Annotated in this window: 201 protein-coding genes, 3 tRNA genes and 1 other RNA gene (2 of these 205 running past the window's edge); 100 read left to right on the top strand and 105 right to left on the bottom strand. The window is 65.9% G+C overall.

Annotation, left to right across the window (positions count from 1 at the left end; all coding sequences use genetic code 11):
- The 10 genes from DFW101_RS03680 to DFW101_RS03635 form a co-directional block, all read left to right on the top strand.
- Nucleotides 1-295, top strand: the 3' portion of a protein-coding gene (locus DFW101_RS03680; RefSeq protein WP_009108339.1) for a chemotaxis protein CheW. 185 nt of this gene lie to the left of the window's left edge; the window shows 295 of its 480 coding nt (coding positions 186-480); its start codon lies off the left edge, out of view; the stop codon is at nt 293-295.
- A 159-nt stretch (nt 296-454) separates the two neighbouring features.
- Nucleotides 455-3907: a transcription-repair coupling factor gene (gene mfd / locus DFW101_RS03675; protein WP_009180184.1), complete on the top strand. Its 3453-nt coding sequence runs from the start codon at nt 455-457 to the stop codon at nt 3905-3907.
- Nucleotides 3904-5466, top strand: a complete 1563-nt coding sequence (locus DFW101_RS03670) for a peptidylprolyl isomerase (RefSeq protein WP_009180183.1) — start codon at nt 3904-3906, stop codon at nt 5464-5466. The genes mfd and DFW101_RS03670 overlap by 4 nt, the downstream gene beginning before the upstream one ends.
- A 183-nt stretch (nt 5467-5649) precedes the next feature.
- On the top strand, nt 5650-6642 hold the full coding sequence (locus DFW101_RS03665) for a SurA N-terminal domain-containing protein (RefSeq protein WP_009180182.1): 993 nt from the start codon (nt 5650-5652) through the stop codon (nt 6640-6642).
- A gap of 68 nt (nt 6643-6710) precedes the next feature.
- Nucleotides 6711-8075: a RodZ domain-containing protein gene (locus tag DFW101_RS03660; RefSeq protein WP_009180181.1), complete on the top strand. Its 1365-nt coding sequence runs from the start codon at nt 6711-6713 to the stop codon at nt 8073-8075.
- Nucleotides 8076-8186: 111 nt separating this feature from the next.
- Nucleotides 8187-8939: a DNA repair protein RecO gene (recO, locus tag DFW101_RS03655; RefSeq protein ID WP_009180180.1), complete on the top strand. Its 753-nt coding sequence runs from the start codon at nt 8187-8189 to the stop codon at nt 8937-8939.
- Between the two features lie 98 nt (nt 8940-9037).
- The gene (gene glyQ, locus DFW101_RS03650) at nt 9038-9913 is read left to right on the top strand and encodes a glycine--tRNA ligase subunit alpha (RefSeq protein WP_009180179.1); all 876 of its coding nucleotides are present in this window, start codon (nt 9038-9040) and stop codon (nt 9911-9913) included.
- Between the two features lie 12 nt (nt 9914-9925).
- Complete coding sequence (glyS, locus tag DFW101_RS03645; protein ID WP_009180178.1) at nt 9926-12019, top strand: glycine--tRNA ligase subunit beta; 2094 nt, start codon at nt 9926-9928, stop codon at nt 12017-12019.
- Nucleotides 12020-12224: 205 nt separating this feature from the next.
- Nucleotides 12225-12494 (top strand): 30S ribosomal protein S20, encoded by a 270-nt coding sequence (gene rpsT, locus DFW101_RS03640; RefSeq protein WP_009180177.1) that lies wholly within the window; start codon nt 12225-12227, stop codon nt 12492-12494.
- 170 nt (nt 12495-12664) lie between these two features.
- On the top strand, nt 12665-13204 hold the full coding sequence (locus DFW101_RS03635) for a YqhG/Tai3 family protein (RefSeq protein ID WP_009180176.1): 540 nt from the start codon (nt 12665-12667) through the stop codon (nt 13202-13204).
- 94 nt (nt 13205-13298) lie between these two features.
- Here DFW101_RS03635 and DFW101_RS18875 read toward each other — a convergent pair whose 3' ends face one another.
- The 5 genes from DFW101_RS18875 to DFW101_RS03615 are packed head-to-tail and all read right to left on the bottom strand — an operon-like array spanning nt 13299 to nt 17890.
- Complete coding sequence (locus DFW101_RS18875) at nt 13299-13640, bottom strand: DsrE family protein (RefSeq protein ID WP_009180175.1); 342 nt, start codon at nt 13638-13640, stop codon at nt 13299-13301.
- 23 nt (nt 13641-13663) lie between these two features.
- Nucleotides 13664-14713: a selenide, water dikinase SelD gene (gene selD, locus DFW101_RS03630; protein ID WP_009180174.1), complete on the bottom strand. Its 1050-nt coding sequence runs from the start codon at nt 14711-14713 to the stop codon at nt 13664-13666.
- Nucleotides 14710-14925, bottom strand: a complete 216-nt coding sequence (locus tag DFW101_RS03625; protein ID WP_009180173.1) for a hypothetical protein — start codon at nt 14923-14925, stop codon at nt 14710-14712. Before DFW101_RS03625 ends, selD begins: the two co-directional genes overlap by 4 nt.
- Complete coding sequence (locus tag DFW101_RS03620; protein WP_009180172.1) at nt 14922-16691, bottom strand: ABC transporter ATP-binding protein; 1770 nt, start codon at nt 16689-16691, stop codon at nt 14922-14924. Before DFW101_RS03620 ends, DFW101_RS03625 begins: the two co-directional genes overlap by 4 nt.
- Nucleotides 16688-17890, bottom strand: a complete 1203-nt coding sequence (locus DFW101_RS03615; protein WP_009180171.1) for a LeuA family protein — start codon at nt 17888-17890, stop codon at nt 16688-16690. Before DFW101_RS03615 ends, DFW101_RS03620 begins: the two co-directional genes overlap by 4 nt.
- 184 nt (nt 17891-18074) lie before the next feature.
- Here DFW101_RS03615 and elbB point away from each other — a divergent pair, with 184 nt between their 5' ends.
- From elbB to typA, 5 genes are all read left to right on the top strand, one after another.
- The gene (gene elbB / locus DFW101_RS03610; protein WP_009180170.1) at nt 18075-18734 is read left to right on the top strand and encodes an isoprenoid biosynthesis glyoxalase ElbB; all 660 of its coding nucleotides are present in this window, start codon (nt 18075-18077) and stop codon (nt 18732-18734) included.
- A 100-nt stretch (nt 18735-18834) separates the two neighbouring features.
- Nucleotides 18835-19635 (top strand): carbohydrate deacetylase, encoded by an 801-nt coding sequence (locus tag DFW101_RS03605; protein ID WP_009180169.1) that lies wholly within the window; start codon nt 18835-18837, stop codon nt 19633-19635.
- 165 nt (nt 19636-19800) lie between these two features.
- Nucleotides 19801-20994 (top strand): alcohol dehydrogenase-like regulatory protein ErcA, encoded by a 1194-nt coding sequence (gene ercA / locus DFW101_RS03600; protein WP_009180168.1) that lies wholly within the window; start codon nt 19801-19803, stop codon nt 20992-20994.
- Entirely contained in the window at nt 20954-22687 is a 1734-nt protein-coding gene (locus DFW101_RS03595) for a PAS domain-containing sensor histidine kinase (protein ID WP_009180167.1), read from the top strand. The genes ercA and DFW101_RS03595 overlap by 41 nt, the downstream gene beginning before the upstream one ends.
- Before the next feature lie 79 nt (nt 22688-22766).
- Complete coding sequence (gene typA / locus DFW101_RS03590) at nt 22767-24605, top strand: translational GTPase TypA (RefSeq protein WP_009180166.1); 1839 nt, start codon at nt 22767-22769, stop codon at nt 24603-24605.
- Nucleotides 24606-24784: 179 nt separating this feature from the next.
- Here typA and DFW101_RS19395 read toward each other — a convergent pair whose 3' ends face one another.
- Both DFW101_RS19395 and ade read right to left on the bottom strand, forming a co-directional pair.
- Entirely contained in the window at nt 24785-25246 is a 462-nt protein-coding gene (locus DFW101_RS19395) for a hypothetical protein (protein ID WP_157137612.1), read from the bottom strand.
- Between the two features lie 96 nt (nt 25247-25342).
- Nucleotides 25343-27070 carry an adenine deaminase gene (gene ade, locus DFW101_RS03585; RefSeq protein ID WP_009180165.1) on the bottom strand — a complete coding sequence of 576 codons (1728 nt, stop codon included), beginning with the start codon at nt 27068-27070 and terminating at the stop codon, nt 25343-25345.
- Between the two features lie 99 nt (nt 27071-27169).
- Between ade and tgt the strand changes: the two genes are divergently transcribed.
- Nucleotides 27170-28306, top strand: coding sequence for a tRNA guanosine(34) transglycosylase Tgt (gene tgt / locus DFW101_RS03580; protein WP_009180164.1), 1137 nt, complete (start codon nt 27170-27172; stop codon nt 28304-28306).
- A gap of 165 nt (nt 28307-28471) precedes the next feature.
- Here tgt and DFW101_RS03575 read toward each other — a convergent pair whose 3' ends face one another.
- From DFW101_RS03575 to DFW101_RS03555, 5 genes are all read right to left on the bottom strand, one after another.
- Entirely contained in the window at nt 28472-29293 is an 822-nt protein-coding gene (locus DFW101_RS03575; RefSeq protein WP_009180163.1) for a nitroreductase family protein, read from the bottom strand.
- A complete protein-coding gene (locus tag DFW101_RS03570) occupies nt 29293-30225 on the bottom strand; it encodes a hypothetical protein (RefSeq protein ID WP_009180162.1) in 933 nt (310 codons plus the stop codon). Before DFW101_RS03570 ends, DFW101_RS03575 begins: the two co-directional genes overlap by 1 nt.
- A 185-nt stretch (nt 30226-30410) precedes the next feature.
- Nucleotides 30411-30725: a hypothetical protein gene (locus tag DFW101_RS03565; protein ID WP_009180161.1), complete on the bottom strand. Its 315-nt coding sequence runs from the start codon at nt 30723-30725 to the stop codon at nt 30411-30413.
- 33 nt (nt 30726-30758) lie between these two features.
- Nucleotides 30759-31253: a 2-amino-4-hydroxy-6-hydroxymethyldihydropteridine diphosphokinase gene (gene folK, locus DFW101_RS03560; RefSeq protein WP_083838505.1), complete on the bottom strand. Its 495-nt coding sequence runs from the start codon at nt 31251-31253 to the stop codon at nt 30759-30761.
- 8 nt (nt 31254-31261) lie between these two features.
- Entirely contained in the window at nt 31262-32428 is a 1167-nt protein-coding gene (locus DFW101_RS03555) for an LL-diaminopimelate aminotransferase (protein ID WP_009180159.1), read from the bottom strand.
- 144 nt (nt 32429-32572) lie between these two features.
- Here DFW101_RS03555 and xerD point away from each other — a divergent pair, with 144 nt between their 5' ends.
- The 6 genes from xerD (at nt 32573) to ffs (ending at nt 38963) form a co-directional block, all read left to right on the top strand.
- Nucleotides 32573-33502 carry a site-specific tyrosine recombinase XerD gene (gene xerD, locus DFW101_RS03550; protein ID WP_009180158.1) on the top strand — a complete coding sequence of 310 codons (930 nt, stop codon included), beginning with the start codon at nt 32573-32575 and terminating at the stop codon, nt 33500-33502.
- A gap of 15 nt (nt 33503-33517) precedes the next feature.
- Nucleotides 33518-36361: a CBS domain-containing protein gene (locus DFW101_RS03545; protein ID WP_009180157.1), complete on the top strand. Its 2844-nt coding sequence runs from the start codon at nt 33518-33520 to the stop codon at nt 36359-36361.
- Nucleotides 36362-36499: 138 nt separating this feature from the next.
- Nucleotides 36500-37807, top strand: a complete 1308-nt coding sequence (gene hisD, locus DFW101_RS03540; protein ID WP_009180156.1) for a histidinol dehydrogenase — start codon at nt 36500-36502, stop codon at nt 37805-37807.
- Between the two features lie 16 nt (nt 37808-37823).
- Nucleotides 37824-38717: a phosphoribosylaminoimidazolesuccinocarboxamide synthase gene (locus tag DFW101_RS03535; protein WP_009180155.1), complete on the top strand. Its 894-nt coding sequence runs from the start codon at nt 37824-37826 to the stop codon at nt 38715-38717.
- 55 nt (nt 38718-38772) lie between these two features.
- Nucleotides 38773-38862 (top strand) — tRNA-Ser (locus DFW101_RS03530).
- Nucleotides 38863-38867: 5 nt separating this feature from the next.
- An RNA gene (ffs, locus tag DFW101_RS18870) (signal recognition particle sRNA small type) lies at nt 38868-38963 on the top strand.
- A gap of 24 nt (nt 38964-38987) precedes the next feature.
- Here the strand turns inward: ffs and DFW101_RS03525 are convergent.
- The 6 genes from DFW101_RS03525 to DFW101_RS03500 all read right to left on the bottom strand — a co-directional run bounded on the left by DFW101_RS03525 (nt 38988) and on the right by DFW101_RS03500 (nt 45268).
- Nucleotides 38988-39602: a DUF2239 family protein gene (locus DFW101_RS03525; protein ID WP_009180154.1), complete on the bottom strand. Its 615-nt coding sequence runs from the start codon at nt 39600-39602 to the stop codon at nt 38988-38990.
- A 72-nt stretch (nt 39603-39674) separates the two neighbouring features.
- Nucleotides 39675-40274 carry a hypothetical protein gene (locus tag DFW101_RS03520; protein ID WP_009180153.1) on the bottom strand — a complete coding sequence of 200 codons (600 nt, stop codon included), beginning with the start codon at nt 40272-40274 and terminating at the stop codon, nt 39675-39677.
- Nucleotides 40275-40350: 76 nt separating this feature from the next.
- Entirely contained in the window at nt 40351-41373 is a 1023-nt protein-coding gene (locus DFW101_RS03515) for an aldo/keto reductase (protein WP_009180152.1), read from the bottom strand.
- An 11-nt stretch (nt 41374-41384) separates the two neighbouring features.
- On the bottom strand, nt 41385-42671 hold the full coding sequence (locus DFW101_RS03510; RefSeq protein WP_009180151.1) for an MFS transporter: 1287 nt from the start codon (nt 42669-42671) through the stop codon (nt 41385-41387).
- A gap of 210 nt (nt 42672-42881) precedes the next feature.
- Nucleotides 42882-43364 carry a MarR family winged helix-turn-helix transcriptional regulator gene (locus DFW101_RS03505; RefSeq protein ID WP_009180150.1) on the bottom strand — a complete coding sequence of 161 codons (483 nt, stop codon included), beginning with the start codon at nt 43362-43364 and terminating at the stop codon, nt 42882-42884.
- A 56-nt stretch (nt 43365-43420) separates the two neighbouring features.
- Nucleotides 43421-45268, bottom strand: a complete 1848-nt coding sequence (locus DFW101_RS03500) for an alkaline phosphatase family protein (RefSeq protein ID WP_009180149.1) — start codon at nt 45266-45268, stop codon at nt 43421-43423.
- A 510-nt stretch (nt 45269-45778) separates the two neighbouring features.
- Here DFW101_RS03500 and DFW101_RS03495 point away from each other — a divergent pair.
- Both DFW101_RS03495 and mdoH read left to right on the top strand, forming a co-directional pair.
- On the top strand, nt 45779-47386 hold the full coding sequence (locus DFW101_RS03495; RefSeq protein ID WP_009180148.1) for an OpgD/OpgG family glucan biosynthesis protein: 1608 nt from the start codon (nt 45779-45781) through the stop codon (nt 47384-47386).
- Nucleotides 47383-49851: a glucans biosynthesis glucosyltransferase MdoH gene (mdoH, locus tag DFW101_RS03490; protein ID WP_009180147.1), complete on the top strand. Its 2469-nt coding sequence runs from the start codon at nt 47383-47385 to the stop codon at nt 49849-49851. Before DFW101_RS03495 ends, mdoH begins: the two co-directional genes overlap by 4 nt.
- 9 nt (nt 49852-49860) lie before the next feature.
- Here the strand turns inward: mdoH and DFW101_RS03485 are convergent, their stop codons facing one another.
- Nucleotides 49861-50439: an SRPBCC family protein gene (locus DFW101_RS03485; RefSeq protein ID WP_083838472.1), complete on the bottom strand. Its 579-nt coding sequence runs from the start codon at nt 50437-50439 to the stop codon at nt 49861-49863.
- Nucleotides 50440-50555: 116 nt separating this feature from the next.
- Here DFW101_RS03485 and DFW101_RS03480 point away from each other — a divergent pair.
- The 13 genes from DFW101_RS03480 to DFW101_RS03420 all read left to right on the top strand — a co-directional run bounded on the left by DFW101_RS03480 (nt 50556) and on the right by DFW101_RS03420 (nt 73735).
- Nucleotides 50556-50649 (top strand) — tRNA-Sec (locus DFW101_RS03480).
- Nucleotides 50650-51098: 449 nt separating this feature from the next.
- Complete coding sequence (locus DFW101_RS03475) at nt 51099-53012, top strand: autotransporter outer membrane beta-barrel domain-containing protein (RefSeq protein ID WP_009180145.1); 1914 nt, start codon at nt 51099-51101, stop codon at nt 53010-53012.
- 87 nt (nt 53013-53099) lie between these two features.
- Complete coding sequence (locus DFW101_RS03470; RefSeq protein ID WP_009180144.1) at nt 53100-56513, top strand: PAS domain S-box protein; 3414 nt, start codon at nt 53100-53102, stop codon at nt 56511-56513.
- Nucleotides 56510-57928 carry a sigma-54-dependent transcriptional regulator gene (locus DFW101_RS03465; protein WP_009180143.1) on the top strand — a complete coding sequence of 473 codons (1419 nt, stop codon included), beginning with the start codon at nt 56510-56512 and terminating at the stop codon, nt 57926-57928. Before DFW101_RS03470 ends, DFW101_RS03465 begins: the two co-directional genes overlap by 4 nt.
- A gap of 529 nt (nt 57929-58457) precedes the next feature.
- Nucleotides 58458-62111, top strand: coding sequence for a pyruvate:ferredoxin (flavodoxin) oxidoreductase (nifJ, locus tag DFW101_RS03460; protein ID WP_009180142.1), 3654 nt, complete (start codon nt 58458-58460; stop codon nt 62109-62111).
- Between the two features lie 21 nt (nt 62112-62132).
- Nucleotides 62133-63512, top strand: a complete 1380-nt coding sequence (locus DFW101_RS03455) for an FAD-binding oxidoreductase (RefSeq protein WP_009180141.1) — start codon at nt 62133-62135, stop codon at nt 63510-63512.
- Between the two features lies 1 nt (nt 63513).
- On the top strand, nt 63514-64818 hold the full coding sequence (locus DFW101_RS03450) for a (Fe-S)-binding protein (protein ID WP_009180140.1): 1305 nt from the start codon (nt 63514-63516) through the stop codon (nt 64816-64818).
- Nucleotides 64819-64854: 36 nt separating this feature from the next.
- On the top strand, nt 64855-66963 hold the full coding sequence (locus tag DFW101_RS03445; RefSeq protein ID WP_009180139.1) for an acetate--CoA ligase family protein: 2109 nt from the start codon (nt 64855-64857) through the stop codon (nt 66961-66963).
- A gap of 24 nt (nt 66964-66987) precedes the next feature.
- On the top strand, nt 66988-68052 hold the full coding sequence (locus DFW101_RS03440; RefSeq protein WP_009180138.1) for a phosphotransacetylase family protein: 1065 nt from the start codon (nt 66988-66990) through the stop codon (nt 68050-68052).
- 141 nt (nt 68053-68193) lie between these two features.
- Nucleotides 68194-69828 (top strand): L-lactate permease, encoded by a 1635-nt coding sequence (locus tag DFW101_RS03435; RefSeq protein WP_009180137.1) that lies wholly within the window; start codon nt 68194-68196, stop codon nt 69826-69828.
- A gap of 82 nt (nt 69829-69910) precedes the next feature.
- Nucleotides 69911-70537 (top strand): LutC/YkgG family protein, encoded by a 627-nt coding sequence (locus DFW101_RS03430; protein WP_009180136.1) that lies wholly within the window; start codon nt 69911-69913, stop codon nt 70535-70537.
- A complete protein-coding gene (ldhH, locus tag DFW101_RS03425) occupies nt 70538-72697 on the top strand; it encodes an L-lactate dehydrogenase (quinone) large subunit LdhH (protein ID WP_009180135.1) in 2160 nt (719 codons plus the stop codon).
- Nucleotides 72698-72937: 240 nt separating this feature from the next.
- A complete protein-coding gene (locus tag DFW101_RS03420) occupies nt 72938-73735 on the top strand; it encodes a hypothetical protein (RefSeq protein WP_232286136.1) in 798 nt (265 codons plus the stop codon).
- Nucleotides 73736-73749: 14 nt separating this feature from the next.
- On the opposite strand, the gene DFW101_RS03415 is transcribed toward DFW101_RS03420, so the two are convergent.
- Entirely contained in the window at nt 73750-74271 is a 522-nt protein-coding gene (locus DFW101_RS03415; RefSeq protein WP_009180133.1) for a hypothetical protein, read from the bottom strand.
- A gap of 348 nt (nt 74272-74619) precedes the next feature.
- Here DFW101_RS03415 and DFW101_RS03410 point away from each other — a divergent pair, with 348 nt between their 5' ends.
- Nucleotides 74620-76446, top strand: a complete 1827-nt coding sequence (locus DFW101_RS03410; protein WP_009180132.1) for a methyl-accepting chemotaxis protein — start codon at nt 74620-74622, stop codon at nt 76444-76446.
- 32 nt (nt 76447-76478) lie between these two features.
- Here the strand turns inward: DFW101_RS03410 and DFW101_RS03405 are convergent, their stop codons facing one another.
- Nucleotides 76479-78605 carry a thioredoxin domain-containing protein gene (locus DFW101_RS03405; protein ID WP_043643151.1) on the bottom strand — a complete coding sequence of 709 codons (2127 nt, stop codon included), beginning with the start codon at nt 78603-78605 and terminating at the stop codon, nt 76479-76481.
- A 158-nt stretch (nt 78606-78763) separates the two neighbouring features.
- On the opposite strand from DFW101_RS03405, the gene DFW101_RS03400 reads away from it, so the two are divergent.
- From DFW101_RS03400 to DFW101_RS03365, 8 genes are all read left to right on the top strand, one after another.
- The gene (locus DFW101_RS03400; protein WP_009180130.1) at nt 78764-79156 is read left to right on the top strand and encodes a response regulator; all 393 of its coding nucleotides are present in this window, start codon (nt 78764-78766) and stop codon (nt 79154-79156) included.
- Entirely contained in the window at nt 79153-79584 is a 432-nt protein-coding gene (locus DFW101_RS03395; RefSeq protein WP_043642641.1) for a response regulator, read from the top strand. Before DFW101_RS03400 ends, DFW101_RS03395 begins: the two co-directional genes overlap by 4 nt.
- Complete coding sequence (locus tag DFW101_RS03390) at nt 79584-81035, top strand: transferase (RefSeq protein ID WP_009180128.1); 1452 nt, start codon at nt 79584-79586, stop codon at nt 81033-81035. The genes DFW101_RS03395 and DFW101_RS03390 overlap by 1 nt, the downstream gene beginning before the upstream one ends.
- 172 nt (nt 81036-81207) lie before the next feature.
- Nucleotides 81208-81729 (top strand): type 1 glutamine amidotransferase domain-containing protein, encoded by a 522-nt coding sequence (locus DFW101_RS03385; protein WP_009180127.1) that lies wholly within the window; start codon nt 81208-81210, stop codon nt 81727-81729.
- A 222-nt stretch (nt 81730-81951) separates the two neighbouring features.
- A complete protein-coding gene (locus DFW101_RS03380) occupies nt 81952-82893 on the top strand; it encodes a DUF362 domain-containing protein (protein ID WP_009180126.1) in 942 nt (313 codons plus the stop codon).
- 31 nt (nt 82894-82924) lie between these two features.
- Nucleotides 82925-85273: a carbamoyltransferase HypF gene (gene hypF / locus DFW101_RS03375; protein WP_009180125.1), complete on the top strand. Its 2349-nt coding sequence runs from the start codon at nt 82925-82927 to the stop codon at nt 85271-85273.
- 814 nt (nt 85274-86087) lie between these two features.
- Complete coding sequence (locus tag DFW101_RS03370) at nt 86088-86786, top strand: LexA family transcriptional regulator (protein ID WP_009180124.1); 699 nt, start codon at nt 86088-86090, stop codon at nt 86784-86786.
- A gap of 286 nt (nt 86787-87072) precedes the next feature.
- Nucleotides 87073-87738, top strand: a complete 666-nt coding sequence (locus DFW101_RS03365; RefSeq protein WP_009180123.1) for a LexA family transcriptional regulator — start codon at nt 87073-87075, stop codon at nt 87736-87738.
- A gap of 250 nt (nt 87739-87988) precedes the next feature.
- Here the strand turns inward: DFW101_RS03365 and DFW101_RS03360 are convergent, their stop codons facing one another.
- Together DFW101_RS03360 and coaE are read right to left on the bottom strand one after the other, a co-directional pair.
- Nucleotides 87989-88714, bottom strand: a complete 726-nt coding sequence (locus tag DFW101_RS03360) for a rhomboid family intramembrane serine protease (RefSeq protein WP_009180122.1) — start codon at nt 88712-88714, stop codon at nt 87989-87991.
- Between the two features lie 63 nt (nt 88715-88777).
- Entirely contained in the window at nt 88778-90454 is a 1677-nt protein-coding gene (gene coaE, locus DFW101_RS03355) for a dephospho-CoA kinase (protein WP_009180121.1), read from the bottom strand.
- A gap of 134 nt (nt 90455-90588) precedes the next feature.
- Here coaE and DFW101_RS03350 point away from each other — a divergent pair, with 134 nt between their 5' ends.
- Nucleotides 90589-91554 (top strand): MDR/zinc-dependent alcohol dehydrogenase-like family protein, encoded by a 966-nt coding sequence (locus DFW101_RS03350; protein WP_009180120.1) that lies wholly within the window; start codon nt 90589-90591, stop codon nt 91552-91554.
- An 85-nt stretch (nt 91555-91639) separates the two neighbouring features.
- Here the strand turns inward: DFW101_RS03350 and ligA are convergent, their stop codons facing one another.
- The 4 genes from ligA to uvrB are packed head-to-tail and all read right to left on the bottom strand — an operon-like array spanning nt 91640 to nt 97457.
- Entirely contained in the window at nt 91640-93733 is a 2094-nt protein-coding gene (gene ligA, locus DFW101_RS03345) for an NAD-dependent DNA ligase LigA (RefSeq protein ID WP_043642639.1), read from the bottom strand.
- 7 nt (nt 93734-93740) lie between these two features.
- On the bottom strand, nt 93741-94397 hold the full coding sequence (locus DFW101_RS03340) for a DUF3431 domain-containing protein (RefSeq protein WP_009180118.1): 657 nt from the start codon (nt 94395-94397) through the stop codon (nt 93741-93743).
- Entirely contained in the window at nt 94394-95440 is a 1047-nt protein-coding gene (locus DFW101_RS03335) for a potassium channel family protein (RefSeq protein WP_009180117.1), read from the bottom strand. The genes DFW101_RS03340 and DFW101_RS03335 overlap by 4 nt, the downstream gene beginning before the upstream one ends.
- A 1-nt stretch (nt 95441) precedes the next feature.
- A complete protein-coding gene (uvrB, locus tag DFW101_RS03330; RefSeq protein WP_009180116.1) occupies nt 95442-97457 on the bottom strand; it encodes an excinuclease ABC subunit UvrB in 2016 nt (671 codons plus the stop codon).
- Between the two features lie 114 nt (nt 97458-97571).
- On the opposite strand from uvrB, the gene DFW101_RS03325 reads away from it, so the two are divergent.
- From DFW101_RS03325 to DFW101_RS03315, 3 genes are all read left to right on the top strand, one after another.
- Nucleotides 97572-98057, top strand: coding sequence for a hypothetical protein (locus DFW101_RS03325; RefSeq protein ID WP_009180115.1), 486 nt, complete (start codon nt 97572-97574; stop codon nt 98055-98057).
- 64 nt (nt 98058-98121) lie between these two features.
- On the top strand, nt 98122-98706 hold the full coding sequence (locus DFW101_RS03320; RefSeq protein WP_009108259.1) for an LOG family protein: 585 nt from the start codon (nt 98122-98124) through the stop codon (nt 98704-98706).
- Nucleotides 98707-98813: 107 nt separating this feature from the next.
- Complete coding sequence (locus tag DFW101_RS03315; protein ID WP_009180114.1) at nt 98814-99005, top strand: hypothetical protein; 192 nt, start codon at nt 98814-98816, stop codon at nt 99003-99005.
- Nucleotides 99006-99050: 45 nt separating this feature from the next.
- On the opposite strand, the gene aat is transcribed toward DFW101_RS03315, so the two are convergent.
- The 7 genes from aat to DFW101_RS03280 all read right to left on the bottom strand — a co-directional run bounded on the left by aat (nt 99051) and on the right by DFW101_RS03280 (nt 105292).
- Nucleotides 99051-99737: a leucyl/phenylalanyl-tRNA--protein transferase gene (aat, locus tag DFW101_RS03310; RefSeq protein WP_009180113.1), complete on the bottom strand. Its 687-nt coding sequence runs from the start codon at nt 99735-99737 to the stop codon at nt 99051-99053.
- A 244-nt stretch (nt 99738-99981) separates the two neighbouring features.
- The gene (gene clpA, locus DFW101_RS03305) at nt 99982-102270 is read right to left on the bottom strand and encodes an ATP-dependent Clp protease ATP-binding subunit ClpA (RefSeq protein ID WP_009180112.1); all 2289 of its coding nucleotides are present in this window, start codon (nt 102268-102270) and stop codon (nt 99982-99984) included.
- On the bottom strand, nt 102271-102573 hold the full coding sequence (locus DFW101_RS03300) for an ATP-dependent Clp protease adaptor ClpS (protein WP_009180111.1): 303 nt from the start codon (nt 102571-102573) through the stop codon (nt 102271-102273).
- Nucleotides 102574-102798: 225 nt separating this feature from the next.
- Entirely contained in the window at nt 102799-103398 is a 600-nt protein-coding gene (locus tag DFW101_RS03295) for a class IV adenylate cyclase (RefSeq protein WP_009180110.1), read from the bottom strand.
- A gap of 108 nt (nt 103399-103506) precedes the next feature.
- On the bottom strand, nt 103507-104598 hold the full coding sequence (hypD, locus tag DFW101_RS03290) for a hydrogenase formation protein HypD (protein ID WP_009180109.1): 1092 nt from the start codon (nt 104596-104598) through the stop codon (nt 103507-103509).
- The gene (locus tag DFW101_RS03285) at nt 104585-104812 is read right to left on the bottom strand and encodes a HypC/HybG/HupF family hydrogenase formation chaperone (RefSeq protein WP_009180108.1); all 228 of its coding nucleotides are present in this window, start codon (nt 104810-104812) and stop codon (nt 104585-104587) included. The genes hypD and DFW101_RS03285 overlap by 14 nt, the downstream gene beginning before the upstream one ends.
- 111 nt (nt 104813-104923) lie before the next feature.
- Complete coding sequence (locus tag DFW101_RS03280) at nt 104924-105292, bottom strand: hypothetical protein (RefSeq protein ID WP_009180107.1); 369 nt, start codon at nt 105290-105292, stop codon at nt 104924-104926.
- Nucleotides 105293-105417: 125 nt separating this feature from the next.
- Here DFW101_RS03280 and DFW101_RS03275 point away from each other — a divergent pair, with 125 nt between their 5' ends.
- The 4 genes from DFW101_RS03275 to DFW101_RS03260 all read left to right on the top strand — a co-directional run bounded on the left by DFW101_RS03275 (nt 105418) and on the right by DFW101_RS03260 (nt 109075).
- Complete coding sequence (locus DFW101_RS03275; protein WP_009180106.1) at nt 105418-106062, top strand: HDIG domain-containing metalloprotein; 645 nt, start codon at nt 105418-105420, stop codon at nt 106060-106062.
- Nucleotides 106025-106939, top strand: a complete 915-nt coding sequence (locus tag DFW101_RS03270) for a D-alanine--D-alanine ligase family protein (RefSeq protein ID WP_009180105.1) — start codon at nt 106025-106027, stop codon at nt 106937-106939. The genes DFW101_RS03275 and DFW101_RS03270 overlap by 38 nt, the downstream gene beginning before the upstream one ends.
- Nucleotides 106940-107046: 107 nt before the next feature.
- A complete protein-coding gene (gene carA / locus DFW101_RS03265; protein WP_009180104.1) occupies nt 107047-108174 on the top strand; it encodes a glutamine-hydrolyzing carbamoyl-phosphate synthase small subunit in 1128 nt (375 codons plus the stop codon).
- Nucleotides 108175-108256: 82 nt separating this feature from the next.
- On the top strand, nt 108257-109075 hold the full coding sequence (locus tag DFW101_RS03260; RefSeq protein ID WP_009180103.1) for a tetratricopeptide repeat protein: 819 nt from the start codon (nt 108257-108259) through the stop codon (nt 109073-109075).
- A gap of 290 nt (nt 109076-109365) precedes the next feature.
- On the opposite strand, the gene DFW101_RS03255 is transcribed toward DFW101_RS03260, so the two are convergent.
- Nucleotides 109366-110187, bottom strand: coding sequence for a L,D-transpeptidase family protein (locus DFW101_RS03255; RefSeq protein ID WP_009180102.1), 822 nt, complete (start codon nt 110185-110187; stop codon nt 109366-109368).
- Between the two features lie 293 nt (nt 110188-110480).
- Between DFW101_RS03255 and DFW101_RS03250 the strand changes: the two genes are divergently transcribed.
- Entirely contained in the window at nt 110481-110888 is a 408-nt protein-coding gene (locus DFW101_RS03250) for a bacteriohemerythrin (protein WP_009180101.1), read from the top strand.
- A 301-nt stretch (nt 110889-111189) separates the two neighbouring features.
- Here the strand turns inward: DFW101_RS03250 and DFW101_RS03245 are convergent, their stop codons facing one another.
- The 5 genes from DFW101_RS03245 to DFW101_RS03225 all read right to left on the bottom strand — a co-directional run bounded on the left by DFW101_RS03245 (nt 111190) and on the right by DFW101_RS03225 (nt 115488).
- Entirely contained in the window at nt 111190-112401 is a 1212-nt protein-coding gene (locus DFW101_RS03245; RefSeq protein ID WP_050805049.1) for a GAK system CofD-like protein, read from the bottom strand.
- A 47-nt stretch (nt 112402-112448) separates the two neighbouring features.
- Nucleotides 112449-113555 (bottom strand): HprK-related kinase B, encoded by a 1107-nt coding sequence (locus tag DFW101_RS03240; RefSeq protein ID WP_009180099.1) that lies wholly within the window; start codon nt 113553-113555, stop codon nt 112449-112451.
- A gap of 13 nt (nt 113556-113568) precedes the next feature.
- Nucleotides 113569-114234: a phosphate signaling complex protein PhoU gene (gene phoU / locus DFW101_RS03235; protein WP_009180098.1), complete on the bottom strand. Its 666-nt coding sequence runs from the start codon at nt 114232-114234 to the stop codon at nt 113569-113571.
- 134 nt (nt 114235-114368) lie between these two features.
- Nucleotides 114369-115130, bottom strand: a complete 762-nt coding sequence (pstB, locus tag DFW101_RS03230) for a phosphate ABC transporter ATP-binding protein PstB (RefSeq protein WP_009180097.1) — start codon at nt 115128-115130, stop codon at nt 114369-114371.
- A gap of 151 nt (nt 115131-115281) precedes the next feature.
- Nucleotides 115282-115488, bottom strand: coding sequence for a hypothetical protein (locus DFW101_RS03225; RefSeq protein WP_009180096.1), 207 nt, complete (start codon nt 115486-115488; stop codon nt 115282-115284).
- A gap of 196 nt (nt 115489-115684) precedes the next feature.
- Between DFW101_RS03225 and DFW101_RS03220 the strand changes: the two genes are divergently transcribed.
- Complete coding sequence (locus tag DFW101_RS03220; protein WP_009180095.1) at nt 115685-118156, top strand: glycosyltransferase; 2472 nt, start codon at nt 115685-115687, stop codon at nt 118154-118156.
- 91 nt (nt 118157-118247) lie between these two features.
- Here DFW101_RS03220 and DFW101_RS03215 read toward each other — a convergent pair whose 3' ends face one another.
- Complete coding sequence (locus DFW101_RS03215) at nt 118248-119492, bottom strand: radical SAM protein (protein ID WP_009180094.1); 1245 nt, start codon at nt 119490-119492, stop codon at nt 118248-118250.
- A 286-nt stretch (nt 119493-119778) separates the two neighbouring features.
- On the opposite strand from DFW101_RS03215, the gene DFW101_RS03210 reads away from it, so the two are divergent.
- The 4 genes from DFW101_RS03210 (at nt 119779) to DFW101_RS03200 (ending at nt 124405) form a co-directional block, all read left to right on the top strand.
- Entirely contained in the window at nt 119779-120840 is a 1062-nt protein-coding gene (locus tag DFW101_RS03210) for a hypothetical protein (RefSeq protein ID WP_009180093.1), read from the top strand.
- A gap of 24 nt (nt 120841-120864) precedes the next feature.
- Nucleotides 120865-121119: an amphi-Trp domain-containing protein gene (locus DFW101_RS03205; protein WP_009180092.1), complete on the top strand. Its 255-nt coding sequence runs from the start codon at nt 120865-120867 to the stop codon at nt 121117-121119.
- Nucleotides 121120-121328: 209 nt separating this feature from the next.
- Nucleotides 121329-121733: a hypothetical protein gene (locus tag DFW101_RS19740; protein WP_198285077.1), complete on the top strand. Its 405-nt coding sequence runs from the start codon at nt 121329-121331 to the stop codon at nt 121731-121733.
- A 323-nt stretch (nt 121734-122056) separates the two neighbouring features.
- A complete protein-coding gene (locus DFW101_RS03200; RefSeq protein ID WP_009180091.1) occupies nt 122057-124405 on the top strand; it encodes a PocR ligand-binding domain-containing protein in 2349 nt (782 codons plus the stop codon).
- Here DFW101_RS03200 and asnS read toward each other — a convergent pair.
- Nucleotides 124365-125765 (bottom strand): asparagine--tRNA ligase, encoded by a 1401-nt coding sequence (gene asnS / locus DFW101_RS03195; RefSeq protein ID WP_009180090.1) that lies wholly within the window; start codon nt 125763-125765, stop codon nt 124365-124367. The genes DFW101_RS03200 and asnS overlap by 41 nt on opposite strands.
- Complete coding sequence (locus DFW101_RS03190) at nt 125762-126250, bottom strand: L-2-amino-thiazoline-4-carboxylic acid hydrolase (RefSeq protein ID WP_009180089.1); 489 nt, start codon at nt 126248-126250, stop codon at nt 125762-125764. The genes asnS and DFW101_RS03190 overlap by 4 nt, the downstream gene beginning before the upstream one ends.
- A gap of 712 nt (nt 126251-126962) precedes the next feature.
- On the opposite strand from DFW101_RS03190, the gene ftsY reads away from it, so the two are divergent.
- Complete coding sequence (gene ftsY / locus DFW101_RS03180; RefSeq protein WP_083838504.1) at nt 126963-128354, top strand: signal recognition particle-docking protein FtsY; 1392 nt, start codon at nt 126963-126965, stop codon at nt 128352-128354.
- A 127-nt stretch (nt 128355-128481) separates the two neighbouring features.
- Here ftsY and DFW101_RS03175 read toward each other — a convergent pair whose 3' ends face one another.
- The 7 genes from DFW101_RS03175 to carB form a co-directional block, all read right to left on the bottom strand.
- Nucleotides 128482-128712 carry a thioredoxin family protein gene (locus DFW101_RS03175; RefSeq protein WP_043643139.1) on the bottom strand — a complete coding sequence of 77 codons (231 nt, stop codon included), beginning with the start codon at nt 128710-128712 and terminating at the stop codon, nt 128482-128484.
- A gap of 20 nt (nt 128713-128732) precedes the next feature.
- Nucleotides 128733-129056, bottom strand: a complete 324-nt coding sequence (locus DFW101_RS03170; RefSeq protein ID WP_009180086.1) for a carboxymuconolactone decarboxylase family protein — start codon at nt 129054-129056, stop codon at nt 128733-128735.
- Between the two features lie 133 nt (nt 129057-129189).
- On the bottom strand, nt 129190-130371 hold the full coding sequence (locus tag DFW101_RS03165) for a putative sulfate/molybdate transporter (protein WP_009180085.1): 1182 nt from the start codon (nt 130369-130371) through the stop codon (nt 129190-129192).
- 187 nt (nt 130372-130558) lie between these two features.
- Nucleotides 130559-130900 carry an ArsR/SmtB family transcription factor gene (locus tag DFW101_RS03160; RefSeq protein WP_009108222.1) on the bottom strand — a complete coding sequence of 114 codons (342 nt, stop codon included), beginning with the start codon at nt 130898-130900 and terminating at the stop codon, nt 130559-130561.
- Nucleotides 130901-131106: 206 nt separating this feature from the next.
- Nucleotides 131107-131466: a hypothetical protein gene (locus DFW101_RS03155; RefSeq protein WP_009180084.1), complete on the bottom strand. Its 360-nt coding sequence runs from the start codon at nt 131464-131466 to the stop codon at nt 131107-131109.
- 6 nt (nt 131467-131472) lie between these two features.
- Nucleotides 131473-132888 (bottom strand): amidophosphoribosyltransferase, encoded by a 1416-nt coding sequence (gene purF, locus DFW101_RS03150; RefSeq protein WP_009180083.1) that lies wholly within the window; start codon nt 132886-132888, stop codon nt 131473-131475.
- 16 nt (nt 132889-132904) lie between these two features.
- The gene (gene carB / locus DFW101_RS03145) at nt 132905-136141 is read right to left on the bottom strand and encodes a carbamoyl-phosphate synthase large subunit (RefSeq protein WP_009180082.1); all 3237 of its coding nucleotides are present in this window, start codon (nt 136139-136141) and stop codon (nt 132905-132907) included.
- Nucleotides 136142-136382: 241 nt separating this feature from the next.
- Between carB and ileS the strand changes: the two genes are divergently transcribed.
- From ileS to DFW101_RS03110, 7 genes are read left to right on the top strand one after another with little or no spacing between them, the layout of a single operon-like run.
- Complete coding sequence (ileS, locus tag DFW101_RS03140) at nt 136383-139208, top strand: isoleucine--tRNA ligase (protein ID WP_009180081.1); 2826 nt, start codon at nt 136383-136385, stop codon at nt 139206-139208.
- A gap of 5 nt (nt 139209-139213) precedes the next feature.
- On the top strand, nt 139214-139705 hold the full coding sequence (lspA, locus tag DFW101_RS03135) for a signal peptidase II (RefSeq protein ID WP_009180080.1): 492 nt from the start codon (nt 139214-139216) through the stop codon (nt 139703-139705).
- 39 nt (nt 139706-139744) lie between these two features.
- On the top strand, nt 139745-139975 hold the full coding sequence (locus tag DFW101_RS03130) for a PLD nuclease N-terminal domain-containing protein (protein ID WP_009180079.1): 231 nt from the start codon (nt 139745-139747) through the stop codon (nt 139973-139975).
- Nucleotides 139972-140925 (top strand): tol-pal system protein YbgF, encoded by a 954-nt coding sequence (gene ybgF, locus DFW101_RS03125; protein ID WP_009180078.1) that lies wholly within the window; start codon nt 139972-139974, stop codon nt 140923-140925. The genes DFW101_RS03130 and ybgF overlap by 4 nt, the downstream gene beginning before the upstream one ends.
- Before the next feature lie 24 nt (nt 140926-140949).
- Nucleotides 140950-141393 carry an NIL domain-containing protein gene (locus tag DFW101_RS03120; protein WP_009180077.1) on the top strand — a complete coding sequence of 148 codons (444 nt, stop codon included), beginning with the start codon at nt 140950-140952 and terminating at the stop codon, nt 141391-141393.
- An 11-nt stretch (nt 141394-141404) separates the two neighbouring features.
- Nucleotides 141405-141929, top strand: coding sequence for a PilZ domain-containing protein (locus DFW101_RS03115; protein ID WP_009108212.1), 525 nt, complete (start codon nt 141405-141407; stop codon nt 141927-141929).
- 7 nt (nt 141930-141936) lie between these two features.
- A complete protein-coding gene (locus tag DFW101_RS03110; RefSeq protein WP_009180076.1) occupies nt 141937-142674 on the top strand; it encodes a protein phosphatase CheZ in 738 nt (245 codons plus the stop codon).
- Nucleotides 142675-142939: 265 nt separating this feature from the next.
- Here DFW101_RS03110 and DFW101_RS03105 read toward each other — a convergent pair whose 3' ends face one another.
- The 5 genes from DFW101_RS03105 to DFW101_RS03085 form a co-directional block, all read right to left on the bottom strand.
- Nucleotides 142940-143671 (bottom strand): energy-coupling factor ABC transporter ATP-binding protein, encoded by a 732-nt coding sequence (locus tag DFW101_RS03105; RefSeq protein WP_009180075.1) that lies wholly within the window; start codon nt 143669-143671, stop codon nt 142940-142942.
- On the bottom strand, nt 143664-144443 hold the full coding sequence (gene cbiQ / locus DFW101_RS03100) for a cobalt ECF transporter T component CbiQ (RefSeq protein ID WP_009180074.1): 780 nt from the start codon (nt 144441-144443) through the stop codon (nt 143664-143666). The genes DFW101_RS03105 and cbiQ overlap by 8 nt, the downstream gene beginning before the upstream one ends.
- Nucleotides 144440-145195 carry a hypothetical protein gene (locus DFW101_RS03095; RefSeq protein ID WP_009180073.1) on the bottom strand — a complete coding sequence of 252 codons (756 nt, stop codon included), beginning with the start codon at nt 145193-145195 and terminating at the stop codon, nt 144440-144442. Before DFW101_RS03095 ends, cbiQ begins: the two co-directional genes overlap by 4 nt.
- A 20-nt stretch (nt 145196-145215) precedes the next feature.
- Nucleotides 145216-145824: a cobalt transporter CbiM gene (gene cbiM, locus DFW101_RS03090; RefSeq protein ID WP_009180072.1), complete on the bottom strand. Its 609-nt coding sequence runs from the start codon at nt 145822-145824 to the stop codon at nt 145216-145218.
- Nucleotides 145825-145937: 113 nt separating this feature from the next.
- Nucleotides 145938-146720 (bottom strand): DUF4198 domain-containing protein, encoded by a 783-nt coding sequence (locus tag DFW101_RS03085; protein ID WP_009180071.1) that lies wholly within the window; start codon nt 146718-146720, stop codon nt 145938-145940.
- 224 nt (nt 146721-146944) lie between these two features.
- On the opposite strand from DFW101_RS03085, the gene DFW101_RS19390 reads away from it, so the two are divergent.
- The 3 genes from DFW101_RS19390 to modA all read left to right on the top strand — a co-directional run bounded on the left by DFW101_RS19390 (nt 146945) and on the right by modA (nt 149021).
- Nucleotides 146945-147163, top strand: coding sequence for a hypothetical protein (locus DFW101_RS19390; RefSeq protein ID WP_157137611.1), 219 nt, complete (start codon nt 146945-146947; stop codon nt 147161-147163).
- Between the two features lie 89 nt (nt 147164-147252).
- Nucleotides 147253-148125 (top strand): GGDEF domain-containing protein, encoded by an 873-nt coding sequence (locus DFW101_RS03080; RefSeq protein ID WP_009180070.1) that lies wholly within the window; start codon nt 147253-147255, stop codon nt 148123-148125.
- A 149-nt stretch (nt 148126-148274) separates the two neighbouring features.
- Nucleotides 148275-149021, top strand: coding sequence for a molybdate ABC transporter substrate-binding protein (modA, locus tag DFW101_RS03075; protein ID WP_009180069.1), 747 nt, complete (start codon nt 148275-148277; stop codon nt 149019-149021).
- Between the two features lie 26 nt (nt 149022-149047).
- On the opposite strand, the gene DFW101_RS03070 is transcribed toward modA, so the two are convergent.
- Complete coding sequence (locus DFW101_RS03070; protein WP_009180068.1) at nt 149048-149398, bottom strand: cupin domain-containing protein; 351 nt, start codon at nt 149396-149398, stop codon at nt 149048-149050.
- Nucleotides 149399-149573: 175 nt separating this feature from the next.
- Here DFW101_RS03070 and DFW101_RS03065 point away from each other — a divergent pair, with 175 nt between their 5' ends.
- Entirely contained in the window at nt 149574-150365 is a 792-nt protein-coding gene (locus DFW101_RS03065; protein WP_009180067.1) for a hypothetical protein, read from the top strand.
- Nucleotides 150362-151867: a carboxypeptidase M32 gene (locus DFW101_RS03060; RefSeq protein WP_009180066.1), complete on the top strand. Its 1506-nt coding sequence runs from the start codon at nt 150362-150364 to the stop codon at nt 151865-151867. The genes DFW101_RS03065 and DFW101_RS03060 overlap by 4 nt, the downstream gene beginning before the upstream one ends.
- A 108-nt stretch (nt 151868-151975) precedes the next feature.
- Here DFW101_RS03060 and DFW101_RS03055 read toward each other — a convergent pair whose 3' ends face one another.
- The gene (locus tag DFW101_RS03055) at nt 151976-152617 is read right to left on the bottom strand and encodes an MBL fold metallo-hydrolase (RefSeq protein WP_009180065.1); all 642 of its coding nucleotides are present in this window, start codon (nt 152615-152617) and stop codon (nt 151976-151978) included.
- A gap of 80 nt (nt 152618-152697) precedes the next feature.
- Here DFW101_RS03055 and DFW101_RS03050 point away from each other — a divergent pair, with 80 nt between their 5' ends.
- From DFW101_RS03050 to DFW101_RS03035, 4 genes are all read left to right on the top strand, one after another.
- Nucleotides 152698-153870 (top strand): hypothetical protein, encoded by a 1173-nt coding sequence (locus tag DFW101_RS03050; protein ID WP_009180064.1) that lies wholly within the window; start codon nt 152698-152700, stop codon nt 153868-153870.
- A gap of 240 nt (nt 153871-154110) precedes the next feature.
- On the top strand, nt 154111-155208 hold the full coding sequence (locus DFW101_RS03045; protein ID WP_009180063.1) for a D-alanyl-D-alanine carboxypeptidase family protein: 1098 nt from the start codon (nt 154111-154113) through the stop codon (nt 155206-155208).
- A gap of 309 nt (nt 155209-155517) precedes the next feature.
- On the top strand, nt 155518-155727 hold the full coding sequence (locus tag DFW101_RS03040; RefSeq protein WP_009108192.1) for a TOBE domain-containing protein: 210 nt from the start codon (nt 155518-155520) through the stop codon (nt 155725-155727).
- A gap of 247 nt (nt 155728-155974) precedes the next feature.
- Nucleotides 155975-157024, top strand: coding sequence for a polysaccharide deacetylase family protein (locus DFW101_RS03035; RefSeq protein WP_009180062.1), 1050 nt, complete (start codon nt 155975-155977; stop codon nt 157022-157024).
- Between the two features lie 9 nt (nt 157025-157033).
- Here DFW101_RS03035 and DFW101_RS03030 read toward each other — a convergent pair whose 3' ends face one another.
- From DFW101_RS03030 to DFW101_RS03005, 6 genes are all read right to left on the bottom strand, one after another.
- Nucleotides 157034-157495, bottom strand: a complete 462-nt coding sequence (locus tag DFW101_RS03030) for a hypothetical protein (RefSeq protein ID WP_009180061.1) — start codon at nt 157493-157495, stop codon at nt 157034-157036.
- A gap of 262 nt (nt 157496-157757) precedes the next feature.
- Nucleotides 157758-157982, bottom strand: coding sequence for a hypothetical protein (locus DFW101_RS03025; protein ID WP_009180060.1), 225 nt, complete (start codon nt 157980-157982; stop codon nt 157758-157760).
- 15 nt (nt 157983-157997) lie between these two features.
- Nucleotides 157998-158462 carry a universal stress protein gene (locus DFW101_RS03020; RefSeq protein WP_009180059.1) on the bottom strand — a complete coding sequence of 155 codons (465 nt, stop codon included), beginning with the start codon at nt 158460-158462 and terminating at the stop codon, nt 157998-158000.
- A 166-nt stretch (nt 158463-158628) separates the two neighbouring features.
- Nucleotides 158629-159291, bottom strand: coding sequence for a LutC/YkgG family protein (locus DFW101_RS03015; protein WP_009180058.1), 663 nt, complete (start codon nt 159289-159291; stop codon nt 158629-158631).
- Nucleotides 159288-160697, bottom strand: coding sequence for a lactate utilization protein B (locus DFW101_RS03010; RefSeq protein WP_009180057.1), 1410 nt, complete (start codon nt 160695-160697; stop codon nt 159288-159290). Before DFW101_RS03010 ends, DFW101_RS03015 begins: the two co-directional genes overlap by 4 nt.
- The gene (locus tag DFW101_RS03005; RefSeq protein WP_009180056.1) at nt 160694-161416 is read right to left on the bottom strand and encodes a (Fe-S)-binding protein; all 723 of its coding nucleotides are present in this window, start codon (nt 161414-161416) and stop codon (nt 160694-160696) included. Before DFW101_RS03005 ends, DFW101_RS03010 begins: the two co-directional genes overlap by 4 nt.
- Nucleotides 161417-161546: 130 nt before the next feature.
- Here DFW101_RS03005 and DFW101_RS03000 point away from each other — a divergent pair, with 130 nt between their 5' ends.
- The 5 genes from DFW101_RS03000 (at nt 161547) to DFW101_RS02980 (ending at nt 166643) form a co-directional block, all read left to right on the top strand.
- Nucleotides 161547-162836, top strand: coding sequence for a citrate/2-methylcitrate synthase (locus DFW101_RS03000; RefSeq protein WP_009180055.1), 1290 nt, complete (start codon nt 161547-161549; stop codon nt 162834-162836).
- A gap of 22 nt (nt 162837-162858) precedes the next feature.
- The gene (locus DFW101_RS02995; RefSeq protein ID WP_009180054.1) at nt 162859-165396 is read left to right on the top strand and encodes a mechanosensitive ion channel family protein; all 2538 of its coding nucleotides are present in this window, start codon (nt 162859-162861) and stop codon (nt 165394-165396) included.
- A 179-nt stretch (nt 165397-165575) separates the two neighbouring features.
- The gene (locus tag DFW101_RS02990; protein WP_009180053.1) at nt 165576-165860 is read left to right on the top strand and encodes a hypothetical protein; all 285 of its coding nucleotides are present in this window, start codon (nt 165576-165578) and stop codon (nt 165858-165860) included.
- A 42-nt stretch (nt 165861-165902) separates the two neighbouring features.
- Nucleotides 165903-166343: a bactofilin family protein gene (locus DFW101_RS02985; protein ID WP_009180052.1), complete on the top strand. Its 441-nt coding sequence runs from the start codon at nt 165903-165905 to the stop codon at nt 166341-166343.
- Nucleotides 166344-166418: 75 nt separating this feature from the next.
- On the top strand, nt 166419-166643 hold the full coding sequence (locus tag DFW101_RS02980; RefSeq protein WP_009180051.1) for a hypothetical protein: 225 nt from the start codon (nt 166419-166421) through the stop codon (nt 166641-166643).
- Nucleotides 166644-166899: 256 nt separating this feature from the next.
- Here DFW101_RS02980 and DFW101_RS02975 read toward each other — a convergent pair whose 3' ends face one another.
- Complete coding sequence (locus tag DFW101_RS02975) at nt 166900-168240, bottom strand: UDP-glucose dehydrogenase family protein (RefSeq protein WP_009180050.1); 1341 nt, start codon at nt 168238-168240, stop codon at nt 166900-166902.
- A gap of 219 nt (nt 168241-168459) precedes the next feature.
- Here DFW101_RS02975 and DFW101_RS02970 point away from each other — a divergent pair, with 219 nt between their 5' ends.
- From DFW101_RS02970 to DFW101_RS02910, 13 genes are all read left to right on the top strand, one after another.
- Nucleotides 168460-169185 carry a pyridoxine 5'-phosphate synthase gene (locus tag DFW101_RS02970; protein WP_009180049.1) on the top strand — a complete coding sequence of 242 codons (726 nt, stop codon included), beginning with the start codon at nt 168460-168462 and terminating at the stop codon, nt 169183-169185.
- A gap of 108 nt (nt 169186-169293) precedes the next feature.
- Nucleotides 169294-169719, top strand: a complete 426-nt coding sequence (locus DFW101_RS02965) for a holo-[acyl-carrier-protein] synthase (RefSeq protein ID WP_009180048.1) — start codon at nt 169294-169296, stop codon at nt 169717-169719.
- A 193-nt stretch (nt 169720-169912) separates the two neighbouring features.
- Entirely contained in the window at nt 169913-171457 is a 1545-nt protein-coding gene (locus tag DFW101_RS02960) for a bifunctional ADP-dependent NAD(P)H-hydrate dehydratase/NAD(P)H-hydrate epimerase (RefSeq protein ID WP_009180047.1), read from the top strand.
- Between the two features lie 2 nt (nt 171458-171459).
- Nucleotides 171460-171915, top strand: coding sequence for a CBS domain-containing protein (locus DFW101_RS02955; RefSeq protein ID WP_009180046.1), 456 nt, complete (start codon nt 171460-171462; stop codon nt 171913-171915).
- 9 nt (nt 171916-171924) lie between these two features.
- The gene (gene tsaE / locus DFW101_RS02950; protein WP_009180045.1) at nt 171925-172431 is read left to right on the top strand and encodes a tRNA (adenosine(37)-N6)-threonylcarbamoyltransferase complex ATPase subunit type 1 TsaE; all 507 of its coding nucleotides are present in this window, start codon (nt 171925-171927) and stop codon (nt 172429-172431) included.
- Between the two features lie 47 nt (nt 172432-172478).
- Nucleotides 172479-173714, top strand: a complete 1236-nt coding sequence (locus DFW101_RS02945; protein WP_009180044.1) for an aspartate kinase — start codon at nt 172479-172481, stop codon at nt 173712-173714.
- 140 nt (nt 173715-173854) lie between these two features.
- Nucleotides 173855-175480, top strand: coding sequence for a citramalate synthase (gene cimA / locus DFW101_RS02940; RefSeq protein WP_009180043.1), 1626 nt, complete (start codon nt 173855-173857; stop codon nt 175478-175480).
- Between the two features lie 151 nt (nt 175481-175631).
- On the top strand, nt 175632-176705 hold the full coding sequence (locus tag DFW101_RS02935; protein WP_009180042.1) for an acyltransferase family protein: 1074 nt from the start codon (nt 175632-175634) through the stop codon (nt 176703-176705).
- A gap of 90 nt (nt 176706-176795) precedes the next feature.
- On the top strand, nt 176796-177248 hold the full coding sequence (locus tag DFW101_RS02930; RefSeq protein WP_009180041.1) for a universal stress protein: 453 nt from the start codon (nt 176796-176798) through the stop codon (nt 177246-177248).
- Nucleotides 177249-177628: 380 nt separating this feature from the next.
- Nucleotides 177629-177877: a hypothetical protein gene (locus DFW101_RS02925; RefSeq protein WP_009180040.1), complete on the top strand. Its 249-nt coding sequence runs from the start codon at nt 177629-177631 to the stop codon at nt 177875-177877.
- A 463-nt stretch (nt 177878-178340) separates the two neighbouring features.
- On the top strand, nt 178341-178550 hold the full coding sequence (locus DFW101_RS02920; protein WP_009180039.1) for a hypothetical protein: 210 nt from the start codon (nt 178341-178343) through the stop codon (nt 178548-178550).
- A gap of 227 nt (nt 178551-178777) precedes the next feature.
- Nucleotides 178778-179749: a CobW family GTP-binding protein gene (locus DFW101_RS02915; protein ID WP_009180038.1), complete on the top strand. Its 972-nt coding sequence runs from the start codon at nt 178778-178780 to the stop codon at nt 179747-179749.
- The gene (locus DFW101_RS02910) at nt 179746-180771 is read left to right on the top strand and encodes a WD40 repeat domain-containing protein (protein ID WP_009180037.1); all 1026 of its coding nucleotides are present in this window, start codon (nt 179746-179748) and stop codon (nt 180769-180771) included. Before DFW101_RS02915 ends, DFW101_RS02910 begins: the two co-directional genes overlap by 4 nt.
- Before the next feature lie 100 nt (nt 180772-180871).
- On the opposite strand, the gene DFW101_RS02905 is transcribed toward DFW101_RS02910, so the two are convergent.
- Nucleotides 180872-183667: a PAS domain S-box protein gene (locus DFW101_RS02905; protein WP_232286134.1), complete on the bottom strand. Its 2796-nt coding sequence runs from the start codon at nt 183665-183667 to the stop codon at nt 180872-180874.
- A 242-nt stretch (nt 183668-183909) separates the two neighbouring features.
- Between DFW101_RS02905 and DFW101_RS02900 the strand changes: the two genes are divergently transcribed.
- From DFW101_RS02900 to DFW101_RS02885, 4 genes are all read left to right on the top strand, one after another.
- Nucleotides 183910-184815, top strand: coding sequence for an NAD(P)/FAD-dependent oxidoreductase (locus DFW101_RS02900; protein WP_009180035.1), 906 nt, complete (start codon nt 183910-183912; stop codon nt 184813-184815).
- 187 nt (nt 184816-185002) lie between these two features.
- Nucleotides 185003-185078, top strand: a tRNA-Ile gene (locus tag DFW101_RS02895).
- A gap of 152 nt (nt 185079-185230) precedes the next feature.
- Nucleotides 185231-186259, top strand: a complete 1029-nt coding sequence (locus tag DFW101_RS02890; protein WP_009180034.1) for a Nif3-like dinuclear metal center hexameric protein — start codon at nt 185231-185233, stop codon at nt 186257-186259.
- A gap of 18 nt (nt 186260-186277) precedes the next feature.
- Nucleotides 186278-187033 (top strand): zinc ribbon domain-containing protein, encoded by a 756-nt coding sequence (locus DFW101_RS02885; RefSeq protein WP_009180033.1) that lies wholly within the window; start codon nt 186278-186280, stop codon nt 187031-187033.
- 286 nt (nt 187034-187319) lie between these two features.
- On the opposite strand, the gene DFW101_RS02880 is transcribed toward DFW101_RS02885, so the two are convergent.
- The 31 genes from DFW101_RS02880 to DFW101_RS02735 all read right to left on the bottom strand — a co-directional run bounded on the left by DFW101_RS02880 (nt 187320) and on the right by DFW101_RS02735 (nt 216414).
- Entirely contained in the window at nt 187320-187790 is a 471-nt protein-coding gene (locus DFW101_RS02880) for a YaiI/YqxD family protein (RefSeq protein WP_009180032.1), read from the bottom strand.
- 78 nt (nt 187791-187868) lie between these two features.
- Nucleotides 187869-190001 (bottom strand): S9 family peptidase, encoded by a 2133-nt coding sequence (locus tag DFW101_RS02875; RefSeq protein WP_232286133.1) that lies wholly within the window; start codon nt 189999-190001, stop codon nt 187869-187871.
- A 245-nt stretch (nt 190002-190246) separates the two neighbouring features.
- Nucleotides 190247-191851 (bottom strand): protein translocase subunit SecD, encoded by a 1605-nt coding sequence (gene secD / locus DFW101_RS02870; protein WP_009180030.1) that lies wholly within the window; start codon nt 191849-191851, stop codon nt 190247-190249.
- 111 nt (nt 191852-191962) lie between these two features.
- Nucleotides 191963-192340, bottom strand: coding sequence for a preprotein translocase subunit YajC (gene yajC / locus DFW101_RS02865; RefSeq protein WP_009180029.1), 378 nt, complete (start codon nt 192338-192340; stop codon nt 191963-191965).
- A 120-nt stretch (nt 192341-192460) separates the two neighbouring features.
- Entirely contained in the window at nt 192461-193129 is a 669-nt protein-coding gene (locus tag DFW101_RS02860) for a thermonuclease family protein (RefSeq protein ID WP_009180028.1), read from the bottom strand.
- A gap of 180 nt (nt 193130-193309) precedes the next feature.
- A complete protein-coding gene (locus DFW101_RS02855; RefSeq protein ID WP_009180027.1) occupies nt 193310-193510 on the bottom strand; it encodes a heavy-metal-associated domain-containing protein in 201 nt (66 codons plus the stop codon).
- Nucleotides 193507-194250: a 1-(5-phosphoribosyl)-5-[(5-phosphoribosylamino)methylideneamino]imidazole-4-carboxamide isomerase gene (gene hisA / locus DFW101_RS02850; protein WP_009180026.1), complete on the bottom strand. Its 744-nt coding sequence runs from the start codon at nt 194248-194250 to the stop codon at nt 193507-193509. Before hisA ends, DFW101_RS02855 begins: the two co-directional genes overlap by 4 nt.
- Complete coding sequence (locus tag DFW101_RS02845) at nt 194247-194930, bottom strand: hypothetical protein (protein WP_009180025.1); 684 nt, start codon at nt 194928-194930, stop codon at nt 194247-194249. The genes hisA and DFW101_RS02845 overlap by 4 nt, the downstream gene beginning before the upstream one ends.
- Nucleotides 194930-195520: an imidazoleglycerol-phosphate dehydratase HisB gene (hisB, locus tag DFW101_RS02840; protein ID WP_009180024.1), complete on the bottom strand. Its 591-nt coding sequence runs from the start codon at nt 195518-195520 to the stop codon at nt 194930-194932. The genes DFW101_RS02845 and hisB overlap by 1 nt, the downstream gene beginning before the upstream one ends.
- 16 nt (nt 195521-195536) lie before the next feature.
- Entirely contained in the window at nt 195537-196016 is a 480-nt protein-coding gene (tatB, locus tag DFW101_RS02835; RefSeq protein ID WP_009180023.1) for a Sec-independent protein translocase protein TatB, read from the bottom strand.
- A 52-nt stretch (nt 196017-196068) separates the two neighbouring features.
- A complete protein-coding gene (gene guaA, locus DFW101_RS02830) occupies nt 196069-197619 on the bottom strand; it encodes a glutamine-hydrolyzing GMP synthase (RefSeq protein WP_009180022.1) in 1551 nt (516 codons plus the stop codon).
- A gap of 1 nt (nt 197620) precedes the next feature.
- Nucleotides 197621-199078: an IMP dehydrogenase gene (gene guaB, locus DFW101_RS02825; protein WP_009180021.1), complete on the bottom strand. Its 1458-nt coding sequence runs from the start codon at nt 199076-199078 to the stop codon at nt 197621-197623.
- Between the two features lie 25 nt (nt 199079-199103).
- Nucleotides 199104-199811 (bottom strand): ABC transporter ATP-binding protein, encoded by a 708-nt coding sequence (locus tag DFW101_RS02820; protein ID WP_009180020.1) that lies wholly within the window; start codon nt 199809-199811, stop codon nt 199104-199106.
- Nucleotides 199804-200589: an ABC transporter ATP-binding protein gene (locus DFW101_RS02815; RefSeq protein WP_009180019.1), complete on the bottom strand. Its 786-nt coding sequence runs from the start codon at nt 200587-200589 to the stop codon at nt 199804-199806. Before DFW101_RS02815 ends, DFW101_RS02820 begins: the two co-directional genes overlap by 8 nt.
- Before the next feature lies 1 nt (nt 200590).
- Nucleotides 200591-201637 carry a branched-chain amino acid ABC transporter permease gene (locus DFW101_RS02810; RefSeq protein ID WP_009180018.1) on the bottom strand — a complete coding sequence of 349 codons (1047 nt, stop codon included), beginning with the start codon at nt 201635-201637 and terminating at the stop codon, nt 200591-200593.
- Between the two features lie 46 nt (nt 201638-201683).
- Nucleotides 201684-202568, bottom strand: a complete 885-nt coding sequence (locus DFW101_RS02805) for a branched-chain amino acid ABC transporter permease (RefSeq protein WP_009180017.1) — start codon at nt 202566-202568, stop codon at nt 201684-201686.
- A 101-nt stretch (nt 202569-202669) separates the two neighbouring features.
- The gene (locus DFW101_RS02800; RefSeq protein WP_009180016.1) at nt 202670-203839 is read right to left on the bottom strand and encodes an ABC transporter substrate-binding protein; all 1170 of its coding nucleotides are present in this window, start codon (nt 203837-203839) and stop codon (nt 202670-202672) included.
- A 124-nt stretch (nt 203840-203963) separates the two neighbouring features.
- Entirely contained in the window at nt 203964-204584 is a 621-nt protein-coding gene (locus DFW101_RS02795) for a tetratricopeptide repeat protein (protein WP_009180015.1), read from the bottom strand.
- Nucleotides 204571-204711 carry a CcmD family protein gene (locus tag DFW101_RS18865; protein ID WP_009180014.1) on the bottom strand — a complete coding sequence of 47 codons (141 nt, stop codon included), beginning with the start codon at nt 204709-204711 and terminating at the stop codon, nt 204571-204573. Before DFW101_RS18865 ends, DFW101_RS02795 begins: the two co-directional genes overlap by 14 nt.
- Before the next feature lies 1 nt (nt 204712).
- Nucleotides 204713-205381: a cytochrome c biogenesis protein gene (locus DFW101_RS02790; protein WP_009180013.1), complete on the bottom strand. Its 669-nt coding sequence runs from the start codon at nt 205379-205381 to the stop codon at nt 204713-204715.
- A 7-nt stretch (nt 205382-205388) separates the two neighbouring features.
- Nucleotides 205389-206066, bottom strand: coding sequence for a heme exporter protein CcmB (locus tag DFW101_RS02785; protein ID WP_009180012.1), 678 nt, complete (start codon nt 206064-206066; stop codon nt 205389-205391).
- Nucleotides 206060-206731 (bottom strand): heme ABC exporter ATP-binding protein CcmA, encoded by a 672-nt coding sequence (gene ccmA / locus DFW101_RS02780; RefSeq protein ID WP_009180011.1) that lies wholly within the window; start codon nt 206729-206731, stop codon nt 206060-206062. The genes DFW101_RS02785 and ccmA overlap by 7 nt, the downstream gene beginning before the upstream one ends.
- 4 nt (nt 206732-206735) lie before the next feature.
- On the bottom strand, nt 206736-208628 hold the full coding sequence (locus tag DFW101_RS02775) for a heme lyase CcmF/NrfE family subunit (protein WP_009180010.1): 1893 nt from the start codon (nt 208626-208628) through the stop codon (nt 206736-206738).
- 210 nt (nt 208629-208838) lie between these two features.
- Nucleotides 208839-209252, bottom strand: a complete 414-nt coding sequence (locus DFW101_RS02770) for a cytochrome c maturation protein CcmE (protein WP_009180009.1) — start codon at nt 209250-209252, stop codon at nt 208839-208841.
- A 16-nt stretch (nt 209253-209268) separates the two neighbouring features.
- Nucleotides 209269-210339 (bottom strand): hemolysin family protein, encoded by a 1071-nt coding sequence (locus DFW101_RS02765; protein ID WP_009180008.1) that lies wholly within the window; start codon nt 210337-210339, stop codon nt 209269-209271.
- A gap of 232 nt (nt 210340-210571) precedes the next feature.
- Nucleotides 210572-211777, bottom strand: a complete 1206-nt coding sequence (locus tag DFW101_RS02760; protein WP_009180007.1) for an alginate O-acetyltransferase AlgX-related protein — start codon at nt 211775-211777, stop codon at nt 210572-210574.
- Nucleotides 211762-212478 (bottom strand): nicotinate (nicotinamide) nucleotide adenylyltransferase, encoded by a 717-nt coding sequence (nadD, locus tag DFW101_RS02755; protein ID WP_009180006.1) that lies wholly within the window; start codon nt 212476-212478, stop codon nt 211762-211764. The genes DFW101_RS02760 and nadD overlap by 16 nt, the downstream gene beginning before the upstream one ends.
- A gap of 8 nt (nt 212479-212486) precedes the next feature.
- Nucleotides 212487-213749, bottom strand: coding sequence for a glutamate-5-semialdehyde dehydrogenase (locus tag DFW101_RS02750; protein WP_009180005.1), 1263 nt, complete (start codon nt 213747-213749; stop codon nt 212487-212489).
- A gap of 68 nt (nt 213750-213817) precedes the next feature.
- A complete protein-coding gene (locus tag DFW101_RS02745) occupies nt 213818-214444 on the bottom strand; it encodes a class I SAM-dependent methyltransferase (protein WP_009180004.1) in 627 nt (208 codons plus the stop codon).
- Between the two features lie 141 nt (nt 214445-214585).
- Nucleotides 214586-215329 (bottom strand): HAD family hydrolase, encoded by a 744-nt coding sequence (locus tag DFW101_RS02740; RefSeq protein WP_009180003.1) that lies wholly within the window; start codon nt 215327-215329, stop codon nt 214586-214588.
- Complete coding sequence (locus DFW101_RS02735) at nt 215326-216414, bottom strand: aminoglycoside phosphotransferase family protein (protein ID WP_009180002.1); 1089 nt, start codon at nt 216412-216414, stop codon at nt 215326-215328. Before DFW101_RS02735 ends, DFW101_RS02740 begins: the two co-directional genes overlap by 4 nt.
- Before the next feature lie 316 nt (nt 216415-216730).
- Between DFW101_RS02735 and DFW101_RS02730 the strand changes: the two genes are divergently transcribed.
- A complete protein-coding gene (locus tag DFW101_RS02730) occupies nt 216731-217189 on the top strand; it encodes a cereblon family protein (RefSeq protein ID WP_009180001.1) in 459 nt (152 codons plus the stop codon).
- Nucleotides 217190-217409: 220 nt separating this feature from the next.
- Here DFW101_RS02730 and DFW101_RS02725 read toward each other — a convergent pair whose 3' ends face one another.
- The 9 genes from DFW101_RS02725 to DFW101_RS02685 all read right to left on the bottom strand — a co-directional run.
- Nucleotides 217410-217652 carry a hypothetical protein gene (locus tag DFW101_RS02725; protein WP_009180000.1) on the bottom strand — a complete coding sequence of 81 codons (243 nt, stop codon included), beginning with the start codon at nt 217650-217652 and terminating at the stop codon, nt 217410-217412.
- A gap of 134 nt (nt 217653-217786) precedes the next feature.
- Nucleotides 217787-218758 (bottom strand): deoxyhypusine synthase family protein, encoded by a 972-nt coding sequence (locus tag DFW101_RS02720; RefSeq protein ID WP_009179999.1) that lies wholly within the window; start codon nt 218756-218758, stop codon nt 217787-217789.
- A gap of 216 nt (nt 218759-218974) precedes the next feature.
- Nucleotides 218975-220876 (bottom strand): 1-deoxy-D-xylulose-5-phosphate synthase, encoded by a 1902-nt coding sequence (gene dxs, locus DFW101_RS02715; RefSeq protein WP_009179998.1) that lies wholly within the window; start codon nt 220874-220876, stop codon nt 218975-218977.
- A gap of 54 nt (nt 220877-220930) precedes the next feature.
- A complete protein-coding gene (locus tag DFW101_RS02710; protein ID WP_009179997.1) occupies nt 220931-221830 on the bottom strand; it encodes a polyprenyl synthetase family protein in 900 nt (299 codons plus the stop codon).
- A complete protein-coding gene (gene xseB / locus DFW101_RS02705) occupies nt 221820-222089 on the bottom strand; it encodes an exodeoxyribonuclease VII small subunit (RefSeq protein WP_009108117.1) in 270 nt (89 codons plus the stop codon). The genes DFW101_RS02710 and xseB overlap by 11 nt, the downstream gene beginning before the upstream one ends.
- The gene (gene xseA / locus DFW101_RS02700) at nt 222086-223507 is read right to left on the bottom strand and encodes an exodeoxyribonuclease VII large subunit (RefSeq protein WP_009179996.1); all 1422 of its coding nucleotides are present in this window, start codon (nt 223505-223507) and stop codon (nt 222086-222088) included. The genes xseB and xseA overlap by 4 nt, the downstream gene beginning before the upstream one ends.
- Nucleotides 223508-223758: 251 nt before the next feature.
- A complete protein-coding gene (locus DFW101_RS02695) occupies nt 223759-225486 on the bottom strand; it encodes a proline--tRNA ligase (protein ID WP_009179995.1) in 1728 nt (575 codons plus the stop codon).
- On the bottom strand, nt 225477-226580 hold the full coding sequence (gene ispG / locus DFW101_RS02690; protein WP_009179994.1) for a flavodoxin-dependent (E)-4-hydroxy-3-methylbut-2-enyl-diphosphate synthase: 1104 nt from the start codon (nt 226578-226580) through the stop codon (nt 225477-225479). Before ispG ends, DFW101_RS02695 begins: the two co-directional genes overlap by 10 nt.
- Before the next feature lie 47 nt (nt 226581-226627).
- Nucleotides 226628-226734: the 3' end of a hypothetical protein gene (locus DFW101_RS02685; protein WP_009179993.1), read on the bottom strand. The gene runs 211 nt beyond the window's last position; only the last 107 of its 318 coding nucleotides appear in the window; its start codon lies off the right edge, out of view — the gene reads right to left on this strand; it ends in the stop codon at nt 226628-226630.

Genomic DNA, 226734 nt, shown 5'->3' with positions numbered 1-226734 from the left:
ACCCATCATCGACCTGCGTCGCCGGTTCGGGCTGTCCACCCGGGACCACGACAAGCATACCCGGATTATCGTCATTGAAATCAACAATATGATCGTCGGCTTTGTGGTCGATTCCGTCTCCGAGGTGCTGCGCATACCCGCCAGCACGGTGGAACCGCCACCACCGGTCGTGTCGGGGCTGGAATCGGAGTACATAAGCGGTGTGGGCAAGCTCGAGGACCGGCTGCTGATCCTCCTTGACCTCAACAAGCTTTTGTCCGGCGAAGAACGCGACATGCTCGGCACTTCTTTCTAGGCTTTTTCGCGAGACGTTTTTTGCGGGCGGCCGACGGTTTGCGCGCACGAAGAGTGCCGTGGCCGTCGTTTCGGCCCGTCCGTTTTGCTCTTTCGCATTCCCGGCCGCCGCCACACCCGTGGCGGCGGCCATCCCGTGTTTTTTTTCAAGAGGCATGCCTTGTCCCGCACTCCCTCCCTTTCCGATCTCCTGGCCAGCCCGGATTCCGCCTCGGTCTACAAAAGCGGACCAGCCACCTTGGCGTTTTTGGCCGCCGAGGCGCTCGGCCGTGGCCAGTCCGCCGTGGTGGTGACCCCGGGCCATACCGAACTGGCCAAAATCGCCTCGCTCCTTGACCTCGTGGCCCCGGCCTCGCCCGGGTCGCTGTGGGCCGCGCCCTACATGGCCCTGCCGTCCTACGCCCCGGGCCGGCCAAGCGGCGCGTTCTGGGCCAGACGCATGGCCTTTCTGGCCTACGCCGCCATGGGCAGCGGACCGCGCATCCTTCTTTTCACGGCCGACAACCTCCTGCCCAAGTGGCCGCCGCCCCGGGCCCTCGAAGGCAATATCCTGACCGTGGCCGTGGGCGAGGAGCTGCCCCGGGACCTCATTGCCGAGCAGGCCGTCTTGTGGGGCTACAAGCGCACGCCCATGGTCACGAACCCGGGCGAATTCTCCCTTCGCGGCGACATTCTGGACATCTTCCCCCCGGGCTATGAAAATCCCCTGCGCCTGGAATTTTTCGGCGACACCGTGGAAGCGATCCGCCGGTTCGACGCCGGGTCCCAGCGGTCCCTGGCCGAGCTTTCGGAAGCCGTCTTCGTGCCAGCCGCGCCGGCCGTCCTGTCCGAGACCTTCAAGGAAGAGGCCGCTTCCCTGTGGGAGACCATCGCCGGCACGGGCGAACTGCACCGCGCGGCCAAAAGCCACCTGGAGGCGGCGGTCGCAGCCGCCGACGGCGGCATCTGGCCCGGACTCTTCTACGAACGGCCGGTGGAACTGTCGGCCTGGTTCCCCGAGGACGCCGCCTGGATCGTGTGCGACGCGACCAAGGTCAAGGAGCGCCTGGAAGAGGTGGAGCACGCCTGGCGGCGGTTTTTCGAGGCCGAGACCAAGGAGCGGGGCCACCCCTGGCCGACCTCCCGGATTCTCTGGCCCGAGAACATGGCTCGAAAGGCCCTGGTAGCCGGCCGGCGCATCCTTTTCGAAGACCTGGTCATGGGCCGGGGACGCCACGGTCCGGACCTGTCGGAAAAGACCCTGGAGCGGTTCGGGGATCTTTTCTGGAAACCCGGCTCGGACAAGCGGCCCTGGACCACCCTGACCGCGGCCCTCAAGGAATGGAACGGCCACGGCCAGACCATCCTGTCCTTTCACGGCGAACGGTCCCGCAAGAAGTTCCTCCAGATGATCGAGCCCGAGGGACTGGCCTTTCGCACCGGCTACAGCCCGGGCGAACCCGGCCTCTACGCCCTGCTCTCGGGCCTTCGCCACGGCATGGAGCTTGCCTGGCGCGACACCCGGATCCTGCCCGAGGACATTCTCCACCCCGAGGCTTCGGGCGCGGGCGGGGAAGGGCGGAGGGACAAGGATTTCAAGGGCCTGACCTCCTTTGACGACATCCGTCCCGGCGATCTGATCGTCCACCGCGACTACGGCGTGGCCACCTTCGAGGGGCTTACTCGCATGACCGTGGACGCCACCGGCGGCGATTACCTGCTCCTGGTCTTCGCCGACGACGACAAGCTCTATCTTCCGGCCGACCGGCTGGGGCTCATGCAGCGCTACAAGGGTCCCGAAGGCATCTCGCCCCCGCTTGACCGCCTGGGCGGGGCCCGGTGGAAGTCCGTGCGCGAACGGGCCAAGAAGGCCATCGAACGCATCGCCGCCGACCTGGTCGAGATGTACGCCTACCGACAGGTGGCCAAGGGCTATGCCTACGGTCCGACCAACGAGCTCTACCTCGAATTCGAGGCCACCTTCGGCTTCGAGGAGACCCCGGACCAGGAAAAGGCCATCGCCGAGGTGCTGGCCGACATGGAGCGGCCCGAGCCCATGGACCGGCTCGTCTGCGGCGACGTCGGCTTCGGCAAGACCGAGGTGGCCCTGAGGGCCGCCTTCCGGGCCGTGCTCGACGGCAAGCAGGTGGCCATGCTCTGTCCGACCACGGTCCTGGCCGAGCAGCACTACCAAAATTTCGCGGCCCGCCTGGAGGGTTTCCCGGTCCGGGTGGAGATGCTCTCGCGCTTCGTGTCGCCCAAGCGCCGCAAGGTGGTGCTGGAGTCGGTCGCCCGCGGCGAGGTGGACATCCTGATCGGCACCCACCGCATCCTCTCCGCCGACGTGACCATTCCCAACATCGGGCTTCTCATTCTGGATGAGGAGCAGCGGTTCGGGGTCAAGCACAAGGAACGCCTCAAGGCCTTCAAAAAGAACATCGATGCCCTGACCCTGACCGCCACGCCCATCCCGCGCACCCTGCAACTGTCCCTTTCCGGCGTGCGGGGCCTTTCGGTTATTGAGACCCCGCCGGCCGAGAGAAAAACCGTGGAAACCGCCCTCGTCGAACGCGACGAGGCCTTTTTAAAGGAAGTGCTGCGCCGGGAGCTCGAACGCCAGGGCCAGGTCTTCTGGGTCCACAACCGGGTCCAGGGCCTGGAGGATGTGGCCGCCTTCGTCAAGACGCTCGCCCCGGAGGCCAAGGTGGCCATGGCCCACGGCCAGATGTCCGAGACGGCGCTCGAGGAGGCCATGCACGGCTTCTGGCACGGCGAGACCGACATTCTGGTCTGCACCTCGATCATCGAGTCCGGCCTGGACTTCCCCCGGGCCAACACGCTTGTGGTGGACAACGCCCACATGTTCGGCCTGGGGCAGCTCTACCAGCTGCGCGGCCGGGTCGGGCGCTCGCCCCGGCAGGCCTACGCCTATTTCGTGGTGCCGAGCATCGAGAAGGTGCCGGAACTGGCCCGAAAGCGCCTGCGCGTCATCCTCGACATGGACTACCTCGGGGCCGGGTTCCAGGTGGCCATGGAGGACCTGCGCCTGCGCGGGGCCGGCAACATCCTCGGCGAGGCCCAGTCCGGGCATATCGCCCGCATCGGCCTCGACATGTTCCTGGAGATGCTGGCCGAGGAAGTGGGGCGGCTCAAGGGCGAACCGGTCAAGGAGCGGACCGAGCCGGAGCTGACGCTTGGCATTCCGGCCCGCATCCCGGAACGCTACGTGCCCGAGGCTTCCGATCGGCTGCGGCTCTACAAGGCCCTGTCCACGGCCCGGACCGAAGAGCGGCTGGCCGAACTCATGGCCGAAATCCGTGACCGGTTCGGTCCCCAGCCGCCGGAAGTGGACAATTTCCGGGCCGTTTTGGCCTTGAAGCAGGTGCTCTCGCGCCTGGGGGCCCAGAAGGCCGAGATCGCGCCATCCCGGCTCGTAGTGTCCTTCGAGGCCGAAGGCGCGGCCGTTTCCTTGGACCGAGTGGTGGCCTTTGCCGGCAGCCGGGGCCAGGGCGTCAAGCTCCTGCCGCCGGGCCGCCTCGCCTTGCCCCTTGACCAGACCCTGCCCCTGCCAGAGGCCGTGGCCGCCTGGGCCAGGGAACTGGCCGCCCTCGGCGAAGAGGGGGGGGCGTCGTGACCGACGGCCGCATCCTGTTTCGCCGGCTGACGGCCGTTGCCCTGGCCGTCGCCTTGGCGGCCCTGGCCGCCGGCTGCAAGCAGGATGCGGCCAGGGAGCCCGGGGTGGTGGCCGTGGTCAACGGCGCGCCCATCCGGCTGCCGGATCTGGAGGCGCGCCACGGCCTTGGCCGCCTCGGCGCGCCCGAGGCCGGCAATCCCGCGGTCGAGCAATTGCGGGCCGAGTACGGGGCCGTATTGGCCGACATGATCGTGGCCAGGCTCGTACGCCAGGAGCTGGCCCGGCTTGGGCTCGCGGTCACGCCGGCCGAAGTGGAGGCGGCCGAGGCGCAGGTGCGGGCCGACTATGCCACCGGCGATTCCGGCGACGCCTTCGAACGGATGCTCCTTGAGGAGCGCATCGACCTCGGCCGCTGGCGCGAGGTCCTCGGCGACCGTCTGGCCCTGGCCAAATTTTCCCGGGAAGTCCTGCGGCAAAACGCACGCGTGGATGTTTCCGAGGCCGCGGCCTATTATAAGGAACACATCGATGCCTTCACCCGGCCGGCCCGGGTGCGCCTGGCCGAGGTGCGCGGCCGCGAAGCCGAGGCCGTCCAGGCGGCCCTGACCGCCTGGCGCAAATCCGGACAGTCCGCTTCCCTCGAAAGCCTTGACGGCATCACGGTGCGCGAGGCCACGGTGCCGGAAAAAAATCTGGCCGAACCCTGGCGCCAGGCGGTCAAGGGCCTCAAACCCGGCGAGGCCTCGGGCCTGTTGGGAGCGGACACGGAGACGTGGTTTCTGGTGGTCCTTTCTCGCGAGCCCGCAACCGTCTTCGATCCGGCCAAGGCCTATGCCCGAGTCGAGGCCGAGCTGGGCGCCCGGAAACTGGAAAAGACTTTTGCCGCCTGGCTGGCCGAAGCCCTGGCCGGAGCCCGGATCACGGTCAACAGACAGCTTCTGGCCGGAGAAAGACCGGAGGCGGCCACTGTGGCGCAAACGCGGCCGCAAAACGGGCTGGCCCTGGCCCGGGAAGAACTTCACGCCCCGGACGAAAGCGCCGGGCAGGCGGAAAAAGTCCTGGCCGACAAGGCCGGGGCCGGTGTCAGGCCGGCCGCCGACCTTGCCGCCGCCTCGCCGCCGGCCGGGGACGCAGCGGCTGCGGCCGAACCGGCCGCTCCCCTCGCCGCGCCGCAGCCGTCGCCCGAGGCCGCCCCGGACAAGGACCCGGCCCCGACGCCCGAACCCGGCCGGAACGACGAACCGGCCGCGCCGCCACCGCCTGCGGAGCAAGCCCTTACGCCGCCATCCGCCTTCCCGCTTGACGCGAAAGCGGTGCATTCCGACGAGGCGGGAGCCGTGGAGTTCACCGCCGTCAAGGCCAGCTGGATCCGCTTTGCCGTGGACGGCGGCCAGGAGGAGCGGGTCTACCTCAAGCCGGGCCAGCCGCACCGGATCGCCTTTTCCCGGAAGCTGACCGTGCGCCTTGGCAGCCCGAGCGAAGTGGCCTACCGTGCCGGCGACCGGGAAGCCACAGTGGTGGTGGGGAAAAAAGAGAGCCGGGTCCTGGAATTTCCCTGAGTGTCCGCCCGGGTGGCCGGGACCACGATTGCCTGGGTTGGTAAAAACGTTTATAGGCCCCCGATGCGCGGTTGCGTCAGCCTGGGAGGAGGACGTCGCAGCGGCCGCATCGCACCGGGGCATCCATGCCGGCGTGGCGTGCCTGTCCTGTCATGCCCGGGAAGCCCCTCACGGAGGATCACATTGCCCCGTCTCCCTAAAATCTGTCTCATGCTCGTCCTGCTGGTCGCCCTGACCACCACAGCTTGGGCCACCCAACTGGTGGACAAGGTGGTTGCCGTGGTCAACGGCAAACTCATCACCATGTTCGACGTCAACGCGCGCCTGGCCGATCTCCTGCAGCGCACGCAAGGCGTCTCGATGCGGCCCGACGACCCGCAGGCCGCCGAGTTGCGCCGGCAGGTCCTGGAGAGCATGATCAACGACATACTCATCGAACAGGAGGCCGCCCGCCTCAAGGTCTCGATTTCCGAAACGGAACTCGACTCCCAGATCGATGAGATCAAAAAGAAGAACAACCTGACCCAGCAGCAGTTCGTGGCCGAACTCAACAAGGAAGGCATGACGCTCAAGGACTTCCGCGAGCGCATGCGTCTTGACAGCGTGAAAAAACGTCTGCTCGGCTTCATGGTGCACCGCAAGGTCCTGGTCACCGACGACGAGATCCGGGACTATTACGAGAAGAACAAGGGCGCGCTGCCCACGGCCAAGTCCATCCTCGGCCCCAAGGTTTCCGGCACCATCGGCTTCATCATGGTGGCCACCAAAAAGCAGGCCGACGACCTCCGCGCCCAGATCACTTCCGGATCCCTGAAGTTTTCCGATGCGGCCAAAAAGTATTCCATCGGTCCCGGCCGGGACCAGGGCGGCGACCTCGGCGATGTGCAGGCCAAGGATCTGGCTCCGCCGCTTCGCGACGCCTTGAAGTCCGTGCCCGCCGGGCAGGTCAGCCCGCCGGTGATGCTCGACGGCAAGGCCGTGCTGCTGGTCCTGCGCACCGGGGCGGCCTCCACCCCGGCTCCTGCCGCGCCCGCCCCGACGCCGGCCGGCGGTCCCTCCTTCGAGGGCGCCAGGGACCAGATCCAGGAAATGCTCTACAAGCAGAAGTTCGATAAACTTTTTCAGGAATACATTGATAATCTGCGGTCCAAGGCGGTTATCGAGATCAAGCTGTAGGGCTTGGTCCGCCCGCCGCGTGGGGGTCCTCCCGCCCCCGGCGTCGTGGTCACAGAGGAGTTTTTGATATGGATTTGCGTGAGTTAGGGACTATTTTGCGTGAGGAACGGGAGCGGCAAGGCCTCACCATCGAGGATGTGTCGGACAAGATAAAGATCACGCGCAGTTGCCTCACGGCCATTGAGGAAGGCAACCAAAGTGTTTTGCCCCACCCGGTCTATGCCAAGGGGTTTATCAAAAATTACGCCCGGCTCCTCGGAGTGGACCAGGAGGAGTTCAACCGGCGGCTCTCCCAGGTCTATCAGCCCGAAGAACCGGTCGTGGGCAATGTGTCGCTTATAAAGGACATTCCCGAGGACGACTGCGGCTGCGCCGTGAAGCCGGCCTCCAAGGTACCCCTGGTACCCGCGCTCCTGTGTCTTGTGGCGTTCCTGGCGGTGGCCGGCCTGGGCTGGTATCTCTTCGCCCATGTCCTGGCCAAGTCCGGTGACGAGACGGAAAGCGCCGCGCCCCAGGCCACGGCAAAGCCCGCCGCCCCGCCCCTGGCTTCGGAATCGGAACCGGCCCGTCCGGTTCCGGTCGTGCCAAGGCCTGCCGAACAGGCACCCCCGCCCCAGACGCCCGCCCCGGCGGCGGAAACGCCTGCGCCGGTGGCGCCGCCCGCGCCCAAGGCCGAGGCCACGACCCTGCCCGAGCCGAGCGCCGAAGACCGGGCCACCCAGGACATCGCCACGAGCGGTCCGTCCGCCCCGGCCGCCCCCGCGATTCCCGTCGCGCCCGAACCGGCCGCCCCGGCCCCCTCGGCCAAGGCCTTTACCGTGGGCGAACACGGCCCCCACACGGTCACCATCGTGGCCAACGACCGGTGCTGGCTGCAGGCCGGCGCCGACGGCGGCACCATGCACGAGACCATGCTGGAAAAAGGCGACACCTTCACCGGCCGTTTCGCCGATTACCTGCTTGTGCGGCTGGGCAATGCCCCGGGGGTGGAGATCCGCTTCGACAACAAACTCTATCCGTTCCAGGCCGGCAAGGGCTCGGTCAAAACCCTGAAGTTCGTGGCCAAAAAGACTCCCGACGAAGCGGCTCAGGCCGTCCCCGGGGCGCCGGCGCCTTCGCAGGCGCCGGCCGTGCCGACCACGCCGGTCGCACCGGCCGCCACCGCCCCGGCCCTTGGCGGGGAGGCCGTCCCGGGTGCGGGAGCCAAGGAAGTGGAAATCTACGGCCAGGACGGCAGCTGGGTCATCGTCAACCCGGACAAGGGCCCGTCCAAGGAAATCTACGTGAAAAAGGGCCAGCGGCTGACCGTGCCCTTTTCCGAGAAAATCGAGATCAAGCTCGGCAATCCGAGCAGTGTGATTTTTCGCTACGATGGCAAGGAAACGCCCGTGGTCACTGAAAAAGGCGCGGTCAAGACCATCCGCTTCCCCTAGCGGCGGCGGAGCCTGCGGCACGCCTGGGAGCCGCCGCCCGTGCGGCGGGGCTTGCGAAGGGTTGGCGTGGGTTCCCGTTGGTCCGGCATCTGAGAACGTTTCGAGGCTGGCATGGAATTTTCCGAAAAGGCGCTCGTGCTCAAGGTGGGGCGGTTTCGGGAAATAGACGCCTGGGTGCGCCTTTTTTCGCCGGTGCGCGGCCTGTACACGGCCTTTGCCTTTGGCGGCATGAAAAGCCGCCGTCGGTTCCTCGGCTGCCTCGACGCCTTCAACCACGTCCGGTTCAAGGTGCGGCGGTCAGGCTATCGGGGGTACCACTGCCTGACCGAGGCCAAGCTTCTTGACGCGCCGCGCGTGTTGCGTACGGAACCGGCGCGGCTTGGCATGGCCGTCAATTGCTTGAAATTTTTCGAGGCGGTGCCGCTTGGGCCCCAAGGAACGGCCGAAGCCTACGCGTTACTTCGGGCCATGCTCGCCGCCCTGGAGACCGAGCCGGCCACGCCGTCGCCGCTTTTCCCGCTGCTTTTTCGAGCCAGGATGGCGTTTTTGCACGGCATGTTGCCCGGGTGCGCGCGATGCGCCGCCTGCGGCGCGCCCCTGGCCGGGGAGGGGGCCGTATGCCACGTGGAGGCCGGCAGGATCGTCTGTCCGGACTGCCGCAACGGCCTGGACGGGGGCGTGCGCCAGCCCTTGGGGTCCGGCGCCCTGGCCCTGTTCGACGCCGCCGTGGCCAAGGATCCGGGCCACTGGGCGGCCTGCCGTCCCGAACCGGCGGCGGCCCGGGAATTTTCCCGGACCGTGGACCTGCTCGTGCGCTACCACATGGGCCTGGCCTGGGAACAGGGCGGCTTCGTCCGGGCCTGACACGTGGCCGCCATGGGATCGTTGGGCTTTTTTTCGTTTGATCCGGCAATGAGCCGGCCCGGTCCGGCCGGCGGTTGAACCTTGAAATCGGAGCGACCATGTATTTTCAGGATGTCATCTTGACGCTGCAAAACTTCTGGGCCAAATCCGGCTGCCTCGTGGTCCAGCCCTACGACTCCGAGGTCGGGGCGGGAACGTTCAACCCGTCCACCTTCTTTCGGGTCATCGGCCCCGAACCCTGGAAAGCGGCCTATGTCCAGCCGTCCCGCCGGCCGACCGACGGCCGCTACGGGGAAAATCCCAACCGCTTGCAGCACTATTACCAGTTCCAGGCCATCCTCAAGCCCTCGCCGGACAATATCCAGGAGATCTACCTGGAAAGCCTGGCCGCCCTTGGGGTCAACGCCGCCGACCACGACATCCGCTTTGTCGAGGACGACTGGGAATCGCCCACCCTCGGCGCCTGGGGTCTTGGCTGGGAAGTCTGGCTCGACGGCATGGAAGTCACCCAGTTCACCTATTTCCAGCAGGTGGGCGGCATCGACCTTTCGCCGGTCTCTGTCGAGATCACCTACGGCCTCGAGCGCATCAGCATGTACTTGCAGCAGAAGGAATCGGTCTACGACCTGGCCTGGAACGAGCACGTGACCTACGGGCAGGTCCACCAGCGGGGCGAGTACGAGCACTCGCGCTACAACTTCGAGGAATCCGACGCCGGCATGCTCCTGGCCCATTTCGCGGCTTGCGAAAAAGAGTGCAAGCGGCTTTGCGAGCTTGGCCTGCCCTGGCCGGCCTACGACTACTGCCTCAAGTGTTCCCACGCCTTCAACATGCTCGAAGCCCGGGGAGCCATTTCCATCACCGAGCGCACCGGCTACATCGGCCGCGTGCGGGCCCTGGCCTCGAATCTGGCCCGGCTGTACGCCGCCCAGCGCAAGGAACTGGGCTATCCGCTCCTCACCCAAAGCGCATAAAGGACCCACGCCATGTCCCATTTCCTGTTCGAGATCGGGTTCGAGGAGATGCCGGCCCGATTCCTGTCCGGACTCGCCAGCGAGGTTCGGACCCTTTTCACCGATGCCCTGGCCCAGGCCAAGCTCGACGCCTCCGCTGTCACCGCCTTTGCCACGCCGCGCCGTCTCGTGGTGAGCATCCCGGAACTGGCTGCCGATTCGCGGCGGGAGGAGGAGCTTGTGACCGGTCCGCCCGAGCGGGTCGGCTTCGACGCCTCGGGCAATCCCACGCCCGCTGCCGTGGGCTTTGCCAAGGGGCAAGGCAAGGACGTTGCCGACGTCTTTGTCATGGAGACCGGCAAGGGCCGATACCTGGCCCTCAACAAGACCACCGGCGGCGAGCCGGCCATGGCTCTTTTGCCGGGCATGTGTCTGGAGGCGGTCAAAAAGCTTTCCTTTCCCAAACGGATGCGCTGGGGCAGCCGCGATTTCGCCTTTGGCCGGCCGGTGCACTGGTTTTTGGCCCTGCTTGGCGACGCGGTCGTGCCCTTTGAACTCGACGGCATCGTCTCCGGCCGCCGGACCCGGGGGCACCGCATCATGGGGCCCGGGCCTTTTGACGTGGCCGCGGCCAAGGACTATTTCGGCATCATCCGCGACCAGGGCAAGGTGGTCCTCGACGCCCGGGAGCGAGAAAGCCTGGTGCGGTCCCAGGCCGAGACCCTGGCCCGGGAGGCCGGCGGCACGGCGGTCATCAATCCGGCGCTCCTGGCCGAGGTGACGGGCCTGACCGAGCACCCGGTGGTGCTGCTCGGCCGACTCGATCCCAAGTTCCTGGACGTGCCCCGCGAGGTGCTGATTACCAGCATGGAGACGCATCAGAAGAGTTTCGCCGTGGAGGACGGGAAGGGCGGGCTCTTACCGGTCTTTCTGACCACACTGGGCCTTGTGCCCGGCAACGTGGACCTGGTGCGCCGGGGCTGGCAGCGGGTCCTGACCGCCCGCCTGGAAGACGCCCGGTTCTTCTGGGAGGCCGATCTGGCCACCGACCTTGAGACCTGGCAGAAAAAGCTCGAAAGCGTGGTCTTTCTGGCCGGCCTTGGCAGCATGCGCGACAAGGCCCGCCGCCTGGAGCGGTTGTGCGGCGTGGTGGCCGAGCAGGCCGGAAAACCTGAAGTCATGCTTGAGGCCTCCCAGGCCGGCGGACTGGCCAAGGTGGACCTCGTGTCCGACATGGTCGGGGAGTTCGCGGAACTGCAAGGCATCATGGGCGGCATTTACGTCCGCCGCAAGGGCCAGTCCAAGACCGTGTCCCGGGCCATTGCCGAGCAGTACCTGCCGGCCGGTCCGGACAGCCCGGTTCCGGCCACGCTGGCCGGCGCGGTCCTGTCCCTGGCCGACAAGGCCGACACCCTGGCCGGCTGCTTCGGCCTGGACATGGCCCCGACCGGCGCGGCCGACCCGTATGCCCTTCGCCGGGCGGCCCTTGGCATCTGCCGCATCGTCATCGAGCACGGGCTGCGCCTGAACCTGATGGAGCTCTTGCAGGCCGCCCTCGACGGCTACGGCGAGGTCAAGTTCAAGGTCGACCGCACCCACATCCTGGCCAGGCTCCTCGACTTCTTCGGCCAGCGCCTGAAGGCCTACTTCACGGGCCGGGGCTTTGACACACTGGTGGTCGAGGCCGCGGCCGGGGCGTCTTTCACCGACATCGCCGAGCTTGCCGCCCGCATCCCGGCCCTGGCCGCCTTTGCCGCCAAGCCGGACTTCGGCCAGGCGGTCCTGACCTTCAAGCGCGCGGCCAACATCATCCGCAAGCAGGGCGTCGGCGCCGGCCAGCCGTTGACCGGCCTGGTCAAGGCGGCGCTTCTGGAAGAGCAGGCCGAAAAGGACTTGGCCGCGGTCTGCGCCGACGTCTTCCCGCGCTACGACGCGCTATTCGAAGCCGGCGACTACGCCGGGGTCCTCGACCTTCTCTATGAGCTGCGCCCCACCGTGGACGCCTTTTTCGACAACGTCATGGTCATGTGCGACGACATGGACGTGCGCTTAAACCGCCTGAACCTGCTCAAATCCCTGGTGGACCGCCTCGGCCGGGTGGCCGATTTCGCGGCCTTGCAGGTATAGCGGCGGGGGAGGGAGGCGAAAAGATGCCTCCGGCGTCCAGGAGGGGGTGATCCCCTCCTGGACCACCCCAATAGGGACGCCACGTGGTCGCAGTGCGGTTTGTGGCTTGCCTCGTTACGCTCGAAATGGCATTTTTTGCTTGACAGTTCCAGGCCATCAATTTAAGTAATCCTGCTTTAGCGAACATCACACGGAGGAACGATCCTTGGCCAACCATAAATCCGCTCTGAAACGGCATCGTCAAAGTCTTTTGGCCCGGGCTCGCAACCGGGCGGTGAAAACCCGCGTGCGCAACGTCATCAAAACCGTGCGCGCCGCCCTGGCCACCGGCGACACCGCCGCCGCCGAAACGGCCCTGCTGACCGCCACCAAGGTCCTGGACAAGGCCGCTACCAAGAAAATCATTCACTGGAAGACCGCGGCCCGTAACATCTCCCGTCTGTCCACGGCCATCAGCAAGAGCAAGCAGGCCTAACTCCTACGGTTTTTTGCCAGTTTTTCAGCCCGTTGCGGTTTTCCGCAACGGGCTTTCGGTGTTGGTCACGGGATTTGGCCGCTTGCTGCCTACCCGAGTCGACATGACAGACACCGCCGCCTCGGGTAGGGAACGGCATGGACCAAAACCTGTAGCCGGAGCCCGCCCGTATGCCGTGCCTGCATTCGCCCCGCCTGCCGTCCCTGTTGTGGCTTGTCCTTGTCCTGCTGCTCGCCGCCGCCCCCGCCCAGACCGGGGAACCGGCCCCGGTCGGAAACGCCGGCTACCACGTCGCCGCATCCGAAGCCGAAAAGGCTCTCGACAAAGTCCTGCACCTGTCCGGCAAGGACCCGAACCTGCTCGAATTCGTGCTCCGCGCGCCCAGCTACAAACCCAAGGCCGACAAGGGCTATGCCCGATTTTTCACCAAACGGCTGCTCGATGACATGGCGGCCCAGGAAAAAGCGGCGGTACAGGAAAACTGCAACGGCAGGTACGTGGCCGGCGAACTGTGCGGCCTGGACTACAATCCCCTGACCTGCGCCCAGGACGAACCGGCAGGGGCGTATCGGTACAAGACCGAGTCGTCAGCGGAAGGGAAGGCGGTGGTGGCCTACAAATGGCCGGAAGAGAAGGACAAGGCGGCTACGTTCGAGATGGTGGAAGAGGGGGGGATGTGGAAGGTGGATGCGGTACGGTGTCGGCCTTAAAGAATTTTCTCACCTTCATCTTTGCCCCATCCGTTCGCAAGGGCCGATGCACCAATGCCTTGCCTTTTGAACTCTACTGTATCGAAAGGGAGCATCAGGGCTTGATGTAGGTGAAAGCCTTTCTTTGAAGATCGACAATTTCAATAATTCCCGCAGGAACTATTTGACAGACAGGATTGAGCCATTCCGGCTTGAGATGGAAGTGATGCAAGGCATTTTGACAGACACGGACACTGAGGCCGAGCGAGGCTAATTCTGTGAGTTGCTCTGCCTGGCTATCGGTCTTGCCCATCATTTTGATGCCGGGTCCGTTTACCACAAGAACAATGGTGAAACTTTCAGCGTGAAGTGCTTTTATATAGTTTCGTACATTGCTTAAAGCGACACTGAGTTTTTCGGCGTCTTGATCAAAATGAAAGATCACATCGTAATACATGGAGTTAACCTCAACCGTTATTGTCAAATCAGCCGCAGCCTCGCCGCCCCTTCCGCTGCCTCTGCCTCCACCACCCGTCCAATAACCGCCGCAAGATCCCCGGCATCGAGTAGCATCTTTCTTGCCGCCTCCACTTTCGCTTCGGGCACGGCCAGGACCAGGCCGCCGGAGGTCTGGGCGTCGAAGGCCAGATCGGATTGGATGGGGTCCAGGCCGGGGGCCACGGACACCGCGCTGGCGCAGTAGTTGCGGTTGGCGAAGCTGCCGGCGGGCAACATGCCCAGGCCCGCCAGTTCCACGGCCTGGGGCAGGAAGGGGATGTCGGCCAGGCGCAGCTCCACGGCCACATGCGAGGCCCGCGCCATTTCCAGCACATGGCCGCCGAGGCCAAAGCCGGTCACGTCGGTCGCCGCCTTGAGGCCCAGCTCCCGGATGACCCGGCCACCGGCGGCATTGAGCCGGCCGGCCCACTGAAAAAGCAGGTCTTCGAGCACGGCCGCGTCGCCGAAATTTCCCTTGAGCGCCGTGGCCAGGACGCCGGTGCCGAGCGGCTTGGTCAGGAGGAGCACGTCGCCGGGCACAAGCCCCGTGTTGGCGGCAAAGCCGTCGGCATCGACCAGGCCCGAGACGGCCAGGCCGTACTTGATCTCCTTGTCCTCCACGCTGTGCCCGCCGGCCGGCACGGCTCCGGCTTCGAGCACCGCGTCCAGGCCGCCGCGCAGGATCTCGGCCAGGATCATCCGGTCCATGGTCTTTACGGGAAAGCAGACGATGTTCATGGCGGAAAGCGGCACCCCGCCCATGGCGTAGACGTCGGACAGGGCATTGGCCGCGGCGATGCGGCCGAACTTGTAGGGATCGTTGACGATGGGCGTGAAGAAATCAACGGTCTGAACCAGGCCCCGGCCGTCCGGAAGGCGCACCACGGCCGCATCCTCGTTGACACCCTGGGCGGTCAGCAGGCGAGGATCGGTGACAGGGGGCAGGCCCCGCAAGATGGCCTCCAGGTCCCCTGGAGGAATCTTGGCCGCTCAGCCGGCGGCGGTGACGGTCTTGACCAGTTCGATCGTCATACTTCTTCCTTTTTCATCACGGCCCGAAGATCGTTTACGAGCGCCTCCCGGTCAAGGTCGAACCGGGCGGCGAGCCCGCAGATGGTCTCGAAAAGCCCTTCGCACAAAAGACAGCAGCCGGCCGCCGTGTCGTAGCGTCGGAAGACGGCCTGGGTGGCCGGGCAGGCGGCCACGACCTCAAGCACGGTCGCCGTGTCGGGATCGAGCGTCACGCCAGATCCTGGCCGCTCTGCACGGCCCACATGCCGGCATAGACGCCGCCCGCCGCCAGCAGGCTGTCGTGGTCGCCGCGCTCGACCACATAGCCGTCAACCACCACCAGAATCTCCGAACACTGGCGCACCGTGGACAGCCGGTGGGCCACGGCCAGGGTGAGGCGTCCCTGGCGGAAGGAGTGGAGATTTTGCTGAATGACCGCCTCGGTCTGGTTGTCCACGGCCGAGGTGGCCTCGTCCAGGATGAGGATGGCCGGATCGCGCAGGATGGCCCGGGCCAGGGACACCCGTTGGCGCTCACCGCCGGAAAGCTTCATGCCGCGCTCGCCGATGATGGTGTCGTAGCCGCTTGGCAGCTTCAGGATGAATTCGTCCGCCCCGGCCACGGTCGCCGCCTGGCGCACGGCCTCCCTGTCGGCCTCGGGCCGGCCGAGCAGGATGTTTTCGGCCACCGTGCCGTGGAAAAGGAAGGCTTCCTGGGAGACGTAGCCGAGAAGCCCCCGGTAGCTGCGAAGCGTGTAGGCGGCGAGCGGCACGCCATCGAGGGTGATCTCGCCGCCGGTCGGCTCGAAGTAGCGCAGGAGCAGCTTGACCAGCGTCGATTTGCCGGCCCCGGTCGGACCGACCACGCCGAGGACGTTGCCCTGGCCAAGCGTAAAGCTGACCCCGTTTATGACCGGCTCCCGGCCCGGGTAGGCGAAGCGGACGTCCGAAAAATCCACGCGCATCGGCCGGCCGGCCAGGGCCACGGCCTCCGGCCGGTCGGCCACCCGGGGCCGCACCGCGAAAAGCTCGCTTATGCGCGCGGCCGCGGCCTCGGCCCGCTGGATCTGGTTGATGAGCATGCCGAAGACGAACAGCGGCAGCACGAGCCGGGCCGCGAACAGGACAAAGGTGGTGTAGTCCCCGACCGTCGGTCCGTGCCCGGCCGCGACCAGCCAGCCGCCGCCGGCAAAGACGGCACCAAAGGACAGTCCGGCCACGGCGTACATGGCGGGCAGAAACCGGGCCCGCTCGAATTCGGCGGCCACGGCCTCGTCGCGGTAGGTGGCCGAACGGGCGGACACGGCGTCGTAGAGCCGGTCCTCGGCCGTGTAGGCCTGGATGACGCCCATGCCCGAGATGTTGTTTTCGAGCAGGGCCCCGATGGCTCCCACGGCCCGCCGAGCCTCGCGATAACGCGGCTGGACCCGGGTGACGAAGTGGCGGATGGCCAGCACGGCGATGGGCAGCGGAATGAAAAGGAGCGTGGCCAGCCGCCATTCCAGGAAAAAGAGGTAGCCGTAGATGCCGAGGAAGGTGACCGCCACCCGGATAATCGAGGTGGAGGAGTCGGTCAGAAAGCTTTCGAGGGTATCCACGTCGCCGACGATGACGGACATGATGTCCCCGGTCTGCCGGTCCTCGAAAAAGGCCGGATCCAGGGTCTGCAGGTGGCCGTAGAGGGCAAGCCGGATGTCGTGGCGGGCCTTCTGGGCCATGGCGGCCAGGACATAGTCCGAGCCGCTCTGGAAGATGGCCAGAAAGACGAAGCTGCAAAGGATGCCCAGGCCGTAGAGGACGTAGACATGAGGATCGCGGGTGCCGGCCGCGGCGGCGTCGATGACCCGGCCGGCCACGGCCAGGGGCAGCAGGTCGCAGACCCGGGCCAGGACGTTCAGGCCCAGTCCGCCCATGACGGCCTTTTTGTAGGGACGCAGGAAGGCATAGAGGGCCCAGACGTGGCGGCCGAAAAAGGGCTGGGAGGAAGAAGGGGCGTTCACAGGCTTGCCTGCCTGGCGGCGGCGGCGGCCCGGCGCAGGAGCGCCTCCTCGTCGGCCCAGGCCTCCTTTCCCGCGTTTTTCATGATCCGGCTGGTCCGGCCAAGCTCGTCCGGCGAAAGCTCGATGCCAAGCTCGGCCAGGCGCAGGGCCAGGGCCGCCTTGCCGGACAGGGGGGACAAAGGCAGGCGGATGCCGTCCGCGCCCACGGCCTCGGGCCGAAACGGCAGGTAGGTGTCCGGGTGCTTGAGCAGGCCGTCCTGGTGCACCCCGGCCGAGGTGGCGAAAATGTTGGCCCCGACCACGGCCTTGTTGGCCGCAAGGGGCACCCCGGACAGGCGCGACACCAGGCGGCAAAGGCCCGTCAGTTTGGCCGGATCCACGCCGATGGAACGGCGGTACTGCTTCTGGTTGAGGATAAGGGCCATGACCGTCTCTTCCAGGGCGGCGTTACCCGCCCGCTCGCCGATGCCGCCCACGGTCAGGTGGACGATGTCCGCGCCGGCGGCCACGGCGGCCAGGGTATTGGCCGTGGCCAGCCCGAGGTCGTTGTGGAAGTGGACGCGCAGGCGCACGCCCCGAGGATGGGCCAGGGCGGCGAGCATCCGCACCCGCCGCCGGACCGCCTCCGGGGTCAGGACGCCCAAGGTGTCCGGAAAGCCGATGCCCGTGGCGCCGGCGTCCATGGCCACGCCATACGCTTGGCGCAGAAAGGCGGGTTCCGTGCGGCTGCCGTCCTCGCAACTGAACGTCACTTTCAAAAACCGCTTCCTGGCATAGGCCACGGCCCGGCCGATCATGTCCAGGCACTGGGCCTTGGATTTGCCGAGCTTGTGGCGGCGATGCAGGGGACTGGTGGCCAGAAAGATCCCGACCCCGCGTCCCTCGGGTGCGGCATCGGCAAGGGCTTCCCAGGCGGCGTCGATGTCTCCGGCCACGGCCCGGCAAAGGACCATGATGCGCGGCCCCGGCACTTCGGCGCAGATCCGCCGCACGGCCTCGATCTCGCGCTCGGATCCGGCCGGAAACCCGGCCTCGATGACGCCGACGCCGGCATCGGCCAGGGCCTTGGCAATGGCCACCTTGTCGTCCACGGAAAACCGGACGCCCGGCATTTGCGCCCCGTCGCGCAGGGTGGTGTCCGATAGGATCAGGGGCGTGAGGCGGGGAGCCGGAAAACGGGAGGGCGAGCGCTTGGGCATGGGCCTTCATGCGCCGTTTTCGTCCCGATGGCAACGGGAGCGGGCGGCCGGCCAGGGGCGCCGGGGAGGCGAGTGGCCGGGCGGATCGGGGCGGATCATTTGACGAAACACGGAGCAAAGGATATTTTTTCCCTCCAACCCAGATCGGCTCATCCCATTTTCCATAGCCAAGGAGCGGGGGCGTATGGCAACCATCGGCGTCTTGTTGTCCGGGTGCGGCGTTTTCGACGGATCGGAGATCCACGAAGCCACCCTGACCCTCTATTTCCTGGACAAGGCCGGCGCCAAGGTGGTCTGCCTGGCTCCGGAAATGCCGTTTACGGCCGTGGACCATGTGACCCGGACACCGGGCAAGGTGCACCGCAACGCCCGGACCGAAGCCGCCCGCATCGCCCGGGGCAATATTGCCGACGTGGCCGGCGTGCGCGCCGAAGAGCTCGACGGCCTGATCCTGCCGGGCGGCATGGGCGCGGTCAAGAACCTGTGCGATTTCGCGACAAACGGTGCCCATGGGACGGTTTTCCCTTCGGTTGCGGCCCTTGTTGCCGCCATGCACGCGGCCGGCAAGCCCATCGGGGCCATCTGCATCGCCCCGGCGGTTCTGGCCCTGGTCCTGGGGAAATTCCACCCCGAACTGACCATCGGCAACGACCCGGCCACGATCCAGGGCCTGGAAGCGGCCGGGGCAAGACACGTGGCCAGGGCCGTGGACGAGATCCAGGTGGACGCGGCCAACAACCTTGTCACCACCCCGGCCTACATGCTCGGGCCCGGCATTGCCGACATCGCCAAGGGCATCGAGAAGCTCGTTGCGGCCGTGCTCGACCGGGTCAAGGCCTCCTGACCGGAGGCGGCCCGGCGACGGCCAGGGGCGGCAGCCGTATCTGGTCCGAAGGGCAAGACGGCGCGGCAGGGTACGGTGCGGATTCCGTCAAGGAGGATGGATGCGGCGGCTTTTCGTCAATGCCGACGAGGGCGTAAGCCAGGGCATTTTGGAAGCCATGGCGGCCGGCGTGGTGGCCGGCACCACGGCCATGGTCTGCGTGAAGGGCGGCGTGGAGCGGATCGCGCGCCTGGGGCCGGCCATCGCCGGCCGGGTGGGGCTCCATTTGCAACTGACCGGCGGCACGCCATGCCTGCCGGCCGGAGACGTTTCGACCCTCGTGACCGGGGAGGGGACCTTTCCCCGCAAGAAGATCGCGGTCACGGACGTCGATCCGGACGAGGTGCGCCGCGAATGGCGGGCCCAACTGGCCCGGTTCCGGGCCACGGGACTGACGCCGAGCCACCTCGATTCGCACCACCATATCCACAAGCGGCCGGAGGTGTTTCCCGTCTTTCTGGAACTGGCCCGGGAACTCGGGGTGCCGGCCAGGGCCCTTTCCGACGACATGCGCCAGACCCTGGCCGCGGCCGGCGTGCCCCATGCCGACACCTGCATCACCCGGTTTTTCGGCGAAGACCTGTCAGCCGAGCGGTTTCTCGCCCTGGTGGACAACGCCTTCGCGGAACTGGGCGAAACGGGCGTGGTCGAGGTCATGGCCCATCCGGGCCGGGTGGACACCGAACTTCTGGCCATAAGCACCTATGCCGCCGGCCGCGAGGAAGAACTGCGCGTCTTTGCCGACCCGGCCCTGGCCACAGCCCTGGCCGATCGGGGAATCGTTTTCGCGGCTCCGGCGTTTCCGGCCGCAACCGTACCCCGGCCGGCCGCGACAGGTGCGGGTTCCGTTTTTCTCGGCTAGAGTCGCGCCCATGGAAAAAGTATCTACTTTTTCCATGGATAACTATAGAGGGCAGGGCGGTGCCGCGTCCCGGGCATCGGACGGTGGCCGTGGCGCGGCTTGGCGTCGCTTGAACAAACGGCGGAAAAGCGGGGCGGAAAGAAGTGCCGGCCCAAGGGGGAGCGCATGCGGGAAAAATTTTTGCTGTCCATGCGCAAATTCGTGGCCCCGGAATTCGTTTTCGGCCAGGGGGCCCTGGGGCTGGCCGGCCATCAGGCGGCCGGGCTCGGAGTCCGGCGGGCACTGCTCGTGGCCGATCCGGACCTCTTGGCTCTTGGCTGGCCCCAGCAGGTCGAACGGAGCCTGGCCGCGGCCGGCATCGAATCCTCGCTTTTTTCCAGCCTTTCCTCCAATCCCCGGGACCATGAGGTCATGGCCGGGGCGGCGGCCTTTGCCGCGTGCGGCTGCGACGCCCTGGTCGCGGTCGGCGGAGGCTCGGCCATGGACTGCGCCAAGGCCATCGGCATCGTCTCGGCCAATGGCCGCCACATCCTCGAATTCGAGGGCGTGGACAGCGTGGACCGCCCCGGACCGCCGCTTTTGTGCGTCCCGACCACGGCCGGGACCGGGGCGGAGGTGTCGCAGTTCGCCATTGTCACGGACACGGCCCGCAAGGTCAAAATCGCCATTGCGAGCAAAACGCTCATTCCCGACGCCGCGCTCATCGACCCCGACGTCACCGTGACCATGCCGGAGACGCTGACGGCCCATACCGGCCTGGACGCCCTGACCCACGCCATGGAAGCCTACGTCTCCAATGCCCACGGTCCGGTGACGGACCTGCTGGCCCTGGAGGCCATGCGCCTGATCCGGGCCAACCTCCTGCGGGCCATGGCCGCGCCAGGGGACATCGAGGCCCGGGGGGGCATGCTGCTAGCCAGCCTCTATGCCGGCATGGCTTTTTCAAACGCCATTCTCGGCGCAGTCCATGCCATGGCCCACAGCCTGGGCGGCCTGCTCGACCTGCCCCACGGCCTTTGCAACGCCATCCTCATGGACCATGTGGCCGATTACAATTACGAAGCCGCTCCGGGACGTTACGAGGAAATAGGCCGGCTTCTCGGCGCGCGCCTGGAGAAGGGGAGCGCGCCGTGCGCCAACAAGAAAGCCGTGCTCGACGCCATCCGCGACTTCAAACAGGTGGCCGGCGTGACCGTGGGGCTGGCCGATCTCGGCGTCACCCCGGAAAACATGCGCGAACTGGCCCAAAAGGCCTTGGACGATCCCTGCCTGCTGACCAATCCGAGGCAGCCAACCGCAACCGACATCGAAGCCATCTATGAAAGTGCCTGCGAAAGCCCCAGCCGGCCCCGGTCCTGACCGGGACGACCGCCGGGCCAGGCTGCTCGGGTTCGGCGAACACTCGGTCAGCAAGAGCTATTATCCGGAGCTCAAACGCCGCCTCGAGGAACTGGAGCGGTTCCGGTCGCTCCTTGACCAGACCGGCGAGGCCATTTTCCTGGTCGACGGCCGCACCGGCCGCATCACCGACGCCGCCGGCGCGGCCGGCACCATGCTGCGCCAGGACCGGCAGGCCCTGGTCGGCCGCCTGTTCGAGGAACTCCTGCCCCAGGAGGCGGTGGACCACCTGCGCGGCCTTTTTTCCGGGGACTTCGCGGCCGGCCGCATCGAAACCGTGCTCGGCCGTCCGGGCGTCAGGGGCGGCGTCAGCCCGTCGGTGGAGGTGACCTTCCGCCTGGCCAGCGGCGAGGAAGGCCCTATCGCCATCATCGTGGCCCGGGACGTGACCGAGCGCAAAAAAAACGAACAGGCCCTCAAACGGGCCGAGGAGAAATACCGGGGCATCGTGGAGAACGCCGCGGAAGGCATTTTCCAGAGCTCGCTCGACGGCCGGCTCATCAGCGCCAACCCGGCCATGGCCTCGCTGCTCGGCTATGCCTCGACCCGCGAGCTCATGCGCCGCATCAAAAACGTGGTGGACCAGATCGTGACCCACCCCGAGGACCGCCAGCGCATCCGGTCGGAACTGACCCGCTACGACCAGGTGAAAAACCTGGAAGTGCAGATGACGACCAAAACCGGAAACACCATCTGGGGCCTCATCAACGCCCGCCGCATCCGCGACGCCGCCGGCGAACCCGAGCGTTTCGACGGGTCGCTCCAGGACGTGACCGTGCGCAAGAAGGCGGAGCAGACGCTCTTGCGCTACCACGACGAGCTCGAAACCAGGGTTGCCGAGCGCACGGCCGAACTGACCCGCATCAACGAACGGCTCACCCACGAGGTGACCATCCGCAAGCGGGCGGAAGAGGCGGCCGAAGCGGCCAACCGGGCCAAGTCCGATTTTCTGTCCATGGTTTCCCACGAAATCCGTACCCCGCTCACCTCGGTCCTCGGATTTGCCGTGATCATCGAAAAGCGCCTGGAACAACTTTTCCTGCCGCTCCTCGACAGGGACCCGCGCCGTCGCCGCCAGGCCGAGCAGGTCATGGAGAACCTCGGCATCATCGTCTCCGAGGGCGAACGGCTCAAGCACCTCATCAACGACGTCCTGGACCTGGCCAAGCTCGAGGCCGGCAAGATGGCCTTCAAGCAAGAGCGTGTGGACCCGGCCGAAGTGGTGCGCCACGTCATGTCCGCCTCGGTGGGCCTGCTTTCCAGCCACAAGAAGGTGTCGCTCGACACCCGCATCGAAGGCCGGCTGCCGGAGGTGCTCGGCGACCGGGACCGGCTCATCCAGGTCCTGGTCAACCTGGTCTCCAATGCCCTCAAATTCACCGAACGCGGCTCGGTCACCTGCCGGGCCCGGACGGAAGGGCATTACATCGTCGTCGACGTGACCGACACGGGCATCGGCATCCCGGAAAGCGAGCAGCACAAGGTATTTGAAAAATTCAACCAGATCGGCGCCACCCTGACCAACAAGCCCAAGGGCACGGGACTTGGGCTTGCCATCTGCAAACATATCGTCGAGTCACACGGCGGCCGCATATTTTACGTATCAAAGCCCGGGTCGGGCAGCACCTTCACGTTCACCCTGCCGATTGCCTAAGCCCGTGCATTACGGTATGTCCCCTGGCCCGGCAGCGGAGAGGATCCGCGCCGGCAACGTTTTTTCAAGGAACCCCCGCATGAAAGAGACGACCAGAAACGAAGCCCTGCGCAATATCGCCATCATCGCCCACGTCGACCACGGCAAGACCACGCTCGTGGACCATATGTTCCGTCAAAGCGGCCTGTACCGCCAGAACCAGGAAGTGGCGGACCGGGTCATGGACAGCATGGACCTCGAACGGGAACGCGGCATCACCATTGCCGCCAAAAACTGCGCGGTCATGTGGAAGGGGGTCAAGATCAACATCATCGACACCCCGGGCCACGCCGACTTCGGCGGCGAAGTGGAGCGGGCCCTGTCCATGGTCGACGGCGCGGTGCTCCTGGTCGATTCCTCCGAAGGGCCGCTGCCGCAGACCCGGTTCGTGCTCAAAAAAACCCTGGACCGGGGCCTGCCCGTCATTGTCGTGGTCAACAAGATCGACCGCAAGGACGCCCGGACCGACGAAGTCTTAAACGAAATCTACGACCTTTTCATCGACCTGGACGCCTCCGAGGAGCAGCTCGAATTTCCCGTCCTTTTTGCCATCGGCCGCGAAGGCCTGGCCAAGGAGTCTCTGGACGCCGAGGGCAAGGACTTGGCCCCGCTTTTCGAGCGGATTCTCTCCGAAATCCCGGCCCCGTCCCATGATCCGTCCGAGCCGTTTCGCATGCTGGTCTCGGATCTCGGCTATTCCGAATTCCTGGGGCGTCTGGCCGTCGGCCGGGTCATTTCCGGCACGGCCCGCATCAACCAGACCCTGGTATGCATTGACGAGAGCGACGTGGGCAAGCCCCTTCGCGTCTCCAAGCTGCAGGTCTATCAAGGCCCGAGCCTGACCGAAACCGAAGAGGCCGAGGCCGGGGACATCATCGTCCTTTCCGGCGTCGAAGAGGTGACCATCGGCGACACCATCTGCACCGCCGCCGCTCCCAAGGCCTTGCCCCGTATCCACGTGGACGAGCCGACCGTGGCCATGCGCTTTGCCATCAACTCCTCGCCGTTCGCCGGCCGGGAGGGCAAGTTCGTGCAGTCGGCCAAGCTGCGCGAGCGTCTGTACAAGGAAACGTTGCGCAACGTGGCCGTGCAGGTGGAGGAGACCGAGGACAAGGACAGCTTCACGGTCAAGGGACGGGGCGAATTCCAGATGGCGATCCTGGTCGAGACCATGCGCCGGGAAGGCTTCGAACTGTCCGTCGGCCGGCCGGAAGTCATTTTCAAGACCGAAGGCGGCGTGCGCAAGGAGCCGGTCGAGCACCTGTCCATCGACTGCGACGAGGCCTTTGTCGGGGTTGTCACCGAGAAGCTCTCCATCCGCAAAGGCCGGATGCTGAACCTGGTCAACCACGGTTCTGGCCGGGTGCGGCTGGAATTTTCCATCCCGTCGCGGGGCCTTATCGGCTACCGGGACGAATTTCTGACCGACACCAAGGGCACGGGCATCATGAACTCGTCCCTGGACGGGTATGAGGAGTACCGCGGCGACTTCCCGAGCCGGTTCACCGGGTCCATCGTCTGCGACCGCGAGGGGGTGGGCGTACCCTATGCGCTTTTCAACCTCGAGCCGCGCGGTCGGCTTTTCATCACGGCCGGCGAGCCGGTCTACGAGGGCATGATCGTTGGCGAGCACAACCGGGACAACGACATCAACGTCAACCCGTGCAAGGAAAAGAAACTGACCAACATGCGCGCCTCGGGCAAGGACGAAAACGTCGTTCTCTCGCCCGTGCTGCCCATGACGCTCGAACGCGCCCTGCACTTCGTGCGCGAGGACGAGATGGTGGAGGTCACGCCCCTGTCCATCCGACTGCGCAAGTCCGTGCTGTCGGCCAAGGATCGCCACACCCTCGACGGGGCCAGAAAGAAAGACAAGTAGTAGGGAGGTTTGGCGGCTGGTCGCCTGCTTACGACTGCCTGTCACGAAAAACCCAGAAGGCCTGGCGCCGTGCCGGGTCTTCTGGGTTTAAGCGGTTGCGTCCGGAGGGCAAAGGCGTGAAGGCGGCAAACTGGCGCATCTGGAAGGAAGATCGGGAAGCCGGAAAGCGAGCCAACTTTCTAGCAAGGTTTTCCGTAGAGGCGAACGCGGTGAAATCTTTCTACGGGATAATGTTCGCACAATAAATATCTATCAACAAAAATAATCAATAGGTGAATACATTTCCTGCTGTCGGAGATTGCTGCCGGATGGCTTTTCGCCGGCCCGCCAACCGCAAGTCCGAACGAAACAGGCGGGAAAAGAAATACGGTAACCGGGGTAGCACGGGCAGCCAAGGCAGACGCCACGCGCAGCTCCGAAGAATGAGCGGGTTCGCGCAAGGGAAAGACCCGGCAGGATTTGCCTTCCCTGCAGGTTTCCCAGGAAACAAAGTTAACATAATTTACATTATGAGACATAAAGGCGAAAGGGAAAGAAAGACGGAAAAACCCTGGCCGCTTGTCTTTGTCTCCGTCGCCTGATGTGTCCGGATGCGCCTGGAAGGCGGCCTTGCCCTTGGAAAGCCTCCTGCGAACCAGCATTCCGATTCTGGCCGATCATTGCCGGGATATTTTTTGGCCACGCCGCAAACCATGGCACCACGGCTGCCGCCCAGAACCGTCATCGGGCCGGTTTCCCTACACGAACAGCGACACCGGCGAAAACGCGGCCACGTCAAAGAGCCCCTTGTCCGTGAGCTTGAGCGCCGGAATCACCTCCAGGGACAGAAACGACATGGCCATGAACGGATGGGCCAGGACCACGCCGCCCGAGACTTGCCGATACGCCGCCGTCAAACCGGCAAGCTCCCGGGTCACCACCTCAAGCGGCGCGTCGCTCATGAGCCCGGCCACGGGCAAACGGACCTGGGCCAGGACCCTGCCGTCGGCAACCACCGCGAACCCGCCACCGGACACCATGAGTGTCCGGGCGGCCAGCACCATGTCCGCGTCGTTGACTCCGGCCATGATGATGTTATGGGCGTCGTGGGCAACCGTGCCGGCAATGGCCCCGCGCCGGAGCTTAAGCCCCGAGACGAAACCAAGCCCCACGTTGCCCGTGGCCTTGTGCCGCTCGATGACGGCCAGCTTGGCCAGATCGCGGCTTGGATCAGCCACGGCCAGGCCGTCCCGGACTGTCGCGTCCCAGGTGAGGTGCTCGGTGACGATCTGGCCCGGCACCATGCCGATGACCCGGATGCGGGACGTCGCGGCCGGCACGGCCAGACTCGCTTCGGCCAGTTCCCCGCCGACCCGCATGGCCCGGGGCGGCGTCAGACAGGAGCGGTCCGCGAACTCCCACTCGTCCAGATGCCGGCCAGCCAGATAAACATCTGTAATATCAAATGATTCAAGGTCATTTATCAGCATGAAGTCGGCCCGGTAGCCCGGAGCCACGGCCCCCCTTCTCCTGAGGCCGAAATACCGGGCCGGGTTGATGGAGGCCATGGCCACGGCCCGAAGCGGCGGCACGCCCCGCTCGACAGCCATCCGCACCAGGGCGTTTAAGTGCCCTTCCCGGCTCAGGTCCACCGGGTCCCGGTCGTCGCTGACCAGGGAAAACCGGCCCGCATTTTCCGGCGTCACCAGCGCGATGAGCGCGTCCAGGTTTTTTTCCGTGCTGCCCTGCCGGATCATGATGTGCAGGCCCCGCCGCAACTTCTCCCGGGCTTCGTCCAGTTCGGTGCACTCGTGGTCCGAGCCCGGCCCGGCCGTGACGTAGGCGTCGAGGGCCCGGCCCGTCAGACCCGGGGCATGGCCGTCGATGACCCGCCCCCGGGCGGCCCGAAGCTTTCGCAGCATGTCCTCGTCGCCATTGACTACCCCGGGATAGTTCATGACCTCGGCCAATCCCAGGATCCGGTCCGGATACCGGGCCAGCATGGCGGCCACTTCCGCCGCCCCGAGCCTGGCCCCGGACGTGGCCATGTCCGTTGCCGGCACGCAGGAAGGCATCATGAAATAGCAGGTCACGGGCAGGTCACGGCTGCAGGCCAGCATGTATTCGATGCCGGTAAGCCCCAGGACGTTGGCGATCTCGTGGGGGTCTGAAACCACGGCGCAGGTGCCGTGGGGAGCCACGGCCCGGGCGAAGACCGGCGGGGAAAGAAGCGTGGATTCGATGTGGATATGGCCGTCGATCAGGCCCGGACACAAAAACCGCCCGTCCGCCTCGACCACGGTGTGCGCCTCCCGGCCGTCGAACCCGACCACCACCCCTTCGGCCACGGCCACATTGGCCGGGTGGATCTCGCCGGAAAGGACGTTTAGGACCCGGGCGTTTCGGAGGAGCAGATCGGCCGGCTCGTCGCCGCGTCCGGCGGCCAGTCGCCGCCGGATGGTATCCAGGCTCTCGGATTCGGGCATGGCGGACTCGCTGGGGTTCGGGTTTCTCGTATGCCGGCGGAGGAAAACCAGGGACAAGCCTGGTTGAACCTCGCCCGAAAATCCCTTATATCATGGCACATGAACGTACCAGGAACTTTTACCCTCGGCCCGGGCGACGGCAATGCCAGAACCGGATGCCTGACGACCGCCCATGGCGACGTCGAAACCCCGATCTTCATGCCCGTCGGCACCCAGGGCACGGTCAAAAGCCTGTGCCCGACCGACCTCCACGACCTCAAGGCCCAGATCATCCTCGGCAACACCTATCACCTGTACCTGCGCCCTGGCGACGAGCTGGTGGCCAAACTCGGCGGGCTCCACCGCTTCATGGGCTGGGACGGGCCGATCCTGACCGATTCCGGCGGGTTTCAGGTCTTTAGCCTGTCGGGCCTGCGCCAGATCGCGGAGGAAGGCGTGACGTTTTCCTCGCACATCGACGGGTCGCGCCATCTCTTTTCCCCGGAAAAGGTCATCGCCATCCAGCAGAACCTGGGTTCCGACATCATGATGGTCCTGGACGAATGCGTGCCCTACGGCGCGGACCGGGCCTACACGGAGAAATCGTTGGCCCTGACCACCCGCTGGGCCAGACGGTGCCGGCAGGCCCATCCGGGCGGCCACCGGGGCCAGCTCCTTTTCGGCATCGTCCAGGGCGGCTTTTTCAAGGACCTGCGGGCCGAAAGCGCGGCCCAGCTCCTGGAGATCGGCTTTGACGGCTACGCCCTGGGCGGCCTTTCCGTGGGCGAGAGCCGCGAGGAGATGTACGACATCCTGGGCGACGCCACTCCCCTGCTCCCGGCCGACCGGCCCCGCTACCTGATGGGGGTCGGCGCGCCGCGCGACCTGCTCGCCGGCATGGCCGCCGGCATAGACATGTTCGACTGCGTCCTGCCGACCCGAAATGCCCGAAACGGCACCCTTTTCACCTTCCAGGGCAAGGTCAACATCAAGCGGGCCGAATACCGCGAGGACGACACCCCGCTCGATCCGACCTGCCCCTGCTACGCCTGCCAGACTTTTTCCAAAGCCTACCTGCGCCACCTCTACGTGGCCCGGGAGCTTTTGTCCTACCGACTCAACACCCTGCACAATTTGACTTTTTTTTCCATCATGATGGAGCGGGCCAGGCAGGCCATCCGCGACGGCCGCTTCGCCGCCTTCCGGGCCGAGATGGAAGCCGTGTACCCGACAGACGAAGAGCAGACCGAAGAATAGAAGATCGGGGCTACGCCCCGGACCCCGCCGGGGGAATCATTCCCCCCGGCCCCCCTCGAAGGGGCGTCCATCGACAGCCACGACGCGAAGCGCGCCAAAATTTTTTGAAGAGAGTCCAGAGAGAAACTTTTTGCAAAAAGTTTCTCTCTGGCCGCCGGAGGCATCTTAAAAAAACTTCACCTCCGGCATGCCGCGCGGCGGGATCGATACCGGGCGGGAGGCCGGACGGCCGAGGAGCAAGGCGGCGTGGCCCCGGTGGCCGGCCGGGATGCCGAGGCGTTCGCCAAGCGGCGGATAGGCGGCCAGGGCGAAAATGAGGTAGCCGCACCAGCAGGCCCCATAGCCGCCGGCTGCGGCCGCGATTTCGAGCCAGGAGCAGGCGATGGCCGCGTCGAGGACCGGCGTTATGCCCTCGGCCGGGGCATGAACCACCACCACGTGGGGCGCGCCGCGAAAAATCACGTCCTTGCCCCGCTCGGCCGCCCGGGCCGCTCCGGCCAAATGCAGTTCGGCCGCCCGGGCCGAGCCGGCCGCGACCTCCAGATTGATCCACTCCAGCACGCCCCGGCGTGCCTCGTCCATCCGGTCCGGTCCGTCCACCACCACATAGCCGACCTGACGGGTGTTGTGCCCGGTCGGGGCGTGGCGCACGGCTTCGATCAGGTTGAGAATCTTCTCGCGCGCCAAGGGCTTCGCATCATAGGTGCGGCAGGAGCGGCGGGCCATGAGGAGGTGGCGCAGGGAGGCCGGGGTGGGCAGGTCCTTTCGCCGAATCGGTTCGAAATCCCGGCCGTCGAGCAGGGTGTGGGCAAAAGAGCCGGACGGACAGACGGCTGCGCAGTGGCCGCACCGGATGCAGTGGGCCTCACGGCCGGCCAGGGGAACCGGACGTTCGCCGGGAGCCTTCTGGCGCACCAGGCTGGCCGGGCAGGCGGCCGCGCACAGGCCACAGCCACGGCATTTCTCGCCTATGCGGAAAAGGGTCATCACGCACCTTCCTGTGGATTTGCCGAACCGATGCCGCCGAACCGGGCGCGGAGGACAGCCAGGGCCTTTTCCTCGCTGGCCACGTACAGGTCCGGGGCGAAAAGGGCCTTGTGGCCGCCGGTCACGTGGCGCACGTGGTCCTTGAGGGGAACGTGGCCGAAAGTATGGCCCATGCGGACGAGATCGCCGAACCAGGCCACGCCGATGTCCAGGATGCCGTTGCCGGTCCAGGGGTTGCCGACATCGACGTAAGCCCCGAAGGGCCTGGCCGGGCCTTCGGGACAGGTGGCCGGCCGGGCCTTGGCCATACTCAAGAGGCAGCAGAATTCATTGAGCCGGCATTCGGGCAGGGGCCAGGGGGTTCCGACCAGCGCTTCGGTCGGCTCCTCGGTGTAGCGCCGCCGGTAGATGGACTGGTCCAGGGCGTCGTAGAGGGCCCGGACCTCGTCGAAGTCGGGCCGGAATTCCAGATGGCGGCCCGGCCCGCAGCGGCCCAGGTGATGGGCCGGGCACAGCCAGCACTGGCCGATCTCGCCCACGCCCGTGTGGCCGCCGAGTCGGCCAAGCAGGTGCCCCACCACGTCGTGCGTGAATTCGCAGTCGTTGTGGACAAGGAGCAGGTAGTTCTTGTCCGTGTGCTCGAAGGCGTACTGGTAGCGCAGGGCGTGACGGTAGTCCGGGTCGACGAGGCGGGCAGGGTCCACGGCGTAGCGCCAGTTCATGAACTTCGGACGGTAATGGACCACCCGGTCGCCCAGGACACGAAGCGTCTCGGCATGGGTGAAGGCCGTGTTCATGCCGTCCGGTTCTTCGATGAAATAGATCCGGTCGATAAAGCGGCCCGAACAGGCCAAAAGGGAGACCAGGGACAAGGCCGTCTGGGCCGGCTTGCCGAACACGTTGATCGCCACATCGACGATACGGGTCTTCATGGAATCGCTTCGCCTCGGCGGCCGGGCGGCCGGCCGCCACGCCAGGGTGGGAAAGCCGCCAACGGAGGAAAGGACTATTTCGCCGGGGCGCGACACAAGGGAGGCGGTCCAGCCCGCGTTCGGGCGAAGACGCTGCTTCGGGGTTTCGCCAGACCACGGGAATGGGCCCAAGCGGCGCCGTGGGATCAGGACCGGCCGGTTTCCGCCTTTTCCTTTTCCTCGGCCTGCTCCACGGACTGGGTGCGGACGGCCTCCAGGCGTTTGACAAAGGCGTCGCGGCATTCGTAGCTGCAAAAGGCATAGACCTTGTTGCCGTCCCGGGCCCGGATGTTGGCGTCGGCCGGCACATAAGTGCCGCAGACCGGATCCTTGACCATCTCGCCGGTGGCGGCCATGCGCTTTTTGGCCTCGACTTCCTGTTCTTTCTTGCGACCCCGGTCGCCCATGAAAAGCTTATAGAGAATGAACGCAGCTGCGATCAGAATGAGCCATTTGAACATACTGCTCCTTCCAAGCCCCTTCTCAAGGCTCGATCAACGCGGTGTCTGTAGCGTATTGCCGGCAATTTTGAAAGGGATTTTCCCAAGGGCCTGTCTCACGCTGCCGCCCTGTCCGTCCGCCAGCTCCAGGTCCGGGGCGATATCGGCCAGCGGCACCAGGACAAAGGCCCGCTCCCGGAGCCTCGGGTGCGGCACGACCAGGTCCGGCTCCTCGAGGCGCTCGTTGCCGTAGGCCAGGATGTCCAGGTCCAGGGTCCGGGGGCCGAAACGCCGCTCACTCCGCACCCGGCCAAGGTCCGTCTCGATGGCCTGCAAGGCGGCCAGGAGCCGTCTGGCCGGCCACTCCCTCGGGTCGAGGCCGAGGGCCACGACCTGGTTCAGGAACTGCGGCTGGTCCGGGTCGCCCCAGGGCTCGGTCTCGTAGATGGGACTTTGCGCCGCAAGCGCCACCCCCGGGAGCGCCGCCAGACGCTCCCGGGCCAAAGCCAGCCAGGATTCCCGGTCGCCTTGGTTGGAGCCGAGGCCGATGTAGGCGGTTACAGCTTGGCGATCCGTGACAGCGCCTCCTCCATCCGGGCCACGGGCACGGTCATGGCGATGCGGAAATAGCCTTCCCCGGGCGCGCCGAAGCCGTTGCCCGGGGTCACGACCACGCCGGTCTGCTCCAGCACCTTGGTGACGAAGGCGGCCGAAGTCTGGCCGGCCGGGACCTTGCACCAGAGGTAGAACGAAGCCTTGGGCGTGCGACAGGCAATGCCCATCCTGGCCAGGGCGGCCACGGCCACGTCCCGGCGCTCCTTGTACACGGCCCGAAACTTCTCGGCATAGGGCTCGCCGTGGACCAGGGCAGCGATGCCCGCCTCCTGCACGGCCTGGAAGATGCCGGAATCCACGTTTTCCTTGATCTTGCCGAGTCCCTTGACGAGCTGGGCGTTGCCCACGGCCATGCCGATGCGCCAGCCGGTCATGTTGTAGGTCTTGGACAGGGAGTGGAACTCGATGGCCACGTCTTTCGCTCCCTCGATCTCGAAGATCGACAGCGGTTTGTCGGTGGGATCGTAGTACATCTCCGTGTAGGCGGCGTCGGACACGACAATGGTCTTCGACTCGCGGGCCTTTTTGATCAGCTTCTCGTAAAAGGAACGCGGTGCGGTGGCGGCGGTCGGATTGTTGGGATAATTGACGAAAATCATTTTGGCCCGGGCCCATTCGGCGTCGGTCACGGCGTCGAGGTCGGGCAGGTAGTCGTTTTCCTCGAGAAGCGGCAGGTTTTTCACGGTGCCGCCGCAAAAGCCGGTGGCCACGGGATAGACCGGATAGTTCGGCGGACAGACCAGGACCAGATCGCTGGGGTTGACGTAGGCCAGCGGGAAATGGGCGATCCCTTCCTTGGAGCCGATGAGGCTCACCACCTCGGTGGCCGGATCGAGCGCCACGCCGAACCGGGTCTTGTACCAGTCGGCCACGGCCGTGCGAAAGGACAAGAGACCGACGTAATCCGGGTACTGGTGGTTCTCCGGCTTTTTGGCCGAGGCGGCCAGGGCTTCGACGATGAATTCGGGCGTCGGCATGTCGGGGTCGCCGATGCCAAGCGAGATGATATCCACGCCCCGGGCCCGGACTTGGGCCTTGACCCGGTCGATTTCGGCGAAAAGGTACGGCGGCAGGGCGGCCAGGCGGTCGGCCATGGGAAATTCGATCATGGGGGCTCCTTTGGACAGGTATCGCCCGGCGCGGGCGCAAGGGCGCGAATCTAAATGCGACAAAAAGTCCGTGTCAAGCGGCGTCGGCCCCTCCCGGCCGGCCGTTGCCGGGCCGGGGAAATCGTGTCAGGGTCGGCGGGCGCCATGATGACCATCGACACCGCCTCCCCCCCTCCTTCCCACCCCTGGGTGGACCGCTACCTGGAGCACCTGATCGTGGCCAAGGGGCTGGCCGAGCATTCCATCGCCGCCTATTCGACGGACATCACAAGCTTTTTGATTTTCTTAAACAGTCACGCCGCCGCCCTCGAAACCGTTACCGACGACACTCTTTTCCTTTATCTCATGCACCTGCGCACCCGCGGCCTTCAGAGCCGGTCCCTGGCCCGGCATCTCTCCGCCCTGCGCGGTTTTTTCGCCTTTGCCGCGGCCGAAAAGTGGCTGCCCGAGTCCCCGGCCGCGCTCATTGAAAATCCCAAGCTGCCGCGCTTGCTCCCCGACGTCCTGTCCCGGGAGGACGTGGCCAGGCTCCTGGACGCGCCGGACACCGCCACGCCCCTCGGCTACCGGGACCGGACCATGCTCGAACTCCTCTACGCCGCCGGCCTGCGGGTGTCGGAACTGGTCGGCCTGACTCTTGGCGACTACGACGCCCAGGCCGGCCTGCTCCGCGTCTTCGGCAAGGGGGCCAAGGAGCGGCTGACCCCGATTCACGCCCTGGCCCGGGAGTTTCTTTCCACCTATATCCTGACCATGCGCGGCGCGTTTCATCCCCGGGAGCAGTTCATTTTCTTAAACCGCTCCGGCCAGGGCCTCAGCCGCCAGGCTGTCTGGAAAAAAATCAAGGCCCACGCCCTGGCCGCCGGGGTGTCCACCCGAATTTCGCCCCACAGCCTGCGCCACTCCTTCGCCACCCATCTGCTCGAGGGCGGGGCGGACCTGCGCACCGTCCAGATGCTGCTCGGCCACGCCGACATCAGCGCCACCGAAATCTACACCCATGTCCAGGCCGGCCGACTTTTGGCCGTACACCGCGCCCACCACCCCCGGTCCCGCGCCCCTGGCAAAAGTTAAGGCAACACTTCACCTATGAGTTTTCCGCCCAAGCCGCCGCTCCTGGCCGCGCCGGTCATCGTCACCGGCCATGCCAACGCCGATTTCGACTGTCTGGCCGCCATCATCGCCGCCGGCAAGCTCTATCCCGGCGCCACCCTCATCTTTCCGGGCAGCCAGGAAAAAAACATCCGGCATTTTTTCATCCAGAGCGCGACCTATCTTTTCAATTTCAAAAATTTCAAGGATATCGAGCCCACAAGCGTCCATACCCTGGTCCTGGTCGATACCCGCCAGCGGTCCCGGGTGCCGCATATCGAGCCGGTCTTTGCCAATACGGATCTTGCCATCCACTGCTACGACCACCACCCGGACACGGACGAGGACGTGGCCGCCGCCCTTTCGGTGGTCAAGCCCTGGGGCTCGACCACGGCCATTTTGATGGAACGGATCATGGCCGAGGACCTCTCCCTGACCACGGACGAGGCCACCATCCTCGGCCTTGGCATCTACGAGGATACGGGCTCGTTCACCTTCGCCTCGACCACGGAGCACGACCTGGCCGCCGCCGCCTGGCTGCGGGCCCGGGGCATGGACGTGGGCGTCATCGCCGACCTCATGACCCGGGAACTCTCTTCGGACCAGATCACCATCATGAGCCAGCTCATCGAGTCGGCCCAGACCCATGACATAAACGGCGTGGAAGTGGTTATCGCCGAAGCCACCTCGGACCAGTACATCGGCGATTTCGCCCTGCTCGTGCACAAGTTTCTGGACATGGAGAACCTGCGCGTCCTTTTCGCCATCGGGCTCATGAACGACCGGGTCCATCTGGTCGCCCGGTCCCGCAGCCCGGACGTGGACGTGGGCAGAATCTGCGCCTCGCTCGGCGGCGGCGGTCATCCCTACGCCGCCTCGGCCTCCATCAAGAACCGGACGCTCACCCAGGTGCGCGAGGAGCTTTTCGGCCTGCTCTACTCTCAGGTCAATCCGCAGATCCTGGTCCGCCAGCTCATGAGCAAGCCGGCCGTGTCCATCGAGGAGACGGCCACCATGCGCCGGGCCGAGGAGATCATGACCCGCTACGGCTTAAAAGCCCTGCCCGTGACGGCCAAGGGCAACCGCCGGTGCGTCGGGGTCATCGAGCACGACATCATGGACAAGGCCATCAACCACGGCCTTGGCGACGTGCCTGTGGCCGAATACATGATCCGCGACCCGGCCGTGGTCACGGCCGAAACCGACCTCTACCCGGTCATGGAGATCATCCTCGGCCGGCGGCAGCGGCTGGTGCCGGTGGTCGAGGACGGCAGGCTCTCGGGCGTGGTCACCCGCACCGACCTGGTCAATACGCTGGTCAAGGAGCCGGCCCGGATTCCGGAATCGCTTTTGCCCGAGCGCAAGCGTGATCGCAACATCGGGGGCATTCTTCGCGAACGCCTGCCCAAGGACATCCTGGAACTGCTCAAAAAGGCCGGGGACCTGGGCCGCGAAATGGGCTTTGCCGTGTATGTGGTCGGCGGATTCGTGCGGGATCTCCTCCTCAAGCACCCCAACTACGACGTGGACCTGGTGGTCGAGGGCGACGGCATCGCCTTTGCCGCGGCCATGGCCAAGGCCTACGGCGGCCGGTACAAGGCCCACCCCAAGTTCAAGACCGCGGTCATCATCCTGCCCGGCGACGCGCGCGTGGACGTGGCCACGGCCCGGCTCGAATACTACGAATACCCGGCCGCCCTGCCGACGGTGGAACTCTCCTCCATCAAGATGGACCTGTACCGCCGGGACTTCACGGTCAACGCCCTGGCCGTCCACCTCCTGCCCGACCGGTTCGGCGAGCTGGTGGATTTTTTCGGGGCCCAGCGCGACATCAAGGAGCGGGTGCTGCGGGTCCTGCACTCCCTGAGCTTCGTCGAGGACCCGACCCGCATCGTCCGGGCCATCCGCTTCAGCGAACGCTTCGGCTTCCGCATCGGCGGCCAGACCGACCGGCTGATCAAAAACGCCGTGCGCCACAACTTCTTCCACCGCCTCTCCGGGGCCCGGGTCTTCCACGAACTGCGGCTGATCCTGGAAGAAAAAAATCCGCTCGCCTGCCTGCGCCGCATGCAGGAATACAAGCTCCTGGCCGCCGTCCATCCGCTGCTGGCCTTGACGCCGGCCCGGGAGACGGTGCTCATGGAGGTGGAGAACGTCATTAACTGGTACCGGCTCCTCTACATCGAGCCCGCCCCCCAGAACTGGCTGGTCTATTTCCTGGCCCTGTGCTCGGGCATGGATGCGGAGCAGTTTACGGTCATTGCCAAGCGGCTCAATTTCTCCAAGCGCACGGCCGGGGAGATCGCGAGCCTTCGCGTCCAGATCCGGGAGACCGCCCAGGGGCTTTTCAACTGGGAGTACCACAAGGGGCCGCTCTCGGAGCTCTACTTTCTCCTCGAAGGCCTGCCCATCGAGGGAGCCCTCTTTCTCATGGCCAGAAACCCCCGGGAGCCGCTCCAGAAGTATGTGTCCCAACACCTGACGAGCCTGCGCGGCAAACGGGTGGAGGTGACGGGCAACGACCTCAAGAAGCTCGGCGTGGAGCCCGGCCCCCAGTACACCGGTATCCTGCGCCGGATCCTCGGCGCGGTCATCGACGGCCATGCCCCCTGCCGGTCCGAACAGCTGGAGATGGCCCGCCGGCTGGCCGCCGGACAATCCATCGAGCCGCTTCTGGCCCGCAAGACGACGAGCGAGCGGTGCGTCCTGCCCGAGCCGCCGGAGACGCTTGCCCCCGCTGCGGCCGGGGAACCGGGCCCGCCGTTGGTGGAGGCATCCCCGGGCCAGCATCCGGCCGAGCGCGACAGAGGAAACGGCAAAACGCTGCACCAGAAGTCATAGTTCAAGTCTTTCATGAAGGATTTGCCGTCGCCAGCCGGGGCGGGCGTTGTCGTCCGCCTCGACATTTTTCCAGGTTGGGCATAGGAAAAGGCGTTTTCGGCAGCATCTCCCAAAGCCCTCTTTCAAGGATATCCGATTATGCCCTGCCCCAGTTTCACCGTTGCCGGACCGGAAGATTTCGGTCCCCTGCGGGCGCTTCTCGCCGGCCGTGAGGAAGCGGCCGACGACGCCGCCGAAAAGGTCCGGCGCATCCTGACCGACGTGACCCAGCGCGGCGACGAGGCGCTGGTGGAATTCACCAGCCGCTTCGACTGCAAGACCTTTGAGGCCAACTGCCTGCGCGTCTCCGCCGAGGACATCGCCGCCGGCCGGGCCGCCGTGCCGGCAAGCGATCTCGCCATCATCGAAGAGGCGGCCCACAACATCCGGGCGTTCCACGCCGCCCAGAAAGAGCAGTCCTGGTGGCTGCCGTCGGCCGACGGCACCATGCTCGGCCAGATCGTCACCCCGGTGGACGCGGCCGGCTGCTACGTGCCGGGCGGCCGCGGCGGCGAGACGCCGCTTATTTCAAGCCTGCTCATGAATGCCATTCCGGCCCAGGTGGCCGGCGTGCCCCGCATCGCGGTGGTTTCCCCGCCGCGTGAGGACGGGACGCTCAATCCCTACATCCTGGCCGCCGCCTCGATCCTGGGCCTCTCCGAACTCTACCGGGTGGGCAGCGCCTGGGCCATCGCCGCCCTGGCCCACGGCACGGCCACCATCCCGGCCGTGGACGTGGTGGTCGGGCCGGGCAACATCTACGTGACCACGGCCAAACGACTCCTGATCGGCACCATCGGCATCGACATGATCGCCGGCCCCAGTGAAATCGCCATCCTGGCCGATTCCACGGCCAACCCGGCCTGGCTGGCCGCCGACATGCTGTCCCAGGCCGAGCACGACCCCATGGCCGCGGCTGTGTGCGTCTCACCGGACGCCGCCCTTCTGGTGGCCGTGTGCAAGGAGCTGGAAAAGCAGCTGGCCGACCTGCCCCGAAACGACATCGCGGCCTCGTCCCTGCGCCGGTTCGGCGCGGTGGTGGCCGTGCCCGACCTTAACGTCGGCATGGAGCTCATAAACGCCATCGCCCCGGAACACTTCGAACTGTGCGTGGCCGATCCCTGGTCCCTGGTCGGCAAGGTCCGCCATGCCGGCGCGGTCTTCATGGGCCACCACTGCCCCGAGCCCGTCGGCGACTATTTCGCCGGCCCGAACCACGTCCTGCCGACCATGGGCACGGCCCGGTTCTCCTCGGCCCTGTCCGTTGCCACCTTCACGAAAAAGACCAGCCTCATCGCCGCCGCCCCGTCCTATGTGGCCGCCCACGGGGCCAAGATCGCCCGGCTGGCCAGACTGGAAAATCTCGAAGCCCACGCGAGGAGCGTGGAATGCCGCTTCAAAGCCTAAGCGAGGACGACCCGACATGCCTGCCGTGACCGAAACCGACATCAAGGCCTATCCCCTGCGTTCCCGGGGCAAGGTCCGCGACATCTACGAACTGTCCCCCGAAAGCCTTTTAATCGTCACCACGGACCGGATTTCGGCCTATGACGTCATCATGCCGGACCCGATTCCGCAAAAAGGCGTGATCCTCAATCAGATCACCCTTTTTTGGATGGACATGTTCAGGGACATGATCCCGAACCACCTGCTGGCGACCGAGACCGGGGACTTTCCCGCCGGGCTCGCCCCCTACGCGGACATGCTGGCCGGCCGGGCGGTGGTGGCCAGAAAAGCCAGGCCGCTGCCCATCGAGTGCATCGTGCGCGGGTTCATCACAGGGTCGGGCCTCAAGGACTACCGGAAAACGGGCACGGTCTGCGGCCACGCCCTGCCGGCCGGGCTGGTCGAATCCGACATCCTGCCCGAGCCCCTGTTCACGCCTTCGACCAAGGCGGAACTCGGGGCCCACGACGAGAACATCACGCTGGCCAAAGCCAAGGACCTGCTCGGAACGGAACTGTGCGCCCAGGTCGAGGCCACAAGCCTGGCCATGTACGCCAAAGCCCGGGACTACGCCCGGGAGCGCGGCATCATCATCGCGGATACCAAGTTCGAGTTCGGCCTGACCGACGACGGGCTGATCCTCATCGACGAGGTCCTGACCCCGGACTCCTCGCGCTTCTGGCCGGCCGCCGGCTACGCGCCCGGGAAATCCCAGCCGAGCTTCGACAAGCAGTACCTGCGCGACTGGCTGACCTCCATCGGCTTTTCCAAACAGCCCCCCGCGCCGAACCTGCCGGCCGACGTGGTGGAAAAGACCCGGGAAAAGTATTTAAAGGCCTACGAGGTCCTGACCGGGAAAAAATTGGGCTGACCCGCATTTTTTGCTTGCCAAAGACCGGGTTCGCAGCTACTTACCTGTGCTTCGCGGAGAGGTGTCCGAGCGGCCGAAGGAGTACGATTGGAAATCGTATGTACCTTAACGGGTACCGAGGGTTCAAATCCCTCCCTCTCCGCCACGAATTTAGGGAAGTCGGGCGGCGGTTTCGCCGCCAACCCCGTCAGGTCCGAAAGGAAGCAGCGGTAACGGTTGAAGCCGGGTGTCCGGCTTCCCTTGAAAGCGCGAGGCGACTCGCGCTTTTTTTTATTTCCCCGCCAGGGCTTCAGTCCGCCGAGCCCCACTCTCTTCGATAAAGGCCGGACTGGCCAGCCGGACGGCGTAGTCCCGCACATCTTGGGGCCAGTCCACGATACGAGCGGCAAAATCCCCGCCCCTGCCGCCAAAAAGGGCCCGGGTCGCCTCTTCGTAGTCCGGCAGGTCGCCGGCCACGGCGGTCATGAACCGGTAGGCCGCCTCGGCCGCGAGCCTGGCCTTATCCTGGCCGGCGGTTTCCCGCATCCTTTGCTCCACGAGCTTTCGAAGGGCCACCGAGGCTCCGCCCGGCTGGCCGGACAGCCAGGTCCAGTGGCGCGGCAAAAGCGTCACTTCCCGGGCCACCACGCCGAGCTTGGGCCGGCCGGGACCCCGAGGGGCGGCAACTTCCGGGGTCGGTGCCGGTCCGATCCTGGCTGCAGCCTCTTCAGGCGTGCCGCGCCAGTCCACATCGATGGGCCGGCCGGTGGCATCGTCAAAAAGTAGGATGCCGGTGCCGTCGTGCCCGGCCGTTTTGACTTGAAGAACCACCGCCCCAAGGGGCCCGGCCGCCACGCACGCTGTGCCGGCAAAGGCCGTGCAGCCCGTTTCCTGGTTGCGTTCCATGTTTCCCTCCCTGTGTTGCGGAGGGATATTTACCCGGATAAAATTGAACCGTCAATACTATCCGGATAAAATTCACTGCGCCAGAAAGGCCAGCTCTTCTTCCGCCCAGGGCACGGCCTCTCCGGACAGGCGGCCGGACCGGATGCCGTGGCGCAAAAGCTCCTCCAGGGTCAGGGGCGCGGCCACGGCCAAGGGAAACGCGGTTCGCAGTCCGGCCGAACGCTTGTCCACGAAGACGAAGAGGGAAGGTGCGGCCGCACCGCTCGCGGCCAAGGCCCCGGCTGCCGCCTTGGCCGTGCCGCCGGAAGTCAGGACGTCGTCCACCAGCACCACGGGCAAAACGGCCGCCCGGCCGAAGACCGAGCCGGCCAGACCCTTTTCGGAAGCGTCCGGCCTGAAAAGGACCAGCGGCAGGCCGAAACGCCCGGCAAAGGCCCCGGCCAGGACCGGGGACAGCAAACTGGCCACGGTCCCGAGGGCCACAGGGCGGTCCCCGAGCCACGTGCCGAAGACGTCGCCCAAAAGAGTCCGGTTGGCCGGTTCGCACACGAAATGGCGCAGCGTGATATAGACGTGGCTGCGCCGCCCGGATTTGAGGGTGACGGGTTCGGGCGAGACGGTGACGGCCCCGCCCTCCCACAAGGCGTCGCGCAAAGCGGCCTGGGTGTCCATGGTCCCTCCCTGGAGTGGATGTGGATGCAAAGCGACCGGCGGCGGGCACTGGCTCTCAGAGCCCGCCGCCCGAAATTCACTTCGCGGCCCGGTGCCCGTCGTACATCTCCAGGTGTTCGCGCAGCATCTCCGGAATGGGCAGATTGTACGGACAGCGGGTCATGCACTCCCCGCAGTCGATGCATTCGCGCACCGTCTCCATGGTCTCGCCGGCAAAGGCGACCGCCTTGGCCGGGGACATCCGCTTGGCCACCACCCGGTACATCATGGCATAGGTGATGCGCACGCCCTGGGGGCAGGGCTGGCAGTACTCGCACCGCCGGCAAAACCGCGAACCGAGCTCGTCGCGGTAGGCCTGCGCCTTGGCCTCGTCGGCCTCGGTCCAGGCGGTTTCCCCCTCGAAGAGGTCGGCCGCCTGATCGACCTGGGCCACGGTATCGCAGCCCGGTATGACGAGAAGATCGGGGTCGCGGCGCAAAAAGCGCAGGGCCAGGTCGCCGTCGTCGAGCATGCCGCCGGCAAAGGGCTTCATGACCAGAATGCCCATGCCCGCCGCCTTGGCCTCGGGGAAAAGCGCCGCCCCGGCCTCGGTCTCGACGATGTTGTAGGGGAACTGGATGGTGGAAAAAAGCCCGGTGGCCACGAGCCTGCGGGCCATCTCCAGGCTGTGGGAGGTGATGCCGATATGAAGGATCTTGCCCTGCTCCCTGGCTTTGGCCAGCGTTTCCATGGCCCCGCCGGGCCCGAGCAGCACGTCGAGCTCCTCGGGCTTGGACACCTGGTGCGGCTGGTAGAGGTCGATATGGTCCGTGCCGAGGCGCGTGAGGCTCAGTTCCAATTCTTCCATGGCCGGGCTGGCCTGCCGCTGGCCGGTCTTGGTGGCGATGACCACCTTGTCGCGGATGCCGGCAAAGGCCCGGCCCATCTTTTCCTCGCTGTCCACATAGCGGTTGGCGGTGTCGAAGAAGGTGATGCCCCGGTCCACGGCGTGGCGAAGGACGCTGCCCGCCTCCTCGAACGTCAGACGGATGATGGGGATGCCGCCAAAGCCGACGGCCGAGACGAACAGGCTCGTTTTGCCCAGTTCCCGTGTACGCATGGTTCCTCCGCTTAACGGTCTGCCGTTGGCCTGGCGTCGGCTTCGGCCGCGGGCTGGTTGATGGCGAGCAGGGCGACCCCGACGAGACAGATGGCGCCGGCCAGTCCGACCGTCAGGGGGGCGCCGAGAAAACTCGAGACGCCGCCCGCGAAGAGCGAGCCAAAGGGGGCCATGCCGACCAGGGTGATGGAATACAGGGCCATCACCCGGCCGCGCAGGGCGTCCGGGCTTCGCAGTTGGAGCATGGTGTTTGCGGCCGCGAAAAAAAGGATCATGCAGAACCCGAGCACCGGGGCCAGGAGCAGGGACAGCCAGAAGACCCGGGAGAGGGCAAACAGGATGAGCGCCGCGCCAAATCCCAGTCCGGCCGCCACCCGCAGTCGGCCAAGTCCCCGGCTCCCTTGCCTGACGGCCAGGAAAAGGGCCGAGGCCACGCTGCCAAGGCCGGTGGCGGCCATGATGAACCCGAGCCCCCGGGCCCCGGCGCCGAGCACCGCATCCACGAAAATCGGCATGAGGACCATGTAGGACGCGCCAAAAAGGCTTATGAGGCAAAGCCCGGCCAGAATCGCCCGCATGGGCCGGTCCCGCCAGGCATACACCAGGCCCTCGGCCACGTGGGACAGCATGCGCGGCTTGTCCGCGCGGGAGGGCGCGGGCGGCAGGCGCATGAGCAAGAGCCCGGCGATGACCGCGAGGTAGCTGAGGCCGTTGCCGAGAAAACACCACCCCTCCCCCACCGCCGCCACCAGCACGCCGGCCAGGGCCGGGCCGACCACCCGGGCGCTGTTGAACATGGAGGAATTGAGCGCAATGGCGTTGTGCAGGTCTTCCTTGCCGACCATCTCCACCACGAAGGCCTGCCGGGTCGGCATGTCCACGGCGTTGATGACGCCAAGGACCATGGCCAGCCCGCCCACCTGCCACACCGTGGCGGTGCCGGAAAAATCCAGGGCGGCCAGGGCCAGGGCCTGCATCATGGCCGCGACCTGGGTGGCGACCAGGATGGTCCGCTTGTTGCCGCGATCGGCCACGTAGCCGCCCCAAAGGCCGAAGACGAACACCGGCAGGTAGCTCACGAAGCCGACCACCCCCAAGGCCATGCTCGATCCGGTCAGCCGGTAGACCATCCAGGACACGGCCACGGACTGCATCCAGGTGCCGACCAGGGAAATGAACTGGCCCGCGAAAAAGAGCCGGAAATTGCGGTGGCGAAACGATCGGGACAGCAGTCCCAGGGACTGGCGGGAGCGGCTGCGAAAACCGCCGCCTTCCCGGTGACGTGAGGCATGATCCATGATGAGGCGTGTCCTGTCCGACTCCCGCCGGGACCGGGCGGCCCGGGTGGCCTGGCGGAGTCCTGTGTGCTCGGCAACATCTTGAAGGCTCTGAACCAGGGCCGCGCGTGCGCCGCCCTCCCGTCCCGCCGGCCGCTCCGGGCGTGCGAGGCCGTCCCGGCGGCCCCCGGCGAAGCTCCCGGCCGAAGAACCTAGGGGCGGGACAGGGCGCTAGGCCCCGGCCGCCTCGGTCTCCCGCGGCGTCCCACGCTCTTCCAGGGAACCGTCGAACAGCTGGCGCAGGAGCCGCAGGCCCGTGGTCACGGTCTCGATGGCTCCGGCGTCCAGGCGGGCCAGCTTGACGGCAAAAGCCGTCTTCACGGCCTCGCGGGCCGCGGACAGCACGGACAGGCCATCCGTGGTCAGGCGCAGCCGCACCCGCCGCCGGTCGTCGGGATCGGACTGGCGGTCGATAAACCCCCGGTAGGCCAGCGTGTCCACGAGCTTGGACATGGAGGGCAGGGACACGCCGATGTGTTCGGCCAGGTCCGTCAGGTTCGAGCCAGGGCTGTGCCGCAGGAAGGCCAGGCTTCGCAGTTCCGGAACGCGCAGGTCCGGGGAGGCATGGCTGCGCATGGTCCGCCGCAGATCCTGCATGACGAGCGGCATGACATCCAGGAGTTCGCGGGCGCATGTATCCAGCTTGTCGGCCATGGCTTCACCTTTCTAATAGTTAGTTTTTGAAACTATACAGGCCGACGACCATCGCGTCAAGCAGGGGGGCCGTGATCGGACAGCAGGTCCGGCTCCATGTGTCCATCCGGTTCGAGGCCAAGCGCGCGGCAGACCGTGGCCGCCAGCCGCGTCTGCGGCACGGCCGGTCCGATGGCCAGGGGCAGGTTCGAAAAAAGCGTGCCCGGCACAAAGGAGGCGTCCACGCAGTGGTCGCCGGACCATTTCTGGCGGTTGTCCGTGAAGATGCCCGGGCCCGTGCCGCCGATGGCCGAGGTCCAGGCCACGCGGTACGGCGGCCGATACCCCACGACCAGATCCGGGGCCTGGTCCGTGAGCGGTCCCTTGTAGAGCGTCTCTTTGCGGTGCACTGCGGCCACCACCGGTTTGCCGGCATCGACGAGGGTTTCCAGGCGGCCGGCGATTTCCTCGGCCAGGGCCCGGCTGGCCTCGCCCGGGGCGACCATGCCGTTTCGCTCCCGGCCGGCGACGTTGAGGTAGATGGACCCGAAACCCAGGGCATAGGCCCGGGTGGCCGACCAGTCCACATGGCGGAAGAGTTCGCCCGGGTCGACCGGGTCGTGGGGTTTGAGTTTCAGATACCCGGCCTCGGCCAGCCAGGCGTTCAGATTGACCGACCGGTCGTAGGAGCAAAAGCCGTGGTCGGAACAGACGAAAAGGGCCGTGTCGTCGCCGGCCGCCTCCATGGCCCGGCCGACCACGGCGTCCATGCGGACGAGATGGTTCTCGATGACCGGGCCGAGCCGCTTGGCCGCGGCCGCGTCATAGAGGGGATGGGCCGGATCGTGCAGCCGCCAGAAGCAGTGCTGGATGCGGTCGGAGGTGTCGAAAACCACGGAGAGCAGGCCCTCGCGGAAGCGGTGCAGCTCGTGGTCGAGCATGGCCTCCCGTTCCCGGGTCACCTCCTCGCAAAAAGTCAGGAAGGCCTCGTCCGTGACCACGCCGTCGGTCAGGCCCTTGGTCTCCTCGGGCATGCCAAGGGTGGAATAGGAGCCGCCGAGGGCCTGGGCCAGTTCGGCCGCATAGCCGGCGGGCGAGGCCACCGGCAGGCTCGGGTTCCGAGGATCGACCTGGATCGGCCCGCAGTAGAGTTCGAGGGGATCGAGACTCGTCGGCAGGAGACGGGTGACGCCGGACACCCGCCGCCCCTGGCCGAGATCGAAGTCCAGGGTCAGATAGGGCGACCACTGGCCGGCCTCGAGGCGTCCCGTCTGGCCGCAGACCACGTAGGCCAGCCTGCCCTCACCGCGCAATAGCTCCAAGGCGACCCGGGCCGGCGTCCGTTTCCCCGCGACCACGGCCACCGGCCCGTTCACGGACACGGTGGCCCGGCCGTCGGCAAAGCGGACCGTCTCGAATCGGCCCCGCCCGCCGCCGGCCTGCCGCCCTTCCTCGATATACTGGACGTAGTTGCCAAGCCGCCCCATGACGTCCGGGGCCCCAAGGCCGGAGAGGACCTTCACCCCGGCGTAGGCCGGCGGATAGGTGACCGGCCAGCGCACGGCCGTGGCCGGAAGCCCGGCCCTGGCCGCCACCTCGAAAAAGGTCGGGGCGTCGTAGGCCGGCTCGGGACGGCCGCCCGGGCCGGTGCGGGTCAGGGACAGCCGGGGCAGGCAGGTGGCCGGATCGCGCACGATGAAATCGAATATCCCGTGGACGCCGGGATTGGCCCCGGTGGCCAGGCAGGTCCAGGCCACCGGGCTCTGGGCCGGATTGGCGGTCAAAAGATCGGACATGACGCCTTTTTGCGAAAGCTTCTCCAGGTGCGGCAGGTGCCCCTGTCCCATCAGGCGGCGGGTCAGGCCCGGGTCCAGGCCGTCGATGCCAAGGACGAGGGTTTTGCGGAACGTTTTTCGGGAATGCATGGCGTGTGGTTCGCCCCTTCTTGTTGAGGGTTGCGGACGGGTCCGCTGTTGCCCGTGTAGCAGGAAAAAAAGGTCCTGCCCAGGGAACGGCCGCAAAAGCCGCGGCCGTGGATCAGTCGGGGCCAGACCATCATGCCTGGAAAAAAGAAGCAACCGGGACGGGGCGGTCCGATTTTCCCGGCAGCGGGCCGGGCGCTTGTCAGGCCGGGACCGGGGCCCGAAACCCTTCCCCGAGGCCGGAGTTTCGGGCCGCACGCGGCAGATTTTCCTTGACGCCGTGAAACGTTGCCGACAATCGCTTCTTTCCCGCTGCTTTTATTTCCGCGGTAGGGTACGATCGGCCAGCGTAGCGCCGGGGCGACGGGAAAACCCACGGCAACCCACGCCGGGCAAGGCCTCCCTCAAACCGGAACCAGGGGTTCGGAAGGCTGCGGCCGCCGGCTCCGAACCTTCCGAACCGGACTCCCGCTTCCCGAAAGCGGTGCGGTCCAAAGACATCAGGCTTTTACCATGACCAACACATACCGTTTCCTCCCCTTCTTCCGGTCCCTTCCCCGGACCGCGCGCATCCGGAAACTCGCGGCTGTCCTCCTCGTCTTTGTCCTCGCCGGTCCGGCCGCGCCGGCCCGGGCTGACGGGAAGGCCTTTTCCTTTCAAGACGTGGAACAGGCGGCCAAGAATCTGGCGGCCGCCCCGTTCGTGCCGCCGCCCGCCGTTGCGGAACCGCTGCAAAAGCTCGACTACGACACGTGGCGCAAAATCCGCTTCAAGACGGACCAGGCCTATTGGCGAAAGGCCAAGCTGCCTTTTGAACTGCAATTTTTCCATCCCGGCTTCTTGTATGACCGGACCGTCAAGCTGAACGTCATCGACGGCGGCAAGGTTGCTCCCCTGGTCGTGACCAAGGACATGTTCGACTACAGCCAGGTCAAGGATCTCGAGGGCCAACTGCCGCCGGAAATCGGGGCGGCCGGCTTCCGGGTCCACACCGCCATCAACACGTCCAGCTATCTGGACGAATTCGCCGTGTTCCTCGGGGCCTCCTACTTCCGGGCCGTGGCCAAGGGGCAGGTCTACGGCCTTTCGGCCCGGGGCCTGGCCGTCAACACCGCCCAGCAGCCGGGTGAGGAATTCCCCTGGTTTCGCGAGTTCTGGATCGAAAAACCGGCCAAGGGCCAGAAGACGCTGACCGTCTATGCCCTGCTCGACAGCCAGAGCCTGGCCGGAGCCTATGCCTTCACCCTCGTTCCGGGCGGCGAGACTGTCATGGATGTGACCTCCCGGCTCTATTTGCGGACCCCGGTCACCACGCTTGGCATCGCCCCCCTGACCAGCATGTTCCTCTATGGCGAGAATTCGCTGCCGAACGCGCGCATGGACTGGCGGCCCGAGATCCATGATTCCGACGGCCTGCTCGTCCGTTTCCAGACCGGGGAATGGCTGTGGCGGCCGGCCCAGAACCCGGCCACGAGCCTACTCACCAACAGCTTCGCGGCGGACAATGTCCGGGGGTTCGGACTCCTGAATCGCGACACGGACTTTGCCAACTACCAGGATACCGAGGCCCGCTACGAGAAGCGGCCGAGCCTGTGGATCGAGCCGCGCGGCGACTGGGGGCCAGGCCGGGTGGACCTGCTCCTTATCCCCTCGGACCAGGAAATCCACGACAACGTGGTGGCTTTTTTCAGCCCAAACGAGCAGGCCAAGCCCGGCACGCCCATGGCGTTTGATTACCGGATGCGCTGGCTGACGGCTCCGGCCGACCTGCCGCCCGGGGTCATGACCGTGGCCACCCGCAGCTCCCAGCCCGACAAGAACAGCCGTCTTTTCGTGGTGGATTTCATGGGTGAAAAGCTCAAGGCCTTGAAAAAGGACGACGATGCGGAAGCGGTGGTCAGCGTGGGCGAAGGGGCCACGCTGCTCGAACAGCAGTGCTTCAAGAACCCGGTCACCGGCGGCTACCGCCTGACGTTTAAAATCGGCCTGGACGGCGGCTCGACCCTGCAGGACATCCTGCCGGAAAAACGCGGCCCCATCGAGCTTCGGGCCTTTCTGAAATTCGCGGACAAAAGCGTGAGCGAGACCTGGACCTACTCCGTGGTGCCGGGCAAGTCATGAACCGGGACATCCACGACGGAAACGGAGCGGACCGCAAACGGTCCCTGCTGGACGCAGCCGGCTTGCGGTTGACGGCCTATCTGCGCCGGCTGCCCCTGTCCGAGCCCAAGCGGCTGGAGACGGCCCTCGGCTGTCTCCAGGCTGTCCCGGAGACGGTCGACGATGCCCAAGAGGCGGCCCGGACCGCCGTGACCGATCTCCTGGCCGGTCTTGAAACACCGCGCCCGGCCAAGAATCTCGACATCCTCCCGCCGCTTGTCCGCACGCCCATGGCTCCAGAAACCATGGGGACCCGGGGCTGGCGACGGGCCGTCGGCCGGGTCACGGGAACGCCGGACGTGGAACAGGGGCACCCGCCCAGGCGCTCCGCCCTGTCGGACGAATTCCTCCACCCGTCCTGGAGCCGGATCGCCGGCCGCCGACGCGTGCTGCTGGCGCTCCTGGTCACCGCGCCCACGGCCTTTGCGGTCTTGCGCATGGCCTCGGTCCTGCCCCACGAGGGCGACACGATCCTGGAAAAAATTCTCCTGGCCGTCTTTGCCGCCCTTTTCGCCTGGATTTCCATCGGCTTCTGGACGGCCATGGCCGGATTCGCGACCCTCCTTCGCCGCTTCGACCGCTTCGCCGTCACCCGCCCCGATCCGGCCGACACCATCGCCCGGATGGGCGTGCGCACAGCCATCGTATTTCCGGTGTACGGCGAGGACATGGACCGGGTCACGGCCGGCATGGAAGCCGTGTACCGGTCCCTGGAGCGGGAAGCGTCCATCGGGCAGTACGATTTTTTCATCCTGAGCGACACCCGCGACCCCGAGGCCTGGGCCGGGGAAGAGGCCGCCTGGGCCGCGCTGCGGGACCGGGTCGGCGGCCGTGGCCGGATCTTCTACCGCCGCCGCCGGATGAACACCAAGATGAAAAGCGGCAACATCGCGGACTTCTGCCGCCGCTTTGGCGCAGCCTACGTCTATATGCTGGTCATGGACGCGGACAGCATCATGGCCGGGGGGACCATCGCCCGCATGGTGGCGGTCATGGAGGCCAGGCGCCATGTGGGCATCCTCCAGTCCGCCACCGTGCTGGTCGGCCACGACACGCTGCTTGCGCGCACGCAGAAATTCGCCAGCCACCTCTACGGACCCATGTTCGCCGCCGGGCTCCATTACTGGCTGCTTGGCGACGCCCAGTTCTGGGGGCACAACGCGCTCATTCGCATCAAACCCTTCATGCGCCACTGCGCCCTGCCGCGGCTTCCCGGCCGGCCGCCCCTTGGCGGCGAGATCTCGAGCCACGACTTCGTGGAAAGCGCGCTCATGCGCCGGGCCGGCTGGGGCGTGTGGCTGGCCTACGACCTGCCCGGCACCTACGAGGAAGTGCCGCCGAATCTGCTCGCCGAACTGGCCCGGGACCGGCGGTGGTGCAAAGGCAACATGCAGCACCTGCGCCTCCTTTTCAGCCGGGGGTTCATTCCGGTCCACCGGGCACTTTTCGTCAACGGCATCATGGCCTACGGCTCGGCCCTCCTCTGGTTTCTGTTCCTGGCCATCTCCACGGCCGAGGCCGTGATCGAGACCCTGACCCCGCCGACGTATTTCCCCCCCACGCGCACACTTTTCCCCCAGTGGCCCATGTGGGAGCCGTGGTGGGCCCTAAGCCTGCTCGCCACCACCGGCGTCCTCCTTTTTCTGCCCAAGCTCTTCGCCGCCCTCCTCACCCTGGTCAAAAGCAGGAGCCGTCTTTTCGGCGGCTTTTTCCGGCTTCTGGCCAGTATTGTCCTGGAGGTGGCGGTCTCGTCGCTTCTGGCCCCGGTGCGAATGCTTTTCCACAGCAAGTTCGTCTTCATCACGCTCCTTGGGCTCGAGACCCGGTGGGACAGCCAGGCCCGGGACGCCACCACCACGCCCTGGTCCGAGGCGCTCCGGTTCCACCTCGGCGGCACGCTCCTTGCCGCCCTCTGGGGCGGGGCACTTTTCATCATCAACCGGAACTTTTTCTGGTGGATCTGTCCGGTCCTTGGACCGCTGCTCCTGTCCATGCCCCTGTCCGTGGCCACGAGCGCACCCGGGGCCGGCCGGTGGCTCAAAAAAATCGGCCTCTTCCGGATTCCCGAGGAAACGAAACCGCCCCGGGAACTGGATGAAACCGCCGCGTTCCACGAACGCAACAGCCAGGCGGGGCGGCCCCTCGACATCCCCCGGGAAAACGGCGTGGCCCTGGCCGTGGTCGATCCCACGGCCTGCTCCCGCCGCCTGGGCCTCATCCGCCGTCCGGGCGCGGACGCCCCCAAGGACGCGGCCGCGCGCCAGTCCCTGGTGGACAAGGCGCTGACACTTGGCCCCAAGGGGCTTACCCGTCAGGAAAAACTGGCGCTGCTGACCGATCCGGCCACCCTGGCCGCAACCCACCGGGGGGTCTGGCTCCTGGACGAGGACGCCCTGCGGCAACGGTGGTTTGCCAGACTGCGTTGAAAAAAACGCCTATTGGCGTTGGCCCTGGCCCTCCGCCGGGAGGGCGGGCTCTTTTTCCACGATGCAGCAGCCGGCTCCAAGCCGCCGGGCCAGGCCGTGGGCCCCCCACTCCATGATCTTGCCGTGGTTCCAACAGACCAGCGGCCGGGCCAGCCGGGAAAGGACGGACAGCCACGGGGCCGTGACCCGGACCCGCCATTCGTGCCGGGCCTCGGTCAGGCCGCCTCGGGCGGCAAACCGCCAAACGCCGGTGCCGGCCACATCTCCGGAGGCCACGGCCTCGATGGTCCGGAAGGGTTCGACGTGGACGATCCGGATGTCCGTGGTCAGCCGGTAGGGGAAAACACCCTTCCAGACGAACCGCCGCCGGTCGTCCGGCAGGGGGCCGTCCGTGCCGTCCTTGTCCAGTTCGATGGCCGTTTCCAGGCCCGGCCACCACTCCGGCCAGCGGGACGGCTCGGTCAGTGCCTGCCAGACATCGGGAAGGCTCGCGCCGATGCGCCAAATGGTGACCAGATCGAAACGGACCATGGGATCGCCTCTGCTGCCGTGCACGCCTGCGGCCAGGGCCGGCGGTGGTTTCACCATGATGGCACGGGTCCTGCGTTGCGGCCAGTTTTTTTCCGGCCGGAGAACTTGTTGTTGTGCGCCAGGACCGCATTGAAAAGCGCGCGGAAACAGGCTAGAAGCGTTCCCTTGCCTGCGGAAGCGTTTCGTCACCGGTGTGGCGCCTGGACTTCAAATCCAGTGTGCGGTCGAGAGGTCGCAGGTAGGTTCGACTCCTATACGCTTCCGCCATCATTGAATATTTGTCTATTTGCCGACGTTTTTTCACCCCGCCGATCCCCCGTCTTTCGATTTTTTGATCCAACATTGTTCCACTTCCTCTCGGCGAAAGGGGTTGAAACGGAAATGTCCACGGGACAAGCTCATGACCATCGCGCCTGGTGGCGCCGTTTCCTCTCGAATATTTTCGCCCGAAAGGATTTGCTCCAAGAAAGCCTTTGCGGCGGCCAGGAAAAAGGCTAATTGCCAAGAGGCCCCCATAGCGGCTTGATGAGAGCCTTTTCCAACAGGCCGAGCCACCCCGTCTGCTTGATGATGCACTGTCTCGTTGCCCGTGAAGCGGGAGATTGCGGGCGTCATCTTTTTGTCGCCGTCTCTAACGGAAGAAAGGCAGGAAAGCCACAGACCAGTGCCACTCTAACGAGGGATCACTTTCGTGGCGTGAACCCGGGATTACCAGCATGACCAAGGTGCAACTCTTTGCTCTATCGGCCGCATTGCTCGCCATAACCACCCTGAGCACTCCCGGCCCGGTCTACGCCACCGGGGTGTTCAACCAGTTCGTCGGGATGGGCGACAGCACCATTGATTCCGGGTATTTCGTTTATCATTCGACGGGGAACGCGTCCCTCGACGCGATGGTCGCTTCGGCCATCGCAAATGGCGCGGCCGGCGGCTGGGCAGGGCCCGGGGTCATGACCTCCACCTTTTTGGGGGCAAGGTTTGGCCTCTCCGCCGCGCCGGTCGGCGGCGGCGGAACAAACTACGCCAACGGCGCCGCCTATACGGCCCCCTTGAGCGCCACGGCCGGAGGCGCTGCCGCCCCAGGCAGCTTGACCGGAAACGTGGCCACGATCCAGCAGGTGACGAACTACGTCGCCTCCGTGGGGGGCGTGGCCAATCCCAACGCCCTGTATATCGTCAGCAGCGGCAACAACGATCTGATCTTCGCCCAGAACCAGGGCACGGCCTGGATCGCCGCCAACCCCAACTTCCTAAGCGGCCTGGCGGCCCAGTTCGCGGCCAGCGTGGCGAGCCTGCAGGCGGCCGGGGCCCGCACCATCATGGTCCCCAATACGTTCTACACCTCGACGTTGACCAGTACGGGCGGCCTCCTTCCGGCAAGCAATGCCGACGACTACCTGCGGGCCGTCGCCTACGGAAACAACAAGTGGGCGGACCTGTCGGCGGCAGGCGTGCGTTTCATTCCCGCCGACCTGACCAGCGTGTTCCGGTTCGTGTCGATCAATCCCACCCTGTTCGGGTTCACCCCGTCCTCGGTGCTGTCGGCCAACGCCCCGTCCTCGGTCCCCGCCTTGCTCACCTCCTGGGCCGACATCACCCCGGTCCAGTTGCAGACGTACCTGTTCGTCGACGGCCACCACCTGACCACGGCCGGCCAGCGGATCGAGGCGGATTACGAGGCCAGCCTGCTGACCGCGCCAGCCCTGATGTCCCTGCTGCCGGAAGCCGCGGTGCAGGGCGGCCTGGCCCGCGCAGCCACCATCCAGGGGCAGATCGACCTGTCCGGGCAGCACCGCGGGCCAAACGGCGTCAACGTCTGGGTCAGCGGCGGGATCAGTTCCCTGACGCTGCAAAATTTTTCGGGCTTCCCCGATGTTGCCGGCACCCCGCTGACAGGCTCGGCGGGCGCCGATTACCAGTTCCCTTTCGGGCTCGTCCTCGGCGCGGCCTTCACGGCCGGGACGCAGACCCAGGATTTCTCCATGGGCGGCGGCCACTTCGACCAGAATGACCAGGCGGTAAGCCTCTACACCGCCTACCGGGCCGGGCCGGTCTGGGGCAACGCGGTCGGGTCCGTGGGCTGGTATCAGGACAAGATCGAGCGCCCGGTCGCCCTCGGCCTCTACACCGACCAAAACAGCGCCAGCACCACCGGCCAGTCCCTGGCCCTGGCCCTGCGGGCCGGCGGCGACATCGCCCTCGGGCCGGTGACCACCGGGCCGGTGGCCGGTCTGGTGCTGCAGCAAGTGCGCTTAAAGGGCTTTACCGAGGCCGGCGCCAGCGGCGTCACAGCCCTGTCCTTTGGCGGCCAGACCCGCGATTCCGCTGTCAGCCAGCTCGGCTGGCGCGCCATGGTGGATATCGGCAGGTGGCAGCCTTTTGCCGAAGCCAAATGGAACCACGAACTGGTCAACCAGGACCGCAAGGTCAAGGCCGCCCTCACCTCGACCCCGGCCACGCCGTACAGCCTGGACGCCGCCCCGGTGGCCAAGGATTGGGCCGGCGCCTCGTTTGGCACCTCCTATAAAATAAACGACCAAATGATGATCAAAGCCACGGGTTTGGCGTCATTTGCCAATCCGCAACGGGTCAGCTACGGCGGCGAGTTGGGTGTGAACGTCAGCTTCTAGAGGGTATTGACTTCCCCCCGGCCGTGACAAATTCTTGCCCAAAGACCCGGGCCGGCGTCGGCCTCCACCTTTTTCCCGCGAGTACCCATGGGCCCAAGGCTTTTCGCATGGCTTTTTCTCCTGGCCTGCCTCCTGCCCCACCCTGCCTGGGCGGCGGAGAAGGTCAGGAAGAACGTCCTGTATTTCAACTCCTACCAGAACGGCTACCAGTGGTCCGACGAGATCCTGGCCGGCATCCGTGCGGGACTGGAGAAATCCGACTTCAACGTGGACCTGCAAATCGAGTACATGGACTCGAAAAAGTACACGGATCCCACGCTGCGCGGCATGCTCCACGACTTTTACCGCCTCAAGTACCGCAACACCCGTTTTGACGTCATCCTGGCCTCGGACAACTACGCCTTCGAGTTCCTGCGCCAATACCAGGACGAACTGTTTCCCGGCACGCCTCTCGTCTTTTGCGGGGTCAACGACTTCCACCCCGAGTGGCTGGCCGGGCATCCGAACTTCACCGGGGTCCTCGAGGAGCCGGACATCCGCGAGACCCTGGAGCTGGCCCTGCGCTTCCACCCGGACCGCCGCCGCCTGATCGTGTTCGGCGATTCCTCGGTCACGGGACTGGCCATCAGCAACCAGTTGCGGGCCGTGGAGCCTGCCTTCGCCGGCCGGCTGCATTTCGAATACCAGGACAACCTGGCCCTGGCGCAGATCCTCGACACCGTGCGCGGTCTGCCGGACGATGCCATGATCTTCCTGATCCCCTTTTACAAGGATACCCAGAAGGACGTCTATTCGGTCAACGAGGTCCTGGCCGCCATCCGGGCCAATTCCGACGTGCCCATCTACAGCGCCTGGCAGTTCATGCTCGGCCACGGCATCGTCGGCGGCAGGCTGCACAGCGGCATCGAGGAAGGACGCCTCGTGGCCGACATGGCCGAAAAGATCCTCCGCGGCACGCCCGTGGCCGACCTGCCCATCGTCACCCAAACCAACGACACCTACATCTTCGATTTCAAAGAGATGGTGCGCCTTGGCATCACCTCCGACAAGCTGCCCTCGGGCTTTACCCTCATAAACGAACCCTACCCCTTCTACCACATCAACATCGCGGTCTTCTGGACCATCATCGTAAGCTTTCTCATCCTCTGCTACGTCATGGTCCTGCTCGTGACCAACATCCTGCGACGCAAATCCGTGGAGGAGAAGATCAAGGACCAGCTGTCCTTCCTGGAAACCCTCGTCAACACCATCCCCATCCCCATCTACTACAAGGACGGGGCTGGCGCGTATCGGGGCTGCAACACCGCCTTTCGCCGCTGGTGCGGCGTAACGGGCGAGCATCCGCCCATCGAGGGCTGCGGCGGGATGGACGACGCCCCCCTGTCCTGGTCCCTGGACGTGGAAGACGCCGGGCTCTTGCGCGAGCCCGGCGTGCGGGTCGGCGAAACCGAGATCCTGGACGCGGACAACACCTCCCACTCGGTCATCCTCCACCGGGCGGTCTATGAAAGCGCCAAGGGCGAGATCGCGGGCCTGGTCGGGGTGCTCTACGACGTGTCGGAACTCAAGCGGGCCGCCGAGAAGCTGCGACTGGCCGAAGAGAAATATCGCGGCATCTTCGAGAATTCGGCGCTTGGCATCTTCCGCATGACCCCGGACGGCCGGGCCGTGGACGTCAATCCGGCCTTGCTCGCCATGCTCGGGGTCGAGGACCTAGACACCCTGGCCGAACGCCGGGGCGACCTGCTCGACGTGCTCTTTTCCAACCGGGCCCGGTTCGAGGCGCTCATCGGCTCGGCCGTGGACGAGGACGCCACGGTCAAATTCGAAACCCGCTTCGTCCGCCCGGACGCCCGGCTCGTCACGGCCAACATCAACATGCGCCTGGTGGCCGACCGGGACGGCTACCTCGCCTACGTCGAAGGCGTGGTCGAGGACGTGACCAAGCGCCACGAGGCCGAGCGGGCCCTGCGCGAATCCCAGGAGATGCTGCGCCTGGTGCTCGACAACATCCCCCAGCTCGTCTCCTGGAAGGACAAGGCCCTGCGCTACATCGGCGCCAACCGGGCCTTTATCGAGTTTTTCGGCTTCGCCGACCTGGATGACCTCATGGGCCGGGACGACTACGCCCTGCCCCTGCGCCAGGAGGACATGGACGCGGTCAGGGCCACGGACGTCGACGTCATGCGCAACAACCGGACGGTGTCCGGGGAGCTGGCCGCCCGAAATGTCCGGGGCGCGGACGTGCTTCTGGAAATCAAAAAGGTACCCCTCCACGACGACCGGGGGGCGGTGGTCGGCGTCCTGTCCACGGCCGAGGACGTGACCCAGAAGGTGAGCCTCGAGCGCCAACTTCTCCAATCCCAGAAGATGGAGGCCATCGGCACCCTGGCCGGCGGCATCGCCCACGACTTCAACAACATCCTGACCTCCATCATCAACTCCGCCGAACTGGCCCTCATGGACCTGCCGCCCGACGAACCCATCGAGGACGACATGCGCCGGGTGCTGCGGGCCGGGGAGCGCGGCAGCCGGCTGGTCAAGCAGATCCTGTCCTTCACCCGTCCGTCCCAGGCGGGATTCGCGGCCATAAACGTGGTCGACGTGGTCAGCGAGGCGGCCGGGCTCATCAAGGCCTCCATGCCGCGCAACATCAAGATCGTGGTGGACACCCCGGAAACCGCCGTCACCTGCCGGGCCGACCCGACCCAGCTCCACCAGATCGTCATGAACCTGTGCACCAACGCCTTCCAGGCCATGCGCGAGACCGGCGGCGTCCTGACCCTGGCCCTGGCCGAGGACGAACTGGACGAAACCCTGGCCGGGATCGTCGGCGTCCGGGCCGGCCGCCATGCCCGGCTCTCCATCGTGGACACGGGCCCGGGCATCCCGCCGGAAATCATGGACAAGATCTTTGACCCGTTTTTCACCACCAAGCAGAAAGGCGAGGGCACCGGCCTTGGCCTGGCCGTGGTGCGCGGCATCGTCAAGGGCCACCGCGGGGCCGTGCGGGTGGTCAGCCAGCCCGGCAGCCGCACCGGGTTCGATGTCTTTCTGCCGCTCCTGGCCGACGCCGACGCCCCGGCGGCCTTGCCCGCGGCCTCGGCCAACCGGGGACGCGACCGCATCCTTTTCGTCGAGGACGACGAGGACCAGCTCCTGACCATCCCCCGCGTCCTGGCCCAGCTCGGCCACGAGGTCTCGGCCCACGGCGGCGGAGCTTCGGCCCTGGCCCGGCTGGCCGCCGACCCGGACGCCTTCGACGTCTGCATCACCGACTTCGACATGCCGGACCTAAACGGCCTGGAACTGGCCGGCAAGATCGCGGCCGTAGCCCCCCGCCTGCCCGTCATCCTGGTTTCCGGCCGCCTCGGCGACGTCGAGGAGCGGGAGATGGTCGGCAACATCCGCAAAATCGTGCTCAAGCCCTACAACCAGGCGATCATCTCCGCGGCCATCCGCGAGGTGCTCGACGCCAAGCCCCAGACCAAAGCCGCATGAAATCCGTCTGCATCATCGACGACGACCCGGAAGTCCGCGACACCATTTTGAGCCTCACGCGCAAGATGCGCCTGACCAGCGACGCCGCCGGCACACTGGCCGCCGGCATGGACCTCCTGTCCCGGGAGAGCTTCGACGTCGTCTTTCTCGACGTCCGCCTCCCGGACGGCAACGGCCTGGCCGCCCTGCCCGGCATCAAGCGCCTGCCCGACGCCCCGGAAGTGATCATCCTGACCGGCATCGGCGATCCGGACGGCGCGGAACTGGCCATCCAGGAAGGGGTGTGGGACTATCTGGTCAAGCCGTCGCCCATCAAGCAGATCATGCTGACCCTCAAACGGGCCCTGCGCTATCGCGAGGAGCGGCGCTGCGACCGGGCCCCGGTCTCCCTGTCCCTGGCCGGGTGCGTGACGGTCAGCCCCCGCATGCAGCCCTGCCTCGACCAGGTGGCCCACGCCGCCTGGTCCAACGCCGCGGTCCTCGTCACCGGCGAGACCGGCACGGGCAAGGAACTTTTCGCCCGGCTCATCCACGCCAACAGTTCCCGGTCCAAGGGGGCGTTCGTCACAGTGGACTGCGCCTCGCTGACGGAAACGCTGGTCGAGAGCACGCTTTTCGGCCACCGGAAAGGGGCCTTTACCGGGGCCGACGCCGACCGGGTCGGGCTGGTGCAACTGGCCGACGGGGGCACACTTTTCCTCGACGAGGTGGGCGAGATGCCGCTCTCCCTGCAAAAGACCTTCTTGCGGGTGCTCCACGAAAAGACCTTTCGCCCGGTCGGAGCCATCCAGGAGCACAAAAGCGATTTCCGGTTGATCGCGGCCACCAACCGCAACCTCGAGGCCATGGTCGAGGACGGCCAGTTCCGTCGCGATCTGTATTTCCGCCTGAAGACCATCGGACTGCCCCTGCCGCCGCTGCGCGCCCGCCCCGAAGACATAAAACCCCTGACCCTGTCCTTCGTGGACGGCCTTTGCGCCGAATACAACCTGCCGCCCAAGGGGTTTGACGCGGAATTTCTGACCATGCTCGAGGCCTACGACTGGCCGGGCAACGTGCGGGAGCTGCGAAACGTGCTGGAACGGGCCTTTCTGGCCTCGGGCCGCGAAAAGACCCTCTACAGCATGCACCTGCCCCAGGACCTGCGCATCAAGGTGACCAAATCGACCCTGGAACGGGGGCTGCAACCTCCTGAGAACTCCAAGGACCCGGTCGTGGCCGAGGTGCCTCTCTCTCCCCTGCCCATCGGCCGCCAGGCCCTCAAGGACTTCAAGGAAGGGATGGAACGCCGCTACTTCGAAGGCCTCCTGCGTGAGCAGGGCCGGGACGTGGCCGCCATGATCGACATCTCCGGCCTTTCCCGGTCCCATTTTTACGCCCTGCTGAAAAAAAACGGTCTGGCCATTCCGGACTGATTTCCTTTTCTCCCGCCTTTCGGCCCTCCGCCCCCTAAAAAACATCCGCCGGCCTGACCATCGGATTCTTTTTTTTCCCTTCGGTTCTCACGGAAGGGGCGAACCGGCCCCCGGCCGCCCGGCGCCTGGAATACGGCCCTTCGAAACCCTTTGCGCCAAATTTTCACGTGCCATGAAAACCGGTCTGTGGCAGGCTGCAACAGAAACCCGTCTTCGGACACCGGCCTTGCGAATCCGGCCGCTTTGTCCGATTTTTCAGACAGAAAAGGACTGTCTGAAAATCCGGACAGGCCGAGGGACTCGGGAATCTCTTTACGAACCCATATATATCACGGTATTAGCACTGAAAATGGCATCCGGAAAACCGGAGGGCCATCCCGCACCCGGGCCTGGAGTCGATTTTCCTGATTCGCAACTCACCGAATTTCTATTGTCTTTTTACGAGTGGCACGAGGATTGCCTTAGGAGAAAGCGTCGACCCCGGCCTTTCTCTGTTCGGTCGAACGACAACTTTTAAGGAGACTTGAGCATGGCCAAGAAGATGAAAAGCATGGACGGCAACACCGCCACCACGCACGTCGCCTACGCGCTGAGCGACACGGCGGCCATTTATCCCATCACCCCCTCGTCCACCATGGGCGAGATCGCGGACGAATGGGCGGCCAAAGGACTGAAAAACATCTTCGGCCAGATCCTGACCATCCGTGAGATGCAGTCCGAAGCCGGCGCGGCCGGCGCGGTCCACGGGTCCCTCGCTGCCGGAGCCCTCACCACCACCTTCACCGCCTCCCAGGGTCTGCTGCTGATGATCCCCAACATGTTCAAGATCGCCGGCGAACTGCTCCCGGCCGTCTTCCACGTGTCGGCCCGGGCTATCGCCACCCACGCCCTGTCGATCTTCGGCGACCACTCCGACGTCATGGCCGCCCGGTCCACGGGCTTTGCCATGCTTGCCTCGGCCTCGGTCCAGGAATGCATGGACCTGGCCCTGGTCACCCACCTGGCCGCGGTCGAGGGCAGCGTCCCTTTCATCCACTTTTTCGACGGCTTCCGCACCTCCCACGAGATTCAGAAGATCGAAACCATCGACTACGAGGACATGAAGAGCCTGGTCAACGTCGAGAAGATCGCGGCCTTCCGGGCCCGGGCCATGAACCCCGAACACCCGGACCTTCGCGGCACGGCCCAGAACCCGGACATCTTCTTCCAGGGCCGCGAGCGCTCCAACCCCTACTATCAGGTCCTGCCCGGCATCGTGTCCGCCATGATGGACAAGGTCAGCGCCCTGACCGGCCGGCCCTACAAGCTTTTCGACTACGTGGGCGCCCCGGACGCCACCCGGGTCATCGTGTCCATGGGCTCCTCGTGCGAAACCGTCGAGGAAGTGGTCAACTACCTGACCGCCAAGGGTGAGAAGGTCGGCCTTGTCAAGGTGCGGCTCTATCGCCCCTTTGCCCCGGACTATCTCTTCAAGGTCCTGCCGGCCTCGGCCGAGGTGGTGACCGTCCTTGACCGCTGCAAGGAGCCGGGAAGCCTCGGCGATCCGCTTTACGAAGACGTGTGCGCGGCCTTTATCGAGCGCGGCGGCTCCATTCCCAAGCTCATGACCGGCCGCTACGGCCTCGGATCCAAGGAATTCAGGCCCGGGATGGCCAAGGCCATTTTCGACAACATGGCCGCCGCCGCGCCCAAGCGCCACTTCGTGGTCGGCATCACCGACGACGTTTCCGGCGCCTCCCTGCCCATGGGCGGCCCCCTGCCCACGGTTCCCGAAGGGACCGTCCAGTGCAAGTTCTGGGGATTCGGTTCCGACGGCACGGTCGGGGCCAACAAGTCGGCCATCAAGATCATCGGCGACAACACCGACCTCTACGCCCAGGGCTACTTCGCCTACGACTCGAAAAAATCCGGCGGCATCACCGTCTCGCACCTGCGTTTCGGCAAAAAGCCCATCCAGTCCACGTACCTGGTTGACGCGGCCGACTACATCGCCTGCCACAAGCCGAGCTACGTCCACATCTACGACATCCTGGAAGGCGTGAAGGACGGCGGCACCTTTGTGCTGAATTCCTCCTGGGGCACGGCCGAGGAACTGGAAAAGAACCTGCCCGGCCACATACTGCGCACCATTGCCGACAAAAAGCTCAAGGTCTACAACATCGACGCCGTGGCCATCGGGGCCAAAGTCGGCCTTGGCGCCCGCATCAACATGATTATGCAGACGGCCTTTTTCAAACTGGCCGGCGTCCTGCCCATCGAGGAAGCCATCAGCCTGCTCAAGGACTCCATCAAGAAGACCTACGGCAACAAGGGCGAGAAGATCGTCAAGATGAACATGGACGCCGTGGACATGGCCATGGAAGGCCTGGTCGAGATCACGGTGCCGGCCTCCTGGGCCAGCGCCGTCGACACTCCGGCCCCCGCGGTTGACGAGCCCGAATACTACAACAAGGTCATCCGCCCGATCCTGGCCCAGAAGGGCGACGAGATGCCGGTGTCGGCCTTTGCCGAGAACGGCTCCTTCCCGGCCGCCACCTCCCGGTACGAAAAACGCGGCGTGGCCATCAACATCCCGCACTGGATCAAGGAAAACTGCATCCAGTGCAACCAGTGTTCGCTGGTGTGCCCCCACGCCACCATCCGTCCCTTCCTGGCCGACGAGGCCGAGATGGCCGGCGCGCCCGCGAGCTACGACACCCTGCCGGCCAGCGGCAAGGAGCTCAAGGGCTTGGCTTACCGCATGCAGGTTTTCCCCATGGACTGCATGGGTTGCGGCTCCTGCGCCGATGTCTGCCCGGCCAAGCAGAAGGCGCTGGTCATGAAGCCCCTCGAAACCGAGGTGGCCGAACAGAACGCCAACAACGCCTTTGCCATGTCGCTTAAAAACAAGGCCGCGCTGGTCAAGCGCGAGAACCTGAAAGGCAGCCAGTTCCAGCAGCCGTTGCTCGAGTTCTCGGGCGCCTGCGCCGGTTGCGGCGAGACCCCCTACGTCAAGCTCATCACCCAGCTCTTCGGCGAACGGATGATGGTAGCCAACGCCACGGGTTGCACCTCCATCTGGGGCGGCTCCGCGCCCACCTCGCCCTATGCCGTCAATGCCGAGGGCTTCGGCCCGGCCTGGAACAACTCCCTCTTTGAGGACGCGGCCGAATTCGGTTTCGGCTACAACATGGCCCTCAAGCAACGCCGGGACAAGCTGGCCGACAAGGTCAAGGCCGCCCTGGCCGAGGAGCTGTCCGACGAGGCCCGGGTGGCCCTGGCCGGTTGGCTGGAGGGCAAAGACGACGCCGCCCGCTCCCGCGAGTTCGGGGACAAGATGAAGGCGCTCATCGCCAAAAAAGACCCGGCCATGGCCGACATCGCGGCCGATGCCGACATCTTCACCAAGAAATCGGTGTGGATCTTCGGCGGCGACGGCTGGGCCTACGACATCGGCTACGGCGGCCTCGACCACGTCATCGCCTCGGGCGAGGACGTCAACATCCTGGTCGTGGACACCGAAGTCTATTCCAACACCGGCGGCCAGGCCTCCAAGTCCACGCCGCTCGGCGCCATCGCCAAGTTCGCCTCGGCCGGCAAGGTCACGGGCAAAAAGGACCTGGGCCGCATGGCCATGACCTACGGCTACGTTTACGTGGCCTCCATCGCCATGGGCGCGGACAAGAACCAGACCCTCAAAGCCCTGATCGAAGCCGAAGCCTATCCCGGACCGTCCATCGTCATCGCCTACGCTCCCTGCATCAACCAGGGCATCAGAAAGGGCATGGGCAAGTCCATGGAAGAGAGCAAGCTGGCCGTCGAAGCCGGCTACTGGCCGCTGTACCGTTTCAACCCGGCGCAAAAGGCCGAGGGCAAGAATCCGTTGACCATCGACTCCAAGGCCCCGACCGGCGATCTCGCTGCCTTCCTGTCCGGCGAAGTCCGCTACTCGGCCCTCGAAAAGATGGCTCCCGAAATGTCCAAGAAATACCGGGCCGAGATGGACGCCGCCTACAAGGAACGCTTCCGACAGCTGCAATACCTGGCCGCCATGCCCGGCAATGGCTCGGCCGTGAACGAGGACGCCGCAGGCGGACAGATGCCGCGCGAGACGGACGACGGGCATTGCATCGTGCCGGCCTACGCCGAGAACGACCGCCCCGACACCGCCCACGACTGCAACGAAGGCCGTGACGGCAAATAAGCACTAACGCGAGAGGAAAAAATGGATAACCACCTGTCCCAGAAGTTCGAGGAAATCGTCGGCAAGGACAACGTCCTGGCCAGCGAGGTGGACCGACACGCCTATTCCTACGATGCGGCGGTCCTGCCGCCCAAACTCCCGGCCCTGGCCGTTCGCCCCGAGACGCCCGAAGCCCTGGGACGGGTGGTGAAAACCTGCAACGAGCTGGGTCTGCCGCTGACCGTACGCGGCTCCGGCACGAACCTCTCCGGCGGCACCATCCCCTCCGTGGGGGGGGTGGTCGCTCTGACCGGAGCCCTCAACAAGATCATCGAGATCAACGAAGCCGACATGTACGCCGTGGTCCAGACCGGCGTGGTAACGGCAAAATTCGCGGCCGAAGTGGCCAAGCGCGGCCTTTTCTACCCGCCCGATCCGGGCAGCCAGGCCGTGTCCACCATCGGCGGCAACGTGGCGGAAAACGCCGGCGGCCTGCGCGGCCTGAAATACGGGGTCACCAAGGACTACGTCATGGGCATGAGCCTTTATGACGTGGACGGCGAGCTGGTCAAAACCGGGTCGCGCACCGTCAAGTGCGTCACCGGCATGAACCTGCACGGCCTCATGGTCGGCTCCGAAGGCACCCTTGGCGTCTTCAACGAGATCATCCTGAAGCTCGTGCCCCCGCCCAAGGCCAGCAAGGCCATGATGGCCATCTTCGACGACCTGGGCAAAGCCTCCGAGACCGTGGCCGCCATCATCGCGGCCAAAATCGTGCCCGCCACCCTCGAATACATGGACGACTTCACCATCAAGACCGTGGAGGACTTCGCCCACGCCGGACTGCCGACCGACGCCAAGGCCCTGCTCTTGATCGAAGTGGACGGCCATCCGGCCCAGGTCGAGGACGAGGCGGCCGAGGTCGAGGCCATATGCCGCCGCGTCGGCGCCACCCGCATCCAGGTGGCCAAGGACGCGGCCGAGCGCAACAAGGTCTGGGAGGCCCGCCGGGCCGCCCTGTCCGCCCTGGCCCGGGTCCGCCCGACCACGGTACTCGAGGACGCGACCGTCCCCCGTTCCCGGATCCCGGCCATGGTCGGGGCCCTGGAAAAGATCGCGGCCAAGTACCGGCTCACCATCGGCACCTTCGGCCATGCCGGCGACGGCAACCTGCACCCGACCATCCTCACGGACAAACGGGATCATGAGGAATTCAAGCGGGTCGAGGCGGCCATCGACGAGATCTTCGACGTGGCCCTGTCCCTTGGCGGTACGCTGTCCGGCGAGCACGGCATCGGCACGGCCAAGTCCAAGTACATGATCAAGGAAGTCGGCAAGGGTTCCATCCTCTACGCCCAAAAGCTTAAAAAGGCCCTGGATCCCAAGGGTATTCTCAATCCCGGCAAGATCACGGGGGAATGACATGAGCGAGATGCAAGAGCTCGTACGGCTTCTCAAGCAGATCGACGACCAGTTGGTGGCCTGCATGCGCTGCGGCATGTGCCAGGCCGTGTGTCCGCTGTACGCCGAAACCGGGCTTGAAGGCCACGTGGCCCGGGGCAAGATCGCCCTGCTCGAATGCCTGGCCGACGAGGTCATAAAGGACCCGGCCGGCGTCAAGGAGCGCCTGGACGCCTGCCTCCTGTGCGGCTCGTGCCAGGCCAACTGCCCGAGCGGCGTCAAGGCCCTGGACATTTTCCTCAAGGCCCGCGCCTTCCTGACCGGCTACTACGGCCTGCCCCCGGTCAAGAAGGCCATTTTCCGGGGACTTCTCAAAAATCCTCGGCTCTTTGACTCGGTCCTGGCCATCGCGGCCAAGTTCCAGGGCATCTTCACCCGGCCGGTCAACGACATGATCGGCTCCTCGTGCTCGCGGGTCTTCTCCGACCTGATCGGGGGCCGCCATTTCGCGCCCCTGGCCGGTACGCCGCTGCACGCGAAGGTGGCGGAACGGGACGCGCCCCGGGGCTTTTCCGGCAAGAAGGTGGCCTTTTTCTACGGCTGCGTGGTGGACAAGATGTTCCCGCGCATCGCCGACGCCGCCCTGACGGTCTTCGACCACCACGGCGTCGGGGTCTACATGCCTCACGGCCAGGCCTGCTGCGGCATCCCGGCCCTGTCCTCCGGCGACCGGGAGACCTTCGAGGCATTGGTGGCCAGCAACATGGCCCTTTTCGGCGACCATGACTTCGACGTGCTGGTGACGCCCTGCGCCACCTGCACCTCGACCATCAAGAAGCTGTGGCCGCTTATGGCCGAGAACCTGCCCGAGACCACCCGGTTCAAGATCCGGGAGCTGGCCGCCAAGGTGAAGGACATAAGCGCCTTTCTGATCCAGGACGTGGGTGTCTCCGCCCTCGCCGGCGCCTCCGGCGGCGACGAGACCACGGTCACCTACCACGATCCCTGCCACCTCAAGAAATCCCTGGGCATATCCGCCGAGCCCAGGGCCCTTATCGCGACCAACCCGCGCTACCGGCTCATCGAGATGGAGGGCGCGGATTCGTGCTGCGGTTCCGGCGGCAGCTTCACCTTGCAGCATTACGACCTTTCCAAGCGGATCGGCAAACGCAAGCGGGACAATATCGTGGCCACGGGTGCCTCCGTGGTGGCCACGAGCTGCCCGGCCTGCATGCTGCAGATAGGCGACATGCTGTCCCAGGCCGGTGACCAGCTGGCCATCCGGCATCCGGTGGAGATCTACGCGGAGACCCTGGCCAGGCGTTAGCCTGGTCGCACCAAAACTGGCGAGCGAGGTAGCCGAATGAGTTTGAAAGACAATATCCAAGCGCTGTTTGCGCCCAAAACCGTAGCCGTCATCGGCGCTTCGGCAGCGCCGGGCAAGGTCGGCCATACGGTGGTCGCCAACATGCAGGATGCGGGGTATACGGGCACGCTTATTCCCGTCAATCCCAAGGCCGACGAAATCCTGGGTCTGCCCGTGACCAAGCGCATCGAGGACCTGCCCGAAGGCCTCGATCTGGCCGTCATCGTTGTCCCGGTCGGCGCGGTGGTGCCGTCCGTGGAGGCGCTGATCGCCAGGAAAGTCAGGTCCGTGATCATCATCACGGCCGGCTTCAAGGAAGTGGGCAAGGAAGGCTACGTCCTGGAGCAAAAGCTTATCGAGCTTTGCACGGCCAACGACGTGGCCATGGTCGGCCCCAACTGCCTGGGTCTTATCAGCACCCAGAACCACAACAACGCCTCCTTCGCCGCCGGCTACCCCAAGGAAGGCTCCATCGCCTTTTTCTCCCAGTCAGGCGCCCTTTGCACCGCCATCCTCGACTGGGCCCTGGGTGAGAACGTGGGCTTTTCGAAGTTCATCTCTCTCGGCAACAAGGCCGTCATCAACGAAGCCAACATGCTGGAGTTTCTCCGCACCGACCCCGACACCAAGGTCATCCTCGGGTACATAGAAAACGTCGAACACGGCGCGGCCTTCATCGAGGAGGCCGCCAAAATTACCCGTGAAAAGCCGGTCATCATGATCAAGTCCGGCACGACCACGGCCGGGGCCAAGGCCGCTTCCTCCCACACCGGCGCCATCGCCGGCTCGGATGCCGCCTACTCCGCCGCCTTCCGCAAGACCGGCGTCATCCGGGCCGAAGACATGGCCACGCTCTTCGACCTGGCCCAGGCCTTCTCCACCCAGCCCCTGCCCGAGGGACCCGGCCTGTGCGTGGTCACCAACTCCGGCGGCCCCGGCATCCTGGCCGCCGACGCCACGGAAAAATCCCAGTTGATCAATATGGCGCGCTTAAGCAACGCCACCATCGACCGCCTGAAGGAATTCCTGCCCCCCTACGCCTCGCTTTACAACCCCATCGACCTGATCGGCGACGCTCCGGCCGAGCGCTACAGGAAGACCCTCGAAGTGGTGGTCGACGATCCCCAGGTCCACTCCATCCTGGTGCTCCTGACCCCGACCGCCTCGGCCGAGATCATGGAAACGGCGCAAGCCATCATCGACGTGGCCAAGACCACCAAAAAGCCCATCTTCGTCAACTACATGGGCGGCATGCGCACCCGTCCCGGCCAACAGATGCTCAACGACGCCGGCATCCCCTGCTCCATCTATCCCGAGCCGCTGATTGCCAGCATCGAAACCATGTACAAGTACTACCTGTGGCGCCAGACCCCGGCCCAGGAGTACCCGACCATCAAGCGCAACCGCCAGAAGGCCAGGCTCGTCATCAACGAGGCCCGGGCCAAGGGCGCGACCGAAGTGGTCGAATTCCAGGCCCAGGAAGTGCTGCGCGCCTACAACCTGCCGACGCCCAACACGGTGCTCGCCCGATCGTCGGACGAGGCCGTGGCCGGAGCCGACAAGATCGGCTATCCGGTGGTCTTAAAGATCGCCTCCCCCCAGATCTCGCACAAATCCGACGTCGGCGGCGTCAAGGTGAACCTGCCCGACGCCGAGGCTGTCCGGAACGCGTTTTTCGACATCACGGCCCGGGCCCAGCGCCTGCGTCCCGAAGCCTACATCGCCGGCTGTCTGGTCCAGGAAATGGCCCCCAAGGGGTGCAAGGAAATCATCATCGGCTTCAAGCGCGACGACCAGTTCGGTCCGCTTCTGATGTTCGGCCTCGGCGGCATCTACGTGGAGATCCTAAAAGACATCGCCTTCCGTCTGGCCCCGCTCGGCCGTGACGACGCCAAGGCCATCATCCGCGAGATCAAGTCCTACATGCTGCTCAAAGGGGTGCGCGGCGAGCCGCCGATCAACTTCCAGGCCATCGAGGACATCCTGCTCACGATGTCCGAACTCTCCCTGGACTTCCCGGAGATCCAGGAGGCAGAGTTCAATCCGGTGCTGGTCAATGCCGAAAAGGCCGTGGTGGCCGACGTGCGCATCACCCTTTCCGCCTAATACGAACCCAGGAGGAACAATCATATGATCGGTCTCTATATCGGGTCCACGCAGGGATTCTCGGGTAAAAACCTCGTCACCCTGGCCCTGGGGCAGCAGTTTCAGCGCGAAGGCCACCGGGTCGGCTACATGAAACCCGTCGGCGCCGTGCCCCACAAGATCGAGAACCAGATCGGCGACGAAGACGCCCATTTCATGCAGCAGGCTTTGGGCCTCTCCGAAACCCCGTCCCTGGTCACGCCCGTGGTCATCACCCGGGACTTCCGCATGCGGGCCTTCCTCGAAGACTGCGCCAACCTCCTGCCCGGCATCGTCGACAGCTACAAGAAGCTATCGGCCGACAAGGACCTGATGCTGGTCGGCGGCTCGGGCAGCTTCCTCTACTCCGGCAAGTACTGCGGCGTGGACGGCATCTCCGTGGCCCAGGCCCTCGGGGCCAAGGTCGTCCTCGTCGACCGCTACCTCCAGGAATACAACTACGACTACCTAGCCGCGGCCAAGGAGGCCCTTGGCGACGACTTGGCCGGCGTCATCCTAAACGACGTGCCCGAACACTTCCGCGAGGAAGCCGAAACGCTCATCACCCCGTTTTTGAAGCGCCGCGGCGTGGACGTGCTCGGTATCATTCCCCACGATCCCATCATGTTCGCGGTCCGGGCCGGCGATCTGGCCCACGGCCTCGGCGGCCGGATGATTTCCTCGGGCGGGCGCACCGACAACCTGGTCGTCAACTTCCTGATCGGCACCATGCAGGTGGAAAACTTCGTCACCTTCTTCAAGCGTCACAAGGACGTCGCCATCCTGTGCGGCGGCGACCGGGCGGACCTGCAGCTGGTGGCCCTCGAAGGCGGCTGCGCCGCGCTCATTCTGACCGGCAACCTCTATCCCAACGACATCATCCTGGCCAAGGCCGAGGACAAGGGCGTGCCGGTCATCGTGGTGCGCGACGACACCTTCACCGTGGCCAAGAAAATGGAGCTCATGCTGACCCGGGAAAAACTGCGCGATAAATCGCGCATCGAGCACGGCACCAAGCTCGTGCAGCAGGCCGTCAACTTGGCGGCCCTCAAAAGGAATCTGGGACTCTAACCACCTTCCGGGGCAACGCGGACCGAGGCGGCCGCGTTGCCCCGGGATACCGGCGAAAGGAGCGCGTTTGGCCTGCACCCGTTGCCGTGCCGCGGGAACGGGAGCGGATGGTTAATTATCAACCCGAAGGAGCGAAAGAACATGACGTGGGTCCAACAGTACCAACCGCTTGGCAGCGTGGGTCTGTCCGCGCTGGTGGCAGGCATTCCGCTGTACATGCTTTTCTACATGCTGGCCGTCAAACGCATGGCCGGCCACAAGGCGGCGTTCGCGGCCACGCTCGCGGCCGTCATCCTGGCCATCGTGGCCTGGGGCATGCCTGTGGGGCTTGCTGTTGACGCCACCCTCTACGGCGCCGCCTTCGGCATCTTCCCCATTGTCTGGATCGTCATCACGGCCATCTGGGTCTACAACATGACCGTCGAGTCCGGCGAGTTCAACATCATCAAGAACTCCCTGGCCCAGATCACCGACGACCGTCGGCTCCAGGCCATCTTCATCGCCTTCGCCTTCGGCTCGTTCATCGAGGGCACGGCCGGCTTTGGCACCCCGGTCGCCATCACCGCGGCCATGCTGGTCGGCCTCGGGTTCAACCCGCTCTACGCCGCCGGTATCTGCCTGATCGCCAACACCGCCCCGGTGGCCTTCGGCGCCATCGGCATCCCCATCGTGGTCGCGGCCAAGGTCACCGACCTCGACATGATGAAGATCAGCGCCATCTGCGGCCGCCAGTTGCCGTTTTTGTCGATCATTGTTCCGCTTTGGATCTCGGTCACCATGTGCGGCTTCAAGCGCACCATGGAAATCCTGCCGGCCGTCATCATTGCCGGCGTCTGCTTCGCCGGTTCCCAGTTCCTGGTTTCCAACTTCGTCGGCCCCTACCTGCCCGACATCATCTCGGCCATCGTCACCATTATTGGCCTCGGCCTGTTCCTCAAGGTCTGGAAACCCAAGCAGACCTGGCACTTCCCGGACGAGGCGCCGGCCTCCCAGCGCGCTGTGGCCTCGGAATTCTCCGGTGGCGAGATCTTCCGCGCCTGGCTTCCCTACATCATCCTGGCCATCATGGTCTTTTTCTGGGGCATCGATTCCTTCAAGGCCATCCTGGACAAGATCTTCTTCATGAAGTTCGAATGGCCGGGCCTGCATAACCTGGTCATGAAGTCCGCCCCCGTCGTGGCCACGGATACCCCGTATCCGGCCGTTTTCAACCTCAACCTGCTGTCCACTCCGGGCACGGCCATCCTGTTTGCCGGTCTGATCTCCATCCTCTTCATGCCTGGCTACGGCTTCGGCAAGGGCTTTGCCTGCCTGATTCGCACCATCAAGCAGCTGCGCTGGCCCATCGCCACCATCGCCATGATCCTGGGCCTGGCCTACATCATGAACTACTCGGGCATGAGCTCGTCCATGGGTCTGGCCTTTGCCGCCACGGGTGCGCTGTTCCCGTTCTTCTCGCCGATCCTTGGCTGGCTGGGCGTGTTCCTGACCGGTTCGGACACCTCGTCCAACGCCCTGTTCGGTTCGCTCCAGAAGACCACGGCCCAGCAGATCGGCGTCGATCCGCACCTGACCGTGGCCGCCAACTCCTCGGGCGGCGTTACCGGCAAGATGATCTCGCCCCAGTCCATCTCCGTGGCCACCGCGGCCTCGAACATGGTTGGCAAGGAAGGCGACATCTTCCGCTTCACCCTGCCCCACTCCCTGGCCATGCTCGGCTTCGTCGCCGTGCTGACCCTGCTCCAGGCCTACGCCCTGAAGTGGATGCTTCCCTAACCCCTGCCCTTCCACGGGTCGGGCGGCCGCGCCCCGGGCGCGGCCGCCCGACCCGCTTCCCAGGTCCGAAAGAGAGGTTTCCATGTCGACTCCAAATCCCCTGGTCGACCGTCTGAAGGAGAAAGCCGGCCTTGTGTCGGCTGATGTCCGTTCCGTGGCCTCCATGGAAGAGGCGCTGGCCTATGTGGCCGACGTCTGCGCCAACAAGGACGCCTGCCAGATCCTCGTCTCCGGGTGCGCGGAGCCGCTGTCCCAAACGGCCGCCACCCTGTGCGAGACCAAGCAGCAAAAAATCATCTGCGCCCCGGCCATGCCCGCCGACGCAGTGGCGAAGCTCCGGAGCCTTTGCGACGAGCGCGGCATCGCCGTCATCACGGACGGCATGCGCGACCGCCTCGGCGGCATCGACATCGCGCTCACCATGGCCGATGCCGGCATCGCCGAAACCGGCACCATCGTCCTTCGTTCCGCCAACGAGGAGGTCCGGCTGGCCACCATGATCGCCGAGACCCACATCGCCATCCTGCCGGCTTCGGTCATCGTGGCCGATTCCTATGATCTCGAGCCGAGGCTCGTCGAGTGGATGCAGCAACCGGACTACACGGCGTTCATCACCGGCCCGAGCCGCACCGCCGACATCGAACGCGTGCTGGCCCTTGGCGTGCACGGCCCGCTCGAACTGCATATCCTCGTGTTGGAGGACAACTAGATGCAAGACGCCTGCACCCTCAAGGAATACCGCAAGCAGCTGCGCGAGGCCCTGGAAAACGACTTTCAGCGCCAGGCCCTGGACAAGTTCGCCGTGGCCTACCGCACTTCCCGGGCCAATGCCTTTGCCGGCATCGACGCTCCGGAGCTGATCGCCGAAATCGCTGCGGCCAAGGACGAGGCCGTGGACCATCTCCAGGAACTCTTCGAGGAGTTCAAGCGACACGCCGAAGCCGCCGGCACCACGGTCCATCTCGCGGCCACGGCCCGCGAGGCCAACGAGATCATCGCCCGGATCGCCAAGGAAAACGGCGTCAAGACCATCGTCAAATCCAAGTCCATGACCGCCGAGGAGACCCACCTCAACCACCACCTCGAGGCCGAGGGCCTGGAAGTGACGGAAACGGACCTCGGCGAATGGATCATTCAGCTGCGCCAGGAAGGCCCGTCCCACATGGTCATGCCGGCCATCCACCTCTCCCGCTACCAGGTGGCCGACCTGTTTACCGAGGTCACCCACAAGCAGCAGGACGTGGACATCCAGAAGCTGGTCAAGGTGGCCCGCCGGGAACTGCGCCCCAAATTCTGCCAGGCCGACATGGGCATCTCCGGCGCCAACTTCGCCATTGCCGCCACCGGCACCATCGGCATCATCACCAACGAGGGCAACGGCCGGCTGACCACCACCCTGCCCCGGGTCCACGTGGCCCTGGCCGGCATCGACAAGCTCGCGCCCACACTCCACGACGCCCTTCGCATCATCAAATGCCTGCCCAAAAACGCCACCGGCCAGGCCATCACCTCCTACGTCACCTGGATCACGGGCGCGGTGCCCACGGCCGTCGGCCCTGGGAGCAAGAAGGTCCACCACGTGGTCTTCCTGGACAACGGCCGCCTGGCCATGGCCAGGGATCCGGAATTCAAGCAGGTGCTGCGCTGCATCCGGTGCGGGGCCTGCGCCAACGTCTGCCCCATCTACCGGGTGGTCGGCGGCCACAAGTACGGCCACGTCTACATCGGGGCCATCGGGCTGGTTGCCACCTACTTCTTCCACGGTCGGGAAAAGGCCAGAAACCTGGTCCAGAACTGCCTCAACTGCGGGGCCTGCAAGGCTGTCTGCGCCGCCGGCATCGACCTGCCGACGCTCATCAAGGAAGTGCACGCCCGCATTCAGGACGAGGAAGGCCATCCGCTCTATTCCTCGGCCACGGGGGCGCTCCTTAAAAACCGCACGCTCTTTCACGCCATGCTCAAGTCCGCGCGTCTGGTGCAAAAGCCCCTCACCGGTGGCACGCCCTATCTGCGCCATCTGCCCATGTTCCTGTTCAAGGACCAGGACTTCCGGGCCCTGCCGGCCATCGCCGACGAGGCCTTCCGGGACCGGTGGGAGAAGATCAGGCCCCGGGTCGAGAACGCCGACCTCAAGGTGGCCCTTTTCTCGGGCTGCGTGCAGGACTTTGTCTATCCCGAGCAGATGGAGGCCGCCGTGGCGGTCATTGCCAGCAAGAAAGGCGTGTCCATGGAGTATCCCATGGGCCAGTCCTGCTGCGGCCTGCCGCTCATGATGATGGGCGAAAAAAAGGCCGGCCGGGAACTGGCCGCCCACAACATGAACGCCATCGACGCCCAGGGCTTCGACTACATCGTCACCCTGTGCGCCTCGTGCGCCTCGTACCTCAAGCACGGCTACAAGCGCCTTTTCAAGGACGACCCGGCCATGGCCTTCAAGGCGGCCCAGTTCGCCCACCGTGTCATGGACTTCAGTTCCTTCGTCCGGGACATCCTCGGCCTGACGGAAGAGTCCTTTGCCGGCCCGTCCAAACAGGTCACCTACCACGCGCCCTGCCACCTGTGCCGGGGACTTGGCGTGACCGAGGCCCCGAGGGCGCTTTTGCGGGACGCGGGCATGGAATACCTGCCGGCCGAGGAAGAGGACGTGTGCTGCGGCTTTGGCGGCACCTTCTCGGTCAAGTTCCCGGAACTGTCCAAGGAACTGCTCCAGAAAAAGATCAACAACCTGAAGGCCACCGGCGCCACGGCCATGGCCACCGACTGTCCGGGCTGCATCATGCAGATCCGGGGCGGCTTCGAACGCGACGGCACCTCCTTCGAGGTCCGTCACGTGGCCGAATATCTGGCCGAGCGCCTGAAGCGCAAATAGCCCCTGCCCAGCTTGCCAAGCACAACGGCCGCGACGTCTGTCGCGGCCGTTCTTTTTGCATCTCCTGGAGCCGGACGTCTTGTCCCCCGGCGGCACCGGAGGTACAAGGCGTAGGACCCTTCCGGATAAGGAGAACGTATGCCTTTCCCAGCCCGCTTCCTCCGTTTCCGATCCGTTGCCGCGATCCTCGCCGTCCTGGCGGTCCTTGTTTGCTGTCTGGCCGGATGCTCCGGTGGGGACGTGCGGAATAACGTCAAGGCGCTTCGGGACAAGCAGCGCCTGATCGCGGCCCTGCGCTACGGCCTGCTGACGGCCGTTGACCTGGAGAAAAACGCCTTGCTGTCTTCCGTCCAATCCGACGGCAGGATGTTTCTGGCCAAGGCCAGGAACGCCATGGCCGGCTGCGCCAAGGATTTGGCCCGCCTCGGGGATCTTGTCCGCGCGGACGCCAATGCCAAGGAAACCGAAGGCTTTTCGGCCGTTGCCGCCGATTTCGCCCAGATCGAAGCCGTGGACGCCACGCTGCTGGGGCTGGCCGGCCGCAACACCAACCTGCAAGCCACGGCCCTGTCGCGCACGGAAGCTGCCCTGGCCATCAGCCGGCTCCAGCGGGCCCTGACGCCGATCATCGACGGCCCCTCTTGCCCGGCCGGCCGGGAGGCCCTGCGCGTGGTCACGGCCGGGCTTTCCATCCTTTCCCTGCACACGCAGCATATCGCGGAAAGCTCTTCCGCCGGCATGGACACCCTGGAGGCGGCCATGAACCGGCAAAACGCCCGGGCCGCAGCCGCCCTCGACCGCCTGTCCGGCCTTCTGCCGCCGGACGCCGACGCCGCCCTGCTGGCCGAGGCCAAGGCGGCCTATGCCGACTTCCGGCGCGTGACCCAGGAGGTGCTCGGCCTTTCCCGCCAGAACACCAATATCGAGGCCGTGGCCCTGGCCATGGGCCAGAAGCGGCTCGTTACGGCCAAGGCCCTGGCCGATCTGGCGGCTCTGGAGGATGTGGTGGGCGAAAAGGAATTCACGGCCACGCGCTAAGGGGAAAAACCGCCCTAGCCGCGCGGGATATCGCTTTTGGGACAGGAGGCGCGCAGGTGGCACACGGCGCAGCCGCCGCAGTACGGGGCATGGGTCATGACGGCGTACTGGACGCTGACGGTGCCGGCCTCGTTCCAGACGAGCCCGAGGCGTTCCAGGCGGCGCTTGAGGTCCCGGTCGGGGGTGGGCAGGGGGGCGCAGGCGCCGGCCTCGATCTCGGGCACGGCCTCGGCCGCCGCGCCCATGACCATGGACACGGCCAGGTTGTGCAGGGCGAAGCCTTCGGACGGCGACCGGGCCCAGGCCTCCTCGACCAGCCCTTCGGCGGCGGGCTCCAGGAAAAAAATGACCACTCCCCGTTTGGACCCGGGCGCGGCGAAACGGTAGCCCTTGAGGTGTTCCTTGAAGGCGTCCCAGTGGGTTTCACACAGATCGCACAAGTGCTGCTCGACCTTGGCCACGCCCGAGACCTTCAAGTATAAAAAGAGGTCGAACTCCGGATTCGGCGTCAGTTTCTCCGCGTTGATCTTGCCCAAGGCAACCTCCCGAAACGAATTCGCCCGGGTGTAGCCCAGGCCGGCGTCGAGCTCAAGGGCCCCCAGTCGTTCGTCCCATATCAGACGGCTTTTCCGCCCGCCCGTTCCCTGTCCCCGGCCCACCCTGTTGCGGGAAGACGGCGTTTAACGTACGCTTTGGCTCCGTATCCTTCCGCCGCCCGGTTTCCTCGCCTCATCCTGGCGCGTTGGCTCTTGGCTGACGTACGCATGTCGCCCCCAACCCGCCGTCCCTGCCGGCTGTTCGCGCTTTTCCCGGCCGGCGACGGCGCGGCCACGCCGGCTCTTTTTCCGCAGCCGGTCTGCGCCGTGTCCGCACGAGGAGCCCCTATGCGTTCCACCATGCGCCTTGCCACAAAATTGATCGTCGCTTTCGGACTCCTCATCGCCCTGCAGGTCGGGGGCAACGTCACGGCGCTGTTCCTGCTTGGCCACATCAACGGCAACGTGACGGAGCTGGCCACCAACTGGCTGCCGAGCGTAGATAGCATTTCCGACGTGGACCACCAGTTCCAGACATACCGCCGGTGGGAACTGCTGCATGTCATGTCCACGGACGATGCCGGCATACAGGAGTATGAGAGCAAGCTGGTCCAAGCGAAACAGGACCTGAAAACGGCCCTTACGCAATACGGACAACTGATCAGCAACGATGATGAAAGGCGGATATACCAGCATCTCCAGGATACGCTGGATAATTATTGGTCGGTTTCGGAAAAAGTTCTGAATCTGTCCCGGAAAAACCTGAATGCCGAAGCCAAGAAGCTGACCGAAGGCGAATCACGCCAGATCTTCAACGCCGCCCTGGACGATCTGGCCAGGCTCGTGGACATCAACAGGAAAGGCGCCGCCGCTTCGGCAAACAACGGCAACATGGCCTATAAGCAGGGCCGCATCGTCCTCATCGGCCTGCTTGTCGGCGCCACACTCCTCGGGGTCGCCGTCTGCCTGATCATCATTCGCGGCGTCTCCCGCCAGCTCGGCGAGGACCCGGGCTACCTTTTCGAGATGGCCAGCCGCATCGCGGCCGGGGAAATGGACATGCGGTTCAAGGAGCATACCGGCGAGGGCGGTGTCTTTGCCGTGCTGAAGCAAATGGTGGCGAATCTCAAACAGAAGATTGCCGAGGCCGACAAGAAGACCGCCGAAGCGGCCGAGGAGGCCCAAAAGGCCAGAGCCGCCACCCAGGCGGCCGAAGAAGCCCGGGTCCAGGCCGAAAACGCCAAGGCCGAAGGCATGCTCCAAGCCGCCGACCGCCTGTCCTCGGTGGTCCATATCGTGTCCTCGGCTTCGGAGCAGCTCTCGGCCCAGATCGAACAGTCGAGCCAGGGCGCGGACCACCAGTCCCGCCGCCTGGCGGAAACCGCGACCGCCATGGAGGAAATGAACGCCACGGTTCTCGAAGTGGCCAGGAACGCCTCAGAGGCCACGGACACCTCCGAGCGGGCCAAGAACAAGGCCCAGGAAGGCGCGGCCATCGTCGGCAGGGTCGTAGCCGGCATCGGACAGGTCCAAAACCAGTCCCTGGAACTCAAGGCCGACATGACCACGCTCGGCCAGCAGGCCGAGGGCATCGGCCACATCATGAACGTCATTTCCGACATCGCCGACCAGACCAACCTGCTGGCCCTCAATGCCGCCATTGAGGCGGCCCGGGCCGGCGAGGCCGGCCGGGGATTCGCCGTGGTCGCCGACGAGGTCCGCAAGCTGGCCGAGAAGACCATGACCGCCACCAAGGAAGTGGGCGACGCCATCATGCAGATCCAAAGCGGTACCCGCAAGAACATCGATACCGTGGACCGCACGGTCAAAAACATCGAGGAGGCCACCGGCCTGGCCCAGGCCTCGGGCGAGGCCCTGGCCGAGATCGTGGCCAATGTGGACCAGAGCACCGATCAGGTCCGCTCCATCGCCACGGCCTCGGAGGAACAGTCCGCCGCCAGCGAGGAGATCAACCGGTCCGTGGAAGAGGTCAACCGGATTGCCTCCGAAACCATGGACGCCCTGCGCCAGTCGGCCCAGGCCGTGGCCGATCTGGCCCAGCAGGCCCAGGAACTCAACGCCATGGTCCAGGAGATGCAAGGCGGCCCGGCCCCAGGCACAGCAGGATCCCGCGCCGCCCTGCCCGGGGCCCGGAGCCGCCGGGCCCTGCGCTAAATTCGACGAGAGGACTTTCCCCGGGGCGGCCCCTAGCCGCCGGCAGCCCCGGGTTTCCCCTTGTCCAGCAGGGCAAGCATGGCGGCGGGATCGGGGGTCGGCGGCTGGCAGGACCCGGCCCGGCAAACGTGGGCCGCGGCCCGGTCTCCCATGGGCAGTTGGAACCGGGTGAAGGGGGCCAGGGCCACGATGTCCGGTTCGTCGTTCGGCTCTTCCCCGGCCGGCCGCAGGACCACCGCCACTTCGGGCAGGTACCGCTCGAACAGGGCCCGGGCCAGGGCGTGGGTGTCGGGCGCGTCAGGATCGCCGGCAATGGTCACCTCGGCCGACGGGGCCAGCATCTGGGACAGCCCGCACAGGAAAAAGGTGAAGCCCGAGGGATGGCCGGCCACCCAGGGCCCGGCGGCCCGGGCCAGCCTGCTCGCCTCCTCCATGAAGGACTTCTCTCCGGTCAGCCGGTACAGCGTGGTGAGAACCAGAAAGGCCACGCTGTTGCCGGACGGTATGGCCGCGTCGTAATAGGTCTTTTGGCGCAGGAGCAGGGCCTCGCCGTCGTCCGGGGTCAGGAACAATCCGCCGGCCGCGTCTCCGAAGTGCCGGACCATGGCCTTGGCCAGGGCCACGGCTTGGGCCAGATAGGCCGGATCGAACACGGTCTGGTAGAGTTCGAGAAGCCCCCAGGCCAGAAAGGCATAGTCGTCGAGCATGCCCGTCACGGCCGCCTCGCCGAGGCGCAGCCGGTGAAGCAGCCGACTGTCCGGCAGCAGCATTTTTGCAAGCAGGAAATCCGAAGCCCGTTTCGCCCGGCCGGCCAGTTCCTCGTCGTCGAAGGCACGGGCGGCCTTGGCCAGGGCGGCGATCATGAGCCCGTTCATGTCGGTCAGCACCTTGTCGTCGCAAAGCGGGCGCACCCGCTTTTGCCGGGCAGCCAGAAGCAGCTCCCGGCTCCGCTCCAGGCGGGAAGCGAGTTCCGCCGGCCCCAGGCCCTTTTTCCCGGCAACGGCCGCAATCGGCTCCTCCAGGAACGGAATGTTGGCGCCCGTGGCCTGCCCCGTGGCCTCGTCGTGGAAGTTGCCGCCCGGGGCGATGCCGTAGACGTCCATGAAAAGCCCGGCCTCGTCCCCGGCCAGCACGGCCCGAATTTCGCTTTCCGTCCAGACGTAGAACTTGCCCTCGACCCCTTCGCTGTCCGCGTCCTCGGCGCTGTAAAAGGCCCCGTCCGGCCCTGTCAGGTCGCGGTGGACGTATTCGAAAATGTCCCTGGCCATCCGCCGCCACTCCGCGTCTCCGGTCGCGAGATACGCCTCGGTCGCGGCCATGGCGGTGAGCGCCTGATCGTAGAGCATCTTTTCGAAATGCGGCACGAACCAGTGGGCGTCGGTGCTGTAGCGGTGGAGCCCCAGCCCGATCTGGTCGAAGACGCCGCCCCGGCGCATGGCGTCCAGGGTGGCCGTCACCATGGCCAGATTTTCCTCTCGGCCGGTGCGGCGAAACTCGCGCAGGAGAAAGAGGAGGTTGTGCGGGGAGGGAAATTTCGGAGCCCCGCCGAAGCCGCCGTTGGCCGCGTCGTAGGCGGCGGCCAGTTCGTTTCGGGCCGCGTCGAGCTGGGCTTCGCCGGGCTCGGCCGTCTCGCCCGCGTCCCGGGCCTCGAGCTGGCTCCGGACCGCGTCCAGGATCTGGGTGGCGTTGCCGATCACGGCCTGCCGGTTGCTCGTCCAGGCCATATGGACCCGTTGCAGGAGTTCGCGCATGCCGGTGCGGCCAAAACCCGACTCCTTGGGAAAATAGGTGCCCGCGAAAAAAGGCTGTCCGTCCGGGGTCAGGAAGACGTTGAGCGGCCAGCCGCCCCGGCCGGTCAGGGCCTGGCAGAAGGTCATGTAGAGGTTGTCGAGATCCGGCCGCTCCTCCCGGTCCACCTTGACGGCCACCACCGTGGCCCGCATGAGCGCCGCGATATCCTCGTCCTCGAAGGATTCGTGCTCCATCACGTGGCACCAGTGGCAGGTGGAATAGCCTATGGACAGAAAGATGGGCTTGTCCTCGGCCCTAGCCAGGGCAAAGGCTTCTTCCCCCCACGGGTACCAGTCCACGGGGTTGTGGGCGTGTTGCTGGAGATAGGGACTCTTTTCGGTGATCAGGCGGTTGGCTTTGGGCTCCATGGCGGCCTCCATGGCCCCTTCTACCAGGGAAACCCGGTTTTGCAACCGTTCCTGGCCCCTTGGACGGCCAAACCCGGCCCCTCCCATGATACTCCTTGAAGCTTTTGCCGGAACACGGTATGCGAAGACGAAATTGTGAAATCGGGAGCAAGCGATCCATGGCGGGAAAAACGGTGCTTCTGGTGGACGACGAGGCCGGCCTCACGGCCATCCTGGCCAAACGCCTGTCCGCACGGGGACTGGCCGTCAAAACGGCTTCCTCGGGCGAAGAGGGCCTGGCCGTCCTGCGGGACGCCCCGGACGTCGGCGTGGCCGTCCTTGACATCAACATGCCCGGCCTGGACGGCCTGGAGACCCTGCGGGAACTCAAAGCCCTGCGCCCGGATGTCGAGGCGCTCCTCCTGACCGGTTATCCGTCCGTGGAGGGGGCACTGGAGGGCATGCGCCTGGGGGCGTATGAATTCCTGACCAAGCCCTGCGACATGGAAGAACTCCATGCCCGGGTGCTGGAGGCGCTTGCCCGCGCCGAAGCCACGGACGGGGGAGCATGACCATGAAAACCGTCCTGTTGGTCGATGACGAGGAAAACCTCCGCTTCGCCCTGTCGAGCTGGCTGACCGGCCAGGGTCTCTCCGTCCTGACCGCGGCCTCCGGGGAGGAAGCGCTCGAGATCGTGCGGGGCGACCCGGCCGTGGCCGTGGCCGTCCTTGACGTCAACATGCCGGGCCTCAACGGCATCGAGACCCTGGCCGCGCTCAAAGCCCTGCGCCCGGAACTGGAATCCATCATCGTCACCGGCTATCCGACCGTGGAGTACGCCCTGGAAGGCCAACGCCTCGGGGCCTCCGAATACTTGAGCAAACCCTGCGACATCCACCTGCTGCTGGAGGTGGTGCGCAAGGCCCTGTCCCGGGCGGCCCAAAAACCGCGCTGGTCCAATGGCCCAAACGATGCGACCGGTCCTGTGGAGGCGAGATAATGAAGCAGTTGCAGCGCATCCTGGAAAACGTCATCGCCCGGGCCAACATCAACCTGCGGCGCAGCGCCATCGATGTCGGACCCTACGTCCACGGTGCCGTGCCCCAGGACAACTATGCCCAGTTCTACGCTTTTTACGGTATTACCACCGAACATCCCCTTTTTTTCAATTTCCAGTGCTCTTCGCTGGCCGGCTCCTATTTCTTCGGCAAGTGCGACGTCCAGCATTCGGTCCTCTACAAATGCGATGTCCGGGGCGACGAGCTCAAATCCGTGACCAACGGTTTCAGTGTCGACGGCGTCTGCCTGCGCCTGCACAACGACGAAGTCATCAAGATCATTGACAGTTTCCTCCACAAGGCCCTTATCCACAGTTTCAGCCACGACCCCGAGTTCCCGGAAGAATTTGTCATCAAAAACACGGTGGCCCTGTCCTACGCCAACATCCACGGGGCCCCGGTCATGGGCTCGTTTCTCGGGCCTTTTGCCACCATCGACCTGTGCACCGTGCAAAACACCTCCATTGGGGCCTTTGCCTACGTCCAGGTCTGCGACCTCCAGCCCTCCATCGTGGACCCGGGCCATATCTGGATCCGCAACAAGGCCGGCGACGAGTTCAGCTACCGCTACGATCCGGAGGTCCTGGCCAAGTACGTTTCCATCGCGCCTGGCGAGCGGGCCAAGGGCGTGTTCATGGACTTCGTCGAAGGCAGGAAGCGCGATTTCGAGCGGGTCTTCGGCTTCCTTTACGCCTCCCGGCCCGAGACCTACGCTCCGGGCTCCTTTGTCTCGCGCTACGCCGTGGTCAAGGGCGAGACGAGCATCGGGGAAAACGTGCTGGTGGCCCAACGGGCCTACCTGGAAAACGCCCACCTCGGCAAAGGGGCCAACGCCCAGGAAAACAGCTACGTGGTCGATTCCGTACTTGAAGGCTACGACGTCACGGCCCACGGCGCCAAGATCATCGGCAGCCGGCTCGGAAAAAACGTGTTCGTGGGCTTCAATTCCTTCCTGCGCGGCACGGCGGAAGCGCCCCTGACCGTGGGCGAAGGGTCCGTCGTCCTGCCCCACTCCATCGTGGACCTGGCCGAACCCGTGGACATCCCGCCGCGCCACGTGGTCTGGGGGCACGTCACCCGACCCGGGGATCTGGCCACCCAGTCGGTCTCCATCGACGACTTCGCCAAGGTCGACGGCGAGGCCGCCATCGGTCCCATGACCTTCACCGGCAACGGCGGCCGTTTCATCCGGGCCTTCCAGAACCGCATCCACCACATCCTGGAAGCCAACGGCGCCTACTTCGACGGCGGCCAGCAGAACCTGGGCCATGCCCAGAAGACCAAAAACATCACCTACAACCTCATCCAGCCCTACGTGGAAGGCGGCTTCAAGGGCGTCTACCCGAACATGCGGATCTTTCCGCTGTGCTGCGACGACGATATCGGCATGTAGGGCTTCTCGCCTCTCGCATCCGCGGCGATGGCGGGTCTCCGGACATGGCATCCTGACATCCATCCGTGTGCCCTGGTCCGGGTTCGGTTGCCATGGCCGGCGACTTGCTGCATAGGCTTGGGGCAGGATCGATACTTTCGTCGGTCCATCCTCAAAGACGTGAGAGGACGCCATGCAAGCCAAAAAAGCACTCATCGTTTCCGCCGACAACGTCGAAGACAGCGAACTTTTTTATCCGCTCTACCGCCTGCGGGAAGCCGGATTCACCGTGGACGTGGCCGCGCCCCAGGCCGGTGAATTCGCCGGCAAGCACGGCGTCACATTCTCGGCCAATCTGGCCGTGGACGACGTGGAGTCCGCCGGTTCCTGCGGCTACAGTCTGCTCGTGCTGCCGGGCGGCAAGGCCCCGGCCACCCTGCGCACCCTGCCGAAGGTCATCGACATCGCCAACGACTTCGCCTCCTCCGGCATCCCCATCGCCGCCATCTGCCATGGTCCCCAGATCCTGATCACGGCCCGGCTGTTGCGGGGCCGCCACGCCACCTGCTACAAGACCGTGGTCGACGAACTCAAGGATGCCGGCGCCCTCTACGAGGACAAATCCGTGGTCGTGGACGGCCAGTTCATCACCTCCCGCCAACCCGACGACCTGCCGGACTTCATGCGCGAAGTTTTGAAAAAAGTCGGCGCGTAGGCAGGAAGGCAGAGCAGAAAGAAAAGATGCCTCCGGCGGCCGGGAGGGGGTGACCCCCTCCCGGCCCCTCCCCGACGGGGAGTACGGCGATGGAGCCGGGTGGGTAAGTGGCGGGGCATCGACATTTGTGGCCGGCCGCAATGCTGTCGGTCGCAAAAACCGTCCCAGGCCAGGGGGTCCGGGGGGGGATTATCCCCCCGGCCGCCGGAGGCATCTTCCCACATGTCCCATTCTATATTTCTACGCCGGGTGGCCGGATATGACGATCCCGGCCTTGACGGGATCGTGTCCGCGCTCTTGGCGGCGGCCGGCTGCCAGGCGGGTCGCGGCGACCGGGTGCTGGTCAAACCCAACCTGGTCGCGCCGCGAAACCCTTCCCTGTCCTGCTCCCATCCATCGGTGGTACGGGCCGTCTGCCGGCATCTGATCGCAAGCGGAGCAAGGGTCACGGTGGCCGATTCACCGGCTTTTGGCACGGGCCGCATCGTGGCCCGACTGACCGGCCTGACCGAGGCCCTGGCCAATTTGCCGGTGCGGGTGGCGAGCCTCGACTGTCCGCGGCCGGTGCGGCTTTCGGGTGGCGGCACGATCGGGGTGTCGCGTCTGGCCCTTGAGGCGGACCACATCGTCAACGTGCCCCGGCTCAAATGCCATGACCAGATGGGTCTGACGCTTGCGGTGAAAAATTTTTTCGGCTGCGTGTGCGGGTTTCGCAAATCCTTGGCCCACCAGCGGCTGGGAAAGTGCCTTGGCCGCTTTGCCCGGATGCTCCTCGACGTTTCCGCCGCCCTGCCCCCGTCCACCTCGCTCCTCGACGGGGTGGTGGCCATGCACAAGGCCGGCCCTGTCGGCGGCGAGGCCTTTGCCCTGGGCCTTTTGGCGGCGGCCGCCAATCCCGTGGCCCTGGACACGGCCATCTATGCCCGGCTCGGACTGTCGCCGGAGAGCATTCCGTTGTGGCGCGAGGCCCTGGCCCTGGACCTGCCCGGGAGCAGGGCCGACGAGGTGCATTTTCCCATGGAAACGCCGGATGCCTTCGACGTCGCCGGTTTCATGACGCCCCGGGTCCTGGCCCCGCTGGCCTTCGAGCCGAGCCGGTTCGTCCGGGGCCGGGTGCGAAGCCTGCTCGTCACCTTTGGCCGGGGGGGCGACCGGGGGCGTTGACACGCGGGCAAAGCCCGGTACCCTGCGCGTCATGCCAACAAACACGCGTCGCCGCCACGTGGTGGCCGGCCAAGTCCAGGGGGTGGGCTTTCGGCCCTTCGTCTACCGGCTGGCCCGGGAACTGGGACTGGCCGGATTTGTCCGCAACACGCCGGAAGGCGTGGTCATCGAGGTCGAGGGGCCGGCCGGGGCGGTTGCGGCCTTCGGCACACGCCTGCCGGCCGAGGTTCCGCCCCTGGCCCGCATCCTGCGCCACGGCGAGGCGGGAGCCGCGCCGTGCGGCGAGGCGGACTTCCGCATCGTCCAAAGCGCCCCGGGCGCCGGCCATGACGTGCTCATAAGCCCGGATGTGGCCACCTGTTCCGACTGCCTCGCCGACATGGCCGATCCCGCCAACCGCCGCCATGAGTACCCGTTCACCAACTGCACCAACTGCGGCCCGCGCTATACCATCACCCGTCGCGTCCCCTACGACCGGGAAACGACCTCCATGGCCTGCTTTCCGTTCTGCCCGGACTGCGCCGCCGAATACGCCGATCCGTCCGACCGACGCTTCCACGCCCAGCCAAACGCCTGTCCGGTCTGCGGCCCAAGGATCTGGCTGGCGGACGGGCAGGGAACGCGCCTGGCCGAGGGACCCGCCGCCGTCACGGCCCTGGCCCAGGCCCTGGCCCAAGGCCAAGTGGCCGCAGTCAAAGGCCTTGGCGGCTTCCATCTCGTCTGCGACGCGGCCAGCGAAACGGCCGTGGCCACACTACGCCATCGCAAGCGCCGGCCATCCAAGGCGCTCGCCGTCATGGTCCCGGATCTGCCGACCGCCGCCCGTCTCGGCCGCGTCGGCGAGCGGGCCGGGGCGCTTCTGACCGGAACCGTCCGGCCCATCACCCTCCTGCCGGCCCGGACCGACAGCGGGCTGACCCCGAACGTCGCCCCGGACACCCGCGAGATCGGGGTCATGCTGCCCTACACGCCGCTCCACCACCTGTTGCTTGGGGCCTACGCCCGGGCGGCCGGCCCGGACCGCCTGCCGGCCCTGGTCATGACCTCGGGCAACGCCGGCGGCGAGCCCATCAGCCTTGGCAACCGCGAGGCCTTGGCCAGACTTGCGGATCTGGCCGACATCTTTCTCTTTCATAATCGTGACATCCTGATCCGTACCGACGATTCCGTGGTCCGACCCCTGGAAGTCGACGATGTCTGTTGCGGCGCGGCCCGGGGCGGGATCAAGCCGTCCCCCATGGTCCTGCGCCGGGCCAGGGGGTATGTGCCATCGCCAGTCGCCCTGCCCGCCTCAGGCCCGGCCGTCGTCGGCCTCGGGCCCATGCTCAAGGCCACCCTCTGCCTGACCAAGGGGAAACAAGCCTTTGTCAGCCAGCACATCGGCGACCTGGACGACCTGGAGACGCACGGCTTCTACCAGGAGACCCTGGACCACTTGTGCGGCGTCCTTGGCGTCTCGCCCCAAGCCTGCGTGGCCGACCTGCATCCGGACTATCCGAGCACGCGGTTCGCCCTGGAACAGGACCGGTGGCCGGTGCTTAGGCTCCAGCACCACGTGGCCCACATCTATGCCGTGCTGGCCGAGCACCGGCTCCTGGAACCGGTCCTGGGGCTGGCTCTCGACGGCACCGGCCTTGGCGAGGACGGGACGCTTTGGGGCGGGGAATGCCTGCTCGTCGATCCGCGCGCCCGCAGCCATACCCGGCTGGCCCATTTCGCGCCGATCCGCCTCCCCGGCGGGGAGGCGGCCGTGCGCGAACCCTGGCGCACGGCCCAGGCCTGCCATTTCGCCCTGGGGGAAAAGACCCCGGCCGGCCGGCCCTGGCCCTGGCTGGCAACGCGCGCGGCCGAAGCCGGCTTGATCAGCCAAATGCTCGAAAAAGGCCTCAATTGTCCGGTCACCACCAGCTGCGGTCGGCTCTTCGACGCGGTGGCGGCCAGCCTCGGCCTGTGCCAGGCCATCGACTACGAGGGTCAGGCGGCCATCCTCTTGGAACAGATCCAGGATGCGACGGAAACCCGGGCTTACGACTGCCCTGTCGACCGGAGCGTCACGCCGGTCAGGCTCGATACCCTCACCCTTTTCGCCCAGGCCGCGGCCGACGCCGCCGCCGGCGCTCCGGCCGGCCGGGTGGCCCGCCGCTTCCACCTGGGCCTGGTGGCGGGCCTTGCCGCCCTGGCCCGGGAGATGGCGGCCCAAACCGGCCTCCGCCACGTGGCCCTGAGCGGCGGCGTCCTGCAAAACCGCACCCTGGCGCTCCTTCTGCCGGAGGCCCTGCGCGCGGCCGGCCTTCTGCCGCTTTGCCACCGCACGGTACCGGCCAATGACGGCTGCATCAGCCTGGGGCAGGCTCTCTACGGCCTGTTGGCGGCGCCATGATACCGGACAACGGGTAGCCCAATCCATAGATATAAATTATATATTCGATTAGTCTAAAATGATTGACAGGCCGATCAAGGACACGTAGGCATCTGCCGCAACACGCATCGCCGCACGAACGTCGTGGCTGGTTGCGTCAAGAATTCGAATGGGTCTGCCGTAGGGCAGCTGACTTGGCTCGTGCCGGTGAGATCCCGCCGCCACACCGTTTTGATCGCAGTCGCTCGCCCGGTGCGTCGCGGGATGCCCGTGCCGTGTATCTGCGGCCCCGGCCTTTTGTCCCGCGGAAGAGGGGGTGCCCCTTCATTTTTGTTAATAATAACACAAAGATGCCCAGCCGAAGCCCGCTAAAGAAAAACCTCTGGCCCATTCGCTTTCAACATCATATCCGACCGGATTATTCTTTGATATTCTCGCAGGCCAAAGGAGAATAGACTTCGTTATTGCCGACCAACGCCGACCTCATGGTTCGGACTTCAGTGCACAGTGCTTTCATCAAATCCCTTGTGCGATAAATTCTTGACAGAAACCTCCCTCACTGGATACATACTAATAGAATTATCGGTCTGCCTTGTTGAAGGGATGCAGGCGACCGAAGGCCATCGCGGACCCGGTATGGCCCTTCTTCAATTTCCTGAGGAATACCGCCCCGGACGGCATGCAGGCGAGCCACGCCGGAGGGGTGGTAATGCCGCGCATCCGGACGGCGACACGACAGTACGCAACCATTCCACGGCCCAGGCGTTCCCCGGACGGCGGGGGTGGCTGCCCCCGCATCACCCGACAAGGATACATTTGCTGCGTTGGAGGCGCTATGAATGAAGACAAGACCCAGGAATCAAACAACCGTTTCGACGAAGCGTTTGATCGCATCAAAAAAGCCACTGACATGCGGACGCAGGTGGAGATCGCCAAACTGCTCGATATCCGCCAGTCCAGCATATCCGATGCCAAGCGACGACAATCCATCCCCGACAGCTGGCTCATAAAACTCTACCAGATCTACAATCTCAATCCGAACTGGATTATTGACGGTGAAATGCCGCAATTTCTTGGAGAACAACGTGGCGGCGCACTCCAGGTCAGGGAGTCTGGAGAGACATACGGGCGAAAACCCAAATACTACCAGATGCCGGTGAATTCCATGTCGCTGCCGGAACAGGGACAAGGGCCGTGGACAGAAAATTCCGTGGAAACACTGGCTGTTCCTGAGCAGTTCTACCGCCCGTCACTCGTTTTCGTCCGCATGGATGAAAACGACATGGAACCTGTCATTCAACGTGGGGCCTATGTCGGTATTGACAAGGAACGCAGGACAATTCGTTCAGGCGCCTTATACGCCCTTGACATGCCGGTTGAAGGGTTGGTTATAAAGCGTGTCTTCCATGACACGGAAAATTCCAGGCTCATCTTGCGTTCTGAAAATCAGGCATACACGGAACAGGCTCTTGCAGCCGAAGGCTTTGGCGAACGCGTTCTCGGCCGTGTGGTCTGCGTATTTCAGGAAATCTGAAGCGTTTTGCACTGCTGACACATCCATTTGTCTGCGCCGCCAGAGGCCGCATCATCTGTACAGGAGCGCGACAGCGCTCCTGTATTTTGTCATCCGGCCTATCCTTCTTTGTTATCGCAAAATTAGCGCTGTCTCCGGTCCGGCTGGCTCTCCGACAGACGCATTGTCACATTGACGGAGCCTTTAACATATTGTATCGTCTCGCCTAAATCATTTAGCAACGAATTATTATAGATACGTTTATTCTCATTTTTTCCACGCCTAACGCCGCATAGCAGGAGGCTGCGTGAAGCCTGACACTTTCGAAGATGCCTACGCCCGAATCCAAGCCGCCACGCACACGCGCACCCAAACGGAGATCGCCAACCTCCTCGGCATCAAGCAGTCCAGCATCTCCGATGCCAAAAAGAAAAATACCATTCCCGATGGCTGGCTCGTGACGCTGTATCGATCTTGCGGCCTTGAACCGGATTGGATCCTCTTTGGCCAGGAACCTGCCTCAAAGGGAAGCGCCGTCTCAACGGGCGTACGGGAGACCGCCAGCGATTATGCCACCGCGCCCACCCGGGCCACGGTCTACGCCATGGCCCGCACCGATTCCGAAACCGGCGCCTGGGTGCGGCAAGGGCTGGAGAACATCCCCGTATTCGAGGCACTGGTGCGCCCGAACCTGCTCGTAGTCAAAATGGACAACACCGCCATGGAACCGGTCATCCGGCGCGGAGCCTACGTCGGCATCGATTGCGACGACGTCCGCATCCGCAGCGGTGAAATCTATGCGCTGGATTTTCCGGGCGAGGGTCTTGTCATCAAACGCGTGGTTCGGGACCTCGAAGCCAAGCGTCTGACGATTCTTGCCGACAACCCGGCGCATCAGCCGCAGCACCTGCCCCTGGACACTCCGGACGTCACGCCGCTCGGCAAAGCGGTCTGGGTCATTCAGGAACTTTAAGCGTTGCGACCACATGTCGGAAGGAACTATCTTCCTTCCGTCCTTTCGACTGCCGCATGGCCCGTTCTTCGACATCCCGATCCCCTGTGGCGAGACTGGCGGCGGCCGCTTCGCTTCCCTTCTTTCATTTCCCCCATGCGAGCCGCAACCGCGTCCGGGCGAGACCCCGTTTTTCTTTCTTCCTGTCTTTGACAAATTTACACAGAGACCATTTACGGATAAACACCCGCCCCGGAATGCCCACTGATCCTCAGTCTTGCCGGTCGTAACGCCGATTGCGCGGGTCGAAGCAGTATTGGCAGCCGGGCGGCAAAAAGAGGCGCACCAGCCCCAGGCCGGCGGCAAAGCCCCCGGCGTGGGCCCAAAAAGCCACGCTGGCGGCCGAGCCCTGGGTGACCGCCCCGCTGAGGCCGGAAAGGAGCTGCACCGCGAACCATATCCCCAAAAAAACTACCGCCGGCAGCTCGATGATCCACGGAAAGATGAAAATCGGGATCAGGGTCACCACGCGCGCCTTGGGAAAAAGCCGGAAGTACGCGCCCATGACCCCGGCGATGGCGCCGGAGGCCCCGATGACCGGAATGGTGGAATTCCAGTTGAAAAGGACATGCGAAAACACGGCCAAAAGACCGCAGGTCAGATAGAAGAACGTAAACCGCCAGGCGCCGAGGGCCTCTTCCACATTGTCCGAGAAAATCCACAGCACCCACATGTTGAGCAAAAAATGCAGCCAGCCGCTGTGGAGAAACATGTAGGTGACCAGCGACTCGTAGCCGCCGGGGGGGTAGCCCATGGCCGCGGCGTAGGCCTTATCCGTGTACCGGGCTGGGACAACTCCGTAGATATGCAGGAATTCCGCGAGGATACCTTTTGGGAGGAGTTGCTCGAAGAGAAAAAACAACGTGCAAAGGCCGATCAGCGTCCAAGTCACGAGCGGCCGGCGGGAACTCGGCACGTTGTCGCGAAGCGGTATCATCCGGCGTCTCCTTTGTTGCTCCGGCGGGGGCGGCCACGGCGCTGCCCGCCCCCCGTACAGGGATCAGCCCCCTGCGCCGGACGCTGAAGATGTGGCCGCGCCTTTCCGGGTGCCGGCGTAGCCCTGGTCGATCAGCCACTGGTAGCGGGCTTGCAAGTCCTCCCGCCGCAGCCTGGCCAATTCACCAAGAATCCGATCGGCCTGGGCGTTTAAAGCCGCAGTGTCCCCGTTGTTGTCGACTACGAAGCGGCATTTGGCCAGCTTGGCCTCCTCGGCCCATTGCCAGCCGTCCATGCGGTCAATGAGGGCATCGTCCCAGCCTCGGCCGGCCGCCAGCCGCTCTCGCCGCTTGTCCATACCGCAACGGACTCCGACAACCATATCCACGATTTCGCCCTGGGGCCAGCCTGACTCGAAAAGAAGCGGGACCTCGGCGAAAATCGTCCGTTCCCGAATGTGCGCCTCGGTAAAGGCGGCCAGTTCGCCCTTGACCAGGGGATGGACCAACTCCATCACATCACGCCGGAACTTTTCCGTGCCGCGCATGCCGGCCAGGAGCCAGGCCTTGTCCACGGACCCGTCCTCGGCCAGAGCCACATCCCCGAACCGTCGGGACAGCATGTGGGCCCCGGCCCCACCCGGGGCGTAGAGGGAAGCCACGGCCGCATCCGCGGAAAAGACCGGGCAGCCGGCGGCGCCAAAACGGGCCAGCAAGGTCGATTTGCCGCAGCCCGGCATCCCCACCACCCCAATCCGTTGACAGCGGCGGCCGAGCAGCAAAAGGAGCCGCCAGAAGTCCGGCGGCGGCGGACAGGTGAAGGAGCGGGGTTCCTTCAGAACCGGGTGGGTGAAGGACAGTTTCCAGGCGTGGAGCATCTGCCGGCTGGCCAGCCGGGCGATGGCTCCGCCACGCCGCTTCCAGGCTGCGTGCTGGTGCGGTCCGTAGACCGCGTCGCCGATGATGGGATGGCCGATTGCGGCCATGTGCACCCGGATCTGGTGGGTACGGCCGGTGAAGATGGTCACTTCCAGAAGGCTTGCCGTGCCGTCCGGCGCGGTCCAGACCGGCCGCCACCGGCTATGGGCCGGCCGGCCGCCCTTGTGGGGCACGGCCATCTTGGTGCGGTACTTGGGATCGCGGCCGATGGGCAGCCGGATGTCGCCCCCCTTGCCGTCGGGCCGGCCGTGGACCAGGGCCAGATAGGTCTTGTGCACTTGCCTGGCCGCGAAATCGGCGGCCAGGGCCAGCCGGACCGGCTCGGTCAAGGCCACCATGAGCAGGCCCGAGGTGTCCTTGTCCAGGCGGTGGACAATGCCCGGCCGTTCCCCGGCCATCTCCCGCAGGCCCGGAAAATGGTGGAGCAGCCGGTTGACCAGCGTCCCCTCGGGCAGCCCCGGGGCGGGATGGACGGTCAGGCCGGGCGGCTTGTCGAGAACGGCCAGCTCCTTGTCGGCGTAGAGCACGCGAAGGCTCCCGGCCTCGGCCACGGTTTCGCTGGCTACCTGGGGAAGGTTTAGGGTCAGGGTCTCGCCGCCGCGCAGCTTGAGTCCCGGCTTGCGGCAGTCCGCGCCGTCGACGGTGGCCAGGCCGCCCTCGATGGCCGCCCGCACCCGGGCCCGGGACACTTCCAAGTCGGCCAGCCGGGCCGACCAGAATACGTCGAGCCGCGTGCCGACGCCGCCGTCCGTCGTGGGATCAAATACGGCCTGCCGCCGTTCCAGGGATTGCTCGTTTTCCATAACACCTCGAATTTGAGGATCAGGCATCGGTCAAATGGCGCTTGCGGTCAAGGTCGACAGCGAAAACGTGTTTGAGGATGCGTGCCCCCTGGGCTAGGGTGGTGGCCTCTTTCACGTTCTTCAAGGAGAGGCCGATGCGGGCCGTGATATTTGCCAACGGGGCCGTCCATTGGACGACCAAACCCCAACCCCTGCCCGGGCCGGGGGAAGTCTCCATCCAGGTCCGCATGGCCGGGATCTGCAACACGGACCTGGAACTTCTCAAAGGGTACATGGATTTCGCCGGCATCCCGGGCCACGAGTTCGTCGGCCGGGTGGTTGCGGCCCCGGATCATCCGGAACTCCTGGGCAAGCGGGTCACGGCGGAAATCAATCTCGGCTGCGGCCGCTGCCGTACCTGCCTCACGTCCGGCCCCCGCCACTGTCCGCACCGCACCACCCTCGGCATTGCGGGCAAGGACGGAGCCTTTGCCGAATACGTCACCGTGCCGGCCTCGGCCGTCCACATGGTGCCGGACGGCGTCTCCGACCGGGAGGCGGTCTTCATCGAACCCCTGGCCGCCGCCCTGGAACCGGGCCAGCAGTTGCACCTGACGGCCGACACCTCCGTCCTGGTTCTTGGCGACGGCAAGCTCGGCATCCTTGCGGCCTGCTCCCTGCGCCTCCAGGTCCCGGACATTGTTCTGGCCGGCCGACATCCGCGCAAACTGGCCATTGCCGCGGCCCAGGGCGTGGCCACCCGCCACGGCGACATTGCCGGCCTGCGCGAGGCGTTCGGCCGCTTCGACGTGGTCGTCGAGGCCACCGGCCGCCCGGACGGCCTGGCTTGCGCCCTGGATCTGGTCCGGCCGGAAGGGACCGTGGTCCTCAAGACCACCACCTTCGCTCCGACGCCGGTCGACATGGCCCGGGTGGTGGTCGACGAGATCAGCCTCGTCGGCTCGCGGTGCGGCAACTTCCGGCTGGCCACGAGCGTCCTTGGCCACAGGCTGGTGGACGTCGCGCCCCTGATCGAGGCCGTCCACCCCTTTGACGCCTTTCCCGAAGCCCTGGCCGCCGCCGCCCGCCCCGGGGCCATGAAGGTGTTGGTGGAGTTTTAACAGAAGAAGACCGGGGCCCTGCCCCGGACCCCGCCGGGGGGACAATCCCCCCGGACCCCTTGAAAGGTGATGGGGCGGGACGGGGTCAGATGTCCAGAAGCGATTTACGGGTCGGGGCAGGGACGGATTCGGCCAGGAGGCTGGAAAATTCCTCGGGCGTCAGGACGGTCACGCCAAGAGCCTGCGCCTTGGCCAGCTTGGAGCCGGGGTCGGTGCCGGCCACCAGGTAGTCGAGCTTTTTGGAGACCGAGGACACGATCCGGCCGCCGGCCGCCTCGACAAGGGCCTGCGCCGCCTCCCGGGTCATGTCCGGCAGCGCGCCCGTGAAGAGAAACCGCTTGCCGGCCAGCGGCGCGGCCGAGGCAATGGGTTTGGGTTCGCTGACCGGCCAGAGCCCAAGGTCCTTGAAGCGGGCCACAAGCTGGCGATTGGCCTCGTTGTCGAAAAACTCCCGGATGGAGGCCGCCACTTCCGGGCCGATGTCCGGCAGGGCGGTCAGTTCCTCGGCCGTGGCCGCGGCCAGGGCGTCGAGGTCGCGAAAATGGTCGGCCAGGGTCCGGGCCGTACGCGTGCCCACCTGGCGGATGCCAAGCGCCGCGATGAGCTTTTGGAGCGTGGCCTTCTGCCGGGCCGCTTCCACGGCGGCCACGAAATTGGACGCCGATTTTGCGGCCATGCGGTCCAGGAACAAAAGCTCGGCCTCGGTCAGGCTGAAAAGATCGGCCGGTGTCTTGACCATGCCCTTCGCAATGAGCGTCTCCACCCACTTCTGGCCAAGCCCCTCGATGTCCAGGCCCGCCTTGGACACGAAATAGGCGATGCCCCGGCGCAGCATGGCCGGGCAGGCCAGATTGACGCAGCGCCAGGCCGCCGCCCCCTCGTCGCGCACGGCCGGCGAACCGCAGGCCGGGCAGGTGTGGGGAAACTCGAATGCAGCGGCATCGGCCGGGCGCTTCTCCAAAACGACCTTCACCACCTCCGGAATGACGTCCCCGGCCCGACGGACCACGACGGTGTCGCCCTCGCGCAGGTCCTTGGCCTTGATCTCGTCCTCGTTGTGGAGCGTGGCCCGGGCCACCGTGACTCCGGCCAGGCTGACCGGTTCGAGCAGGGCCACAGGGGTGAGCACACCCGTGCGGCCTACTTGGACGTCGATCTGTCGGAGCACGGTCTCGGCCTCGTGGGCCGGGAACTTGAGGGCCAGGGCAAAGCGCGGGGCCCGGTCGGTAAATCCCAGGGCCTCCTGCAATGGCAGGCTGTCCACCTTGGCCACCACCCCGTCGATCTCGAAGGGCAGCTCCTGGCGGCGCAGGCCCAAAGCCTGGAAATAGGGGTACACGCCCTCGGCCTCGACCATCCTGCCCTCCGACGCCACAGGCAGGCCTAGGGAACGCAGGCCGGCCATGACCCCGGAATGAGTGGTCCAGGGTGAGGCCGCTTCGCCCCAGTCCTGGCGGCCGAGGCCGTAGGCGAAAAAGGTCAGGGGGCGGGAGGCCGAAATCCGGGAATCGAGCTGGCGCACGGAGCCGGCGGCCGCGTTTCGCGGGTTGGCGAAGATCTTGCCCCCCTGCTCCCTTTGGCGTTCGTTGAGCTCGAAAAAAGCCTGCCGGGTCATGACCACCTCGCCCCGGACTTCCAGCAGCTCCGGCACGGGCAGGCCGGCCTGCCGGGCGTGGGGCCGCAGGTCAAGCGGCACGTTGCGGACGGTGCGGACGTTTTCCGTCACGTCCTCGCCCCTGACGCCGTCACCGCGCGTCAGGGCCCCGGCGTAGACGCCCTTTTCGTAAAGGATCTCCAGGGCCAGCCCGTCGAACTTGGGATCCACCCAGAAAGTCCGTTCAAAAGCCACGTCTTCCCTGTCCAGCTTGTTGGCCGCTCGGGTCAGAAAATCCTGCCACTCCGTCTCGGACATGGCGTTGTCCAGACTGTACATCCGAAGCCCGTGGGCCTTGGAGTCGAAGGACGGCAGGACCGCGCCCCCGACCCGCCGGGTCGGGGAATTCGGGTCGGCCAGTTCGGGATGGGCGGCCTCCAGGGTCACCAGTTCCCGGTAGAGGGCGTCGTAGGCCGCGTCCTCGATCTGCGGATCGTCCAGCACGTAGTAGCGGTGGTTGTGGAAGTGGATCAGGTCGCGCAGTGCCGCGAGCCGGGCGCGGGGGTCGGAATCAGACACGGGCATATCCTTGTCAGGTCCCTTCGGAACGGTTCAGGCGGAGGTCGCCGTTGAAAATAAGAGGCCACAGCCGCTCGAAGGCATGGCCGGTATTGGCCGCATCGTCGGCATCGGCGACGACCAGTTCCAGGGCTTTCTTGTAAAAGGCCAGCGGCCGGGCCAGGATACGGTCCCGGGCCACGAAGAACATGCCGGCCGGGGCGGTCACCAGAAAGGCCTCCGGCGCCGGGCCGGCGAACAGGGTTTCGTAGACCGCGCCGACCGGGATATCCCGGCCAAACCCGGGCCGGTGGCCGTGCAGCGCCGGATCGGCCATCTGGTGCGGCCGGCCGAGCCGGTCGCACTTGAGCTTGAAACAGGCGAAACCGCTGAATTTGAGTCCCATGCGCGCGTTTTGCAGTATCCGGGCCGCAAAGGACACCGGCGTGGCCCCGGGCGGCATGTGCGGGAACGGCGCGGCCTGGACGAAGACCGTGAAGTCCGGGAAATCCGGATAGAGGCGCACAATGTGGGAGAGGTACGTGTGGGACTCCCGGCCGATGTTCGGCAGGGCATGTTCCCCCGGCTCCCCGGACTTGTCGTAGACCACGACCGGCAGGCCGAGCGCCGCCGTCCAGGCCACGTCCTCCCGGTACCGGGCCACCACCACTTCCACGCCGGGCCCGGTCACAGGATCTCCCGCAACCCGTCCAGTCCATCCTTCCTGCCGACCAGGATCATGGTGTCCCCAGCCTCCAGCACCGCCTGGGGTTGGGGATTGAAGATCATCTCGCCGGAAGCCTTTTTGACGGCAATGACGATCAGGTCGAACCGGGGCCGGATGCGGGCCTCGATCAGGTTCTGGCCCACGATCTCGGAACGTTCGCTGATCCGCAGCTCTTCCATCTGCAGATCGATCTCGTTGCCGCGCCCGGCCAGTTCCAGGAAGCTCGTGACCGTCGGCCGCAGCACGGACTGGGCCATGCGCACCCCGCCGTAGAGGTGGGGGACCAACACCTTGTCGGCCCCGGCCCGCTGGAGACGCTGGGTATGGCCCTGGGCGTCGGCCCGGGCCACGATGTGGATGTTCGGATTGAGCTGGCGGGCCGTGAGCGTCACGTAGACGTTGGCCGCTTCCTGGGTCAGGGCAGCGACCAGGGTCTTGGCCCGCAGGAGTCCGGCCGCCAGCAGCACCTCGTCGGCCGTGGCGTCGCCGGCCACGTAGGGAATGCCCTGCTCGTCCAGGATGGCCGTCACCTCGGGGTTGCTTTCCACGATCACGGCGGCCACGTTCTCGGCCAGGATCTCGCTGGCCACAATGGAGCCGATGCGGCCGTAGCCGCAGATGATGACATGGCCGGTCAGCCGGTCGATGATGTTCTGCATGCGCCGTCTCCCGAGAAACTGTTGCAGCCGGCCCTCCACCAGGACCTGGGTGAAGGTGCCGACCAGATAGGCAAAGGAGCCGACGCCGGACACGATGAGCAGCATGGTCAGGATGCGGCCGTTACGGGACAAAGGATAGACTTCCTGGAACCCGACCGTGGAAAGGGTGATGACCACCTGGTAGAGGCTGTCGAAAAAGCTCCAGCCCTCGACCCGCATGTAGCCGACCACACCGCAGCAGAAGACCAGGGCCAGGGCGACCAGGCCGCCGGCCAGCGGCCCCCACGACCCAAGCCTGTGGTGCAGCCGCACGGCCCGGCTCTGGAACCGAAGTGCCCGGTGGGCCATGTCAGCCCATCTCCAGCAGCCGGGCCCGCAAAGCGGCCACCCGGTCGCGCAGTTCGGCCGCCTTTTCGAATTCGAGCGCCTTGGCCGCCTCGCGCATTTCCCGCTCCAGCATCCTGATTTTCTTTTCCAGGGCCTTGGGCGACATATCGCCGTAGGCCGTGACCTCTTCCCGGACGCCGGTCCGTACCCCGGTTTCGCCGGCCGGCCCGGCCCCCTGCCCGTACAGGCTGTCCAGCACGCTGTCCATGGCCTTGACGATGGTCCGGGGCGTCATGCCGGTCTCTCTGTTGGAGGCCTCCTGCCTTTCCCGGCGGCGGGCCGTCTCGTCCATGGCCGCGCGCATGGAGCGGGTCACCGTGTCGGCGTAGAGGATCACCCGGCCCCGGACGTTGCGCGAGGCCCGGCCAAAGGTCTGGATGAGGGACCGGACGGAACGCAGGAAGCCTTCCTTGTCCGCGTCCAGGATGGCGACCAGCGACACTTCCGGGATGTCCAGGCCTTCGCGCAAGAGATTGATGCCGACCAGCACCGAGAATTCCCCCTGGCGCAGGGCCTTGATGATGGCCACCCGTTCCAGGGTTTCGATGTCCGAGTGGAGGTAGCGCGAGGGCACGCCCATGGAATTGAAGTATTCGTTTAATTCCTCGGCCATGCGCTTGGTCAGCGTCGTGACCAGCACCCGCTCGCCCTGGGCCACGCGGGCCCGGCATTCGGCCATGAGGTCGTCCACCTGGCCCTTGGTGGGCCTCACCTCGACCAGCGGGTCGAGCAGGCCCGTAGGCCGGATGATCTGCTCCACCACCACGCCTTCGGACCGGTTGACCTCCCAGTCCCCGGGCGTGGCCGAGACATAGACGGCCTGGCCGATGCGGCCGAGGAACTCCTCGAAATTGAGCGGCCGGTTGTCGAGCGCCGAGGGCAGGCGGAAGCCGAAATCGACCAGCGTCTGCTTGCGCGACCGGTCCCCGGCGAACATGCCGCCGATCTGCGGCACCGTGATGTGGGATTCGTCCACAAAGAGGATGAAGTCCTCGGGAAAGTAGTCGAGGAGCGTGTAGGGCGGCTCGCCGGCCTTTCGGCCGTCCAGGTGGCGCGAATAGTTCTCGATGCCGTTGCAGTAGCCGAGCTCCTCGATCATCTCCAGGTCCTGCATGGTGCGCATTTCCAGACGCTGGGCGGCCAGCAGATCATTCGCCCCCCGCAGCTCGGTCAGACGCAGCCGCAGCTCCTCGCGGATGTCCGAGACGGCCCGGTTCAAGTTGGTCCGGTCGGACACGTAGTGGCTGGCCGGAAAGACGATGGCCTTTTGCATGGACCCGAGGACCTCGCCGGTCAGGGGATCGGTCTCCAGGATCGATTCCAGCTCGTCGCCGAAAAACTCCAGGCGCAACGCCCGGTCGCGGCTATAGGCCGGGATCAGTTCGATGACGTCACCGCGCACCCGGAACACGCCCCGGTGAAAATCGTAGTCGTTGCGCTCGTACTGGATCTCGACCAGCCTGCCCAGAACCGCCTCCATGCCCGTCTTTTCCCCGACCGTCAGGGTCAGGACCATGCGCTCGTAATAGTCCCTGGACCCGAGGCCGTAGATGCAGGACACCGAGGCCACGATCAGGACGTCCTTGCGCGTCAGGAGCGAATGGGTGGCGGCATGGCGCAGCTTGTCGATGTCGTCGTTGATCGAGGCGTCTTTCTCGATGTAGGTGTCGGTGCGGGGCAGGTAGGCTTCCGGCTGGTAGTAATCGTAATAACTGACGAAATACTCCACGGCATTGTTCGGGAAAAGCCCCTTGAACTCGCTGTAGAGCTGGGCGGCGAGCGTCTTGTTCGGGGCGATGACCAGGGCCGGCCGGTTGAGCCTGGCCACGACCTGGGCCATGGTGAAGGTCTTGCCCGTGCCGGTGGCGCCGAGCAGCACCTGGCTCGGCACGCCCTGGTCCAGATTGGCCGCCAGCGCGTCGATGGCCCCGGGCTGGTCGCCCTGGGGAGTGTATTCGGATTCAAGCTGGAAAAGCATGGTGTTTTCTATTACATCCCTCTCACGCGCAACAAAAGCGAAAACCCCGGGGTTTCCGGGCCGGCGGGCCGCCCGCCGCATCCGGGGACATCATTCCGTCTAAGGAGACGCCCAATGGAAATAGACGTCGTACCGGCTGATTTCATCATTCCCGTGGACCGGGCCTGGACCGTCTCCATGGTCATCAAGAGCTTCAAGGGCCGCAAGGACGTCACCGTCCACCTGTTCCGTCCCGAGTGGGACCCGGCCGACGAGGAGATCTACGACTGGGACGTCCTGACCGGCGATCCCGTGCAGCCCGACCTGCCGGTGAGCTATGTCAGTTGCCGCCGCATCGTCATGGAGTCCTTCACCGAGGAGGAACGCGACGCGCTTGTGGACTACCTCAAGACCCGGTACGAGGACAAGGTGTCGGAAGTCCATGCCTGCGCCCTCAATTTCCCCATTCCCCTGGGGTTGACCGCCCTGTCGGAGTTGAGCGAGGGCAAGGATATCGGGTTCATTCATTTCGACAAGATCCCGAACTACACCCTGCCCTTCCCGGTACGAGGCTATTTCGACTTGAGCCAGCACAAGCCGCTGATCGAGGGCCTGGAATAAAAGAAGGGCCGTCCTTCGTCATTCGCCACGATCGGGGCCGCCCGGCGGCCCCTTGGAGCGCTCCATGCAGAGCCTGTGTGTTTTTTGCGGTTCGTCGTCCGGGTCCGATCCGGGCTATGTGGAAGCGGCCACCCGGCTTGGCCGGCTCCTGGCCGAGGAACGGATCACGCTGGTCTACGGCGGGGCCTGCGTCGGCCTCATGGGCGCGGTGGCCGACGCCACGCTGGCCGCCGGAGGCCGGGCCGTCGGCGTGTTGCCGGATTTCCTGCGCCGCAAGGAGCTGGCCCACCCGCGCCTATCGGAACTCCACATCGTGTCGTCCATGCACGAGCGCAAGGCGCGCATGGCCGAGCTGTCCGAGGCCTTCATCGCCCTGCCCGGCGGCATGGGGACGCTGGAGGAGTTCTGCGAGATCATCACCTGGGCCCAGCTCGGACTCCACGAAAAACCCTGCGGCCTGCTGAACATCCAGGGCTACTACGATCCTCTGCTCCAATTTGTCGGCCGCATGGCCGACGAGGGCTTCCTCAAGGAGAAGCACAAGGGGCTGGTCCTCTCTTCGGACACGGCCGAGGGCCTGATGCTGGAGATGCGGGCGTTCAAGCCGGTCCGGGTGGAAAAGTGGGTGGATCACCGGGCGAAGGCCTAGCCGTTTCAGGCGACAGCCAGCCCAAACACGCAGGGACCAGTCTAGGCAGCACTGTGACCTTGGAGATACCGGATACGATGAAAATCCCTAAGTCGGAGGACTCATTTATGGCCGATGCGTCATCCAAACAGCATTTCAGCCAACACCGCTCCACACAAGCCGATTTCGCAGGACCCGACACGTTTGCCAGCGTTGCCGACGAACTGCTCTACTACAAGCAGGAATACCAACGCCTGAAAGCCATCATCGCGCTGCAAAAACAGAAAATACGCAAGCTCGTGGCCGCCCAGAACGCCTAGGCGGCCGCCGGACCGGCATCAGCAAAGAAAGCCGGCCTCCCCAGCCTAGGCGGACAACCGCCACGGCCCAGGTTCTCCCGCATCCTGCCGGGCCAGGTCCAGCCTTTTCAAGAACTCGCCGCGCCGCACCTCCACCGCGCCGAAACGGCACAGATGCCCGGTCGTCTGCTGGCAGTCGAGGAAGTGGAACCCCTGCCCGGCCAGATGGCGGCACAGGGTGACGAAGGCCACCTTGGACGCGTCGGTGACGCGGTGGAACATGGATTCCCCGAAAAACGCCTTGCCGATGGCCACGCCGTAGGCCCCGCCGACCAGTTCTCCGTCCTGCCAGGCCTCCACGCTGTGGGCATAGCCGGCCTGGTGCAGCCTTTCATAGGCCTCCATCATCTCCGGCACGATCCAGGTGCCGTCGCCAGCCGTTCGCGACGTGCCGGCGCACCCCCGGATGACGCCCGCGAAGTCCGTGTCCAGAGTCACGGCGAACCGGCCGGACCGGATGGTCCGGGCCAACCGCTTGGAGACGTGGACCAGCCCGGGGAAAAGGATCGGCCTCGGGTCCGGCGACCACCAGAGGATCGGACTTCGCTCGTCGTACCAGGGAAAGATGCCGCGTCGGTAGGCGGCGAGCAGCCGCTCCAGGCGCAAATCGCCGCCAACGGCCAGCAGCCCGCCCGGCTCGGCCAGGGACGGCTTCGGAAAGACCGGCTCATACGGCAATTGGAAGACAGGCATATTTTCCCCAGCCCTCGCCTCTTTTCCCCAAGGCCACCGGGCCTCGCCGGAAACGTTCCCGCCTCCTTTCCCAGGGCGCTTACACCCTGCTCTTCTCTCAAGTGTCGGGCGGCGCGCGGCGCCCGGGAGACATCCCGAACGCCGCGCGCCGCCCGACAGGAGAGGAGGGTCCGGGAGGGAATCATCCCCTCCCGGCCGCCGGAGGCATTCTTCTCTCGCAACCTTTACATCTACTACCCTTTCCCTACTCCACTTCCGCCACTTCGGCCGCGGGTTTTTTCGGCGCGCGGCTGGTGAAGCGGAAGGTGAACAGTTCCGGCGCGCCGGCCGGCGCGGCGTCGACCTCCGCTTCCCCGCCCTTCTGCAGCTTGCCGAAGAGCATCTCCTGGGCCAGCGCATCCTTGATCTCGACCTGGATGACCCGGGCCAGCGGCCGGGCCCCGTAGTCGGCATCAAAACCCTTCTCGGCCAGCCGGGCCACGGCGGCCGGGGTGAGCCGGACCAAGACCCGCTTCTCGGCCATCTGGGCGTTCAGTTCGCCGAGGTACTTGTGGACGATGCGGTCCATGACCTCGGGGGTCAGAGGCTTAAACGACACAATGCCGTCGAGGCGGTTGCGGAACTCAGGGCTAAAGAGCCGGTTGACGGCCTTGATCCCCTTGCCCGACGAATCCTCGGCCTGGCCCGTGCCGAAGCCAATGCTCTTGGCCGCCATCTCCCGGGCCCCGGCGTTGGTGGTCATGAGCAGGACCACGTGGCCGAAGTCGGCCTTGCGGCCGTTATTGTCCGTGAGCGTGGCATAGTCCATGACCTGGAGCAGAATGTTGAACATATCCGGATGGGCCTTCTCAATCTCGTCCAGGAGCAGCACCGAATAGGGGTGCTTGCGGATGGCGTCGGTGAGGAGTCCGCCCTGCTCGAAGCCGACATACCCCGGAGGCGAGCCGATCAGCCGGGCCACGGCGTGCTTCTCCATGTATTCGCTCATGTCGAAACGCACGAAGTTGATGCCGAGCACGGCCGCCAGCTGCTTGGCCATCTCGGTCTTGCCGACGCCGGTCGGACCGGCGAGCAGGAACGAGCCGGTCGGCTTGCCGGCGTTGGCGAGGCCGGCCCGGGAGCGCAGGATGGCCTTGGAAATGGCCTCCACAGCCTCGTCCTGGCCATAGATCAAGCCCTTGAGCTCGCCGTCGAGGTTCTCCAGGCGGATCTTGTCCGAGGAACTGACTCGGGCGGCCGGAATCTTGGCCATGGAAGCCACGACCTTTTCCATCTCGGCCACGCCGATGGCGCCCTTGGCCGTGGTGCCGGCGAGCTTGCGCACGGCGCCGGCCTCGTCGATGACGTCGATGGCCTTGTCCGGCAGGAACCGGTCGTTGATGTGGCGGGCCGAGAGCTCGACCGCGGCGCGCAAGGCGGCCGGGGTGTAGCGTACGCCGTGGTGGGCCTCGTAGTAGGCGCGAAGGCCCTTTATGATCTCGACAGCCTCTTCCACGGTCGGCTCGCCCACGTCGATCTTCTGGAACCGGCGGGACAGGGCCCGGTCCTTTTCGAAGTGGTTCTTGTATTCCTCGTAGGTGGTGGACCCGACGCAACGGAGCTTGCCCGAGCCGAGGACGGGCTTCAGGATGTTGGAAGCGTCGAGGGTGCCGCCGCTGGTGGCGCCGGCGCCGACGATGGTATGGATCTCGTCCACGAAGAGGATGGCCCCGGGCTTCTGTTCGAGTTCGGACAGCACACCCTTCAGCCGGGCCTCGAAATCGCCCCGGTACTTGGTGCCGGCCAGAAGCGCGCCCATGTCCAGGGCGAAAATGAGCGTGTCGCGGAAGCTCTCCGGCACGTCGCCCTTGACGATGCGAAGGGCCAGCCCCTCGGCCAGGGCGGTCTTGCCGACGCCCGGATCGCCCACGAAAATGGGGTTGTTCTTGCGCCGGCGCAACAGCACGTGGATGGTGCGGGTCAGTTCCTGGTCCCGGCCGATCAGCGGGTCGATCTCGCCTTTGCGGGCCTTGGCCACCAGGTCCACGGTGTACTGTTCCAGGGCCGAGCCGCCGGGCTTGCCGGCTTCCGCCTCGCCGCTGCCGCCCTCGGGCTGGGGCAGTTCCCGGGCGGCGCCGTGGGAAATGAATTCCAGGACGTCCAGGCGGGAAACGCCGTGGGACTTGAGATAATAGACGGCGTAGGAATCTTCCTCGTCAAAGATGGCGGCCAGCACGTCGCCCACTTCCACCTGCTGCTTGCCGGAAGACTGCATCTGCATGATGGCGCGCTGGAGCACGCGCTGCACGCTTATGGTCTGGACCACCTCGGAAGCGGCGTCCTGGGGCAGGGTTTCCATGTGGTCGGTGAAGAAGCGTTCGAGCTGATGCTTGAGGCGCACCACATTGGCGCCACAGTGGACCAGGATATCCCGGCCGGTCTCTTCCAGGAGCATGGCGTACAGGAGATGCTCCAGGGTAAGGTATTCGTGATTGCGGCGCTTGACCTCTTTGACGGCGCTGGTCAATACCCGTTCCAGTTTTTTGCTGAGCATTCAGACCTCTTCCATGCTGCATTTGAGCGGGTAGCCATTCTCCTTGGCCAGACGATGCACCAGGGAGACCTTGAGTTCGGCCACCTCGGCGGTGAATTCGCCACACACGCCCACGCCGTTATTGTGGACGTTCAGCATGATTTGCGTGGCTTCGTTTTCATTTTTATGAAACACGCCGACGAGCACCTGGACCACGAACTCCATGGTCGTGTAGTCGTCGTTGTGCAATAACACTTTGTACCGTCGGGGTTCTCGCACGTCCTCTTCGACGTCGACGCCCAGACCGGGCTGTTCCTCTTGCATGGGATGGCTCATGGGCTTGCCGTCACCTCTTCCCGGATGTCGGGGACACGTGGCTGTTGTCCCTGTTGTCATTTTCCGAGCTTATATAAGTCGCCATTTCCACCTGTCGAGGGGGCGGGGTTCCGGCATGGGAACCGGCCGCCTTGCACTCCATGACAAGGGGTACGAAAAAACGCGGCCAGTGACAACCGCGAGCGGAAAAGGCCGCAATCGTTAATACTTCGTTCAGGATGCGGACAGGTCGGCGAGCAGGGCCAGACGGGTGTCGGCGTCGAACACGAAGCTGTCGGCGGGCGGCAGGTGGCAGGCGGCCAGATGGCGCCGGTACAGGGCGTGGTAGGTGTCGGCCAGGGCCGCGTCCATGGCGAGGCCAAGGCGCGCGGCCACGCCGGGGATGGCATCGGCCGGGCCTTCGATTTCGAGGTAAAGGCCGAAGGGCAGTTGGTCGAGGCAAACGAGCGTCCGGCCAAGCCGCCAGGTTTCCCGGACCTTTTCGTAGCGCAGAAACGGCCGGTAGCCGAGGTGGAAAAAAACGGCCTGCAAGGCGTCCGGGTCGGCCACCTCGGTCTCGATTTCCTGGCGGACCTTCAGGCCCTGGCCCTCCGGGGCAGGGGCCGGGAGCTTGAGCGTCACCCGGGCCGAGGCGTCTCGCCGCAGGCGCAAAAGAACATCCCGATGGCGCAGGTCCCCGTCCGGCGTGTCGAGCACCACGTTTTCCTCGAACCGCCGGGACAGCCGCTCGGCCCCGGCCCGCACCAGCGCCTCGCGCACGGGTTCGAAGGCCTCCACGGCGAATTTGGTCTCGATCTCCTCGGCCATGGACATGGCAGGCTCCTTATGCGGGAAGAACCGGGACTCCGCCCCGGACCCCTTGCCGGGTGGGTCCGGGAGGGGGTGACCCCTCCCGGCCGCCGGAGGCATCTTTTCTTCCCCCTACAACTCCAGCCGGTACTTGTGGTACGCGGCGCAGCCGCCTTCGGTGGAGACCATGCACGGCCCGACGGGCGTGGCCGGGGTGCAGGCCTTGTCGAAGAGCGGACACTGGTCCGGGGCCATCTTGCCCTTGAGGACCTCGCCGCAGCGGCAGCCGGCCAGGACCGGCGTTTCCCGAAGCTCCACCCCGGGCAGGCGCATGGCGTCGAAGTCGGCGAATTCGTCGCGGATGGAAAGTCCGCTGGCCGAAATTTTGCCAAGGCCCCGCCACAGGGCGTCGGCCGGGACAAAAACCTCGTCCATGACGGCCCGGGCCACGGGGTTGCCGTCCTCGGCCACCACCCGGGTGTAGGTGTTGTGCACGGCGGGCCTGCCCTCCCGGCGCATGGCCACGATGTCGAGAAGGGCCGACAGGATGTCCACGGGCTCGAATCCGGTGATCACGGCCGGGACCCGGTATTTTTCGGCCACAAACCGGTAGGGGGTCGCGCCGATGATGGCCGAGACGTGGCCCGGCAGGACAAAGGCGTCCACGTTGATGTCCGGATCGTCCAGGAGAGCGGCCAAGGCCGGCGGCACGAGCTTGTGGAAGCTTAAAACCCGGAAGTTTTTGAGGTTGCGCTCCCTGGCCAACCGGATGGTGGCGGCCACGGCCGGGGCCGTGGTCTCGAAGCCGACGCCGAGAAAGACGACCGTCTGGCCGGGATTGGCCGCGGCCACGGTCAGCGCGTCCACGGGCGAGTAGACGACCTCGACCCGGGCCCCGTCGGCTTGCGCGGTCTTGAGGTTTCTGCCCTTGGGGCCGGGCACGCGCATGAGGTCGCCAAAGGTGGCCAGGATCACGTCGTCGCGGCCGGCCAAGTCCAGAAAGGCGGCCACTTCCGACTCGTGGGTGACGCAGACCGGGCAGCCCGGGCCGGTCACGTGGGTGATGGTCCCGGGCAGGAGGCTTCGAAGTCCCGACTGGAAGATGGCCACCGTGTGGGTGCCGCAGACTTCCATGAACCGGAAGGGTTCGGTGGCCTCGGCCGTCAGCCGCGCAAGCAGGACCCGGCACAGGGCCGGGTCCTTGAAGGCGTCAAAGGAGTTCAAGGTTCAGGCCTTCCTGGAAAAGTTTGATGGTTTCCAGGGCATCGTCGCGGTCGAGGCGGCGGATGGCGAAGCCGGCGTGGACAATGACGAAGTCTCCGATGGCCGGGGCCGCGTCGATCAGGTCCAGGCGGACCTGCCGGGTGACGCCGCCGATGGTGACGTCGGCGGTCTTATCGGCAAGGGCGGTGATTTCCATGGGAACGGCAAGGCACATAGGTTCCTCCGGCAAGGGGGGCTGGACAGCGGGCAAAAGGCCCGTCGCGTTCGGGGGAATATGCGCATCCCGACCGGGCTTGTCAAAAGCCCGCCCGGTCCGGGCCGGCTTTCAAGCGTCCCCGAGTTCGGTCACCGCCAGGGCCTTGAAGGCTTTTGGCGGAATGAGTTCCTGGTGGACGGCGAACCGGGCCTTGCCCGCCGCCTTGTCCGCGTCTTCGGCCGCCACCTCGATCTCGCCGGAGAGTTCCGTCTCCACCTTGGTACGGTAGACGACCTCGTAGGTGTCCGGCCCGTCAGCCTCCAGGCGGCGGATGGTCAGGGGCTCGAAGTGGAAATAGGGTTCGTCCGGCCGCGCGTCCGGGTGGACGCGGGCCTGGGCCGCCAGCATGGCCTGGCCTTTGCCCGAAGCGGAGACCACCTCGGTCCCTTCGCGGTCCTTAAATATTTTGGTTTCATAGCGCACGAGGAATTTTTTCATGGTCATCCCGGACCGAACAGGGCTTACGCCCCACGTCGGCCATTGCTTTTTCCCGAGGGGTTGCTATCAGGGCAGCTGCCGGGGACGAAGCGTCCTTTTCCCGTCCGGCAACCGGCGTTTTTTCCATGTCCGAACAGACCCACGACACAGACACCACGTCCCGGCCCCTGCCCACGGAACCGCCCGGTCCGCCAACCGGGGCGCCGCACGTGTCCTTCGTGCCGACAGACGACGAATGCCGCCGCCTGTGGGACGCCTTCGACATGCTGCCAAACGTCCGCGAGCACAGCGAGCTGGTGGCTTGCCTGGCCACGGCCCTGGCCGAGGCGGCGGCCCGGGCCGGGCTGACGGTCAACGTGGCCGAGGTGCGGGCCGCGGCCCTGCTCCACGACTTGGCCAAGACCTACACCATCCGCCACGGCGGCAACCACTGCCAGCTCGGCGGGGCCTGGGTCCAGGAACTGACCGGCAATCCGGCCCTGGCCCAGGGCGTGGTCTGCCACGTCTCCTGGCCCAAGGCCCTGGATCTGCGGGCCGATTTCCTGCCGCTCGCGCTCATTTACAGCGACAAGCGGGTCAAGCACAACCAGATCGTCACCCTGGAGACCCGGTTCGACGACCTGCTCGTGCGCTATGGCAAGACCGAATTCATCCGCGAGCGCATCCGCGAATCCTTCCACCAGGCCGAGGCGATTGAGCGCGCCCTGGCCGAAACCCTGGGCATGAACATCCATGAAAGTACTTTTGGTTGCGGGGGGCTGGTCGAGTGAACGCGAGGTGTCCCTGTCCGGCGCGGCCCAGATCGAAAAGGCCCTTCTCGCCCTTGGCCACAAGGTCGTGCCCTTTGACCTGTCCCACGACTTTCCGGGTTTCGTCGCAGCGGCCCAAGCCTGCGATTTCGCGTTTTTAAACCTCCACGGGGCCCCGGGCGAGGACGGCCTGCCCCAGGCCCTGCTCGACACCGCGGGCGTGCCCTACCAGGGAAGTGGCCCGGCCGGCTCGTTTCTGGCGCTCAACAAGGCGGCCTCCAAGCAGCTCTTCCGGCAGGCCGGCCTGGCCACGCCCCGGTCCGCCTTCCTGCCGACGCCGCCGGGCGACGGATTCGTGCCGGATTTCGGGCCGCCGTGGTTCGTGAAACCCACCAGCGGCGGTTCGAGCGTGTCCATGACCCTGGTCCGCGATCCGGCCGATCTGCCAGAAGCCCTGGCCCGGGCCTTTGCCTCGGGCGACACGGCGCTGGTCGAGGAAGGCCTGGCCGGCCCGGAACTGACCTGCGCCGTCCTTGGCGACGAGGCCCTGCCCCCGATCCTCATCCGGCCCAAGGCCGGGGAATTTTTCGACTATGCCAGCAAGTACGAACTCGACGCGGCCGAGGAGATCTGCCCGGCCCCGGTGCCTGATACCCTGGTGGCCGAACTCGGACGAATAAGCCTGGCCGCCCACAAGGCGCTCGGGCTTTCCGGCTACAGCCGGGCGGATTTCATCCATACGGAGTCGGGCCCCATGCTCCTCGAGGTCAACACCCTGCCGGGCATGACCCGGACGAGCCTGCTCCCCAAGTCGGCCCAGGCCGCCGGGCTGAGCTTCCCGGACCTCATCGCCCGCTTGATGGAACTGGGGCTTGCGCGCTGCGGCAAGAGGCCTTAATTGAGCGCAACCCGGGAGCGCGTCCGGCCTTTACGCCGGCCCCGTTCCGATATACCGTGCCTGCGGCCGCGTTCGGCGGCCACCGCACCCTACTTTCGGAGACATGCATGAAAGCCATCCTGGCCCTCGAAGACGGCACCCTCTTTCACGGTCACACATTTACCGGCGAGGGCAGCGCCGGGGGCGAAGTGATCTTCAACACCGGCATGACCGGCTACCAGGAAGTGCTCACCGATCCGTCCTATACCGGACAGATGGTGTGCATGACCTATCCGCACGTGGGCAATTACGGCATCAACCCCGAGGACGTGGAATCGGCCAAGATCCGCGTGGCCGGGTTCATCGTCAAGGAGTGCTGCAAAGAACCCTCCAACTGGCGTTCCACCATGACCCTGCCGGACTACCTGACGCGCCAGGGCATAACCGGCATCGAGGGCATCGACACCCGGGCCCTCACCCGCCACCTGCGCCTGCACGGCGCCATGCGCGGCTACATCGCGACAGACGTGTCCGATCCCCGCAGAATCGTGGAAGCGGCCAAGGGCCTGCCGACCATGGAAGGCCTTGGCCTAGCCGACCAGGTGACCTGCGACGCGCCCTTCGTCTGGACCGAAAACGGGATCAAGCCGGCCAAGATCGTGGACGGCCGCTATGCCTGGCCGGGCCCCGGCCCCAAGGTGCTCGTCTACGACATGGGCATCAAGTGGAACATCATGCGGCTTTTGTCCGCCCAGGGCTTCGACATCCTGATGGTTCCCTACACCACCACGGCCGAAGAGGCCAAGCGCCTGGACCCGGATGCCATTTTCCTGTCGCCCGGCCCCGGCGACCCGGCCGCGCTGACCGATCTGATCCACACCACCGCCCTTCTGGCCGACCAATACCCGCTGGCCGGCATCTGCCTCGGACACCAGCTCCTGGGATTGGCCCTTGGCGGGAAGACGTTCAAGCTCAAGTTCGGGCACCATGGCCTAAACCATCCCGTCAAGGATCTGGAGACCGGACGCATCGAAATTTCCTCGCAAAACCACGGTTTTTGCGTGGACATCGAAAGCCTGTCCGACGTAGAGTTGACGCACGTGAACTTGAACGACGGCACGCTCGAAGGTTTCGCGCACAAGAAAAAACCCGTCATCGCCATCCAGTACCATCCGGAGGCGGCGCCGGGCCCCCATGACAGCCGGTCTTTTTTCTCCCGTTTCCGCACCCTGGTGCGCCGGGAGACAGGCAAATAGGCCACCCGTTTCCGCCTCCGATCCCGCGTGAGGCGCGCCGGGAGACGGGCCGATAACCAGGGCGCCGACGCGCCGGGGATGCATGTCAGCCGAACTGACCAAGGCCCGCTCCCAGATCAACAAGGTCGGGACATTTCTCAAGCAGGCCAAGCCCCTGCCCGCCGTGTCGGCCCTGTACGAGGCCATCGGCGCGGTCATGCGCACCCAGCTCATGAAGTCGGAGAAGGAGGAGTTCACCAAGCTCATCACCGACGCGGTGCTCCTCCTCAACGGCGATCGCAACCTCCGCAAGATCTATCCGCTGATCCTCAACTACACGCCCGGCAGCGAGCGGGAACTGGTCGAAACCCTCATGGGGGTTCTCAGCGAACTGCAGGCCACGGCCGTGGAAGAAGCCAAGGATCTCATCGCGGACAAGGAGCAGCGCATCGAGAAGGGGCTGGCCGAGGGCAAGCTCCTCATCGAGACCAAGCGTTTCGACGAAGCCCGCATCCTGCTTGAGAAACTCGCCCGGGAATTTCCCCACGATTCCGACCTGCGGGCCCGGATCGCCGAGCTTTTCATCGGCGGCGAACTCTTCGAAGAGGCCTTCACCTTCCTCGACGAGGCCATCGGCCTCTCTCCGGACCAGATCCGCCACTACAACCGCATCGGCATCGTGCTCAGAAAACTCCACAAGTACGAGATCGCGGAAAAATATTTCATGCGGGCCGTGGAATACGCCAAGTCCGATCCGAACCTGTATTTCAACCTGGGCCGGGTTTATCTGGACTGGCAGCGATGGGAAAAGGCCGAAAAAGCCTCCCGGCTGGCCCTTCGCCTCGCCCCTTCCTTTGTCGAAGCCCAAAAGCTCCTCAATTTCTCCCTCAAAAAGCAGGGCAAGGAACCGGAACCGGCCTAGGCCGGCCGCCAAGCCCGCGTTCCCCGTCGCCGGCCGGAACAGTGCCCCAAGGCCCCCGGCGGTCCGCCCATGGGTCGGCCACCCCTTTCAGTGTTTCCTCGCGGCCCTCGGCACGCTTCCCCGCTCTGCGGGACGCCTCCGGCGACCGCTCCCGGCCCGGGACATGATGCCCCCGTCCGTCCCCACGCTTTTTCCGCAGGCAGGCACTGCATCCGGTCCTTTCCCCATGTTGCGGGGTCCGGTGCGACCGCGCCGTACCAGACCCCTGGAAAGAGTGGCCGACCGGTGGGCTAGTCCCTGACCGTCGAGGCCAACAGCTCGGGCGCGCCCCAGCGGGCGGCCAGACGCTTGAGTTCCGGGCGCGGCAGCTGGACCAGGATCGGCTTTTTCGAGGCGTCCATCCAGGCGAGCACGGCCAGGATGGCCGGCTCGTTCATGGCCGTGCAGCCGACGGTCGGCGCGCCCGGCCGCCGCCACAGGTGGAAAAAGATGCACGATCCCGCGCCCGGCACGGTGTCCGGGGCGTTGTAGTCCACCATGAGGCCGAAACGGTACAGCCCGTCGGGCCGCAGCATCCGGTCCGGCGAGGTCCAATCCTTCGTCGCGGCCGTATTCTCATCCAGGATCCGGTTGTAGGACGCGGAGTTGATCGTCTCCACGCACACCGTCTGGTCCGTCACCCGATGGACCGGCATTTTCGGCGTGGTCCACAGGTCTTGCGGCTGGTAGGCAAAGGCGGTGCCAAAGGCGAAGACCCCGGCCGGCGACCGGCCGTCGCCCTCGATTTTGACCGGACCCTCGGCCGGCGGCGGCCCCTGCAGGCCCCGCCCCCAGGCCATGCCGTTTTTGCCGATGGTCACGGCCACATCGTCGCCCACAGGCCGCCAGGCCCCGTCCCCGCCCCGCTCGAAACGCCGCAGCCGGGCCTGGTTGTCGTTAAAACTCTCGGCCACGACCAGGACGAGCTGGCGTGACCCGGCAAGGGGCGAGGCCGGCGTGGCCGGTCCGGACGCGGCCACGGGTTCGGTTCGGGGCCGGGAAGAGGCCGTCTGGCAGGCGGGCACGAACAGGGTGAGGGCCAGGAGAACGAGAACAGGGGATCGAAAGCGCATGCGCGGCTCCGGGTTGGTGTTGCAACAAAAGCAGGTGACGCGAGCGAACATAGCCCAAACCGAACGGCCAGGGAAAGCCTCTTCCTTGAATCATTCCCCGGGTAATGCCGTCGGTTCGGTCCGGCTTGTCCCTGTGCCACGGCGGCCGTTTCGTCCTGGCAGCACCGTCACAACCGCAGGAAGATTCTTGACTTGCGTCGGTTCCCTGTCATGATAGAGCAATAAAATGAACGTGCTGTCCGACACCCCCGGACACGGCCCGGCTGCCGCCGCACCATCGAAGGGAGTAGCGCATGATCGCATGGAATCCATCCTTGTCCATCGGCATCCAGGAGATTGACGAACAGCATCAGGCCATCGTCGGACTCATCAATGAACTGGAAGCCAATAAGGACAGCCAGGATCCTACTGTCGCCATCGATGCCCTCCGTTTTCTACGCGAATACTTGCATGGCCATTTCGACCTGGAATGCGAACTGATGCTCGATATTTGCTATCCTGATCTGGAAAGTCACAAACAACAGCACGAGCTTTTCATCAACCACGTCATTTTCTTTGAAATAGAAAACGAATTCGGCGTGGTGACGTCTGTCATGCTCAGCGACATCCTGGCCTTTTTAAACGACTGGTTTGTCAGCCACATCGCCACGGAAGACAGGAAGCTCGGCGCTTTCGTGCGGACCCGGGCCATGACGAAATAGCCCGCTCGGCCACGCCTTTGCCTGACCGGCGGCCCGTACCGCCCCGACGGCACAAGCCGCCCCGTCCACACCGCTTCCGGCCTTCCCAACATTCTCCGTGCTCCGCGGTTCGTCCCGGGCACAGGCCTTCCATCCGGCCGCCCCGGCCAACCCCCTCCAACCGGTCGCTGGAAGATCGAATAGGCAGAAAGCGGGCCGGCCACTGCCAGCCTGCTCCCCCTGCATCTCCGCGATCAGGGATTGCGGGCCGGGAAACGGGGCGGCACCGTCCCGGGAACGCCTGGACCCGACGGCACCCCGCTCAGGTCAGGGAAAGCAGCAGTTCGGCCACCTTACGGCTGTCAGCCTGATCGGGATTGTCGTCCCGGGCCAGGGACACGTCCAGGACCTGGACGCCAAGCCGCCGTATGCCGGGAAGATCGAGCGGGTTTTCGTACCGGCCTTTTTTGCTGTCGACCAAGACGAAACGAAGCAGGTCGTCGCGGCGGCAGGCCTTGACGCAGCCACCTTCCAGGGCGCCAAGAAGCCTGGCCGTCTGTCCGGCCACGGTCAGGCCCCGCTGTTCCGGGTCGTGGCCGAGGTTGGGGATGTAGACCTTGGGGCAGTCCGTGGCGGCCACGGCGTCACCCACCCCCTGGGGCAGGAGGTTGGCGAGCAGGCTCGAATAGAAACTGCCGTAGGGATAGCAGATGACATCGGCCTTGCGGATGAGGGTTTCGGTCTTTTCCCGGATGCGCACGGTGGCCGGCGTGGGATCGTCGAGGTCCGCGACCAGCCAAAGCTTGGCGATGGGGGCGTCGATGGGGGCGGCTTCCTTGCCGGTCATGAGATGCTGGCCGAGAAGGACGCGGCCGTTTTCCAACTGGCAGGCCAGGTGCAGGTCGGCCGTGACGATGGGGCGCACCACGCCTCTGGCCTCCACGAGCTGCATGAAGAGGTAGATGACGGGATCGAGCATGCGGTTGTAGTTGAAATAGCCGCCGGTCAGGATGCAGTTGCCGATGCTCGCGCCCCGCAGGTCGAAGGACGGAGGCCGACGCTGCTCGAAGAAGTGCAGGTGGGTGCGGATGATCTTGCGCATGGGATCGGGGATGCGCCGCACGAGCGGGTCCTCGCCTGTGATCATGCGGCCGAAACGGACCGCCAGTTCCTCCTGTGTGGCGTCCTTGGGCAGGCGGTAGGCAAAAAGGTCGAACACGGCCGGGTTGCCGGTGATGGAACGGTCGGCCAGGGCCATGATGCGGTTTCGGATGTCGCCCACGGCCGGCATGGCAAAGGCCTTGCGCAACACGGCCGAGGAGCCGCCGGAATCAAAGGGTGTGATGAGATGGATGGAGTTGGAGGTATAGTCGATGAGGGTCTCGCTCAGGTGGCGAAGGGCCGTGCCGCCGCTGAAAAAAAGGAGCTTGGGGCCAAATTCCGGGGCCCGGCGGTACAGGGCCGCCCGGGTCGGGTCCGGCAGCGTGACGGTGCGGCTTATGGTCACGCGCGGCAGGGATTTCGTGTCCGGCACAGGCAGTCCTTTGTCGCGGATCGGTTGCAAAAAAAGCACGTCGCGCCTCAGGCGCGTCCTTCCGGGGATTTTCCCGGGCACGAAGCGCCAAGCACGTCCAGGCATACGGCGGCGGCATGCCCGAAATCCACCCCTCCATCCAGCACCAGGACCGGACACCGGCCGAGCAGCGACAGGTAGTCGGCCGCTTCGGCCCGCCGCGGCCCCTCTTCGAAAATGACGCCCCGGTCCTTCATGAAGGCCGGCAGGAGGTCGGGCCGGCTCGCGATGTCCGTCCAGGCGGCGCGCGCTTCCCCGCCTCCCGGCCGCCAGCACAGGACCACCAGGGCGGCAAGCCCGGCCCGCAACCGGAACCGGCCCGGCCCGAAACAGTCGCGGATGGGAATGTCGTATTTGCGCTCCAGGCTCCACAAAACCCGGGGCGGGAGCCCGGCATAGGCCGCCCGTTCCTCTTCGGTCAATACGGCGCCCAGACGGTCGTTATGCAGGAGCGTTCCCGGATTGACCCGGGGCATCCGGGGGATGCCGGTGGCTATCAGCCCTCCCGGTCCGGAGCCGGGGTCGGGGCCGACCAGCAGGCGGTCGTTCGACACGAACGACGCCCCATGGCGCATGACCTCCAGGGCCAGGGTCGACTTGCCCGCCCCGGCAAAGCCGGCCACGGCCACGGCCGATTCCCCCAGGCAGACGGCGGCGGCATGGAAAAGGGCGGCCCCGGCCCGGAACTGCCGGTCGGCGAACCGGGCGTTGATGGCGTTTATCACCTGGTCCAGGTGCCGCCGGCAGGGCCCGAGCACGAAATGGCCGGCCGAACCGAAGACCAGGAGCAGGCCGGTGCGCCGCTTGCGCACGATCCGGCCGTCCGGCAGGTCCGCGAACTCCTCTTTGGCCGCGTCGTCTTCCCCGGTCCACGGCACAAAAGGAAGATCCGGGACAAGGGGACCTGTCTCCACGACCGTGACAAGGAGGTCCGCCTCGCCGCCATCGCCGGGAAATTCCCGGTAATGGACGTCGAGATCCTGAAGGAGTTCCGCCGAATTGGAGCGCACGGTCACCCGGGTGTCGGCCAGGCGCAGATGCAGGGCGTGGTCCGGGGGCGTTTCGCCTGCGGACATTTCCAGGATGCGGCGACAGGTGGGCGTACGTGCGTCCATGCGCTCTCCCGTTCTATCTGGGCTGGCACTGCTGGCTGAGCATCACGCCCCGGAGGATGAAGACGAGGATCTCCCCGATATTGGCGGCATGTCCGCCCATGCGCTCGAAGCTGCGAGCGGCGAGGATGGCCCGCACCGACGCCTCGGGCGCGGCCTGGCACTGGGACAGGGCCTCGGTGATGCACCGCATGGCGGCCACGGCCAGTTCCCGGGCCTTTTCGTCGAGCCGGCAGACTTCCATGGCCCCGTCCAGGTCGTCGGCGGCAAAGGCATGGGCCGCCAGATTGTACATCCGCCCCGCATGCTCGGCCAGGTCGCCAAGAGCCTGGTCGCAGGCCCCGGGCAGCCCCACGCCGGTGAGGGCCCCCTCGGCCACGGACACGGCCTCGTCGGCCAACCGTTCCAGGTTGATCACCATGCGAGCGTAGCCCACGATGCGCCGCAGGTCGAGGGCGACCGGCTGTTCCAGGGCGAGCAGGCGCAGACAGGCCTCGTCGATGTCGCAGGTCTCCCGGTTGATGTCCTTGTCGGCCTCGATCACCTGGCGGGCCACGTCCAGGTCGTGGCGCAGGTAGGCGGCCAGGGCTCCCTGCCGGGAGGCCTCAACCCGTTCCGACAATCCGATGACCCGCTGTTTGAGGGCGTCCAACTCGGCGTGAAAATGCGATCTGGTTTCCATTGCTGCGCTCCCGGCACCCCGGCGGGGTGTTGTTGGCCGAAAAAAAACGCGACCGGCACGGCGGGCCAGTGCCCTGTGCCGCCGGCCGGCGCGTCAGCTGTTTCCGTACGATGCGGCGACGCGGCCGCCGCCCCCTAGCCGAAACGACCGGTCACGTAGTCTTCGGTCTGCTGCTTGGCCGGGCGGGTGAACACGGCCTCGGTGGGCCCGACCTCGACGAGCCTGCCCATGTAGAAAAAGGCGGTCTGGTCCGAGACGCGGGCGGCCTGCTGCATGCTGTGGGTGACGATGACGATGGTGTAGCTGCGCTTGAGCTTGGCGATCAGCTCCTCGATCTTCTGGGTGGCGATGGGATCAAGCGCCGAAGCCGGCTCGTCCATGAGCACCACTTCCGGCTCCAGGGCCACGGTCCGGGCGATGCAAAGCCGCTGCTGCTGGCCGCCGGAAAGGCCCAAGGCGGAATCGTGCAGCCGCTCCCTGACCTCGTCGAAGAGTCCGGCCGCAATCAGGCTCTTTTCCACCTGGCTGGAAATATAATCCTTATCGCGCATCCCGTTGACCCTAAGGCCATAGGCCACGTTCTCGAAAACGCTTTTGGGAAAGGGGTTGGGCTTTTGAAAAACCATGCCCACCTTGCGGCGCAGTTCCACCACGTCCAGGGCCGGAGTATTGATCCTGGCGCCGTCGAGCAGCACGTCGCCCGTGGTCCGCACGCCCGGGATGAGGTCGTTCATGCGGTTGAGACACCGCAAAAACGTGGACTTGCCGCAACCCGACGGCCCGATCAGGGCCGTCACCTGATTTTCCGGTATCGTGAGATCGATGCCTTCCAGGGCCCTGAACGTTCCGTAGAAAAAATCCAGGTTCACTGCTGCCATCTTGGTGGTATGTTTCATGAAACCTCTTGACGTCGCAAAATGGGACAGTGTGCGCCACCCGCCCCCTTCGACCCGGAAAAACTGGCAGGTCCCGATGACGAACGCGCCATCGGGAGGTGGCAACTCCGTGACAAGGGAGGGAAAGGCAACGGGGAGCGCGAGGTCCGGATCAGCCCTGGCGGCCGGACCGGCGGGAGACGAGGAATTCGAGCAGCAGCGCGGCCAATTCCTCACGGCTCCCGATGGCCTTGGCCCGCTGGCCAAATTCCCGGGCCAGCCGTTTTTCCCCCAGGGAGTCAAGGGTCCGGCATCCTTCCCGCACCAGGACTTCGTATTCGGCCTTGGCCGGCACCGTCTCGTCGCGCGCGGCATCCATGGCCCGAACATGCGCCCCGCCCCGGGCGGCAACAAGCGACGTTTCGGTGACAAGAGGGGTCCAGGCGTCAACAAAAGAGCGGGCAACCGCAATCCGAACGCCACAGGCCCGGGGATAGAAGGCGCAAACGCCGCCCGGAGCCGGGGCCTTCCTGCCGTCGGCCTCCCTGCCAGCCCTTTTCGCCCAAGGAGCGACCATGAAGATCGACCTGCACGTGCACTCCAAATACTCGACCCGGCCTTCCCAGTGGGTGCTGCAAAAGCTCAACTGCCCGGAGAGCTTCACCGAGCCCGTGCGCATCTACGAGGAAGCCCGGAAAAAGGGCATGGGGCTTGTCACCATCTCGGACCACAACCGCATCGAAGGGGCGCTCTCCATCGCCCACCTGCCGGGCACGTTCATCAGCGAGGAAGTGACGTCGTATTTTCCGGAGGACCGGTGCAAGGTCCACGTCCTGGTCTACGACATAAACGAGGCCATCCACCGCGAACTGCAGCGATTGCGGGAAAACGTCTACGACCTGGTCGACTACCTGCGGCGGGAAAACCTGCACCATGCCGTGGCCCACCCCCTTTTCGGAGTCAACGACCGGATCACCGTGCCGAACTTCGAAAAGCTCCTGCTCCTTTTCCGCAATTTCGAGATCAACGGCGCACGCGACGCCTGGCAAAACGACTGCCTGCGCGAGATCATCCCCAGCCTTGGCGAGGAGGCCATCTGGCGGCTGGCCGAAAAATACGGCATCGACCCCGGATATCCCCAGCCCTGGCGCAAAAACCTCATCGGCGGCTCCGACGACCACAGCGCCCTCTACATCGCCGCCACCTACACCCAGGTGGAAGGGGCGGCCAATCTCGAGGAATTTCTGAACGGCCTGGAAAACGGAGCCTCCCGGGCCATTGGCGCCTCTTCCACACCGAGGACCATGGCCCGCACCCTCTACAGCATCGCCTACCAGTACTACAAACACCGCTTCAGCATCGACCGGTTCCTGGACAAGGACGTGACCCTCAAGGTCATCGACCGATTCCTCGAACCGGAAGTGCAGGGGAGCGCCGGCCTGGCCTTCAAGTTGCGCACGCGGCTCGCCCGCAGCCTCACCCGTCGCCGCCCGGCCGCCCACACGCCGCTCAAGGACCTTATCCGCACCGAGACCGAGACGCTCATCCGCTCCGACGCCATGCTCATGGAATTCGCCCAGGCCGGCGTCCTGAACGGCGAAAACCTGGAAAGCGGCTGGTTCTCCTTCGTCAACCGGGCCACCAACCGGGTGGCCGCCCACTTCGCCAGGACGCTCCTTGACCACGTGAGCGGGGCCAACGTCTTCGACATCTTCGGCACCCTCGGTTCGGCCGGAGCCCTCTACACCATGCTCGCCCCCTACTTTCTGGCCTATTCCATCTTCACCAAGGACCGCCAGTTCAGCCAGGAGGCCCAAAAGGCCGTGAGCGGCAGCAACGGCCACGGCCACGACGTCCGGGTGGCCCATTTCACCGACACCTTCCACGAGATAAACGGCGTGTCCGGCACCCTTCGCCAGCAGGCGGAACTGGCCATCCGCACCGGCAAGCATCTTTCCATCATCACCTGCGACCACGGCCAGCGGGTCTTCGAGCCCGGCGTCCAGAACTTCAAGCCCATCGGCGTCTACCACTTCGACGAATATCCGGACCAGAAGCTCTTCTACCCGCCGCTCCTGGAAATGCTCCACTACGTCTACGCCGGGGAATTCACCCGCATCCACTCGGCCACGCCCGGCCCCATCGGCCTGGCCGCCCTTTGCATCGCCAAGACCTTGCGCCTGCCCATCTACGGCACCTACCACACCGCCCTTCCCCAGTACGCCCAGATCCTGACCGGGGACGAGGCCATGGAAGACCTGACCTGGAAATTCATCATCTGGTATTACAACCAGATGGATCTGGTTTACATCCCCTCCCGCGAGACGGGCCGGGAGCTTGTGGAAAAAGGCCTCGATCCGGCCAAGCTGCGGCTCTTTCCCCGGGGCGTGGACGTCGGCCGGTTCGATCCGGCCAAGCGGTCGGACGCGGTGGCCGGGCGTTTCGCCATGGGCGACGGCCCGCGCCTGCTCTACGCCGGCCGGGTGTCCCGGGAAAAAGACCTGCACCTGCTGGCCCAGGCCTTCAAGCGGCTGACCCGCTCCCGGCCCGACGCCACCCTGACCGTCGTTGGCGACGGCCCCTACCTCGACGAACTGCGGGCCCTCCTCGCCGGCACGCCGACCACGTTTACCGGCTACCGCGAAGGCGAGGAACTGGCCGCGCTTTTCGCCACCAGCGACCTCTTCGTCTTCCCGAGCGCCACCGACACCTTCGGCAACGTGGTCCTCGAAGCCCAGGCTTCGGGCCTGCCCATCATCGTCACCAACCAGGGCGGCCCCATGGAAAACATCCTGCCCGGGGAAACCGGGGAGGTGGTTCCGGCCGGCGACGCCGACGCCCTCTACCAGGCCGTCAAGGGCCTGCTCGACGATCCGGAGCGCATGCGGGCCATGGGCCGGGCCGGCCGGACCTACGCCAAGGCCCGCACCATCGAACAGGCCTTTGAGGACTACTGGGACATGTATGGCGACACGCCGCCCGCTCCGGCCGCCGAGCCCGAGCCCCAGACGGAAAAGCCGGTGCAGCGCATGGTCCACGCGGCGTGAAGATGCCTCCGGCGGCCAGGAGAGGCTCTGCCTCTCCTGGACCTCTCCGCCGGGGGGGATGATCCCCCCCGGACCCCCCGGAAGGGAAAAATCAGGTACGGGAGAAGCGGCGAAGTTTGGCGAAGTTCGGAGGGACGCGGCCGTCGAACTGGTCGCAGGCCGCGAAGTAGCGCAGGTCCGTGAGCCACAGGCCAAGCTGCTCGCGGTTGGCCCGCAAGAGGCGCAACCAGCCGGCCGGGCCGGCGGCCAGGTCGCCGAGCGGGCCGAGGAGCTCGCTCGGGTCCCGGAAGCACTCCCAGTCGCAGGAGAGGCAATGCGGCTCCCCTCCCAGCCGGTCCTCGGACAGCTTCCAGAACGGCCCCAGATTTTCTCCGGCCCGGTAGCCGCACGGAAAGGCGTCGCCGTGCCGGTCCACGTAAAAAAAGCTCACCCCGCCGAGACACGGCCGGACCGACCGGGAAGGTCTTCGCGCTCGGGAGGGTTTATCGTACTGGGCGAGAAGGGCGTGGATGGCCACAAGCGGCGTGAAGATGCGAAGCTTGTCCCGATGGCGCGGCACGGTGTCACGCACGGCGGAAAAAAGGGCCAGCTTTTCGGCGTCGGAAAAGGTCACCCGGGCGTCGGAGGCCGTGGCCGCGTACACGGCCCGGGCCCCGTTGCCCGCGTCGGCGTCGCTCATGGGATAGCAGCAGTTGGCCATGGTGAAGCCAAGGCCGGCCGCTTTTTCAAAAAACCGGGACAGGTCCCGGCAGGCGGCCTCGCGGAGCGTCTCCCCGTTCCCGCCAAGCGGTTCGGGACCGCCCATGAAGCGGTTGAGCGCCAAGTTGGCGGTGGGGAAAAGGCCGTGGTCATGAAAGATCGGCAAGGCCCGGGCCAGGCCAGCCACCATGCCGGCATGGCCCCGGTTGGCCTCGTGGGTGGCGGCATCGGCCGAATCGAGGCTGATCCAGAAATTGCGCAACCTTGTCGCGGCCAGCCCCTCGGCCAGCCGTGCCACCCGGTCGGTGAAATCCGGCGCGTCGGGATGGGCGAACCGGTAGCCGTTGGTGCCGGTGCGAAGATACGTGATGCCGGCCCGGCCGGCGTAGTCGAGGAGATCCAAAAGAAGCGGTCCGGCCAAAAACGGTTCACCGCCGGTAAAGGACAGGGCCGCCACGCCGAGGGCCGCACACCGGTCGATGATCCGTTTGGCCGCATCCCTGTCCAGGTCGCCGCGCGGGCCGCCGGCCGCGACGTTCATGCCGCACTGGACGCATCGGGCATTGCACCGGTCGGTCAGCTGCACGACCACCTGGCGCGGCCGGCCTCGCCATCGTAAAATCCGCATGATGGGCATGGGCATCCTTCTTGCGCCCCACGGCCCTGTTCCCGGAAAGGGCCAGGATGCCATGCGACGGATGCGGCATAGCCGTCCGTGCGGACCAACGGCGTGACGCCGGAGTGACGATCCGGCGTCACGCCTTGCGGTCTTTGAATTTTGCGTGATGCGACCGGACCGTCTTTAAATCGTAACGCCGCACGCGCATCAAGGAAAAATGGGCACCGTGCCCTGGGCCGGGAAATGATCGGCTGCGCGGCGAAAGGAATTTCGCCCACGGTCGCACCACGGCAGGAGGACCAGTATGGCAACCAAATCACGACTTGGCCGAGAGCCTTCAAGCGGGGGGGCCGCACCCGTCGGCAAGAAGCCTTCCCCGTCCGCGCCGTCCCACAATGCCACGAAAAAAAAGGCGGCCAGCGAAAGTCCCGCCGCGAATGCCGATGGCCGGATAGTCCGGCCGGCAGCCGAAGCGGTGCTCCCGCCGCCCCAGTCGGCATGGCAGGCCGCCACCCCGGCCGCTTCCGAACAACCGGCCGCGTCCGAAATTTCGGCCGTGCAGCCCGTGCCCCAAAGCGTCCCGATTTCGGAAGGACAGGCCGCGCCAGCCGTCTTCGCGTCCGAGTCCTTCACGCCGATCGCGACCGAGGACCTGGCCCAAACGCCGGCCTCGGCCGTGCAGCCCGTGCCCCAAAGCGTCCCGATTCCGGAAGGACAGGCCGCGCCAGCCGTCTTCGCGTCCGAGTCCTTCACACCGGTCGCGACCGAGGACCTGGGCATCCTGCCAGCCTTCGGCCGGTCGCCCGCCGAGGTGACGGTCCACGAAACAGCGGACGCGGTCTCTGGTTCCTCCGGCGCACCGGTTCCCCCGGCCACGGCCGGCCCGGACGCCGAAGCGGTGCCGGCAACCGCCCCCTCCCCCCAGGAAGGAGCCGCCGGGCCCCCGGAAACGCCACCGGCGGAAGTCTTCCTGCGCGGCGTACTCGAAAATATCGCTCCCGAGGGAGGGCTGCGGTATGCCGTTGCCGTCGATCCCGGGACCGAAACTCTTCCGGTCGAGAAACTCTTCTATTTCAGCCATGCCCTCCAGTTGCTCCTTGCGCCGCTGGAGTGGCCCGCGTCTTCCCGGCGCCACCCCCTGGCTGCGGTGGAACCGCCCGCCGGCCTCACGATACGTCTCGCCCGCATCGCGCCCGACCGGCACAGCCTGCGCGTGTACGATAACGGCTATTTCTTCAGCCAGTATCTTTCGGATACGCATCTGGAAATGGAAGCGCTGCGCCCGCTCGTCCTCTTTGTGGCCAAACGCCACGGTTCGATTGCCGTCAAGCGGGGACGGACCGTGGAATTCGAAATCATAGGCTAGAAACGGAAGCAAAAGGAGCGTCTCATGGAGAAGGACAAGATCAAGATCGAAGGGGTGATGCAGCTTTCCGAGGTCATCTTCAATCTGGAGAAGCTGGTCGGCGACATGAAATCCGGCCGGGTCGTCCTCGCCGCCGGGGACGAAAGCCTGGCCCTGTCGCCCTCCGTGCTGGTCAATGTGGAGATGAAGGCCTCCCAGAAGAAGGAGAAAGAAAAATTCAGCCTGGAAATCTCCTGGAAAAAACACAAGGAGATAGGCTTCGCCGAAAGGGACGAATAGAACCCGGCAAACGCTTTTTCAGCGGGCACGGGCGGCGCCCTTTTCGACCGTGCCCGCCTCGCGGCCCAAGGCCGCCAGCGCATCATGAAACGCATTGCGCGCACTCGTTCCCGGACCGTCGGCGTCCTCTCGTTTCCCTTTCGCCGGGCAAGGATGCGGCCCCCCCGTTCCCGCCGCTGCCGCCCACCCCGACGAGGATCGGTCGCCCCGTGAGCTCGGCCACGGCAGGAAAAGCGCCGTACCGGCCCGAAGCCGGCACACGCCCACCCCGCTCGGATGGCGGGGGCAATCGCCCGGAAAAAAAGAATTCTATCCAGCCTCGATCAGCGCCACTTGGTGTGGTCGAAAAGTCCGCGACGGGAAAGTTCCTCCGCTTTGTAACGATCGAAATCGAACCTTCCAGGCACCGATTCGCGGTCATGGCTTTTGGTTGCCATGAGAAGGAAAACGATCAATACCACAACACCGACCCCGAGAAGAATAAACATCCATTCCATGGTCAGAAACTAACAGGCTCCTGGCCGCTTGTCATCCTGATTTCAAGGCCATGGGAAACCCGTATTCTATCGAAAATCACGTACGCCCACCTTTTTGCTTTTTACTTTTCCCTGTAACGTCAGACAAATAAAGCGAAGAGCCCAGAGTCGGGAGCCGCCAGGCGCCTGTTCCGTCGCCGATCTTCGCCGACGCTCCAGGTTCCTCGAAGCCCGGGAAGGACCCTGAGGAGTTCGCGACAGCGCCACCACTCTTTGCATCCGTGCGGACCTGGGCCGGAAAGGGGAATCGCCATAACATGGCCTGCGGGCTCGATGAAACGAGAGAAACGCGACACTTCCCGCTTGTCCGCATGTCGCGGCCCCGGAAATAGTTGTTGAAAATAAAGCCGTACCTGGCTTATTTTAGAAGAAATAACATCGAAAAGCCGTTTCGAGGGGCCATGACCATCGATCCGACCGGGGCCAAGGCCCTCCTCCAGAAGGATTGCCCGCGGGAAGCGGGTGCCGGGGAAGCCGACGGCGTCGGGACCGAGGTCCCGGACGACCTCCGCTTCGAAGACATCTTCATATTGGAAGATATCCAAGGCCTCCAGGATGCTTTTGCCGCAGCGGCCAAAGTCGCCTCGCTCATCACCGACCCGGACGGCCGGCCCCTGACCCGGCCGAGCAATTTCACCACCCTTTGCCAGGACATCATCCGCGCCACGGCCAAAGGTCGGGCCGACTGCCTCCATTCGGACCAGAGCCTCGGCAAAGCCTGCTTGGCCGGCCCCTTTATCGGCACCTGCCTGAGCGCCGGCCTGCTGGACGGGGCCACGAGCATCCATTTCGGGGACCGCCATATCGCCAACTGGCTTGTCGGCCAAGTCCTCGACGAAACCATGGATACCGAAGCCATCGTGGCCTACGGCCGGTCCATCGGCGCCGACGAGACAGCCTTTCGCCGGGCTTTGGACCAGGTCCCCCGGATGTCGCGGGAACGGTTCGCCAAGATCTGCCAGGCCCTGGATCGGTTCGCCCGCCATATCTCGGCCCTGGCCCTCGGCAACCACCAGCAGGCCCAGCGGATCCGGGAGCTGCGCCAAACCCGGGACCGCCTGGGAATCCGCGACCGGAATCTGGCCGATATCATCGACTTCCTGCCGGACCCGACCCTTGTTCTCGACGAGGACGGCACGGTCATCTTCTGGAACCGGGCACTCGAAAAGTTGACCGGTGTGGCGGCCGTGGACATGCTCGGCAAGTCGGACTTCGCCTACGGCACGGCTTTTTACGGCAGCCCGACCCCGCTTCTGGTCGATTACGCCCGGGGCGCGGTGTCCCGTCCGGACCCCCGGTATGCCGTGACCGAGATCGGGGCGGACGCCATCATCGCCGAGGTCACCCTGCTCTCCCTGCCCGGCGGCGACCGGCAGGTCTGGGGCAAGGCCGTGGCCCTTCGCGACGGGACGGGCCGGATCATCGGCGGCATCGAGACCATCCGCGACGTGACCGAACGGCACCAGGCCGACACGGCCCTGCGGGAGAGCGAGGAAAAATTCCGACGGATCGTGGAGACCGCCCACGAAGGCGTCCTGGTCCTGGACGGGGACTTCAAGGCGACCTTTGCCAACCGCCGCATGGCCGACATGCTCGGCTATGCGCCGGACGACATGCTCGGCCGGCATTTCGAGGATTTTGTGGCGGACGACCACTTGCCCCTGGCCCGGGAGCGAGAGGCTAGGCTTCGCCAGGGGGAAAGCGGCGTGTTCGAACACCGCCTGAAAACCAGGGAGGGCGGCGGTCTCTGGGCCCTGGTTTCGGCCAGCCCCCTCTACGACGTCTCGGGCGCGTCCCTCGGGGCCTTGGGCATGTTCACGGACATCACCGACCGCAAGCGCATCGAGGAGGAACTGGCCAACCACCGGCACCGGCTCGAAGCCGAGGTGGAGGAGCGGACCCGCGACCTGCGCTTGCAAGCCATGGAGCTGGCCGAAGCCAACATCCGCATGAGCGAGCTCGACCGCCTCAAATCCGCCTTCCTCTCCACGGTCTCCCACGAACTGCGCACGCCTTTGACCTCGATCCTGGGCTTTGCCAAGCTGATCGGGCGGGACTTCACCGAACAGTTCCTGCCCCTGGCCTCGGGCCAGGCCGCGCTGGAAGCCAGGGGCCGGCGCATCGCCGACAACCTGAGCGTGGTTTTTCACGAGGCCGAGCGGCTGACCCGGCTCATCAACGACGTCCTGGACCTCAGCCGCATCGAGTCCGGCAGCATGCACTGGCGCGACCGGCGCATCGCCCCCCTGGACGTGTTGCGCACAGCGGCCCGGAGCATCGCAGGGCTCCTGGCCGCGCGCCCGGAAATCGTCTTCGTCTTCGACGCCACGGAGCAGGTGCCCGACCTTTTCATGGACCCGGACCAGCTGATCCAGGTCGTATCCAACCTGCTCCAGAACGCGGTCAAATTCACCCGAACGGGCGAGGTGCGCATGACCGTGCGGACCGACGGCGAGGCGGTCCAGATCGTGGTCGCCGACTCCGGGATCGGCATTCCGGAGAGCGAACTGGAATCCATCTTCGGCAAGTTCCACCAGGTCGGACGCGGCGACACCCTGAGTGATGCCGCCAAGGGCACGGGCCTGGGCCTTGCCATCTGCGGCCAGATCGTGCGCCACTACGGCGGACGCATCTGGGCCACCTCCCGCCTGGGCCAGGGCAGCGCCTTTCACGTGCGCCTGCCCTGCCTGGCGCAAGAGGAAGGGCCGGCTAGAATTCCAGATGCCGCCAAGTGCGCGGAAACGCCATGACGTCCCGGATGTTGCCGATGCCGGTCACGAGCATGAGCACCCGCTCGAAACCGAGTCCGAACCCGACATGGGGCACCGTGCCGAACCGCCGCGTGTCCAGATACCAGCCGTAGGCCTCCAAGGGCAGGCCCTGTTCCCGGATGCGGGCGGACAACCTGTCCAGACGCTCCTCCCGGGCGCTGCCGCCGATGATCTCGCCAATGCCCGGCACCAGCACGTCCATGGCGGCAACCGTCCGGCCGTCGTCGTTTTGGCGCATGTAAAAGGCCTTGATGTCTTTCGGGTAGTCGTAGACCACCACCGGACGCTTGAAATGCTCCTCGGTCAGGTACCGCTCGTGCTCGCTTTGCAGATCCCGGCCGTCGGCCACCGGATACTCGAAGGTCTTTTTCGCGGCCAGGAGGATCTTGACCGCCTCGGCGTAGGGCAGGCGCACAAACGGCGCGTCGAGCAGGGTGGCCAGGGTCTCCGGCAGCTTGGGGTCCACGTATTTGGCAAAGAGCCCGAAATCCTCGGCGCAGTCCTCCATGGCCACCCGGACCATGTGCTTAAGCAGACCCTCGCCGAGCTCCATGTTGTCTTCGAGATCGGCAAAGGCCATTTCCGGCTCCACCATCCAGAATTCGGCGGCATGGCGGGAGGTGTCGGAATGCTCGGCCCGAAACGTCGGACCAAAGGCGTAGACCCGACCCAGGGCGCAGGCCAGCGGCTCGGCCGTCAACTGACCCGAGACGGTCAGGTAGGCGTCCTTGCCGAAAAAGTCCCTGCTCCCCCGCTCGGCCGGCGGCAGGACGGCTTCGGCGGCCGCCTCGGCGGCCGAAAGAGCTGTGACGCGAAACATCTCCCCCGCCCCTTCGCAGTCCGAGCCGGTGATGATCGGGGTGTGGACCCAGTAAAAGCCGCGCTCGGCGAAAAAGGCGTGCACGGCCTGGCCGAGGGCCGCGCGCAGGCGCAGCATGGCCCCGTACTTGTTGGTGCGGGGGCGCAGGTGGGCGATGGTGCGCAAGAATTCATCGGAGTGGCGCTTTTTCTGGAGCGGATAGGCCTCGGTGTCGGCTCCGCCAAGAAGCGTCAGGGCGGTGGCCTTGACTTCGAACCGCTGCCCCTTGCCGGGCGAGGCGACCAGGGCCCCGGCCACGTCCACGGCCGCTCCCGTGCCGAGATCCTTCACGAGGTCCGCGCCCGCGATCCCCTCTTCCACCAGGACCTGCAGGTTGGACAGGCAGGAGCCGTCGTTTATTTCGAGAAAGGAAAAGCCCTTGGCGTCGCGGCGGGTCCGCACCCAGCCCATGACACGGATTTCCGGACAGGCCCCGGCGCTTTCCAGCGCCGCCTTGACCGTGGTGCGTCGTATGCTCATGCGTCTTCCCAGGTAAAGGTGAAAGGACAGTGGGTGGCGCCCGAGGCAATGGTGGTCGGGCGGTCGAGGTGCAGCTTCGGACTGTAGCCGGCCACGAAGGCCTGGTCGCGCAGGCACGAGATGCGCGTGGCCAGTTCGTCGGGCAATCCCATCTCGCGGTAGGCCTCGGCATAGCAACAGCGGACGACGTCAAAGGACAGGCCGTCGGCCTCTTGCCGCTTGTTGGCGATGGCCAGGGCCCCGCCCTGCTGCCACTGGTCGGCCACGGCCGCGAAGTGTTGCAAGCTCGGGCCCTCCGGCGCGGACGCGGCAAAGGCCTGGCCCGCCTGGCAGGCGGCCCGGGCGACCGTCTCCTCGATCACGGCCAGGGCCGCGTCCCGGCCCAGCCGGCCGACCAGCACGGCGTAGACGTCGGCCAGGAGGGCCGCCTCGATGCGCCGTTTGGCAAGGAACGTCGCCTCCGGCTCCGGCTTTTTCTCGTCCATGTCTGCCTCCTGCGGCCAAGCGGCCGGGATCTCCCGTGAACCCCGCCCTTGTGCCACAAGGGGGCGGCCGACCACAACCGCCCCCCGGACCCGGGAAGGCTCCCGGCAGGCCAAGCCCTTGGCGGTTGCGTCCATGCGTCCTCGCGGCTATACTTTCCTGCCGCGCCGCTCGGCGCGCCAATGCCGCCGCCACCCACTAGCCCAAGACAAGGATGCCGCACCCATGGGTTTTTTTTCCAAGCTGAAAAAATTCTGGAAGGCCGACGAAGCGCCGTCCGAGGCCGCCGAGACCCAAACGCCGCAAGAGGCCGAAACCCCGACTGCCGGGCCGGAGGCGGAAGAGCCCGCCACCGGACCGGCGACAGCGCTCGTCGCCAGTGAAGCGACTGCGCCAGAACCAACCGCCGAGCCGGAAGTCGCGATCGTCGTTACGCCCGCCCCCGAGACTACCCGGCCGGAACCAACGCCGCAACCCGTGGCCGAAGCGCCCGCTGCGGAGTCCGAGCCAGCCATAGCGAAACCGGAGCCCGCCCCGTCGCCTGAGCCGGAGCCCGCCCCCGCGCGGACCGACATCCAGGCCGCCGAGCCCAAGGTCGCGATCGTTGTTACGGCCGCACCCGAGGCCGCCCCGCTGCCCGAGACGCCCGGGGCCCGGCCCGAGCCGACGTCGGCGTCCGTGGCCGATGGCGTCGCGCCTCGGTCCGGACCGGCGATCGAAACGCCGGCCACACCGCCGGCACCCGAACCCGGGCCTGTCCGACCGGAGCCTGAATCCACGCCGGCCTCCACGGCGAGACCCGCCCCGGCGGCCTCGGCCGGCCCGGTCCCTACGCCCCCCTCGCCGGTCGCCCCGGCGGCGCCGGAACCGAAAACCGCGCCGGCGGTGCAGTCGCCGGCTAAGGCCCCCTGGCGAAACGCGCTTACCCTCGAATTGCGGCAGGCCGAACCCCGGCTCTCGATCTGGCTCGACATTCTGCTGGCCGACGTCGAAACGCCGGGGCCCGTCCTCTGGGAGCGGCTGCGCTTTCTCTTCGAGAGCCTGGAGGCCCCGGCCGCCGAGGCCGACGCCTTTGTGGCCAAGTTCGCCGACTGGCTGGCCCTCATGGAATACGACGAGGTCGAACTCTTCCGGTCCGAACTCCAGTACCGGCTCGCCCTGGCCCTGGATCTCGAAGACGAGGAAGACGAGCGAAATCGCCTCTTTCTCAAGTTGTCCGAGGGGCTGGCCAAAACCAAGGAACAGATCGTCAAGCGCATCGACGGGCTGCTTGGCAGCCACGCCGTCATTGACGAGGCCTTCTGGGAAGAGCTCGAGGAGATTCTGCTCATGGCCGACGTCGGTTTCGAGCCGGCGGCCAAGCTCCTGGGCAGCCTGCGCGCCGAGGTGCGCCGACGCGGCACCACCGATCCGGCCGTGTTCAAGGAAATCCTGCGTCATGAACTCTCCGAAATCTTCCGCACCCCCAAGACCATCCGGGCCTTCAATCCGCCGGAAGTGATCATGATGATCGGGGTCAACGGCGTCGGCAAGACCACCACCATTGCCAAGCTGGCCCACCGCGACATCATGCAGGGCAAAAAGGTACTCATCGCCGCCGGCGACACCTTCCGGGCCGCCGCCATCGAGCAGATGCAGATCTGGGCCAAGCGCGTGGGCGCCGGCTTCTACACCAAGGGCGAAGGCTCCGATCCGGCGGCCGTGGCCTTCGAGGCCATGGACCGGGCCCTGGCCGAGGGCGTCGACGTCCTCTACCTCGACACCGCCGGCCGGTTGCACACCAAGGCCAACCTGATGGAAGAGCTCAAAAAAATCCGCCGGGTTCTGGGCAAAAAACACCCCGGGGCCCCCCACCGCTCGGTCCTCGTCCTGGACGCCACCACCGGCCAGAACGCCCTGTCCCAGACCAGGCTCTTCAACGAGGCGGCCGGGGTCGACGAGATCATTCTGACCAAGCTCGACGGCACGGCCAAGGGCGGCGTGGTGGTCGGCATCGCCCTGTCGTTCGGCATCCCCATCACCTACGTCGGACTCGGCGAAAAGATGGAAGACCTGCGCCCCTTTGACGGCCAGGACTTCGCCCAGGCGCTATTGGGCGTGGAATAAAAGAGAAAAGCCTTCGGCGCCCGGGAAGGATGTTCTTCCCGGCGCGGCATGAAGAGTCCGGGGGACCATGCAAAAGGGCGGATGTGCGATCCGCCCTTTTTTCGGAGAGGCGGCGCCTTTGCCGGGGCTAGGCGATCCAGGCCCGGATGTCCTTTTCAGCCGGCAGGCCGCCCGCAGCCTTGATGACCCCGTCAATGACCAGGGCCGGGGTGGTGAAAACGCCCATCATGGCGATTTGCTTGAGATCCGTGACCTTCTCCACCGTGGCGTCGCTGCCTGTTTCGGCCACAACCGCCTTGACCAGCTTTTCCAGTTCGTTGCACTTGGCGCAGCCCGTGCCGAGCACCTGAATGAGCATCATCGAACCCTCCCGGGCTGCTATTTCTTGCAGCCGCAATCGATCCTGCCGGCCATGATGTCGGCCACATCCCCCAGGACGTCGTGGGTCCAGCAATCGTCGGCGCCGGCCGCCTCGCGCATGACCAGGGCCAGGATGTAGGCCAGTTCCTGCAGGCTCGCCCCGGCGTCGAGGGCCCCCTTGAAATGCTTGAGCACGCAGGGCTTGGACCGGGCCTTGACCGAGACCGCGAAGCAGATGAACTGGTAGGTCTTTTCGTCGATGAGCCGCTTCTCGGCGTAGAGCGCGTCCATCTCGTCGAGCTTGGCCGCGAACTCCGGAAACAATTGGGCCAGAAAGCGCATGGGAGCCTCCTTCACTCAACTTTGTTATTTGGTCAAAAAGAAAAATATGCACAACAAGCGTTCCTGGCAAGAAAAGAATGCCGCCATCGGCGCGAGGCCAGATGGCGGCAGGGAGAGGCGGAACGGTTGGCGGCTAGATCCGGATCCACTCCCGGCGCAAGGCGTTGTCCAGGAGGACGCCGACCAGGAAGGCCACGCCCATGTGCCACATGGCAAAGCCGGCCACCACCACCATGACGTAGAAGTCGGACTTCTTCGTGCCGATGTCCCGCACCGTGACGGCAAGCTCGGCCCCGGCCAGAAAAAGGATCACCCCGAGCACGGCCGGGGGAAACATCTTGAAGATGACGGCCACGGACTGGCTGAAAAAAAGCGCGATCACGATGACTATGGTGCCGAGGATGACCAGCGATCCGCCGGTCCGGGCCCCGAACCGGACGTGGCCGGCCATGCCGCCGGCGCCGTGGCACATGGGCACGCCGCCGAAAAACGGGGAAATGAGGTTCATGATCCCCTGGCTGATGCACATGGTCTTTTCGGTGACCGGGCGGTCCGGAAAGAGGTCGTTATTTTCCGCGGCAATGGCCACCACCGCATTCCCCAGCGTCAGCGGAATCTGGGGCAGGGTGAAAAGAAGCGTGCCGGTCACGACGTCGTCCCACTTGATCTGGTGCAGGCCGAATTCCGGCAGGCGAAAGCCGACGTTGATCTGGGCCAGTTCGGTCAGGAGCGCCGGATTGCCGATGGCCGCGGCCACGACGCCAAGGAGCAGGAGCACGAACATGGCCGGGATCTTCGGGTTGGAGAGAAGCACGAAGGTCGTCGTGAGCGCGATGCCGGCCAGGACCGGAGAACCGACCATGCGGTGGATGCCCTCGACCACGAACGTCATGCCGAGCCCGAGCATAATGCCGCGCACCACGGGCTTGGTCGCCAGCTTGGCCACCACGTTGATGGTGCCGGTAAGCCCGATCAGGAGCCAGAAGAGACCCGTGGTCAGGCCCGAGGCGAAAAGGGCGGCCGGCGTGATGCCGCCGGCCACGGCCGCCGCGCCGATGGCCTTCATGGGCTGGATGGGGATCGGGGTCTTGTAAAACAGTCCGGCCGCGATCTTGGACACGCCGAACATGAAAAGGAGCCCCAACGGATCGATGCCGAGGATGGTGATGTAGGCCACCACAAAGGGGATGAGCGTGCCGATGTCGCCGAAGGCGCCGGCCCACTCCATGGCGTCGTACCGGTTTGGGGTCGTTGTCGCGTCAGGTTGGGCCATGGTCGCCGACAGGGACTCTTTCACATCCGCTCCGTCCTGCATGGGTCCACCACCTTGTTGCACGGGTGCCGCCTGCGTCCCGGCCTGCCTGGCCACGGGAAATAGGCTCCCCCTTTTGGTGACACGAATTTTATAAAATTCGTGTGACAGATGCAAGCGGAATGTCCCTGCCCCTCCTCTTCGATTTTTTCCGGCCACGGCCGCCAGGGCCCGGCCCGGGCGGACAGGCCTAGGAACGGGCCTGCTTGCGCAGATCCTCCAGATGGAGGAACTGGTCCTCCAACTGCTGGTCGAAAAAACGCTGCACGCAGCCCAAAAAAGAGGTCACGCAACGCATGCGCAGGGAATAGTAGATGTTGGTGCCCCGCCGGTCGTCCTGGACGAGGCCGGCTTCCCTGAGCACACCCAGGTGCTTGGATACGGTCGACATGTCCGAGCCGACCAGTTCCTGCAATTCGCACACACATTTCTCGCCCTCGCCGAGGGCCTCCACCATGAGGAGACGGCTCGGGTGGCCAAGCGCCTTGAACACCTTGGCGCGACGGTTCACATCAAGGGACGTTTGCTGCATGAGACACCTTGGTTGTTGTAGCGATACCGGCCGGCCCCGAAGACCGCCGGTTCGGGTTCGCGCACTATGCCAGGGCCCGAAGTTCGTGTAAATGCGGCCTCGCCAGTGTCCGGACAAGACGGCGAAAAAGGAAAAGGCGCAACGGGAAAACATCTCCGCCGCGCCTTTGCGATCCTTGTCCCGGCCGTGGCCGGGACCGGAACCGATTATAGAATCGACTGCAAAATTCCCATGGGCGCTCCCGGCGGCAAGGGCAGACGCTTGTCCGGCAGGACCTTGGCGGCGAGAAGGGTCAGCCACTCCCGCGAGGTGGAAAGGCTGGTGAACGTGAGCCAGCCCCGGCCCGTGGAGTCGGTGGTCAGGCCGTAACCCTCGACCGCGACCTTGATCGGTTCGCTTTCCCCCACCGGCAGCACTTCCACGCGGATGGACCGGGCCTTGGTGTCCAGGGCCAGGTCCCGCACCTCGCCATATTCCCGAAGAAACTGCCGGGCCGAGGACAAAAGCAGCTTCGAAAGCGACTTGTCCTTGGCCCCGGCCAGATCGAGATTCAGGGAAAAAGGCATGGCGGCCTACCAGGAAAGGGCCAGGGACGCGTCGTCCAGGCAGGTTTTGAGCCCCTCGGCACAGGGCGGGATGATGTAGTTGCCGTCGAAGCAGGCCATGCAGTACTGAGGCTCGCCGACGTTGCCGCGCACGGCTTCGAGCAGCCCTTCGAGGGACAGGTAATGCAGGGAATCGAGGCCGATGAACCTGGCGATCTCGTCCACGCTCTGGTGGGCGGCGATGAGTTCGCCCTTGGAGGAAAAGTCGATGCCGTAAAAACAGGGGAAGCGGATGGGCGGACAGGAGACGCGCATGTGGATCTCCCGGGCCCCCAGTTCCCGAAGCCGTTTGACCCGGGTCCTTATGGTGGTGCCGCGCACGATGGAATCCTCGACAATGAGGATGCGCTTGCCCTTGATCATGCTCTTGACCGGATTGAGCTTCACCCGGACGCTGAAATCGCGCATGTCCTGGGAGGGCTGGATGAAGGTGCGGCCCACGTAGTGGTTGCGCACCATGCTCATTTCAAAGGGCAGTCCCGAAGCCTGGGAATAGCCGATGGCCGCGTAGAACCCGGAATCCGGAAAAGGCATGACGTAGTCGGCGTCGACCGGGGCCTCGTTGGCCAGGATAGAACCCATCTGCTTGCGCCGCTCGTAGACCACCTCGCCGAAGACTTCCGAGTCGGGCCGGGCGAAGTAGACCAGCTCGAAAATGCACTGGCGGGCGGGCTGGGGGTCGCTTATGCGGTAGGACTGGAGCCGCCGGTCCTGGATGACGAGCATTTCGCCCGGCGCCACCGAACGGATGGCCTCGGCCTCCATGAGGTCGAAGGCGCAGGTCTCGGAGGCCAGGACGTAGGCATCGCCAAGCCGGCCGAGCATGAGCGGCCGGATGCCGTGGGGGTCGCGCACGGCAATGATCTTGTCGTTGGCTAAAAGCAGGATGGAATAGGCGCCCTTGACCTTGTTGCAGGCCTTGATCACCGCCTCTTCCAGGGAGTTGCCGTTCAGGTATTTGGCGATGAGATGGACGAATACCTCGGAATCGATGGTGGTCTGGAAGATGGAGCCCGTGGCTTCCAACTCCTCGCGCAGCTCCATGGTGTTGACCAGGTTGCCGTTGTGGGCGATGGCCATGTGGTAGTCGCCGAAACGGACGAGAAACGGCTGGCAGTTGCGAAGGAGCGAGGCCCCGGTGGTGGAATAGCGGATGTGCCCCACCGCCACCGTGCCCTTGAGCTCCTTGCCGAGATGGCGTTCGCTAAAGACATCCGCCACCAGGCCCATGCCCCGCTGTTCGCGGATGCGCGTGCCGTCCCAGGTGACGATGCCGGCCGACTCCTGCCCACGGTGCTGCAGGGCGTAGAGGCCGAAGTAGGCCATGCGCGCGGCCTCGGGATGGCCGTAAATGCCGAAAAGTCCGCAGTATTCCTTTTTCATGGTGCGCCGTGCGGGGCTAGTTGGCCCCGTAATACTCCTGCAAGCTTTTGACGGTCAGGCCCTTGCCCCCCATCTCCCGGATGGCCTGGGCCATGGCTTTGGCGCCGGCCGCGGTGGTCGTGTAGGGGATGCCGTATAAAAGGGCCGTCTGGCGAAGGGCCATGGAATCGCGCACCGTGCGCTTGTCCCCGACGAGGTTGATGACCAGGTCGATCTCCCGGTTCTTCATGTGGTCGACCACATGGGGCCGGCCTTCAAAGACCTTCATGACCGTGGTCACGGCAATGCCCTTCCCTTCGAGATAGGCGGCCGTGCCCTTGGTGGCCATGATCCGGAACCCGACTTCGCTGAGAATTTGGGCAGCCGGCAGAACATCGTCCTTGGCCCCGTCGGCCACAGATATAAACACGGTTCCGGAAAGGGGAAGGTTCTGTCCGGCCCCGAGCTGGCTTTTCATGAAGGCCAGGCCCACCGACGCGTCGATGCCCATGACCTCGCCCGTGGACCGCATCTCCGGTCCAAGAAGCACATCCACGCCCGGGAAGCGGTTGAACGGGAAGACCGATTCCTTGACCGCGTAGTAGCCGCTCTTGCGCTCGGCCCAGGGATTCAGGTCCTTGAGCTTCTTGCCCATGATCACGTTGGTCGCGAGCTTGGCCAGGGGCACGCCCGTGGCCTTGGACACGAAGGGCGAGGTTCGGGAGGCCCGGGGGTTGACTTCGAGGATGTAGATGTCGCCGTCTTTGACCGCGAACTGGATGTTCATGAGGCCGATGACGCCGAGTTCCTCGGCCAGGGCCACGGTCTGGCGCTCGATTTCCCGGATCAGCTCCGGGGAGAGGCTGTGGGGCGGCAGCACGCAGGCCGAATCGCCGGAGTGGATGCCGGCTTCCTCGATGTGCTCCATGACGCCGGCCACGTAGGTGTCCGTGCCGTCGGACACGGCGTCCACGTCCACCTCGATGGCGTTGACCAGGAACTTGTCGACCAGGATCGGGTGCTTGCCCGAGGCGACCACGGCATACTTAAAGTAGTTCTCGAGGTCCTTGCGGTCGTAGACGATCTCCATGGCCCGGCCACCCAGGACATAGGACGGGCGGACCACCACGGGGTAGCCGATCTTGTCCGCGATCTCGCAGGCTTCTTCCACGGCAAAGGCCGTGCCGTTGGCCGGCTGGCGCAGGCCGAGCTTGTGGAGCATGGCCTGGAACCGTTCCCGATCCTCGGCCCGGTCGATGCTGTCCGGCGAGGTGCCGAGGATGCGGACCCCGGCCTTTAGAAGCGGCACGGCCAGGTTCAGCGGCGTCTGGCCGCCGAACTGGACGATGACGCCTTCGGGCTTCTCGGACTCCAGGATATTGAGCACGTCCTCGAAGGTCAGGGGCTCGAAATAGAGGCGGTCCGACGTGTCGTAATCCGTGGACACGGTCTCGGGATTGGAGTTGACCATGATCGACTCCACGCCCATCTCGCGCAGGGCGTAGGAGGCGTGGCAGCAGCAGTAGTCGAACTCGATGCCCTGGCCGATGCGGTTGGGACCGCCGCCGAGGATCACCACCTTGCGGGCGGGCTTGGGAGCCACTTCCCGGCCGGTCTCGTAGGTCGAATAGTAATACGGGGTGTAGGCCTCGAACTCGCCGGCGCAGGTATCAACCAGATAGTAGGTGGGGTTGATGCCCATGTCCTGGCGCAGCTTCCGGGCGTCCAGGTGCGACGGCAGACGAAAGAGGGCCGCGATCTGAGGGTCGGAAAAGCCGTTTTTCTTGGCCGCGATCAAAAGCTCCCGGCATTTGGCATTGCCCGCCGCCACCTGTTCTTTGGGGAAGGCGGCAAGCTCGGTTTCCATGTCCACGATCTCTTTGATCTGGCGCAGGAACCAGGGATCGACCCAGGTGGCGTCGAAGAGTTCCTCGAGGCTGACACCGCAGCGCATGGCTTGGCGGATCTGGAACAGCCGCTTGGAATTGGGCTTGCGCATGTCGGCCAGAAGCTGCTCCCGGTCCGGGTCGCAGGCCTCGGTGTCCGGGCCAAGGCCGGAAACGCCGATCTCAAGCGAACGCAGTCCCTTTTGCAGGGCTTCCTTGAAATTGCGGCCAATGCTCATGGCCTCGCCCACGCTCTTCATGGCCGTGGTCAGGTAGTCCTCGGAGCCCGGGAATTTCTCGAAGGTGAAGCGCGGGATCTTGACCACGCAGTAGTCGATGGTCGGCTCGAAGGAGGCCATGGTTTCGCGGGTGATGTCGTTTGGGATCTCGTCGAGCGTATAGCCGACCGCCAGCTTGGCCGCGATCTTGGCGATGGGAAAGCCGGTGGCCTTGGAGGCCAGCGCCGAGGACCGCGACACGCGCGGGTTCATCTCGATGATCACCATCTCGCCGTCGGCCGGATTGACCGCGAACTGGACGTTGGAGCCGCCGGTTTCCACGCCGATCTCGCGCATGATGGCAATGGAGGCGTTTCGCATCTTCTGGTATTCGTCGTCGGTCAGCGTCTGGATCGGGGCGACCGTGGCCGAGTCGCCGGTGTGCACACCCATGGGATCGATGTTTTCGATCGAGCAGATGATGACACAGTTGTCCGCCCGGTCGCGCATGACCTCGAGCTCGAATTCCTTCCAGCCGAGGACCGACTGTTCGAGCATGATCTCGCTTTTCATGCTGGCGGCCAGGCCCACGGAGCTGATCTTTTCCAGATCCTCCATGTTGTAGGCCACGCCGCCGCCCGTGCCGCCGAGCGTGAAGGCCGGGCGCACGATGATGGGGAAGGCGATCTTCCTGCCCCACTCCCGGACATCGTCCATGGTGTGGCAGATGCCGCTTTTGGGGACCTTGAGCCCGATGTTCTCCATGGCCTTGCGAAACAGGTCACGGGACTCGGCCTTTTTGATGACGTCGAGCGACGCGCCGATAAGTTCCACCCCGTGTGCGGCCAGAACGCCGGACTCGGCCAGGGCGACCGCCGTATTGAGGCCGGTCTGGCCGCCAAGGGTCGGCAGGATGGCGTCCGGCTTTTCCCGGGCGATGATACGGGCGACGGTGCCCGGCTCGATGGGTTCGATGTAGGTGCGATCGGCCAGACCGGGGTCGGTCATGATGGTGGCGGGGTTGGAATTGACCAGGACCACCTCGTACCCCTCTTCCTTGAGGGCCTTGGCCGCCTGTGAGCCGGAGTAGTCGAACTCGCAGGCCTGTCCGATGACAATGGGCCCCGAGCCGATGATCATGATTTTCTTGATGTCCGTCCGTTTGGGCATGGGCGTAGGTATTTTTTTTAGAGGGTGGAACGACAAAAGCGGAACCGCCAAGGGATATGCCACTTCGGGCTTATGGGCAAGGGGTTTGCCGCAAGCCGCCCTCCTGGCCGACGGGAGGGCGGCCGCCGGGACGTCGCCACATCGCCTCCCTCCCCGATTCCTTGACTTCCGGACCGCCTTGTTTCAAACAGGCGGTTTCTCCGGCGTCGCGAGGACCCCGGGACAAGCGCAAGGACCCATCATGAGCAGCGATTACAAAAAGACCCTGAAGCTCCCCCAGACCTCCTTTCCCATGAAGGCCAATCTCAAGGAAAAGGAACCCGAGACACTCAAATTCTGGGCCGAAAACGACGTCTACCGTCGCATGCTGGCCGACCGGGAGTCGGCCCCCCGCTACGTGCTCCACGACGGCCCGCCCTACGCCAACGGCCACCTGCACATGGGCCACGCGCTCAACAAAATTCTCAAAGATATCATCGTCAAGTCCCGCCACCTCGCCGGCAACCAGGCTCCCTACGTGCCCGGCTGGGACTGCCACGGCCTGCCCATCGAACACAAGGTGTCCCAGGAGCTCAAGGCCAAGGGCAAGGAGAACCTGCCGGCCGTGACCGTCCGGCGCCTGTGCCGGGACTATGCCACCAAGTTCGTCGATATCCAGCGCAAGGAATTCAAGCGCCTTGGCGTTTTTGGCGACTGGGACGATCCCTACCTCACCATGCGCCCCTCCTACGAGGCGGCCACCGCCCTGGCTCTGTGCGATTTCGTGGAGCGCGGCTCGGTCTACCGGGGCAAGAAACCCATCCACTGGTGTCTGTCCTGCAAGACCGCCCTGGCCGAGGCCGAGGTGGAATACGCCGACGAAACCTCCCCGTCGGTCTTCGTGCGCTTCCCCCTGCCCGACCCGAAGCTCAAAGACATCTTCCCCATGGCCGATCCGGTCCGGGCCTATGCCGCCATCTGGACCACCACGCCCTGGACGCTCCCGGACAACATGGCCGTGGCGCTGCACCCCGAGTTCGACTACGCCCTCGTTTCCGCCGGCGGCAGCCAGTACGTCCTGGCCCGGGAACTACTGGAGTCCGTGCGCGAGCTCTTCGGCTGGCAGGACGCGGCAATCCTGGCCGAGGCCAAGGGCGCGGCCCTGGAGGGGCTTGTCGCCCGCCATCCCTTTTACGACCGCCCCTCGCCCATGGTCGTGGCCGACTACGTGACCCTCGACGCCGGCACGGGGCTGGTCCACACCGCCCCGGGCCATGGCCGCGAGGACTACGAGACCGGTCTTCGCTACGAACTGGAGGTCCTCTCGCCGCTCGACGACTCCGGCCGGTTCCTCGACGTGGTTCCCTATTTCGCGGGACTTACCGTGTGGGAGGCCAACCCCAAGGTCATCGAAAAGCTGGAGGAGACCGGCACCCTTCTGGCCAGACGCAAGATCAAGCACTCCTATCCCCACTGCTGGCGGTGCAAGGAGCCGGTCATCTTCCGGGCCACCACCCAGTGGTTCATTTCCATGGAAGCCGGCAATCTGCGCGGCAAGGCCCTTGACGCCATTGAAAACGGCGTGGAGTGGATTCCGGCCTGGGGCAAGGAACGCATCCACAATATGATCGCCGGCCGGCCGGACTGGTGCATCTCGCGCCAACGGACCTGGGGCGTACCGATCCTGGCCCTTCTCTGCGAATCCTGCGACACGGCCTACAACGACGCCGCCTGGATGCGCTCGGTCGCCTCGAAATTCGCGGACCACGAGCGCGGCTGCGACTGGTGGTTCGAGTCGGATCTGGCCGAGCTCGTGCCCGCGGGGCTTACCTGCCCGCAGTGCGGCGGCACGCATTTTCGCAAGGAAACCGATATCCTGGACGTCTGGTTCGACTCGGGCACGAGCTTTGCGGCCGTGCTCGAAAAGCGTCCGGAGCTCAAGTTCCCGGCCGATCTGTACCTCGAGGGTTCGGACCAGCACCGGGGCTGGTTTCACAGCTCGCTGCTCGCCGCCCTGGGCACGCGCGGCGTCGCCCCCTACCGCCAGGTCCTGACCCACGGCTACGTGGTCGACGGGGACGGGCGCAAGATGTCGAAGTCGCTTGGCAACGGCATGGAGCCCCAGGAGATCATCGACAAGCACGGGGCGGAGATCCTGCGCCTGTGGACCTCCGCCGTGGACTACCGCGACGACATCCGCATCTCGGACGAGATCCTGGCCCGGCTGGTCGAGGCCTACCGCCGCATCCGCAACACCTGCCGGTTCATCCTGGGGAACCTCTCGGACTTCGATCCGGCGGCAAACGACGTGGCTCCGGCGGACATGCTGCCCCTTGACCGGTATGCGCTCGACACCGCGACCCGGGAACACGGGCGCATGGCCGAGGCCTACCAGGCCTACGAATTCCACAAGGTCTTCCACGGCCTCCACAACCTGTGCGTCACGGATTTGTCGGCCTTTTACCTCGATATCCTCAAAGACCGGCTCTATGTTTCGGCCACCGACAGCCTGGAGCGCCGGTCGGCCCAATCGGCCCTGTGGCGTATCCTGCTCCTGCTCCTGCGCGACATGGCGCCGATCCTGTCGTTTACGGCCGAAGAGGTCTTCCGCCACACCCCGGCCAGCCAGCGTGGCAGCGGCAGCACGGTCTTCTCCCTGCCGGACGCCGACCAGACCGACTGGCGTCTGGACGCCGCCACCCGGGAAAAGCTCGACCTCGTGGCCGCCCTTCGCGGCGAGGCGACCCGGGCCATCGAGCCCTGGCGCAAGGCCGGCCAGGTGGGCCATTCCCTGGAAACGGCGCTGGTCCTCTATCTGCCCGAGGCGGTCCTTGCGGCCGTGTCCTCCCTCGGCATGGACCTGCGCGAGGTGTTCATCGTCTCCAAGGTGACGTTGGCTCCGGCCGATGCGGCTCCGGCCGACGCCGTTGCCTGCGAGGGGATCGCCGGCGCGGCCATCGGCGTGGCCAAGGCCCCGGGCGCAAAGTGCGGCCGGTGCTGGAACTACAGCGAGGAAATGGGCCAGATGCCCGAATATCCGGACCTGTGCCCGCGCTGCGCCGCGGTCATGGCGACCGAGGCCAGGTGACGCCTATGCGTGCAAGCTACAAACTCGCCGGGCCCATCGCCCTCGGCCTGGTCCTTCTGGACCAGGCCACCAAGCTCTGGATCCAGAACCACATGGTCCTTTACACGACCCGCCCGGTCATCCCGGACTTTTTCAACATCGTCTACGTGCTGAACCGCGGCGCGGCCTTCGGTTTTTTAAACCGCTCGGACATCGCCTGGCAGACCTATTTCTTCTTTGCGGCCACGGCCCTCGCCGTCATGATCATCGTCCACCTCCTGCGCATGGCCCGGGACGACGACAAGCTCCTCGTCATGGGACTCGGTTCCATCCTCGGCGGAGCCATCGGCAACCTGATCGACCGCATCAAGACCGGCCAGGTCGTGGATTTTCTGGACTTCTACTGGAAAAGCTACCACTGGCCGGCCTTCAACGTGGCCGACATCGCCATTTTCCTCGGCTCCCTGGCCCTGCTCGTGGCTTTTTACCGCATGCGCCGTCCCGCCTCCGGCCGATAAAAACCGGCCCAAGGCTTTGACCGCTCAACGAGGCCCCCTATGATCCTGCCCGATCTGCCCTCCATGGCCCCCGGCCAGCTGGCCCTTTTGATCACGCTTTTAGTGTTGGCGATCCTTCCCAATTACATCGCGATATGGCAAAGTTTCCACCGCGAGTTTCCGACACCCCTGGAAAGGATGTTCTGGTTTCTCCTGGCCATCTTCGTCCCACTGCTGGGAGGAATCGCGTATCTCATCTGGGGACGCAAACGAGGTCGCAAGACATCATGAAGACCCGTCCGACAAAAAATCCGATCCTGGCCGCCGCCCTGGTCGCCGTCGTGCTCGGCGGCTGCGCTCCGGCCAAACGTTCCGACGTTCCGGCGCCGCTCAATACTCCGGCCGACATGTGGGCCGAACTCGAAAACACCAAGGGCGAAGTCCGGCGCCTGAACGCCAAGGTCGAGGAACTGACCTTGCAAGTGCAGGCCAACCAGAAAGATCCTGAAATGGCCGGGCGGGTCGCCCGCCTGGAAGGCAACGTCAATCGCCTGGCTTCCCAGTTGGCCATCGACGTGGGCGGCGGCGGTGCCGCGCCCCAGGCCGATGGCGGCGCCATGACCGCCGCGCCCCAGCCGCAGGCCGGCTACGCCCAACAGCAGCCGGGCTACGGGCAGCCGCAGCCCGGGTATGCCCAGCCCCAGGCCGGTTACGGTCAGGGCCCGGCCGCCACGGCGGGGAGCGCGGGCACGGACGACGAGGACGTGCAGATCCCGCCCTACCGTCCCCAGGGAGGCTACGCCGCGCCGGTCCAGCCGGCGCCTGCGCCCCAGGCCCCGGCCGCTGCCGCGCCGCCGGCGGCCGAGCCGCAAAACCCGGCCGACGCCGTGTACGCCAAGGGGCTCGCCAGCTTCAACGCCAAGCAGTACCAGCAGGCGCTCGGCATCTTTCAGGAATTCGCCCGCAATTTCAAAACGAGCCCGCTTATGCCGAACGCGCTCTTCTGGACCGGCGAATGCTACTTCCAGCTCGGGGATTTCGCCAACGCCGCCCTGTCCTACCAGGAGGTCGTGGAAAAATACCCCAAGAGCGCCAAGCACGCCGACGCGCTCTTCAAGCGGGGTGTGGCCTTCCAGAAGCTCGGCAACGCCGGGGCGGCCAAATTGTCGTTTAAGGAAGTGATTGACAAATATCCGGATTCCGCCTTCGCCGCCCGGGCCAAAACCATGATGCCCAAGTAGCGCCGGCAGGGAGCGACCGTTTTCATGGAAACGCCTCACGACAAGAAACTGCGGAAGGTCGTCTATCTGACCTTCCCGCCCGAGTCCTCGAACAAGCCCGTGGTCTGCGACCTGGCCCGGGTCTACGGCCTTGGCTTCAGCATCCTGAAGGCCCAGATCACCCCGCGCCACGAAGGCCAGATGACCATGGAGATCACGGGCGATGCCGCATCCTACGACGCGGGCATGGCCTACCTGAAGGAACAGGGCATCGGCGTGGCCCCGGCGGCCCAGCGCATCTCCCGGGACGAGGCGGGGTGCATCCACTGCGGCATGTGCACGGCCCTTTGCCCGACACGGGCCCTGGCCCTCAATATCGGCACACGGCTGGTGGAATTCGACGACGAAGCCTGCTCGGCCTGCGGCATGTGCACCAAGGTCTGCCCCGTTGCGGCCATGGAGATCCTGCTCGAAAACGGCGCCATGTAGCGAGGATCCCGGTGGAAGAAAAACGCACCTTCATGCGCATTCCCACGCGCCTCACCGGGCACCTGCGGCTGCTGCCGGGCCCGGACGACATGCCGGTCTTCCGGGAGACGCCACTGCTTGGCTCCGGCAACTGCCCGCTCGATCCGCGCGAGGCCGGCATGAGCGAAAGCCTCTATACCATCCTCTGCTCGATCAACTCCAAGCTCGACATGCTGCTCTCCATGCAGAGCCGGGACCAGCTCGAAACCGATTTCCCGGTGCCCATGACCATCATCGAGATCAGCGGCGCGGGCGTGCGGTTTTCCACACCGGAGCCAATGGCCCTGGACCAGTATGTGGAAGCCGTCGTCGTGCTGTCGCGGTTTCCCCTGCGCATGGCCGGGGCCGTGGGCCGGATCGTCCGCCAGGACACCGTTGACGAACAGCCTGTCTATGCCCTTGATTTCACGCGTATTCGGGAACGGGATCTGGAAAGCATCGTGCAATTCGTCTTCCAAAGCCAGCGCGACGATCTGCGCGGCAAAAAATGGGACTGAAAGCCGTATGGTCAATGACGAAGAACTGATCGAGCGGATGCTTGAGAAGATCCTGCACGAAGTGGTCCCGGACCTGCGGGAAAGCATCAGCGCCACCATCGAGCGGGAGGTGGCCAAGACCCTGTCCCGGGCCCTCCTCGAAAGCGAATTCCACCAGCGCCTGAACCAGGAGATGCGCCAGGGCCTGCAGGACATCTATAAAGAGATCAACCAGGCCGCCAAGACCGAAGGCGAGGTCCAGCACCAGGACGACCGGCAGCAGGCCGACCAGCTCTTCCAGGAGGCGGCCCAGCAGCTCGACAAGATCCTGCAGACCACGGAAACGGCCACCACCGAGATCATGGACATCGTGGAGAAGCACATGGACCTGCAAGCCGCCGCGTCCGGCATCCTGGCCGGCCTGGACGGCGGCCCGGCCGCACCCGGAGACGTGGCCAGCCTGCGGGCCGGCAACGCGGCCCTGGGCGAAGACCTCATGCGCATCATGACCACCCTGAGCTTCCAGGACCTGACTGGCCAGCGGATCAAACGGATCATCGAGGCCATCAAGAAGGTCGAACAGATCGTCCTTGACCTCTACCTGTCCACCGGACTCCAGATCAAGGCCCGGGCCGAGGCTCCGGACAAGGCCATCGCCGAACTCGAAGCCGAAGCCCGGCGAAAGGTGTCGGAACTCAAAGGCCCGCAGACCAAGGTCGGCCAAGGCGACGTGGACGACCTCCTCGCCCAGCTCGGCCTGGACTAACTAGGGCAAGAAGACCGGGGCTCTGCCCCGGACCCCGCCGGGGGGGAATGATTCCCCCGGCCCCCCTCGCCTTGGCTACAGGGTGGGGGCCTTTCTACCGAAATTTGTCGTCGATATTGAAAAAGCCGGAATTCGTCTGACGCGGGTTCCGGCTTTCGTCGTCCAAGCAAGCGATGGCGTCCGACCCTTCACGGGTTTCCAAAGGGCAGCGCCCTTTGGTCGCCGAAGGCTTCCCCGCAACGTCCCGACTCCTCCCAACTCCCTCTCAGCCGCCGTGGTGATGGTGGTGGTGGTCGCCGAGGGGATGGCCGTGGACGTGGCGGTGGAGGATGAAATCCGGATCGTGGGCCAGCCGGCCGTGTTCGATGCTGTAATAGGTCCCGGTCACCTGGGCCAGGAAATCCCAGTCGTGGGAGATGACGATCAGCGGCTTGCCGAGCCGGCCGAGGATGGCCACGATCCGCTCCCGGGTTTCCGGGTCCAGGCCGTTGGTCGGTTCGTCGAGGAACAGGGCTTCCGGCTCCATGGCCAGGACCCCGGCCAGGGATACGAGCTTTTTCTCGCCGCCGGACAGCCGATGGGCCAGCCGTTCGCCGAAATCGGCCAGCCCGAGAAGGTCCAGCGTCCGTTCGGCCACGGCCCGGGCCTCCCTGGGCGGCAGGCCGCAGTTGAGCGGCCCGAAAGCCACATCGTCAAGGACCGTGGGATAGATGATCTGGTCGTCGGCGTTCTGGAGCAACAGCCCGATGCCCCGCCTGACCTCCCGGAACTCCTTTTCCGTGGCCACGCGCCGCCCCTTGTACCGGACCTCGCCGGCATCCGGCCGGACAAGTCCCATCATCACGTGCAAAAGCGTGGTCTTGCCCGAGCCGTTTGGCCCGAAAAGCCCGATCCGCTCCCCTGGGCCAAAAATGAAATCGACATCGGTCAGCACCGGCCGGGCCGCCCCCGGATAGGTGTACGATACGCCCGAAAGCGTCAGAAGCGGCTCAGCCATGTCCCCTCCCTGAAAGAAAAAAATCGAGACTCCCCGCGCCTGCGGCCACGGCCAGGGCCAGGGCGAGAAAAATCGCGTCTCCCCGGCCGGACTTGAACCGGTCGAGGCTCGGAAAAACGCCGGCGAACCCGCGCAGGAGCATGGACTGGTAGACCCGCTGGGACCGGTCGTAACTGCGCACCAGGACCATGGCCACCAGGGCGGCGTAGGTCCGGTAGGTCCGGCCGTCGGTGGCCGGCACAAAGCCGCGAAGTCGGGCCGCCGTGGCCAGACGGGCGTATTCCTCGGCAATGACATGGAGATAGCGGTAGGTGAAAAGAAAGAGGAACGAGAACTTGGCCGGCACGCCAAGGGCGGTCATGGCCCGGCCCAGGGCCGGGACCGGGATGGTGGCGAGCAGGGGCACGAGGCAGAAAAAGACGGCGTTGGTTTTGAGGGTAATGAGCGTGGCCAGATGCACGCCCTCCCGGGTCAATGCGAGGCCGCCCGGCCCCGGGAGCGTCCAGGCCGGCGCGCCCGGGGTGGTCAGCGGCAGGATCACCCACAAAAACGCCACGAAAAAATTGACCGCACAAAATCGCTTCCACACCACGACGGCCGGGGGGCGGGCCGCGGCCGTGAGCACCAGGCCCACGGCCAGGACCACAAGCGGCGCGGCCGGGGTGACGGCAAGGACGGCGGCCAGGGACAGCCCCAGGCAGGCTACGAGCCTGTGGCGCGGATCCAGGGCGTGGATGCGGGAAGCTCCCTGGGTGAGCGGTTCGTCGATCATGCGCCCGGGCCGGCCTTGCGGCTTCTGGCGTAGGCGAGCAGGCCGGCCAGCCCCACCAGGTAGCCGATGCCACCGGCGATTTCCGTCAGGCCCGGCCCCTTCTCCTGCTGGTCCAGAAGCATCTTACGGATGGGGGCGATTTTTTTCTCCACCGCCGCCTCCACCACGGCCTGCAAGGCGACCGGATCCATGGGCACAGCCGCGGCCGCCGGGACGGAGGCCGGTCCGGGCGCAATCGCCGGGACCCCGCCGGACGGGACGGCGGACCCGGCCGGGGATGGCGCGGCCGTTGCCACCGGCACGGCGGGCTGGGCGGGCAGCGGTCCGGAGGCAGGGGCCTCCGTGGACGCCGGAGGCGCCGTGGGCTGGAGGGGCAGCGCCGAGGCCCCAGGCGTGGCCGTCAGATATTCCTCGGCCTTGACCATCCAGTCGTTTTGATGGCCCTCCCCGGCCCGCAGGAGGATCTGGAGATCCGCGTGCCGTGCCCGGGCCGCCGGCGGGACCGGGAAGCTGAAATTGCCTTTGTCGTCGGTCTTGCCGGTCAGGAAAACCTCTTTGGTGGCCGGATCGGCCACTTCGATGTCCCCGAACCGGACCCGGTCCGACCGGCTGTAACCGCACTCGACATGGACGGTGTCGCCCTCGACGTAGGCGAAGACGTTGACGCGGTGGGCACGAGCCCCGGCCGGCAGCAGCAAAAGGATCGCGGCCGCAACCAGCAAGGCCGGGCCGTCAAACTGCGTCAGGCGCATGAAAACCTCCTTGGCGGGCCTCAGCCGGCCAGACGGATATGGAGCATTTCAGGCCGGACCCTGGCCACGAAGGCCACGGCCATGGCGGTCAACACGCCCTCGATCAACATGATGGGCACATGGGCCAGCAGGATGACCTTGGCCGTGGCGGCAAAGGCCTCGCCGGACAGGGCCAGGGCCAGGGCGGTCAGGCTTCCCGCCAGCAGGACCGCAAAAAAGCCACAGCAAAAGGCGCCCACGGCCCGCTTCCGGCCGCCGGCCCGAAGGAGCGGGCCAAAGGCCAGGAAGCACAGGATGGCCGGCAAAGCCATGTCCACGGTGTTGACGCCAAGGACCACCAAGCCCCCGAACTGGAAGAGCACGGCCTGCAACAGCAGGGCGATGCAGATGGCCGGAAAGGCGGCCGGGCCCAGGATCGCGCCGAGCAGGCCGTTTAGGATCAAATGCACGCTGACCGGCCCGATGGGGACATGGATGAGCGAGGCCACGAAAAAGGCGGCAGCAAGGATGGCCACCGTCATCAGCCGGTCGTAGTCCAGGCGCCGCAGGCCAAGGGCCGTGCCGGCGGCGGCCAGGGCCCAGCCCCCGGCCAGGACGGGCCCGGAAAGGACCCCTTCGGAAATGTGCATGCCAGACTGCCTGCCTTGGCGTTGGGGTTGGCGGCGCGAGAGCCGGCCGGACGGTAGCCCGGCCGGCTCTCGCCAGCGGCGCAGGGGATCAGCCCCGTGCAAATCCGGTCAGCCTACTTCTTCTTGCGCTTGGGCTCAAGGAACTTGGTCCACAGCACGGCCCCGCGCTCCACCTTCTTGGCCGCGCCGTCCTTCTGGATGGTCTCGGGCGCGTCGGTCAGGGCGGCAAAGCCCCACCAGCCGGAAAAGGGAACGGCATAGCTGAAGACGCCGTTCGCGTCGGTCTTGACCACCTGGGTCGTCAGGTATTCGTTGGGGGCCTCATAGGCCTTGTCCTTGTTGTCGTATTCCACTTCCACCGTGACGCCGGCGGCCGGCTTGCCGTCCACTAGGACCTTGCCCGTGAACACGTTGCCCGCATAGTTGCCGAAAGGCCGGGTCAGCGGCACGATCTCGGCCGGAAGCCCCACCGGCTCGTCCCAGCCCTCCTCCTCACCAAAGGCCGGCACCACCACCTTGGTGATGTGCTCGATATACTTGTCCTCGGCCGGCTCGAAATAGGGTTCGGGCACCACGAAAAACGTGCCCACGCCCGGACGCTTGAAGACATATTCCCCGGCCCAGCCCGCGTGGTCCAGGACCTTGGCGGGCTTGAGCGTCCCGAGCAGATCTGTCGTCTGGTCTCCGCTTTTCACGCCAAAGGCCTTGGGTTTGGCCATGTCCATGCCGTTGCCTTCCATGGGGTGGGAAAAAGAAACCGTCAGCCCCACAGTCGCCTTGCCCTTGTCCGTCACCACGTCCTGGGAAGGAATGACCATGCCGAAATGGGCCAGGGCCGGCGCGGCCCAAAGGCCCACCACCGCCAGAGCCAGGATTGTCCGGGATATACCTGCCATGAAGTCTCCTCGCTTGTGGGTTGCTGCCTTCGCAGTATCACTTTTTTCTTGACGTAGCCATTTAGTCGCAACGTTATTTATTTCGTAGCACGAAGAAGCAAGGGATGGCAACCTTGTAGGCTGCCAAAAAGCTATTTTTTGAGAAAACAGGGCTCACGGGCCAGGTGCGGGCGCGGCCAGCCCCCCGCCGCTTGCCGCCAGTCATGCCGGATGTAACGAGGAGGTTGCCGCAGGACGCAGCGGGGCTTGCCGGAAAGGAAGAGTCGTTTTTCGGAATCGCTCCAGCCGCAGAAGGCCGGGAGTCAAAAAATATCGAAAAGCCGGTCATTGCCGCGCCGACGCCGACGCCTGCCGACCGCCGGCCGACTGTGAATAAATCCGATGCCTCACACAGGGATTTTTTACATATCGGCCTGTCGCTACAAAATAAACTCAAAAAATAATGTGGATTACCCTAGGCACGGATGCTGCATTTATCATGTTCATCAGTATGGGCATGATTTGCCTGCAATTGCCAGGACTTGGAGAAAATATGCAGCTAATGGCCAAACAAAACAGCATCTTGCAAACCATCGAAGCCGAAGTCTTCAACATCAAGAAACAGGCCCCCAAGCATAACGATTACCTGGTAAAACTTGAAAAGAAATACGGAAACGAGGTCTATTCCAAGATCATCTACCAGTTGACCCGCATTCAGGTTCCGCCGCGCATCGCCCAGCAGCATCTCATCAACGTGATCAGCCATATGCAGGCCTTGTCCAAGGCCGTGGGCCGCGACATCGGCTTCTGCGTCGCCTGTTACGACTATTTTATCAATGTCATCAAATATATCAAAAATCCGGTTCTCATCGAGGAGTGGCAGCTCAAGGAAAAGGAAAACAGCGCGGACAAGGATGAATTGACCGGGCTTTTCAACCGCCGGTACTTCAACCAGCAGATGCACCAGGAAAGCGAAAAATTCCGCCGGTTCGGCTCGCCCTTTTCCCTGCTCATGATCGATATCGACCACTTCAAGCGTTTCAACGACACCAACGGCCATCAGGCCGGGGACGAGGTCCTCAAAATCGTGGCCGACGTGCTGACCCGCATCGGCCGGGCCTACGACAAGGTGACCCGGTACGGGGGCGAGGAATTCGCCGTCATCCTGCCCTTGACGACCCGCAAGGATGCGGCCAATGCGGCGGAGCGCCTGCGCACGGCTATTGAAAAGCAGCGGATTTTATTCGCCGGCAAGGATCTTGGCCACGTGACGGTCAGCATCGGCATCGCCACCTGTCCCATCGATTCGCTGGACAAGACCATGCTGGTGCAGCGGGCGGACCAGGCCTTGTACGTGGCGAAACGGACGCGCAATGCCGTGGTGGCCTACTGCGATTACAATCGCCGCAACCCGGAAATATACTGACGCCCGCCTCTGCCCCTTTCCTCCCTGCCCCAGCCGCCGGGCCTTCCTGTCCCCGGACGCTTCCAGGCCCAGGGCTGGCACCTCCGGGGCTTTCCGTTTGGGCCGAAGTCGGATAGCATCCCGGCAACCTTGGGGAAAAGGAACCGGACATGCACCGACTCGTCGCCGCAGCCCTCCTGCTTCTGGCCATGGCCCTGCCCGCCCGGGCCGGCGAACTGACGGTCTTTGCCGCCGCCAGCCTGACCGATGTCGTCGCGGCTCTCAAAGGAGACTTCGAACGACTCCATCCCGGCACCACGGTGCGGCCGGCCTTTGCCGCTTCGGGCGCGCTCCTGTCCCGTCTGGACGCGGGCGAGGCCTGCGATGTGTTTTTGAGCGCCGACATCGACACCATGGGCGCGGCCGTGAACAGGCATCGCGTGGAGCCGGGGACGCGCACGGTTTTCGCGGGCAACACCCTCGTTCTGGCCGTTCCCGTCGGCAATCCGGGCCGTGTGGCCGGGCTTGACTCCCTGGCCATGGGCGGGGTGCGCCGTATCGGCATCGGCAACCCGGAATCCGTCCCGGCCGGGCGCTATGCCAAGCGGGCCCTGCAGCAAAAGGCGCTCACCTTCGCCCTGGCCTCCAAGCTCGTCTACTACCCGTCCGTGCGCCATGTCCTGGCCGCCCTGGCCCAGGGCGAACTGGACGCCGGGTTCGTCTACGCCACGGACGCGGCCGTCGCCGGCAAGGATGTGGCCGTGGCCGCGACCCTGCCGCTCTCCCCGCCGGTGGCCTATGCCGGGGCGGTCGCGGCCCGGGCAAAAGACCCCCGAGGCGCGGCCGCCTTCCTGGCCTTCCTGGTCACGCCCGAGGCCCGGGCGATCCTGGCCAGATTCGGATTCACCGCACCCTAGGGCCGTTTCGCCCACTTTTCGACAGCCTACAGTTCCGGCGGACCGGCGGGCACCAGGCAGACGATGACCAACGGCGTGTCGCCGGTATTTTCGATGTGGTGCTCCGCGTCTCCGGGCACGAAAAGGACGGTGCCGGGGCCGATGTCGGTCCACTGGCCGTCGTGGCGCATCCGTCCCCGGCCGGCGTGGACGAACTGCTCGTGTTCCCAGGGGTGACGGTGGGGCGGGATGACGCCGCCCGGGGCCACCTCGATCACCCGCATGCAGAAGTTGTCCGCCCCGTCGGCCTTGCCGACGACCACCCGGCCCGTGACCCCGCGCATGGTGGCGGACGTCAGTTCCCGGGCCGGCGCGTCGCGGTAGTCCATGATCTTCATAGAACACTCCTTTGGTTGCGAAACGACGGGCTATTTTCTAGTCCAAGCCCCGGCCGGCGTAAAGCGACGGCCCAGGGTCACGAACGGCCGTGGCCCCCAGGACGGCCCTCCCTTTCCTTTCCTCCGGGCTTTGGCTATGCAGACGGCAACACCACGATCCTGTCCGGAGAATCGCATGCCCCGTCTGCCCGTCCGTTTCGCCGTCCTTCTGATCCTTGTCCTGGCCACCGCCGCCTGCGCCCCGGCCAAACGGACAGCGCCTTCCGCCGCTGCCGCCAAGACAACCGGCCAAACCGCGTCCGCCTCCCCGGCCAGGGCCGCCCCGCCGGCCCCGGCCGTGAGCAGGCCCCTTTCCGTGGTCATGGGCGCACCGCTGCCGGGAGCCCCCAAGACGCCAAGCCCCGTCGCCCCGGCCAGCCCCGGTGTCGCGGCCGTCCCCCCCGCCGCTGCCGGCGCGGCGCCTGCCGCAAGCCAGCCCGCGCCGTCCGCCCTTGGCGACGCGAGCGGGACTCCCGGCGCCCCGCCCACGGGCTTTGCCGGACTGGCCTGGGGCGTGTCGGCCACGTCCAACCCCGGACTGGCCGCCTATGAGGTGGACCAGGCCGCGTCCGTGACCACCTGCCTGTGGCCCCGCGGCCCCAGGGATATCGCCGGGGCCCCCATTCGCGAGGCGTTTTACGAGTTCTACAAGGACAAGTTCTACCACGTCTGGCTCGAATTCGACGGCATGGCCGCCTACAAAGCCGCCCTGGCCGGCCTGACCAGGACCTACGGCCCGCCGACCCAGGAAAACCTGGAAAAATACTACCACGCCTGGAACCTTGGCGACGTCAACATCTACTGCGCCTACCACGCCGGCGAGAATGGCGGCGACGTGAGCTTTTTCTATCAACCCCTCTACGAACAAATGATGGCCGCCAGAAAAGCCGGACCGGCCAAATCCCCTTCGGGCAAGGCCAAACCATGAACGCGAACGAAGCCTATGCGAACCTTGCGGCCCACGGCCGGACATCGGCCGATCTGGCCTCTTCCGTAAGCCTCCTGTCCTGGGACCAGCAGGTGATGCTGCCCCCGGCGGCCCACCCCGGCCGGGCCGGACAGATCGGGGCCATGACCGCCATCCTCCACCGCCGGGCCACGGACCCGCACATCGGGGAGTGGCTGGCCGCCTGCGAAGGCTCGACCCTGACGGCCGATCCGCTCACCCCCGAGGCGGCCAACATCCGGGAGTGGCGGCGCGATTTCGACCTGGCCGTCAAGATCCCCGAAGGCCTGGCCGTGGCCCTGGCCCGGGCCGCGAGCGCCGGCCAGCGGGCCTGGGAACTGGCCCGAAAGGACGACGCCTTCGCCGCCTTTGCCCCGCATCTCGCCACCCTGCTCGACCTGTCGCGCCAAAAGGCCGAGGCCCTCGGCTATGCCGGCGAACCCTACGACGCCCTGCTCGACGGCTTCGAACCCGGCGAAACCGTGGCCACCATCGCCCCGATCCTGGCCGAACTCCGCGACGAGACAACGGCCCTGCTCGATGCCGTCAAAGGCGCCGTACCTCCCGCCCCCTTGCCGGCCGAGCCGTATCCCCAGGCCGACCAGCAGGCCTTTCTGGCCCGGGTGACGGCGCTGATCGGCCTGCCCGCCGCCGCTTCGCGCCTGGACGTCTCGGCCCACCCGTTTTCCACCCTGATCGGGCCGGGCGATGCCCGCATCACGGTCCGCTACGATGAGGCGGACTTCACCAAGGCCCTTTTCGGCGCGGTTCACGAGACCGGACACGCCCTCTACAGCCTGGGCCACGCCTCGGACGACCGTTACGGCACGCCCATGGGCGAATTCGTTTCTCTCGGCGTCCACGAATCCCAGTCCCGGCTCTGGGAGAACCAGGTGGCCCGGTCCCTGCCCTTCTGGGAGCATGTTCTGCCGCTGGCGGCCAGGCATTTTCCGACCCTGGCCGGCTTGGCCCCGAGCGACGTTTTCCGGGCCGTCGGGGCCATCGCGCCCGGGCTCATCCGGGTCGATGCCGACGAGACGACCTACAACCCGCACATCGTGCTGCGTTTCGAGCTGGAACTGGCGCTTCTTCGCGGCGATCTTCTCGTGGCCGACCTGCCCGGGGCCTGGAACGAGAAGTCCCGGGCCATTCTCGGCCTGACCCCGCCAAACGACGCGGCCGGCTGCCTCCAGGACGTCCACTGGTCCATGGGCGCGTTCGGCTATTTTCCGACCTACAGCCTGGGGAACATCTACGCCGCCTGCCTGTTCGAGGCGGCGGAAACGGCCATCCCGGACCTGGCCGGACGGATGGCGGCCGGAAACTTCGCGCCGCTTCTGAAATGGCTCGGCCAGAACATCCACGCCAAGGGCCGGCTCTTGCGGCCGCGCGACCTCATTGCCGCGGCCACCGGGAAAGCGCCGACGGCCGGGCCGCTCCTGCGCCACTTGAAGGCCAAAGCCGCGGCGATTTACGGTGTCTGAGTGCCGGCAGAGAGTATGAGAAGAAGCCTCCGGCGGCCAAAGGGCTTGGCCCTTTGGAAACCCTGAACGGGGGAGCCGAGTTCGGGAAGGCAGGCGGAAGTTAAAGTTTCACTTTAGATCTGCTTTGGCGGCCGCCACGGGCGTTGCAAAAAACGGATTTTCAGCCTTTTCCCGGCCAACGGTCGTCGGCGGCCCGTGCCCGGGAAAAAGCTCTACCGCGTCCGGCAGGGACAGCAGACGCTCCCGGATGGCGGCGAGCAGGCCCGGGCCGTTCCCTCCCGGGGCGTCGGTGCGGCCGACACTGCCGCGAAAGAGCGTGTCCCCGGTGAAGGCGACGAGGGATTTTGGGAAAAAATAGGCCAAGTGCCCGGGCGTGTGGCCGGGCACGGGCAGGACCAGGCAGGGTTCGCCGAGAAAAACGGCCCGCCCCGGGGCGATGTCCTCGAAATCGAAGGCCGGAACGGCCGGGTGCCGCTCGCTGTCGCCGCCGGGCTGGGCCACGCCGGCATCCGCCGCGCTGGCGTGGACCGGCGCGCCCGTGGCTCGGGTCAGCCGGGCCACGCCGAGCACGTGGTCGTAGTGGAGATGGGTGAGAAGAATGGCCGTGAGCGTCAGCTCCCGCCGGGCGATCTCCTCGAGCACCAGTCCAGGCCGGCCGCCGCAATCGATGACCACGGCCCGGCCGTCTCCTGTCCAGGCGAGGTGGCTGTTGACCCCGAGCGGGTCCATGCGAAAGGTTTTGATGTACATGGTCGGGCGGTAAAATCGTCCTTTTGGCCCTTCTCCTGCAAAGCCCTTGCCGGCGGCCCACATCCGCCCGGAGGCCGGTCATGCTCCTTTTTCGCGGCAACTGCCAGATGCAGTTTTGCGCCGAGGCGGCCGGGAGAGCGGGCGAGCAGGCCACGTTTGCCTCCCTGGCCTCGCCCATGACGCTCCTGCGCTCGCCCGGGACCGTGCCGCCGCTCGTGGCCCGCATGGTGGCCGAGGCCGATGCCGCGGAATTCCTGCACACCCGCGAACTGGCCGACCAGTTTTTGCCGCCGCCGGCCCATCCCGCCCCGACGGCCCTGGTGGTCAACCTCTTTCACGAGAACAGGCCCCTTTGGCTCCACGAGCGCGACGGCTACGCCTTTTACCTCGATCCCGAGGCCCTTGCCGCCGCCCCGGCCCTGGGGCGCATCATGGAGCGGCATTTTCGCTCCATCGTGCCAAACCCGGCCACCTACCTCGACCGGTTGGCCGGCATGCTGCTTCTCTACCGGGAAGCCCTACCGGGCGTGCCGCTCCTGGTCGCCGGCCGAATGTCCCACTTTCCCGGCCTCGGCCCCTCGCCTTACTCCTACCTGGACGGCTGGGGCGAGACCTCTTGCACCACGGGCCGGGAATTCGCGGCCTGGGTCGGCACCGTGCCGGACGCCTTTTTCCTCGACGCCGACCGGATCATGGCCGGGGTGGCGGCCCGGACCGACGCCCCGGTGGAGGCCCATTTCCCGTTTCTGCGGATACGGTTTACCCCCGAAGGACAACCGTCCCTCAGCCGCGACCTGGAGCACGCCGGCAGCCTGTGGCCGGCCCTGGCCGAAAAAATCCGCCAGACCCTGGCTATGGGCCGCGTGGAATACGCCCCCGAAGAAACCGTGCCCGAGGCCTGGACCCGGCCCTTTGCCCCGCAGGCGCTCGACGCCGAGGCCCTGCTCGGGCACCTGGCCTCCGGGTCCAACTACCGGGCGGCCCGGGCCGTGGGCCAGTTCTTTTTCCGGCCGGACGAGGATTTCACCGGCCTGCTCGTGGCGGCCGCGCCTTATATGCCGGTCTGCCACAACCTGCTGCACATGGTCCGGGCCTACGGCACTCTGCGCCCCAATCCGGCCGTGGCCGCGTGGTGCGAGGTCCATGCGGCCACGGCGACAGGCTTTTTCGCCAATGGCGCGGCCTACCGGCGGGAGTACCTGGAGAAGATCGAAGCCCTGCGCCAGGCGGTCCTTGCCCACGGCCGGGTTTGAGTTTATGAAACGCCCCGTTTGACAATCCTAAACAGGCAGGGGACGCCGCCCGGCGCGGTCCCCCCCTATTGTCCAGGCGGGCTTTTTTCCCTTTGCAAATCCCCCATGACCCCGGGCTTTTGCCCGTCCAGGGCCGTAAAACGGCCGATGGATGGCATAAATCATGCTGCCCGACCAGGGCGCTTGGGGATGGGTGGCCGCTTCTGGGCTTGGTTTTACTTTTTGAAACGGGGAGGCGTCATGCGGCGCGTTATCTTTCTGCTCATGATCCTGTGTCTGGTCGGTCCGAAAACAGCCTTTTCGGCCAGACAGTCCGGAAAGCTGCCGGTCAAGGCGGCCATGGTCGCGGAATACGGTTCTGGCCGGGTTCTTTTCACCCAGGATCCGGACAAACGTATCGCCCCGGCCTCGGTGACCAAGGTCATGACCATGTATCTGGTCTTCGACGCCCTGGCTGCGGGCCGGGCCAGCCTGTCGGACAAGGTCAAGGTCAGCCGCCGGGCCGACGCCACGGGCGGCTCGACCATGAACCTGCGGGCCGGCGAAGTCGTCACCCTGGACGAACTCATGCGCGGCATGGCCGTGGCCTCGGGCAACGACGCCGCGGTGGCCATTGCCGAACACTTCGGCGGCGTGCCCCACTGGGTGGGAATGATGAACGAAAAGGCCCGGGAACTGGGCATGACCAGCACCACCTTCAAAACGCCAAACGGCCTGCCCGCCCCGGGCCAGCTCACCACGGCCCGGGATCTCATGAAACTGGCCACCAGCTACCTGCGCCGCTATCCGCAGGCCCTGCGCTACCATTCCACCACCGAGATCAACCACTGCGGCGCGGTCCACGGCAACACCAACCGCCTGCTTGGCGTGTGCGAGGGCGTGGACGGCATCAAGACCGGCTACGTCGGATCGAGCGGCTACAACATCATCGCCACGGCCAAGCGCGGCGACACCCGCATCATCGCCGTGGTCCTCGGCGGCCGCACCAAGCAGGCCCGCAACAACGCGACCACCCGCATCCTCGACGCCTCCTTCTCCGGTTCGGTCGGCTCCATGATGGCAGCCGCGGACACCACCGCCGACGACGACGCGCCGGTGCGGATTTCCCACCGCCACGGCAGGAAGGGCCGCCACATGAAGGCCCTGCGCGTGGCCGATGTCGAGCGCCACGCCAAAATCGGAGCACACCGGGGCGCTTCGGCCCGCCTGGAAGCCCGTGACGCGGGCGTCAAGGCCGGCCGCCATGCCAAAGCCAAGTCCACAAAGGCCGGGAAGAGCCACTCCGCTTCGCGCGCCCAAGACAAACACCACAAAAAAGCCGGCGCTTCGGGCCGCTAACGCCGTCCGCCGCCCCCCCGTCGTTTTCCGCCCCGGGCCGCGACGCGAAAATTCCAGCCCGCGGCTTCCCGCCCACTCCCTCCGGGAAGCCGCCGGCCGGCCTGCGCAACAGGATGCCTCTCCGCTCCCCGATGCCGCGCCATTTCCCTCCGGCGCTCTTTCGTACGGTCGGCACACCCCTCCCAGCCTGCAGTCACATGCGATCTTCCTTTGGCGTGACAGCAAGAGTTTTTTTCTGAAAGCATTGCCTGGATATCGTTGCAATTGATACGCTCCCGGTACTCTGCAACCTTCAACCAGGAGCCGCTTATGAAAGTCAGTGCCAGAAATCTGATCCCCGGCAAGATCAAGACCCTCACCCACGGAGCGGTCAACAGTGAAGTGGTCATCGAGGTCGCGCCGGGCGTGGAAGTCACCTCGATCATCACCAAGCACTCGGCCGAGGCCATGGGCCTCAAGGAAGGCGGATCCGTCAAGGCCATGGTCAAGGCGTCGAGCGTCATGCTGGTTGTGGACTAGACGCACCGTGCCATCGCCTTCCCGGCGTTCCCGGACGCGCCTTACGCTTCCACGCCGGGAAGGGCCGCTTCGGTTTCCGCTGGCCCCGGTTTTGTGGCTTTCGGCCGGGGCCGGCGGTCTTCTCCCGTTGGCCCCGGCTTTCCCCCTTGCCAGGGCCGCCACGCCGGTGGCATTCTCGTTCCCGGCCTCTTCGGGCGACGCCGCCTGTCCGGCCACACTTCTTTTGACCTGTCCAAAGCGAGATACCGTGAAACACGCCCTTGCCGTGGCCGCCCTGCTGTGCGCCGGCCTGACGGGACCGGCCGGTCCGGCCCTGGCCGGCGGTTCGCCGGCTTTGTTTGGCGCCCTGTGGAGCCGGGACGACCTGCGTGCCGCAGCGGCCGAGAAAAAGTCCGGCCGGCTCGGCGAACCCGACCGGTCGCCGCCGGCCACGACCACGGCCCCGGTCCTGCCCCCCCTGCCGGACGCCCTGGCCGGCTCCATCCGCCGGGTGGACACCCACGGGGAAAAGCTCGTCGCCCTGACCTTCGACCTGTGCGAACTGGCGGACCAGGTTTCCGGCTACGACGGAGCCGTGGTTGCGGCCCTGCGGGCGGCCGGGGCCAGGGCCACCTTTTTCGCGGGCGGCAAGTGGATGCGTTCGCACCCGAAACGGGCCATGGAGCTTCTGACCGATCCGCTGTTCGAGATCGGCAGCCACGCCTGGACCCACGGCAATTTCGGCCGGCTGGACCCGGCCGCCATGCGCCGGGAAATCGAGTGGACCCAGGCCGAATACGCGGCCCTTCGGGCCGAGGCGGTTCGGCTGGCCCGGGAACGCGGCCTGTCCGAGGCCGATATCGCCTCGATTCCGCAAGCGCCGACCCTCTTTCGCTTCCCCTACGGCCGCTGCCGGCCGGAAGCCCTGGCCGAGCTGGCTGCGTCGGGCCTGGCCGCCATCCAGTGGAGCCTGACCACGGGTGATCCGGACCCGGCCTCCACGCCCGAGCGGATCGTCCAGACGGTCCTCGACCGGGTGCGACCGGGCGACATCCTCATCGGCCACGCCAACGGCAACGGCCACGGCACCGGCGAGGCCCTGCCGGCCTTGCTGGCCGAGCTTACCAAGCGCGGCTACCGGTGCGTCACGGTCAGCGAACTCGTGGCCGCCGGCCGGCCGGTCATCGCCTCGGACTGCTACGACATCCACCCCGGCGACACGGCCCAGTACGACCGCATCTTCGGCGACGGCACCACCCATCCGCGCAAAAAAAGCGGGCCGCGACCCGCGCCGCAGCCCGCCCCGTCGTCGCCGTAAGGCGCCGGCCTACTGGCCGGCGGCTTCCGGCTCGTCTTTGCCCCCGTCGCGGACAAAGCGGGTGACGCTCGCCACCTTGGAATTCGTGCCGGCTTCCAGGTACCGGACGATCATGGAATTTTTGCCGGTCAGCTTGCCGACGTACGTGCCGTCGTCGTCAGCCATGGTCACGACCGCCCCGTCGACCACCCCGACCACGGCCTCCCTGCCCCGATCCGAGGCCTTGGTGCCGTAGAAGGTCCGTCCTTCCTGCTTTTCGACGGTCAGCGTAAAGGAGACGTGCAAGAATTTGGGCGCGTCGGACGCGTCGGCATGGCCGAGCCGGCCCATGGCCACGGCATCCGACACGCCTTTCCAGACGCCGGTCACGTCCGGAACGGCCTTCTCCTTCTTCTCCTTGGCCAGGGCCGGACCGGCGGACAGAACGAAACCGAGGACAAGGGCGAGAACCAGGGGACACGCGCGCGACATGGGAGCCTCCAGGAGTAGGGGGTAAGGGGACGGATGGGCGCACGCATCGGTCGCTTGGGCCGAAACGTTGCGCCACGGACCTGCCAGGAAACTTTTTTCGCTGTCATTTCTTAAGGAAAATGGCTTGGCCTGACAACCGGGTCCGCCCGGACCGCCGGACGTCACGCCTGGCTCCGGAGACTTGCCGTCCTTGCCTTCCCGACACGGCCGCCGGGCCATGAAAAGGGGGCCGAAGCCCCCTGTCCCGGCAAAGTCGGGCGGGTTAGTAGTACCGCCACTCCCCGGGTTCTTCCCGGAAGCTCGTGTCGAGCTCCTCGCTGATGCCCACCCGGATCTCCTTGTCGCTCTCGGCCAGGCTCACGTTTTTCGCCGGATCGAAACCGACGTCCAGGCAGACGTCCTCCCAGTGCTTGCGGATCTCGCCTGCGGCCTTGCGGATCTGCTCATCCTGGCCCGGCCGCTTGAGCCAACGCGCCACCCACACCATATGCGCCTCCTCGGTTCAGGGGTTAGGATTGACGAACTGCACGGGCACCGAAGATCCGGCGACGACCTTGGCCGCGACAGACCCAAGCCCCGTACCGGCCGCCTTGCTGGCTTCGCTGCCTTGTCCCCTGGTGGCCATGACCACCAAGTCGGCCTTTTCGGCCGTGACGGCCTTGAGGATCTCTCCGGCCGGATCGCCCGGGAGCACCCGCACGGACAGGTTTGGGCAGGCGGCAAGCTCCTTGCTGCACACGGCTTCGAGCTTGTGGCGGGCCTGCTCCAGTTCCCAGGCGTGGAATTCCTGGAGCACGTCCCGGCTCGGATAGTTGCCGTAGGCCGGAAAGTACGAACACAGATCCACGCCCACGTAGAGGGCCACGACCCGGGCGTTGTGCGCCTCGGCCAGTTCCCGGACGTGTCCCACTGCCTGCAGGGAATTTTTCGAAAGATCGGTCGCCCAGAGGATGGTGCCGTATGCCATGATGCCTCCTTGCTTGCCGGTTTGGCCGATGACGGGCCCGCTGGTTCGCCCATAGCATGGTTTGCGATAAAAGAAATCAGGAGAAGGGAAAAAAGCGGGTGACGGCCAAGCGGAAGAGGGGCCCGGGGGAACCGGGAGGGGAAGCGTATCCCCTCCCGGACAGCGGCTAGAGCCAGTCGCAGCCGATGACGTGGACAGCCAGGGGACCGTGGACGCCACGCACGTAGACGAACTCGATGTCGCCCGTGCTGGAGACGCCGGTGACGCAGTTGACCGCGCTCGGCATGGGCTTGGCGGCCAGTCGGTCGCACAGGGCGGGCAGGTCGGGAAGCAGCCGCGACCGGGCCAGCAAGGCCACATGGAGCCGGGGAACGAGCGGCGTGGCCCGTTCCCGTCCGGGCCCGGCGGCCAGGATCAGGCTGCCCGTGGCGCACAGGGCCTGCTCCACGCCGGTCAGCCCCATGTCCACGGCGGCCAGGGACGGACAGACCCGGTCCGGCAGGTCGGCCGGGGCCAGGACGGCCACCCCGGCTCCGGCCAGGGCTTCGGCCGCACCCACGGCTGCCAGATCCGGATGATCCCAGCGCACCGCGGTCTTGACCTCGTGGCGGATGGCGGCCCGGACCAAGGCCTCCCGGGCCGCCTCGGGCGTGGCCGCGCGTTCGAAGGTCGGGCCCAGGGCGGTCAGGGCCGCCGCAAAGGCGGCAAAGCCGTCCGGCTCGGTCCCGGAACGCCGCAGCCGCACCGGCGCCGACGGCCGGGGCAGGCCCATGGTCACGGTTGCGGCCCGCAGGCGGCCGAGGATGGCGTCTTTGGCCCGCGTATTCATGACTGGCCTCCGTTTCGGGCCAGACGGCGGGCCATGGCCTTGAACCGTCTGGAAAAGGGACGGGAAAATCCCGGAAAGGCCCGTTTGCGCAAAAACCGGCCCACCGGCGAATCCGGAGCGGCCCCGGCCGTGCGGCCAAGGGTCGGGTCCGCCACCCGGGCCACGGACGCGGCCATGGAAAACAGAAACGGATGGCGGGCCAGGGCGGCAAAGGCCGTGGTGGCCGCGTCGCCCCCCGCTTCCGCCTGCCGCCGGCGCAGCTCCTGGAGGAGCGCCGGATGGTCGATGCCGGCCGGACAGGCTTCGGCGCAGGCCGCGCAGTGGGTGCAGGCAAAGGGCTGGCGGCCGTCGCCGGCCGCGTCGGCCAGAAGCGGCGACAGGACCGAGCCCATGGGCCCGGGATAGACCGAGCCGTAGGCGTGGCCGCCGACGCTCTGGTAGACCGGGCAGACGTTCAGACAGGCGCCGCACCGGATGCACTGGAGGATCGGCCGCAGGAGCGGATCGGCCAGGATGCGCGACCGGCCGTTGTCGAGGATGACCAGATGCATCTCTTGGGGGCCGTCGCGCTCGCCGTCCCGGCGCGGGCCCGTGAAAAAGGACAGGTGCACGGGCAGGGTCTGGCCCGTGGCCGACGGCGGCAGGATGTCGAGCACGGCCGCCGCGTCGTTCAAGCTCTCGACAACCTTCTCCAGGCTCATAAGGGCCACGTGGATGGGCGGACAGGAAGCGGAAAGACGGATGTTGCCCTCGTTTTCGAGCACCGCCACCGTGCCGGTGGCGGCCACGGCAATGTTGGCCCCGGTAATGCCGGCGTCAGCGGCCAGGAATTTCCGGCGCAGGCTCTCGCGGGCGATGCGCGTCATCTCCGGGATGTCCGTGCTCGTGCGGCCAAGCTTCTGGCGGAAAAGCTCGGAAACCTGCTCCTTGGACACGTGCAGGGCCGGAGCCAGGATGTGGGACGGCTTTTGCCCGGCCAGCTGGATGATGTACTCGCCGAGGTCCGTTTCCACGGCCTCGATGCCGGCCGCTTCCAGGGCGTCATTGAGGCCGATCTCCTCGCTCACCATGGACTTGCCCTTGACCACCAGCCGGACGTTTCGCTCGGCGAGAAGCCGGGTGACGAGGCTGGCCGCCTGGGCCGCGTCCTCGGCGTAGTGGACCACCCCGCCGGCGGCGGTGACGTTCGCTTCCAGGGTTTCGAGCAGTTCCGGTAGGCGGGCCAGGGTCTTTTGCCGCACGGCCACGGCCCGGGCCCGGCGGTCGGCGAAGTCGGGCATGGCGTTGACGGATTTTTGCCGCAAGACATGAATGTGGGCAATGGCCTTGGCAAGGACGGCCCGCCGCTCGCCGTCGGCCAGGGCTTCTGCCGCCGCCTGGCCGAAATCGTGTTTCGTTGCGCTCATGATTCCCCTCCGGCCAGGACCTCGGCCAGATGCAGGGGCCGCACGCTGGCCCCGCGCTTGGCCAGGGCCGAGCCGATGTTGAGCAGGCAGCTCGGTTCGGCCGTGATCACGGCCGCGGCACCACTTTGCAGCACGTCGTCGATCTTCTGGTCGAGGATGGCCTGGCTCACTTCCGGGTAGTCGATACTGAACGCCCCGCCAAACCCGCAGCACCGCTCGGGGTGGGCCAGGGGCACCAGGTCCAGGCCTTCGACCGCCTCCAGGAGCCGGACGGTCCGGTCCCCGACCCCGAGCACGCGCGAGGCCTGGCAGGAGGCGTGGAGCACCGCCCGGATCGGAAAACGGGCACCAAGGTCCGGGCAGTCCAGGGAATCGACCAGAAACTCGCCCAGTTCGAAGGTCTTGGCCGCCACGCGGTCCGCCCGGTCGCGCCAGGGGTCGCCGGCCGCGAACAGGGTTGGGTAGCGGCGGACCATGGCCGTGCACGAAGCCGAGGGGCAAACGACCGCCGGGGCCGCTTCGAACAGTTCGATGAACCGCCTGGCCAGCGGCCGGACCAGATCGGGCCGGCCCCGTTTGTAGGCGAACTGGCCGCAGCAGGTCTGGCCCTCGGGCAGGACCGGCCGGACCCCGGCCCGTCGCAGGACCAGGGCCGTGGCCTCGCCCACCTGGGGCAGGACGTGCTCGACCAGGCAGGGAATGAAAAGAAAAACGTCCACGAAATTTCCTCCTTGCGTGGCGGGGCGCCAACTTACGCTTGTCCCCGGGCGGGTCAAGGGCGACCCGGACCGATGCTTTACACCGGCCCTGGCGGCGGCTATGAGGAGCGCTTACACAAAAGGATGCGCCATGAACGAACTCGACTCCGCGACCCTGACATTTGAGGGCAAGAGCATCGATTTGTCCGTGATCCACGGCGATCATGTGGAAAAAGGCCTGGATATCCGAAAACTTCGCGCCCAGACCGGCTGGATCACCCTGGATCCGGGCTACGCCAACACGGCGGTCTGCAAAAGCGCCATCACCCATATCGACGGCGAAGCCGGCGTGGTGCTCTTTCGCGGCTACGATCTCGAAGAGTTGGCCCAAAAGGCCACGTTCGTGGAAACGGCCATGCTCGTCATGTTCGGCGAACTGCCCACGCGCCCCGAACGCGAACAGTTCCGGGTCATGCTGCGCGACCAGGAACTCCTCCATGAGGACCTCTTGAGCCACCTCGACGGCTTTCCGCCCAACGGCCACCCCATGGCCATCCTGTCGGCCATGATCAACGCCATGGGCAGCTACTACCCCGAGCTCTACGACATCACCTCGCCGGCGGATTTCCGTCTGGCCGCGGCCAAGATCATGAGCAAGGTCCGCACCATAGCCGCCTTCTGCTTTCGCAAGTCCCAGGGGATGCCGCTCAACTATCCCAATCCGAACCTGGATTACTGCCGCAATTTCCTGCACATGATGTTTTCCGTGCCCTTCTGGACCTATGAGGCGCCGGATCCGGTGGTGCGGGCCTTGAGCATCTTCATGATGTGCCACGCCGACCAGGCGCTTGACACCTCCTGCGCCACGGTGCGCATGGTCGGCTCCAGCCAAGCCAACCTTTTCGCCTCGGTCTCCTCCGGCATCTGCGCCCTGTGGGGCCGCCACCACGGCGGCGCCAGCTCGGCCGCCATCCGCATGTTCGAGGACGTCGAGGCCGGCCGCACCACCGTTCCGCGCATCATCGAGGCGGCCAAGTCCCATACCGGCCGACTCATGGGCTTTGGCCAGCGGGTATTTCACGTTGAGGATCCGCGGGCCCGGATCATCAAGACCACCTACCAGAACCTCGTGGCCACGGGCTACGCCAAGCGCGACACCTTCCACGACATCGCCCAGGAAATCGAAGAACGGGCCAGCGCCGACGAGTACTTCGCCACGCGCCAGCTTTTTCCGAACACCAATTTCTATTCGAGCCTGCTCCTGCGGGCCCTCAACTTTCCGCCCAACATGTTCCCGGTCATAACGGCCATGGGCAACATGCCCGGCTGGATCGCCCACTGGAACGAGGAGGCCAACTCCCCGGACCAGCGCATCCAGCGTCCGCGCCAGATTTATACCGGCCGCAAGCGCCACGCCTACACGCCCATGGAAAAGCGCTAGCCAGGCTCCACACCGAGGTCCCATGCTCCGTTTTTGGAAATCCGCCGCCTTCGGGCTGCTCCTTTGCCTTTGCCTGTCCCTGTCCGCCTTGGCCGCGTCCCAGCCCGACGCGGCCAAGGCGCCGCCGGCCGGGGATGCCGGCCCGTCCGACACCGCCCCGGTCGGCCCTGCCCCGGACAAGGCCCCGCCCCCGCCGGCCAAGCCCCAGCCCGTCGCCCCGGCACCCGCCAAAACCCCGTCCGACAAGGCCGGGGACAAGTCGCCCGAGAAGGCGGAACCCGAGGCCGACCAGCCCAAGGACTGGCAGGTCCTCTTGTCCATCCACCAGGAATCCCTGGTGCAGCAGGCCTCGCGCTTCAAGTCCATGGAAGGGCTTTTGCCCAAAAACGTGCGCAAATTCCGGTCCGACCTGTCGGCCCTCGAAGGCAAGCTCGATGAGTTGAACCTGATCATCAGCCTGTCCGGGGGCAACCCCTGGGAGCTGCGGGCGGTCCTCGGGGACCTGGGCCGCATCCGGCGGTCCACGGAAACGCTCCTGGCCCCGTTCCAGGAAAGCCGCGACGAGCTCGACAAGATCGCGGTGCGCCTCGATTCCCTCAAGGAGGAATTCGCCAAGCGCCTGGACGACGACCCGGAACCCGAAATCGCCGAAGCGCTCAACTACTTCCTGCGCTACATCAAGGGGGTGCGGGGCAACCTGTCGAGCGTCAAAGCCACGCTCGAAAAAGAGCTGGCCCCGGCCAAGGACTTTCTGGCCGGCCTGAACGCCACCGACGAGGGCCTGCGCCAGAAAATCCCCAAGGCCTGGAAGAGCTACTACTTCACCCCGACGACCGAGCTTTTCTCCCTCAAGGCCTGGGGCGAACTGCGGCAACGCCTGCAACTGTGGGCCAAGTCCAACGGCACCATGCTCGCCTCCCTGGCCCACGGCCCGGACGCCGCCCGCGTCGCCGGCCTCGGGGTCAAGGCCGGCGTGGGGTTGGCCGTGCTCCTGCTGGCCGATCTGGTGGCCGCCCTGCGCCTGCGTCGCCGCTACCCCGCCTTTGCGGGCCTTGGCCAACTGCGCCGCGTCTGGCTCCTGGCCGGTCTTGGCGTCATCCTCCACTGGACGGCCGCGGGCGCGCCGCTCATGCTCCAGGAAATCTTAAACGCCCTGGCCGAAATCCTGCTCGCCGCCGGACTGGCCGTCTTCTCCTGGTTCCTGGCCAAGTCCGCCACCCAGGTGGGCGACAGCCGGCCGCGAAATCCCCTGCGCCTTTTGTGGGGCATGTTTTCGCTGGGTCTTTTGCTCCAGATCGCGGACCTGCCCGAGCCGGCCCTGACCGCCGTCTGGATGAGCCTTTTGTTCCTCTTTTTCGAGCTTTCCCGCCAGGCGGCCCCGCATCAGACCGGCCCGCTGCGGCTGGCCTGCCGCCTGACCCCGGCCATGGCTGTGGCCCTGCTCGTCATGGCGGCCCTGGGCTGGCAGCACCTGTCCGTCCTGGCCCTGGCCGGCTGGTTTCTGCTCCTGGCCGCAGTCCAGACGGGATCGGGCCTGTCCGCCGCGGTGTCCGAATGGCAGGCCCGGGCGGCCCGCGAGGGAACTTCGGTCGTCACGCAGTCCGTCGTCTCGGGCCTCGGGTTTCCGCTCATTTTCCTGTCGCTGTTCTTTCTTGTCCTCTACTGGTTTTCGACAGAGCTCGGCGGCCAGGACATGTTTCTGGAAGCCGTGTCCTTTACCGTGGCCGTGGGCGACGTCAGCGTGACCCTTGGCCGGCTGGCCCTTATCCTCACCGGCTTTTTCCTGACCCGATCGAGCCTGAGCGCCGTCCAGTCGTTCATCCGGGACCTGCCGCGCCTGCGGCCCGGCGTCGATCCGGGCGTGCGCGACGTGCTCGACACCACGAGCCGCTATCTCTTCTGGGGCATCTACGTTCTCTTCGCCCTGTTCCTCCTTGGCTTTTCCTTTACGAGCCTGGCGGTCGTGGCTGGCGGTCTGTCCGTCGGCATCGGCTTTGGCCTGCAAAACATCGTCAACAACTTCGTGGCCGGCCTGATCCTTCTTTTTGGCCGTTCCATCCAGGCCGGGGACACCATCCAGATCGACGCCACCTGGGGCCAGGTCCGAAAGGTCAACATCCGAAACACCGTCGTCCAGACCTTTGACAACGCCACGCTCTTTGTCCCCAATTCGGACCTCATCGCCGGCAAGCTCGTCAACTGGACCCACCGGGACCCGACCGTGCGCCGGGAAATTGCCGTGGGTGTGGCCTACGGCTCGGACACCGACCGGGTCCGCGAGATCCTTCTCGAAGCGGTTCGCAACCAGCCCCATGTGCTGGCACAGCCCGAGCCGTCGGTGCAGTTTCTCAATTTCGGCGAGAGTTCCCTTGATTTCAAACTCTTTTTCTGGGTGGATGACGTCTCGGCCGGGCTTTCGACCACCTCCGACATCCGGTTCGCCATCAACCGGCGGTTTCGCGAGGAAGGCATCGAGATCCCCTTCCCCCAGCGCGAGGTCCGCATCGTCGAAGGCATCGACCCGTCAGGCGGCGCCATCGCGGCCGCGGGCGGGGACTGAGGCCGGGCAGGCGCCGACGCCGTTGCCCATTGCGGCCAAAGCCGCAACCCCGTATGGTCGTGGAAACCGATTCACAAGAAACGGATGTCAGCCAGGTTCCATGACATCCGGAGCCCGGAAACCGACCCGGTTTCCCGGGCGATACCGGCCGAGCCTCTGCTCGCAGAAAAAGGGACGCCATGAGACGTCTGCTGGCCATAGGACTTGTCTGCCTGCTTGGGGCCGCCATGCCCTTTACCGTGGGGTGCAAGAAAAAAACCACCCCGCCGCCCATGCCTCAGGCCGAAAATCCCGTTCCCGGGCCCGGGGCCAGCGCCCAGGAAGTGGAACGGTACCAACTCGAAGAGGAAAAACGCTCCCTGACCGACAAATACGGCGAGAACATCGGCCGGATCCAGCAGATAAACGCCCGCCTCATCCAGCTCAACATCGAAATCAACCGCCAGGCCAATCCCCACTACTAGCCGCTCCGAGGACAGCCGCCGGCCCCGTCAAGGACCAACCGCATGTTTGGACGCTCCACGAAAAAAAAGCCCCGCCATGACGCCATCTCGGCTTTTCTGGGGGCCGGCACCCAGTACCACGGCCAATTCAATTTCCAGGGCATCGTGCGCATCGACGGCGGCGTCATCGGCGACATCGTTTCCGACGGCATGCTGGTGCTTGGCGAGGAAGGCTACGTGGAAGGCCGCATCCGCGTGGCCGAACTGGTGGCCAGCGGCCGGATCGTCGGCAATGTGGAAGCCGCCCGGCGCGTGGTCCTGCACAAGACCGCCAACCTGCGCGGCAACCTGGCCTCCCCGGTCCTGGTTATCGAAGACGGCGCGGTCATAAACGGCCTGGTGCGCATGGCCGCACCCCCGGCCGCCTGCCTGGCCGAAGGCTCCGTCCCCCGCGCCCTGGCCTCCGGGACCGGGGACAATGTCCCGGAAACGGCGGGAAATTAGGCATTGCCAAAACCGGCCCGGCCGTTTACACGGCGAAAACACCGCCAAGCCCCCTGTTTGAAGGAGTCCCGCCCCATGGGCCAATTTTTGCCTGATTCCGGCCAGTTTCCCCTGGAAGACCAGATCAAGAACCTCGGGGATGACGAGCTTCTCGATTTCTGGGAGGAAACCCAGTATCTTGAACGCATCCTCGTGGAAGAGGAAAGCTCCGAGGCCGAGCATTCCCTGGAATACGAACGGGTGATCCTGCAGGAACTGATGCTGCGTTCCTGCCGCCGCACCCTGGAAGGCGGCCGCTAACCCCGGCCAGACCGCCTTTCCCTGCCGCGTTCCCACCGCCGGCGGGGATTTTTTCTCCTTCCCAAAGCCTGTTTTTTTGTGTCCCCCTCGCGGGGCCGTCTGTGTCATGGCGGCTCCGCTTCCTTGCTCACGTCCCGATCACCTGCCGAACCGGTTGCCGCGTAGGGTCGCTCCCCCCTGCCTCGTCGGTCCATGGACGCAAAAAAGGGAGGACGGTCGCCCATCCTCCCTCTGCGGTACTGTGAAAATCGGATGCCTAGGCCTTGGGGGTCCGGCGGCCGATGCAGAAGTAGACCATGCCGAGATCGGCCAGGAGCTGGGGCGAATAGAGGTTGCGGCCGTCGAAGATGATCGGGGCCTTGAGCATTTTCTTGATGCGCCCGAAATCCGGGTTGCGGAACTGGTTCCATTCCGTGACCACGGCCAGGCAATCGGCCTTCTCAAGCACGGCGTACTGCTCGTCCACGACGGTCAGCAGCTCGTTGCCCTTGAAGTGTTCACGCGTGTTGGGGCCGGCGACCGGGTCGAAGGCCACCACGCGCATGCCCTTGGCCGTGACGTCCTTGATGAGCTCGAAGGCCGAGGCCTCGCGCACATCGTCGGTGTTGGCCTTAAACGCCAGGCCCCAGAGAGCCAGCGTCTTGCCCTTGAGGCCGCCCTGCGGCTCGAAGTAGGCTTCGATCTTGCGGCTCAGGGTGTGCTTCTGGCGCTTGTTGACCTCGTCGACCGCAGCCAGGAGCTCGGGCTCGAACTTGTACTGCCGGGCGGTGTCGATGAGCGCCTTGACATCCTTGGGGAAGCACGAGCCGCCGTAGCCCAGGCCCGGGTAGATGAATTGGTAGCCGATGCGGTGGTCCGAACCGATGCCCATGCGCACTTCGCGCACGTCGGCACCGACCTGCTCGCAGATGTTGGCCACTTCGTTGATGAAGGAAATCTTGGTGGCCAGCATGCAGTTGGCCGCATACTTGGTCATTTCGGCCGAGCGCACGCTCATGACGATGACTTTTTCCCGACTGCGGGCGTAGGGCGCGTAGAGCGCCTTCAGCAGTTCGCCGGTGCGGACATTGTCCGTGCCGACGACCACCCGGTCGGGCTTGAAAAAGTCGTTGATGGCGTCGCCTTCCTTGAGGAACTCGGGGTTGGAGACCACGTCGTACTCGAACAGTTCGCCGCGTTTTTTGAGTTCCTCGCCAATGAGCTTGCGGACCTCGTCGGCCGTGCCGACCGGCACGGTGGATTTGTCCACCACGATCTTGTAATCCGTCATATGGGCGCCGATATCGCGGGCCACCTGATAGACAAACGAAAGGTCGCAGGAGCCGTCCTCGCGGGGCGGGGTGCCGACGGTGATGAACACGAACAGCGCGTTCTCCATGCCCTCCGACACCTTGGTGGTGAAACGCAGACGGCCTTCGGCCACGTTGCGTTTGACCAGTTCATCGAGTCCCGGCTCGTAGATGTGGATTTTGCCCTGGCGCAGATTTTCGACGATGGCGGGATTGATGTCCACACAGCACACATCATTGCCCATCTCGGCGAAGCAGGCGGCGCTCACCAGACCGACGTAACCGGTGCCTACGATACAAAGATTCATACCTGTACTCGTTGTTAGGGTTTCCCCCCGGCGACGGAAAACGTCTTCGGGGGAAGGGGCGGAAACGGCCGCGTGGCGGCAATGCCCCGGAATCGGAGAAAGTGGATTCGCACTTACGGATTGGTCGGACGTTTGTCAACAATCCATGCGGCGGGCCCACCGGTTGCCTGGATTTTCCAAAAGGCTTACCGTGAAAGCAACATATTCAAGGAGTCCGCCATGCCCCTGCTTGCGGTCAACGTCGACCACGTGGCCACCGTCCGTCAGGCGCGCCTCGCCCCGAACCCCGATCCCGTCACCGCCGCCGCCCTGGCCGAACTGGCCGGGGCCCGGGCCATCATCGTCCACCTGCGCGAGGACCGCCGCCACATCCAGGACCGCGACGTCCGCCTTCTGCGCCAGACCATAAAGACGCGGCTGCACCTGGAAATGGCCGCCACCGACGAGATGCGGGCCATCGCCCTGGAACTCAAACCCCACATGGTCTGCCTGGTGCCGGAAAAGCGCCAGGAGCTGACCACCGAGGGCGGCCTTGGCGTGGCCGGCCGGGAAGACGAGCTTCGGTCCTTCGTGGCCGACCTGGCCAAGGCCGGCATCCCGACCAGCCTTTTCATCGACCCGGACGCGCATCAGATCGCGGCCTCGGCCGCCGTCGGCGCCGCCTACGTCGAACTCCACACCGGCGCCTTCGCCGACGCCGCCACCCCGGCCATCCGCCAAGCCGAACTCGACCGGCTCCTGGCCGCCATCCCCGAAGCCCGTCTGGCCGGCCTTGGCGTCAACCTCGGCCATGGCCTCGATTACGACAATATTCACGCCTTTGCCGGCACAAGCGGCATCAGCGAATACTCCATCGGCCACAGCATCATCGCCCGGGCCATCATGACCGGCCTTCACGAGGCCGTATCCACCATGGCCGCCATTGTGGCCGCCTTTCCCGACTAGGCCGGCCTTTCGAAGCGTGCCCTTGTTCTCCATGCCCATGCGCTATCCCCTTTCTCTTCGCAAAATGCGCACGAACGGATCGCAAAGCGGCGACGGCAGGGGTGCCCCGTGATCGTCGGTGTCGGTATCGACCTGGTGGAACTGGCCCGCCTGGAGGCCGCCCTGGCCCGTTTCGGCGACCGCTTCCTGGCCCGCATCCTCACCCCGGCCGAGCGCGCCTTCCTGCCGGCCCGTCCCCTCCCCCGCCTCGCCGGCCTCTTCGCGGCCAAGGAAGCCACGGTCAAGGCGCTCGGCACCGGCTTTTCCCAGGGCATCGGCTTCTCCCACCTGGAGATCCTGCCCGATGCCCAGGGCCGCCCGGCCCTGACCCTGGCCGGACCGGCCCTGGTCCGGGCCGCCGCCCTCGGCGCCACCGTCTGGCACGTCAGCATCACCCACGAACGCACCACCGCCGCCGCTGTCGTGGTGATGGAGGGAGAGGAGAGGAAGATGCCTCCGGCGGCCGGGGGGGATCATCCCCCCCGGACCCCCTGAAAGGGAGACAAAAAAATATCTCTATACAGGCGGTTATCGCTTCTGGGAGACTTCATGTTCGGGTGGTGCGCCGGGCCTCCGGCCGTCAAAGCCCGGCCGGAGGCCCGGCGCACCACCCAGGCAGGGAGGGTCCGGGAGGGGCTTAGCCCCTCCCGGCCGCCGGAGGCATTCTTTTCTTAGTAAGGAGACGGCCATGCTGCAAGACGAACGGTACTTCGACCCCTTGCCGACACCGGCCGAGATGACGGCCTGGGACGCGGCCAGCGTGCGCGAGGGCGGCCTGTCGTTTCTGGCCCTCATGGAAAACGCCAGTAGAGAAGCCATGCACGCCCTGGTCGGCGAGGTCGGGGATGTTCGCGGCAAGTCGGTGCTGCTGCTGGCGGGCCCTGGCAACAACGGCGGCGACGCGGTGGCCCTGGCCCGGCACCTGGACGGCCGGGGGGCCCGGGTGACCATTGGGCTGTATCGGCCGCGCGGCCGGTATAAGGGCGCGGCCGGGTATAACGCCAGGGTGGCGACCAGGCTCGGGCTGGCCATGGCGCCCCTTGGCAAGGTGGACTTCTCCCGGGCCGATCCGCCGGACATCCTGGTCGACGGCCTGCTCGGCACCGGGTTTGCCGGCGAACTGCGGCCGGACATGGCGGCCGTGGTCGAAAAGATAAACACCTTGCGGGACCGGACCTTCGTCTTTTCCCTGGACATCCCGTCCGGCCTTTCCGGCGAGACCGGCCGGCCACAGCCCGTGGCGGTCACGGCCCATGCCACCGTCACCTTCGAGGCGGCCAAGACCGGGCTGGTCACAGCCGAGGCCGCACCCTACGTCGGCAAACTGCTCGTCCGGGACATCGGCATTCCCCGACTCGTCCAGGAGAAGCACCCCTGTCGGGCCTGGCGCATCGCGCCGGGCATCAAGGACGCCCTGCCGGCCGTCTCCCCCACGCTCCACAAGGGCAGCGCCGGCCGGGTGGTGGTGGTCGGCGGGAGCCGTGGCCTGACCGGGGCCCCGCTTCTGGCCGCCCTGGGTGCGTTGCGCTCGGGCGCGGGCCTCGTCAGCGTGGCCTGTCCCGGGGCGACGGAGGTCGCGCTCAAGGCCGGCTACCCCGACGTCATGACCATGCCCATGGGCGAGGGCGGCCACTTCGGACCTGGGGACGCCGCGGCTGTCCGGCAATTCGTCCACGGGGCCGACGCCGTGGCCCTGGGCCCGGGTCTTGGCCGCCATCCGGACACGGCCGGCTTTCTGGACGCCCTGCTCCCCCTGCCCTGCCGGCTGGTGGTCGATGCCGACGGCCTGTATTTCCTGGCCCAAAATCCGGACCTGATTCCAAAACTCGGCCCCGAGACCGTGATCACCCCCCATCCGGGCGAGGCGGCCCGGCTCCTGGGGATCGATATCCCGGCCGTGGAAGCGGATCGGCTGGCCTCGGCCCGGGCTCTCGCCACCCGCTACGGCTGCGTGGCCGTGCTCAAAGGGCCGGCCACGGTTGTGGCCGCCTCGGACGGCCAGGTGGCCGTCAGTCCCGTCGTCGCGCCGAACCTGGCGGTCGGCGGTTCCGGCGACGTGCTCTCGGGCCTCACCGCCAACCTGCTTTCCCGGCCCCTTTCCCCCTTGCTTGCCGCCTGCCTTGCAGTGTATTGGCATGGCCTCGGCGGCGCGCGCCTGGCCGCCCTCTATCCCATACGAGGCAATCTGGCCTCGGAAATCGCCGCTATGCTGCCCGGAGCTCTGACGGAGTAACCATGCTCAAAGCCAAGGACGTGATGACCGCAGACGTCGTCACCATCACCGAAGACACGGAAATCAGCGTTGCCGCCAAGCTCCTTTTCGACAGGGGATTCAACGGTGTGCCGGTCCTTAACGCCGCAGGCGCCCTCACCGGCATCCTGTGCCAGGCCGATCTGGTGGCCCAGCAGAAAAAGCTGTCCCTGCCCTCGGTCTTTTCCCTGCTCGACGGCTTCATTCCGCTCGGGTCCATGAAGGACCTGGACCGGGAAGTGGAAAAGATGTCGGCGCTTACCGCCACCCACGCCATGACCAGGAACCCGGCCACCGTGGCTCCGGAGACCGGCATCGACGAGGTGGCCTCGCTCATGACCGACAAGGGCTACCACAGCGTCCCGGTGGTGGACGCCGGCAAAGTCGTCGGCATCATCGGCATGCGCGACATTCTGGGCACCCTGCTGGAGAAGAAATAGCCCGGCGAAATGGATCCCAGCCCATCCATACTGCTTTCGCTGCCGAACGAGGCGGCCACCCTGGCCCTTGGCCGCGCCCTGGCCCGGCTTCTGGCCGATCCGGGCACGCGGGCGGCCCTGCTCTTGCGCGGCGGGCTCGGATCGGGCAAAACCACCCTCGTTCGCGGCCTGGCCGAGGCCCTTCCCGGCGGGGAAGACGCCGAGGTGGCCAGCCCCAGCTTCAACCTCGTCAACATCTATCCCACACGGCCCGAAACCTGCCATGTGGACCTCTACCGGATCGCGGGCGGCGACCCGTCCGTGGAGGAGCACCTGGAGGCGGCCGCCGACCAGGACGCCATCGTGGCCGTGGAATGGGCCGAATACCTGCCCCGGACACTGGTGCCCGCCGATCGCCTGGAGATCGAGTGGCTGCCGGCCGAAACCGGCAGGCGGTGCCGGGTGTCGGCTTGCGGCCCGCGCGGCCGGGCGGCCCTTCACGGCCTCGTGGCCGCCTGCCCGGACCTTGCGGTGTGACGACACTCCGGGAGGCCTTGCCCTCCCGGTCCTTCTTGGAGGCATTCATGCGAATTTTGGTGCAAAAGTACGGCGGAACATCGGTCATGGGCCTGGAGCGGATGCGCCTCGTCCTGGCCCGGGTCCAGAAGGCCCATGTCGAGGGCTACAAGCTGGTGGTGGCCCTGTCGGCCATGTCCGGCGTGACCAACCGGCTGCTGGCCCAGGCCAGGGAATTTTCCGCCAACCCGGATCCGGCCGAACTCGATGTGCTGGTGACCACGGGCGAGCAGGCCTCGGTCGCTCTTTTCTCCATGCTGGCCAAGGACGCCGGCCTGCGGGCCCGGTCACTGCTTGGCTTCCAGATTCCCATCACCACCAATTCCAATTTCAGCCGGGCCCGGATCATGGACATCGACACCGTGCGGGTCAAAGCCATGCTCGAGGACCACGACGTCCTGGTGGTGGCCGGCTTTCAGGGGGTCGACTGCAACGGCCGGCTGACCACGCTAGGCCGGGGCGGCTCCGACACCACGGGCGTGGCCCTGGCCGCCGCCCTGGAAGCGGAGGTGTGCGAAATCTACACCGACGTCAACGGCGTCTACACCACCGACCCGAACCTGTGCAGCAATGCCAGAAAGCTCGACCGCATCTCCTATGACGAGATGCTGGAGCTTTCGAGCCAGGGGGCCAAGGTCTTGCAGATCCGGTCAGTGGAACTGGCCAAGAAATTCAATGTCCCGGTCCGGGTCCGTTCGACCTTCACCGACGATCCGGGCACGCTGGTCACTTTGGAGGATACGGAAATGGAAGACGTCCTGGTTTCGGGAATCGCCTACGACAAGGACCAGTGCCGCATCACGGTCAGAAACGTCATGGACCGGCCGGGCGTGGCCGCCTCCATCTTCGCCCCCATCGCCGAGGCCGGCATCCTGGTCGACATGATCATCCAGAACACCGGACGCGACGGCCGCACGGACATGACCTTCACCATTTCCCGGGCCAACCTCGACAAGACCCTGGCCATTCTCGAGCACCTGCGCCCGGTCATCGGCTGCGAGGACATCCAACACGACATCCACGTCTGCAAGGTCTCGGTCATCGGCGTCGGTATGCGCAGCCATTCGGGCGTGGCTTCCACCATGTTCACCCTGCTGAAAAAAGAGAACATCAACATTCTCATGATCGCGACCTCCGAGATCAAGATTACCTGCCTGATCGAGGAGAAATACGTGGAACTCGCGGTCCGCACCCTGCACGACGCCTTCGGCCTGTCCGAAGGTCCGGCCAAGGCCTGCCCGTAAACGGCGCGGACCGGCGGATCAGCCCCCTTCGAAAACGCCGCCGCGGCCGGTTGCCCGGGAAACCGGGAAGCGGCAGCCGCAGCCAACCGGCGGACGGGCCAGGGCATCCCTGGCCCGTCCGCACGGAACCGGAAAAAGCCATGCGACGCGTCTTTATCTACGACACGACCCTGCGCGACGGGACCCAGGCCCAGGACATAAGCCTCACCACCGAGGACAAGCTGCGCATTGCCCTTCGGCTCGACGAACTGGGTGTCGCCTATGTCGAGGGCGGCTGGCCCGGATCGAACCCCACGGACAAGCGTTTTTTCCAGGAGATCCGGAACTACGACCTGAAAAACGCCCGGATCGCGGCCTTCGGCAGCACCCACAACCATCGGGCCACGGCGGCCACCGATCCCAACCTCAAGGCGCTCCTTGATTCCGGGGCCCCGGTGGTGACCATTTTCGGCAAGTCCTGGGACATCCACGTGACCGACGCCCTCGGCACCACGCTCCCCCGGAATCTGGAGCTGGTCGGCGATTCCCTGGCCTTTTTGCGGCCCCACGTGGGCGAGCTTTTTTTCGACGCCGAACACTTCTTCGACGGCTACAAGGCCAACCCCGACTATGCCATGGCCGTCCTCGCCCGGGCCTTCGAGGCCGGCGCCGACGTGCTGGTCCTTTGCGACACCAACGGCGGCACCATGCCGGGCGATTTCCGCCACATCCTGCGCGCCGTGATCGCCGCCATGCCCGAGGCCAAACTCGGCATCCACACCCACAACGATTCGGGCCTGGCCGTGGCCAACTCCATCGAAGCCGTGGCCCTCGGGGCCGTGCAGGTCCAGGGCACGGTGAACGGCTACGGCGAGCGGTGCGGCAACGCCAACCTGTGCTCCATCATTCCCTCGCTTTGTCTCAAGCTCGGCCTCGAATGCCTGCCCGCCGGCAAGCTGCCGCTTTTGACCCCGACGGCCCATTTCGTCTCGGAGATGGTCAACCAGGCCCCCCCCTCCAACCAGCCCTACGTCGGGGACGGGGCTTTCGCCCACAAGGGCGGGGTCCACGTGTCGGCCGTGGTCAAAAACCCGCTGACCTACGAGCACATCACGCCCGAAGCCGTGGGCAACGTCCGCCGGGTGCTCCTGTCCGACCTGTCCGGCCAGAGCAACATCCTGTACAAGGCCAAGGAATTCGGCTTCGACCTCGACAAGAACGATCCCTTCGTGCTGGAGCTCTTGACCACCATCAAGGAGCGCGAGGCGGAGGGCTACGAGTACACCGCAGCTGAAGCCTCCTACGAGCTGCTCCTGAACCGCGTCCTTGGCCGGGCCCGCAGCTATTTCACGGTCACCCGCTTCCGGGTCCTCGACGACAGCTCCTACGAACGCGAGGAGCCCATGACCGAGGCCACGGTCATGATCAAGGTGGGCGGCCGGGTCAAGCACACGGCGGCCACGGGCCGGGGGCCGGTCAACGCCCTGGACAAGGCCATCCGCAAGGCCCTGCGCGGCTTCTATCCGCGCCTGGCCGAGATGCGGCTTTTGGACTTCAAGGTCCGGGTCCTGTCCGGCAAGGCCCTGGACGACTGCGCCCCGAGCGGCTGCGGCACGGCTTCCCACGTCCGGGTCCTGGTGGAGTCCGGGGACGCGTCGCGCCGGTGGGTGACGGTGGGCGTTTCCCACAACGTCATCGAGGCCAGCTTCCAGGCCATGGAAGACGCCATCAACTACAAGCTTTTCAGCGACGACAAGGAAAAGCTCACCAAGGCCCTCAAGGGATAGCCATCGGTCGCCCGGACCGTGTGGAGCGCGGTCCGGGCGGCATCCTGTGGCGGTCGGTTCCCATCTTTTCCCAATATTCCCGTCGGCTTCTTCACCTGTCCCGACCCGACAGGCGTGAAGGCGGCGGGCAAAGGCGAGGCAGACGCGGATCATGGGTCTCGTGCGATTTCTCCTGGCCGCAACCGTGGTCATCAACCACACCGGCCCGATCTGCGGACTGGTCTTCACCGACGCCTACGTGGCCATCAAGGTCTTTTTCATCATTTCGGGCTTTTACATGGCCCTCATCCTGTCGGAAAAATATACCGGTCCCGGCCGGTGCCGCCTTTTCTATTCCAACCGCTGGCTGCGGCTTTTCCCGGTCTACTGGGTGGTGCTCCTGGTCTCGCTTGGCGTGTCGCTGGCCTTTATGAAATTCGCCCACACGGCGCTTTTGCTCGGGCCGTGGCAGACCTGGCTGCCGCACCTGACGCCGGCCGCCCTGCTGGCCCTGGCCGGGGCCAACCTGACCATCTTCGGCCAGGACCTCCTTTTTTTCACCCACCTGGACCCGGCCACCGGCACCCTGTCCCTGGCCTGGGACGCCCTGCACCGGGCCACGCCGGCCTGGTTTTTCCTGCTCATTCCCCAGGCCTGGACCATTTCCCTGGAATTGTGCTTCTACCTTCTGGCCCCGTGGCTGGTGCGCCGCACAACCGGCTTCCTGGTCGGCCTGATCGCCCTGAGCCTGGCCGCGCGCGCCGGCGTCTATCTCGGACACTTTCCCTTCGATCCCTGGAAGCAGCGTTTTTTTCCGGTCGAGTTCGGCTTTTTCCTGTGCGGCATCCTGTCCTACCGCCTGTACGCGTCGCTTAAAACCGTGGCCATTCCCCGGCGGATTCTTTGGACGGTGAGCGGCCTGTACCTTTCCGGCATCGTTTTCTTCCAGTTTTTTCCCGGAGCCCTGGGCAAGGAGTTCTATCTCTATGCCGCGACCGTGGCCTCGATCCCTTTTCTTTTCCTCTTGACCCAAAAGATGCGGTTCGACCGGGCCCTCGGCGAGCTTTCCTACCCCATCTACATTTCCCACTGGACCGTCATCATGGTGGTGGAGTATTTTTTCGGCAAACGGCATCTGCCGGTCCTCGCCCTGGGAGCCACCATCCTTTTTTGCCTGGCGCTCAATCGGCTGGTTGCCGACCCCATCGAGCGGTTCCGCCAGAAACGGGTTCTGCGCCGGGCCTAACAGGCCGCCACGAAAAGCTTCTTTCGCTTTGCCACGCCCCGTGGTATCTTTTTTCGGCCATCAACCCGCAACCCGTGAGGAGCAAAAGCCATGGTCCAGATCAAGACCATCGTATGCGCCCTGGATTTTTCCGAAGTGAGCCCCAAGGTGGCCGAATACGCCCGGAGCCTGGCCGAGGCCTGCGGTGCCAGGATCGTGGCCCTGTACGTGGCCCCGTCCCTGACCCAGTATGTGGAGTTCCATGTCCAGGCCAGCTACATCGACGATTTTGTCACGGGTATCGTGAGCGGCGCCAAGGACACCATGGACTCCTTCGTCAAGGAATACTTCCAGGGCGTCACCGTCGAAAGCCGGGTCGTGTCCGGCTACGCGGCCGAGGAGATCGTGAGCGTTGCCGAGGAGGTGGGCGCGGACCTGATCGTGCTCGGCACCCACGGCCGCAAGGGCATCGACAAGATTCTCTTCGGCTCCGTGGCCGAGAAGGTCATCAAGACGGCCAAGGCGCCGGTTCTGTCCATGCGTCCCGAAACCAAGGAAGAATAAGAGACCCGACCGGCGCCCGCGCTCCGGTGCCTTCGGCCCGGGCCGCAACGGCCGTGGTGCCGGGGCCGGACTTGCGGAACGCGGCCGATGCTCATGCAAAGTCTTGCTCCCTGCCCTCCTTTTCAGGCGGTCCCTGCGGACCGCCTTTTTCGTACCCTTCCTTGATCCAACGCGGCCGGCACCCGTTTCCTGGGCTCCTCTTTTCCGCCAGCCGGCACACCCATCACGGCAACATATTATTATAACATTATATTTTCGGTACCTTATTTTCTTGCCTATCATCCGCTCCCAAAATTACATTTTTGTATTTGCAATTTGCCTCGGAATCGCGCAATGAGTTCCACATCCGATTTTATCTTTTTTGTCAAAAGGAGCCAAAAATGCAGAAATCGACGCTGGAAAAAGTGTTTGAATACGCCTCCTCCCCGGTCCATGGCACCCTCTCCCGCAAGCTGCGCAAGGGGGTGAAAATACAGATCAACGACGGCACCGTGTTCGAAAGCGCCACTCTCTTTCTTGGCGACGAGTTTGTGCGGATCACCCAGAAGGCCGGGGAAGAAACCCGCAACACCTATTATTCTTGGGACAAAATCTGTTGCGTGACCACCATCGGCAAGGTGGAAGACTAGCCAAGACCGGCGCGGCCTGGGGCTCTCTCCCTGACAATCCGCCGTTCTCCTCTTTGGTCCGCGCCGCCCTCCCCTCTCAGGACGCGGACCATACGCCGCCCCACCTCTCCATGGGGCGGCGTTCTTTTTTCCATTTTTGGAAAGAGTTCCGGCGGCATCAGCATTGTTGCGACGGGCAAAAAGCCCAGCGGCCAAATCTCGCCTGCGGGTTTTCTCCCGGAACGTCCCATGGCGGCTTTCGCCCTCTTTGCCGGCCCGGGACGAACGCGGGGACAGACTCGAGGCAACTGCGGGCAGCGAACTTCAAGGCGAGTTCACGCCTGGGTGCGGGGAACCCGGCGAGACGGATTTCCATCTGTCGTCTGGCCACGTGCGCGCAGGCCCGGCCATGGCCTTGCCAGTCAAAAGATACTGATTATTATTTTCATGAAGAGAGGAGAGAAAGCCCGAGGAGGCGAGTTCGATGATGCACAGCTTGCAACATGGTTACAAGGGATATTCGATCGAACTGACGCCGCGTGGCGACTATTGCGCCTCGTTCGCCGCCGATATCCGTGACGGTTCGGGCCGGCTGGTGTCCCATCTGGGCGTGGCCGGAGATACCGAAGAACGGGCGGTTGCCCGCGGCCGGGAACTGATCGATTTCGAACTGGATTATGGTTCGTCCCATTGAACAATCGGGGGGTCCACGGGGCCTCCCTTTTTCATTGCTCCTTCACGTCGGACCGTGGCCGTCGCATCGGGATGGATCGCTCACGCCTCCCTCCCGGGAAACAAGCCCATTCCGTCAGGCATGCCTTTCCAGGCGCTTGCCCCTCCCAGGCAGGCCGCATCCGGTCTGGTCCTTTGCTTTGTTTGGTGCTACCTCCCCTGCCTTACCGAACCCCTGGGGGACAGCCAATGCATTCCATTCCCGTCACCGTCCTGACCGGCTTTCTGGGAGCCGGCAAAACGACCCTCTTAAACCGCGTCCTCTCCGAGGACCACGGCCGCAAATTCGCCGTCATCGTCAACGAATTCGGCGAAATCGGCATCGACAACGAACTGATCGTCTCCTCGGACGAGGAAATCTTCCTCATGAACAACGGCTGCGTGTGCTGCTCCGTGCGCGGCGACCTGATCCGGGTCCTCGGCGGTTTGGCCAGGCGGCGGGGCGCCTTTGACGGCGTGCTCCTCGAAACCACGGGCCTGGCCGATCCGGCCGCCATCATCCAGACCTTCGCCATGGATGAGGACACCCGCGACGCCTTCCACCTGGACACGGTCACCACTGTCGTGGATGCGGTCCATTTCCGGGGGCACGCCGCCGAAAACAGGCAGGCCCTGGAACAGGTCGTGTACGCCGACCTTGTCATCGTGAACAAGACCGATCTGGTCGGCCAGGACGTCCTTGACGACATCACCGCCACGGTCAAACGCCTCAACGCCACGGCCGAGATCATCCCGGCCGTGCGTTGCGACCTGCCGCTTGCCAGAATTCTCGACCGCCAGGCCTTTGACATCAACCGCCTGCTTTTTGCCCATCCGGGGTTTGGCGGACAGGAGCCCCACGAGCACGACCACGGCATCCGGAGCCTGAGCTTCACCGTCGCCGGTCCGCTTGATCCGGAGAAGCTCGGCGACTTCCTCTCCACGCTTCTGCAAGAGCACGGGCAGGACATCTACCGGTCCAAGGGCATCATGGACGTGGCCGGCACCAAACAGCGCTTCATCTTCCAGGGCGTGCACATGTACCTGGAAACCGCCTGGGGCACGCCCTGGAAAGAGAACGAGGAACGGACGAGCCGGGCCGTCTTCATCGGCCGGGGACTCGATCGTGCAATGCTTGAAAAAGGCCTCGCCGGATGCGCGGCCGGGGAGGAACAGTCATGAGCGTTTTTACTCCGGATGCGGAACTGCCCGGACTTTCGCAGGCCGACTTCGGTGCCCATGTCTCGGCCTGCGCCTTCAGTCCCGACGGCGAAACCCTGGCCCTGGCCCTTGGCAGCGGCACGGTCGCCCTTTTCACCCCGGCCACCGGCGAGACGACCCTGGCCAAGGCCCATGCCGGCGCGGCCCTGTGCCTGGTCGGCACGCCGGCCGGCTTTGTCAGCGGCGGCGACGACGGACGAGTGGTCCTGACCGGCCCCGCCGGCGTGGTGCGGGAGCTCTGTGCCGAGCCCGGACAGTGGATCGAGCACGTGGCCGCCAGCGCCGATGGGCGCGTCCTGGCCGCGGCCTGCGGCAAACGGGTCATCCTTTTTGACAGCGAGTCGCTCGCTCCCCACGTTCTGCCCGAACTGCCGAGCACCATCGGCGGTCTGGCCGCCAGCCCCGACGGCCGGGCCCTGGCCGCCACCCACTACGACGGGGTGACCGTGTACGCCCCGCCGCGCCCGGACGGCCGGGGCAACGTCTTCGACGGCCCTGGCTCCAACCTGACCCTCGCCTTTTCCCCGGACGGCGGGAAAATGGCCTGCGCCACCCAGGACAAGAGCGTACGGGTCTATGACCTGGACCAGGCGGCCGGCTATCTGCTGGAGGGGTATCCGTCCAAGGTGCGCAGCCTGTCGTTCGCCGGCGACGGCAATACGCTGTGGACAGGGGGGGAACAGGCTTTTGTGGGCTGGCCCGTGGACGCGGCCACCGATCCCGCCGCCCGCGAGGCGCTGGTCTTCGGCCAGTTCGAGCACGGCCTGCTCGGGGCCGTGGCCGCCCACCCGGCCCTGGCGCTGGTGGCCGGCGGGTTCGACGGCGGCATCATCTTCCTCGGCAGCGCCGACCGCCGGGCTGCGGCGCCGCTTCTGGCCCTCAAGAACCACCGGATCACCTGTCTGGCCTGGTCGGCCGACGGCCGACGCCTGGCCGGCGGCGGCGACGCCGGGGCCGCCTTTTTCATGGATATGGCCGGCTAGTGGCGTTCGCTAAAAAATATGTTAATATTTTTTAGAAAAAAATAATTATTCAAATATGTTGTTTTCGAAATTCGTATGCACGGATTTCGAGAACGCGACACTAGGCGCCTTCGTTGCCCCGCAGCAGGTCGCGGATGGCGGACTGGACCCGGTCCAGTTCGCCCCGGACCCGGCGGCAGGCTTCCCGGCAGCCCGTGGCGTCGCCGGCCAGGCCCGCTTCCTGGAGCCGTCTCGCATCCTCGGTCAGGCCCCGGGCCCGCAAGGGAACGGCCATGCCAAGCAGGGTGTGGGCGGCATCCCCGACCGCCTCCCAATTCTCCTCGCGCACCGCCCGATCGAGGTTGGCGGCCACGGCCGGGCTCTCATCCAGGAACATGCGGGAGATTTCACGGGCAAACGCGGTTTTTCCCCGATCCCGATAATAGGCCATGTCCATGGGCAAGGACGACCGGACCGGCCTGTTCGTCTCCTCGGCCACGCCCGGCCGATCCAACACCCGGCGCATGACCATGAAAAGCTCATCCACATCCACGGGCTTGGACACGTAATCGTCGAGCCCGGCGGACAGAAAGCGTTCCCGGTCACCCTTCATGCTGTAGGCCGTCAACGCCACCACCGGAAGCCGCCGGGCCGCCTCCCCGACCTCGCCGTCGCGGATGCGGCGGGTGGCCTCGGTGCCGTCCATTTCCGGCATCTGGATGTCCATGAGCACCAGGTCCGCCGGCCCCTGGGCCAAAAGCGCCAAGGCTTCGCCTCCTGAACCGGCAAGCCGCACTTCGCAACCAGCCTCGACCAAAAAATGTTTCAAAAACAGCCTGTTGACCTGGTTATCCTCGGCCAGGAGCACCCGCAGCCCCGCAAACCCGCCGGCCAGGACAGCCGTTTCGACCCGGGCCTCGTCCCGCTGCTCTTCCCGGGCCGGCCGCAGCGACACGGTAAAGGAGAAGGTGCTGCCATGATTCGACCGGCTCTCCACACCGATGGTGCCGCCCATCATCTCCACCAGCCGGCGGCTGATGGCAAGCCCCAGACCCGTGCCGCCGAACCGCTTGGTCCGCGAGGCTTCAAGCTGGGTGAAGACCTGGAACAGGTCCGGCAGCCGGTCTTCGGGGATGCCGATGCCGGTGTCGCGCACCGAACACTCGACGAGCAAAGGATCGCCCGGCCGCAGCAGCCGAAACTCCACAGCCACCTCGCCCTGGTCCGTGAACTTGAGCGCATTGCCGACCAGATTGCGCACCACCTGCATGATCCGGTCGGGATCGCCATTGAGGACTTCGGGCACATCCGAAGCGATCCGCACCGAAAGCTTGAGCCCTTTTTGGCGGGAGGAAAACTGGAAGGGCTTCATGGTCCGGTCCAGGGCCTCGCGCAGATCGAAATCCACAGAGGAAAACTCCATCTTGCCGGCTTCGATCTTGGAAAAATCCAGAATATCGTTGACGATGCCAAGGAGCGACCGGGAGGAGTCGAGGATCATCTCCAGGTTTTCCCGGACTTCGGGACGCGGCGTCTGGCTGAGCGTCATCTGGGTCAGGCCGATGATGCCGGAAAGCGGCGTGCGGATTTCGTGGCTCATATTGGCCAGAAAATCGCTTTTGGCCCGACTGGCCGCCTCGGCCTGGCGTCTGGCCCGCTCCAGATCGCGTTCGCGGCTGCGTTCCTTGACGTGGGCCAGCACCCCTTCGCCAAGCAGCGACAACCGGTGGACATCGGCGTCGTCGTAGGGCTCATCCTTGTCGACCACGGCCACGAGCAGTCGGGATTTGGCCTCGTCGGCCACCGGCACAATGAGATACCGCCCCCGGGGAGCCCCTGGCCGACCGTCGTCCCGGGAACCCTCGTCCACCCTTGTCGTATTGGCCAAAACGGGGTGCTGCGATTGCCAGGCCCTGGCAAAAAGCTCCACCTCGCGCAGGCCGAAGCAGCGGGCGTCCGGGGACAGGCCGAAGGCGGACAGGGCCTGCCGTTGGGCGGCCAGCAGCCGGATCGTATCCTTGTCCGCATCGTACATGGCGAAAATCCCGGAACGGCTGCCGGTCAGGACGACCGCCCGGGACATGGCGTAGGCGCCAAGCTCGGGCAACCCGTCCTCCCGCATCCGGCCGAGGCGCAGCAGGGCTTCCAGGGTCTTGCTGTGCAGGGAAAGCTGTTCCGTGCTGTGGCGCGTTTCGGTCACGTCGAGGACGTGGCAGATGAAGTGGAGGGGCGCGTCGGCGGCATCCCGCACAAGCCTGGCTGAGACCCGGGCCCAGACGGCCCGGCCCGAGGCATGGCGGTAGCGTTTTTCGAACCGGAAATGCTCCTGCCCCCCGGACAGGGCCCGGACGATATGGTGTGGGGTTATCCCCTTGTCGTCCTGATGGGCCAGCTCCTGGATGGTCTTGCCGACGAGATTATCGGCCTGGCAGCCGAAAAAACGGCACAGGGCCTCGTTGACCAGCAAGAGCCGCCCTTCCAGCGAGACGATGCACAGCCCTTCGTTGGCCCCCTCGAAGGCCATGCGGAAAAGTTCCTCGCTTTTGGCCAGGACCCGCTCGGCCCGGCGGCGGGCGGTGATGTCTTCGATGGCCGCCAGGGATCTGATGAATCGGCCGGCCGGGTCGAACTCCCCGACCGAGGACAACAGGACGTCGAGCACCCGGCCGTCCTTGGCCGCCATCTGGAACGGCATGGCGGTCAGGGCTCCGGCCTGGAGAAAACGCGGCAACGCGGCCTGGAACTCGGTGCGCGAGGCCGGCGTGAAAAAATCGCCCAGATACCGGCCGATGACGTCCGGAGCCGCATAGCCGAGGGTTTCCAGCCATCGGGCGTTGACCGTGAGCAGCCTGCCCGTGGCGTCGATGGAATGGAGCATGACCGGGGCCATTTCGTAGAGCGTCTCAAGGCGCTCCAAGGCGTTTGCAGGCCCTTCTCCGCCGTTTAGGTCCATACGGGCCCCCCCCCCTTTCTCCGCCGCTTTCCTCGGGGAAATTCCGAAACCCTAACCCAGCCGGGGCATGAAGACAACGTCGCGGCGACGTTGCATGCGCATCTCACCAGAGCTGCCCTCGCTTGTCCAGGCGAGGGCTTTCGGTTTATACTGTTCCCACGCCGGGACGCCCATTGCCCCGGCTCCGCTCCCGGAGGTTTTTTCCCATGCAACGCACCCAGTGCCTGATCATCGGCGCCGGCCCGGCCGGCCTGTCCGCCGCTATCTACACGGCCCGGGCCGGTATGACCACCGTGGTCGCCGGCTGTGAGCCCAAAATCGCCGGCGACTACGACATCGACAACTACTTCGGCTTCCCCGAGACCATCTCGGGTCGTGAACTGATCAAGCGGGGCGTGCGCCAGGCCGAGCGGTTCGGCGCCAAGCTCGCCTGCCAGCGGGTGCTCTCCGTGCACATGGCCGAGGACGGCTCGTTTGCGGCCAAGACCGACCAGGAGGAATACGAGGCCGAGGCCGTGATCATCGCCGCGGGCGTGACCCGGGTGCGACCCGGCATCGCCAATATCGAGGCGTACGAAGGCAAGGGTGTTTCCTATTGCGTCAGCTGCGACGGTTTTTTTTTCCGGGGCCGCAAGGTCATCGTGGTCGGCGAAGGCAATTACGCCGCCAACCAGGCCCTGGAGCTGACCAATTTCACCACCGACATCACCGTCCACACCCAGGGCAAGGCGTCGGAAATCGACCCCGGATTTGCCGAAAAACTGTCGGCCGCCGGCATTGCGGTCTCCACGGCCAAGATCGTCAGCCTCGCCGGACAACCGGCCCTGACCGGAGCGGTACTGGCCGACGGTACGACGCTTCCGGCCGACGGCCTGTTCGTGGCCATGGGACAGGCTTCGGCCCTGGATTTCGCCAAGACGCTCGGCGTCACCTCCCGGGGGGCGTTCCTCGAGGCCGACCACGAGCAGAAGACCAATGTGCCGGGCGTGTTCGCTGCCGGGGACTGCGTGGGCCACTTCCTGCAGATCAGCGTGGCCGTTGGCGAGGGCGCCAAAGCCGGCCGGGCGGCCATTGCCCACGTCAAGGAGCGCCGGAGTGCGGCCGGGGCCTGATGTCCTCCTTTCAGGGGCAGCCATGTGATCTCCCACACGGCGCCGACAATGGAATCGTTTCGAGGCGACCGCACACGCCTGCTTCCCCCGGGCCCTTTGGGCAGGCCTTTGCCGCATGGCCACTGGCCGCCGCCTCTTGACACGGGACTGCGCGCTGTCCTATCAATGCCAGTTCGCAGTGCGGCATGGGCCCATAGCTCAGTTGGTAGAGCCACCGGCTCATAACCGGCAGGTCCCAGGTTCGAATCCTGGTGGGCCCACCACGCCACCCGCCACCACGCCACCACGAAGGATACATGGCCAAGCCAGCGAAACGTCCCGCCCCAGCCTTTTTCGCCCGCCGGGCGATCCGGGAAATACCACCAAGGCGCTTTTTTGCCCCTGCGGCCGTGCGAAGCGCCTTTTTCATTGCGCCATGCAGATACGGGAACTGATCGCGGCCGTGGAGCGCACCGCCGATCCCAGGCGCGCCGCGAGCTGGGATCGGTCCGGGGTGCAGATCGCCGGCACCCTGGCCGCCTGCGACCGGCTGGCCGTGGCCCTCGATCCGCTGCCGGACACGATCGAAGCCGCCCTCGACTGGGGGGCCCAGTGCATCCTCACGCACCATCCCCTGACCCTTTCGCCCCGCCTACCGGACCGCGTGGACGATTACCATCGGGTCCTGGCCGCCGTTCTCGGCCGCGGGGCCTGGCTCTACGCCGCCCATACCTCCCTGGACGTGGTGACCGACGGCCCGGCGGGCTGGCTGGCCGAGGCCCTGGAGTTGTCCAACCGCCGCATCCTGGAACCGGCGGGCACGGTCCCCCACCTGCAGGCCCGCTGGCAGGCCAGCGGCAGTGCCGCAGCCGGCCGGGCCGCCCTGGCCGCCCTGCCCGGTGTCACGGCCCTGGCCCTTGGCCCGGACGTGTTCGAAGCCGTGTTTTCCCCCGGCGCGAGGGGCCTCGTGGAACAGACCCTGGCCGCTGCCTGCCCGGAGGCGACCCTTGTCTCCCTGGACGAAGTCCTGTCTCCGGCGACGCCCTACGGCTATGGCCTTGTCGGCGAACTGCCGAGCCCGCAGCCCTTCCCGGAACTGGAAAAACGGCTGGCCGGCCTCCTGTCCCGATCCTTTTTCACCCTGGCCGGAGACGTGCCCAAACAGGTGGCTGTCCTGGCCTACTGCCCCGGTTCCGGGGCGGACATGGCCGGACGCGCCTTTGCCGCCGGAGCCGACATCTACCTGACCGGGGATCTCAAGTACCACCAGGCCCTGGCCGTGCCCCGCGGCCGGCTCGTCCTCGATGTCGGGCATTTTGCCCTGGAGGAAGCCATGATGCGGCGCTTTGCTGCCGACCTGGCCGCCACCTTTGGCGATGCCGGTCCTTTTGTACGGTATTTTTCCGGAAACGATCCGTTTTCGGCGCATTTTCCGGATGGGCCGTCCCCTTCCCGGACCGAATAAACACGCGGAGAACACGTCATGTATTTAAAGCAGATCGAACAGCTGGTGGTCTTGCAGAAGGTGGACGACGAGATCGTCATCCTCCAGGACGAACTCAAACGGGCTCCCCTGCAGATTTCCGAGCTCGAAAAACGCCGCCAGGAAATAGAAGAGAGCGCGGAGATCGTCCGCGACAAGCTCAAGTATCTGACCGACCAGCAAAAGCGTCTGGAATCGGAGATCGAGACGGACTCCGTGCGCCTCAAAAAGAGCAAGAGCAAGATGATGATGGTGGGCAACACCAAGGAATACCACGCCATGATGCGTGAGATGGACAACCTGGAAAAGCAGAACCGCGGCCGGGAAGAAGAGAAGATCACCGTGGCCGAAGAACTGGCCCGCCAGAACCTGGAACTCAAGACCATTGACGAGCGGTCCGGTGGACTGGGCGTCGAGCTGGCCGCCGCCCGCCAGAGCCTGGACGAGCGCATCGCCGTGGCCAAGGCCCGGCTGACAGAGCTTGAGGCCCGTCGGGCCGAAGCCGGCCAGGCCGTACCCAAGCCCATCCTGCAGCGCTACGAGTTCATCCGCTCGCGCCTCAAAAACCCGGTCATCGTGCCGGTCAACGCCGGCATCTGCTCGGGCTGCCACATCTCCATCCCGCCCCAGTCGTTCATCGAACTGCAAAAGGGCGTTCAGATCCTTTCCTGCCCCAACTGCCAGCGGCTCATCTACTGGAGCGACCACATCGCTCCGGAGCCGACCCCCGAGACCGAGGAAACGACCGCCGAATAGCTGTCCCCGGGACGCCACGGTCAGACCGTGGCGTCCCGTTTTTTCCATCCTTTCTTTTCCCGCCCCACTCCCCCGGCCACGGCGCCGGGCCTGCTGCCGTTTCCTTCACTCAAAAGCCCTGACCTCCCCATCCCGCCCCGGGCCGCTCTCACCGGCCCCGGCCGTGCGCCTTGGCGTTTCCAACGGCGGTCGGCGAAATCTGTGCAGATCATTCCCCTCCACAGCCCTGCGGCGTCCGCCCAAAGAGGGGGAGACAGGAATCCGCCCAATCCGGATGGCAGCCGTATCAGCAGCTTGAGCCGTCTGCCCCTGCGGCGTGCCGGGTCAGAAAGATGTCGAGCTGGTTGGCGAAGGCCTCCCGGTCGCGGTTGGAAAGGGGCGGCGGGCCGCCGGTCGTCACCCCGCCGCTTCGCAGCTCGTAGAGCAGGTTGCGCATGGCCAGGCGGCCCTGGATGTTGTCCTTGGTGTAGAGCTCGCCCCGGGGATTCAGGGCATGGGCGTCTTTTTCAATGACCAGGGCGGCAAGCGGTATGTCGGCCGTGACGACCAGGTCGCCGGGGCTGACGCGTTCCACGATGGCCGCGTCCACCACGTCGAAGCCCTGCCCCACCCGGATGGCGGCGATGTAGTCCGAACGCGGGACTTGCAGGGTCTTGTTGGCCACCAGGGTCAGGCCGAGGCGCAGGCGCATGGCCGCGCGAAACAGTATTTCCTTGATCGGGTTCGGCAGCGCGTCGGCATCGGCATAGATGTGCATGGATTTTCCTTGGGCGAACGGACAGGGCGCGGTCCTCGCGCCGCTCGCAGGGAAGACGGTTGGGACAGGGCCCCGAGCTTACGATCCCGACGGCTGCGCCCCGTCGGCGGGAGGCGGTCCGCCCGAGAGCCCGGCAGCGGAGGATCCGTCGCCGGCAGGCTGCTCCATGCCCGTGACCACCGCTCCCGGCGCAGCCGGCACATAGCGGGCGAACCAGTCCAGGTTTCGGACCATGAGGTCTCGGATAAGGGCCGGCTCGGTCACGTCATGGCCGCTCCGGGGATAGGCGGCCAGCCGGGTCGGGACGCCGAGGCGGGAGAGGGCCGTGTAGAGTTCGAGGGACTGGGTGAACGGCACGCGTTCATCGGCCACGCCGTGCTGGAACAGGGTCGGCGTCTTGATGGCGGCGGCGTATTTGAGGGGCGAACGGTCAAAGAGGGCCTCGAACCGCTCGTACGCCTCGCCGCCGAAATAGAGCGGAATGAAGTCCGGCAGGTCCATGCTGCCGCACTGGCTGACCAGGTTGGTGATGCCGGCCCCGACCGAGGCCGCCTTGAACCGGCCGGTGTGGCCGATGGCCCAGGCGGCCAGGTAGCCGCCGTAGCTCCAGCCCATGACGCCAAGCCGCTCCGGATCGGCCAGCTTTCGCGCCACCAGGGCGTCGAGGCCGCTTTGCAGGTCCGCGAAGTCGGCTCCCCCCCAGTCCCCGACATTGGCCCGCCGAAAGGCCGGACCGTAGCCGTCCGACCCCCGGACATTGGGCTGGAACAGGGCATAGCCGCGCTCGGAAAAAACGGCCAGGGGATAGTAGTTGAGGGCCCCCAGGTACTGCCGGTCGGCCACCAGCGCCGGCCCGCCATGGAGCTCCACCAGGAGCGGGGGCGGCGTGGACGCCGGCGCGATGGGATGCGTGTAGAGTCCCTCGACGGTGGTCCCGTCCGTGGACTGCCATCGCACCACTTCGGTCCTGCCCAGACGATAGCCCGCAAACTCCTTGTTGACCGACGACACGGCCCGGGGGGCGAACCGGTCGGCCGGGGTCACGTAGGCCTCGGGGGGCAAGGAGCTGTCAGCCAGGACCAGTCCAAAGGCGTCCCCGGCCGGGGACAGGGTGGCCGAGGCCACCACATGGGGTGTGTCCGAGACCAGGCGCGGCGGCCCGCCGTCCACGGGCAGGGCCCAGATGACGGCGCAGGTGCCCTGGGCCTCGCGGACGTAGACCGCTTCGCCGCCGGCCGACCAGCCGAGCAGTTCGGGACGGGCGTCCGGCGTTTCGGACAGGGCGCGCGGCGCGCCGCCAGCGGCGGGCACGACCATGACCCGGGCGGCGCTGAAATAAAAGCCCGGCGCGGCCATGGAGACATAGGCGACCGATTTGCCGTCCGGCGAAAAACGCGGGCTCCCCTCGGAGCCGTCGGTGTCGGCCAGGGAAGTGACGGCGCCTGTTTTCACATCCACCAGGGCGATGTCGGTGTTGGCCGCGTCCCCCGGAGCGGGCGCGCCGGAAGCGGACGTGACGCGCCGCCCCCGTGGCGGCCCGTCCGGGGCCGTTGTTTCGAAGGCGATGCGGCCGCCGTCCGGCGAAAAGACGAAATTGCCCACGTCACGGTCCGTGACCAGGCCACGCGGGCCTCCGTGCCCGACCAGGGGCAGCAGGAACAGGCCGGCCGCACCGCTTGCAGCGTCCAGGACTTCCACGTCCGCATCGTCGTTGTTGCGACTGGCCGCCCCCTTGCTCTCGGCCACGATCGTCATGGCCAGGGATTTCCCGTCCGGGGCGAAGGCCAGATCGAGAACGTCCCCCTGTCCCCGGCTCAGGCGCCGGGTCTGGCCGGTGGCCAGATTTTGCAGGACAGCCTCGGTGGTGTCGTCACCCTGCTGGAGATAAGCAAGCCGCGTTCCGTCCGGGGAGAAGCTGGGTTTTTCGCACTGCGCGGTTTCCGGGGTGACGGGCCGTGGGCCGGCCTTGCCCGGCTCGGCCAGATAAATGCGGGAATACAGGTCCCCGTCCCGGATTTCCGGTGCGGCCCGGGTGACGGTAAAGGCCACGCGCCTGCCGTCGGGCCCGAGCCGCACGTCCGCCACCATGGCCACGCGCAGCATGTCTTCCACGCTGAAAGGCTTGCCTCCCGCCACGGCCCGGCCCGCCAGGGCCAAAGCCAGGAGCAGGACCATCGTGAGGGTAAGCCCCGTCCGGATCAAGGGCCTCACAGCCTGATCGGAAAGAACGAAAAAACATCCCGGCCCCTGACCAGGGCCCGGCGCGGGCCGCCGATCCGGCAACGGGCGCCACGCGGCGCGGACGGGGCAGAAGCAGGGAAGGGAGAGCATCGACACGAACAGACCTCGCAACGGGTGGTGGGCGCGAAAGCAGTGTAAAGCCGTCCGGGGAACCGGTCAAACCGGAAAAAAGAAGGCCCCCTTGCGGGGGCCGTGTCGGATCGGGGACGGATCGATCAGATATGGATGCCGGCGTCCACCGGCCGCTTGGACAGCCAGAGGTCGAACAGGAATCGGGTGAAAAAGATGGCCGTGAACATGGAGGCCACGATGCCGAGAATGAGGGTCACGGCGAATCCCCGGATGGGCCCCGTGCCGAATTGGTAGAGGACGGCGGCCGCGATGACCGTGGTCACGTTGGCGTCGAGGATGGTCAGGGTGGCCCGGCTGTAGCCCGTATCCACGGCCGATCGGGCGGTCAGTCCCCGGCGAACTTCCTCGCGGATGCGCTCGAAGATGATGACGTTGGCGTCCACGGCCATGCCGATGGTCAGGATGATGCCCGCGATGCCGGGCAGGGTCAGGGTGGCCCCGAATCCGGCCAGGCCGGCCATGATGAGCATGAGGTTGAAAACAAGCGCCATGTCGGCCACGGCTCCGGCCACGCCGTAGTAGAGGATCATGAAGGCCACGACGAGGACGCCGCCGACCACGGCCGAATACACGCCTTTTTCGATGGACTCCTGCCCCAGGGAAGGACCGACGCTGCGTTGCTCCAGGATGGTGACCGGCGCGGGCAGGGCTCCGGCCCGCAGCACGATGGCCAGGTCGCGGGCCTCTTCGGTCGAGAACCGGCCGGTGATACTGGCCCGGCCGCCGCTGATCTTCTCCTGGATGGTCGGCGCGGAATAGACCTTGCCGTCCAGAACGATGGCCAGGCGCTTTTTCACGTTTTCGCCGGTCACCCGCTCGAACTGGCGGGCTCCGCTCGGGGTGAAGGACAGGCCGACATAGGCCTGATTGGTGTTGTCGAAGCCGGCCCGGGCGTCGGCGATGTTCTCGCCGGTCATGACCGCCTCGGACCGCAGCACGATGGGCCGTTCGAGGTACGAGCCGTCGGGGTTGCGGTGGCGCAGGACGGAAAGTTCCTCCCCGGGCGGCACAAGGCCCTTTTGCGCCTTGTCCAGGTCGGCGTTGTCGTCCACGACCTTGAACTCCAGGTGGGCGGTCTTGCCGATGAGCTTGATGGCCCGCTCCGGGTCGTGCAGGCCCGGCAGCTGGATCTGGATGCGGTTGTCGGCCTGCTTGCGGATATCGGGCTCGGCCACGCCGAATTCGTCGATGCGGTTGCGGATGGTCTTGACGGCCTGATCAACGGTCATGCGGGCCTGGTCGGCCTTGTAGCGCGGGCTAAACGACAGCTTGTAGACGTACTTGCCGTCCGCGGCGCTCTCGACGCCGTCCACCACAAGCACCTGGAAATGGCGCGAAAGGAGGTCGTCGAGTTCCTGGCGCTTGTCCGGCGTATTGAGGATAAAGGTCAGCTGCCGGCCGTCGGCCGTGGATTCCGGGCGCTGGAGGACGATGCCTTCCTCCTTGGCCTGATCCCTTATGTCGCGGCCCATCTGGGCCAGGGAATTGGCCAACGCCTTGTCCACGTCCACCCCCAGGGTGAGGTGGATGCCGCCCTTGAGGTCAAGGCCGAGATTGATGACATCGTCCGGCAGGAACTTGCCGAGAAAGGTCTGTTTGACCGACCCCACGGACGGCAGCATGTAGATGAGGCCCAGAAAAGCCACAAGGCTTATGCAGACCAGTCGCCAGCGCAGATTTCCAGACATGGGCGAGGCTCTCCTTGGGAGGCTTGCGCTTCGGGGGCAATGCGAAAAAACAAAGGGACTGCCCACGGGCAGCCCTTTGCCGTCGGTCGGGCCGATTGCCGCCCGAAGGAGTTATTCCTTGTCCTTGGACTTGTCTTTCGTCTTGGTTTCAGTCTTGGCAGCCATAGCCTGGGGATCGGCCGGACCGGAGACATAACTGCGGTTGATCTCGATGGTCAGGTCCTTGGCGATCTCCACCGTCAGCCGGTCGCCATGGACTTCCATGATCCGGCCGTAGATGCCGCCGCCGGACAGGATAGAGTCCCCGCGCTTGAGGCCGGCCAGGTATTCGCGGTGCTGCTTGGCCTTTTTCTGCTGGGGGCGGATCAGAAGAAAATAAAAGATGGCGAACATCAAAATCAGCGGCAAAAAAGCGGTGATGGGATTGCCCCCCGCATCGCCGCCGGCAGGGGCGGCGCCCATGGCGTGCGCCAGGCTCGGAAAAAACATGCGGCCTCCAGGTGGTTTTTTCACCCGACATGCCCGTCCCGCAGGGGACGTCCGCCTCCCGGGACGGTGTCGGGTCTAGGACTCTCGCGGCAAAATGGATGGTCCAAAAATGCCGTCGCGTCAAGGCCATTTCCGATTCCAGCCCTTGCCCGGACCCGCATCCCGATCCGACGGCCAGGGCGTGCAGTCCCGGGCCGGGGTGTAGCCCCGGCCAAAGGCCTCGCCAAGCGTCGGCAACACCACCCGGTTGCGGGGGCCGATCCGGCCGGCGTCCGGGCAGCCCGGGGCATGGAATCGATGCGAGGCGGTGTTGCCGACATACGCCCCGCCCGGAGCCGGCAGGGCCAGGATGCGCGGCCAGAAACCGGCGCCGGCGGCCATGGCCCGGCGCTGGATCCCCAGATACCGCTCCACAAGGGAACGCGGCAGGTCGCGGTACCAGAAGACATAGGCCGCCCCCTCGCCGAGCATCCGTTCGGCAACCGAGGTCCCGTCCGGCCGGATCAGGGACCCGAGGGTTCGGCCGTAACGATCGGTCCCCTCCCCTACCAGCGCCAGGCCCAGGGGCTGGCCCAGGGTCAGCCGGGCCAGGCGCGAGGTGGCTTCCACGGCGTAGTACTGGGCCGGGGTCCCGGAATGGGCCATTTCCGGTGCGTCGATGCCGGCCAGACGCAGCCGGCGGCCGTCGGCGAGCACGCAGGTATCGCCGTCGAGGACGCGCACGACCGTAACCCGCTCCAAGGCGGCCAAAAGCCCGGCCGGCCAGCCGAGAACCAGAAAGAGAACCATGAGGCCCAGGCCCCGCGCGGCCCAACCGGCAGCCGACCGGGCCACACCAGCGGAATCCGCAGCGATGCGTCCTCCCCCTTCTCCAGCCCCGCCCCACCCCGCCGAGCGGTCCGGCCAAAAGAAACCCGGCCGCCGCGCAGAGCGCGGCGGCCGGGTGCAGTCTGAAAAAAAGTTCACGGGCTACTTTACCTGGCCCGGGACAAAACCGATCCGGTCAATGGCCGTCTTGATGGCATCCTCGGACGCGTCGCCCTCGAAGGTGGCCAGTCCCTTTTCCAGGCTCACGGACACGTTGGAGAGGCCCGGCACTTCGGACAGGGCCTTGGTCACGGACGCGACGCACTTTGGGCAGTGCATGCCGCCGACTTCCACGGTTTTCATGCGACCTCCTCGGACTGGCTGGCGATATAGGCCATGGCATCGCCGAAATCGAGGGTCCCGGCATAGATGGCCCGGCCGGTGATCACGCCCTGCAGCCCTTTTTTGGAATACGGATAAAGCGCCTTGACGTCCTCCAAGGTGGCTACGCCGCCGGCCACGATGACCGGCAGGTCCGTCAGGGTGAGCAGACGCGCAAGCGCCTCCTTGTTGACGCCGGACTGCATGCCGTCGCGGCTGATGTCGGTGTAGACGACAAAGGCCGCGCCCTGGTCCTTGAGCCGCGGCAGCACGTCCTCGACGCCAAGGCCCGCGTCCTCGACCCAGCCCTTGACCTTGAGCCGGCCGTCCACGGCGTCCAGGGACACGCCGACGCGGCCCGGATGGGCGGCGCAGACCGTGGCAAAGGCGTCGGGATCGGCCAGGGCCATGGTGCCGATGATAAGCCGCCTGACCCCGGCATCGAGGTAGGCGGCCGCGGTGGCCGCGTCGCGGATGCCGCCGCCGAGCTGCACCGGCACGGACACTCCGGCACAGATGCGCCGGATCAGGTCGAAGTTTTTCGGCTTGCCGCTAAAGGCCCCGTCCAGGTCCACCAGATGGAGCCACAACGCCCCGAGATCAGCCCAGTGCCGGGCCATGGCCACGGGATCGGGCGAGAAGACCGTCACCTCGTCGGCCAAGCCTTGCCTCAGGCGCACGCACTGGCCGTCCTTGATATCGACCGCCGGGAATAGGATCACAGCCCAAGCTCCTTGAGCCCCTGGCGCAGGCCTTCCTGGGCCAGTTCCATGGCGGTCACCCATCGGCCATTGCGGGACACGAACTTCTGGGCCTCCAGGATGTTGGAGGACAGGGACTGCTGGGTCTCGTCAAAGTGGTAATGCTTGACGATGCCGCCCGTGCGCACGTCCACGAGGGTGAGCGTCAGATCGACGCTGGCCGGCTTGGTGGCCCCGATCTCCGACCCGTCGCGCTCACGCCAGTTGAGGACCATGGGCACGACCACGAAGTCGGCGCCGGCGCATTTGCCCACGTTCTGCCAGTAGCGCATGGTGGCCAGCCGTCCGGATTCGTCGCCCCGGGCAGCCGTGCGGGCGCATTCGGCCGTCATCTTCGCAGGCGCGATGGTCTGCCTGGATCCGGCCACATCCTCGGCCAGGGCGGCGTCGAGGTGGACGACCACGACCTCGGGCACGGACCGCGAGGACGGCAGGTAGCCGGAAAGCAGGTCCGCGTCCGTGGCCGGATTGGTGAACGGCGCCACGGCAAAGGTCTTGCCGAGGAAAGCCACGGCCGAGGTGGCGGCGTCGCCCGGGGCAGAGGCCTTGGCGGCCGGGGCGTGACGCCGGGCGCAGCCCGTGGTCAGGATGACAGCGGCCAGCAGCGTGATGAGAAGAGCGGTCAGTGATTTGGTTCGCATCAATCCAGGCTCCCTTTGGTGCTCGGCACCCTGCCCGATCCGTAGGCGGCCACGGCACGACGCAGGGCCAATCCCAGCGCCTTGAAGGCCGCTTCCACCAGATGATGGCCATTTTGGCCGTATTCGTAATGGATGTGAAGGTTCATGCGGGCGGAAACGGCAAAGGACTTGAAAAACTCCCGCCACAGGTCCTTTTCCTCGCCGGCGATCACCGGCGGCAACACGTTTTCCCTGTACACGAGATACGGGCGTCCCGAAAGGTCCACCACCACCTCGCACAGGGCCTCGTCCATGGGCACCTTGGCCATGCCGACCCGGGCGATGCCGGCCCGGTCGCCCAGGGCCTGGCGAAAGGCCTCGCCCAGGCAGATGGCCGCGTCCTCCAGGGAATGGTGGGCATCGACCTCCATGTCGCCCCGGCAGGTCAGCTTGAGGTCGAAGGCGGCCCAGAAGGCCAGGAGATTGAGCATGTGGTCGGCAAACCCGAAGCCGGTGTCCACCGCCGCCGTGCCCGCGCCGTCAAGGGCGATCTCAACGGCCACCCGGGTTTCCCCTGTCTCGCGGGAATACGTGCCAAAGCGTTCGGTCATGGCGTTCCCCGTCCGCCTAGGCGGTCGGGGCCTCCTTGCCGGGAGCGGCCTCGTTGGCCTCGTCCTGCTTGCTGGCCACGGCCTTGGCCGCGTCGGCCGGAGTGGCGTGGGTTTTGGCCGCCGGGTCCGCCTTGGCCGAAGAGGCCTCGGCCGTGTTGCCGGCATGTTCCGGCGCGCCGGCCGGCTGGGCCGGAGCGGCCGGCTTGACGGCCGGGGCCGCGCCCGAGGGGGCGGCGACCGTTTCGACCGAAGCGGCCGACTGGGCCGCCGCGGCCTGTTCGGGATACAATTCCTTCCTGGCCTCGGCTTGCCGGTTTTCCCGGTCGGCCCGGTCCACCTCGGCCTCGAACGTGGACTTCACGTCGCTGCTCATGCGCCGAAATTCCGCCATGCCCTTGCCAAGCGTCCGCATGAGATCGGGCAGCTTGGAGGGGCCGATGACGATCAGGGCCACCACCAGGATGATCAGAAGCTCTGTGGAACCAATGCCAAACATAGGCTTGCTCTTTTTCGCCAGCATGCGCCGGCCGGGTTGCGGATGACGGCGGTTATTCCCACTCGATGGTGCTTGGCGGCTTGGAGGAGATGTCGAACACCACCCGGTTGACGCCTTTGACTTCGTTGATGATGCGGCCCGACATGGAGGCCAGGATTTCGGAGGGCAGGCGCGACCAGTCCGCCGTCATGGCGTCCAGGCTGTCCACCACCCGGATGGCGGCCACGTTTTCGTAAGTGCGCCCGTCGCCCATGACCCCGACGGTCTTGAGTGGCAACAGCACGGCGAACCCCTGCCAGACCTTGCGGTACCAGCCCGAGGCCAGAAGTTCGCTCTGCACGATCTTATCCGTTCGACGCAAAATCTCAAGCCGTTCCTCAGTCACTTCTCCGATGATGCGGATGGCCAGGCCCGGTCCGGGGAAGGGATGGCGCCAGATGATGAAGTCCGGCATGCCAAGCTCCACCGCGACCTTGCGCACCTCGTCCTTGAAAAGCTCCCGCAACGGTTCGATGAGTTCGAGCTTCATGACATCGGGCAGGCCGCCGACGTTGTGGTGGCTTTTGATGACGGCGGACGGGCCCTTGAAGGAAACCGACTCGATGACGTCGGGATAGAGCGTCCCCTGGGCCAGATACTTGACCTTGGGCAGCTTGGCCGCCTCGACTTCGAAGACCTCGATGAAGGAGGTGCCGATGATCTTGCGCTTTTGCTCCGGGTCGGTCACGCCGGCCAGACGGTCGAGAAAGAGCTTTGACGCATTGATGTAGTGCAGGTTGAGGTCGAAGTGCTCGCGCAGGTAGGCGGCCACCTCCTCGCCCTCGCCGAGGCGCAAAAGCCCGTTGTCCACAAAGATGCAGTGGAGCTTTTTGCCGATGGCCTTGTGGAGCATGACCGCGACCACGGTGGAATCCACGCCGCCGGACAGGGCGCAGACCACTTCGTCGTCCCCAACCTTTTCCTTGAGGGCGGCAAGTTCCGTCTCGACGAAGCTCGCCATGGTCCACCCGGGAGTCAACCCGGCGATACGGAAAAGGAAATTGCCGAGGATGCGTTCGCCGTCCTCGGTATGGGCCACCTCGGGGTGGAACTGCAGGGCGTAGATGCGCCGCTCGACATTGGCCAGGGCGGCGATGTCCACGTTTTTCGTGCGCGCGGCCACCACGAAGCCGGCCGGCGGCGCGGTCACCTTGTCGCCGTGGGACATCCAGACCGTGTGGCTTCCGGCTTCGGGCAGGCCGGCGAACAGCGGCACATCGGCCAGGACGGTCAGTTCGGCCCGGCCGTATTCCCGGTCCGTGGACGCGGCGACCGTGCCCCCGGGCTGGGTGTGGGCCAGAAGCTGCATGCCGTAGCAGATGCAAAGGATCGGGAGTTCGAGGTCGAACACGGCCGGATCAAAGGGCGGCGCATCGGCGTCGGTGACGCTCGACGGCCCGCCGGAGAGGATCAGCGCCTTGGGGGCCATGGCCCTCACCTGGGCGGCGTTGACGGTGCAGGGATGGATTTCCGAATAGACCCCGGCCTCGCGCACGCGGCGGGCGATGAGCTGGGTGTACTGGGACCCGAAGTCCAGGATGACGACCTTGTCGGGAGCGGACATATCAGTAGGTCTCCACGCGATAGTTGGGGGCTTCCTTGGTGATGATGACATCGTGGACATGGCTTTCGCGAAGGCCGGCCGGGGAAATGCGCACGAACCTCGTCTTTTGCTGCAGGTCCCCGATGGTGGCGCAGCCGCAGTAGCCCATGCCGGAGCGCAGGCCGCCGACGAGCTGGTAGATGCTCTCGGTGACGGGTCCCTTGAACGGCACCCGGCCGACAATGCCCTCGGGCACGAGCTTTTTGGATTTTTCCTGGAAATAGCGATCCGAACTGCCTTCGCGCATGGCGTCGATGGAGCCCATGCCGCGGTAGATCTTGTACGTGCGGCCCTGGTAGAGCACGGTCTCGCCCGGGCTCTCCTCGGTGCCGGCGAAAAGGCCGCCCATCATGACCGTGTCGCCGCCGGCGGCGATGGCCTTGACGATGTCGCCCGAGAACTTGACCCCGCCGTCGGCAATGAGCCGTTTGCCGGCCTCGCGGCAGGCCCGGGCCGCTTCCATGATGGCCGTGACCTGGGGCACGCCGACGCCGGCCACCACGCGAGTGGTGCAGATCGAGCCCGGCCCGATGCCGACCTTGACCGCATCGGCCCCGGCGGCGATCAGCGCCTTGGCCCCTTCGTAGGTGCCGACATTGCCGCCGATCAGCTGGCAGTCGGGGAAGTTCCCCTTGATGGCCTGAATGGCTTCCAGGATGTTCCTGGAATGGCCGTGAGCCGAGTCGAGGACCAGGAAGTCGGCCCCGGCCTCAAGGAGGCTGGCCGCCCGCTCGTCCCGGTCGGCCCCGACGCCGATGGCCGCGCCGACCCGCAGCCGGCCATGGCTGTCCTTGCAGGAATTGGGGTACTTGCGGATCTTCTCGATGTCCTTGATGGTGATCAGGCCCCGAAGCTTGTTGTTCTCGTCGACCACCAGGAGCTTTTCGATCCGGTTCTGGTGCAGATGGTGCTTGGCCTCTTCAAGGGTGGTGCCGACCGGCACGGTCACCAGGCTCTCCTTGGTCATGACGTCCTTGACCTTGGTCACGGAGTCCTTGACGAAACGCACGTCGCGGTTGGTGACGATGCCGACGAGCGTCCCCTCGTCGACCACGGGCAGGCCCGAGATGCTGTACTCGCTCATGACCACCAGGGCCTGCTCCACGGTCATCTCGGGCGGCACGGTGATGGGCGAGATGATCATGCCGGACTCGGACTTCTTGACCTTCTCGACCTCGAGGCGCTGTTCGGCGATGGTCATGTTCTTGTGCACCACCCCCACGCCGCCGCAGCGGGCCAGGGAGATGGCCATGCGGGACTCGGTGACCGTGTCCATGGCCGCGCTGACAAGGGGTATATTGAGCTTGATCTCCGGGGTCAGCCACGAGGAGACGTCGGCTTCGTCCGGGAGGACCTCCGAGTAGCTCGGCAACAGCAGCACGTCATCGAAGGTCAGCCCGGTCTCGATGATTTTTTCCATGTCTCGATTCTCCTTCGGGGGCTTCTTAGTCCAGGCCAAGATAGGCGGAGCGTACCTTGGGGTCGTTTAGCAGGTCGCGGGCCGCCCCTTCCAGGGTGATCCGGCCGGTTTCGAGGACATAGGCGCGGTGGGCGATGTGCAGGGCCATCTGGGCGTTTTGCTCGACCAGAAGGACCGTGACGCCATCCGCGTTTATCTGCTTAATGATTTCAAAGATATTTTCAACTACCAACGGCGCAAGGCCAAGCGACGGCTCATCGAGCAGCAAAAGCTTGGGCCTGGCGAGCAGGGCCCGGCCGATGGCCAGCATCTGCTGTTCGCCGCCGGACAGCGTGCCGCCCATCTGGGTCCGGCGTTCAAAAAGGACCGGGAAAAGCCCGTAGACCTTTTCTTCGTCGGCCCGGATGCCGGCCTTGTCCCGGCGCAGGTACCCGCCCATGAGCAGGTTTTCCTTCACGGTCAGGCGCGGAAAGATCATGCGGCCCTCGGGCACCTGGGTGATGCCAAGGGACACGATGCGTTCGGTGGAAAGCCGGGTCACGTCCTGGCCGAGAAACGAGACCGTGCCGCGCTTGGGCGGGGTGACGCCGGAGATGCTCATGAGGGTCGTGGTCTTGCCCGCGCCGTTGGCGCCGATCAAGGTCACGATCTCGCCCGCGCCGATGCGCAGCGACACGCCGCGAAGGGCCTGGATGTTGCCGTAATAGGTGTGGATGTCCGTGATCTCAAGCATGGGCCGCCCCCTTGCCGAGATAGGCCTCGATGACGTCCGGGTTGGCCCGGACCTCTTTGGGGGAACCGTCGGCTATTTTGACCCCGTGGTCGAGAACGACCAGCCGGGCGCAGATGCGCATGACGAGCTTCATGTCATGTTCGATGAGGACCACCGTGACGTCACGGGCCAAAATGGCGTGGATGAGGTCGACCAGGGATTCGGTCTCCTTGGGGTTCATGCCGGCCGCCGGTTCGTCAAGCAGGAGCAGCTTGGGCTCGGTGGCCAGGGCCCGGGCGATTTCCAGGCGGCGCTGGTCGCCGTAGGAGAGGCTCGCGGCCTGGGACAGAGCCTGCTCCCCGAGTCCCACGAAGTCCAGGCATTCCATGGCGGCATCGAGGATCCGCCGCTCTTCGGCCTTTTGCGACCGGGTCCGCAGCACCGCACCGAAGAAGTTTGACGCGGTCCGGCAGTGCCGGCCGATGCGGACGTTGTCGAGCACGGTGAGCGAGGAGAAAAGCCGGATGTTCTGAAACGTCCGGGCCACGCCGAGCGTGGTCATGCGCTCGGGCTTGCTGCCGGCCACGTCTTTTTGCCTTCCGGCCTCGCCAAAGACGATGCGGCCCTCGGTCGGCTTGTAGATGCCGGCCACGCAGTTGAACATGGTGGTTTTGCCCGCGCCGTTGGGGCCGATAAGCCCGAGGATCGACCCCTTGGGCACTTCGAAGGAAACGTCGGCCAGGGCCATGAGCCCGCCGAAGCGTTTGCTGACCCCTTCCACTTTCAAGATCGCATCCATATTACGCCGTCCGCCGCGCGGCAAGTTTCGCGCGCAGTTCCTTTATCAGTCCGCTTTGCATGGTCGATTCGGCCACCTGGGTGAAGATGCCGCCCGGGCGGAAACGCATGATCAGGACCATGATGAGGCCGTATGCCAGGAAACGGGTCTCGGCCGGCAGCCCGAGCTTGGGCAGGATCACCCGCAGGATTTCGCCCAGGGCGATGAGGATGACCGCGCCGACCAGGGCCCCGTTGATGTTGCCAAGGCCGCCGAGGACGACCATGCACAAGACCAGAAACGATTCCCAGAACTTGAACATGTCCGGGGAAATGAAAAGCGTCCACCGGGCGAAAAAGGCGCCGGCCATGGCGCCGATGGCGGCCGAGACGGCAAAGGCGATGACCTTGTAGGCGAGCAGGTTGACACCGGTCGAGGCGGCGGCCATGGGGTCCTCGCGGATGGCCAGCCAGGCCCGGCCGAGGCGCGAATCCTCGAGCCGGCGCATGCCGATGTAGACCAGAAGCACCATGGCCATGGCCAGGTAGTAGTACGGCACCTCGCCCCGGAAGGCGTAGCGCCACCGCTCGTCCACGCCAAGGAGCGTGGCCAGCCAGGTGACATCGAGGGACACCGGCGCGATGCCCGGAACGCCGAGCGGCCCCCGGGTCAGCCATATCTCGTTGGTCAGAAAGAGGACCACGAGTTCGGAGAATCCGAAGGTGACGATGGCGAAATAGTCCCCGACCAGCCGCAGGGTGGGAACGCCGAGCAGGATCCCGAAAAAGGCGCCGTTTAGGGCCGCAAGCGGCACGATCACCCAGAACGACATGTTGTAATGGATGGTGAGCAGGCCGGCGGTATAGGCCCCGATGCCGTAAAAGCCCACGAACCCGAGATCGAGCAGGCCGCAGAAGCCCGGCAGAATGTTCAATCCCATGGCCAGGACCATGTAGACCATGATGAGGACCAGGACGTGCAGGACGTACACGTCGCGAAACGGCAGCAAGGGATAGGCCAGGGCCGCCGCCGCGAGGACATACAGGAGAGTTTTTAACGAGCCACGCATGCTTTTTCCGGTCGTTTCGGGCGGCCGGGGGAACCGGCCGGCCGGGTTAGGCCTTGTCCACCACGGACCGGCCGAGAAGGCCGGAGGGGCGGAAGATGATGACCAGGATCATGACCGCGTAGGCCACGCCGTCGCGGTAGGGGGAGGAAATATAGCCCGCGCCGAGGGTTTCGGCGATGCCGAGCACCACCCCGCCGAGCATGGCTCCGGGCACGGAACCGATGCCGCCGAGCACGGCCGCGGCAAAGGCCTTGACCCCGGCCAGATACCCCATGGTCGGATACATGGTATTGTAATACATGGAGACCATGATGCCGGCCACGGCTCCCATGCCCGAACCCAGGGCAAAGGTGAAGGAGATGACCCGGTTGACGTTTATGCCCATAAGGGCGGCCGCGGTCTGGTTCTGGGCCAGGGCGCGCATGGCCGTGCCGGTCCGGGTCCGGGTGATGATGAGATTGAGGCCGAGCATGAGGAGCAGCGCCACCACGTAGATGGACACCTGCATCCAGGAAATGGTGACGTCGGAAAACGTCACGGCCGGGTCGCTGAAAAACGCCGGCAGGGCCTGCTTGGGAAAGGGCAACGGCCGGCTGCCCCAAATGATCATGGCCAGGTTCTGCAGGAAGATCGACATGCCGATGGCCGTGATGAGCGCCGCGAGCCGAGGAGCGTCGCGAAGCGGCCGATAGGCGATGATGTCGAGCAGGACGCCGATGGCGGCCGTGGCCAGCATGGCCAGAAGCACGGCCAGGGGCAGCGGCAGGCCCAGGGAAATAAACGACAGGGTCAGGAAGGCCCCGAGCATGTAAATTTCGCCGTGGGCGAAATTGATGAGCTCGATGACGCCGTAGACCATGGTGTAGCCCACGGCGATCAGCGCATAGATCAGGCCCAGGGTGAACCCGTTGACGAGCTGCTGTTCAAACAACGTCCGCTCCGAAACGGTTGAGGGTGTCTTGGTGGGCTATAAAGCGAACAGGCTGGATCGGGTCCAGCCTGTTCGCGTTCCATGTCCTTTGCGGCGTCGCGCTAGTTCATCTGCTTGGGAGCGGGCACGAATACCCCTCCCTTGACCATCTTGACGTTGGCCGGCTTCTGGCAGTCGCCGTTGGCGTCGAAATAGTTGACGCCGGTCACGCCCTTGTAGCCCTTTTCCGGGCTGTCCATGCCGGCCAGGTAGTCGCGGATCTTGGCCCGGTCCGGACCGGCCTTGGCGATGGCGGCCGCGAGCATGCCGGTGGCGTCGTAGGCGTTGGCGCTCATCCAGTCGACCTCGCGTTTGTACTTGGCCTTGAAGTCCTCGATGAACTTCTTGGCGTCGGCCCCGGCGGTCTCGGCCAGAAAGGGGGCGGTCAGGTAGGTGTCGTCGACGGCGGCGCCGCCGAGCTTCATGTAGTCGGCATTGTCAAAGCCGTCGGCGCCGAACTTCGGGACGCTCAAGCCGATCTTTTTCGCCTGGTCCGCAATCAGCGCGCCTTCGGGGTAGTAGCCGGCGATGAACATAGCCTGGGGAGCTGCGCTCTTGAGCTTGGTCAGCTGGGGCGTGTAGTCCTGGTCGCCCTTCTTGTAGGCTTCCTCGCCGACGATGGTCAGGCCGAGCTTTTTGCCTTCCTTGACGAAGGCGTCCTTGAGACCGATACCGTAGTCGTTATTTTCGTAGAAGATGGCGACCTTTTTGAGGCCCAGCACCTTGTCCACGTAATCCGCCAGAAACTTGCCCTGGAAGTCGTCGCGGTAGACGTTGCGAAACGCCCAGACCTTGCCCTTCTCGTCCTTGTTCTTGTCGCTTATGGCCACGCTGGTGGCGGTCGGCGAAATGGCGGGCACGCCTTCGCGCACGTAGGTCGGCAGCGCGGCCAGTTGGGCCGAGGAGCACAGATGGCCGACGATGCCGACGATGTCGGGATCGTTGGCGATGGAGGAGGAAACGGTGGCCGCCTCGCGGGGCTCGCACTGCTCGTCGAGGTAGACGGCTTCGAGCTTCTTGCCGCCCACGCCGCCGGCGGCGTTGATCTCGTCGATCTTCATGGCCACGCCGGCCTTGACGTTTTCGCCGTAACCGGCGGCGCTGCCGGTATAGGGCGAAGGCACGGCGATCTTGATGGTTCCGTCAGCCCGCGCCCCTGTGGCCGAGAGGCCAAGCGTCAGGCCCAAGGCAGCCCCAAAAAGGCTCATACGCATCCATTTCCTGCCCATCATCGACACTTCCTCCCGTTGCGGTTGGCGTCAGAATTCGTGGCGCACACCGTCCGGGCCGCCCCGGCCGGCCTACCCCACTATTTGCGTCTACATTCACCAAATCGTCATGAAAAGCAATCCGGCCTTACGGAGCGGGCTTTTCGTCGCGTTCCTTGGTAGCCGTCTGCCGGGTCTCGGGATCGGTCTTTGGCGAGGCGATGACCGCGTCGAAGGCCTCCTTGGCCTTTTCCGGCTGGTTCAGGGCATATTTGTAGAGCAGGCCCAGGTTGAACCGGGCCCGGTAGTCCTCGGGATCGCGGGCGAGCAGGCCCTCGAAGGCGGCCTTGGCCCCGTCCAGGTCCTTCAGGTTGTAGCGGACCACCCCCAGGGCGTTTTGCACATCCGGGTCGTCGGGGCGGACCTTGGCCACCTTGTCCAGGAAGACCTTGGCCCGGTCATGGGCACCCATGGCCATGAAGCGTTCGGCCATGGCCATCTGGAGCCCCGGATCGTCGGGATTCTCCTGGAGCTTTTGCATGAGCTCCATGACTTCCTTCATGGGGCCGTTCATGGCCTGGCCCATGGCCTCGGGCATGCCGCCCTTCTTCGGCTGCTGGCGCACCTCGAGGCTCGGGCGCTGCAGCCGGTACACGAAGGAGGCAATGAACACCACGGCCAGGGCAAAGGCCACAAAAGTCAGAACCATCCGGCCCGAGGCATTGGGGCCCGGAGCGTTGGGGACGGTTGCGCGCTCAGTCGTCGTCACCGAGGACCTCCATGCGTTTGAGGCGGCGTTCCAGCCGCTTCTGGGCGGCGGCCAGAAAGGCCACGTAGCAGCCGATGCCGACCCAGACAATGACGTTGGCGGCAAAAAGATACTGTTCCTTTCCCATGTCAGTTCCTTACGGCGCCGTGGCGGAAAAGCGCCGCCACGGCGTCCTTGGCGGCCAGTTGCCGGGAGCGGGCCAGGAGCAGGGCCAGCCAGAGCAGCCCCATGGCCACGAGGTTGGCGACCATGGCCAGCCACATCTCCGGCTCCATGCCGCCGCCCTGGGGGCCGAAAACGGCCGGGTGGATGCTGCGCCAGTAGCGGGCGGAAATAAAGACCAGGGGCACGTCCAGAAAGGCCACCACGCCAAGGACGGCCAGGACCGCGTCCCGGCGGGCGCCGCCGACGTCAGAGGACCGCAGGAGCAGGTACGCGGCGTAGACGAACCACATGACCAGCGTGGTGGTGAGCCGTGGGTCCCAGGTCCACCAGACGTTCCAGATGGGCCGGGCCCAGCACATGCCGGTGGCCAGGGCCAGGCCGGCGAACAAGACGCCCAACTCGGCGGCCGCGCCAGCCAGGCGGGCGTATTTGTCGCGTCGCTTGGCCAGATAGAGGATGGAGGCCACGAAGACCACGAAAAAGCTGACGAACGACCACCAGGCCATGGGCAGGTGGGTGTAGAAAATCTTCTGGACCACGCCCATGGACTCTTCCACCGGGGCGTAATACCAGATGGCCCACTGGGCCAGGATGGAGGCGGCCGCGGCGGCCAGGGCGCAGATGCGGATCATGGAAGCCTTATTCCTCGCCGGTATAGAGAAACGGAAAAAGGACCAGGGCGGCGGCGGTAAAAACGGCGTCAAAGGCGCCGACGGTCCCGGCCCAGGCGGCCACGGCCTCGAATCCCCGGCCGGAAATCACGGTCTCAAGGAGCCTGATCCCGGCCAGGAGGACCGGCACCAGGAGCGGAAAAAGAATCACGGTCAGAAGCGATTCCCTTGACGACCGGCCCACCGACAAGGCTCCGAGAAGCGAGCCCAGGGCGCAAAGCCCCCAGTCCACGGCGGCGACCACGCCGAGCCCGAGCCAGACCGAACCGGCAATCCGCTGCCCGAGAAAGACCACCGCTGCGGGGGCGAATACCATCTGGCAGCAAAAAAGCAACACCCATCCGGCGGCGGCCTTGCCGAGCCAGACGGCCTGGGCCGGGGCCGGGGAAAGCAGCAGGCCCAGGCGCGCCCCCTCGGCCTCTTCCAGACCAAAGAGGTGGTTGAAGACCAGGACCTGGCCAAAGGCCGTGGCCAGCCAGAAGACGGCGGCCGCAGCCAGGGGGGGCGACATTTCGCCCGGCTCGCGCGACAGGCTCATGATGAAAATAAGGAGCAGGCCAAGGAGCACGGTCTGGACCAGCCCCTGGGCCCCGGCCAGGGCGAGGCGCAGGTCCTTTCGGGCGATGGTCAGGGCGGCGGTCAGCACGTCGCCTCCAGGGCCAGTCCGGACGGGTCGAAATCCCCGGCCGGCCCGTCGTAGGCGGCCTTGCGGTCGCGAAGGCAGAGGACCCGGTCGCAGGCCGGCAGATCGGCCAGGATGTTGTGGCTGACCCAGACCACGGCCGCGCCCGAGGCGGCGGCGTCCCGGATCTCCCGGCGCAGCATGCCGGCCGAGGACGGATCGAGGCCCGAAGCCGGCTCGTCGAGCAAAAGCAGGCGCGGCGCGGTCAGAAAGACCCGGGCCAGGCTCAGGCGCTGGGACATGCCGCGCGAGAAGATGCCCGCCTCCTCGTCGGCGAACCGGGAAAGCCCGACGCGGGCTAGGGCGGCGTCCACGGCCGCCCCGTCCCGGGGGAACCCGAAGAGAGCCTGCCAGAAGGCCAGGTTGGCCCGGGCGGTCATCTTCGGATAGAGGAGCGTGCGGTGGCCGATATAGCCGATCTCTCCCGGGGCGAGCCCGGTTTCCACCTCGCCTTCGCTTGGCGGCATGAGCCCGGCCACCATGCGAAGGAGCGTGGACTTGCCCGCGCCATTGGGGCCGACGACCAGGAGCACCTGCCCGGAAGCGACGTCCAGATCGATGTTTCGAAGGACCGGCCGTTCGCCGAAAAAACGGCTCACCCGGCGAAGCCGCACCACCGTCTCGGCCATGGTCCTACGCTGCCCCGTTTTTCGGCCGGCGAAGGCTCAGGAACGGGGCCAGGCACATGATCGTGCCGCCGATCCAGACCCAGTTGACCAGCGGATTGAGGCTGATCTTGATGCTGGCCGCCTTCTTGTCCGAGGCGGAGAGCAAGGTGGCGTAGAGTTCGTCGCCAAGGGACGGCAGGGTCGAGACCTCGGCAAAAGGCTGCTCAAAGCCCTTGTAGACCCGGCGCTCGGGCGTGAGCCGGCCGACCGGCCTGCCGTCCTTGGCCACGTCGATGACGGCCCGGGCGATGGTCATGGCCGGGGTGGCCTCCTGCTCCAGGTCCTTGTAGGTCAGGGTGAAGCCGCCGATCTGCATGGTGCGGCCAGGGGTCAGGACGGCTTCCTGGTTGAGCTGATAGGGACCGGAAAAGGCCACGCCGAGCGTCAAAAGGGCCAGCCCCAGGTGGACGGCGTAGGCCCCGAGGGCCCCGGCCCGGCTCCTGGCATGGCGCTGGCGCATGAGCACGTAGACGACCGTGGCCATGGCCGCAACCGACGACGCGCCCGCGAAAAGGGCCACCGGCAACCGCAGGCCGACGCCGTAGAGGATCGCCCCGCCGCCGACCAGGGCGCCGAGCGTGACGCCGAGGCCGGCCTTGTCCCGCACGCCCTCGGTCCAGGACAGAAGCGGGCAGAAAGCCACGAGAAAGGTGACCAGGGCGAAAAGGGGCAGGCAGACCCGGTTGTAGAACCCGGCGTCCAGCCCGACCGGGTTGGCGCTCCACAGCCGGCTCACCACCGGCCACATGGTGCCGAGCAGGACCACGGCGGACAGGGCCAGCATGAGCCAGGCCAGGATGACCAGAAATCCCGGGACACTCAAAAGCCCGGACAGGGGCTTGGACCGGTCCGCGAAATACGACGCCCCGGCCACCAGCACGGCAACGAGCAGGGCCAGGGAGAAAAGCATGAACAGCAGCAGCGGCTCGCCCACCCCGCCCTCGCCAAAGGCGTGCAGGGATTCGACCACCCCGCTGCGCACCAGATAGGTGCCGAGGATGCAGGTGACGAAAGTGACGACAGCCAGGGCCACGTTGGTTTTGGACAGGGCCTTGGTCCGCCGCTCGACGATGGAGGTATGCAGGAAGGCCGTGGCCACCAGCCAGGGGATGAGCGAGGCGTTTTCCACCGGGTCCCAGGCCCAATAGCCGCCCCAGCCGAGTTCCATGTAGGACCACCAGCCGCCGAGGACGATGCCGGCGGTGAGAAAAATCCAGGACAGGATGGCGGTATTGCGCCCGGCCGCGGCAAAGGACCTGCCCTCCCCGACCAGCCACGAGGCCAGGGCCAGACAGGCCGGCACGGCGAACCCGGCATAGCCGAGGAACAGAAGCGGCGGGTGGAAGATCATGCCGGGATTGCGCAAGAGCGGATTGAGCCCCCGGCCCTCGGGCAGGGGCGGCACGGCCTCCAAGAACGGATTGCTCGGCCCGGTCAGGAGCAGCAGGAAAAAAGCCTCGATGGACAGGAAAAACATCCAGTAGGCATACCGCGTGGCCGGGGCCAGACCCTGGTACGAGGGGGAAAAGGCGAAACAGACCCCGAAAAGGGCCAGGACCAGCATCCAGAAAAGGAGCGATCCGGCCTGCCCGGCCCAGAAAGCGGTCAGGGCGTAAAAAAGCGGCAAGAGGGTATCCGTGTACTCGGCCACATAGATAAACGAGAAGTCGCGCCGCCACAGGGCGGTGGCCAGGATGGCCGAAGAGACGACCACGGCCAGGGAAGCCAGGAGGTGGCCGCGTTCGAGAAGGACCAGCCGGCTGTAATCCCGTCGCCACAGGCCGAAAATGGCCGTGGCCGCCCCGGCCAGACAGACGAGCATGGCCACGAGCAGGGCAAAATACGCGGTAACGTGCATCAAGGCTCCTTTGTCGGGACAGGACGTTTTTTGCGTGCCAACGGCGGGGGCACCCGCGCCGGCCCACGCGCGACAAGGCGCAAGAGCCGGGGCGTCCCGGGCCACGGCCGGGACGCGATGCCATCCGGCCGGACCGGCGGAAGATAAAACAGCGGCCGCCCGCCCGGTCAAAAGACCGGGACGGAGCGCCACAAGGGAAGGCCGCCCCTGCTAGCCGCGATTTTCCTTCTGGTATTTCGAGGGACACTTGGTCATGAGCGTGTTGGCGGCAAACGCGCCGGAGGCGGGATTGACCCCCCCTTCCACGATGACCTCGACGCCGGGCTTGAACGTGTCCGGCACCGCGCCGCGGAAATCAACCCGCATGGTCTTGCCGGCCTGATCCTTGTCCTCCAGCACGAAGCTGACGCCCATGGCGTCCTCGGGCCGGGAGAGCCCCTCCTCTGCCACGGTGCCAAACAGGCGGGCCTTGGAAAGCTCCGTCGGCTTCATGGCCAGGGCTTCGGAAACGTTCAAGAAGTAGGCCGCGTTTTCCCCGAGCCCCGAGTAGAGCAAATAGCCCAGGCCACCGAGAAAAAGCGCCAGGGCCACAAGATACATGGGGGCGTTGTTTTTTTTCGCCATGGCAGAACCTGCACGGTTATGGTTGGGGGGCGGGAGCGTCCTCGCGGTCGTGCATCTGGCGCAGGAGCTCTTCGCGCCTGGTGCGGGCGAGTTCCCGCATATCGGCCACCTGGTCGGTTTCGTCAACAATTTCCTTGCCGAGGATCTCCTCGAGCACGTCCTCCAGGCTGACCACTCCGGATACTCCACCGTATTCGTCGAGAACGACGAAGAGATGCATACGCGATTCCAGAAATTTTACCAGCACCCGGTCGAGGGTCATGGTGTCGAGGACGAACCGGACCGGTTTCATGAGGTCGGCGATGCGCACGTCGTCCTGGTCGTTGGCCAGGGCTTCGAGGACTTCGCGGCGATAGACGATGCCCACGATGTCTTCCGGGTCGTCGGCGTCAAAGACCGGGATGCGGCTGTGCGGCCACACGCCCCGCCGCTCGCCCCTGGCCTCGGCCACGGTCATCTGGGACGGCAGGGTGAAGACCACGGTGCGGGGCGTCATGATGTCGCTGGCCGTCTTCTGGTCCAGGGACAGGATGTTTTTGATCGACAGCTCCTCAAGGGGCTTGATGATGCCCTCCCGCCGGGTCAGGCTGACCACGGCCCGCAGGTCCTCCTCCGAGGACAGCGGGTCCCGGCGCTTGCGCGACACCAGCCTGGCCAGGAGCCCGCCGGCCCAGATGATGGGCAAAAGCGCCAGGATCATGTACTTCATGGGTGCGGCGATGAAGGCCGACAGGCTGCGGCTGTAGGCCACGCCCACGGTCTTGGGCAGGATTTCGCCAAAGACCAGGATGACGACCGTGAAGGCGGCGGTGAAAAGCCACAGGTCTTCGGACCCGAACACGGCCGCGCCGGCGGCGCCGGCCACGGCTGCCCCGGCAGTGTTGGCGATGGTGTTGAGGGTCAGGATGGCGGTGATCGGCTTTTCCACGTTGGAGCGCAGGGAAAAGAGGAGTTCGCCGGAGGCCCGGCCTTCCTTGCGCAGGCGCTCGATCCAGCTCCAGGGCACGGAATAAAGGGCGGCCTCGCTCATGGAGCAAAAAGCCGAAATGACGACGGCCAAGGCGACGGAAACGATCAAGGTCACCATGGCCGGGCCTCCGTAGGCGGCATGGCGCCGGGCGACGGAGGTTGGACGGGATCTAGGGGGTCTGATGTCTGGGACGAAGGGGCTGGGTCATGTTCCATGGGAAAGGTGAGGCTCCTCGCGGCTGGGCGCGACATGGCGGTGTTTCTGTGCTTCAATTACGGATTTTTTCCGGTTTGTAAAGAAGCGGCCGGCCGGTGCAAACAGAGCCTCCGGGCGGAGCATATCGTCCCGGCTAGGGCGCGGTCGCTGCAACGTCGTTTTTGAGGCGAAACCCGCCGCGCAAGGGCGGCAGGATATAGCGCTCCGTGAATTCGTCGATCACCACATCCGGCTTTTCCCGCTCGATAAGCGCCGTGTCAAAGAAACGAAATTCCGTGTTCGTCTGGGGCAGCAGCCAGACATAGAGGCCCTTGTCAAACGACTCGGCCAAAAACGGCAAGAGCTCCCACCAGAACGAATCGTGAAACACGATGGCGTTTGGCAGTTTCGTGTTGCCGGTCACGGAATACTGCGGATACTCGAAATAGTGGGGATCGATCGGTCCGTCATAGGAGAGGCCCCTGGCCTTGAACCAATCCTTGTTGAAGTACATGATCCGGTCTTCCTTGAGGTGTTCGGCCAGGCCCATCATGTTGGCCAAATCGCCCGGCAGCCAGTTATACTGCTCCACAGAGAACTGCGAGCGCTCAAGGGGAACGATGGCCGGAAAATCCTTTTTGAGGGCCGCGACGATCTGCCGATAGGCCGCGAAGGCGCCATGGGCGTTCCAGTGGCTATCGGTCATGTAAAAAACCTGATCGGTCATTTTTTGTTCGAGTATGCCCGGCGTCACGTCCACGATATCGAGCTTGGTATAGGCTTTGGCGTAGTTGACCAGCTGTTGCAGGTGCCCTTCCGGCTTGCGCGGGCGCAGGTATTCGGGCAGATTTTCCGGATAAACGGTATTCTTGTTGGGGGCGACCACCACAAGATAGCGGATGCCGCGCTTTTCCAGCCACTCCCGGCGGCGTTCCAGTTCCCGGACCAGAACGTCGACCGACGCTTCGGGCAGGGGATCGGAGGAACGGGCGTCCTCCAGGATGTTGCGGGGCCCGTCCTGGGCCAGGAAAAGCCAGTGGTCCTTGCCGGCCATGACCTGGGAGGAGGCCGACGTCGAGGCCAGGACAAAGGTGTCCAGGAAGCTGTTCCAGGTGATAAGAAGGCTTCGCAGGTTGTAGTGGCGCTCCAGGTAGCCCCGGCGCAGGGTGTCGAACCATTTGATCCAGGTGGCCGGATCGCCCGTCAGGGTGACGAGTTTGCCTGCGTCGCGTTCCATCATCAGGGTCTGGGGCGCGAACCGGACGAACCTGTCGGCCGTCGGCAGGACGAGCAGCGTCACGAACAGCAGGGAGGACAGAAAATGGACCGTGCGGCGGGCGAAAGTCAGGTTGCTTTGCAAGACGGCGTTCCGGGGATGGCTTCCGATTCGGGCCGGCCCCAACCGGCTTCGAGCGCATCCGCATGATTTTTGAGTTCCCGCAGCACGGCCTCGCTGACAAGTCCGTGGATGCGTTTTTGTTGCCGCCACCGCTCTCGTATATCCGAGGCGGAGACGTCAAGCCTGGCGATGGGCACGAACGTCAGGCGCCGGCCGCCGGGCAGGCTCCAGACGGCCGGATCGGACGTGGGCGTGGCGTCCATGGCCGGGCCGTTGGCGGCGAGGAAGGCGGTAAAGGCCGCGAGGCCAAGGCCCTCCCGGGCGTGCACGGCCAGATGGGCCTGCCGGCCGAGGCCAAACCCTTCCTTCCACTGGCCAAGGTGCAGCAGATCGCCCATGCCCATAATGAAGCAGAAGTCTTCCCCCGGCCGTACCCCGGCCAGGGCGGCCAGGGTTTCGCAGGTGTAGGAAGGCCCCGGGCGTTCGGCCTCCATGGCGTTGACCGAAAATCCGGGAATCCCGGCCACGGCCAGCCGGCACAGGCGCAGGCGCAGGGCGAAGTCGAGCAGCGGGCCGCCGCACTTGTGCGGCGGCCGGGCGGCCGGGACGAATTCCACGGCCCCAAGGCCCAGGGCCTCGGCCACCTCGATGGCGGCACGCACATGCCCCACATGGACGGGGTTGAACGTGCCGCCGAAAATGCCGGTCGGGGGCAGGCCCACGGACGGGATCAGCCGCCCCGTACCTGACCCTGGCCCAGGGTCACGAACTTGGCGCTGGTCAGCTCCGTCAGCCCCATGGGACCGTAGGAATGGAGCTTGGAGGTCGAAATGCCAATTTCGGCCCCGAGGCCGAGCTCGCCGCCGTCGTTGAAACGGGTGGAACAGTTGACCCCCACCATGGAGGCGTCGGCCCGGCGCAGGAACTCCATGGCCCGGTCGTGGTTCTCGGTCAAAATGACCTCCGTGTGGTTGGACCCGTACCGGTGGATGTGGTCCAGGGCCTCGTCCATGGAGTCCACCACTTTGACGGCCAGGACGAGGTCGTGGAACTCCTGGCCGAAATCGTCGGGCGCGGCCGGTACGGCCCCTTCCCCCAGAAGCGGCAGGGCGCGCGGACAGGCCCGCATGGCCACCCCGGCCCGGCGCAGGGCCGCGCCCAGGCGGGGCAAAAACGTGGGCCCAATGGCGGCATGGACGAGCAGGCACTCCAGGGCGTTGCAGACCCCGGGCCGCTGGGCCTTGGCGTTTACGACCACCTTTTCGGCCCGGTCCTCCCTCGCGCCCTCGTCCACATAGGCGTGGCACACGCCCTTGAAATGCTTGAGCACCGGCATGGTGGCCTGGGAGACGACGGCACGGATGAGCCCCTCGCCGCCGCGGGGAATGATGACGTCGATGTATTGGTCGAGCTTGCACAGCGCGGCCACGGCGGCCCGGTCGGCGGTTTCCACGAGCTGGGCGGCGTCGGACGGCAGGCCGGCGGCGGCGAGCGCCTCGCGCAGGAGCGCGGCCAGGGCCATGTTCGAGGCCAGGGCCTCGGAGCCGCCTTTGAGGATCACGGCGTTGCCGGCCTTGAGGCAGAGGATGGCCGCGTCGATGGTGACGTTGGGCCGCGACTCGTAGATCATGCAGATGACGCCAAGCGGCACGCGCATGCGGCCGACGAGAAGGCCGTTCGGGCGCGGGCGCAGGGCTTCAATGGCCCCGACGGGATCGGGCAGGCTGATGATTTCGCGGCAGGCTCCGGCCATGGCATCCATGACGGCCGGGGTCAGGGTCAGCCGGTCCAGGCGCGGGGCGTCCATGCCGGCGGCCCGCGCCTTTTCGAGATCCCGGACATTGGCCGCGAGCACGTCCGCGCGGCGGGTGGAAAGGAGCCCGGCCAGGGCTTCGAGAAAGGCGTCCTTGGCCGCGCCGGACGCGGCGGCCATGGCCCGCGAGGCCTCCCTGGCCTTTTGCGCCAAGCTTTCCATGTCGGTTGCGACGCTCATGGCACCTCCACCTTTGGTCGGATACGAAAAGCTTGCAGGCTAGTCCGTGTGGTCGGGAAAAGTCAATATCAAAGGGCGGCCGCGGCCAGGGCCACGCCGGTCACGATCTTGCCGGACCGGGTCCGGACTTGCGGCGTGGCCACATGGAGCGGCCGGAAACCGGCCAGGTCGAGCAGGCCGGCCAACTCGTCCAGGGTGAAGTGATGGGCCACGTACAGGACCTCCCCGGCCTCCCGGACCACGAAGCTGCCCGGCTCCCCGGTCTCGGCCAAACCTTGCTCGTAGCGGGACCGGTAGTACGGCAGGTCGTCGTTTCGCAGAAAATCGGCCAGGCACAAGAGCCGACAGCCGATCCGGGCCGCTTCGGCCAGGACGGCCAGCCGGGCGGCCGGCGTCGGCACGGTGGTCAGGACGGCGTGAAGAATGGCGGCGTCAAAGGCACCCGGCCGAAACGGCAGGCGGGCCAGGTCGGCCCGGACCACGGCCAGCCCTTCCCGCCGGGCCACGGCCAGACTCGGCCCGTTTCGGTCCACGCCGACGACCGGCCGCCCTTCCCGGGCCAGATCGCCAAGCAGCCGTCCGGCCCCGCAGCCGCAGTCGAGGATCCGGTCGCCGGGCCGCAAATAGGCCTTCACCTTGGCGTCCAGGCCAAGGGTTGAAGGAACGCTTGAAGTTTTATCCCAGTACCCGGCCATCTTTTCTAATCCCGCGCCCTCGGTTCACACGCCCCCTATGCCGCCCTTTCGGGGGGGCCGGGGGGGGATGATCCCCCCCGGCGGAGAGGTCCAGGAGCGGCAGAGCCTCTCCTGGCCGCCGGAGGCACCTCCCTCTTTCCCTTACTCTTCCTCGAAAAAACGGAGGGCGTTTCGCAGTTCGCCGAAGCGGTAGATGTTGTAGTGGGCCTCCACGCCGTCCATCTGCTGCTGGCCCTGGCCGGTGGCGAAAAAAACGGTGCGAAGGCCCGCCTGGCGTGCGCCGTGGATGTCGCGGTACATGTCGTTGCCGACAAAGACCACCTCTTCGGCCGGCAGGTGCATGCGGCGAAGGGTCAGGGCGAAGATGCGGGGATCGGGCTTGCGGTAGCCGAGATCACCCGAGACAACAATGGGGAAGAAGTAGCCGTCCAGGCCGACGAGCCGCATCTCGGGCAGGGCCCAGGCTGTCTGGGCGTCCGACAGGGCGGCCAGACGGTAGCGCGGCCGCAGTTCGTCCAGGACTTCCCGGACCTCGGGATAGAGCTCCAGACGGTTGAGGGAAATGCCCCGGAAAAGTTCGGCCAGAAAGTGCGGCAACACGGCCAGCTTGTTTTTCGGAATCACGGCACCCGAGCGGGCGGCCCGGGTGGCCAGGAACTCGCGCCACACGGCCACGGCGTCGTATTCGGGATATTCCTCGCCCCGGGCCCGGCGCTGGTCTTTGAGGATCTGGTAGTAGCCGTCGCGCACGTCGCCCCGGCTGGTGCGGATGCCGTAATATTTGAGCAGGTGGCTGATCGACCGGTAGATCTGCTCGTTGCCCTCGTCGGTGTTGATGTCGATCAGCGTGCCGTTGATGTCGCAGATGATGCCCCTGACCTTCATAAGCCTCCCTTGAGGATGGTCTTGGCCTCGTGGACGAGATGCCGGCGGTACCCGTCGTCAAGCCAGCCGTTTCTGGCAATGCGCAAAAGTGTCAGGCCGAGGTAGAACGGCAGGCGGTCGGTGATGGCGGCGAACGTCCGCTCCCGATCCGGAAAATACCCGGCGTATTCCCAGAGAAAATGGCCGATATAGGGTTCCGCCTGGCCGGCATCGCCCGTGGCGCGCAGGAAACAGTGCTTGAGCTCCCCGCACAGCCGTCCCACGTCATAGACCCGGTCGTCGCGATGCATTCGCTCGAGGTCGATGGCGTAGACGTCCTGCCGCCGGCCGAAGAGAAAATTGGACGGCGTGGCGTCGCCGTGGACCAGGACCTGGACATCCTCCCACTGGGCGGCCCGGGCCGCATAGGCATGGCCGAGGCCGCGCAATCGTTCGGTGCGGCGCGCCTCGATGCCCCCCGACTGGCCGAGGTAGGCCACCACCCGGTCGAAGTAGGCCTGGGTGCGGGAGAAATCCACGCGCTCCCCCCCGGCGGTCGTGTTGTGCATCCGGGCCAGGAACCGGGCCAGTCCGCCAAGCTTGCGGTAGAGCCGGTCGCGGCCTCCGACCAGGGCGGCCGCCTCGATGACGGCGTCGAGCTGCTCGCCCTCCAGGTATTCGATGACCAGCAGGTCGCCGAGCGTGGCGTTGACGCCGAGCGGCCGGGCCACGTAATCGGGCGGCGCGGTAAATCCCAGGCTTCGCAGGTATTCGAGATTGCGGTATTCGTTGGCCGCGGACTGGGGGGTGTTGCTGCCGTTGAGGCCCCTGGCCCGGGCGTAGAACTTGCCGACCACCCGGCCGTCGGACCATTTGTCCTCATAGAGGTAGACGTCGCTTTCGACGGCCACGCGGTAGACCCGCCAGCGGGGTTCGCGAAGTACTTCCCAGAACTGCGGCAGGATGGCGTCGCGCAGGTAGGCGTGCAGGGGATCGGAGGTGGCGAGATGTCCGAGGTAGTGGCGCATGGGAAAGCGTTTCGCAGGCCGCTTGGAGTTTGGCCAGGCCAGACGCCCGGTCAGGTTGACGTATCCGCTCCTAGCCATAGCCTTCCTTGCGACGGTGTGCAAATCCTGGCGTGCCGGATCGTGGCGGCCCGCGGCCTGCACCTGGGTTGGCGTTCCAACCAGGCGGATGACACACGTTTTTCGGCTTGATCCTCGACGACTACGCCTTTCTTCCTGCGGCCCTGCCTGAGCACGCTTCCGACGCGGCCGTTTTTTTCGCCTTCCCCCATTGCATCCTGCCCTGCCATGCGTATAATGATGGCAACTGGAAAAGTATAAAATTCGATATTTGACAAATATGCAAAACCAACGGGAGCGTCAGCGACGTGAAAACGGCGGCCCGGGGGAGGTTTCCATGGAAAGGCATCTGACTTTTTTCACGACGGATCCCCCGTTCACCCTGGATTGGGAAGACGGCGAAGCCACGGCGGAAGAGAATACGGGCAAGCACGTCCTGACCAATCCGGCCCTGGCCCAGGGCGATCGGTTCGTGTGCTCCCAGTGCGGGGCGGACATCACCCGGTCCAGCCAGCGGATCGCCGTCGGCGGCTCCCACCGCCATACCGTGCCGAGTTCGTTTGGGCTGGACCAGGAAATAGGCTGTTTCTCGCTCGCGCCGGGGTGCACCGTGCTCGGACATTTCGCCATGGACTTCGGCAAGCCGGCCGATGGCCAGTGGCAGATGGGCATCTGCTCCACCTGCGGCTACCACCTGGGCTGGCATCATCAGACCGCAGACGGCATCGGGTTCTACGGCCTGCTCCTGGACCATCTGGCCCTGGCGCCCGACGATTCCGAGACGGACCCGGCCTGACCGTTCCCGCGTTTTTGCCGGGCCGCCCGCCCGGCGAGACGTGCCGGGCCAGTCCCTTTCGCTTCCTTCATCACCGCGCCATCCCATCAGCCCCCGCCACCGCGCATCCCGGCCGAGCCGCCCCCCTTTCCGGAACGGCTCGGCCTGGCTTCGGCCAAAGGCCGAAAAAAAGCCGGAAGCAGTTCGCTCCCGGCCTTTTGGCGTGGGCAAAGGGCTCTGATCAAGCCTTCGAAACCGTGACCACATCCTCGAATTCAGCCACCACCTTGAAGGTGCAGCCCCCGGATTCGACGCAGAAGTCGTTTCCGGGAAAAAGCTGGATGGTCGGCGTGAAGGCATCGCCGACGTAGAGGTCCTTGGCTTCGCCGTTGGTCTCGAAACGGATGGTGGTGCCATCGTTTAACGTCACCATCTGTTCGTGGTCGATGCTGACCGGCAGTTCGGCTTCGGTGAAGTTGCTCATGATCTCCTCCAGGGTTGGCGGTTTAATGCTGTTCAAAAAACCCGCCCGGGCGGGCCGAAATGCGTGCAGGTCCATCTCAGGCTACGCCCAAACCCTCTGGATGCCAAGGATTCGCGTCGACTCCGTTCCTTTTTCTACCAGCCCAGCACGTAGGCGAAGATGAGCGGGGCCACGATGGAGGCGTCGGAATTGATCATGAAGCGCGGGGTGTCGATGTCGAGCTTGCCCCAGGTGATCTTCTCGTTCGGCACCGCTCCCGAGTAGGAGCCGTAGGAGGTGGTGGAGTCCCCGATCTGGGCGAAGTAGGCCCAAAACGGGGTGTCCTCGAGCTCCAGGTCCTGGATCAGCATGGGCACGACGCAGATCGGGAAGTCGGCCGCGATGCCGCCGCCAATCTGGAAAAAGCCGACCGGGGTCTTGGCCTTGGCCCGCTCCTGGTACCAGTTGGCCAGAAGCTCCATCTGCTCGGTGCCGGTGCGGTAGGCGGCGTGGCTTTTCACATGGCCGCGCATGACCTCGGAGCAGAAGATGTTGCCAAGGGTGCTGTCCTCGAAGCCGGGCGTAAAGATGGCAAGCCCCTTCTCCTTGGCGGCCAGGACCCAGGAATGCTCGGCCGGGACCTGAAAATACTGGGCGATGTCGGGCTGATCGAGCAGCTCGTACATGTACTCGTAGGGAAATTTCGGCGTCCCGGCTTCGGCGGCCGCGGCCCAGAGCTTGGAGATGCGGCTTTGCACCTGGCGCAGGATGCCCTCGGGGATGCAGGTGTCGGTGACGCGGTTAAAGCCGGCGTCGTAGAGTTCCTTTTCGGCCTCGGGGGACAGGTCCCGGTATTCCGGCACCATCTTGTATTCGTTGTGATTGAAGAGGTTGAAAAGGTCCTCTTCAAGGTTGGCGGCGGTGCAGCTGATGGCATGGACCTTGTCCTGGCGGATCATCTCGGCCAGGGAAATGCCAAGTTCGCAGGTGCTCATGGCCCCGGCCATGGTCAGAAACATCTGGCCGCCCCGGCCGAGCAGGTCGTTCCAGGCCTTGGCGGCGTCCAGGGTCTCGCGGGCGTTGAAGTGGCGGAAATGGGTTTCCATGAAACGGGATATGGCGGACATCATGACTCCTTCGGTTGTGCCAGGGCGGGTTGGATGTGAACGGATCCGCTCCTGCGCGTTGCCCGGGGACGGGGGCGATACACCCACAAATGCGTTATTTTTCCCCGAGGCGAAAGATTTTTTTCCTACCCTCTCTCGGGCCGCCCGTCCAGAGCCGATCCGGCGGGCATAAAGCCCAAAGAGGATTTTCCCCGGCCCGGGCCGGACGGACGCCGCTTAAAGGCCTAAAAGGTGTGCAAGGGCAGCCCGGATGCCGTCCCGGTCGATGCCGCACAGGGTGCCCAGGGCCTTTTGCGAGCCGTGCTCCACGAACTCGTCCGGCAGTCCCAGGCGGCGCACGGTCAGGCCGGAGAGCGCGCCGGCGTCGGACAGGCATTCGAGAACGGCCGAGCCGAAGCCTCCCTGGAGCACGTTTTCCTCGACCGTGAGCCAAAGCGGAAACCGGCCGGCCAGCTCCAGGAGCTGGGCCTCGGGCAGAGGCTTGACGAACCGGGCGTTAAAGACCGCGATTTCCTTTCCGGTTTCGGCGGCCAGGGTGTCGGCCGCGGCCACGGCCGGCATGACCCGGCTGCCGAAGGCGACCACGAGCCCGTCCGTCCCTTCCCGCACGAGCTGGCCCCGGCCCATGGGCAAGGGTTCGACCTGCTCGGGCACGGCCAGGCCCTCGCCGGCCCCGCGCGGGTAGCGGATGGCGACGGGTCCCGGGTGGGCCAGGGCCGTGGCCAGCATGGCCGGCAACTCGGCCTCGTTGCCCGGGGCCATGACCGTGAGGTTCGGGACGTGGCGCAGGTAGGACAGGTCGAAGGCTCCGTGGTGGGTGGCCCCGTCCTCGCCGACGAGGCCCGCCCGGTCGAGGCAGAAGGTCACGGGCAGGTTTTGCAGGCAGACGTCGTGGACGATCTGGTCGTAGGACCGTTGCAGGAAGGTGGAATAGATGGCCACCACGGGCCTGAATCCTTCCATGGCCAGGCCGGCGGCAAAGGTCACGGCATGCTGCTCGCAGATGCCGACATCCACGAACCGGGACGGCATCTCCGCGGCAAAGGCGGCCAGGCCCGTGCCCTCGGGCATGGCCGCCGTGATGGCCATGACCCGGGAATCGTTCCTGGCCATGGCTGTCAGGGCCTGGCCAAAAACCTGGGTGTAGCTCGGAGCACACACGCCCGGCTTTTCCACCAGCCCCGTCTCGGGTTCGAAGCAGCCGACGCCGTGAAAATAGGTGGGATTCTTCTCGGCCGGGGCGTAGCCGCGCCCCTTCTTGGTCAGGACGTGGACCAGGACCGGGCCTTCGATATCCTTGACCTCGCTAAAGACCTGGATCAACCGGCCCGTGTCGTGGCCGTCGATGGGGCCGAGGTAGTTGAAGCGGAAGGCCTCGAAGAGCATGCCGGGCGTGAAAAAGCTCTTAAACGACTCCTCGCCCCGCCGGACGTAGCCCATGAGGTCTCCGCCATAGGGCAGCGAACCGATCCAGCTCTCCATGTCCTTTTTGAGCCGCTTGACCCACCGCTGGTTGAGTTTGCGGCTCAAAAAAAGCGACAGCGCGCCCACGTTCTTGGAAATGGACATCTCATTGTCGTTTAAGACGACGATGAGCCGCCCGCCCCAGCCCCCGGCCTGGTTGAGGCCCTCGTAGGCCAGGCCGGCGGTCATGGAGCCGTCGCCGATGACGGCCACCACGTTGTGGTCCTCGCCCTTGCAGTCCCGGGCCATGGCCATGCCGAGGGCCGCCGAGATCGAGGTGCTCGAATGGCCGACCCCGAAGTGGTCGAAGGGGCTCTCGGCCGGACGCGGAAAGCCGCTGACCCCGCCCATGGTGCGAAGGGTGTGGAACTGCTCCTGCCGGCCGGTCAGGATCTTGTAGGCATAGGCCTGGTGTCCCACGTCCCAGACCAGCTTGTCGCGGCCGGGATCAAAGGCCGAGAGCAAGGCCAAGGTCAGTTCCACCACGCCGAGGGACGGGGCCAGATGGCCGCCGTTCATGGAGACCGTGCCGATGATGACCTGCCGGATTTCCTCGGCCAAGACGGTCCGTTCCTCGGGCGAGAGGCCGGCCACGTCGTGGGGGTGTTTGATCCGGGTGAGGACGCGAAGCGCCGTATCCGAAAGTGCGGTCATCTCCACCTTTCCTTATCATCCATACCGGTGCGGCAAACGCGCCGTTCCAGGCCGTTACTGCACGCGCTCGACAATGTAGCGGGCCAGATCCCGCAGGAATTCCGCCGCCGGGCCATTGTAGGGCGACAGCGCGGCCACGGCCGCGGCCACGCGTTCGTCGGCCAGCCGGCGGCTTTCGTCAAGGCCGACCATGCTCGGATAGGTGTTTTTCCCCTGCTCCCGGTCGCTGCCCACGGGCTTGCCCAGGGTGGCCGCGTCGCCGATCTCATCCAGGATGTCGTCCACGATCTGGAAGGCCGCACCGACAGCCTCGCCGTATTCGCGGGCCCGGGCCACGCCCTCCTCGCCGGCGCCGGCCAGGATCGCGCCGCAGACGCACGAGGCCGTGATGAGGGCCCCGGTCTTGAGGGCCTGCATGCGGGCCAACTCGGCAAGCGTCACGCCTTGCCTGGCGGTATAGTCCATGTCGAGGGCCTGTCCGCCGCCCATGCCGGCGGCACCGGCCGCCCGGGCCGCCTCGGCCAGGGCCGGCAGGACCAGATCGGCGGCTATGCCCGGCCAGGCCCGGCCCATGCAGCCGAAAGCCTCGGTCAAAAGCCCGTCCCCGGCCAGGATGGCGGCCGCCTCGCCGAAGACCTTGTGATTGGAAGGCCGGCCTCGGCGCAAATCGTCGTCGTCCATGGCCGGCAGGTCGTCGTGGATAAGCGAATAGGTGTGGATGATCTCGAACCCGGCGGCAAAGGGCATGGCCCGGGCCCGGGCCGCCCCGAAAAGCTCGGCGAACGACAGGCAAAGGGCCGGCCGCAGCCGCTTGCCCCCGGCCAAAAGCGAATATTCCATGGCCGCAAGCAGGCTCTCCGGCACGCCGCGCTCGCGCATGCGCGCCCCGAACCGCTCTTTGAGGTAAACCTCGACCTCGGCCGCCTGGGCGGCCAGACGTTCTTTAACCGTCACGCGCTTCCTCCCCGGCCGCGTCGTCGGCAGCGGCACCCGGCGCTTCGTCAAACGGACGCGGCTCCCCGTCCTCGCCGGCAAGGGTTATCTCCAGCCGGGCGGCGGCAAGCCGCTTGCGGCACGAGGCGAGAAGCCCCATGCCTTCCTTGTAGAGGGCCACGCCCTTTTCCAGCGGCACGTCCCCGGCCTCCAGGCGCGCGGCGATGCGCTCCAGGCGTTCCAGGGCCTTTTCAAACGTTTCCTCTTTCACCGCGCTCATGTCCGCTCCCCGCCTTTGGGCGCGTCCGCCCCCTCCGGCGTATCGACCGTGGCCCGGACGCGGCCTTCATACACCATGATGTCGAGCTTGTCCCCCGGCCGGACGTCCGCTTCCCGGCGCAGGAACTTCCCGGTGCGGGCCACGGTGGCCAGGCTGTAGCCCCGGGCCAGGGGCCCCAAGGGATCGAGGCCGGCCAGCCGGGCGCCCGCCAGTTCCAGTCGCCGCTCCCGGTCGACCAAATACCACCGCCGGGCCGCCTCAAGGGCATCTTGCCGGCGGGCCAGGGCCTGCTGCCGGGCGTCCAGGGCTTTCGGGCCGAAAGCGGCCGCAACGCTTTCCGACAGGCCTTCCACCCGACGGGCGAGGCCCGCGGTCCAGTGCTCCGCCGCCCGCTCCAGGCGCGCCTCGGCCCCGGCAAAGGCTTCCTCCAGCCGGGCCAGCCGCCGCTCCGGCGACAACCAGGCCAGCCCCCGGGCCAGCACGGCCACTTCCCGCTCCCGGGAAGCCACCAGCTTCTCCGCCGCCCGCCCAAGCGCCATCTCCAGGTCGTCCAGACGCTGGGCCAGCTGTTCCCGCTCGGGCCACAAAAGCTGGGCCGCGTGGGACGGCGTGGCCGCCCGGACATCGGCCACCATGTCGGCGATGGTCACGTCCACCTCGTGGCCGACGCCGGTCAGGACCGGCAGGGGCGAGGCGAAGATGGCCCCGGCCACTTCCACGGAATTAAACGCCCACAGATCCTCGAGCGATCCGCCGCCGCGCACGAGCACCAGGACCTCGGCCCAGTCGTCGGCCACGGCCCGCATCATGGCCCGGACAATGCCGGTCGGCGCGGCGTCGCCCTGGACCAGGGTCGGATAGATCCGGACTGCGGCCCCGTGACCCCGCTCCCGGCCGATGCGGATGAAATCGCGTACCGCAGCACCCGTCGGCGCGGTCACCACCGCCACCCGCAGCGGATGGCGCGGCAGCGGACGCTTCCTGGCCGGATCGAAATACCCCCGGGCGGCCAGGTCTTTTTTGAGGGCCTCGAACTCCAGCCACAGCCGGCCGGCCCCGACCTCCTGCACCACCTCGGCCACGAGCTGGTAGGCGCCGCGCGGGGGATAGACCGTCAGCCGGCCGGCGGCCATGACCTCCATGCCGTCGGCCAGGCCCTCGGCCAGGGACGCCTCGTAGACCTCGCCGGTCAGCGGATCGTACCGGCCGCCGCCGGCCAGGGCCTTGCCGCCCTGGGCCCCCCGGAACCAGACCACGGCCAGCGATGCCTCGGCATCCTTCAGCGAAAAATACAGATGCCCCGAGCCCGGCCGCGACAGGTTCACCACCTGGCCGCGCACCCAGACGAACGGGAATTCCGACTCGACCACGTCCTTGATGGAACGCGTCAACTCGCTGACCTCAAACACATGCGGCATCGGCGTGCACCGGAGAACCGGGGGAGGGAACCCTTTTTGCAAAAAGGGGTTCCCTCCCCCGGACCCCCACCCTCCCCAAAAATTCTTAAAGGGTTGGTTGAAAGTTTGGGGCGTGTGGGCCAGACGCCACCGACGCACACCCGCTTCCCCCGCTCCCGCGCCCCCTTTCGGGAGGGTCCGGGAGGGGGTGACCCCCTCCCGGTGGTGTCCGGGGCAAAGCCCCGGCCGCCGGAGGCACGCTTCCTCCTCCCCTACTCCAGCCCCCAGCCCTGGCGCACCTGCTCGCGCCATCCCATGAAGGCCTCCAGGAAGCCTTCGAGGGGCAGTTCGCCCTTCTCGCCGGTGCGGCGGTCCTTGGTTTCGACGATGCCCCGGGCCAGCCCCTTGCCGCCAAGTGTCAGCTGGATGGGCAGGCCGATCAGGTCGGCGTCCTTGAACTTGACGCCGGGCCGCTCGTCGCGGTCGTCGAGGAGCGTCTCTACGCCGGCCTTGGTCAGGGCGGCGTAGATCTCGTCGGCCTTGGCCGAGGCGGTCTCGTCCTTGGGGCTCAGGTTGATGAGCGCCGCTTCGAAGGGGGCGATGGGCGGCGGGAAGACGATGCCGGAGGCATCGTTGTTCTGTTCGATGCAGGCGGCCACGATCCGCGAGACGCCGATGCCGTAGCAGCCCATGATCATGAACTGCTCCTTGCCGGCCTCGTCGAGGAAGGTGGCACTTAAGGCCTTGGAGTACTTGAGGCCGAGCTTGAAGACGTGGCCGACTTCGATGCCCTTGGTGAAGTCGAGGGCCGCGCCGCACTTGGGGCAGGTGTCGCCGGGCGCAACCTGGCGCAGGTCCACGAAGTCGACGACGCGGGCATCGCGGGCCAAGTCCACCTGGCGCAGGTGGGCGTCGGCCGCGTTGGCCCCGACGATCCAGTCCGTGCCGCAGGCCAGCTCCTGGTCGGCGTAGATTTTGGCGGAAGATAGGCCGACCGGGCCGGCAAAGCCCACGGGCGCGCCGGTCAGCGTGACGACCTCCTCGGGCGTAGCCAGACGCAGATTGGTGGCGCCAAGCAGATTTTTGAGCTTGATTTCGTTGAGCTCCCGGTCGCCGCGCACCAGGGCGGCAACGGGAGTACCGTCGGCCATGTAAAGGAGCGTCTTGACGATCCGGGCCGGTGCGACGCCGAGGTAGGCGGCCACTTCCTCGACGGTGTGCACCCCCGGCGTGGGCACGGATTCGGCCGGCGGACAGGGGGCGGCGGCGCCGGGAGCCGGGGCGATGGTCTCGGCCTTTTCCAGGTTGGCCCCGTAGTCGCAGGCCGGGCAGGCCACGATGGTGTCCTCGCCGGTCTCGGCCAGGACCATGAACTCGTGGGAAAAGGAGCCGCCGATGGCCCCGGAGTCGGCGGACACGGCCCGGAATTTGAGGCCAAGGCGCGTGAAGATGCGGGCGTAGGCGTCGAACATCGATTTGTAGCTGGCGTCGGCCCCGGCGTCGTCCTTGTCAAAGGAATAGGCGTCCTTCATGACGAATTCGCGGCCGCGCATGAGCCCGAACCGGGGCCGGATCTCGTCGCGGAATTTCGTCTGGACCTGGTAGAGGTTGACCGGCAGTTGGCGGTAGGAGCGGATCTCGTGGCGCACGAGGTCGGTAACGACTTCCTCGTGGGTGGGCCCGAGACAGGACTCCCGGTCGTGGCGGTCGACGAAGCGCAAAAGCTCCCGGCCGTAGAAGTCCCAGCGGCCGGATTCCTTCCACAGGTCGGCGGGCTGGACGGCCGGCATGAGGATTTCGAGGGCCCCGGCCCGGTCCATCTCCTCGCGCACGATCCGGGCCACGTTGTTGACGGCCCGAAGCCCGAGGGGAAGATAGGTGTAGATGCCGGCGGTCAGTTTGCGGATCATGCCGGCGCGCAGCAGCAGCTTGTGGCTTATGACCTCGGCCTCGGCCGGGGATTCCTTGAGGGTGGGGGCATAGTAGCGGCTCAGTCGCATGCGGATTCCTTTTTTTCGGTGAGATAGCGTTCCAATTCGTCCATGAAGGCGGGGATGAGGTTCTCGGCCCCGCGCACCTTGCCGAGCACCTCGCCCTTTCGAAAAATGATGCCGCAGTCGCGGCCGCCGGCAATGCCGATGTCGGCCTCCCGGGCTTCGCCCGGGCCGTTGACCACGCAGCCCATGACGGCCACGGTGAAGACGTCGGGCACATGGCGCAGCCGCGCCTCCACGGCCTCGGCCAGGCCGACCAGGTCGATCTCGGTGCGGCCGCAGGTCGGGCAGGAGATGATCTCCGGCCCCCGGGCGCGGAGATCCAGGGCGCGCAGGATCTCGTAGGCCACGCCGATCTCGGTGACCGGGTCGCCGGTCAAAGACACCCGAAGCGTGTCGCCAAGCCCCTCGGCCAGCAGGATGCCGAGGCCCACGGCGGATTTGACCGCGCCGCGAAGGGGCGTGCCCGCCTCGGTCACGCCGATGTGGAGCGGATAGTCGACCTGTCGGGCCAAAAGCCGATAGGCGGCGATGGTCCGGGTGACGGACGAGGACTTGAGCGACACCTTGATGTCGTAAAACCCCCGCTTCTCCAGGTAGGCGATGTGCGTGAGCGCGCTTTCGACCATGGCCTCGGGGGTCGGGCCGCCGTATTTTTTGAGCAGGTCCTTTTGCACGGACCCGGAGTTGACGCCGATGCGGATGGGAGCGCTGTGGGCCGTGGCCGCGGCGACCACCGTGTCCACGGCCGCTTCGGACCCGATGTTGCCGGGATTGATGCGAAGCGCGTCCATGCCGGCCTCCAGGGCGGCCACGGCCAGACGGTGGTCGAAGTGGATGTCGGCCACAAGCGGCACGTCCGTGCCGGCCCGGATGGCGCAAAGGGCCTTGGCCGCCGCCTCGTCGAGAACGGCCAGGCGCACGATCTCGCAGCCGGCGTCGGAGAGGGCCGCGATCTGGGCCAGGGTGGCCTCGGCGTCCCGGGTATCGGTATTGGTCATGCTCTGGACGCGGACCGGATTGTCGCCGCCGACGCCGATGCGGCCGATGGCGACGGTCCGGCTCGGACGCCGGAAAGGCATTTCGGGAGTGGTGTGCATGGGGAAACCGGGTTGGGTGTTCGCCGGCGGGAGCCGGCCGGAAACGGTCAGCCGCCCTCGGTCACGCCGGTGACGGCCAGATAGACGTCCTCGCCGGACTTCTTGGCCACCGTGCCCTCGATACGGCAGTCGGCGTCCTTTTTGCCCAGGGCGA

Source organism: Solidesulfovibrio carbinoliphilus subsp. oakridgensis, from assembly GCF_000177215.2.
Lineage (GTDB): Bacteria > Desulfobacterota > Desulfovibrionia > Desulfovibrionales > Desulfovibrionaceae > Solidesulfovibrio > Solidesulfovibrio carbinoliphilus.
Note: the sequence above shows the minus strand (reverse complement) of the source record. Positions and strands in the feature narration are given on the sequence as shown.

What these genes read in the sequence shown, in the direction of transcription:
- DFW101_RS03660 (WP_009180181.1), top strand. Translation starts at nt 6,711, where the DNA reads ATGGATTTGCGTGAGTTAGGGACTATTTTGCGTGAGGAACGGGAGCGG.
- recO (WP_009180180.1), top strand. Translation starts at nt 8,187, where the DNA reads ATGGAATTTTCCGAAAAGGCGCTCGTGCTCAAGGTGGGGCGGTTTCGG.
- glyQ (WP_009180179.1), top strand. Translation starts at nt 9,038, where the DNA reads ATGTATTTTCAGGATGTCATCTTGACGCTGCAAAACTTCTGGGCCAAA.
- glyS (WP_009180178.1), top strand. Translation starts at nt 9,926, where the DNA reads ATGTCCCATTTCCTGTTCGAGATCGGGTTCGAGGAGATGCCGGCCCGA.
- DFW101_RS03635 (WP_009180176.1), top strand. Translation starts at nt 12,665, where the DNA reads ATGCCGTGCCTGCATTCGCCCCGCCTGCCGTCCCTGTTGTGGCTTGTC.
- DFW101_RS18875 (WP_009180175.1), bottom strand. Translation starts at nt 13,640, where the DNA reads ATGTATTACGATGTGATCTTTCATTTTGATCAAGACGCCGAAAAACTC.
- DFW101_RS03615 (WP_009180171.1), bottom strand. Translation starts at nt 17,890, where the DNA reads ATGCCCAAGCGCTCGCCCTCCCGTTTTCCGGCTCCCCGCCTCACGCCC.
- elbB (WP_009180170.1), top strand. Translation starts at nt 18,075, where the DNA reads ATGGCAACCATCGGCGTCTTGTTGTCCGGGTGCGGCGTTTTCGACGGA.
- DFW101_RS03605 (WP_009180169.1), top strand. Translation starts at nt 18,835, where the DNA reads ATGCGGCGGCTTTTCGTCAATGCCGACGAGGGCGTAAGCCAGGGCATT.
- ercA (WP_009180168.1), top strand. Translation starts at nt 19,801, where the DNA reads ATGCGGGAAAAATTTTTGCTGTCCATGCGCAAATTCGTGGCCCCGGAA.
- DFW101_RS03595 (WP_009180167.1), top strand. Translation starts at nt 20,954, where the DNA reads ATGAAAGTGCCTGCGAAAGCCCCAGCCGGCCCCGGTCCTGACCGGGAC.
- typA (WP_009180166.1), top strand. Translation starts at nt 22,767, where the DNA reads ATGAAAGAGACGACCAGAAACGAAGCCCTGCGCAATATCGCCATCATC.
- DFW101_RS19395 (WP_157137612.1), bottom strand. Translation starts at nt 25,246, where the DNA reads ATGCTGGTTCGCAGGAGGCTTTCCAAGGGCAAGGCCGCCTTCCAGGCG.
- ade (WP_009180165.1), bottom strand. Translation starts at nt 27,070, where the DNA reads ATGCCCGAATCCGAGAGCCTGGATACCATCCGGCGGCGACTGGCCGCC.
- tgt (WP_009180164.1), top strand. Translation starts at nt 27,170, where the DNA reads ATGAACGTACCAGGAACTTTTACCCTCGGCCCGGGCGACGGCAATGCC.
- DFW101_RS03575 (WP_009180163.1), bottom strand. Translation starts at nt 29,293, where the DNA reads ATGACCCTTTTCCGCATAGGCGAGAAATGCCGTGGCTGTGGCCTGTGC.
- DFW101_RS03570 (WP_009180162.1), bottom strand. Translation starts at nt 30,225, where the DNA reads ATGAAGACCCGTATCGTCGATGTGGCGATCAACGTGTTCGGCAAGCCG.
- DFW101_RS03565 (WP_009180161.1), bottom strand. Translation starts at nt 30,725, where the DNA reads ATGTTCAAATGGCTCATTCTGATCGCAGCTGCGTTCATTCTCTATAAG.
- DFW101_RS03555 (WP_009180159.1), bottom strand. Translation starts at nt 32,428, where the DNA reads ATGATCGAATTTCCCATGGCCGACCGCCTGGCCGCCCTGCCGCCGTAC.
- xerD (WP_009180158.1), top strand. Translation starts at nt 32,573, where the DNA reads ATGATGACCATCGACACCGCCTCCCCCCCTCCTTCCCACCCCTGGGTG.
- DFW101_RS03545 (WP_009180157.1), top strand. Translation starts at nt 33,518, where the DNA reads ATGAGTTTTCCGCCCAAGCCGCCGCTCCTGGCCGCGCCGGTCATCGTC.
- hisD (WP_009180156.1), top strand. Translation starts at nt 36,500, where the DNA reads ATGCCCTGCCCCAGTTTCACCGTTGCCGGACCGGAAGATTTCGGTCCC.
- DFW101_RS03535 (WP_009180155.1), top strand. Translation starts at nt 37,824, where the DNA reads ATGCCTGCCGTGACCGAAACCGACATCAAGGCCTATCCCCTGCGTTCC.
- DFW101_RS03525 (WP_009180154.1), bottom strand. Translation starts at nt 39,602, where the DNA reads ATGGAACGCAACCAGGAAACGGGCTGCACGGCCTTTGCCGGCACAGCG.
- DFW101_RS03520 (WP_009180153.1), bottom strand. Translation starts at nt 40,274, where the DNA reads ATGGACACCCAGGCCGCTTTGCGCGACGCCTTGTGGGAGGGCGGGGCC.
- DFW101_RS03515 (WP_009180152.1), bottom strand. Translation starts at nt 41,373, where the DNA reads ATGCGTACACGGGAACTGGGCAAAACGAGCCTGTTCGTCTCGGCCGTC.
- DFW101_RS03510 (WP_009180151.1), bottom strand. Translation starts at nt 42,671, where the DNA reads ATGGATCATGCCTCACGTCACCGGGAAGGCGGCGGTTTTCGCAGCCGC.
- DFW101_RS03505 (WP_009180150.1), bottom strand. Translation starts at nt 43,364, where the DNA reads ATGGCCGACAAGCTGGATACATGCGCCCGCGAACTCCTGGATGTCATG.
- DFW101_RS03500 (WP_009180149.1), bottom strand. Translation starts at nt 45,268, where the DNA reads ATGCATTCCCGAAAAACGTTCCGCAAAACCCTCGTCCTTGGCATCGAC.
- DFW101_RS03495 (WP_009180148.1), top strand. Translation starts at nt 45,779, where the DNA reads ATGACCAACACATACCGTTTCCTCCCCTTCTTCCGGTCCCTTCCCCGG.
- mdoH (WP_009180147.1), top strand. Translation starts at nt 47,383, where the DNA reads ATGAACCGGGACATCCACGACGGAAACGGAGCGGACCGCAAACGGTCC.
- DFW101_RS03485 (WP_083838472.1), bottom strand. Translation starts at nt 50,439, where the DNA reads ATGGTGAAACCACCGCCGGCCCTGGCCGCAGGCGTGCACGGCAGCAGA.
- DFW101_RS03475 (WP_009180145.1), top strand. Translation starts at nt 51,099, where the DNA reads ATGACCAAGGTGCAACTCTTTGCTCTATCGGCCGCATTGCTCGCCATA.
- DFW101_RS03470 (WP_009180144.1), top strand. Translation starts at nt 53,100, where the DNA reads ATGGGCCCAAGGCTTTTCGCATGGCTTTTTCTCCTGGCCTGCCTCCTG.
- DFW101_RS03465 (WP_009180143.1), top strand. Translation starts at nt 56,510, where the DNA reads ATGAAATCCGTCTGCATCATCGACGACGACCCGGAAGTCCGCGACACC.
- nifJ (WP_009180142.1), top strand. Translation starts at nt 58,458, where the DNA reads ATGGCCAAGAAGATGAAAAGCATGGACGGCAACACCGCCACCACGCAC.
- DFW101_RS03455 (WP_009180141.1), top strand. Translation starts at nt 62,133, where the DNA reads ATGGATAACCACCTGTCCCAGAAGTTCGAGGAAATCGTCGGCAAGGAC.
- DFW101_RS03450 (WP_009180140.1), top strand. Translation starts at nt 63,514, where the DNA reads ATGAGCGAGATGCAAGAGCTCGTACGGCTTCTCAAGCAGATCGACGAC.
- DFW101_RS03445 (WP_009180139.1), top strand. Translation starts at nt 64,855, where the DNA reads ATGAGTTTGAAAGACAATATCCAAGCGCTGTTTGCGCCCAAAACCGTA.
- DFW101_RS03440 (WP_009180138.1), top strand. Translation starts at nt 66,988, where the DNA reads ATGATCGGTCTCTATATCGGGTCCACGCAGGGATTCTCGGGTAAAAAC.
- DFW101_RS03435 (WP_009180137.1), top strand. Translation starts at nt 68,194, where the DNA reads ATGACGTGGGTCCAACAGTACCAACCGCTTGGCAGCGTGGGTCTGTCC.
- DFW101_RS03430 (WP_009180136.1), top strand. Translation starts at nt 69,911, where the DNA reads ATGTCGACTCCAAATCCCCTGGTCGACCGTCTGAAGGAGAAAGCCGGC.
- ldhH (WP_009180135.1), top strand. Translation starts at nt 70,538, where the DNA reads ATGCAAGACGCCTGCACCCTCAAGGAATACCGCAAGCAGCTGCGCGAG.
- DFW101_RS03410 (WP_009180132.1), top strand. Translation starts at nt 74,620, where the DNA reads ATGCGTTCCACCATGCGCCTTGCCACAAAATTGATCGTCGCTTTCGGA.
- DFW101_RS03405 (WP_043643151.1), bottom strand. Translation starts at nt 78,605, where the DNA reads ATGGAGCCCAAAGCCAACCGCCTGATCACCGAAAAGAGTCCCTATCTC.
- DFW101_RS03400 (WP_009180130.1), top strand. Translation starts at nt 78,764, where the DNA reads ATGGCGGGAAAAACGGTGCTTCTGGTGGACGACGAGGCCGGCCTCACG.
- DFW101_RS03395 (WP_043642641.1), top strand. Translation starts at nt 79,153, where the DNA reads ATGACCATGAAAACCGTCCTGTTGGTCGATGACGAGGAAAACCTCCGC.
- DFW101_RS03390 (WP_009180128.1), top strand. Translation starts at nt 79,584, where the DNA reads ATGAAGCAGTTGCAGCGCATCCTGGAAAACGTCATCGCCCGGGCCAAC.
- DFW101_RS03385 (WP_009180127.1), top strand. Translation starts at nt 81,208, where the DNA reads ATGCAAGCCAAAAAAGCACTCATCGTTTCCGCCGACAACGTCGAAGAC.
- DFW101_RS03380 (WP_009180126.1), top strand. Translation starts at nt 81,952, where the DNA reads ATGTCCCATTCTATATTTCTACGCCGGGTGGCCGGATATGACGATCCC.
- hypF (WP_009180125.1), top strand. Translation starts at nt 82,925, where the DNA reads ATGCCAACAAACACGCGTCGCCGCCACGTGGTGGCCGGCCAAGTCCAG.
- DFW101_RS03370 (WP_009180124.1), top strand. Translation starts at nt 86,088, where the DNA reads ATGAATGAAGACAAGACCCAGGAATCAAACAACCGTTTCGACGAAGCG.
- DFW101_RS03360 (WP_009180122.1), bottom strand. Translation starts at nt 88,714, where the DNA reads ATGATACCGCTTCGCGACAACGTGCCGAGTTCCCGCCGGCCGCTCGTG.
- coaE (WP_009180121.1), bottom strand. Translation starts at nt 90,454, where the DNA reads ATGGAAAACGAGCAATCCCTGGAACGGCGGCAGGCCGTATTTGATCCC.
- DFW101_RS03350 (WP_009180120.1), top strand. Translation starts at nt 90,589, where the DNA reads ATGCGGGCCGTGATATTTGCCAACGGGGCCGTCCATTGGACGACCAAA.
- ligA (WP_043642639.1), bottom strand. Translation starts at nt 93,733, where the DNA reads ATGCCCGTGTCTGATTCCGACCCCCGCGCCCGGCTCGCGGCACTGCGC.
- DFW101_RS03335 (WP_009180117.1), bottom strand. Translation starts at nt 95,440, where the DNA reads ATGGCCCACCGGGCACTTCGGTTCCAGAGCCGGGCCGTGCGGCTGCAC.
- uvrB (WP_009180116.1), bottom strand. Translation starts at nt 97,457, where the DNA reads ATGCTTTTCCAGCTTGAATCCGAATACACTCCCCAGGGCGACCAGCCC.
- DFW101_RS03325 (WP_009180115.1), top strand. Translation starts at nt 97,572, where the DNA reads ATGGAAATAGACGTCGTACCGGCTGATTTCATCATTCCCGTGGACCGG.
- DFW101_RS03320 (WP_009108259.1), top strand. Translation starts at nt 98,122, where the DNA reads ATGCAGAGCCTGTGTGTTTTTTGCGGTTCGTCGTCCGGGTCCGATCCG.
- DFW101_RS03315 (WP_009180114.1), top strand. Translation starts at nt 98,814, where the DNA reads ATGGCCGATGCGTCATCCAAACAGCATTTCAGCCAACACCGCTCCACA.
- aat (WP_009180113.1), bottom strand. Translation starts at nt 99,737, where the DNA reads ATGCCTGTCTTCCAATTGCCGTATGAGCCGGTCTTTCCGAAGCCGTCC.
- clpA (WP_009180112.1), bottom strand. Translation starts at nt 102,270, where the DNA reads ATGCTCAGCAAAAAACTGGAACGGGTATTGACCAGCGCCGTCAAAGAG.
- DFW101_RS03300 (WP_009180111.1), bottom strand. Translation starts at nt 102,573, where the DNA reads ATGCAAGAGGAACAGCCCGGTCTGGGCGTCGACGTCGAAGAGGACGTG.
- DFW101_RS03295 (WP_009180110.1), bottom strand. Translation starts at nt 103,398, where the DNA reads ATGTCCATGGCCGAGGAGATCGAGACCAAATTCGCCGTGGAGGCCTTC.
- DFW101_RS03285 (WP_009180108.1), bottom strand. Translation starts at nt 104,812, where the DNA reads ATGTGCCTTGCCGTTCCCATGGAAATCACCGCCCTTGCCGATAAGACC.
- DFW101_RS03280 (WP_009180107.1), bottom strand. Translation starts at nt 105,292, where the DNA reads ATGAAAAAATTCCTCGTGCGCTATGAAACCAAAATATTTAAGGACCGC.
- DFW101_RS03275 (WP_009180106.1), top strand. Translation starts at nt 105,418, where the DNA reads ATGTCCGAACAGACCCACGACACAGACACCACGTCCCGGCCCCTGCCC.
- DFW101_RS03270 (WP_009180105.1), top strand. Translation starts at nt 106,025, where the DNA reads ATGAAAGTACTTTTGGTTGCGGGGGGCTGGTCGAGTGAACGCGAGGTG.
- carA (WP_009180104.1), top strand. Translation starts at nt 107,047, where the DNA reads ATGAAAGCCATCCTGGCCCTCGAAGACGGCACCCTCTTTCACGGTCAC.
- DFW101_RS03260 (WP_009180103.1), top strand. Translation starts at nt 108,257, where the DNA reads ATGTCAGCCGAACTGACCAAGGCCCGCTCCCAGATCAACAAGGTCGGG.
- DFW101_RS03255 (WP_009180102.1), bottom strand. Translation starts at nt 110,187, where the DNA reads ATGCGCTTTCGATCCCCTGTTCTCGTTCTCCTGGCCCTCACCCTGTTC.
- DFW101_RS03250 (WP_009180101.1), top strand. Translation starts at nt 110,481, where the DNA reads ATGATCGCATGGAATCCATCCTTGTCCATCGGCATCCAGGAGATTGAC.
- DFW101_RS03240 (WP_009180099.1), bottom strand. Translation starts at nt 113,555, where the DNA reads ATGGACGCACGTACGCCCACCTGTCGCCGCATCCTGGAAATGTCCGCA.
- phoU (WP_009180098.1), bottom strand. Translation starts at nt 114,234, where the DNA reads ATGGAAACCAGATCGCATTTTCACGCCGAGTTGGACGCCCTCAAACAG.
- pstB (WP_009180097.1), bottom strand. Translation starts at nt 115,130, where the DNA reads ATGAAACATACCACCAAGATGGCAGCAGTGAACCTGGATTTTTTCTAC.
- DFW101_RS03225 (WP_009180096.1), bottom strand. Translation starts at nt 115,488, where the DNA reads ATGGATGCCGCGCGCGACGAGACGGTGCCGGCCAAGGCCGAATACGAA.
- DFW101_RS03220 (WP_009180095.1), top strand. Translation starts at nt 115,685, where the DNA reads ATGAAGATCGACCTGCACGTGCACTCCAAATACTCGACCCGGCCTTCC.
- DFW101_RS03215 (WP_009180094.1), bottom strand. Translation starts at nt 119,492, where the DNA reads ATGCCCATCATGCGGATTTTACGATGGCGAGGCCGGCCGCGCCAGGTG.
- DFW101_RS03210 (WP_009180093.1), top strand. Translation starts at nt 119,779, where the DNA reads ATGGCAACCAAATCACGACTTGGCCGAGAGCCTTCAAGCGGGGGGGCC.
- DFW101_RS03205 (WP_009180092.1), top strand. Translation starts at nt 120,865, where the DNA reads ATGGAGAAGGACAAGATCAAGATCGAAGGGGTGATGCAGCTTTCCGAG.
- DFW101_RS03200 (WP_009180091.1), top strand. Translation starts at nt 122,057, where the DNA reads ATGACCATCGATCCGACCGGGGCCAAGGCCCTCCTCCAGAAGGATTGC.
- asnS (WP_009180090.1), bottom strand. Translation starts at nt 125,765, where the DNA reads ATGAGCATACGACGCACCACGGTCAAGGCGGCGCTGGAAAGCGCCGGG.
- DFW101_RS03190 (WP_009180089.1), bottom strand. Translation starts at nt 126,250, where the DNA reads ATGGACGAGAAAAAGCCGGAGCCGGAGGCGACGTTCCTTGCCAAACGG.
- DFW101_RS03175 (WP_043643139.1), bottom strand. Translation starts at nt 128,712, where the DNA reads ATGCTCATTCAGGTGCTCGGCACGGGCTGCGCCAAGTGCAACGAACTG.
- DFW101_RS03170 (WP_009180086.1), bottom strand. Translation starts at nt 129,056, where the DNA reads ATGCGCTTTCTGGCCCAATTGTTTCCGGAGTTCGCGGCCAAGCTCGAC.
- DFW101_RS03165 (WP_009180085.1), bottom strand. Translation starts at nt 130,371, where the DNA reads ATGCAGGACGGAGCGGATGTGAAAGAGTCCCTGTCGGCGACCATGGCC.
- DFW101_RS03160 (WP_009108222.1), bottom strand. Translation starts at nt 130,900, where the DNA reads ATGCAGCAAACGTCCCTTGATGTGAACCGTCGCGCCAAGGTGTTCAAG.
- DFW101_RS03155 (WP_009180084.1), bottom strand. Translation starts at nt 131,466, where the DNA reads ATGCCTTTTTCCCTGAATCTCGATCTGGCCGGGGCCAAGGACAAGTCG.
- purF (WP_009180083.1), bottom strand. Translation starts at nt 132,888, where the DNA reads ATGAAAAAGGAATACTGCGGACTTTTCGGCATTTACGGCCATCCCGAG.
- carB (WP_009180082.1), bottom strand. Translation starts at nt 136,141, where the DNA reads ATGCCCAAACGGACGGACATCAAGAAAATCATGATCATCGGCTCGGGG.
- ileS (WP_009180081.1), top strand. Translation starts at nt 136,383, where the DNA reads ATGAGCAGCGATTACAAAAAGACCCTGAAGCTCCCCCAGACCTCCTTT.
- lspA (WP_009180080.1), top strand. Translation starts at nt 139,214, where the DNA reads ATGCGTGCAAGCTACAAACTCGCCGGGCCCATCGCCCTCGGCCTGGTC.
- DFW101_RS03130 (WP_009180079.1), top strand. Translation starts at nt 139,745, where the DNA reads ATGATCCTGCCCGATCTGCCCTCCATGGCCCCCGGCCAGCTGGCCCTT.
- ybgF (WP_009180078.1), top strand. Translation starts at nt 139,972, where the DNA reads ATGAAGACCCGTCCGACAAAAAATCCGATCCTGGCCGCCGCCCTGGTC.
- DFW101_RS03120 (WP_009180077.1), top strand. Translation starts at nt 140,950, where the DNA reads ATGGAAACGCCTCACGACAAGAAACTGCGGAAGGTCGTCTATCTGACC.
- DFW101_RS03110 (WP_009180076.1), top strand. Translation starts at nt 141,937, where the DNA reads ATGGTCAATGACGAAGAACTGATCGAGCGGATGCTTGAGAAGATCCTG.
- DFW101_RS03105 (WP_009180075.1), bottom strand. Translation starts at nt 143,671, where the DNA reads ATGGCTGAGCCGCTTCTGACGCTTTCGGGCGTATCGTACACCTATCCG.
- cbiQ (WP_009180074.1), bottom strand. Translation starts at nt 144,443, where the DNA reads ATGATCGACGAACCGCTCACCCAGGGAGCTTCCCGCATCCACGCCCTG.
- DFW101_RS03095 (WP_009180073.1), bottom strand. Translation starts at nt 145,195, where the DNA reads ATGCGCCTGACGCAGTTTGACGGCCCGGCCTTGCTGGTTGCGGCCGCG.
- cbiM (WP_009180072.1), bottom strand. Translation starts at nt 145,824, where the DNA reads ATGCACATTTCCGAAGGGGTCCTTTCCGGGCCCGTCCTGGCCGGGGGC.
- DFW101_RS03085 (WP_009180071.1), bottom strand. Translation starts at nt 146,720, where the DNA reads ATGGCAGGTATATCCCGGACAATCCTGGCTCTGGCGGTGGTGGGCCTT.
- DFW101_RS03080 (WP_009180070.1), top strand. Translation starts at nt 147,253, where the DNA reads ATGCAGCTAATGGCCAAACAAAACAGCATCTTGCAAACCATCGAAGCC.
- modA (WP_009180069.1), top strand. Translation starts at nt 148,275, where the DNA reads ATGCACCGACTCGTCGCCGCAGCCCTCCTGCTTCTGGCCATGGCCCTG.
- DFW101_RS03070 (WP_009180068.1), bottom strand. Translation starts at nt 149,398, where the DNA reads ATGAAGATCATGGACTACCGCGACGCGCCGGCCCGGGAACTGACGTCC.
- DFW101_RS03065 (WP_009180067.1), top strand. Translation starts at nt 149,574, where the DNA reads ATGCCCCGTCTGCCCGTCCGTTTCGCCGTCCTTCTGATCCTTGTCCTG.
- DFW101_RS03060 (WP_009180066.1), top strand. Translation starts at nt 150,362, where the DNA reads ATGAACGCGAACGAAGCCTATGCGAACCTTGCGGCCCACGGCCGGACA.
- DFW101_RS03055 (WP_009180065.1), bottom strand. Translation starts at nt 152,617, where the DNA reads ATGTACATCAAAACCTTTCGCATGGACCCGCTCGGGGTCAACAGCCAC.
- DFW101_RS03050 (WP_009180064.1), top strand. Translation starts at nt 152,698, where the DNA reads ATGCTCCTTTTTCGCGGCAACTGCCAGATGCAGTTTTGCGCCGAGGCG.
- DFW101_RS03045 (WP_009180063.1), top strand. Translation starts at nt 154,111, where the DNA reads ATGCGGCGCGTTATCTTTCTGCTCATGATCCTGTGTCTGGTCGGTCCG.
- DFW101_RS03040 (WP_009108192.1), top strand. Translation starts at nt 155,518, where the DNA reads ATGAAAGTCAGTGCCAGAAATCTGATCCCCGGCAAGATCAAGACCCTC.
- DFW101_RS03030 (WP_009180061.1), bottom strand. Translation starts at nt 157,495, where the DNA reads ATGTCGCGCGCGTGTCCCCTGGTTCTCGCCCTTGTCCTCGGTTTCGTT.
- DFW101_RS03025 (WP_009180060.1), bottom strand. Translation starts at nt 157,982, where the DNA reads ATGGTGTGGGTGGCGCGTTGGCTCAAGCGGCCGGGCCAGGATGAGCAG.
- DFW101_RS03020 (WP_009180059.1), bottom strand. Translation starts at nt 158,462, where the DNA reads ATGGCATACGGCACCATCCTCTGGGCGACCGATCTTTCGAAAAATTCC.
- DFW101_RS03015 (WP_009180058.1), bottom strand. Translation starts at nt 159,291, where the DNA reads ATGAATACGCGGGCCAAAGACGCCATCCTCGGCCGCCTGCGGGCCGCA.
- DFW101_RS03010 (WP_009180057.1), bottom strand. Translation starts at nt 160,697, where the DNA reads ATGAGCGCAACGAAACACGATTTCGGCCAGGCGGCGGCAGAAGCCCTG.
- DFW101_RS03000 (WP_009180055.1), top strand. Translation starts at nt 161,547, where the DNA reads ATGAACGAACTCGACTCCGCGACCCTGACATTTGAGGGCAAGAGCATC.
- DFW101_RS02995 (WP_009180054.1), top strand. Translation starts at nt 162,859, where the DNA reads ATGCTCCGTTTTTGGAAATCCGCCGCCTTCGGGCTGCTCCTTTGCCTT.
- DFW101_RS02990 (WP_009180053.1), top strand. Translation starts at nt 165,576, where the DNA reads ATGAGACGTCTGCTGGCCATAGGACTTGTCTGCCTGCTTGGGGCCGCC.
- DFW101_RS02985 (WP_009180052.1), top strand. Translation starts at nt 165,903, where the DNA reads ATGTTTGGACGCTCCACGAAAAAAAAGCCCCGCCATGACGCCATCTCG.
- DFW101_RS02980 (WP_009180051.1), top strand. Translation starts at nt 166,419, where the DNA reads ATGGGCCAATTTTTGCCTGATTCCGGCCAGTTTCCCCTGGAAGACCAG.
- DFW101_RS02975 (WP_009180050.1), bottom strand. Translation starts at nt 168,240, where the DNA reads ATGAATCTTTGTATCGTAGGCACCGGTTACGTCGGTCTGGTGAGCGCC.
- DFW101_RS02970 (WP_009180049.1), top strand. Translation starts at nt 168,460, where the DNA reads ATGCCCCTGCTTGCGGTCAACGTCGACCACGTGGCCACCGTCCGTCAG.
- DFW101_RS02960 (WP_009180047.1), top strand. Translation starts at nt 169,913, where the DNA reads ATGCTGCAAGACGAACGGTACTTCGACCCCTTGCCGACACCGGCCGAG.
- DFW101_RS02955 (WP_009180046.1), top strand. Translation starts at nt 171,460, where the DNA reads ATGCTCAAAGCCAAGGACGTGATGACCGCAGACGTCGTCACCATCACC.
- tsaE (WP_009180045.1), top strand. Translation starts at nt 171,925, where the DNA reads ATGGATCCCAGCCCATCCATACTGCTTTCGCTGCCGAACGAGGCGGCC.
- DFW101_RS02945 (WP_009180044.1), top strand. Translation starts at nt 172,479, where the DNA reads ATGCGAATTTTGGTGCAAAAGTACGGCGGAACATCGGTCATGGGCCTG.
- cimA (WP_009180043.1), top strand. Translation starts at nt 173,855, where the DNA reads ATGCGACGCGTCTTTATCTACGACACGACCCTGCGCGACGGGACCCAG.
- DFW101_RS02935 (WP_009180042.1), top strand. Translation starts at nt 175,632, where the DNA reads ATGGGTCTCGTGCGATTTCTCCTGGCCGCAACCGTGGTCATCAACCAC.
- DFW101_RS02930 (WP_009180041.1), top strand. Translation starts at nt 176,796, where the DNA reads ATGGTCCAGATCAAGACCATCGTATGCGCCCTGGATTTTTCCGAAGTG.
- DFW101_RS02925 (WP_009180040.1), top strand. Translation starts at nt 177,629, where the DNA reads ATGCAGAAATCGACGCTGGAAAAAGTGTTTGAATACGCCTCCTCCCCG.
- DFW101_RS02920 (WP_009180039.1), top strand. Translation starts at nt 178,341, where the DNA reads ATGATGCACAGCTTGCAACATGGTTACAAGGGATATTCGATCGAACTG.
- DFW101_RS02915 (WP_009180038.1), top strand. Translation starts at nt 178,778, where the DNA reads ATGCATTCCATTCCCGTCACCGTCCTGACCGGCTTTCTGGGAGCCGGC.
- DFW101_RS02910 (WP_009180037.1), top strand. Translation starts at nt 179,746, where the DNA reads ATGAGCGTTTTTACTCCGGATGCGGAACTGCCCGGACTTTCGCAGGCC.
- DFW101_RS02900 (WP_009180035.1), top strand. Translation starts at nt 183,910, where the DNA reads ATGCAACGCACCCAGTGCCTGATCATCGGCGCCGGCCCGGCCGGCCTG.
- DFW101_RS02890 (WP_009180034.1), top strand. Translation starts at nt 185,231, where the DNA reads ATGCAGATACGGGAACTGATCGCGGCCGTGGAGCGCACCGCCGATCCC.
- DFW101_RS02885 (WP_009180033.1), top strand. Translation starts at nt 186,278, where the DNA reads ATGTATTTAAAGCAGATCGAACAGCTGGTGGTCTTGCAGAAGGTGGAC.
- DFW101_RS02880 (WP_009180032.1), bottom strand. Translation starts at nt 187,790, where the DNA reads ATGCACATCTATGCCGATGCCGACGCGCTGCCGAACCCGATCAAGGAA.
- secD (WP_009180030.1), bottom strand. Translation starts at nt 191,851, where the DNA reads ATGTCTGGAAATCTGCGCTGGCGACTGGTCTGCATAAGCCTTGTGGCT.
- yajC (WP_009180029.1), bottom strand. Translation starts at nt 192,340, where the DNA reads ATGTTTTTTCCGAGCCTGGCGCACGCCATGGGCGCCGCCCCTGCCGGC.
- DFW101_RS02860 (WP_009180028.1), bottom strand. Translation starts at nt 193,129, where the DNA reads ATGGTTCTCTTTCTGGTTCTCGGCTGGCCGGCCGGGCTTTTGGCCGCC.
- DFW101_RS02855 (WP_009180027.1), bottom strand. Translation starts at nt 193,510, where the DNA reads ATGAAAACCGTGGAAGTCGGCGGCATGCACTGCCCAAAGTGCGTCGCG.
- DFW101_RS02845 (WP_009180025.1), bottom strand. Translation starts at nt 194,930, where the DNA reads ATGCGAACCAAATCACTGACCGCTCTTCTCATCACGCTGCTGGCCGCT.
- hisB (WP_009180024.1), bottom strand. Translation starts at nt 195,520, where the DNA reads ATGACCGAACGCTTTGGCACGTATTCCCGCGAGACAGGGGAAACCCGG.
- tatB (WP_009180023.1), bottom strand. Translation starts at nt 196,016, where the DNA reads ATGTTTGGCATTGGTTCCACAGAGCTTCTGATCATCCTGGTGGTGGCC.
- guaA (WP_009180022.1), bottom strand. Translation starts at nt 197,619, where the DNA reads ATGTCCGCTCCCGACAAGGTCGTCATCCTGGACTTCGGGTCCCAGTAC.
- guaB (WP_009180021.1), bottom strand. Translation starts at nt 199,078, where the DNA reads ATGGAAAAAATCATCGAGACCGGGCTGACCTTCGATGACGTGCTGCTG.
- DFW101_RS02820 (WP_009180020.1), bottom strand. Translation starts at nt 199,811, where the DNA reads ATGCTTGAGATCACGGACATCCACACCTATTACGGCAACATCCAGGCC.
- DFW101_RS02815 (WP_009180019.1), bottom strand. Translation starts at nt 200,589, where the DNA reads ATGGATGCGATCTTGAAAGTGGAAGGGGTCAGCAAACGCTTCGGCGGG.
- DFW101_RS02810 (WP_009180018.1), bottom strand. Translation starts at nt 201,637, where the DNA reads ATGCGTGGCTCGTTAAAAACTCTCCTGTATGTCCTCGCGGCGGCGGCC.
- DFW101_RS02800 (WP_009180016.1), bottom strand. Translation starts at nt 203,839, where the DNA reads ATGATGGGCAGGAAATGGATGCGTATGAGCCTTTTTGGGGCTGCCTTG.
- DFW101_RS18865 (WP_009180014.1), bottom strand. Translation starts at nt 204,711, where the DNA reads ATGGGAAAGGAACAGTATCTTTTTGCCGCCAACGTCATTGTCTGGGTC.
- DFW101_RS02790 (WP_009180013.1), bottom strand. Translation starts at nt 205,381, where the DNA reads ATGATCCGCATCTGCGCCCTGGCCGCCGCGGCCGCCTCCATCCTGGCC.
- ccmA (WP_009180011.1), bottom strand. Translation starts at nt 206,731, where the DNA reads ATGGCCGAGACGGTGGTGCGGCTTCGCCGGGTGAGCCGTTTTTTCGGC.
- DFW101_RS02775 (WP_009180010.1), bottom strand. Translation starts at nt 208,628, where the DNA reads ATGCACGTTACCGCGTATTTTGCCCTGCTCGTGGCCATGCTCGTCTGT.
- DFW101_RS02770 (WP_009180009.1), bottom strand. Translation starts at nt 209,252, where the DNA reads ATGGCGAAAAAAAACAACGCCCCCATGTATCTTGTGGCCCTGGCGCTT.
- DFW101_RS02765 (WP_009180008.1), bottom strand. Translation starts at nt 210,339, where the DNA reads ATGGTGACCTTGATCGTTTCCGTCGCCTTGGCCGTCGTCATTTCGGCT.
- DFW101_RS02750 (WP_009180005.1), bottom strand. Translation starts at nt 213,749, where the DNA reads ATGAGCGTCGCAACCGACATGGAAAGCTTGGCGCAAAAGGCCAGGGAG.
- DFW101_RS02745 (WP_009180004.1), bottom strand. Translation starts at nt 214,444, where the DNA reads ATGGCCGGGTACTGGGATAAAACTTCAAGCGTTCCTTCAACCCTTGGC.
- DFW101_RS02740 (WP_009180003.1), bottom strand. Translation starts at nt 215,329, where the DNA reads ATGAAGGTCAGGGGCATCATCTGCGACATCAACGGCACGCTGATCGAC.
- DFW101_RS02735 (WP_009180002.1), bottom strand. Translation starts at nt 216,414, where the DNA reads ATGGCTAGGAGCGGATACGTCAACCTGACCGGGCGTCTGGCCTGGCCA.
- DFW101_RS02730 (WP_009180001.1), top strand. Translation starts at nt 216,731, where the DNA reads ATGGAAAGGCATCTGACTTTTTTCACGACGGATCCCCCGTTCACCCTG.
- DFW101_RS02725 (WP_009180000.1), bottom strand. Translation starts at nt 217,652, where the DNA reads ATGAGCAACTTCACCGAAGCCGAACTGCCGGTCAGCATCGACCACGAA.
- DFW101_RS02720 (WP_009179999.1), bottom strand. Translation starts at nt 218,758, where the DNA reads ATGTCCGCCATATCCCGTTTCATGGAAACCCATTTCCGCCACTTCAAC.
- dxs (WP_009179998.1), bottom strand. Translation starts at nt 220,876, where the DNA reads ATGACCGCACTTTCGGATACGGCGCTTCGCGTCCTCACCCGGATCAAA.
- xseB (WP_009108117.1), bottom strand. Translation starts at nt 222,089, where the DNA reads ATGAGCGCGGTGAAAGAGGAAACGTTTGAAAAGGCCCTGGAACGCCTG.
- xseA (WP_009179996.1), bottom strand. Translation starts at nt 223,507, where the DNA reads ATGCCGCATGTGTTTGAGGTCAGCGAGTTGACGCGTTCCATCAAGGAC.
- DFW101_RS02695 (WP_009179995.1), bottom strand. Translation starts at nt 225,486, where the DNA reads ATGCGACTGAGCCGCTACTATGCCCCCACCCTCAAGGAATCCCCGGCC.
- ispG (WP_009179994.1), bottom strand. Translation starts at nt 226,580, where the DNA reads ATGCACACCACTCCCGAAATGCCTTTCCGGCGTCCGAGCCGGACCGTC.